Annotated in this window: 199 protein-coding genes, 3 pseudogenes and 2 riboswitches (2 of these 204 only partly in view); of the genes and pseudogenes, 78 read left to right on the top strand and 124 right to left on the bottom strand. The window is 72.5% G+C overall.

All coding sequences use genetic code 11. The features are described 5' to 3' along the window. The 4 genes from pyk to pepN all read right to left on the bottom strand — a co-directional run. Positions 1 to 782: the 5' portion of a pyruvate kinase gene (gene pyk, locus ITX44_RS13620; protein WP_205357419.1), read on the bottom strand. Its footprint begins 652 nt before the window's first position; the window shows 782 of its 1434 coding nt (coding positions 1-782); the start codon lies at positions 780 to 782; the stop codon falls past the left edge of the window. Between the two features lie 151 nt (positions 783 to 933). Next, on the bottom strand, positions 934 to 2349 hold the full coding sequence (locus ITX44_RS13615; RefSeq protein ID WP_205357588.1) for a lysine N(6)-hydroxylase/L-ornithine N(5)-oxygenase family protein: 1416 nt from the start codon (positions 2347 to 2349) through the stop codon (positions 934 to 936). A 131-nt stretch (positions 2350 to 2480) separates the two neighbouring features. Beyond that, complete coding sequence (locus ITX44_RS13610; protein WP_205357587.1) at positions 2481 to 3884, bottom strand: pyridoxal phosphate-dependent decarboxylase family protein; 1404 nt, start codon at positions 3882 to 3884, stop codon at positions 2481 to 2483. Positions 3885 to 4140: 256 nt separating this feature from the next. Then, positions 4141 to 6654, bottom strand: a complete 2514-nt coding sequence (gene pepN, locus ITX44_RS13605; RefSeq protein ID WP_205357418.1) for an aminopeptidase N — start codon at positions 6652 to 6654, stop codon at positions 4141 to 4143. Positions 6655 to 6791: 137 nt separating this feature from the next. Here pepN and ITX44_RS13600 point away from each other — a divergent pair, with 137 nt between their 5' ends. Then, positions 6792 to 7718, top strand: a complete 927-nt coding sequence (locus ITX44_RS13600; RefSeq protein WP_205357417.1) for a hypothetical protein — start codon at positions 6792 to 6794, stop codon at positions 7716 to 7718. A 341-nt stretch (positions 7719 to 8059) separates the two neighbouring features. Here ITX44_RS13600 and ITX44_RS13595 read toward each other — a convergent pair whose 3' ends face one another. The 12 genes from ITX44_RS13595 to ITX44_RS13545 form a co-directional block, all read right to left on the bottom strand. Further along, on the bottom strand, positions 8060 to 9523 hold the full coding sequence (locus tag ITX44_RS13595; protein WP_205357416.1) for a glutamate synthase subunit beta: 1464 nt from the start codon (positions 9521 to 9523) through the stop codon (positions 8060 to 8062). After that, on the bottom strand, positions 9516 to 14060 hold the full coding sequence (gene gltB / locus ITX44_RS13590) for a glutamate synthase large subunit (RefSeq protein WP_205357415.1): 4545 nt from the start codon (positions 14058 to 14060) through the stop codon (positions 9516 to 9518). The genes ITX44_RS13595 and gltB overlap by 8 nt, the downstream gene beginning before the upstream one ends. 341 nt (positions 14061 to 14401) lie before the next feature. Then, entirely contained in the window at positions 14402 to 15133 is a 732-nt protein-coding gene (locus ITX44_RS13585) for a VIT1/CCC1 transporter family protein (RefSeq protein WP_205357414.1), read from the bottom strand. A 242-nt stretch (positions 15134 to 15375) separates the two neighbouring features. After that, on the bottom strand, positions 15376 to 16404 hold the full coding sequence (lgt, locus tag ITX44_RS13580) for a prolipoprotein diacylglyceryl transferase (protein WP_205357413.1): 1029 nt from the start codon (positions 16402 to 16404) through the stop codon (positions 15376 to 15378). An 86-nt stretch (positions 16405 to 16490) separates the two neighbouring features. Beyond that, positions 16491 to 17321 (bottom strand): DsbA family protein, encoded by an 831-nt coding sequence (locus ITX44_RS13575; RefSeq protein ID WP_205357412.1) that lies wholly within the window; start codon positions 17319 to 17321, stop codon positions 16491 to 16493. A gap of 122 nt (positions 17322 to 17443) precedes the next feature. Further along, positions 17444 to 18262, bottom strand: a complete 819-nt coding sequence (gene trpA, locus ITX44_RS13570) for a tryptophan synthase subunit alpha (RefSeq protein WP_205357411.1) — start codon at positions 18260 to 18262, stop codon at positions 17444 to 17446. Continuing rightward, positions 18259 to 19545, bottom strand: coding sequence for a tryptophan synthase subunit beta (trpB, locus tag ITX44_RS13565; protein ID WP_205357410.1), 1287 nt, complete (start codon positions 19543 to 19545; stop codon positions 18259 to 18261). The genes trpA and trpB overlap by 4 nt, the downstream gene beginning before the upstream one ends. Positions 19546 to 19592: 47 nt before the next feature. Next, a complete protein-coding gene (trpM, locus tag ITX44_RS43010) occupies positions 19593 to 19736 on the bottom strand; it encodes a tryptophan biosynthesis modulator TrpM (RefSeq protein ID WP_372440905.1) in 144 nt (47 codons plus the stop codon). 81 nt (positions 19737 to 19817) lie between these two features. After that, entirely contained in the window at positions 19818 to 20624 is an 807-nt protein-coding gene (gene trpC, locus ITX44_RS13560; protein ID WP_205357409.1) for an indole-3-glycerol phosphate synthase TrpC, read from the bottom strand. A gap of 171 nt (positions 20625 to 20795) precedes the next feature. After that, positions 20796 to 21266, bottom strand: a complete 471-nt coding sequence (locus ITX44_RS13555; protein ID WP_372440904.1) for a DUF2752 domain-containing protein — start codon at positions 21264 to 21266, stop codon at positions 20796 to 20798. Positions 21267 to 21335: 69 nt separating this feature from the next. Beyond that, positions 21336 to 21599, bottom strand: coding sequence for an HGxxPAAW family protein (locus ITX44_RS13550; protein WP_236060500.1), 264 nt, complete (start codon positions 21597 to 21599; stop codon positions 21336 to 21338). A gap of 150 nt (positions 21600 to 21749) precedes the next feature. After that, positions 21750 to 22433, bottom strand: coding sequence for a TIGR02234 family membrane protein (locus ITX44_RS13545; RefSeq protein ID WP_372440903.1), 684 nt, complete (start codon positions 22431 to 22433; stop codon positions 21750 to 21752). 155 nt (positions 22434 to 22588) lie between these two features. On the opposite strand from ITX44_RS13545, the gene ITX44_RS13540 reads away from it, so the two are divergent. Beyond that, positions 22589 to 23860 carry a S53 family peptidase gene (locus ITX44_RS13540; protein ID WP_205357408.1) on the top strand — a complete coding sequence of 424 codons (1272 nt, stop codon included), beginning with the start codon at positions 22589 to 22591 and terminating at the stop codon, positions 23858 to 23860. 160 nt (positions 23861 to 24020) lie between these two features. On the opposite strand, the gene ITX44_RS13535 is transcribed toward ITX44_RS13540, so the two are convergent. Together ITX44_RS13535 and hisI are read right to left on the bottom strand one after the other, a co-directional pair. Further along, positions 24021 to 25553 (bottom strand): anthranilate synthase component I, encoded by a 1533-nt coding sequence (locus ITX44_RS13535; protein WP_205357584.1) that lies wholly within the window; start codon positions 25551 to 25553, stop codon positions 24021 to 24023. 89 nt (positions 25554 to 25642) lie between these two features. Beyond that, positions 25643 to 26008, bottom strand: coding sequence for a phosphoribosyl-AMP cyclohydrolase (gene hisI, locus ITX44_RS13530; protein WP_205357407.1), 366 nt, complete (start codon positions 26006 to 26008; stop codon positions 25643 to 25645). A gap of 395 nt (positions 26009 to 26403) precedes the next feature. On the opposite strand from hisI, the gene ITX44_RS13525 reads away from it, so the two are divergent. Both ITX44_RS13525 and ITX44_RS13520 read left to right on the top strand, forming a co-directional pair. Next, positions 26404 to 27132, top strand: a complete 729-nt coding sequence (locus ITX44_RS13525) for a hypothetical protein (protein ID WP_205357406.1) — start codon at positions 26404 to 26406, stop codon at positions 27130 to 27132. A gap of 88 nt (positions 27133 to 27220) precedes the next feature. Beyond that, on the top strand, positions 27221 to 27853 hold the full coding sequence (locus ITX44_RS13520) for a TIGR03085 family metal-binding protein (RefSeq protein ID WP_205357405.1): 633 nt from the start codon (positions 27221 to 27223) through the stop codon (positions 27851 to 27853). A 37-nt stretch (positions 27854 to 27890) separates the two neighbouring features. Here the strand turns inward: ITX44_RS13520 and hisF are convergent, their stop codons facing one another. The 8 genes from hisF to hisD form a co-directional block, all read right to left on the bottom strand. Further along, on the bottom strand, positions 27891 to 28646 hold the full coding sequence (gene hisF, locus ITX44_RS13515; protein ID WP_205357404.1) for an imidazole glycerol phosphate synthase subunit HisF: 756 nt from the start codon (positions 28644 to 28646) through the stop codon (positions 27891 to 27893). Next, positions 28643 to 29047 carry a Rid family hydrolase gene (locus ITX44_RS13510; RefSeq protein ID WP_205357403.1) on the bottom strand — a complete coding sequence of 135 codons (405 nt, stop codon included), beginning with the start codon at positions 29045 to 29047 and terminating at the stop codon, positions 28643 to 28645. The genes hisF and ITX44_RS13510 overlap by 4 nt, the downstream gene beginning before the upstream one ends. Then, complete coding sequence (priA, locus tag ITX44_RS13505; protein ID WP_205357402.1) at positions 29044 to 29769, bottom strand: bifunctional 1-(5-phosphoribosyl)-5-((5-phosphoribosylamino)methylideneamino)imidazole-4-carboxamide isomerase/phosphoribosylanthranilate isomerase PriA; 726 nt, start codon at positions 29767 to 29769, stop codon at positions 29044 to 29046. The genes ITX44_RS13510 and priA overlap by 4 nt, the downstream gene beginning before the upstream one ends. Positions 29770 to 29907: 138 nt before the next feature. Beyond that, entirely contained in the window at positions 29908 to 30549 is a 642-nt protein-coding gene (hisH, locus tag ITX44_RS13500) for an imidazole glycerol phosphate synthase subunit HisH (RefSeq protein ID WP_205357401.1), read from the bottom strand. 6 nt (positions 30550 to 30555) lie between these two features. Then, complete coding sequence (locus ITX44_RS13495; protein WP_205357400.1) at positions 30556 to 30708, bottom strand: CG2302 family histidine operon protein; 153 nt, start codon at positions 30706 to 30708, stop codon at positions 30556 to 30558. Positions 30709 to 30712: 4 nt separating this feature from the next. After that, positions 30713 to 31306: an imidazoleglycerol-phosphate dehydratase HisB gene (gene hisB / locus ITX44_RS13490; protein WP_205357399.1), complete on the bottom strand. Its 594-nt coding sequence runs from the start codon at positions 31304 to 31306 to the stop codon at positions 30713 to 30715. Further along, positions 31303 to 32427 carry a histidinol-phosphate transaminase gene (locus tag ITX44_RS13485; protein ID WP_205357398.1) on the bottom strand — a complete coding sequence of 375 codons (1125 nt, stop codon included), beginning with the start codon at positions 32425 to 32427 and terminating at the stop codon, positions 31303 to 31305. Before ITX44_RS13485 ends, hisB begins: the two co-directional genes overlap by 4 nt. Next, positions 32424 to 33758, bottom strand: a complete 1335-nt coding sequence (gene hisD, locus ITX44_RS13480; protein WP_205357397.1) for a histidinol dehydrogenase — start codon at positions 33756 to 33758, stop codon at positions 32424 to 32426. Before hisD ends, ITX44_RS13485 begins: the two co-directional genes overlap by 4 nt. 313 nt (positions 33759 to 34071) lie before the next feature. Here hisD and ITX44_RS13475 point away from each other — a divergent pair, with 313 nt between their 5' ends. From ITX44_RS13475 to ybaK, 3 genes are all read left to right on the top strand, one after another. Then, positions 34072 to 35601: an oxidoreductase gene (locus ITX44_RS13475; RefSeq protein ID WP_205357583.1), complete on the top strand. Its 1530-nt coding sequence runs from the start codon at positions 34072 to 34074 to the stop codon at positions 35599 to 35601. Between the two features lie 306 nt (positions 35602 to 35907). After that, complete coding sequence (locus tag ITX44_RS13470) at positions 35908 to 36624, top strand: LON peptidase substrate-binding domain-containing protein (RefSeq protein WP_307795253.1); 717 nt, start codon at positions 35908 to 35910, stop codon at positions 36622 to 36624. Continuing rightward, positions 36624 to 37121: a Cys-tRNA(Pro) deacylase gene (ybaK, locus tag ITX44_RS13465; protein WP_205357395.1), complete on the top strand. Its 498-nt coding sequence runs from the start codon at positions 36624 to 36626 to the stop codon at positions 37119 to 37121. The genes ITX44_RS13470 and ybaK overlap by 1 nt, the downstream gene beginning before the upstream one ends. A 52-nt stretch (positions 37122 to 37173) precedes the next feature. On the opposite strand, the gene ITX44_RS13460 is transcribed toward ybaK, so the two are convergent. The 4 genes from ITX44_RS13460 to ITX44_RS13445 form a co-directional block, all read right to left on the bottom strand. Continuing rightward, complete coding sequence (locus tag ITX44_RS13460; RefSeq protein ID WP_205357394.1) at positions 37174 to 37857, bottom strand: hypothetical protein; 684 nt, start codon at positions 37855 to 37857, stop codon at positions 37174 to 37176. Positions 37858 to 37891: 34 nt separating this feature from the next. Next, a complete protein-coding gene (locus tag ITX44_RS13455; protein WP_205357393.1) occupies positions 37892 to 38722 on the bottom strand; it encodes an ABC transporter permease in 831 nt (276 codons plus the stop codon). After that, a complete protein-coding gene (locus ITX44_RS13450; RefSeq protein ID WP_205357582.1) occupies positions 38719 to 39747 on the bottom strand; it encodes an ABC transporter ATP-binding protein in 1029 nt (342 codons plus the stop codon). Before ITX44_RS13450 ends, ITX44_RS13455 begins: the two co-directional genes overlap by 4 nt. An 82-nt stretch (positions 39748 to 39829) precedes the next feature. Next, entirely contained in the window at positions 39830 to 41041 is a 1212-nt protein-coding gene (locus tag ITX44_RS13445; protein WP_205357392.1) for an NYN domain-containing protein, read from the bottom strand. A gap of 225 nt (positions 41042 to 41266) precedes the next feature. Here ITX44_RS13445 and ITX44_RS13440 point away from each other — a divergent pair, with 225 nt between their 5' ends. Further along, positions 41267 to 41428, top strand: a complete 162-nt coding sequence (locus ITX44_RS13440; protein ID WP_205357391.1) for a hypothetical protein — start codon at positions 41267 to 41269, stop codon at positions 41426 to 41428. 109 nt (positions 41429 to 41537) lie between these two features. On the opposite strand, the gene dnaE is transcribed toward ITX44_RS13440, so the two are convergent. Next, on the bottom strand, positions 41538 to 45092 hold the full coding sequence (gene dnaE / locus ITX44_RS13435) for a DNA polymerase III subunit alpha (RefSeq protein WP_205357390.1): 3555 nt from the start codon (positions 45090 to 45092) through the stop codon (positions 41538 to 41540). Between the two features lie 124 nt (positions 45093 to 45216). Between dnaE and ITX44_RS13430 the strand changes: the two genes are divergently transcribed. The 3 genes from ITX44_RS13430 to ITX44_RS13420 all read left to right on the top strand — a co-directional run bounded on the left by ITX44_RS13430 (position 45217) and on the right by ITX44_RS13420 (position 48193). Then, entirely contained in the window at positions 45217 to 46554 is a 1338-nt protein-coding gene (locus ITX44_RS13430) for a DUF2252 domain-containing protein (protein ID WP_307795252.1), read from the top strand. Between the two features lie 70 nt (positions 46555 to 46624). Next, positions 46625 to 47296 (top strand): hypothetical protein, encoded by a 672-nt coding sequence (locus ITX44_RS13425; RefSeq protein WP_205357581.1) that lies wholly within the window; start codon positions 46625 to 46627, stop codon positions 47294 to 47296. 105 nt (positions 47297 to 47401) lie between these two features. After that, a complete protein-coding gene (locus tag ITX44_RS13420) occupies positions 47402 to 48193 on the top strand; it encodes a thioredoxin domain-containing protein (RefSeq protein ID WP_205357388.1) in 792 nt (263 codons plus the stop codon). Positions 48194 to 48288: 95 nt separating this feature from the next. Here the strand turns inward: ITX44_RS13420 and ITX44_RS13415 are convergent, their stop codons facing one another. After that, the gene (locus ITX44_RS13415; protein WP_205357387.1) at positions 48289 to 48864 is read right to left on the bottom strand and encodes a dienelactone hydrolase family protein; all 576 of its coding nucleotides are present in this window, start codon (positions 48862 to 48864) and stop codon (positions 48289 to 48291) included. Positions 48865 to 48935: 71 nt separating this feature from the next. Here ITX44_RS13415 and ITX44_RS13410 point away from each other — a divergent pair, with 71 nt between their 5' ends. After that, positions 48936 to 50045 (top strand): mechanosensitive ion channel family protein, encoded by a 1110-nt coding sequence (locus ITX44_RS13410; RefSeq protein WP_205357386.1) that lies wholly within the window; start codon positions 48936 to 48938, stop codon positions 50043 to 50045. A 46-nt stretch (positions 50046 to 50091) separates the two neighbouring features. On the opposite strand, the gene ITX44_RS13405 is transcribed toward ITX44_RS13410, so the two are convergent. From ITX44_RS13405 to ITX44_RS42605, 4 genes are all read right to left on the bottom strand, one after another. Next, positions 50092 to 51681: a Na+/H+ antiporter gene (locus ITX44_RS13405; protein WP_205357385.1), complete on the bottom strand. Its 1590-nt coding sequence runs from the start codon at positions 51679 to 51681 to the stop codon at positions 50092 to 50094. Between the two features lie 91 nt (positions 51682 to 51772). Then, positions 51773 to 52714 (bottom strand): RluA family pseudouridine synthase, encoded by a 942-nt coding sequence (locus tag ITX44_RS13400; RefSeq protein ID WP_205357384.1) that lies wholly within the window; start codon positions 52712 to 52714, stop codon positions 51773 to 51775. 24 nt (positions 52715 to 52738) lie between these two features. Beyond that, complete coding sequence (gene lspA / locus ITX44_RS13395) at positions 52739 to 53302, bottom strand: signal peptidase II (protein ID WP_205357383.1); 564 nt, start codon at positions 53300 to 53302, stop codon at positions 52739 to 52741. A 68-nt stretch (positions 53303 to 53370) separates the two neighbouring features. Further along, on the bottom strand, positions 53371 to 53817 hold the full coding sequence (locus ITX44_RS42605) for a TraR/DksA family transcriptional regulator (RefSeq protein ID WP_307795251.1): 447 nt from the start codon (positions 53815 to 53817) through the stop codon (positions 53371 to 53373). A gap of 82 nt (positions 53818 to 53899) precedes the next feature. Here ITX44_RS42605 and ITX44_RS40945 point away from each other — a divergent pair, with 82 nt between their 5' ends. The 3 genes and pseudogenes from ITX44_RS40945 to ITX44_RS43005 all read left to right on the top strand — a co-directional run bounded on the left by ITX44_RS40945 (position 53900) and on the right by ITX44_RS43005 (position 58090). Further along, positions 53900 to 54364, top strand: a complete 465-nt coding sequence (locus ITX44_RS40945; RefSeq protein WP_307795250.1) for a hypothetical protein — start codon at positions 53900 to 53902, stop codon at positions 54362 to 54364. Positions 54365 to 54952: 588 nt separating this feature from the next. Continuing rightward, positions 54953 to 57445: pseudogene (gene ileS, locus ITX44_RS13385) on the top strand (isoleucine--tRNA ligase); the annotation flags it as partial. Between the two features lie 177 nt (positions 57446 to 57622). Then, a complete protein-coding gene (locus ITX44_RS43005) occupies positions 57623 to 58090 on the top strand; it encodes a DUF5915 domain-containing protein (protein ID WP_504739963.1) in 468 nt (155 codons plus the stop codon). Positions 58091 to 58208: 118 nt separating this feature from the next. On the opposite strand, the gene ITX44_RS13380 is transcribed toward ITX44_RS43005, so the two are convergent. From ITX44_RS13380 to mraZ, 17 genes are all read right to left on the bottom strand, one after another. After that, positions 58209 to 59390 carry a DivIVA domain-containing protein gene (locus ITX44_RS13380; protein WP_205357380.1) on the bottom strand — a complete coding sequence of 394 codons (1182 nt, stop codon included), beginning with the start codon at positions 59388 to 59390 and terminating at the stop codon, positions 58209 to 58211. 46 nt (positions 59391 to 59436) lie between these two features. After that, positions 59437 to 59724: a YggT family protein gene (locus ITX44_RS13375; protein ID WP_205357379.1), complete on the bottom strand. Its 288-nt coding sequence runs from the start codon at positions 59722 to 59724 to the stop codon at positions 59437 to 59439. An 80-nt stretch (positions 59725 to 59804) separates the two neighbouring features. After that, positions 59805 to 60428, bottom strand: coding sequence for a cell division protein SepF (locus tag ITX44_RS13370; protein ID WP_205357378.1), 624 nt, complete (start codon positions 60426 to 60428; stop codon positions 59805 to 59807). A 91-nt stretch (positions 60429 to 60519) separates the two neighbouring features. Then, entirely contained in the window at positions 60520 to 61254 is a 735-nt protein-coding gene (locus ITX44_RS13365) for a YggS family pyridoxal phosphate-dependent enzyme (RefSeq protein ID WP_205357377.1), read from the bottom strand. Then, on the bottom strand, positions 61251 to 61988 hold the full coding sequence (pgeF, locus tag ITX44_RS13360; RefSeq protein WP_205357376.1) for a peptidoglycan editing factor PgeF: 738 nt from the start codon (positions 61986 to 61988) through the stop codon (positions 61251 to 61253). Before pgeF ends, ITX44_RS13365 begins: the two co-directional genes overlap by 4 nt. Positions 61989 to 61998: 10 nt before the next feature. Then, entirely contained in the window at positions 61999 to 63219 is a 1221-nt protein-coding gene (gene ftsZ / locus ITX44_RS13355) for a cell division protein FtsZ (protein ID WP_205357375.1), read from the bottom strand. Between the two features lie 263 nt (positions 63220 to 63482). Continuing rightward, positions 63483 to 64343: a cell division protein FtsQ/DivIB gene (locus tag ITX44_RS13350; RefSeq protein ID WP_205357374.1), complete on the bottom strand. Its 861-nt coding sequence runs from the start codon at positions 64341 to 64343 to the stop codon at positions 63483 to 63485. 50 nt (positions 64344 to 64393) lie between these two features. Next, the gene (gene murG, locus ITX44_RS13345; protein WP_205357373.1) at positions 64394 to 65488 is read right to left on the bottom strand and encodes an undecaprenyldiphospho-muramoylpentapeptide beta-N-acetylglucosaminyltransferase; all 1095 of its coding nucleotides are present in this window, start codon (positions 65486 to 65488) and stop codon (positions 64394 to 64396) included. 6 nt (positions 65489 to 65494) lie between these two features. After that, positions 65495 to 66994: a putative lipid II flippase FtsW gene (gene ftsW / locus ITX44_RS13340; protein WP_372440901.1), complete on the bottom strand. Its 1500-nt coding sequence runs from the start codon at positions 66992 to 66994 to the stop codon at positions 65495 to 65497. A gap of 48 nt (positions 66995 to 67042) precedes the next feature. Further along, the gene (gene murD, locus ITX44_RS13335) at positions 67043 to 68473 is read right to left on the bottom strand and encodes a UDP-N-acetylmuramoyl-L-alanine--D-glutamate ligase (RefSeq protein WP_307795249.1); all 1431 of its coding nucleotides are present in this window, start codon (positions 68471 to 68473) and stop codon (positions 67043 to 67045) included. Continuing rightward, positions 68470 to 69534 (bottom strand): phospho-N-acetylmuramoyl-pentapeptide-transferase, encoded by a 1065-nt coding sequence (mraY, locus tag ITX44_RS13330; protein ID WP_205357372.1) that lies wholly within the window; start codon positions 69532 to 69534, stop codon positions 68470 to 68472. The genes murD and mraY overlap by 4 nt, the downstream gene beginning before the upstream one ends. After that, entirely contained in the window at positions 69531 to 70985 is a 1455-nt protein-coding gene (locus ITX44_RS13325; RefSeq protein WP_205357371.1) for a UDP-N-acetylmuramoyl-tripeptide--D-alanyl-D-alanine ligase, read from the bottom strand. The genes mraY and ITX44_RS13325 overlap by 4 nt, the downstream gene beginning before the upstream one ends. Next, a complete protein-coding gene (locus ITX44_RS13320) occupies positions 70982 to 72670 on the bottom strand; it encodes a UDP-N-acetylmuramoyl-L-alanyl-D-glutamate--2,6-diaminopimelate ligase (RefSeq protein ID WP_372440900.1) in 1689 nt (562 codons plus the stop codon). The genes ITX44_RS13325 and ITX44_RS13320 overlap by 4 nt, the downstream gene beginning before the upstream one ends. Further along, positions 72667 to 74535: a peptidoglycan D,D-transpeptidase FtsI family protein gene (locus tag ITX44_RS13315; protein ID WP_372440899.1), complete on the bottom strand. Its 1869-nt coding sequence runs from the start codon at positions 74533 to 74535 to the stop codon at positions 72667 to 72669. The genes ITX44_RS13320 and ITX44_RS13315 overlap by 4 nt, the downstream gene beginning before the upstream one ends. A gap of 910 nt (positions 74536 to 75445) precedes the next feature. Further along, positions 75446 to 75949 (bottom strand): cell division protein FtsL, encoded by a 504-nt coding sequence (gene ftsL, locus ITX44_RS13310; RefSeq protein ID WP_205357370.1) that lies wholly within the window; start codon positions 75947 to 75949, stop codon positions 75446 to 75448. Next, positions 75946 to 76929, bottom strand: a complete 984-nt coding sequence (gene rsmH / locus ITX44_RS13305; RefSeq protein ID WP_205357369.1) for a 16S rRNA (cytosine(1402)-N(4))-methyltransferase RsmH — start codon at positions 76927 to 76929, stop codon at positions 75946 to 75948. Before rsmH ends, ftsL begins: the two co-directional genes overlap by 4 nt. A 370-nt stretch (positions 76930 to 77299) precedes the next feature. After that, positions 77300 to 77731, bottom strand: a complete 432-nt coding sequence (gene mraZ, locus ITX44_RS13300) for a division/cell wall cluster transcriptional repressor MraZ (protein WP_205357368.1) — start codon at positions 77729 to 77731, stop codon at positions 77300 to 77302. Positions 77732 to 77851: 120 nt separating this feature from the next. Between mraZ and ITX44_RS13295 the strand changes: the two genes are divergently transcribed. The 4 genes from ITX44_RS13295 to ITX44_RS13280 all read left to right on the top strand — a co-directional run bounded on the left by ITX44_RS13295 (position 77852) and on the right by ITX44_RS13280 (position 83742). Next, complete coding sequence (locus ITX44_RS13295; RefSeq protein ID WP_205357367.1) at positions 77852 to 78397, top strand: beta-class carbonic anhydrase; 546 nt, start codon at positions 77852 to 77854, stop codon at positions 78395 to 78397. Positions 78398 to 78545: 148 nt separating this feature from the next. After that, the gene (locus ITX44_RS13290) at positions 78546 to 79592 is read left to right on the top strand and encodes an AAA family ATPase (RefSeq protein ID WP_307795246.1); all 1047 of its coding nucleotides are present in this window, start codon (positions 78546 to 78548) and stop codon (positions 79590 to 79592) included. A gap of 131 nt (positions 79593 to 79723) precedes the next feature. Beyond that, positions 79724 to 81301 (top strand): DUF58 domain-containing protein, encoded by a 1578-nt coding sequence (locus ITX44_RS13285; protein ID WP_236060499.1) that lies wholly within the window; start codon positions 79724 to 79726, stop codon positions 81299 to 81301. Next, positions 81298 to 83742, top strand: coding sequence for a transglutaminase TgpA family protein (locus tag ITX44_RS13280; protein WP_205357365.1), 2445 nt, complete (start codon positions 81298 to 81300; stop codon positions 83740 to 83742). Before ITX44_RS13285 ends, ITX44_RS13280 begins: the two co-directional genes overlap by 4 nt. A gap of 112 nt (positions 83743 to 83854) precedes the next feature. Here ITX44_RS13280 and ITX44_RS13275 read toward each other — a convergent pair whose 3' ends face one another. The 3 genes from ITX44_RS13275 to ITX44_RS13265 form a co-directional block, all read right to left on the bottom strand. Next, positions 83855 to 84262: an SCO2097 family morphological protein gene (locus ITX44_RS13275; RefSeq protein ID WP_205357364.1), complete on the bottom strand. Its 408-nt coding sequence runs from the start codon at positions 84260 to 84262 to the stop codon at positions 83855 to 83857. Between the two features lie 416 nt (positions 84263 to 84678). Further along, a complete protein-coding gene (locus ITX44_RS13270; protein ID WP_205357363.1) occupies positions 84679 to 85449 on the bottom strand; it encodes a methyltransferase in 771 nt (256 codons plus the stop codon). A 27-nt stretch (positions 85450 to 85476) separates the two neighbouring features. After that, positions 85477 to 85950, bottom strand: a complete 474-nt coding sequence (locus ITX44_RS13265) for an SAV_6107 family HEPN domain-containing protein (protein WP_307795245.1) — start codon at positions 85948 to 85950, stop codon at positions 85477 to 85479. 402 nt (positions 85951 to 86352) lie between these two features. On the opposite strand from ITX44_RS13265, the gene ITX44_RS13260 reads away from it, so the two are divergent. The 4 genes from ITX44_RS13260 (at position 86353) to ITX44_RS13245 (ending at position 91917) form a co-directional block, all read left to right on the top strand. Beyond that, positions 86353 to 86967, top strand: a complete 615-nt coding sequence (locus ITX44_RS13260) for a TetR/AcrR family transcriptional regulator (protein ID WP_205357361.1) — start codon at positions 86353 to 86355, stop codon at positions 86965 to 86967. 298 nt (positions 86968 to 87265) lie between these two features. Continuing rightward, on the top strand, positions 87266 to 87883 hold the full coding sequence (locus ITX44_RS13255) for a DUF4126 domain-containing protein (protein WP_205357360.1): 618 nt from the start codon (positions 87266 to 87268) through the stop codon (positions 87881 to 87883). A gap of 28 nt (positions 87884 to 87911) precedes the next feature. After that, positions 87912 to 89429: a phytoene desaturase family protein gene (locus tag ITX44_RS13250; RefSeq protein WP_205357359.1), complete on the top strand. Its 1518-nt coding sequence runs from the start codon at positions 87912 to 87914 to the stop codon at positions 89427 to 89429. 208 nt (positions 89430 to 89637) lie between these two features. Then, entirely contained in the window at positions 89638 to 91917 is a 2280-nt protein-coding gene (locus tag ITX44_RS13245) for a terpene synthase family protein (RefSeq protein ID WP_205357358.1), read from the top strand. Positions 91918 to 91993: 76 nt separating this feature from the next. On the opposite strand, the gene ITX44_RS13240 is transcribed toward ITX44_RS13245, so the two are convergent. The 5 genes from ITX44_RS13240 to ITX44_RS13220 all read right to left on the bottom strand — a co-directional run bounded on the left by ITX44_RS13240 (position 91994) and on the right by ITX44_RS13220 (position 96491). Beyond that, positions 91994 to 92998 (bottom strand): SirB2 family protein, encoded by a 1005-nt coding sequence (locus ITX44_RS13240; RefSeq protein WP_205357357.1) that lies wholly within the window; start codon positions 92996 to 92998, stop codon positions 91994 to 91996. Positions 92999 to 93021: 23 nt separating this feature from the next. Next, the gene (metF, locus tag ITX44_RS13235) at positions 93022 to 93939 is read right to left on the bottom strand and encodes a methylenetetrahydrofolate reductase [NAD(P)H] (RefSeq protein WP_205357356.1); all 918 of its coding nucleotides are present in this window, start codon (positions 93937 to 93939) and stop codon (positions 93022 to 93024) included. 143 nt (positions 93940 to 94082) lie between these two features. Next, the gene (gene thiE / locus ITX44_RS13230) at positions 94083 to 94748 is read right to left on the bottom strand and encodes a thiamine phosphate synthase (RefSeq protein WP_205357355.1); all 666 of its coding nucleotides are present in this window, start codon (positions 94746 to 94748) and stop codon (positions 94083 to 94085) included. An 83-nt stretch (positions 94749 to 94831) separates the two neighbouring features. After that, positions 94832 to 95206, bottom strand: coding sequence for an Rv2175c family DNA-binding protein (locus tag ITX44_RS13225; RefSeq protein ID WP_205357354.1), 375 nt, complete (start codon positions 95204 to 95206; stop codon positions 94832 to 94834). A gap of 109 nt (positions 95207 to 95315) precedes the next feature. After that, entirely contained in the window at positions 95316 to 96491 is a 1176-nt protein-coding gene (locus ITX44_RS13220; protein WP_205357576.1) for an NAD(P)/FAD-dependent oxidoreductase, read from the bottom strand. Between the two features lie 325 nt (positions 96492 to 96816). Continuing rightward, positions 96817 to 96929, top strand: a riboswitch (TPP riboswitch). Here ITX44_RS13220 and thiO point away from each other — a divergent pair. The 4 genes from thiO to pknB all read left to right on the top strand — a co-directional run bounded on the left by thiO (position 96923) and on the right by pknB (position 101328). Next, entirely contained in the window at positions 96923 to 98113 is a 1191-nt protein-coding gene (gene thiO / locus ITX44_RS13215; RefSeq protein ID WP_205357353.1) for a glycine oxidase ThiO, read from the top strand. (Overlaps the previous riboswitch by 7 nt.) Positions 98114 to 98157: 44 nt before the next feature. Next, entirely contained in the window at positions 98158 to 98394 is a 237-nt protein-coding gene (thiS, locus tag ITX44_RS13210) for a sulfur carrier protein ThiS (protein ID WP_205357575.1), read from the top strand. 3 nt (positions 98395 to 98397) lie between these two features. Next, positions 98398 to 99210: a thiazole synthase gene (locus ITX44_RS13205; RefSeq protein WP_205357352.1), complete on the top strand. Its 813-nt coding sequence runs from the start codon at positions 98398 to 98400 to the stop codon at positions 99208 to 99210. A 132-nt stretch (positions 99211 to 99342) separates the two neighbouring features. Continuing rightward, on the top strand, positions 99343 to 101328 hold the full coding sequence (pknB, locus tag ITX44_RS13200; protein WP_205357351.1) for a Stk1 family PASTA domain-containing Ser/Thr kinase: 1986 nt from the start codon (positions 99343 to 99345) through the stop codon (positions 101326 to 101328). A 111-nt stretch (positions 101329 to 101439) separates the two neighbouring features. Here pknB and ITX44_RS13195 read toward each other — a convergent pair whose 3' ends face one another. Then, positions 101440 to 102054, bottom strand: a complete 615-nt coding sequence (locus tag ITX44_RS13195) for a sulfite oxidase-like oxidoreductase (protein ID WP_205357350.1) — start codon at positions 102052 to 102054, stop codon at positions 101440 to 101442. A 125-nt stretch (positions 102055 to 102179) separates the two neighbouring features. Between ITX44_RS13195 and bfr the strand changes: the two genes are divergently transcribed. Then, positions 102180 to 102686, top strand: a complete 507-nt coding sequence (gene bfr / locus ITX44_RS13190; protein ID WP_205357349.1) for a bacterioferritin — start codon at positions 102180 to 102182, stop codon at positions 102684 to 102686. Between the two features lie 23 nt (positions 102687 to 102709). Here the strand turns inward: bfr and ITX44_RS13185 are convergent, their stop codons facing one another. Together ITX44_RS13185 and ITX44_RS13180 are read right to left on the bottom strand one after the other, a co-directional pair. Beyond that, complete coding sequence (locus ITX44_RS13185) at positions 102710 to 102979, bottom strand: (2Fe-2S)-binding protein (RefSeq protein ID WP_205357348.1); 270 nt, start codon at positions 102977 to 102979, stop codon at positions 102710 to 102712. Positions 102980 to 103105: 126 nt separating this feature from the next. Continuing rightward, a complete protein-coding gene (locus ITX44_RS13180; protein WP_205357347.1) occupies positions 103106 to 104452 on the bottom strand; it encodes a class II 3-deoxy-7-phosphoheptulonate synthase in 1347 nt (448 codons plus the stop codon). Between the two features lie 288 nt (positions 104453 to 104740). On the opposite strand from ITX44_RS13180, the gene ITX44_RS13175 reads away from it, so the two are divergent. Together ITX44_RS13175 and ITX44_RS13170 are read left to right on the top strand one after the other, a co-directional pair. Further along, positions 104741 to 107368: an N-acetylmuramoyl-L-alanine amidase gene (locus ITX44_RS13175; RefSeq protein ID WP_307795244.1), complete on the top strand. Its 2628-nt coding sequence runs from the start codon at positions 104741 to 104743 to the stop codon at positions 107366 to 107368. Positions 107369 to 107717: 349 nt separating this feature from the next. Continuing rightward, the gene (locus ITX44_RS13170; protein WP_205357345.1) at positions 107718 to 109664 is read left to right on the top strand and encodes an anthranilate synthase family protein; all 1947 of its coding nucleotides are present in this window, start codon (positions 107718 to 107720) and stop codon (positions 109662 to 109664) included. A gap of 37 nt (positions 109665 to 109701) precedes the next feature. Here ITX44_RS13170 and ITX44_RS13165 read toward each other — a convergent pair whose 3' ends face one another. From ITX44_RS13165 to ITX44_RS13145, 5 genes are all read right to left on the bottom strand, one after another. After that, a complete protein-coding gene (locus ITX44_RS13165) occupies positions 109702 to 110391 on the bottom strand; it encodes a uridine kinase family protein (protein WP_205357344.1) in 690 nt (229 codons plus the stop codon). Positions 110392 to 110531: 140 nt separating this feature from the next. After that, positions 110532 to 111560, bottom strand: a complete 1029-nt coding sequence (locus ITX44_RS13160; protein WP_205357343.1) for a 6-phosphofructokinase — start codon at positions 111558 to 111560, stop codon at positions 110532 to 110534. Between the two features lie 242 nt (positions 111561 to 111802). After that, entirely contained in the window at positions 111803 to 112525 is a 723-nt protein-coding gene (locus ITX44_RS13155; protein ID WP_205357342.1) for a response regulator, read from the bottom strand. Further along, a complete protein-coding gene (gene macS, locus ITX44_RS13150) occupies positions 112522 to 113748 on the bottom strand; it encodes a MacS family sensor histidine kinase (protein WP_205357574.1) in 1227 nt (408 codons plus the stop codon). Before macS ends, ITX44_RS13155 begins: the two co-directional genes overlap by 4 nt. 65 nt (positions 113749 to 113813) lie before the next feature. Further along, the gene (locus ITX44_RS13145) at positions 113814 to 114698 is read right to left on the bottom strand and encodes a lysophospholipid acyltransferase family protein (protein ID WP_205357341.1); all 885 of its coding nucleotides are present in this window, start codon (positions 114696 to 114698) and stop codon (positions 113814 to 113816) included. A 245-nt stretch (positions 114699 to 114943) separates the two neighbouring features. Between ITX44_RS13145 and ITX44_RS13140 the strand changes: the two genes are divergently transcribed. Both ITX44_RS13140 and ITX44_RS13135 read left to right on the top strand, forming a co-directional pair. Continuing rightward, positions 114944 to 115741 carry an alpha/beta hydrolase gene (locus ITX44_RS13140; protein ID WP_205357340.1) on the top strand — a complete coding sequence of 266 codons (798 nt, stop codon included), beginning with the start codon at positions 114944 to 114946 and terminating at the stop codon, positions 115739 to 115741. Then, a complete protein-coding gene (locus ITX44_RS13135; RefSeq protein WP_205357339.1) occupies positions 115734 to 116252 on the top strand; it encodes a hypothetical protein in 519 nt (172 codons plus the stop codon). The genes ITX44_RS13140 and ITX44_RS13135 overlap by 8 nt, the downstream gene beginning before the upstream one ends. Before the next feature lie 16 nt (positions 116253 to 116268). On the opposite strand, the gene ITX44_RS13130 is transcribed toward ITX44_RS13135, so the two are convergent. From ITX44_RS13130 to ITX44_RS13105, 6 genes are all read right to left on the bottom strand, one after another. Continuing rightward, on the bottom strand, positions 116269 to 117012 hold the full coding sequence (locus tag ITX44_RS13130; protein WP_205357338.1) for an endonuclease/exonuclease/phosphatase family protein: 744 nt from the start codon (positions 117010 to 117012) through the stop codon (positions 116269 to 116271). Positions 117013 to 117149: 137 nt separating this feature from the next. Next, the gene (locus ITX44_RS13125) at positions 117150 to 118091 is read right to left on the bottom strand and encodes an ROK family glucokinase (RefSeq protein ID WP_205357337.1); all 942 of its coding nucleotides are present in this window, start codon (positions 118089 to 118091) and stop codon (positions 117150 to 117152) included. A 54-nt stretch (positions 118092 to 118145) separates the two neighbouring features. Continuing rightward, positions 118146 to 118541, bottom strand: a complete 396-nt coding sequence (locus ITX44_RS13120; protein WP_205357336.1) for a DUF5304 family protein — start codon at positions 118539 to 118541, stop codon at positions 118146 to 118148. A gap of 211 nt (positions 118542 to 118752) precedes the next feature. Next, positions 118753 to 120054: an ArsA family ATPase gene (locus tag ITX44_RS13115; protein WP_205357335.1), complete on the bottom strand. Its 1302-nt coding sequence runs from the start codon at positions 120052 to 120054 to the stop codon at positions 118753 to 118755. A gap of 3 nt (positions 120055 to 120057) precedes the next feature. Continuing rightward, complete coding sequence (locus tag ITX44_RS13110; RefSeq protein WP_205357334.1) at positions 120058 to 120597, bottom strand: SRPBCC family protein; 540 nt, start codon at positions 120595 to 120597, stop codon at positions 120058 to 120060. Between the two features lie 157 nt (positions 120598 to 120754). After that, positions 120755 to 121516: a metallophosphoesterase family protein gene (locus tag ITX44_RS13105; RefSeq protein ID WP_205357333.1), complete on the bottom strand. Its 762-nt coding sequence runs from the start codon at positions 121514 to 121516 to the stop codon at positions 120755 to 120757. Between the two features lie 278 nt (positions 121517 to 121794). On the opposite strand from ITX44_RS13105, the gene ITX44_RS13100 reads away from it, so the two are divergent. Further along, a complete protein-coding gene (locus ITX44_RS13100; protein WP_205357332.1) occupies positions 121795 to 123591 on the top strand; it encodes an AMP-dependent synthetase/ligase in 1797 nt (598 codons plus the stop codon). A 100-nt stretch (positions 123592 to 123691) separates the two neighbouring features. Here ITX44_RS13100 and ITX44_RS13095 read toward each other — a convergent pair whose 3' ends face one another. Continuing rightward, positions 123692 to 124822 (bottom strand): glycosyltransferase family 4 protein, encoded by a 1131-nt coding sequence (locus ITX44_RS13095; RefSeq protein WP_205357331.1) that lies wholly within the window; start codon positions 124820 to 124822, stop codon positions 123692 to 123694. Between the two features lie 23 nt (positions 124823 to 124845). Between ITX44_RS13095 and ITX44_RS13090 the strand changes: the two genes are divergently transcribed. Continuing rightward, positions 124846 to 126291 (top strand): recombinase family protein, encoded by a 1446-nt coding sequence (locus ITX44_RS13090; protein WP_205357330.1) that lies wholly within the window; start codon positions 124846 to 124848, stop codon positions 126289 to 126291. A 143-nt stretch (positions 126292 to 126434) separates the two neighbouring features. Here the strand turns inward: ITX44_RS13090 and ITX44_RS13085 are convergent, their stop codons facing one another. From ITX44_RS13085 to ITX44_RS13070, 4 genes are all read right to left on the bottom strand, one after another. Next, a complete protein-coding gene (locus tag ITX44_RS13085; protein ID WP_372440911.1) occupies positions 126435 to 127760 on the bottom strand; it encodes a replication initiator in 1326 nt (441 codons plus the stop codon). 375 nt (positions 127761 to 128135) lie between these two features. Beyond that, positions 128136 to 128330: a hypothetical protein gene (locus ITX44_RS13080; protein WP_205357329.1), complete on the bottom strand. Its 195-nt coding sequence runs from the start codon at positions 128328 to 128330 to the stop codon at positions 128136 to 128138. Next, entirely contained in the window at positions 128327 to 129628 is a 1302-nt protein-coding gene (locus ITX44_RS13075) for an FtsK/SpoIIIE domain-containing protein (protein WP_205357328.1), read from the bottom strand. The genes ITX44_RS13080 and ITX44_RS13075 overlap by 4 nt, the downstream gene beginning before the upstream one ends. Then, positions 129628 to 130008 (bottom strand): SCO3933 family regulatory protein, encoded by a 381-nt coding sequence (locus ITX44_RS13070; protein ID WP_205357327.1) that lies wholly within the window; start codon positions 130006 to 130008, stop codon positions 129628 to 129630. Before ITX44_RS13070 ends, ITX44_RS13075 begins: the two co-directional genes overlap by 1 nt. Positions 130009 to 130171: 163 nt before the next feature. Here ITX44_RS13070 and ITX44_RS13065 point away from each other — a divergent pair, with 163 nt between their 5' ends. Beyond that, positions 130172 to 130948, top strand: a complete 777-nt coding sequence (locus ITX44_RS13065; protein ID WP_205357572.1) for a GntR family transcriptional regulator — start codon at positions 130172 to 130174, stop codon at positions 130946 to 130948. Positions 130949 to 131561: 613 nt separating this feature from the next. On the opposite strand, the gene ITX44_RS13060 is transcribed toward ITX44_RS13065, so the two are convergent. The 5 genes from ITX44_RS13060 to ITX44_RS13040 form a co-directional block, all read right to left on the bottom strand. Next, complete coding sequence (locus ITX44_RS13060) at positions 131562 to 134396, bottom strand: class I SAM-dependent DNA methyltransferase (protein ID WP_205357326.1); 2835 nt, start codon at positions 134394 to 134396, stop codon at positions 131562 to 131564. Positions 134397 to 134591: 195 nt separating this feature from the next. Next, a complete protein-coding gene (locus ITX44_RS13055; protein ID WP_236060495.1) occupies positions 134592 to 135092 on the bottom strand; it encodes a DUF4357 domain-containing protein in 501 nt (166 codons plus the stop codon). Positions 135093 to 135405: 313 nt separating this feature from the next. Further along, positions 135406 to 135687 (bottom strand): hypothetical protein, encoded by a 282-nt coding sequence (locus ITX44_RS13050; RefSeq protein WP_205357325.1) that lies wholly within the window; start codon positions 135685 to 135687, stop codon positions 135406 to 135408. A 192-nt stretch (positions 135688 to 135879) separates the two neighbouring features. Then, on the bottom strand, positions 135880 to 136377 hold the full coding sequence (locus ITX44_RS13045) for a DUF6907 domain-containing protein (RefSeq protein ID WP_205357324.1): 498 nt from the start codon (positions 136375 to 136377) through the stop codon (positions 135880 to 135882). Between the two features lie 126 nt (positions 136378 to 136503). Then, positions 136504 to 136878: a hypothetical protein gene (locus ITX44_RS13040; RefSeq protein ID WP_205357323.1), complete on the bottom strand. Its 375-nt coding sequence runs from the start codon at positions 136876 to 136878 to the stop codon at positions 136504 to 136506. 269 nt (positions 136879 to 137147) lie between these two features. Here ITX44_RS13040 and ITX44_RS13035 point away from each other — a divergent pair, with 269 nt between their 5' ends. Beyond that, entirely contained in the window at positions 137148 to 138515 is a 1368-nt protein-coding gene (locus tag ITX44_RS13035; RefSeq protein WP_205357322.1) for an NsdA family TPR-like regulatory protein, read from the top strand. Between the two features lie 105 nt (positions 138516 to 138620). Next, positions 138621 to 138974 (top strand): hypothetical protein, encoded by a 354-nt coding sequence (locus ITX44_RS13030; protein ID WP_205357321.1) that lies wholly within the window; start codon positions 138621 to 138623, stop codon positions 138972 to 138974. Between the two features lie 11 nt (positions 138975 to 138985). Here the strand turns inward: ITX44_RS13030 and ITX44_RS13025 are convergent, their stop codons facing one another. Further along, positions 138986 to 139906, bottom strand: coding sequence for an aminoglycoside phosphotransferase family protein (locus ITX44_RS13025; protein ID WP_205357320.1), 921 nt, complete (start codon positions 139904 to 139906; stop codon positions 138986 to 138988). A 245-nt stretch (positions 139907 to 140151) separates the two neighbouring features. Between ITX44_RS13025 and ITX44_RS13020 the strand changes: the two genes are divergently transcribed. Then, positions 140152 to 141429: a glycosyltransferase 87 family protein gene (locus ITX44_RS13020; protein ID WP_205357570.1), complete on the top strand. Its 1278-nt coding sequence runs from the start codon at positions 140152 to 140154 to the stop codon at positions 141427 to 141429. Between the two features lie 52 nt (positions 141430 to 141481). Here the strand turns inward: ITX44_RS13020 and ITX44_RS13015 are convergent, their stop codons facing one another. Further along, entirely contained in the window at positions 141482 to 142024 is a 543-nt protein-coding gene (locus tag ITX44_RS13015; RefSeq protein ID WP_205357319.1) for a YbhB/YbcL family Raf kinase inhibitor-like protein, read from the bottom strand. 330 nt (positions 142025 to 142354) lie between these two features. Between ITX44_RS13015 and ITX44_RS13010 the strand changes: the two are divergent. Then, positions 142355 to 143026: pseudogene (locus ITX44_RS13010) on the top strand (GntR family transcriptional regulator); the annotation flags it as partial. Positions 143027 to 143270: 244 nt separating this feature from the next. Here the strand turns inward: ITX44_RS13010 and ITX44_RS13005 are convergent. The 5 genes from ITX44_RS13005 to ITX44_RS12985 all read right to left on the bottom strand — a co-directional run bounded on the left by ITX44_RS13005 (position 143271) and on the right by ITX44_RS12985 (position 150321). Then, positions 143271 to 144515, bottom strand: coding sequence for a M48 family metallopeptidase (locus ITX44_RS13005; RefSeq protein WP_307795242.1), 1245 nt, complete (start codon positions 144513 to 144515; stop codon positions 143271 to 143273). 298 nt (positions 144516 to 144813) lie between these two features. Next, positions 144814 to 146067, bottom strand: a complete 1254-nt coding sequence (locus ITX44_RS13000; RefSeq protein ID WP_205357318.1) for a hypothetical protein — start codon at positions 146065 to 146067, stop codon at positions 144814 to 144816. Positions 146068 to 146310: 243 nt separating this feature from the next. Beyond that, on the bottom strand, positions 146311 to 147390 hold the full coding sequence (locus ITX44_RS12995) for a C40 family peptidase (protein WP_205357317.1): 1080 nt from the start codon (positions 147388 to 147390) through the stop codon (positions 146311 to 146313). 204 nt (positions 147391 to 147594) lie between these two features. Beyond that, positions 147595 to 148623 (bottom strand): C40 family peptidase, encoded by a 1029-nt coding sequence (locus tag ITX44_RS12990; RefSeq protein WP_205357316.1) that lies wholly within the window; start codon positions 148621 to 148623, stop codon positions 147595 to 147597. A 351-nt stretch (positions 148624 to 148974) separates the two neighbouring features. Next, positions 148975 to 150321 carry an NYN domain-containing protein gene (locus tag ITX44_RS12985; RefSeq protein WP_205357567.1) on the bottom strand — a complete coding sequence of 449 codons (1347 nt, stop codon included), beginning with the start codon at positions 150319 to 150321 and terminating at the stop codon, positions 148975 to 148977. Between the two features lie 327 nt (positions 150322 to 150648). On the opposite strand from ITX44_RS12985, the gene ITX44_RS12980 reads away from it, so the two are divergent. Continuing rightward, positions 150649 to 151479: a rhomboid family intramembrane serine protease gene (locus ITX44_RS12980; RefSeq protein WP_205357315.1), complete on the top strand. Its 831-nt coding sequence runs from the start codon at positions 150649 to 150651 to the stop codon at positions 151477 to 151479. Further along, a complete protein-coding gene (locus tag ITX44_RS12975; protein ID WP_205357314.1) occupies positions 151476 to 151757 on the top strand; it encodes an Lrp/AsnC family transcriptional regulator in 282 nt (93 codons plus the stop codon). Before ITX44_RS12980 ends, ITX44_RS12975 begins: the two co-directional genes overlap by 4 nt. A gap of 33 nt (positions 151758 to 151790) precedes the next feature. Here the strand turns inward: ITX44_RS12975 and ITX44_RS12970 are convergent, their stop codons facing one another. The 6 genes from ITX44_RS12970 to ctaE form a co-directional block, all read right to left on the bottom strand. After that, a complete protein-coding gene (locus ITX44_RS12970) occupies positions 151791 to 153161 on the bottom strand; it encodes an aminotransferase class V-fold PLP-dependent enzyme (RefSeq protein WP_205357313.1) in 1371 nt (456 codons plus the stop codon). Positions 153162 to 153481: 320 nt separating this feature from the next. Beyond that, positions 153482 to 153598, bottom strand: a riboswitch (SAM riboswitch). A gap of 142 nt (positions 153599 to 153740) precedes the next feature. After that, entirely contained in the window at positions 153741 to 154805 is a 1065-nt protein-coding gene (gene trpD, locus ITX44_RS12965; protein WP_205357312.1) for an anthranilate phosphoribosyltransferase, read from the bottom strand. 181 nt (positions 154806 to 154986) lie between these two features. Then, positions 154987 to 156621, bottom strand: a complete 1635-nt coding sequence (gene qcrB, locus ITX44_RS12960; protein WP_205357311.1) for a cytochrome bc1 complex cytochrome b subunit — start codon at positions 156619 to 156621, stop codon at positions 154987 to 154989. Beyond that, on the bottom strand, positions 156618 to 157679 hold the full coding sequence (gene qcrA, locus ITX44_RS12955; protein WP_205357310.1) for a cytochrome bc1 complex Rieske iron-sulfur subunit: 1062 nt from the start codon (positions 157677 to 157679) through the stop codon (positions 156618 to 156620). Before qcrA ends, qcrB begins: the two co-directional genes overlap by 4 nt. Next, positions 157676 to 158485: a cytochrome bc1 complex diheme cytochrome c subunit gene (gene qcrC, locus ITX44_RS12950; protein ID WP_205357309.1), complete on the bottom strand. Its 810-nt coding sequence runs from the start codon at positions 158483 to 158485 to the stop codon at positions 157676 to 157678. The genes qcrA and qcrC overlap by 4 nt, the downstream gene beginning before the upstream one ends. A 92-nt stretch (positions 158486 to 158577) precedes the next feature. Further along, positions 158578 to 159198, bottom strand: coding sequence for an aa3-type cytochrome oxidase subunit III (ctaE, locus tag ITX44_RS12945; protein ID WP_205357308.1), 621 nt, complete (start codon positions 159196 to 159198; stop codon positions 158578 to 158580). Positions 159199 to 159353: 155 nt separating this feature from the next. On the opposite strand from ctaE, the gene ITX44_RS12940 reads away from it, so the two are divergent. Beyond that, positions 159354 to 159773, top strand: coding sequence for a response regulator transcription factor (locus tag ITX44_RS12940; protein WP_205357307.1), 420 nt, complete (start codon positions 159354 to 159356; stop codon positions 159771 to 159773). 57 nt (positions 159774 to 159830) lie between these two features. Here the strand turns inward: ITX44_RS12940 and ITX44_RS12935 are convergent, their stop codons facing one another. The 4 genes from ITX44_RS12935 to ctaC form a co-directional block, all read right to left on the bottom strand. Continuing rightward, positions 159831 to 161180, bottom strand: a complete 1350-nt coding sequence (locus ITX44_RS12935; protein ID WP_205357306.1) for a L,D-transpeptidase — start codon at positions 161178 to 161180, stop codon at positions 159831 to 159833. 125 nt (positions 161181 to 161305) lie between these two features. Beyond that, on the bottom strand, positions 161306 to 161704 hold the full coding sequence (locus tag ITX44_RS12930; RefSeq protein WP_205357305.1) for a cytochrome c oxidase subunit 4: 399 nt from the start codon (positions 161702 to 161704) through the stop codon (positions 161306 to 161308). Beyond that, a complete protein-coding gene (ctaD, locus tag ITX44_RS12925; protein WP_236060494.1) occupies positions 161701 to 163443 on the bottom strand; it encodes an aa3-type cytochrome oxidase subunit I in 1743 nt (580 codons plus the stop codon). The genes ITX44_RS12930 and ctaD overlap by 4 nt, the downstream gene beginning before the upstream one ends. Then, the gene (gene ctaC / locus ITX44_RS12920; protein WP_205357304.1) at positions 163440 to 164432 is read right to left on the bottom strand and encodes an aa3-type cytochrome oxidase subunit II; all 993 of its coding nucleotides are present in this window, start codon (positions 164430 to 164432) and stop codon (positions 163440 to 163442) included. Before ctaC ends, ctaD begins: the two co-directional genes overlap by 4 nt. A 236-nt stretch (positions 164433 to 164668) precedes the next feature. Between ctaC and ITX44_RS12915 the strand changes: the two genes are divergently transcribed. Beyond that, the gene (locus tag ITX44_RS12915) at positions 164669 to 166075 is read left to right on the top strand and encodes a cysteine desulfurase/sulfurtransferase TusA family protein (protein ID WP_205357303.1); all 1407 of its coding nucleotides are present in this window, start codon (positions 164669 to 164671) and stop codon (positions 166073 to 166075) included. A gap of 53 nt (positions 166076 to 166128) precedes the next feature. On the opposite strand, the gene ITX44_RS12910 is transcribed toward ITX44_RS12915, so the two are convergent. Then, the gene (locus tag ITX44_RS12910) at positions 166129 to 167112 is read right to left on the bottom strand and encodes a carbohydrate kinase family protein (protein WP_205357302.1); all 984 of its coding nucleotides are present in this window, start codon (positions 167110 to 167112) and stop codon (positions 166129 to 166131) included. Between the two features lie 200 nt (positions 167113 to 167312). Here ITX44_RS12910 and ITX44_RS12905 point away from each other — a divergent pair, with 200 nt between their 5' ends. Then, entirely contained in the window at positions 167313 to 167540 is a 228-nt protein-coding gene (locus ITX44_RS12905; protein WP_205357301.1) for a hypothetical protein, read from the top strand. Positions 167541 to 167769: 229 nt separating this feature from the next. Then, positions 167770 to 169563: a hypothetical protein gene (locus ITX44_RS12900; RefSeq protein WP_205357300.1), complete on the top strand. Its 1794-nt coding sequence runs from the start codon at positions 167770 to 167772 to the stop codon at positions 169561 to 169563. 87 nt (positions 169564 to 169650) lie between these two features. Here ITX44_RS12900 and ITX44_RS12895 read toward each other — a convergent pair whose 3' ends face one another. Then, positions 169651 to 170004 carry a HesB/IscA family protein gene (locus ITX44_RS12895; RefSeq protein WP_205357566.1) on the bottom strand — a complete coding sequence of 118 codons (354 nt, stop codon included), beginning with the start codon at positions 170002 to 170004 and terminating at the stop codon, positions 169651 to 169653. Between the two features lie 335 nt (positions 170005 to 170339). Here ITX44_RS12895 and nadA point away from each other — a divergent pair, with 335 nt between their 5' ends. Next, positions 170340 to 171512 carry a quinolinate synthase NadA gene (nadA, locus tag ITX44_RS12890; protein ID WP_205357299.1) on the top strand — a complete coding sequence of 391 codons (1173 nt, stop codon included), beginning with the start codon at positions 170340 to 170342 and terminating at the stop codon, positions 171510 to 171512. Between the two features lie 74 nt (positions 171513 to 171586). Continuing rightward, positions 171587 to 172510 carry a GNAT family N-acetyltransferase gene (locus ITX44_RS12885; protein WP_307795241.1) on the top strand — a complete coding sequence of 308 codons (924 nt, stop codon included), beginning with the start codon at positions 171587 to 171589 and terminating at the stop codon, positions 172508 to 172510. A 169-nt stretch (positions 172511 to 172679) separates the two neighbouring features. On the opposite strand, the pseudogene ITX44_RS12880 reads toward ITX44_RS12885, so the two are convergent. The 5 genes and pseudogenes from ITX44_RS12880 to ITX44_RS12860 all read right to left on the bottom strand — a co-directional run bounded on the left by ITX44_RS12880 (position 172680) and on the right by ITX44_RS12860 (position 176889). Further along, positions 172680 to 173949, bottom strand: a pseudogene (locus ITX44_RS12880) (MbnB/TglH/ChrH family RiPP precursor modification enzyme). Continuing rightward, on the bottom strand, positions 173946 to 174887 hold the full coding sequence (locus ITX44_RS12875; protein WP_205357297.1) for a TIGR04222 domain-containing membrane protein: 942 nt from the start codon (positions 174885 to 174887) through the stop codon (positions 173946 to 173948). The pseudogene ITX44_RS12880 and the gene ITX44_RS12875 overlap by 4 nt, the downstream one beginning before the upstream one ends. A gap of 103 nt (positions 174888 to 174990) precedes the next feature. After that, positions 174991 to 175662, bottom strand: a complete 672-nt coding sequence (locus tag ITX44_RS12870; protein ID WP_205357296.1) for a hypothetical protein — start codon at positions 175660 to 175662, stop codon at positions 174991 to 174993. Positions 175663 to 175777: 115 nt separating this feature from the next. Further along, positions 175778 to 176056 (bottom strand): PspA-associated protein PspAA, encoded by a 279-nt coding sequence (gene pspAA / locus ITX44_RS12865; protein ID WP_205357295.1) that lies wholly within the window; start codon positions 176054 to 176056, stop codon positions 175778 to 175780. A 41-nt stretch (positions 176057 to 176097) separates the two neighbouring features. Further along, the gene (locus tag ITX44_RS12860; protein WP_205357294.1) at positions 176098 to 176889 is read right to left on the bottom strand and encodes a PspA/IM30 family protein; all 792 of its coding nucleotides are present in this window, start codon (positions 176887 to 176889) and stop codon (positions 176098 to 176100) included. Between the two features lie 191 nt (positions 176890 to 177080). Here ITX44_RS12860 and ITX44_RS12855 point away from each other — a divergent pair, with 191 nt between their 5' ends. The 3 genes from ITX44_RS12855 (at position 177081) to ITX44_RS12845 (ending at position 179836) form a co-directional block, all read left to right on the top strand. After that, positions 177081 to 177668, top strand: coding sequence for a DUF3043 domain-containing protein (locus ITX44_RS12855; protein WP_205357293.1), 588 nt, complete (start codon positions 177081 to 177083; stop codon positions 177666 to 177668). A 158-nt stretch (positions 177669 to 177826) separates the two neighbouring features. Then, positions 177827 to 178600: a class I SAM-dependent methyltransferase gene (locus ITX44_RS12850; protein WP_236060531.1), complete on the top strand. Its 774-nt coding sequence runs from the start codon at positions 177827 to 177829 to the stop codon at positions 178598 to 178600. A gap of 138 nt (positions 178601 to 178738) precedes the next feature. Then, positions 178739 to 179836 (top strand): S1C family serine protease, encoded by a 1098-nt coding sequence (locus tag ITX44_RS12845; RefSeq protein WP_205357292.1) that lies wholly within the window; start codon positions 178739 to 178741, stop codon positions 179834 to 179836. A gap of 79 nt (positions 179837 to 179915) precedes the next feature. Here ITX44_RS12845 and ITX44_RS12840 read toward each other — a convergent pair whose 3' ends face one another. Then, the gene (locus ITX44_RS12840) at positions 179916 to 180131 is read right to left on the bottom strand and encodes a hypothetical protein (RefSeq protein ID WP_205357291.1); all 216 of its coding nucleotides are present in this window, start codon (positions 180129 to 180131) and stop codon (positions 179916 to 179918) included. Between the two features lie 226 nt (positions 180132 to 180357). On the opposite strand from ITX44_RS12840, the gene ITX44_RS12835 reads away from it, so the two are divergent. The 15 genes from ITX44_RS12835 to ITX44_RS12765 all read left to right on the top strand — a co-directional run bounded on the left by ITX44_RS12835 (position 180358) and on the right by ITX44_RS12765 (position 201735). Then, positions 180358 to 181566 carry a bifunctional adenosylcobinamide kinase/adenosylcobinamide-phosphate guanylyltransferase gene (locus ITX44_RS12835; RefSeq protein WP_205357290.1) on the top strand — a complete coding sequence of 403 codons (1209 nt, stop codon included), beginning with the start codon at positions 180358 to 180360 and terminating at the stop codon, positions 181564 to 181566. A 455-nt stretch (positions 181567 to 182021) separates the two neighbouring features. Then, complete coding sequence (gene cobT, locus ITX44_RS12830) at positions 182022 to 183122, top strand: nicotinate-nucleotide--dimethylbenzimidazole phosphoribosyltransferase (RefSeq protein ID WP_205357289.1); 1101 nt, start codon at positions 182022 to 182024, stop codon at positions 183120 to 183122. Positions 183123 to 183181: 59 nt separating this feature from the next. Next, the gene (locus tag ITX44_RS12825; protein WP_205357288.1) at positions 183182 to 184966 is read left to right on the top strand and encodes a phosphatidylglycerol lysyltransferase domain-containing protein; all 1785 of its coding nucleotides are present in this window, start codon (positions 183182 to 183184) and stop codon (positions 184964 to 184966) included. Between the two features lie 10 nt (positions 184967 to 184976). Further along, positions 184977 to 185600 carry a hypothetical protein gene (locus ITX44_RS12820; RefSeq protein ID WP_205357287.1) on the top strand — a complete coding sequence of 208 codons (624 nt, stop codon included), beginning with the start codon at positions 184977 to 184979 and terminating at the stop codon, positions 185598 to 185600. 68 nt (positions 185601 to 185668) lie between these two features. Further along, positions 185669 to 186451, top strand: coding sequence for an adenosylcobinamide-GDP ribazoletransferase (locus tag ITX44_RS12815; RefSeq protein WP_307795269.1), 783 nt, complete (start codon positions 185669 to 185671; stop codon positions 186449 to 186451). 285 nt (positions 186452 to 186736) lie between these two features. Next, positions 186737 to 188242 (top strand): leucyl aminopeptidase, encoded by a 1506-nt coding sequence (locus ITX44_RS12810; protein ID WP_205357286.1) that lies wholly within the window; start codon positions 186737 to 186739, stop codon positions 188240 to 188242. Positions 188243 to 188520: 278 nt separating this feature from the next. Beyond that, entirely contained in the window at positions 188521 to 189909 is a 1389-nt protein-coding gene (gene lpdA, locus ITX44_RS12805) for a dihydrolipoyl dehydrogenase (protein ID WP_205357285.1), read from the top strand. Positions 189910 to 189959: 50 nt separating this feature from the next. Continuing rightward, entirely contained in the window at positions 189960 to 191777 is a 1818-nt protein-coding gene (gene sucB, locus ITX44_RS12800; RefSeq protein WP_205357284.1) for a 2-oxoglutarate dehydrogenase, E2 component, dihydrolipoamide succinyltransferase, read from the top strand. 187 nt (positions 191778 to 191964) lie between these two features. Further along, entirely contained in the window at positions 191965 to 192603 is a 639-nt protein-coding gene (locus ITX44_RS12795; RefSeq protein ID WP_205357283.1) for a GntR family transcriptional regulator, read from the top strand. A 246-nt stretch (positions 192604 to 192849) separates the two neighbouring features. Further along, on the top strand, positions 192850 to 195492 hold the full coding sequence (gene aceE, locus ITX44_RS12790) for a pyruvate dehydrogenase (acetyl-transferring), homodimeric type (RefSeq protein ID WP_205357282.1): 2643 nt from the start codon (positions 192850 to 192852) through the stop codon (positions 195490 to 195492). Between the two features lie 182 nt (positions 195493 to 195674). Further along, positions 195675 to 196670 (top strand): GNAT family N-acetyltransferase, encoded by a 996-nt coding sequence (locus ITX44_RS12785; protein ID WP_205357281.1) that lies wholly within the window; start codon positions 195675 to 195677, stop codon positions 196668 to 196670. 180 nt (positions 196671 to 196850) lie between these two features. After that, a complete protein-coding gene (locus tag ITX44_RS12780; RefSeq protein WP_205357563.1) occupies positions 196851 to 197363 on the top strand; it encodes a DUF4240 domain-containing protein in 513 nt (170 codons plus the stop codon). 60 nt (positions 197364 to 197423) lie between these two features. Then, entirely contained in the window at positions 197424 to 198392 is a 969-nt protein-coding gene (locus tag ITX44_RS12775) for a TIGR01777 family oxidoreductase (protein WP_205357280.1), read from the top strand. A gap of 396 nt (positions 198393 to 198788) precedes the next feature. After that, positions 198789 to 200102, top strand: coding sequence for an NAD(P)/FAD-dependent oxidoreductase (locus ITX44_RS12770; RefSeq protein ID WP_307795240.1), 1314 nt, complete (start codon positions 198789 to 198791; stop codon positions 200100 to 200102). Positions 200103 to 200334: 232 nt separating this feature from the next. Continuing rightward, positions 200335 to 201735: a pyridoxal phosphate-dependent decarboxylase family protein gene (locus ITX44_RS12765; RefSeq protein ID WP_205357279.1), complete on the top strand. Its 1401-nt coding sequence runs from the start codon at positions 200335 to 200337 to the stop codon at positions 201733 to 201735. A gap of 15 nt (positions 201736 to 201750) precedes the next feature. Here ITX44_RS12765 and ITX44_RS12760 read toward each other — a convergent pair whose 3' ends face one another. Further along, positions 201751 to 203304 (bottom strand): NsdA family TPR-like regulatory protein, encoded by a 1554-nt coding sequence (locus ITX44_RS12760; protein WP_236060492.1) that lies wholly within the window; start codon positions 203302 to 203304, stop codon positions 201751 to 201753. 252 nt (positions 203305 to 203556) lie between these two features. Between ITX44_RS12760 and lipB the strand changes: the two genes are divergently transcribed. The 4 genes from lipB (at position 203557) to ITX44_RS12740 (ending at position 206779) form a co-directional block, all read left to right on the top strand. Then, positions 203557 to 204336, top strand: coding sequence for a lipoyl(octanoyl) transferase LipB (gene lipB, locus ITX44_RS12755; RefSeq protein ID WP_205357278.1), 780 nt, complete (start codon positions 203557 to 203559; stop codon positions 204334 to 204336). A gap of 179 nt (positions 204337 to 204515) precedes the next feature. Next, on the top strand, positions 204516 to 205475 hold the full coding sequence (gene lipA, locus ITX44_RS12750; RefSeq protein WP_205357277.1) for a lipoyl synthase: 960 nt from the start codon (positions 204516 to 204518) through the stop codon (positions 205473 to 205475). Positions 205476 to 205746: 271 nt separating this feature from the next. After that, positions 205747 to 206004: a hypothetical protein gene (locus tag ITX44_RS12745; protein WP_372440895.1), complete on the top strand. Its 258-nt coding sequence runs from the start codon at positions 205747 to 205749 to the stop codon at positions 206002 to 206004. A 94-nt stretch (positions 206005 to 206098) separates the two neighbouring features. Next, on the top strand, positions 206099 to 206779 hold the full coding sequence (locus ITX44_RS12740; RefSeq protein WP_205357276.1) for a DUF4191 domain-containing protein: 681 nt from the start codon (positions 206099 to 206101) through the stop codon (positions 206777 to 206779). A 179-nt stretch (positions 206780 to 206958) separates the two neighbouring features. Here ITX44_RS12740 and ITX44_RS12735 read toward each other — a convergent pair whose 3' ends face one another. Next, positions 206959 to 207426 carry an RDD family protein gene (locus ITX44_RS12735; RefSeq protein ID WP_205357275.1) on the bottom strand — a complete coding sequence of 156 codons (468 nt, stop codon included), beginning with the start codon at positions 207424 to 207426 and terminating at the stop codon, positions 206959 to 206961. A gap of 219 nt (positions 207427 to 207645) precedes the next feature. Here ITX44_RS12735 and glnA point away from each other — a divergent pair, with 219 nt between their 5' ends. Beyond that, entirely contained in the window at positions 207646 to 209055 is a 1410-nt protein-coding gene (glnA, locus tag ITX44_RS12730; RefSeq protein ID WP_205357274.1) for a type I glutamate--ammonia ligase, read from the top strand. A gap of 103 nt (positions 209056 to 209158) precedes the next feature. Here the strand turns inward: glnA and ITX44_RS12725 are convergent, their stop codons facing one another. The 4 genes from ITX44_RS12725 to ITX44_RS12715 form a co-directional block, all read right to left on the bottom strand. Further along, positions 209159 to 210337, bottom strand: coding sequence for a methyltransferase domain-containing protein (locus ITX44_RS12725; protein ID WP_205357273.1), 1179 nt, complete (start codon positions 210335 to 210337; stop codon positions 209159 to 209161). Further along, the gene (locus tag ITX44_RS42145) at positions 210334 to 210468 is read right to left on the bottom strand and encodes a hypothetical protein (protein ID WP_265934211.1); all 135 of its coding nucleotides are present in this window, start codon (positions 210466 to 210468) and stop codon (positions 210334 to 210336) included. Before ITX44_RS42145 ends, ITX44_RS12725 begins: the two co-directional genes overlap by 4 nt. 146 nt (positions 210469 to 210614) lie before the next feature. After that, complete coding sequence (locus ITX44_RS12720; protein WP_205357272.1) at positions 210615 to 211457, bottom strand: helix-turn-helix domain-containing protein; 843 nt, start codon at positions 211455 to 211457, stop codon at positions 210615 to 210617. Then, positions 211454 to 212200 carry a DUF6879 family protein gene (locus ITX44_RS12715; protein ID WP_205357271.1) on the bottom strand — a complete coding sequence of 249 codons (747 nt, stop codon included), beginning with the start codon at positions 212198 to 212200 and terminating at the stop codon, positions 211454 to 211456. Before ITX44_RS12715 ends, ITX44_RS12720 begins: the two co-directional genes overlap by 4 nt. 261 nt (positions 212201 to 212461) lie before the next feature. Between ITX44_RS12715 and ITX44_RS12710 the strand changes: the two genes are divergently transcribed. Together ITX44_RS12710 and ITX44_RS12705 are read left to right on the top strand one after the other, a co-directional pair. Further along, positions 212462 to 213058: a PASTA domain-containing protein gene (locus ITX44_RS12710; protein WP_205357270.1), complete on the top strand. Its 597-nt coding sequence runs from the start codon at positions 212462 to 212464 to the stop codon at positions 213056 to 213058. Between the two features lie 72 nt (positions 213059 to 213130). Then, complete coding sequence (locus ITX44_RS12705) at positions 213131 to 214006, top strand: Fpg/Nei family DNA glycosylase (protein WP_205357269.1); 876 nt, start codon at positions 213131 to 213133, stop codon at positions 214004 to 214006. 74 nt (positions 214007 to 214080) lie between these two features. Here the strand turns inward: ITX44_RS12705 and ITX44_RS12700 are convergent, their stop codons facing one another. From ITX44_RS12700 to ITX44_RS12685, 4 genes are all read right to left on the bottom strand, one after another. Further along, the gene (locus ITX44_RS12700) at positions 214081 to 214920 is read right to left on the bottom strand and encodes an alpha/beta fold hydrolase (protein WP_205357559.1); all 840 of its coding nucleotides are present in this window, start codon (positions 214918 to 214920) and stop codon (positions 214081 to 214083) included. 262 nt (positions 214921 to 215182) lie between these two features. Next, positions 215183 to 215473 (bottom strand): type B 50S ribosomal protein L31, encoded by a 291-nt coding sequence (locus ITX44_RS12695; protein ID WP_205357268.1) that lies wholly within the window; start codon positions 215471 to 215473, stop codon positions 215183 to 215185. Between the two features lie 5 nt (positions 215474 to 215478). After that, positions 215479 to 215646 carry a 50S ribosomal protein L33 gene (gene rpmG / locus ITX44_RS12690; RefSeq protein WP_205357267.1) on the bottom strand — a complete coding sequence of 56 codons (168 nt, stop codon included), beginning with the start codon at positions 215644 to 215646 and terminating at the stop codon, positions 215479 to 215481. 77 nt (positions 215647 to 215723) lie between these two features. Beyond that, positions 215724 to 217694, bottom strand: a complete 1971-nt coding sequence (locus ITX44_RS12685; protein WP_205357266.1) for a discoidin domain-containing protein — start codon at positions 217692 to 217694, stop codon at positions 215724 to 215726. Between the two features lie 245 nt (positions 217695 to 217939). On the opposite strand from ITX44_RS12685, the gene ITX44_RS12680 reads away from it, so the two are divergent. After that, positions 217940 to 219118, top strand: a complete 1179-nt coding sequence (locus ITX44_RS12680; RefSeq protein WP_236060491.1) for a serine hydrolase — start codon at positions 217940 to 217942, stop codon at positions 219116 to 219118. A gap of 112 nt (positions 219119 to 219230) precedes the next feature. Here the strand turns inward: ITX44_RS12680 and ITX44_RS12675 are convergent, their stop codons facing one another. The 4 genes from ITX44_RS12675 to ITX44_RS12660 form a co-directional block, all read right to left on the bottom strand. Further along, positions 219231 to 220244: an NADPH:quinone reductase gene (locus tag ITX44_RS12675; RefSeq protein ID WP_205357265.1), complete on the bottom strand. Its 1014-nt coding sequence runs from the start codon at positions 220242 to 220244 to the stop codon at positions 219231 to 219233. A gap of 305 nt (positions 220245 to 220549) precedes the next feature. After that, positions 220550 to 220915, bottom strand: coding sequence for a hypothetical protein (locus ITX44_RS12670; RefSeq protein WP_205357264.1), 366 nt, complete (start codon positions 220913 to 220915; stop codon positions 220550 to 220552). 105 nt (positions 220916 to 221020) lie between these two features. After that, positions 221021 to 221890, bottom strand: coding sequence for a Gfo/Idh/MocA family protein (locus ITX44_RS12665; protein ID WP_205357557.1), 870 nt, complete (start codon positions 221888 to 221890; stop codon positions 221021 to 221023). 2 nt (positions 221891 to 221892) lie between these two features. Next, positions 221893 to 222279 carry a 5-carboxymethyl-2-hydroxymuconate Delta-isomerase gene (locus ITX44_RS12660; RefSeq protein ID WP_205357263.1) on the bottom strand — a complete coding sequence of 129 codons (387 nt, stop codon included), beginning with the start codon at positions 222277 to 222279 and terminating at the stop codon, positions 221893 to 221895. A gap of 231 nt (positions 222280 to 222510) precedes the next feature. Between ITX44_RS12660 and glnII the strand changes: the two genes are divergently transcribed. From glnII to ITX44_RS12635, 5 genes are all read left to right on the top strand, one after another. Then, positions 222511 to 223530: a glutamine synthetase gene (gene glnII / locus ITX44_RS12655; protein WP_205357262.1), complete on the top strand. Its 1020-nt coding sequence runs from the start codon at positions 222511 to 222513 to the stop codon at positions 223528 to 223530. Positions 223531 to 224031: 501 nt separating this feature from the next. Further along, a complete protein-coding gene (locus ITX44_RS12650) occupies positions 224032 to 225333 on the top strand; it encodes an extracellular solute-binding protein (RefSeq protein ID WP_205357261.1) in 1302 nt (433 codons plus the stop codon). Positions 225334 to 225470: 137 nt separating this feature from the next. Beyond that, entirely contained in the window at positions 225471 to 226466 is a 996-nt protein-coding gene (locus ITX44_RS12645) for a carbohydrate ABC transporter permease (protein WP_205357260.1), read from the top strand. Positions 226467 to 226544: 78 nt separating this feature from the next. Further along, positions 226545 to 227453: a sugar ABC transporter permease gene (locus ITX44_RS12640; RefSeq protein ID WP_205357259.1), complete on the top strand. Its 909-nt coding sequence runs from the start codon at positions 226545 to 226547 to the stop codon at positions 227451 to 227453. Positions 227454 to 227553: 100 nt separating this feature from the next. After that, on the top strand, positions 227554 to 228151 hold the 5' end (the start) of the coding sequence (locus ITX44_RS12635; RefSeq protein WP_205357258.1) for a glycoside hydrolase family 13 protein. The gene runs 1232 nt beyond the window's last position; the window shows 598 of its 1830 coding nt (coding positions 1-598); it begins with the start codon at positions 227554 to 227556; the stop codon falls past the right edge of the window.

Below are 228151 nucleotides of genomic sequence, written 5' to 3'. Positions count from 1 at the left end.
ACGGCACGCTTCTGGACGATCGGCACCTGCTCCAGCGGCATCTCGACGCCCAGGTCGCCGCGGGCGACCATGATGCCGTCGAAGGCGTCCACGATCTCGGCGAGGTTGTCGACGGCCTGCGGCTTCTCGATCTTGGCGATGACCGGGACCCGGCGCTCCTCCTCCTCCATGATCCGCAGCACGTCCTCCATGTCCCGTCCGGAGCGGACGAAGGACAGGGCGATGACATCGGCCCCGATCCGCAGACCCCAGCGCAGGTCGCGGATGTCCTTCTCGGACAGGGCGGGCACGGAGACGGCGACACCGGGGAGGTTGAGGCCCTTGTGGTCGGAGACCATGCCGCCCTCGATGACCATGGTGTGCACGCGCGGTCCCTCGACGTCGGTGACCTCCAGGGTCACCCGGCCGTCGTCCACCAGGATCCGCTCGCCGCGGGCCACGTCGGCCGCCAGGCCCTTGTACGTGGTGCCGCAGATCTGCTGGTCACCCTCGATGTCGTCCACCGTGATGGTGAACTCGTCGCCGCGTTCAAGGAGTACGGGACCCTCGGCGAATCGGCCGAGCCTGATCTTCGGACCCTGAAGGTCGACCAGGATGCCCACACTGCGGCCGGTCTCGTCGGAGGCCTTGCGGACCCTTCGGTAGCGGTCCTCGTGCTCAGCGTACGTACCGTGGCTCAGGTTGAGGCGGGCCACGTCCATTCCGGCCTCGACCAGTGCCTTGATCTGGTCGTAGGACTCGGTGGCGGGTCCCAGGGTGCAGACGATTTTGGCTCGGCGCATGTATCGAGCGTATGACTTACTCGTTGGTAGAGAGCACGGTGACGTCAACAGTCCAACGACGTCTGCATTAACGCTTGTTGACAAGTATCGAATGATCGGTCTCCTGCTCGGATGAGCGATTGCGGTCATCCTCCGTGGTGGGGAGCGGTCCCTACCGGCGTGCCGTGCCCACCGGAACTCCGTTCGAACTGCGGTCCGCGCCGGGGTCCAGACCGAAGCTGGTGAAGGCGGTCCGGGCCGGCAGGGGGTAGTGCTCGGTCCCGGTCAGCAGGCCGGTCAGGTCGTTGAGCGCCGACGCCGACCGCCAGGCGGCCAGCCCGAGGTCGGGGGCGCCGACACCGTGGCTGTACCGGCTGGGGCTGAGCACGTAGATCCGCCCGGTCACGGACCGGTCCAGCTCCAGCCGGCCCCGGCCGTCAACCAGCGGCCGGCCCGCCGCGTCCCGCCGCAGATACGACCGGACCGGGGCGAGCAGCGGCTCCAGCGGACGCTCCCGGTATCCGGTGGCCAGCACCACCGCCCCGGTGACCAGCCGGGTACGGCCGCCCTGCTCGGTGTGTTCCAGGTGCAGTTCGACGCCGTGGCTGCCCAGCCGGCCGGCGGTGCGCACCGTCACCCCCGGGGTGAGCACCGCGTCGGGCCAGCCGCCGTCCAGGGTGCGGCGGTACAGCTCGTCGAAGATCGCGGTGATCGTCTCGGTGTCGATGCCCTTGTGGAGCTGCCACTGCGCGGGCACCAGGCGGTCCCGCACCGGGTCGGCCAGGCCCTGGAAATAGCGGGTGTAGTCCGGGGTGAAGTGCTCCAGGCCCAGCTTGCTGTACTCCATGGGCGCGAACGCGGGGCTGCGGGCCAGCCAGGTCAGCCGCTCGCGTCCGGCCGGGCGGGCCCGCAGCAGGTCCAGGAAGACCTCGGCGCCGGACTGCCCGGAGCCGATCACCGTGATGTGATCGGCGGCCAGCAGCCGCTCGCGGTGGTCGAGGTAGTGGGCGGAGTGCACCACCGGCGCCGCGGGGGTCTCGGCGAGCGGGCGCAGCGGTTCCGGGACGTACGGCGCGCTGCCGGTGCCGATCGCCAGGTGCCGGGCGCAGGTACGGCCCAGCGCCTCGGCCTCGCCGTGCGGGTCGAGCCGGGTGTGGTCCACCTCGAAGTGGCCGTGCGCCGGGTTCCACCGCACGCTGTCCACCTGGCGGCCGAAGTACGTGCTCGGCAGCGACCGCGCGACCCACCGGCAGTAGGCGTCGAACTCGGCGCGGTGCACGTGGAAGCGCTCGGCGAAGTAGAAGGGGAACAGCCGCTCGCGGGACTTGAGCCAGCTCAGGAACGACCAGCGGCTGCCCGGGTCGGCGAGGGTGACCAGGTCGGCGAGGAAGGGCACTTGGAGGGTGGCGCCGTCGATGAGCAGGCCGGGGTGCCAGTGGAAGTCCGGGCGCTGGTCGTAGAAGGCGGTGGTCAGGCCGGGGACCGCGTCGGCCAGGGCGGCGAGCGACAGGTTGAACGGGCCGAGGCCGATGCCGAGCAGGTCCAGCGCGCGGTCGGCGTCGGGCTCCACCGGCTCTATGGGCTCCATGGGCTCGGCCGGTTCCGTCGCCGGGGCGCCGGGGGTGGTGCCGGTCGTGCGGCCGCCGCTCGTGGCGGTGGCGTCGGCAGCGGCTGTTGCGTCGGCGGTGGAGTCGAGCGGCCCGGACGTCTCGGGGGCGGTCATGCGCGGGTGGTGCCTTCCGTGGTGAGCGTGAGCAGTGCGTCGAGGTGGTCGGCGCGGGTGTGCGGGTTGAGCAGGGTGGCCTTGAGCCAGAGCCGGCCGCCGGCCCGGGCCCGGCCGAGCACGGCCCGGCCCTCGACGAGCAGCCGGCGGCGCAGCGCGGCCACCTCCTCGTCGGTGGCGACGGCCGGGCGGAACAGGACCGTGCTGATCACCGGCGGCGCGTACAGAACCAGGTCCGGGTGGTCCTCGATCCGGTCGGCGAGCTGCCGGGCCAGCTCGCACACGGCGTCCACCAGGGCGGCCATGCCGTCGCGGCCGAGGGCGCGCAGGGTGACGGCGATCTTGAGGACGTCGGGGCGGCGGGTGGTGCGCAGCGACCGGCCGAGCAGATCGGGCAGCCCGGCCTCGGTGTCGTCGGCGGCGTTCAGATAGTCGGCCCGGTGGTCCAGCGGGCGCAGCGCGGCCCGGTCGGGTACGGCGAGCAGCCCGGCGGCGACCGGCTGCCAGCCGAGCTTGTGCAGGTCCACGGTGACGGAGACCGCCGACTGGAGCCCGTCGAGCGCAGGGGCGGCGCGGCGGCTGAACAGCAGCGGCCCGCCGTACGCGGCGTCCACGTGCAGCTCCGCGCCGTGACCCGCCGCGGCCCGGGCGATGTCCGGGAGCGGATCGACCTGCCCGGTGTCCGTGGTCCCCGCGGTCGCCACCACCAGGGCGCGCCCGGGCAGTCCGGACAGCGCCCGGTCCACCGCGGCCGGGTCCAGCACACCGGCGGGCGTGTCCAGCACCACCGGCTGGGGCAACCCGAGCAGCCACGCCGCGCGCAGCACACTGTGGTGGGCGTTCGCCCCGCACACCACCTGCACCCGCGGCCCGCCCGCCGCCCGCTCCCGGGCCAGCAGCAGCGCGAGCTGATTGGACTCGGTGCCTCCCGTGGTCACCAGCGCGTCCGGCATCGGCAGATCCGGGAACACCAGCCGGGCCAGCTCCGCGCCGACCCTCGCCTCCAGCTCGCTCGCCGCCGGCGCCTGGTCCCACGAGTCCAGCGACGGATTCAGCACCGACGCGGCCAGATCGGCCGCCGCCGCCACCGCCAGCGGCGGCCCGTGCAGGTGCGCCGCGCACGCCGGGTCCGCCGGGTCCGCCGCTCCCGCGGCCATCACGTGCACCAGCGTGTACAGCGCCTCCTGCCCGCCCGTTCCCCGGGCGGGCAGCACCTCCGGCGCAGCCGCTGCCACGGCTGCGGCGACCGCCTGCGGTCCCCCGGCCGGGACAGGGCCGTTGCGCTTCCGCGCCCCTTCCGCCAGGGCGGCCAGAACCGTTTCCACGAACGGGCGTACGTCCTCCGCCCCTTGCCGGCCCCCGGCCAACGCGCTCGCGCCGCCCCGTGCCTCCACCTCCACCTCGACCTCGTCCTCCCCGGGCGTACGAACGTTGCCCTTGTCCAACGAGGAGTGGCCCTTTTAGGTACGGATGAGGGTTCGCCGGGAGCGCCCCGCAGGGGCGCGGGGAACTGCGCGCTCAGCCGGCCACCGGCCGGTGGTCCGGAGACGACAGCAACTGCCCCTTTGGGGCGGTGACGACCCGCGCCACGGTAGTGGGTTGCTCGCGCAGTTCCCCGCGCCCCTGGCTACTCCGGGCGAACCCGGCGCGCAGCCGTCAAGCTCCCTGCGCAGCCCGAACACGCAGTGCGCGGGACAAATCGTCAAGGCGATCCGCAAACGCACGCTGCACCGCAGGAATGGGCGCGACCTCACCGTCGAGGGCCTCGCGCCCCAGAGTGAGCACGCGCTGATCGACGATCGAGGGAAACGCGTAGCGGCCGAGGGCGTCGGCGATGGCGGGGCCGCGGCGGGCGGCGAGGGCGATCGCGTCGGGGAAGAAGGGCTCGACGTAGGAGGAGACAAGATCTTCGTGCTCGGGCTGCCAGAAGCCCTGGGCGGTGGCGACGAAGAGGTAGTTGGAGAGCGAGTCGTCGTGGAGGAGTGCGTCGTAGGCGGCGCGCTTGGTGTCGGGGTGAGGCAGAGCCGCACGGCAGCGGGCGGCGCCCTCGCGCCCCTTGGCGCTGGGGTCGCGGGCGAGTTCCGCGTCGATGTCCTTGGCGTCGGCGTGCCCGAGGACGGTGAGCCGCAGCAGGAGCCGCCAGCGCAGTTCGCCGTCGACGGCGGGGCCGCCGGGGATGGCGCCGGTGTCGTACCAGGTACGCAGGTCCGCCACGTCCTGGTCACCGGCGGAGCCGACCGCGCTGTCGACGAGGACGCGGGTGGCGGCGAGGGCGGTGAGATCGCCGCCGGTGGCCAGCAGGGCGCGGGTGGCCCGGGAGAGCAGGGCGAGCGCGTCGGCGCGCGGGCCGGGGGCGAGGAACTGATCGGCGATCACGGTCCGGGCGAATTTGAGCACGCCCTCGACGATCGCGGGGTCGCTCTCGCCGGGCAGGTGCCGGTCGACCAGGCCGAGGTAGTCGCCGGGCGCGATGCGGGCGTCGCGCACCAGGTCACGGGCGGCGTTCCAGGCGACCGCGCGGTTCAGCGGGTCGGGCACGCCGCCGAGGGTGTCGGCCAGGGTCTCCCAGGAGCGCTCGTCGAAGCGGATCTTGGTGTACGACAGGTCGCCGTCGTTGAGCAGCACCACGTCCGGCCGGGGGCCGTCCAGTTCGCGCTTCTCGACCACCGCCGTGGCGGCTATGTCCATGGTGATCCGCTCGCGCAGCACCAGTGCGCCGGGGTCGGCGGCCGCCCTGTCGTACAGCCCGATGCCGATGCGGTGCGGCCGGCCGCCCTGGTGGCCGACCTCGAGCCGCCAGCCGGCGGGCGCGGGCGAGGCGGTCGCGGTGAGGGTGTCGGGGCCGCTGGTGCGCAGCCAGGCGTCGGCCCAGGCGTGCACGTCGCGTTCGGTGCCGGCGGCCACGGAGTCGATGAAGTCGGCGAGGGTGGCGTTGCCGAACCGGTGCCGGGCGAAGTGCTCGTTGATGCCGGCCAGGAACTCGTCGCGGCCGAGCCAGGCGACGAGCTGGCGCAGCGCGGAGGCGCCCTTGGCGTAGGAGATGCCGTCGAAGTTGTTGAGCGCGGACGCGGTGTCGGGCACCTGCTCGGGGTCGGGGGCGACCGGGTGGGTGGAGGGCCGCTGGTCCGCGTCGGTGCCCCACGCCTTGCGGACGACCGCGAAGTCGGTCCAGGTGCCGGTCATCTCGGTGACCTCGGTGAGCACCTGGTAGCCCATGTACTCGGCGAAGGACTCGTTCAGCCAGATGTCGTCCCACCAGCGCAGCGTCACCAGGTTGCCGAACCACATGTGGGCCATCTCGTGCGCGACGACGACGGCCCGGAAGAGCAGTTCGGTGGGGGTGGCTGCGGAGCGCGGGATGAAGTCGTCGCGCAGCGTGACCAGGCCCGGGTTCTCCATGGCGCCCACGTTGAACTCGGGCACGAACGCCTGGTCGTAGGAGTCGAAGGGGTACGGCTCGGCGAACAGCTCGTGGTAGCGGTCGAAGCAGCGCCGGGTGACGTCGAGCAGCTCGCCGGCGTCGCGGTCCAGGTGCTCCCCCAGCGAACGCCGTACGTGCAGGCCGAACGGCAGCCCGGCGTGCTCGGTGCGCACCGAGTGGAACGGTCCGGCCGCGACCGCCAGCAGGTACGTGGAGATCAGCGGGGTGGGCGCCATCCGCCAGCGGCCCGGGGCGGTGCGCTCGGCCACCGAGTTGCCCAGCACGGTCCACTCCTCGGGCGCGGTCACCGTGACCTCGAAGACCGCCTTGAGGTCGGGCTGGTCGAAGACAGCGGCGACGCGCTGCACGTCGTTCATGAAGAGCTGGGTGTAGAGATACGTTTCGCCGTCCGCGGGGTCGGTGAAGCGGTGCATGCCCTCGCCGGTGTGCGAGTACGCCATGTCCGCCTCGACCAGCAGCTCGTGCGGGCCCGCGGCGAGGCCGGTCAGCGGCAGCCGGCCGTCGTCGAGCAGGGCGGGGTCGAGCTCGCGGCCGTCCAGCACCGCCCGGTGCAGGGTCGCCGGGCGCACCTCGGAGAAGGTGTCGCAGTCGCGCAGCGCGGTGAACCGGATCACCGTGGTCGAGCCGAAGACCTCCTCGCCTCGGGTCAGGTCGAGGTCGAGCGAATAGGTCTGGACGGTCAGGTCGCGGGCGCGGGTCTCGGCCTCGGCGCGGTTCAGAGCAGGCATGACGTTCATGTTGCCCCACGTCACCGCGGCGGGGGAACGGATTCAGCGCCCGGCGATCACCGGGTGCCGCGAGCACGGAGCGCGCGCGGGCCGGGGCCGTTACGCTCGTAAGCCACGGGGAGCCTCGGGGAGGTGTCATGGCCGAGCCGGCCGAGCCCGGTGCACCGGCCGCGGGCGGCGGTCCGATCGTGCACGGGTTTCCGCACCTGGAGACCGTGCAGGCCGCGCTCACGGCGCTCTACCGGCGGCTGTCCGCCGACGGGGTGGCCCAGTACGTCACCAGTGTGCGGCCCGAGCTGGTGGACTTCCCCGACGACGAGGACGTGTATCTCGGCGCGCAGCGGGTGGCCCGGGCCATGGTGCAGCACTTCCGGCTGCCGGACGCCCGGATGGTGATCAGCTTCCGCGACATGGTGCACGCCGGCAACGTCGAACTGGCCGCCGGCCCGGAGTACTTCGTCGAGCTGCACGCCCGGTTCCGCACCGACCGGCGGGACGTGGGCGCGGCCCTCGCGCACGAGGTGATGCACGTCTGGCTGCACCGGCTCGGCCTGGAGTTCCGCGGCACCCGCGACAACGAGATCCTCACCGACACCGTGTCGGCGTACCTGGGCGCGGGCTGGCTGCTGCTCGACGCCTACCGCGAGGAGGCCGCGATCCGCGGCGACCGGCTGATGATGGCCGCCTACAAGCTCGGCTACCTCACCCCCGAGGAGTTCGGCTACGTGCTCGCCAAGCGGGCGTTCGCCTTCGGCGACGACGTCGAGCCGTGGTTCCGCAGCGCCCAGGCGCGCGATTCCTACCGGGCGGGCCTGGAACGGGCCCGCCTCGACCTCCGGCGTCCCCCTCTCGCCGCCGCGGGCTGGGGGGCGCGCCGCCGCTACCTCAAGGACCGGCGCGCACTCGCCGGCGGCCCTGATTACGAGTTCCACCGCGCCCCCGACGGTACGGTCCGCGTCTCCTTCCCCTGCCCGACCTGCCACCAGCGCCTGCGGCTGCCATGCCGGGGAAAGGTGCGGGCGAGGTGCACGCTCTGCTTCTCCACGCTGGAGTGCGATACGTAGGAGTGCCCCGAAGGGGCGCGGGGCTGCGTTGAATTTGCGGCTGACGCCGCGTGGGCGCGAGCTCCCCCAGAGCTTCGCCTGGGGGTACCCCCAGCCACCGGCCGGTGGCCCGGACACGACAGCAACTGCCCCTTCGGGCCAGTGACAACCCGCGCCACGGTGGTGGCTTGTCGCGCAGTTCCTCGCGCCCCTGAGTATTCCGGGCCTGCCGCCGCCCGCGGCGGTGCCCCCGTCCGGTGTGGAAAAAAGGTGCAGCGCTCGCCCCCTTGGTCGGGGATGGGCGAGCGCTGCGGTGTTACTGCGTTCCGCACACCGTTGTGCGGGACGTTGGGGGGTGACCGTCAGACGGTCAGGGGGCGGTCGGTCGGGCGGATGGGGGCGGGCAGGGCCGAGGGGATGCCCGTGAGGTACTGGTCGACGGCCTTGGCGGCGGAGCGGCCCTCGGCGATGGCCCAGACGATGAGGGACTGGCCGCGGCCGGCGTCACCGGCGACGAAGACGCCGGGGACGTTGGTGGCGAAGGATGCGTCGCGGGCGATGTTGCCGCGGGCGTCGAGCTCCAGGCCGAGCTGTTCGATCAGGCCGTTGGACCGGTCGGTGCCGGTGAAGCCCATGGCGAGGGTGACCAGGTCGGCGGGGATGACGCGTTCGGTGCCCTCCTGGGGGACGAACGTGCCGCCCTCGAAGACGACCTCGACCAGGTGCAGCTCGCGGACGTGGCCCTCGGCGTCACCGGTGAAGCGCAGGGTGTTGACCGAGTAGAGGCGTTCGCCGCCCTCCTCGTGGGCGGAGGTGACCTTGTAGACCTGGGGCATGGTGGGCCAGGGCTGGTGCGTGGGCCGGTCGTCGCCGGGCCGCGGCATGATCTCCAGCTGGGTGACCGACAGCGCGCCCTGGCGGTGGGCGGTGCCCACGCAGTCCGCGCCGGTGTCGCCGCCGCCGATGACCACCACGTGCTTGCCCTCCGCGGTGATCGGCGGGGCCACGTAGTCGCCCTCCTGCACCTTGTTGGACAGCGGCAGGTACTCCATGGCCTGGTAGATGCCCTTGAGGTCGCGGCCCTCGACCGGCAGGTCGCGCCACTGGGTGGCGCCGGCGGCGATCACCATCGCGTCGTAGCGCTGGGTGAGCTGCGCGGCGTCGAGGTCGGTGCCGATCTGCACGCCGGTGCGGAACTTGGTGCCCTCCGCGCGCATCTGCTCGATGCGCCGGTTGATGTGCCGCTTCTCCATCTTGAACTCGGGGATGCCGTAGCGCAGCAGCCCGCCGATGCGGTCGGCCCGCTCGTAGACCGCGACGGTGTGGCCGGCCCGGGTGAGCTGCTGGGCGACGGCGAGCCCGGCCGGGCCGGAGCCGATCACGGCGACCGTCTTGCCGGACAGCCGGTCCGGCGGCTGCGGGGTCACGTCGCCGCTGTCCCACGCCTTGTCGATGATGCTGACCTCGACGTTCTTGATGGTCACCGCGGGCTGGTTGATGCCGAGCACGCACGCCGACTCGCAGGGGGCCGGGCACAGCCGCCCGGTGAACTCCGGGAAGTTGTTGGTGGCGTGCAGCCGCTCGGCGGCGGCCCGCCAGTCCTCGCGGTAGGCGTAGTCGTTCCACTCGGGGATCAGGTTCCCCAGCGGGCAGCCGTTGTGGCAGAACGGGATGCCGCAGTCCATGCAGCGCCCGGCCTGCTTGCTGATCAGGGGCAGCAGACCACCGGGCACGTAGACCTCGCGCCAGTCCTGCTTGCGCTCCTCCACCGGGCGGGCCGGCGCCGCGACGCGGGGGGTGGTGAGGAAACCCTTGGGGTCAGCCATTTGCCGCCTCCATCATCTTCGCGGTGGTCTCGGACTCGGAGAGCCCGGCCTGCTCGGCGGCGTTCTTGGCGGCGAGCACTGCCTTGTAGTCCCTCGGCATGATCTTGCCGAAGCGGGTGAGGGCGGTCCCCCAGTCGGCGAGCAGCGCCTCGGCGACGGTGGAGCCGGTCTCCTCGAAGTGGCGGCGCACCACGTCGTGCAGCCACGTGATGTCGTCGGCGTCCAGCGCCTCGATGCCGACCATGCCGGGGTTGACCACGGCCGTGTCCAGGTCCAGCACGTAGGCGATGCCGCCGGACATGCCCGCCGCGAAGTTGCGGCCGGTCGCGCCCAGGACGACGGCGCGGCCGCCGGTCATGTACTCGCAGCCGTGGTCGCCGACGCCCTCGGAGACCACGGTGGCCCCGGAGTTGCGGACGCAGAACCGCTCGCCGGTGCGGCCGCGCAGGAACAGCTCGCCGGCGGTGGCGCCGTAGGCGATGGTGTTGCCCGCGATGGTGGACTGCTCGGGCAGGTGGGCGGCGGCCCGGTCGGGCCGGACCACGAGCCGGCCGCCGGACAGGCCCTTGCCGACGTAGTCGTTCGCGTCGCCCTCCAGCCGCAGGGTGATGCCACGGGGCAGGAAGGCGCCGAAGGACTGGCCCGCGGAACCGGTGAAGGTGATGTCGATCGTGTCCTCGGGCAGGCCCGCGCCGCCGTACTTCTTGGTCACCGCGTGGCCGAGCATGGTGCCGACCGTGCGGTTGACGTTGCGGATCGGGACCTGGGCGCGGACCGGGGCGCCGGACTCCAGCGCCTCGGCGGCGAGCCGGATCAGCTCGTTGTCCAGGGCCTTGTCCAGGCCGTGGTCCTGCGCGGTGATGCGGTGCCGCACGGCGCCCTCGGGCAGCTCGGGCACGTACAGCAGCGGGGCCAGGTCCAGGCCCTGCGCCTTCCAGTGGTCGATCGCCCGGCCGGCGTCGATCAGCTCGGCGTGGCCGACGGCCTCCTCCAGGGTGCGGAAGCCCAGCTCGGCGAGCAGTTCGCGGACCTCCTCGGCGATGAACTCGAAGAAGTTCACCACGAACTCGGGCTTGCCGTTGAAGCGGTCGCGCAGCACGGGGTTCTGGGTGGCCACGCCCACCGGACAGGTGTCCAGGTGACAGACCCGCATCATGACGCAGCCGGAGACCACCAGCGGGGCGGTGGCGAAGCCGAACTCCTCGGCGCCCAGCAGGGCGGCGATCACCACGTCGCGGCCGGTCTTGAGCTGGCCGTCGGTCTGGACGACGATCCGGTCGCGCAGCCCGTTGAGCAGCAGGGTCTGCTGGGTCTCGGCCAGGCCCAGCTCCCAGGGGCCGCCGGCGTGCTTGAGCGAGGTCAGCGGGGAGGCTCCGGTGCCGCCGTCGTGGCCGGAGATCAGCACCACGTCGGCGTGCGCCTTGGACACGCCGGCCGCGACCGTGCCGACGCCGACCTCGGAGACCAGCTTCACGTGGACGCGGGCCCGCGGGTTGGCGTTCTTCAGGTCGTGGATGAGCTGGGCGAGGTCCTCGATGGAGTAGATGTCGTGGTGCGGCGGCGGGGAGATCAGGCCGACGCCGGGCGTGGAGTGCCGGGTGCCGGCCACCCACGGGTAGACCTTGTGGCCGGGCAGCTGGCCGCCCTCGCCGGGCTTGGCGCCCTGGGCCATCTTGATCTGGATGTCGTCGGCGTTGACCAGGTACTCCGAGGTGACGCCGAACCGGCCGGAGGCGACCTGCTTGATCGCGCTGCGCCGGGCCGGGTCGTACAGCCGCTCCGGGTCCTCGCCGCCCTCGCCGGTGTTGGACTTGCCGCCGAGCTGGTTCATGGCGATGGCCAGCGTCTCGTGCGCCTCGCGGGAGATCGAGCCGTACGACATCGCGCCGGTGGAGAACCGCTTGACGATCTCACCGACCGGCTCGACCTCGTCGATCGGCACGGCCGGGCGGTCGCCGGCCAGCCGGAACAGGCCGCGCAGCGTCATCAGCCGCTCGGACTGCTCGTTCACCCGGTCGGTGTACTGCTTGAAGATGTCGTAGCGCCGGGTGCGGGTGGCGTGCTGGAGCCGGAAGACCGTCTCGGGGTCGAACAGGTGCGGCTCGCCCTCGCGGCGCCACTGGTACTCGCCGCCTATCTCCAGCCTGCGGTGCGCCGCGGCGATGCCGGAGGGCGGGTAGGCCTTGGCGTGCCGCTGGGCGACCTCGCGGGCGATCACGTCGATGCCGGCCCCGCCGATCTTGGTGTCGGTGAGGTGGAAGTACGTGTCGACGAAGTCGCTGTCCAGGCCGACGGCCTCGAAGACCTGGGCGCCGCGGTAGGAGGCGACGGTGGAGATGCCCATCTTGGACATGACCTTGAGCACGCCCTTGCCGAGCGCCTTGATCAGGTTCTTGATGGCCGCGTCGGCGTCGACGTCTGGCAGGAAGGTTCCTGCCCGGACCAGGTCCTCGACCGACTCCATCGCCAGGTAGGGGTTGACGGCCGCGGCGCCGTAGCCGATCAGCAGCGCAACGTGGTGCACCTCGCGCACGTCGCCGGCCTCGACCAGCACGCCGACCTGGGTGCGCTGCTTGGTACGGATCAGGTGGTGGTGGACCGCGGAGGTCAGCAGCAGCGAGGGGATCGGGGCGTGCTCGGCGTCGGAGTGCCGGTCGGACAGCACGATCAGCCGGGCGCCGTCCTCGATCGCCACGTCGGTCTCGGCGCAGATCTCGGCCAGCCGCGCGGCCAGCGCCGAGCCGCCGCCGGCGACCCGGTACAGGCCGGACAGGGTGGCGGCCTTCAGGCCGGGCAGGTCGCCGTCGGCGTTGACGTGGATGAGCTTGGCCAGCTCGTCGTTGTCGATCACCGGGAACGGCAGCACGATGTTGCGGCAGGATGCCGGACTCGGTTCCAGCAGGTTGCCGGACGGGCCGATGGTGGAGATCAGCGAGGTGACCAGTTCCTCGCGGATGGCGTCCAGCGGAGGGTTGGTGACCTGCGCGAACAGCTGGGCGAAGTAGTCGAACAGCAGCCGCGGCCGCTCGGACAGGGCGGCGATGGGTGAATCCGTACCCATGGAGCCGATCGGCTCGGCTCCGGTGCGGGCCATGGGCGCGAGGATGACCCGCAGCTCCTCCTCGGTGTAGCCGAAGGTCTGCTGACGGCGGGTGACCGAGGCGTGGGTGTGCACGATGTGCTCGCGCTCGGGCAGGTCGGCCAGGTGGATCAGGCCCGCGTCCAGCCAGTCCGCGTACGGGTGCTGGGCGGCCATCCCGGCCTTGATCTCGTCGTCCTCGACGATGCGGTGCGAGACGGTGTCGACCAGGAACATCCGGCCGGGCTGGAGCCGGCCCTTGCGGACGATCCGCTCGGGGGCGATGTCCAGGACGCCGGACTCGGAGGCGAGCACGACCAGGCCGTCGTCGGTGACCCAGTAGCGGCCCGGGCGCAGGCCGTTGCGGTCCAGGACGGCGCCGGCGACCGAGCCGTCGGTGAAGGTGACGCAGGCCGGGCCGTCCCAGGGCTCCATCAGGGTGGAGTGGTAGCGGTAGAAGGCGTGCCGGGCCGGGTCCATGGAGTCGTGGTTCTCCCACGCCTCGGGGATCATCATCAGCACGCTGTGCGGCAGCGACCGGCCGCCGAGGTGCAGCAGTTCCAGCACCTCGTCGAAGGAGGCCGTGTCGGAGGCGCCGGGGGTGCAGATCGGGAAGATCCGCTCCAGGTCGCCGCCGAACAGCTCGCTGGCCAGCTGCGACTCGCGGGCCCGCATCCAGTTGCGGTTGCCCTTGACGGTGTTGATCTCGCCGTTGTGCGCGACGAACCGGTACGGGTGGGCCAGCGGCCAGCTCGGGAAGGTGTTGGTGGAGAACCGCGAGTGGATCAGCGCGATGGCCGTGGCGAACCGCGGGTCGGACAGGTCCGGGAAGAACGGCTCGAGCTGCCCCGTGGTCAGCATGCCCTTGTAGACGATGGTCCGCGCGGACAGCGACGGGAAGTACACGTCGGCCTCGCGCTCGGCGCGCTTGCGCAGCACGAAGGCGGGCCGGTCCAGCGCGATGCCGGAAGCGCGGCCCTCACGGTCGGCCACGAAGAGCTGGGCGAAGTACGGCATGGTGGAGCGGGCGGTGGTGCCCAGCAGGTCGGGGCCGACCGGGACCTCGCGCCAGCCGAGGACGGTCAGGCCCTCCTCGGCGGCGATCCGCTCGATCGCGTCCACGGCCTTCCCGCGGTCCTCCTGCTCGACGGGCAGGAAGGCGAGACCGGCCGCGTAATGCCCGGCGGGGGGCAGCTCGAAGGCCACCGCCTCGCGCAGGAAGGCGTCCGGGATCTGGAGCAGGATGCCCGCGCCGTCACCGGAGTCCGGTTCGGCGCCGGTGGCTCCCCGGTGCTCCAGGTTGCGCAGCACGGTGAGCGCCTGCTCCACGAGCGTATGGCTTGCCTCGCCGGTGAGGGTGGCCACGAATCCGACGCCGCAGGCGTCGTGCTCGTTGCGGGGGTCGTACATCCCCTGCGGGGCGGGGTGCCCGTCCATGAACGCGGAACGCGAACGCATGGCTCTCCCGTCGTCGTCATTGGCTGATATGCATCGCCTGTCATAGGCATGCGCAACAGGGACGACGCTGGCCCTCTGCGATTTCGTGCAGGTTACATGATGGAGGAGTGTTCGAGAAGCGGATACTCGATTCCAGCATGTGGACTTACCGAGGTTCGGAGCGAACAGTTCAGGCCAGGGTCGGGCCCAGGGGGTATGCGGATGATTCCGGCGGTGTGTGTGCGCGGCACGGCTGCACTGCCGGCGCGCCGTGGAGTGATGCCCCGTGCGACGGGAGCTGAAACGAAAAGGAAATAAAGGCTTGTGGCCCGGGTTCGGGAGTCGCTCTCGGGCCGCCGTCGTCAGCCGACGGCGGTGCCGATGAGCGCACCCAGTACGAAGGTAACCCCGCCGGCCGCCGCGCCCAAGAGGAGCTGCCGCAGTCCGCTGAACCACCAGGATCGGGTGGTCACCCGGGCCACCGCCGCGCCGCAGCCGAACAGCCCGGCCAGCGCCAGCGCCACGGCCGGCCACAGCGCGTCCGCGCCCAGCAGGTAGGGCAGCACCGGCAGCAGCGCGCCCAGCGCGAAGCACACGAACGAGGAGGAGGCGGCCACCAGCGGCGAGGGCAGGTCGGCGGGGTCCACGCCGAGTTCCTCGCGGGCGTGGATCTCCAGCGCCTGCTCCGGGTCCGCGGACAGCTGCCGGGCCACCTCGTGCGCCAGCTCCGGCTGCACACCGCGGGATATGTACAGCTCGGCCAGCTCGCGCACCTCGGCCTCGGGGTTGCGGTGCAGCTCCAGCCGCTCGATGGCCAGCTCCGCCTCGACCAGCTCGCGCTGGGAGGCCACGGAGGTGTACTCGCCGGCGGCCATCGAGCAGGCCCCGGCCGCCAGGCCCGCCAGGCCCGTGATCACGATGGTGTGCGCGCCCACCGAACCGCCGGCCACCCCGGTCATCAGGGCGAAGTTCGAGACCAGGCCGTCCATGGCGCCGAACACCGCGGGGCGCAGCCAGCCGCCGGTGACGTCGCGGTGGGTGTGCTGGGGGTCGCTGTACGGCGACGGCGGCGCCTGCTCGACGGTCGTGGTCATACGGCTCACCCCTCTCCTGCGGAATCCTGCTCGAAGGTAGCCGGGATCGCGGGCCGCCGCCAGCAAGGAAAGGCTGCCCTGGCCTGCGAAAACGTACTTAGGACAGGCTTGCCTCCCGGCCCGTGCGACCGCCGTGAGGGGGCTCCTCACGGGGATGCGCGGGGACGCGCCCGGAAAGTGCGACGGCCCCGCGCACCTCGGTGCGCGGGGCCGTCCTGCGGTCTTTCGCCGGACCGTACGGTTCAGGAGCTGGGGTTCGCCGCCGTCGGGGACTGCTCCTGGGCGGCGGCCGCGTGCTCCTCCGCCCCGGCCCGCGCGGGCTCGCCCGCGCCCGTCTCCGCCTCGCTGCCGGCCTCGCCCGTCAGGTCGCCGTCCGCCGCCTCGCCCGGCGTGACGTCCTTCCCGGTGTCCTCGGCGTCCCCGGCAACCGCGGCCGGCGCGCCCGCGGCGACCGGCTCCACGGTCTCCTCGCGGCCGGGCCGCCGCCGGGCGGAGAGCACCATGTAGAGCACCGCGGCGGCGAAGACGATCATCGAGGTCCAGTCGTTGAGCCGCAGACCCGCGATGTGGTGGGCGTCGTCCACCCGCATGTACTCGATCCAGAACCGGCCGACGGTGTACGCGGCCACGTAGAGCGCGAACGCCCGCCCGTGCCCCAGCTTGAAGCGGCGGTCGGCCCAGATCACCAGCAGCGCCACCCCGATGCACCACAGCGACTCGTACAGGAACGTGGGGTGGTACGTCGCCACGTTCGGGGTCGCGTCCGGCCGGTGGGACGGGTCGATCTTCAGGCCCCAGGGCAGGGTGGTCGGCTTGCCGTACAGCTCCTGGTTGAACCAGTTGCCCCAGCGGCCGATGGCCTGGGCGAAGGCGATGCCGGGGGCGATCGCGTCCGCGTAGGCCGGCAGCGCGATCCCGCGGCGGCGGCAGCCGATCCAGGCGCCCAGCGCGCCGAGCGCGATGGCACCCCAGATACCCAGCCCGCCCTGCCAGATCTTGAACGCGCCGACCCAGTCCTTGCCGTTGGTGAAGTACAGCTCGTAATCGGTGATCACGTGGTAGAGCCGGCCACCGATCAGGCCGAACGGCACCGCCCACACCGCGATGTCGGCCACGGTGCCCGCTGTGCCGCCACGGGCGATCCAGCGCTTGTTGCCGTACCAGACGGCCACGAAGACGCCGATGATGATGCAGAAGGCGTAGCCGCGCAGCGGGATCGGTCCGAGGTGGACCACGCCGTGCGCCGGGCTGGGGATGTATGCGAGGTTCATGGCAATGACCGACGCTACCCTGCCGGACGGGTGATGGGGCAACCCGCCCGGCTACGTATGAATAACGCCGCACCCGCCGCGGGCGGTCACGGGGACGCCGTGGCGGACGGTGTGGGGGTCACCTTGCCGAGCGGCTTGCCCTTGTTCGCGGCGTCCACCATCGCGGTGAGCGAGGCGGGGGTGAGCGTGGCGCTGCCGGTGCCGAAGATGTTCTTGCCGTTGAGCAGGATGGTCGGCGTGGCGTTGAAGCCGGAGGAGTCGAAGGCGCTGTTGGACTTGCGCATCCAGTCGTTGAACGTGCCGTTGTTCACGCAGGTGGTGAAGGCTGTGTTACGCAGGCCCGGGACCTTGTCGGCCAGCGTCAGCAGGGTGTTCTTGTCGGCGAACTTGTCCTGCTGCTCCTCGGGCTGGTTGGCGTAGAGCACGTCGTGGTACGGGCGGAACCTGCCCTGGTCCTGGGCACAGGCCGCCGCGTTCCCGGCGTTCAGCGAGCCGGAGCCGCCGAGATTGCCGTCGATGAGGGTGACCAGGTGGTACTCGGTGCGGATCTTCCCGCCGTCCTCCAGGGTGTGGATGGTCGGGGTGAACTCCTTCTCGAAGGCGTCGCACGCCGGGCAGCGGAAGTCCTCGTAGATGGTCAGCACGCTCGGGGCGTCGGCGGCGCCGACCGGGATCACCAGGCTGTCCTTGCCGGTGGCGCCCTTGGGCGAGGGCACGGGGCCGGAGGCGGCGCTGGTGCTGCTGCTGTCATGGCTGGCCACGGCCACGCCGATGCCCGCCGCGATGGCCAGCACGGCCACCACGCCCGCGCCCACCGTCAGGGTCCGCTTGCGCTTCTGCCGCGCCTGCTCCTTCGCCCGCTGTTCCTGGATCGCCCGCCGGGCGCTGCGCCTGCCGTCACGCTTCTTCTCGCTCACATTCCGGACCAACGGTGCGGGGCGGCGACCGACGCCGCCCCGCACCGTTTTTCGCCCGGGCGAGTGATCCGATCCACTCGCCCCGGTGACCTTTCCGGCTGCCCGGGGTCACCCCCGGGCGGTCAGCCGCGCTTGCGGACGCCCTCGGCGAGCTCCCCGGCGAGCGCCCGGACCGCGGCCAGACCCCCGGCGAGGTCGTCGTCGTGGTCCAGCAGCCGCTTGACGAACGCCGAGCCGACGATCACACCGTCGGCGAAGGCGGCGACCTCGGCCGCCTGGGCGGCGTTGGAGACGCCCAGGCCCACGCAGACCGGCAGGGTGGTGGTCGCGCGGGTCCGGCGTACCAGGTCGGCGGCCTGCTCCCCCACGCTCTCGCGGGTGCCGGTGACCCCCATCAGGGAGGCCGCGTAGACGAAGCCGGAGCCGGCCGCGGTGATCTTCGCCAGCCGCTCGTCCCGACTGGAGGGGGCGACCACGAACACGGTGGCCAGGCCGTGTTCCAGCGCCGCCGCGCGCCAGCCCGCGGACTCCTCGACCGGCAGGTCGGGCAGGATGCAGCCGGCGCCGCCCGCCTCGGCCAGCTCCGCGGCGAACCGCTCGGCGCCGTACCGGTCGACCGGGTTCCAGTAGGTCATGACCAGCACGGGCTTGCCGGTGGCGGCGTGCGCCTCGCGGACCGTGCGCAGCACGTCGGCGATCCGTACCCCGCCGCGCAGGGCGATGTCGTCAGCGGTCTGGATGACCGGCCCGTCCAGCACCGGGTCACTGTGCGGCAGGCCGACCTCGACGATGTCGGCGCCGCCCTCGAAGGCCGCCTTGACCGCGGCGATGCCGCCGTCGACGGTCGGGAAGCCGGCCGGCAGGTACGCCACCAGCGCGGCCCGGTTCTCCGCCCTGGCGGCGGCGAGGGTCTGCTCCAGAAGGGTGATGGTGCCGCTCATTCCGCCGCTCCCGCTTCCGCCGCCGGCTCGTGGCCGGGGTCGACCCGGTCCGTGGGGTCGTACAGCCCGAACCAGCGGGCCGCGGTGTCCATGTCCTTGTCGCCGCGTCCGGACAGGTTGACCACGATCAGGCCGTCCGGGCCGAGTTCGCGGCCGATCTCCAGCGCGCCGGCCAGGGCGTGGGCGCTCTCGATGGCGGGGATGATGCCCTCGGTGCGGGACAGCAGGCGCAGCGCCTCCATGGCGTCGGCGTCGGTGACCGCGCGGTACTCGGCACGCCCGGAGTCCTTCAGCCAGGCGTGCTCCGGGCCGACGCCCGGGTAGTCCAGGCCGGCCGAGATCGAGTAGGGCTCGGTGATCTGGCCCTCGTCGTCCTGGAGCACGTAGGAGCGGGAGCCGTGCAGGATGCCGGGCTCGCCCGCGGTCAGGGTGGCCGCGTGCTCGCCGCTGTCCACCCCGCGGCCGGCCGGCTCGCAGCCGACCAGGCGTACCGCGGTGTCCGGCAGGAAGGCGTGGAACAGGCCCATGGCGTTGGAGCCACCGCCCACGCAGGCCACGGCGGCGTCGGGCAGCCGGCCGGCCCGCTCCAGGAGCTGGCGGCGGGCCTCGACGCCGATCACCCGGTGGAAGTCGCGCACCATCGCCGGGAAGGGGTGCGGACCGGCCACGGTGCCGAACAGGTAGTGAGTGCGGTCCACGTTGGCGACCCAGTCGCGGAACGCCTCGTTGATGGCGTCCTTCAGGGTGCGGCTGCCGGACTTCACGGCGACCACCTCGGCGCCGAGGATGCGCATCCGGGCGACGTTCAGGGCCTGCCGCTCGGTGTCGATCTCGCCCATGTAGATCACGCACTCCAGGCCGAAGAGCGCGCAGGCGGTGGCGGTGGCCACGCCGTGCTGGCCGGCGCCGGTCTCGGCGATGACCCGGGTCTTGCCCATCCGCTTGGTGAGCAGGGCCTGGCCCAGCACGTTGTTGATCTTGTGGGAGCCGGTGTGGTTCAGGTCCTCGCGCTTGAGGAAGACCCTCGCGCCGCCGGCCTGCCGGGCGAACCGCGGCACTTCGGTGAGCGCGCTCGGCCGGCCGGTGTAGTTGACCATCAGTTCGTCGAGCTCGGCGGCGAAGGCCGGATCGGCCTTGGCCTTCTCGTACTCGGCGGCGACCTCGTCCACGGCGGCGACCAGCGCCTCCGGGATGAACTTGCCGCCGAACGCCCCGAAGTACCCCTCGGGGCTCGGGACCAGTCCTTCCGGATCGGGAAGGAAGTATTCGGGTGTGGCTGACACAGGTGTCCTCACGCAGGTGTGTTGACGCGACGATCAGGGCTCGGCGTTCAGCCGCGCCGCCATCGCCGCCCGTTCACCTGCCCGGGCTCGCACCCGATCACGTAGCGCACCCGACGGCCGTGCACCCGGCGCGCGGGGGCACGGCACCCGCGGGGGCGGCACCCGGGACCCAGGCGCGAGGCGATCGGCATGGCGCGAAGTCTAGCCCGTCCCCGGCCCGGTCCAGCGGCCTCGGCCGTCCCGGTGACAGGAGCGTCCGGTGATCCGAGCGCCTAGTGACCCGAGCGCAGCGCCGGGTGGGCGCCGGCGGCCACCAGGTCGGCGACGGCGGCACGCGGGTCGCGGCCGGTGACCAGCGACTCGCCGACGAGCACGGCGTCGGCGCCGTCGTGGGCGTAGGCGATCAGGTCGTGCGGGCCGCGCACCCCGGACTCGGCGACCTTGACGACATGGGCGGGCAGCTCCGGGGCGACCCGGGCGAAGGTGCCGCGGTCCACCTCCAGGGTCTTCAGGTTGCGGGCGTTGACGCCGATCACCCGGGCCCCGGCGTCCAGCGCCCGCTCGGCCTCCTCCTCGTCGTGCACCTCGACCAGCGGGGTCAGCCCGATGGACTCGGCCCGCTCGATCAGCGACACCAGCGCGGGCTGCTCGAGCGCGGCGACGATGAGCAGCGCCAGGTCGGCGCCATAGGCGCGGGCCTCCCAGAGCTGGTAGGAGGTGACGATGAAGTCCTTGCGCAGCACCGGGACGTCGACCCGGGCGCGGACCGCCTCCAGGTCGGCCAGCGAACCGCCGAACCGGCGCTGCTCGGTGAGCACGCTGATGGCCGCGGCGCCGCCGGCCTCGTAGTCGGCGGCCAGGGCCGCGGGGTCGGCGATCGCGGCGAGCGCGCCCTTGGACGGGCTGGACCGCTTGACCTCGCAGATGACCTTCACGCCGTCGCCGCGCAGGGCCGCCACGCCGTCCTTGGCGTCGCGGGCCCGCGCCGCGCGCTCCTTCAGTTCCTCCAGCGGGACCCGGGCCTGACGCTCGGCGAGGTCGGCGCGGACTCCCTCGATGATCTCGTCGAGCACACTCACCCGAGCACTCCCCTTCCGGTCGGACCGAACGGCGGTGATGATCGAAACGATCAAGCCAGCGCAGCATGCCACCGGCTCTTCCGATGGTATCGGGCACCGGGCGGACGGCCCGCATCCGGTGACCGGGGGTCCCACCACCTGGACAAATACCCGGCCGGGGCGGCCCGCCGGTCAGGGCGCGAGCGCCGCGCCGAAGGGCAGGTTCCGGACAACCGTGAAGGCCGCCACCAGGGCCCACAGTGCCCGCGCCCATTGCGGCGGCAGAGCCGGGGCGAAGGGACGGCCGCGCAGCGACCGGGTGAACCACACCGCCCACAGCACGGCGAAGACGGCGTAACCGGCGACGGCCAGGGCGTTGCAGCCCAGCGCGGTGCCGAGGTGCCCGTGTGCCACGGCGTAGGCGCTGCGCAGCCCGCCGCAGCCGGGGCAGTACAGGCCGGTGACGTACCGCAGCGGGCAGGCCGGGTAGTGGCCCGGCCGGTTGGGGTCCACCACCGCCACCCAGGCGAAGGCACCGGCCGCGGCGCCGAGCACGGCCAGCGGTACGGCGCCGCGTCGCAAGGGTGCGGCTACACGGCGCGGCAAGGCGGCGGGAGCGGCGGCCCCGAGCACCTGGCGGCCGGAGGGACGGGGCGCGGTCACCCGTCGATTCTGGCCCGGACACGGCGAAGGCGCAGCCCGCCGCACATGCGGCCGCCGCGCCTCCGGAACTCACGCACCGACGTGGGCGCGGCTCTCCTCCTCGGCGGACCGCGTGGTCGCGGGGGTGCGCGCCAGCGGCTCGTTGTGGCTGCCGAGGCCCATGGTCCGCATCACGCCGCCGACGATCGGGCCGAGCAGGACCAGGGCCATCCCGGCCCAGAAACCGGCCGGCTTCGCGGCGATGACGAAGGCGCCCGCGACGGAGAACCCGAGGAAGGCGATGATGACGCCGGTCCAGGCGGCGGGGGTGTGTCCGTGGCTGTGCTCCGCCATGAAAGCTCCTTCAAAGGCTCGGTCGCGGACGTCCTTCGCCGTCCGCTTCATCACCCATTGTTGCGCGTGGGGACGGGGGCCCGGTGACGGGGGTGGGGGTGCGGGCCGGCCCGCCGGGACCGGGCTCCGCGGGGCCGCGGGCCCGCCGGGTCAGGAGCCGTCGCCGGTCGGGTCCTCGCCGCGGTCCAGCGCCTTCCACAGGTCCTCGGGCCGGTCGGGGTCGACGGGCGCCGGGACGGTACGGGGACGGGCCGCGGCGCGTCCGCCGGGCCGGTCGTAGCGGCCGGACATGGCGGGCCAGCGGTGGCCGAAACGCAGCGCCAGCACCCCGGCGAGCAGCAGGAGCAGGCCGCCGGCGAAGGCCACCCAGGGCCAGGCGGTGCCGCTCGCGTGGGTGGCGGCGGTACGGGTGAGCCCGGAGGCACTGGCGGCGGCGGAGTTCAGCGCGGCCCGGTCGCCCTGCCGGGTCACGGTCGCGACCACGACCCCCAGGCCGCTGAGCGCGAGCAGCGCGGCGACCGCGTACCGGCCGGCCCTGCGCACCGCGAAGACCGCGACGAGCGCGGCGAGGCCGACCAGGGCCAGCGCCCCGGGCAGCGCCGTGGTCTGACTGCCGGTGGCGTGCACCGGGGCGGCGCCGGACCCGAAGGGCGCGAGCCCGCGCGACCAGGTCTTGCCGGCGGCGACCAGCACCAGTGCGGCGCCGACCGCTCCGCAGGCCAGGGCCACGGCCAGAGCGCGGTGGGCCGTCCGGGTGGGCTTGGCGGGGGGCGCGGCCGGCGGCTCGGCGGCCACAGGGGCGGCCACCGGCGCCTGCGCCGGGTTCTCCTTCACCCCACCACTATCGCCTGTCCGGCGCAATGCCCGTTCCCCGGGGTCCCGGCAGGGGGCAAGTACACCGGGCGTGACCATGCGCACTTCCATGGTCACGCGCAGTGTTCACCGTCCGGCTGACCATCCGTTGATTCATCCCTTCGAGGAGGAGTTCGTTGCGCACCACCCTCGTCCCGGCGGCCCTGCGTACGGGGTTCGCCCTAGCCGCGGCCGCGGGCCTGACCCTGACCGGCCTCACACTCGCCCCCGCCGCCGGCGCCGCTCCGGCCGACGGCACCGCCCCGGCGCCCGGCCCCACCGCGGTCGCTCCCTCGTCCGCCGTCACCACCGCCCGCTCCTGCGCGGCGAGCCGCCGCCCGGCCACCATGTCCTGCTCGGCGCTGCGGGTCACCGCCGGCATGGACGGCCTCGCCCACTCCACGGGCTCGGTCGACCCGGCCGACACCCCGTCCGGCTACGGCCCGGCCGACCTGCGCGCCGCCTACGGCCTGCCCGCCACCGGCGCGGCCGGCACCACCATCGCCGTCGTGGACGCCTACGACGACCCGAACGCCGAATCGGACCTGGCCACGTACCGCTCCACCTTCGGCCTGCCCACGTGCGGCAGCGCGAGCGGCTGCTTCACCAAGGTCGGGCAGACCGGCACCGCGACCCTCCCCCGGGCCGACGCCGGCTGGGCCGAGGAGATCTCCCTGGACCTCGACATGGTCAGCGCGATCTGCCCGCAGTGCCGGGTCCTGCTGGTCGAGGCGCGCTCCTCGTCCATGGCCGACCTCGGCACGGCCGTCAACACCGCCGTCGCCATGGGCGCGAAGTACGTCTCCAACAGCTGGGGCGGCGGGGAGTCCTCCTCCGACGCCTCCTACGACAGCGCCTACTTCAACCACCCGGGCGTGGCCATCACCGTCTCCTCCGGCGACAGCGGCTACGGCGCCGAATACCCGGCCGCCTCCCGCTACGTGACCGCGGTCGGCGGCACCTCACTGCGCCAGGACTCCAGCGCACGCGGCTGGAGCGAGTCCGTCTGGAGCGGCACGGGGTCCGGCTGCTCGGCCTACGACACCAAGCCGACCTGGCAGACCGACACCGGCTGCACCCGCCGCTCCATCGCCGACGTCGCCGCGGTCGCCGACCCGGCCACCGGCGTCGCCGTCTACGACACCTACGGCGGCGACACCGGCTGGGAGGTCTTCGGCGGCACCAGCGCCTCCGCCCCCATCGTCGCCGCCGTCTACGCCCTCGCCGGCACCCCCTCCGCCGGCTCCTCCCCCGCCTCCTTCCCCTACGCCCACGCCGCCTCCCTCCACGACGTGACCACCGGCTCCAACGGCTCCTGCGCCGCCCGCTACCTCTGCAACGGCACCCTCGGCTACGACGGCCCGACCGGCCTGGGGACCCCGAACGGAACGAGCGCCTTCGCCGGGTGACCCGAAGGGGCGCGGGGCTGCACCGAAATTGCGGCTGGCGCCGCGTGGGCGCGAGAAACCACGACGCACCGGTACCCGGCAACGCGACAGAACCCCCCGAGCTGGCAGCCGCCAACGGCCACCGGCTCGGGGGCACCGTGAAACCCGACGCCAGCCCTCGCTACCCGCGCAACGAATTGGCCGTCGCGACAGCGCGAAGCACCGCTGCCGCCTTGTTGCGGCACTCCAAGTCCTCGGCGTCGGGGTCGGAATCGGCCACGATGCCCGCGCCGGCCTGGACGTAGGCGACGCCGTCCCGGAGGAGGGCCGTGCGGATGGCGATGGCGGTGTCGGAGTCGCCGGCGAAGTCGAGGTAGCCGACGCAGCCTCCGTAGAGGCCGCGTCGGGTCGGCTCGAGTTCCTCGATGATCTGCATGGCCCGCGGCTTGGGGGCGCCGGAGAGCGTGCCGGCCGGGAAGCAGGCGGTGAGCACGTCGAAGGCGGTCCGGCCGGGGGCGACCGTGCCGGTGACGGTGGAGACGATGTGCATCACATGCGAATAGCGCTCGACGGACATGAAGTCGACGACCTCCACGCTGCCCGGCTCGCACACCCGGCCCAGGTCGTTGCGGCCGAGGTCGACCAGCATCAGGTGCTCGGCGCGTTCCTTGGGGTCGGCGAGGAGTTCCTCGGCCAGGGCGGTGTCCTCCTGCGGGTTGGCACCGCGCGGCCGGGTGCCGGCGATGGGGTGCACCATGGCGCGGCCGTCCTTGACCTTGACCAGCGCCTCGGGGCTGGAGCCGACCACGTCGAAGCCGTCGCCGCCGTCCTCGCCGGGGAAGCGCAGCAGGTACATGTACGGGCTCGGGTTGGTGGCCCGCAGCACCCGGTAGACGTCGAGGGCGCTCGCCTCGCAGGGGGTCTCGAACCGCTGCGAGGGCACGACCTGGAACGCCTCGCCGGCCCTGATCCGCTCCTTGATGTCGCGTACGGCCGTCTTGAAGTCCTCGCCGCCCCAGCGGGCGGTGTACGGCGGCAGCTGGGAGGGCGGCAGCGCCACCGGGGCGGTGTGCGCGGGGGCGGCCAGATCCGCCTCCATTGCGTCGAGCCGGGCCACCGCGTCGGCGTACGCCTCGTCGACGCCGGTGTCCTCGTCGTTGTGGTTGATCGCGTTGGCGATCAGCAGCACGGTGCCGTCCCAGTGGTCCAGCACGGCGAGGTCGGAGGTGAGCATCATGGTGAGCTCGGGCAGCTTCAGGGCGTCCTCGCCGTGCTCGCCGATCCGCTCCAGGCGGCGCACGATGTCGTAGCCGAGGTAGCCGATCATGCCGCCGGTGAAGGGCGGCAGCCCGCCGGCCAGGTCGCGCGGGGTGTGCAGGGCGGTGAGGGTGGCGCGCAGCGCCTCCAGCGGGTCGCCGGTGACCGGGACGCCGACCGGCGGGGTGCCCAGCCAGTGGGCCTGCCCGTCGCGGGCGGTCAGGGTGGCGGCCGAGCGCACGCCGATGAAGGAGTACCGGGACCAGGACCCGCCGCCTCCGCCGCCGACGGTGTGGGAGGAGCCCCCGTCCGCCGATTCGAGCAGATACGTGCCCACCCGCTCGCCCGCGAGCTTGCGGTAGAGGCCGACGGGGGTGTCGCCGTCCGCCAGCAGGCGGCGGCTGACCGGGATGACCCGGCGGTCGGCCGCGAGTTTGCGGAAGGTTTCGAGGTCCATGGCGTCCATGGCCAGAGGGTATCCGGGCGGGTGGCGGGCCGGGCCCGGCGTCGCGGGATCCGGCCGGGGCCGGCCCGCGGCGGGCGGGATCAGCCCAGCGGCAGCGCGTGCGCGTCGAAGCAGGTGCGGTCGCCGGTGTGGCAGGCCGCGCCCACCTGGTCGACCTTGACCAGCACGGTGTCGCCGTCGCAGTCGAGCGCGACCGACTTGACGTGCTGGACGTGGCCGGAAGTGTCGCCCTTGACCCAGTACTCCTGCCGGCTGCGGCTGAAGTACGTGCAGCGGCCCGTGGTGAGGGTGCGGTGCAGTGCCTCGTCGTCCATCCAGCCGAGCATGAGCACCTCACCGGTGTCGTACTGCTGGGCGATGGCGGGGAACAGGCCGTCGGAGTTGCGCTTGAGGCGGGTGGCGACGGCGGGGTCGAGGGACGTGGCGGGCACGGTCGAATCCGGCATGGGTTCCATTGTGCCGTCCGGCGCCCGTTGCGGGAAAAGCCGCGGCGCGGGGCGAAAGCGTCGCAATGGTGGCGGATTCCGTGTCCGTCATCCGGTAGTCGCTCGCTGTTGTCACCCGTATGGGGCATCCTGCGTCCATGGGTTTTCCGCCACCGCCACCGAATGGTCCGCCGCCTCCTGAGCAGGGCGGCGGTTTTGGTCCGCCGGAGGGCTTCGGCCCCCCGCCTCCTCCCGCGTCGCCGGGCGACGGCGGTTACGGTTTTCCGCAACAAGGCGGCCAGGAGGGGTACGGCTACCCCACCCAGCCCGGTTACGGCCCGCCGCCCGGCGGCGGGTACGGTCCTCCGCCGCCTCCTGGCGGCGGTTACGGCCCGCCCGGACCGCCCGGACCGCCCGTGCCCCCCGGTGGCGGCTACGGCGGTTATCCGCCGCCGGGTTACCAGCCGCCTCCCCCGCCGCCCAACCACACCCGGCGCAATGTGCTGATCGCGGTGGGCGCGGTAGTGGTCATCGGCGCGGTGGTGGCCGGTGTGGTACTGGCGGGTGGCGGGAGCGACAAGAAGTCGAACGACGCCAAGACTGGCACGACCAGCTCCTCCGCGTCGCTGCCCTCGGGACTCCCCTCGGACGGACTGCCCTCCGACGGGCTCCCTTCGGACGGGCTCCCTTCCGGGCTGCCCTCGGACCTGACCAGTCCCCTGCCGATCCCGAGCTTCACGCTGCCCAGCGACCTGCAGCAGTTCACCGGCACCCCTACGCCGACGCAGAAGCTGGTGCCGTACGTGGTGCTCCACCCGGGCCAGTGCTTCGACGCGCCGACGCTGACGCCCAGCGTGGACAAGGTGACCACCCGCTCGTGCAGTTCCGCGCACGACGCCCAGGTGGTGGCCAACGAGACGCTGTCCGGCAGCTTCTCCTCCGACGAGGAGATCCAGTCCAAGGCGCTGGAACTGTGCACGGCCGACGCGCGCAAGCACCTGCCGGCCGACGGGCGGACGTACTACCCGTACGCGCTGTTCCCGAAGCTGATCACGTACCAGATCCAGGGGCGCGACACCGTCACCTGCTCGCTGACCCGCAACAACGGCAAGACCGGCACCAAGCTCTACGCCCCGCTGGGCTGAGCCGACGCTGAGCCGACCAGGTCCCCCGCGTCCTCGTACCGCGTGGCGAGGGGCGGACGTACACCCGCCGGATCATTACTCTGGCGTCATGTCCACACATGCCCAGCGTGAACGTCTGCTCCTCGCCGATCTGCTGGAAGGTGCCGGGCCCGACGCGCCGACCCTGTGCACGGGCTGGACCACCCGCGATCTGGCGGCGCACGTGGTGGTACGCGAGCGGCGCGGCGACGCGGCGGCGGGCCTGGTGGTGCCGCAGCTCGCCGACCGGCTGAACCGGATCCGCAAGGAGTACGCGGCCAAGCCCTACGACGAGCTGATCCAGCTCATCCGGACCGGGCCGCCGCGGCTGTCGCCGTTCAGCCTCAAGCAACTGGACGAGGCGGCCAACACCATCGAGTTCTACGTGCACGCCGAGGACGTCCGCCGGGCCGTCCCGGACTGGACGCCGCGCGCCATCGACCCGGTGTTCGCCGACGCGCTGTGGCAGCGCCTGGAGCGCGTCGCCCGCATGCTGGGCCGCCGCTCCCCGGTCGGCCTGGTGCTGCGCCGCCCGAACGGCCAGACCGTCGTCGCGCACAAGGGCTCGCCGGTGGTCACGGTCACCGGTGAGCCCTCGGAGCTCGCCGTCTTCGCCTTCGGCCGCCAGCAGGCCGCCAAGGTCGAGACCGAGGGCGACGAGGAAGCGGTCGCCAAGGCGTACGAGGCACGTCTCGGCGTCTGAACCCGGGATTCGACCCGAGGGGCCGGGCGCAGGGGTTCTAGCGGACCGGGTGGCCGGCGGCCCGCAGGGTGTCCTTGACCTCGCCGATGCGCAGGTCGCCGAAGTGGAAGACGGAGGCGGCCAGCACCGCGTCGGCGCCCGCGGCCACGGCGGGCGGGAAGTCGGCGAGCCGGCCGGCGCCGCCGGAGGCGATCACGGGCACCGTCACGTGGGCCCGGACGGCGGCGATCATCTCGGTGTCGTAGCCGTCCTTGGTGCCGTCGGCGTCCATGGAGTTGAGCAGGATCTCGCCGGCGCCGAGTTCGGCCGCCCGGTGCGCCCATTCCACCGCGTCGATGCCGGTGCCGCGGCGCCCGCCGTGCGTGGTGACCTCGAAGGAGCCGGTGGGGGTGCGCCGGGCGTCCACCGAGAGCACCAGCACCTGGCGGCCGAACCGCTCGGCGATCTCCCGGATCAGCTCGGGCCGGGCAATCGCCGCGGTGTTGACGCCCACCTTGTCGGCGCCGGCCCGCAGCAGCTTGTCCACGTCCTCGGCGGTGCGCACTCCGCCGCCCACGGTGAGCGGGATGAAGACCTGCTCCGCGGTGCGCCGCACCACGTCGTAGGTGGTCTCCCGGTCACCGGAGGAGGCGGTGATGTCCAGGAAGGTCAGCTCGTCGGCGCCCTGGGCGTCATAGAGCCGGGCCAGCTCGACCGGGTCACCGGCGTCCCGCAGGTTCTGGAAGTTGACGCCCTTGACCACCCGCCCGGCGTCGACGTCCAGGCAGGGGATGACGCGGACCGCGAGGCTCATGCGGTGTCTCCTCGGAATGCTTCGAGTTCCACTTCGACCAGCACCAGCGGCTCGGCGAAACCGCCCACCACCACCATGGTGGCGGCCGGCCGCACCTTGCCGAACAGCTCCAGGTGGGCCCGGCCGACCTCGTCCGCGTCCCGGTTGTGGCTGAGGTACATCCGCGTGCGCACCACGTGCTTCACGTCCAGTCCGAACGGCTCCAGCGCGGCCAGCGCGTTGCGGAAGGCGAGCAGCGCCTGTTCGTACGGGCTGCCCTCACCGCGGACCACGCCACCGGCCAGCGGCAGCGTACCGGAGACGAGGACGAAGTCCCCCGCCTCGACGGCGCGGGCGGAACCGATGGTCTCCTCCAGGGCACTTTCGGTCTGCGTACGCCGCACAGCAGGGGTTCCGGTCATCCTGACACCGCCTCCAGGGCTTCTTCGAGGGTGAACGCCTTCGCATAGAGCGCCTTGCCGACAATGGCGCCTTCCACGCCATCCGGCACCAGGGCGGCGATCGCCCGCAGGTCGTCGAGGCTGGAGACGCCGCCGGAAGCCACCACCGGCCGGCCGGTGGCGGCGCACACATTGCGCAGCAGGTCCAGGTTGGGGCCCTGGAGGGTGCCGTCCTTGGCGATGTCGGTGACGACGTACCGGGCGCAGCCCTCGGAGTCCAGCCGGGCCAGCGTCTCGTACAGGTCGCCGCCATCCCGGGTCCAGCCGCGGCCGCGCAGGGTGGTGCCGCGCACGTCCAGGCCGACCGCGATCCGGTCGCCGTGCTCGGCGATGACCTTGGCCACCCACTGCGGCGCCTCCAGGGCGGCGGTGCCCAGGTTCACCCGGGTGCAGCCGGTGGCCAGGGCCGCGGCCAGGGTGTCGTCGTCGCGGATGCCGCCGGACAGCTCGACCTTGATGTCCATGCTCCGGGCCACCTCGGCGATCAGCGCCCGGTTGTCGCCGGTGCCGAAGGCCGCGTCGAGGTCGACCAGGTGCAGCCACTCGGCGCCGGCCTGCTGCCAGGCGAGCGCGGCGGACAGCGGGTCGCCGTACGAGGTCTCGGAGCCGGACTCGCCGTGCACCAGGCGGACGGCCTGGCCGTCGCGGACGTCGACGGCGGGGAGGAGTTCGAGCGTGGTCATCGGGAGCGGGATCCTCTGCGAGCGGCGGGTGCTGATCGGGGCGACGGAGGAGGAGCGGGCCGGCCGTACGTCCGGGAGGGACGCCGCGGCCGGGGCGGGTCGGGAACGGATCGGAAGCGGATCAGGATCGGAAGCGGATCAGAAGGAGCCGAGCCAGTTGGCCAGCAGCCGGGCGCCTGCGTCGCCGGACTTCTCCGGGTGGAACTGGGTGGCCCACAGCGGGCCGTTCTCCACGGCGGCGACGAACGGCTCGCCGTGCGTGGACCAGGCGACCTTCGGGGGCTGGATGGCGGGGTTGTGCGCGGGCAGGTCCCAGGCGCGCACCGCGTAGGAGTGCACGAAGTAGAACCGGGCGTCCTCCTCGACCCCCGCGAACAGTTCGGAGCCTTCGGGGGCCTTGACGGTGTTCCAGCCCATGTGCGGCACCACGGGCGCGTGCAGCGGCTCGACCGCGCCGGGCCACTCGTCCAGGCCCTCGGTCTCCACGCCGTGCTCGATGCCGCGGGCGAACAGGATCTGCATGCCGACGCAGATGCCGAGCACCGGGCGGCCGCCGGACAGCCGGCGGCCGATGATCCAGTCGCCGCGCGCGGCCTTGAGGCCGGCCATGCAGGCGGCGAAGGCGCCGACGCCGGGCACCAGCAGCCCGTCGGCGTTCATCGCCTTGTCGTAGTCAGCGGTGATCTCCACCTCGGCGCCGGCCCGGGCCAGCGCCCGCTCCGCGGAGCGGACGTTGCCGAACCCGTAGTCGAGGACCACCACGCGCTTGGTCACGGTCATGCCTCCCTACATCCGCAGCAGGCCGGCGGCCAGCGCGAACACCGAGCCGATGGCGACGATCGCGATCAGGCTGCGGGACTGCTTCTGCTTCCAGAAGGAGTAGACGCCCCCGGCGAGGAACAGGCCGAGCAGGATGAAGAGGGACGATCCTTTGTTCATGGTGTTACAGCGCGCCCTTCGTCGACGGCAGGATGCCCGCGGCGCGCGGGTCGCGCTCGCTGGCGTAGCGCAGCGCCCGGGCCAGCGCCTTGAACTGGCACTCCACGATGTGGTGCGCGTTGCGCCCGTAGGGCACATGGACGTGCAGCGCGATCTGCGCCTGCGCGACGAAGGACTCCAGGATGTGGCGGGTCATCGTCGTGTCGTACGTGCCGATCATCGGCGCCATGTGCTCCGGCTCGGTGTGCACCAGATACGGCCGCCCGGACAGGTCGACGGTCACCTCGGCCAGGGCCTCGTCCAGCGGCACCGTGCAGTTGCCGAACCGGTAGATGCCCACCTTGTCGCCGAGCGCCTGCCGGAAGGCGGCGCCCAGGGCGAGGGCGGTGTCCTCGATCGTGTGGTGGGTGTCGATGTGCAGGTCGCCCTCGGTCTTGACGCTGAGGTCGAACAGGCCGTGCCGGCCGAGCTGGTCGAGCATGTGGTCGTAGAAGCCCACGCCGGTGGACACCGAGACCTGGCCGGTGCCGTCCAGGTCGATCTCCACGACGGTGGACGTCTCCTTGGTGGTGCGTTCCACCCGGCCCACGCGGGTCATGCGGATCCCTCCGAAGCGGTGCTGTACTCCTTGAACACGGTGCGGGCCGCCGCCAGGAAGGCGTCGTTCTCCGCCGGGGTGCCGGCCGAGACCCGCAGCCGGCCGGGCACGCCGTTGTCCCGGACCAGGACGCCCTGGTCGAGGATCGCCTGCCACGCCGCGTGGGCGTCGGTGAACCGGCCGAACTGCACGAAGTTCGCGTCGGACTCCGTCACCTCGTAGCCGATCCCGCACAACCCGTCGACCAGCCGGTCGCGTTCCTTCTTGAGCTGCTCGACGTAGCCGAGCAGGGCGTCGGTGTGCTCCAGGGCGGCCAGCGCGGTGGCCTGGGTCACCGACGACAGGTGGTACGGCAGCCGGACCAGCTGCACGGCGTCCACCACCGCGGGGTCCGCCGCCAGGTAGCCCAGCCGCAGCCCGGCCGCGCCGAACGCCTTGGACATGGTACGGGTGACCACCAGCGTGGGGCGGCCATCGATCAACGGCAGCAGCGACGGGCGGTGCGAGAACTCGCCGTACGCCTCGTCCACGATCACCATCGACGGGCCGGCCGCGAGCGACGCCTCGTACAGCGCGAGTACGGTCTCGGCGGCCACCGCGGTGCCGGTCGGGTTGTTGGGCGAGCAGATGAACACCACGTCCGGCCGCAGCTCGCGGATCTGGGCGGTGGCGTTCGCCACGTCGATGGTGAAGTCGTCGTTGCGGGCCCCGGAGATCCAGCCGGTGCCGGTGCCGCGGGAGATCAGCGCGTGCATCGAGTACGACGGCTCGAAGCCGATCGCGGTGCGGCCGGGGCCGCCGAAGGTCTGCAGCAGCTGCTGGATGATCTCGTTGGAGCCGTTGGCGGCCCACACCTGCGGCAGGCCCACGGTGTGCCCGGCGGTCCGGGACAGGTAGGCGGCCAGTCGCGTGCGCAGCTCGACCGCGTCCCGGTCCGGGTAGCGGTTCAGGTGGCGGGCGGCCTCGGCGACGCGCTCGGCGATCCGCTCGACCAGCGGCTCGGGCAGCGGATACGGGTTCTCGTTGGTGTTGAGCAGCACCGGCACGTCGAGCTGCGGGGCGCCGTACGGCGACTGGCCGCGCAGTTCGTCGCGGATGGGCAGGTCGTCGATCCGGGTCACCGGGCCACCTCGCCGCCGGGCGGGACCTCGCCGGAGAAGCGGGCGGTCACCGCGGCGCCGTGGGCCGGCAGGTCCTCGGCGCCGGCCAGGGTGACCACGTGGTGGGCGACCTCGGCCAGGGCGTCGCGGGAGTAGTCCACGACGTGGATGCCGCGCAGGAAGGACTGCACGGACAGGCCCGAGGAGTGGCAGGCGCATCCGCCGGTGGGCAGCACGTGGTTGGACCCGGCGCAGTAGTCGCCGAGCGAGACCGGCGCCCAGGGGCCGACAAAGACCGCGCCGGCGTTGCGCACCCTGGCGGCGACCTCGGCGGCGTCCGCGGTCTGGATCTCCAGGTGCTCGGCGGCATAGGCGTCGACCACCTCCAGCGCCCGGTCGAGGGTGTCGACCAGGACGGTGGCCGACTGGCGGCCGGACAGGGCGGTGGCGACGCGCTCCTTGTGCCGGGTGGCGGCGACCTGGACGTCGAGCTCCTTGTCGACGGCGTCGGCGAGCTCGGCGGAGGTGGTGACCAGGACGGCCGCGGCAAGGGTGTCGTGCTCGGCCTGGCTGATCAGGTCGGCGGCCACGTGCGCGGGGTCGGCAGTGCCGTCGGCCAGCACCGCGATCTCGGTGGGCCCGGCCTCGGCGTCGATCCCGATCCGGCCCTTGAGCAGGCGCTTGGCGGCGGCCACGTAGATGTTGCCGGGGCCGGTGACCAGGTTCACCGGGCGGCACTCGTCGGTGCCGTAGGCGAACATGGCGATGGCCTGGGCGCCGCCGGCCGCGTACACCTCGGTCACGCCGAGCAGCGCGCAGGCGGCGAGGATGGTGGGGTGCGGCAGTCCGCCCCACTGGGCCTGCGGCGGCGAGGCGACGGCGACCGCGTCCACCCCGGCCTCCTGGGCGGGCACCACGTTCATGACCACCGACGACGGGTAGACCGCCAGCCCGCCCGGCACGTACAGCCCCACGCGCTGCACCGGCACCCACCGCTCGGTGACGGTGCCGCCGGGTACGACCTGGGTGGTGACGTCGGTGCGCCGCTGGTCGTGGTGGACCAGCCGGGCCCGCCGGATCGACTCCTCGAGGGCGGCGCGGACCTGCGGGTCCAGACCCTCCAGCGCCTGCGTCAGCTCCCGCTCGGGCACCCGCAGCCGCTCCGGGCGCACCCCGTCGAACCGCTCCCCGTAGTCCAGCACGGCCGCCGTGCCGCGATGGCGCACGTCCTCGCAGATCGGCCGCACCGCCTCCAGGGCGGCCTCCACGTCGAACTCGGCACGGGGCAGCAGGTCACGGTCGATGCCGCCCTCGGGGAAGGCGGCGCCGCGCAGGTCGATTCGGGAGATCACGCTGCCAAGTGTAGAGACCCGGACCCGGCGGGCCGCTCGCGGTCCGCTCCGTGATACGCGCGGGTGGCACGCATGGCGGACGCGGGAGCGGGGGCTTCGAGGGCGTACGGAGCCCGGTGGCGGGAACGTACGGGGGACGTACTGGGTCCTGGCGGTGGGCCTGTGGACACAGCGGCCCCGGGTGTCGGGAGGGTTCGCTAGCGTGTGGCGCGGTGGGCACGACGGGACCACGGGAGGGACGGGGGAGGTCCGGGTGGCGGACGAGACGGTGGTGCGGGCGGCGCCGGAGAGCTGGAGCACGACCGAGCAGCGCATGTGGCGGTCGTTCGTGGCCGGGCGCACGCTGGACCTGCGCACCGGCCGGGCGGAGGAGGACGACCCGCTGGCGGGCCCGGAGTGGCCCGAGGAGCGCACGGTACGGGCCAGGGCCGTCGCCGAACTGCTGCTGAACCCACCGGCGCCCGCGCCCGGCCGGGTGGGCGCGCTCAAGCTCGCGGGGGTACGGATCAGCGGCCGGCTGATGCTGTCGGGCGGCACCATCGCGCCCTACTTCCAGCTCGACGACTGCCGGTTCGACGAGCCGGTGATGCTCCAGGAGGTCCGGGCCGGCAGCATGCGGCTGGTGCGCTGCCTGATCCCGCGGCTGGACGCGGCGCGGCTCCAGGTCACCGGCGACCTGCACCTGCCGCAGTGCCTGGTGCCCGGCGGGATCCGGATGTCCGACGCGCAGATCGGCACCGACCTGCTGCTCAACCAGCTCGTGGTGCGGCGGGACCGGGCCAGCCGGGCGATCGGCGCCGACGGCCTGGTGGTCGGGCAGGACGTGGACGCCGAACTCATGGACGTCACCGGGGAGTTCAGCCTGCGCAGCGCCCGGATAGGCGGCCGGCTGAGCCTGCGGGGCAGCAGCGTACGCAACCCCACCGGCCGGTACGCGCTCAACGCCGCCCGGGTCACGGTCGAGCACACCCTCTACCTCAGCGCGGGCTGGGACGCCTTCGGCGGTTCGACGCCGGGCGACACCTCGCCGCCGCCCGGCGTCGAAACCAAGGACTTCGTCTGCGAGGGCGGACTGCGGCTGGACGACGGCCGGTTCGGCAACGCGGTGGTGGTCACCCGGGCCCGATTCCGGCTCGGCGAGGAGCAGCAGGTGTCACTGCGCCGCATCCAGACGCCCGAGCTGCGCTGGACGCCCGGCCGTGCGCCGACCGGCCTGGTGTCGCTGTCCGGCGCGCGGGTGGGCAAGCTGGTGGACGCCCCCGCGAGCTGGCCCACCGCCCCCGGCCGGCTGTCGCTGCGCGGCTTCGTCTACGACGGGTTGGCCCCGGCGGTGGACTTCCCGCTCCGCACCCGCATCGCCTGGCTGCGCTCGGCCACCCCGGAGTACACCTCCGAGCCGTACGAGCGGCTGGCCGCGGCCCTGCGCGCGAGCGGGGACGACACCGAGGCGCGCGAGGTGCTGCTGGCCAAGCAGCGGCGGCGGCGCGAGACGCTGTCCGGGGCCGGCCGGGTGTGGGGCTGGATCCAGGACGTCACGGTCGGGTACGGGTACCGGCCCGGGCGGGCCGCGGTCTGGATGGGGGTGCTCTGGGCCATCGGCGCCGTGTATTTCGCGCTGCACCGCACTCCGCCTCCGGCCGACTCGAACGGCTACCAGCCCCACTGGAGTCCTGCTCTTTACGCGCTCGACCTGCTGCTTCCGGTCATCGACCTCGGGCAGGACAACGCCTGGCGTGAGACGGGCGTGGCGCAGTGGGTCGCTTCCGCCTTGACGTTGCTCGGCTGGATGCTCGCGACGACCGCTGCCGCGGGGGCCACCCGACTTCTGCGGCGCGGAACGTGAGGGACGGTTCGCCCCGGCTTGGGGTCGCACATGGCCGGGCCGCGCCCAGCGGCCGGCGGTTCCCCGGGGCGCGGGGAACTGCGCGACCAGCCCAATTCCGGGCCGCGGGTCGTCACCGGCCCGAAGGGGCAGTTGCTGCCGTCTCCGGACCACCGGTGGGTGGGTGGTTGCTCGCGCCCGCGCGGCGCCGGCCGCATATCAGCTACAGCCCCGAGCCCCTGGGCTTTCCCGGCGAACCGGCCCGCCGCTGTGCGGGCCCGGGGTACCCCCGGCGAACCGTGCGGTCGAACGCTTACCCTGCTCACTGTGACGGAACGCATCGCGCTCTTCCCGCTCGGCTCGCCGCTGTTTCCGGGGCTGGCGCTGCCGCTGAACGTGTTCGAGGAGAGATACCGCGCCCTCGTCAAGGACTTGATGAAGCTGCCGCGGAACACGCCCCGCAGGTTCGGGGTGATCGCCATCAAGAATGGCCAGGAAGTCGCGCCCACCGGGCAGGACGGGCGGACCAGGGGGGCGGCCGCGGGGCTGGTGGACGACCCGCTGGACGCCCTGTACGGCTACGGCTGCGTCGCGGAGGCGGCGGGTATCGCCGAGCGCGACAGCGGCCGCTTCGACCTGGTCGCCACGGGGGTGGCCAGGTTCCGGCTGCGGTCGGTGGACGCGAGCGGCGCGTATCTGACCGGTGAGGTGGAGATCGTTCCGGAGCGGACCGGGACCGGGGCGCGCGCGCTGGCGCCCGAGGTGGCCCGCGCGTTCGCGACGTATCAGCAGCGGCTGGCCGGCTCGCGGGGCCGCGGCCAGCCGGCACAGGGGCTGCCGGACGACCCGGGCGAGCTGTCCTATCTGGTGGCGGCCGCGGTGGTGGCCGAGACCCCGGTCAAGCAGCGGCTGCTGGAGGCGGAGGACACCGCGTCCCGGCTCAAGGGGGCGCTGCGGCTGCTGCGCCGGGAGTCCGCGATCGTGGAGAAGCTGCCCTCGCTGCCCGCGGTCGAGCTGACCCGGCAGGCGGTGAGCGCGAACTGATGGCCAAGAAGTCCCGCGCGGGCGGCGGCACCCCGGCCACGGTCGCCCTGGAGAAGGCCGGCGTGCCGTTCACCGTGCACGCCTACAGCCACGACCCGTCGTCCGGCCTCGGGTACGGCGAGGAGGCCGCGGCCGCGCTCGGCGTGTCCCAGGACCGGGTCTTCAAGACGCTGGTGGCCGATGTCGACGGCGCGCTGACGGTGGCGGTGGTCCCGGTGTCGGCCAGCCTGGACCTGAAGGCGCTGGCCGCGGCGGCCGGCGGCAAGCGCGCCGCCATGGCCGATCCGGCGGCGGCCGAGCGGACCACCGGGTATGTGCTGGGCGGCATCTCTCCGCTCGGGCAGCGCAAGTCGCTGCCCACGGTCGTCGACGACTCGGCGCTGGCCCACCCCACGGTGTTCGTCTCGGCCGGCAAGCGCGGCCTGGAGGTGGAGCTGGCGCCCGCCGACCTCACCGCGCTGACCGCGGCCAGGACGGGCGGCATCGCCCGCGGCTGAGCCCCGGGCGCGGGGCCGGCCGGGGACCGTCAGCCCGTCGTGCGCGCGGCCGTCACTCGTCGGTGTCGTGGCCCTTGCCGGAGCCACTGTCCGGGCCCTCGCCCGGGTGCTCGGCGGGCCGGACGGGCGGCGCCCACTTCGGGGTTTCGGGCTCGGGGTCGCGCGGGCCGAAGGCGGAGGTCAGGCACAGGTGGGTGAGCATGGCGGCCGCGGACCAGGCGACCAGGGCGCTCTTGGCGCGCAGTTCGAGGGGGCCGTCGAAGACCACCTTGGGGCCGACCGCCTTGGCGTGGGCGACGATGTCGGTGGTGGGCCCGAGGGCGACACCGAGCCGCCAGCCGACGAGCGATGCGAGCACCCCGCCGACGGCGAGGCCGAGGACGACCCCGATGCCGCCGGTGCGCCGGCGCAGGAAGACAGCCGCCGCGGTCAGCACGCCCAGCACGACCGCGATCAGCACGAAGGTGCCGTCGCCGCCGATGGCCTCCTCGCCCTCGGTGTCCTTGAGGTAGACCGCCTGGCCGTCGGAGACCATCGGGATCCGCGGCGACAGCCACAGCCAGAACAGTCCGAGGATCAGTCCGCAGATGGCGACGAGCAGGGCGACCAGCACCCCCCTGAGCAGTTCGCCGCGGACCGGGGAGCCGTTGTCCGCGGGTGTGCCGGAAACATCTCCCCCGCCCGGGTAGGGCGGGAAGTGCGGCGGCTGTTCATGCGGAGTCAGGGGTGCGGTCACCAGCCCATCGTGCCAGGTGTGCGCGGCCGGCGCGTCATCGGCTGGCGGCCCTGCGGTAGGCGCGGGTCGCCACGGCGAGGGAGACCACGCCGACCGCGGCGCAGACCGCCAGGTCGGCGCCGACCGCCGCCCAGTGCGTACCGGACCCGGCGAAAGTGCGGGCCAGCGCCTCGACACCGTAGGTGGAGGGCAGCGCGTCGCGGGCCCAGGAGACGGGCGCGGGCATGTGGGAGGGCGGCAGCACGCCGAGCAGCAGGGCCGCGGACATGCCGAGCTGGCCGAAGAGCGTGGCCAGTTCCTGGCGGGACGCGAGCAGCCCGAGGGCGGCGCCGAGGCCGGACAGGGCGGCGCCGGCCAGCGGGATCACGGCGGCCAGCACCCACAGGTTCACCACGGTGAGGTGAAACAGGACACAGCCGACCACCGCGGTGAACAGGGTGCCGGGCACGGTGAAGGAGGCGTACGCGGCGGCGGCGCCGAGCACCACGGACGCGGGCGGCACCGGCAGGGTGGCGTAGTGGTCGAGGCCGCCGGAGGCGCGGAGCTGGCCGAAGTACTGGGCGAGCAGGTTGAGCGCGACGAAGGCCACGACCAGCACGCTGGAGCCGGCCACCACCGAGCGGGCGGCCTCGCCGTCCCCGGCGTGCACCACGCCGCGCATCATGATCATGATGCCGACGGACTGGAAGGTGGCGACGAACAGCAGCGGGATCCGGGCCACCCGGGCCCGGGAGAGCTGTGCGCGGTAGACGGCCGCGAAGGAGGGCCACAGCCGGGCCCGCGGCGCCAGCGGGGCCGGGGCGGCGGGGTGCGGCGCGGCCGCGGTCCGGCCCCCGGCCTCGGCTCTGTGTACGGCAACGGTCACGACTTCACCAGACCCTTCCCCCGTCCCCCGAGTGCCAGATACACATCTTCCAGGCTCGGCGTGGCGATCGTGAAGTCGTCCAGGGCGGCGAAGGCGGGTCCGCCGGTGACCTCGGCCACAACGGCCCGGGCCCGGTCCTGCGGCAGCCGCAGTGTCCAGCGGCGGCCGGCGACCTCGGCGAGCGGGCGCAGCGCGGCCACCGCGGGCTGGCCGGTCGGGGCCTCCGCGCGCCACACCAGTTCCAGGCGCACCTCGTCGGCGACGAGCGCGCGCAGCGCGACGGGGGTGTCGCAGGCGATGACGCGGCCGCGGTCGAGGACGGCGACCCGGTCCAGGACGGTCTCGGCCTCGATGACGTTGTGGGTGACCAGCAGCACGGTGGTGCCCTGCTCGGCGCGGCGCCGGTCGACCGCGGCCCACACCGCGCGGCGGGCGACCGGGTCCATGCCGGTGGTGGGCTCGTCCAGCACCAGGACGGGCCGCTCGCCGACCAGGGCGGCGGCGAAGCAGGCGAGCCGCCGCTGGCCGCCGGACAGCTTCTTGAGCGGGCGGCCGGCGATCGGGCCGAGGTCGAGCTCGTCCAGGACGGCGTCGCGGGCGGCCCGGGCGGCGGCCGCGTCCAGGCCGCGCAGCCGCCCGGTGGTCTCGGCGGCGAGCGCCACGGTCAGCTCGTCGAGCGCGGTGGACTCCTGGCCGAGGTAGCCGATCAGGCGGGCCGCCCGGTCCGGGTGGCGGACCAGGTCGTGGCCGAGCAGGTCGATGGTGCCGGCGTCGGGGCGGAGCAGGCCGGTGAGCTGGCGGACCAGGGTGGTCTTGCCGGCGCCGTTCGGGCCGAGGATGCCGAACAGCTCACCGCGGGGCACATCGAGGTCGATGCCGTCGTTGGCACGCACCTCGGGCTGGGACCGACCCCGCCGCCCGCGTCCGGCCGGATACGTACGGAACAGGCCGCGTACGGTACAGGCCGCGTCGTCGGCTCTCCCCGCCGTCGCAGGAGCCTGGCCCTGCGTGCCCGTGCCCGTCATCACGGAACGAGGGTACGCGCAGCGGCGGGTGCGGTGCCTTTCGGGTCACCCCGGCGGAGCCGTCTCCCGCAGGCGGCGCCGGTCAGGTCGCGGAGTCGGCGTGGGTATGGGCGTCCACTTCGCGCCAGAAGCCGGCGCGGATGGCGTAACGGTCCTGCTCGTCGATCTGGTCGTCCTTGTGGGCGAGCAGGCCGAAGCGGGCGGCGTAGCGCAGCAGCTCGCCGTCGATGCGGTGCGGGACGCGGGGGTAGTGCGAGGAGAGCTGCTGGAGCAGGAGGCCGTCGGCGACGCGGGCGATCCAGCGGCGGGCGAAGACCTGGCCGACCTCGAACGGGTCGCCGCTGACCGTGGTGATGTCGGCCTCGCGGTCGGCCCAGCGCTGCTCGGCGGTGGTGAGCTGGGCCAGGGTGGGCAGGCCGCTGGTGTCGGCGGTGTCGCCGCGGTCGGACCAGCCCTTCTCGGAGGACCAGCGCAGGGTGGCGTTGGGCGCGGGCTGCGGCTGCTGCGCGGCGTGCGAGCGGCCGAGGTCGGCGACGTCCTTGGGGGTGGGCACCGCCGGTTTGCCGGGCGGCGCCGGCGGGGCCGGCGGTTCGGGCGCGGCGCCGTTCTTCGCCGGCCGTGGCGGGGCGGCCGGAGGCGGGGGCGGCGCGGCGGAGGCGGACTCCGGCAGCGGCGCGGACAGGATCGCGGCGATCTCGGGGCGCAGCTCCGGCTGCGGCCCGGGCGGCGCGCACACCCCGCCGAGGTCCCGGGCCCGGATGGCGGCGGTGATCCACTCCCGGTCGAGCACCCGCCGCTCATCGGCCTCGGCCACCAGGTCCTCGGACTGGTTGTAGTCGCCGTCGGCGGCCTGGACCGCCCACAGGTGCACGGCCACTCCGTGTTCCTTGGCGGACATCATGCCGGGCAGCAGGTCGCCGTCGCCGGTGACCAGGACCACGTCGGAGCAGGCGCGGTTGCGGGCGAGCTCGGACAGCTCGGCGTGCATGGCCGCGTCCACGCCCTTCTGCGCCCACCTGCCGTCCGTCCGGGTGAGCGCGCCCAGGCGTACGGTCACCCGGGGCATCACCCGCAGCCGGCGGTGCTCGGGTTGCGGAACGCGGTCGGGCGCTCCGTCGAACCAGTAGATCCGCAGCAGCGGCCGGCCCGTCTCGTCCTCCGCGCGTCGGCGCAGGCCAGCGACCACGGCCGCATGATCGACGGTGATCCGGGACCGGGACGGTTCACCGGCGAGCAGGCTCGCCGCGGCCCCCAGCAGGTATCCGGCGTCCACCAGGACGACGCAGCGGTCCATTCCCGCACCTCCTCCGGTCGTCCGCCGCCACCGGCCGGTCGCGGGTTCCCCCGAGTCTGCCCGAATGCACGGGGGTTAGCGCCAGGAACGCGATCATCGGCGTGGCGTGGCTCACTCGTTGTCCGGCCCTCACCCCACCAACTGCCCGAAATGCGTGCTTCGTACTCGCATGCAAGTCTGAATGCGGCCCATCGGCCACTATCCCCTCACTAGGAAGGCACGATCGTGGCTAAGAACAGGAACCAGAACCGACAGCGTGATCAGCGCGGTGAACGGCAGCGCCCCGAGGCCCCGGAGCCCGCGACCGGCCCGGCGGCCGAGGACCACATGATGCCCACCGCCACACAGGCACCGCGCCGACAGCAGAAGCGGTTCGGCCACAACTGATCGCAGCCATCAATCGCAGCCGTCGATCACAGCGGCAACTGATCGCGCCGCACACGCGATTGAGCGTGCGGGGGTGCCCCCTCCCCGGGGGCACCCCCGCACCGCGTTCTCAGCCGGCCTGCTGGCCCGCGCCCAGGCACGCCGGGCCGAGCAGCGCCTTGAGGTCGCCGAAGAGCGAGGGGTCGGCGGTCACCCGGTGCCGGTCCAGCCGCAGCACCGTGGTGGTGCGCGCGCCCTGCAACCGCACCCGTACCTCGGTGTTGCCCCGGTGGCTGTCCAGCACCTCGCCGAGCCGGGCCACCAGCGGCGGGGTGACCTTGACGGTCGGGATGGAGATCATCACGGGCGCGTTGGCGCCGACGTCGGTCAGATCGGGGACGGTGAGCTCCATCGCCACCAGGCGGGGCACGTCCTCGCGCTTGTCCAGCCGGCCCTTGACGAACACCACCGCGTCCTCCACCAGTTGGGTGGACACGAGCTGGTAGGTGGCGGGGAAGAACATGCAGTCCACCGAACCGGCCAGGTCCTCCACGGTGGCGATGGCCCAGGCGTTGCCCTGCTTGGTCATCTTGCGCTGCAGGCCGGAGATGATGCCGCCGATGGTGACGATCGCGCCGTCGGCGTAGTCGCCGGCCAGTGCGGCGATGGAGGCGTCCGTCTTGTCGTTGAGGACGTGCTCGATGCCGAACAGCGGGTGGTCCGAAACGTACAGGCCGAGCATCTCGCGCTCCTGCGCGAGCAGATAGGTCTTGTCCCACTCCACGTCGGAGAAGACCACGTCCATGCCGAAGGCGGGGGTGTCCGCCTCCGATTCCTCGCCGAATCCGCCGAACAGGTCGAACTGGCCCTCGGCCTCCTTGCGCTTGACCTGCACCACGTTGTCGATCATGGTCTCGAAGTGCTCGGTCAGGCCGCGCCGGGTGTGCTTGAGCTCGTCGAAGGCGCCGGCCTTGATCAGCGACTCGACGGTGCGCTTGTTGCAGACCACCAGCTCGACCTTGTCCAGGAAGTCGGGGAAGGAGCCGTACTTCCCCTTGGACCGGCGAGTGACCACCACGGAGTCCACCACGTTCTGCCCCACGTTGCGCACCGCGGTGAGGCCGAAGACGATCGTGTCGTCTCCGCGCGGGGTGAAGTTGGCGTTGGACTCGTTGACGTCCGGCGGCAGCACCTTGATGCCCATCCGGCGGCACTCGTTGAGGTAGAGCGCCATCTTGTCCTTGTCGTCCTTGACCGAGGTGAGCAGGCCGGCCATGTACTCGGCCGGGTAGTTCGCCTTCAGGTACGCGGTCCAGTACGACACCAGGCCGTAGGCGGCGGAGTGCGCCTTGTTGAAGGCGTAGCCGGCGAAGGGGACCAGCACGTCCCACACCGACTGGATGGCCTCGTCGGAGTAGCCGCGCTCGCGCATGCCCGCCTGGAAGGGGACGAACTCCTTGTCCAGGACCTCTTTCTTCTTCTTGCCCATCGCGCGACGCAGCAGGTCGGCCTGGCCCAGGCTGTAGCCGGCCAGCACCTGGGCGGCCTTCTGCACCTGCTCCTGGTACACGATGAGGCCGTAGGTGATGTCCAGGACCTCCTTGAGCGGCGCCTCCAGCTCCGGGTGGATCGGGGTGATCTCCTGCTGCTTGTTCTTGCGCAGCGCGTAGTTGATGTGCGAGTTCATGCCCATCGGGCCCGGCCGGTACAGGGCCGAGACGGCGGAGATGTCCTCGAAGTTGTCGGGCTTCATCATGCGCAGCAGGGAGCGCATGGGGCCGCCGTCGAACTGGAAGACGCCCAGGGTGTCGCCCCGGCTGAGCAGCGCGTAGGTGTTGGGGTCGTCCAGCGGCAGGGCCAGCAGGTCGATGTCGATGCCCTTGTTGGCCTTGATCGACTTGACCGCGTCGTCCATGATCGTGAGGTTGCGCAGGCCCAGGAAGTCCATCTTCAGCAGGCCGAGCGACTCGCAGCTCGGGTAGTCCCACTGGGTGACGACCGCGCCGTCGTTCTTGGGCGAGAAGATCGGCACGTGGTCGATCAGCGGCTCGGCGGACATGATCACACCGGCCGCGTGCACGCCCATCTGCCGGACCAGGCCCTCGATGCCGCGGGCGGAGTCGATCACCTTGGTGACGTCCGGCTCGTTCTCGTACATCGCGCGGACCTCGGCGGCCTCGCTCCAGCGCGGGTGGTCCTTGTCGGTGATCCCGGACAGCGGGATGCCCTTGCCGAGCACGTCGGCGGGCATGGCCTTGGTGATCCGGTCGCCCATGGAGAACGGGTAACCGAGCACCCGGGCCGAGTCCTTGATCGCGGCCTTGGCCTTGATGGTGCCGTAGGTGGCGATCTGCGCGACCTTGTCGGAGCCGTATTTCTCCGTCACGTACCGGATGACCTCACCGCGCCTGCGCTCGTCGAAGTCGATGTCGACGTCGGGCATCGAGATGCGCTCGGGGTTGAGGAACCGCTCGAAGATCAGTCCGTGCGGCACCGGGTCGAGGTCGGTGATGCCCATCGCGTAGGCGACGATCGAGCCGGCCGCCGAGCCACGGCCGGGGCCGACCGCGATGCCGTTGTTCTTGGCCCACATGATGAAGTCGGCGACGACGAGGAAGTACCCGGGGAACCCCATCTGGATGATGGTGTCCATCTCGTACTCGGCGAGCTTCTGCCGGTCCTCCGGGATGCCGCCCGGGAAGCGCCGGGCCATGCCGCGGGCGACCTCCTCGCGGAACCAGGACACCTCGTCGTACCCCTCGGGCACGTCGAAGCGCGGCATCAGGTTCTTGTAGCTGAACATGCCGTCGATGTCGACGCGGTCGGCGATCAGCAGCTGGGTGTTGCGGCAGCCCTCCTGCCAGGCGTCGGAGGAGTCGATCGCGTACATCTCGGCGGCCGATTTCAGGTAGTAGCCGGAGCCGTCGAACTTGAACCGGTCGGGGTCGGAGAGGTTCGAGCCGGTCTGGATGCACAGCAGGGTGTCGTGCGCCGACGCCTCCTGGGCGTACGTGTAGTGCGAGTCGTTCGTGACGACGAAGGGCGCGCCGAGCTTGCGGGAGATCTCCATCAGTCCGTCGCGGGCCCGGCGGTCGATGTCGATGCCGTGGTCCATGATCTCGACGAAGAAGTTCTCCTTGCCGAAGATGTCCTGGTACTCGGAGGCCGCCTTGAGCGCCTCGTCCATCTGCCCGAGCCGGATCCGGGTGGAGACCTCGCCGGAGGGGCAGCCGGTGGTGCCCATCAGGCCTTCCGCGTACTCGCTGAGCAGTTCGCGGTCCATCCGGGGCTTGCGGAAGTAGCCCTCGAAGGAGGCCCGGGACTGGGCCCGGAACAGGTTGTGCAGGCCGGTGCTGTTGCGCGCCCAGATGGTCATGTGGGTGTACGCGCCGGCGCCGGAGACGTCGTCGCCCTTCTGGTGCGGGGCGCCCCAGCGCACCGGCTTGGTGTAGCGGCGCGACTCCGGCGCCAGATACGCCTCGATGCCCATCACCGGGGTGACGCCGGCCGCCTTGGCCTGGTGGAAGAAGTCGTACGAGCCGTGCAGGTTCCCGTGGTCGGTGATGGCGACATGGGACATCCCCATCTCGTTGCACGCCTTGAACATGTCCTTCAATCTCGCCGCTCCGTCCAGCAGCGAGTACTGGGTGTGGACGTGGAGGTGAGTGAAGGGCTGGTCGGTCACGGGCGGCGACTCCTCCGGCGGGCACGGTATTCGGCTGGGTGCCGCGGGCGCTTCCCCGGCGGCGCTGGTGAGTCTACGACTCCGGTCTGACAGCCGGGCCCGACCGGCCGTAGGCTCCCCTGCCGTGGCCGATCAGACCTCCGGCGCCGCGGCCGACTCGCCGCGCGCCCACACGATCCTGTCCGTTTTCGACACCGCCTTCGGCGAGCTGCTGGCCGCCGACCCCGCGGCGTTCCGGGTGAAGTTCCGGAAGATGGCGGCGTCCGCGTTCGCCTTCTACCGGGGCACGGCGTCACTGTTCTACGCCGACCTGGACGCGGGGGCCGAGGGGGACCGCGACCCCGGGCCCTTCCTGACCGAGCAGACCTCGAGGGTGTGGATCCACGGCGACCTGCACGCCGAGAACTTCGGTACCTACCTCGACGCCAATGGGCGGCTGATCTTCAACGTCAACGACTTCGACGAGGCCTACGTCGGCCCGTTCACCTGGGACCTGAAGCGCTTCGCCGCCTCGGTGGCGCTGATCGGCTACACCAAGGCGCTGGCCGACGAGGTGATCTCGCACCTGGTGACGGTGTACGCGGCGGCCTACCGGGAACGGATCGGGCTGCTGGCCAAGGGCGAGCAGGTGGAACCGCTGACCCTGGACACCGCGCGCGGCCCGCTGCTGGACGCGCTGCGCAGCGCCCGGCTGCGCACCCGGGTGGAGCTGCTGGACTCGATGACCGAGGTGGCCGGCTTCGACCGCCGGTTCAGCCCCGGCGGCGGCGCCATCGCGCTGGACGAGGCGACCCGGGAGAAGGTGCTGGCGGCCTTCGGCGCGTACCTGGAGACGCTGCCGCAGTCCTACCGGGTGCGGCCGGACAGCCTGCGGGTCAAGGACGTGGTGGGCCGGCGCGGGATCGGCATCGGCAGCGCGGGCCTGCCCTCGTACAACCTGCTGCTTGAGGGGCACACCGACGCCCTGGAGAACGACGTCGTGATCTACATGAAGCAGGGGCAGACCCCGGCCGTCTCGCGGCACGTCACGGATCCTGCGGTGCGCGGCTACTTCCGGCACGAGGGGCACCGCACGGTGATCTCGCAGCGCGCGCTCCAGGCGCACGCCGACCCGTGGCTGGGCTGGACCGAGCTGGACGGCACCGGGCAGCTCGTCGCGGAGGTCTCGCCGTACGCGGTTGACCTGGACTGGTCGGATCTGGACGACCCGGCGCAGATCGAGGCCGTGGTCGCGGACCTCGGCCGGGCGACCGCCACCATGCACGCGGCCGCGGACGACGAGAGCGGCCACTCCCTGGTGCCGTTCTCCACCGAGGCCGCGATCGACGAGGCCATCGGGGACGACACGGACGGCTTCACGAAGCTGCTGGTGGACTTCGCGCACGGCTACGGCCGCCGGGCCCGCGCGGACCACCAGCTCTTCGTGGACCTGTTCCGCAATGGCCGGATCCCGGGCCTGTGACCGCACCTGTCCCTTCCGTTCCCGGCTCTTTAGGTCACATATACAGGTCCGCGTGGCACACTCTGTGGCCATGGAGGCGATGCGACCGCGGCTGAGGGCACTGCGTGCCGCTCTGTTCGCCGCGCTGTGCGTGACCCTGTCCTCCACTTCGCACGTGCTGCTGGCGCGCGTCCCGCTGCCGCTGACCGCGGTCGGCGGGGCGTTCGCCGGCGTTTTCGCGCTCGCCTATGTGCTCGGCGGCCGCCAGGAGCGCGGCTTCTGGGCGATCGCCGGGCTCATGGTGCCGCTGGAACTCGCGGTCGACACCCTGTTCACCACCGGGCAGCAGCAGTGCTACGGCCCGTCGGGCGGCCCGGTGACCGGCTCGTGGCGGTCCTTCCACGAGGCCGTGATGTGTCACGGCAGCCCGGCCCAGGTCCGGCTGGCCGCGCTCCAGGGCGCGGCGCCGCAGATGCCGTCCAATGTGCTGCCCTGGCTGCTGCTGGCGCTGCACGTGTCGGTCGGGCTGCTGGCCTCCTGGTGGCTGCGCCGGGGCGAGGCCGCGCTGCAGCGGGTGCTGCGGGCCGTGGTCGCCACCGCTTTCCGGCCGCTGCTGTTCGCGGTGGCCGCGGTACGTGCCGCCGCCGCGCCGCGGCTGCCGCGTCCGCGCCCGGCCGCACGCGATACCTTCCGGGCGCTTCCCGCCCGGCCACTGCTCCACTCCGTCGTACGCCGGGGTCCCCCGGTGCCGTTCGCGTTCTGAGCGATCCGCACCTCCCCCGTTCCGGGGGTTCCCCTTCCGCGTGACCCGGGCGCGTCGTGCCCGCGCGCGGACACCGCGACGTACCTGCGTATCACGGAGTATTCGATGAGCCAGAGGAACAGCCTCGCCAACAAGGCCGCCGCCCGCGAAAAGCTGCGGGAGCAGCGTGAGAAGGACGCCAAGCGCTCCAAGGTCCGCCGCCAGGTGGTGGTCGGCGTCGGCGTGGTGGCGCTGCTGGCGGTGGCCGGCGGGGTCGCCGTCGCCGTCAACCAGATGAACAAGCCCGGCTACTGGTCGGACGCGGCGAAGAAGCCGCTGGTGCAGCCGGCCAACACCTCGGGCACCAACGGCAGCACCATTGTGGTGGGCGACAAGAACAACAAGAACAACCTGGACCTGTACGAGGACCTGCGCTGCCCCGCGTGCGCGCAGTTGGAGCAGACCCAGGGCGCCGCGATCCTCCAGGGCGAGCAGGCCGGGAAGTACAAGATCACGTACCACTTCGGCGACTTCCTGGACGACCGCCTCAAGGGCACCGGCTCGAAGAACGCGCTGAGCGCGGTGGGCGCGGCGGTCAACGTGAGCACCGACGCCTTCGTGCAGTTCCACACCCTGCTCTACTCCACCGCGCACCACCCGGACGAGTCCGGCCCGGACCTGTTCGCCAGCGACTCCCATGTGCTGTCGATCGCCGACCTGGTGCCGGCCCTGAAGTCGAACACCGCCTTCCAGACCGCGGTGAAGAACGGCACCTACGACAAGTGGGCGCTGGACAGCGCCGACGCCTTCAACAAGGCCGGCATCCAGGCGACGCCCACGATCGTGTTCAACGGCAAGCAGTTGACGGCCGACAACGTGACGAGCGAGATCGACCAGGCGCTCGGCGCCAAGAAGTAGCCGGTGCGGGCGGGGCCGGCCGGACCTCCCCCCGGCCGGCCCCGGCCCGTACCTCTCTCTCCGCCCGCTGCTCTTTCCGCCCGCTCCGTGGCGACTCAGTCCCCCGAGACCTCGGCCAGGAAGTCCAGGGCGACGGCCCAGGCGCGTTCGGCCGCCTCGGCGTCGTAGTCGGGCAGGTCCGGGTCGGTGAACATATGGCCGGCGCCGCGGTAGCGGTGGATCTCGACGTCCGCGCCGGCCTTGCGCATCCGCAGATACCAGGCGTTCAGCCAGTCGTCGGTCTCGAAGGGGTCGGGGTCGGCGACATGGAGCTGGACCGGGATGTCGGTGGCGGCGTCCTCGGCGATGTCCGAGGTGCCGTGCAGCAGGAGCAGGCCGCGGGCGCGCTCGTCGCCGAGGGCCAGGTTCTGCGCCACCGAGCCGCCGAGCGAGAAGCCGGCGTAGACCAGGCCCTGCGCGGACAGCGGCGCTGCGGCGGCGACCGCCCGGCGCAGCAGTTCCTCTCGCCCGATCTCGTCCTTGATCCGGGTGCCCTCCTCGGCGTCGTCGGTGGTGCGGCCGTCGAAGAGGTCGGGCACGTGCACGGTGTGACCTGCCGCACGCAGCCGGTCCGCGGCGGCCAGAACCGCCGGTCGCAAGCCGTACATCGAATGGAACAGGACGATTGTCACAGGGCTGTCCTCGCCTGGGATCGGGTACGCGGAGCACCATGGTGCCAGCCCCCAGCAGAGCGAGGTGACCCATGGAAAGCGCGTTGCGGCCGGTCGTAGTGGTAGGAGGGGCGGTCCTGGTGACCCTGGTCGTCGGCTGGGCCGTCGACCGCTTCCTGCGCGCTGTCGACTCCCGGCACCCGGAGACCCCGTTGTGGGGCCTCCTGCGACGCTGTCGGCTGCCGTTGCAGGTGGTGCTGTGTTCCGGCCTGCTGCGCGGCGCCTACCGGGCGACCCGGCTGGCCCACACCCACGACGCCGCGGTCGGCCAGGCACTGACCCTGGTGCTGATCGCCGCGACCGCCTGGCTGGTGGTACGGATGGCCGCCGCGGTCATCGACTCCGGCTACGCGCGGTACGCGTCGACCTCCCGCGACATCCCGAAGATACGCCGGCTGCGCACCCAGTCCACGCTGATCCAGCGGGTGTTCACCGCGATCGTGGGCGTGATCGCGGCGGCCTCGATGCTGTTCACCTTCCCGGAGATGCGCACCGTCGGCGCCTCGATGCTGGCGTCGGCGGGCATCATCGGCGTGGTCGCCGGTGTCGCCGCACAGGCGACGCTGAGCAACCTCTTCGCCGGGCTGCAGATCGCCTTCGGCGACGTGGTGCGGATCGGCGACACCGTGGTGGTGGACGGCGAGTGGGGGACGGTCGAGGAGATCACCCTGACCTACCTGATCGTGCGCACCTGGGACGAGCGGCGGATCACCATGCCGGTGTCGTACTTCACCAGCAGGCCGTTCGAGAACTGGTCCCGCGGCGACCCGCGGATGACCGGCACGGTGTTCTTCCACCTGGACCACGCGACCCCGGTGGACCTGATGCGCAAGCGGCTGCTGGAGATCCTGGAGCAGACCGGCGAGTGGGACCGCCGGGCCTGGGGCCTGGTGGTGATCGACACCACACCGACCACCATCCAGGTACGGGCCCTGGTGACCGCCAAGGACTCGGACGACATCTTCAACCTGCGCTGCATCGTGCGCGAGCAGCTCATCGACTGGCTGCGCGCCGAACACCCCTACGCGCTGCCCCGGGTGGCCACCGCGCCGGCGCCCGGCCGCTGGCACGAGAACCTGGAGCGCGAGCCGGCGCCCATGCCGGACGCCAAGGACCTGGGACCGGGCCCGGGCGCGCGTTGAGCCGGCCGCGCCGGCCGTACGGCGCAGCGCAAGGTCAGCCCCCGGCTCAGCCCCGCAACGAGCGCAGGTCGAGGTGCCGCAGCACCCTGTCGACCACCTCCGGGTCGTGACCGGGTTCGCTGCGGGCCTCCAGTACCGCGGCCCGGGCCGCGGAGAGCATGTCCTCCTGGATCCGGCGCAGTGCCCGGATCCGGCGCAGCCGCCGGGCATGGCTCTCCCGGCGCTCGTCCTCGACGACGTCCGGCGAGATCCGGACGCCGAGGTCGAACGCCCGCCGGTAGAGCATTTCGGTCAGTTCCTCGTCCAGCGGCTCGTTGCGCTCGATCTCCTTCAGCCGCGTCCTGGCCGCGGTCATGGCGCGCAGCGCCAGGTCGCGTTCCAGGTCGTGCTCGGCCTCGATGTCGCCGCCCACCTCCAGTCGCCGCACCATCCAGGGCAGGGTCAGGCCCTGGACGACGAGGGTGGCCAGCACCACCGCGAAGGCGATGAACAGCAGCTCCGCGCGGGCCGGGAAGGGCCCGCCGGCATGGGTGCGGAGCGGAATGGCCAGCGCGAGCGCCACCGAGGCCACCCCGCGCATCCCCGCCCACCACATGATGACCGTCTCCTGCCAGGTCATCGGGATGTCCTCGTCCATGTCGCGCAGCCTGTGCAGCTTCCTGGCGATCCAGGCGGCGGGCAGCAGGTACAGCAGGCGTACGACGGCCACCACCGCGACCACCAGGGCCGCGTGGCGCAGCATCGGCCCCCAGTTGCCGGCGCCGACCCGGAAGACGTTGTGCAGTTCGAGGCCGATCAGCCCGAAGGCGATCCCGATGACCAGGGTGTCGACGATGTCCCAGAAGGTGGTGCCGGCCAGCCGGGCCGTCACGTCGTCGGCGCCGAGCGCGTGCTCGGCCAGGAACAGCGCGGTGGTGAGCACCGCGAGTACCCCGGAGCCGTGGAGTTCCTCGGCGATCGCGTAGGAGGCGTACGGCACCAGCAGGGACAGCCCGACCTGCGAGGTCGCGTCGCCCACCACGCTCATCAGCTTGTTGGCGCCCCAGCCCAGCGCCAGCCCGACCGCGACGGCGACCACCGCGGACAGCACCAGTTGCAGGATCGCGTGCGGCACCGAGAAGTGACCGGAGACGGCCGCGGCGACCGCCACGTGGTAGAGCACGATCGCGGTGACGTCGTTGAACAGCCCCTCGCCCTCCAGGATGGAGGTCATGCGGCGGGGCAGCCCGAGCCGGCCGGCGACCGCGGTGGCCGCCACCGGGTCGGGCGGCGCCACCAGGGAGCCCAGGGTGAAGGCCGACGCCACGGTGATGCCCGGCACCACCGCGTCGGCCACCGCCGCCACGGCCGCGGTGGTGACGAAGACCAGGGCCACGGCCAGCAGGAAGATCGCCCGCCGGTTGGCCGCGAACTGCGCCCAGGAGGTGCGCTGCACCGAGGCGTACAGCAGGGGCGGCAGCAGCAGCGGCAGGATCAGCGCCGGGTTGATCCGTACGTTCGGCACCTGCGGGATCAGCGCCAGCACCCCGCCGAACAGCGTCATCAGCACCGGCGAGGGCAGCCCGGTCCGCTCCCCCACCGGCACCATCACGATGGCGGCGAGCATCAGTCCGAAGAAGAGGGCGAGCTGATCCACTGCGTCAGCGTGCCACGCCGCCTCTGCCCGGCCCGTCGTCAATCGCCGGGCGGCCGCCGGATTTCGCGCCCGCAGCCGCGCCGCCGCGGCTTTACTGGCTGTCGGCCCGCACCGTGTCCAGGGCGTGCTGGAGGTCGGCCGGGTAGGCGCTGGTGAACTCGGCCCAGTCGCCGTCGCCGGGGTGCTCGAAGCCGAGCCGGACCGCGTGCAGCCACTGCCGGGTCAGGCCGAGCCGCCGGGCCAGGGTCGGGTCGGCGCCGTAGGTGAGGTCGCCGGCGCAGGGGTGGCGGTGGGCCGCCATGTGCACCCGGATCTGGTGGGTACGGCCGGTCTCCAGCTTGATGTCGAGCAGGCTCGCGGCGCGGAACGCCTCGATCAGGTCGTAGTGCGTCACGGACGGCTTGCCGTCGGCGGTGACCGCCCACTTGTAGTCGTGGGTGGGGTGGCGGCCGATGGGCGCGTCGATGGTGCCGCTGAGCGGGTCCGGGTGGCCCTGTACCAGGGCGTGGTAGCGCTTGTCCACCGTGCGGTCCCGGAACTGCTGCTTGAGCAGGGAATACGCCCGCTCGGACTTGGCGACCACCATCAGCCCGGAGGTGCCGACGTCCAGCCGGTGCACGATGCCCTGGCGTTCGGCCGCGCCCGAGGTGGAGATCCGGTAGCCGGCCGCGGCCAGCCCGCCGATCACCGTGGGGCCGGTCCAGCCCGGGCTGGGGTGGGCGGCCACCCCGACCGGCTTGTCGACGACCACCACGTCCTCGTCGTCGTGCACGATCCGCAGACCCGGGGCGGGCTCGGCGACCACCCGCACCGGCGCGGGCGGCGCGGGCATCTCGACCTCCAGCCACGCCCCGCCGCGCACCCGCTCGGACTTGCCCGCGGCGGCGCCGTCGATGGACACCTTGCCGGCGGCGGCCAGCTCGGCCGCCTTGGTGCGCGAGAAACCGAACATACGGGCAATGGCGGCGTCGACGCGCTCGCCTTCGAGCCCTTCGGGAACGGGCAGGGAACGGACCTCGGGAAGCGTACTCACCCGATCGAGTATGCCCGAGGACACTCAGTCGCGGTGCCGGGTGCCGTCCGGGTCCACGCCGCGGAAGGACAGCAGCACGATCAGCGCGCCGCCGCAGCAGATGGCCGAGTCGGCGAGGTTGAAGACGGCGAAGTGCACCGGGGCGATGAAGTCCACCACCCGGCCCTGGAAGCCGCCCGGGGCGCGGAAGACCCGGTCGGTGAGGTTGCCGAAGGCGCCGCCGAGCAGCAGGCCGAGGGCGATCGCCCACGGGACGCTGTACAGCTTGCGGGCCAGCCGGGCGATCACCACGACCACGCCGACCGCGATCACGGTGAACACGATCGTCATGCCCTGGCCGAGGCCGAAGGCGGCGCCCGCGTTGCGGATCGCGTCCAGCCGCAGGTAGTGGCCGAACACATTGATCGGGTCGTGCCGCTCCAGGCTGTGGACCACCCAGATCTTGCTGAGCAGGTCCAGCAGATACGCCAGGGCCGCGACGCCTATCAGGACCGGGACCCGCCGCCGGCGGGCAGCCTCCGGACCGGCCGCGCCGGTCGCCTCCTGCGGCGAGTCCGGTGTGGTGATGGTGTGCTCCGCTTCCGTCACGTGCAGTCCCTCAGCCCTGGTGCTCGATGTGACAACGAGGGTACGGCACACCCGTACGAGGGATCAGGTCAGCGGCGTTCCTGCTTCTGCTTGTCGTCCAGGCACAGGGTGGCCCGGGGGAAGGCCTGCATCCTGGCCTTGCCGATGGGCTTGCCGCACACCTCGCACAGGCCGTAGGTGCCCTGGTCCAGCCGCTGCAGGGCGTGCTGGGCCTGGGTGAGGGTGTCCCGGGTGTTGGCCGCGAGCGCGAGTTCGTACTCGCGGGTGATGTTCTTGGTGCCGGTGTCCGCCTCGTCGCCCGCGCCGTCCGCGGAGTCCCGCATCAGGCCGGCGACCGCCGCCTCGGAGGACGTGATCTCGGCCTCGAGCCGCTCCACCTCGGACAGCAGTTCCGCCCGGGCCTCCGCGACCTCCTCGTCGGTCCACGGGTCCTCCCCGGGCAGCACAGCGAGCTCGCCCGGTGCCGCGGCGTGTGCCGGGGCCACCTCTGTCTTGTCCGCCTCCACCTTGCCCACTGCCGTCTCCTTCGCCTCGCTGCCCCCGGCGGCCGCCTGTCGTGCCGCCCTGGTCGTCCCCCCGGCCGTTCCGGGAGCCGTCGTGCCCTTCGACGGAGCCTTCGCCGACGTCCCGCCGGCTCGCGTCTCCGCCTTCTTCGTCGTTTCCGGCGTCCTTGCCGCGGCGCTCTTCTTGGCAGCGCTCCGGGCCGCGGCCGTCTTCCCGGCCGCCGTCTTCTTGGTTGCGCTTTTCCCGGCCGCCGCCTTGGCCGCGGATTTCGCGGTGGCGGCCTTTTTCGCCGCCGCCTTCTTCACCGGGGCCTTCCTGACGGTCGCCTCCTTGACGGCCGTCTTCTTCGCCGGGGCCTTTGCCGGGCCCTTCGCCGCCTTCTTGGCCGCGGTCTCCTCGGCCGCCGCCTTCTTCGCCGTCGTCGCCTTCTTCTTCGCCGCCTTCTTGGCGGCGGTTTTCCCGGTCGCCGTCTCGTCGGCGGGCGCCCGTTTCCGGGACCCGCCCGCCGCAGGTGCCCGCTTCTTCCCGACCATGGCAGCGACCCCTTCACATCTGTGACCCAGTGCGCCATTCGTGCCGGAAACGGTAAATCGACTCCCGACCCGCGGCAATGGGACGCGCTGCCCGGCCGACCCGGCCGCCCGGGGGCAGACAGGTCCAGTTCCGTTGTGCCCAGCTCTTCGCGAGGTATTCCTGCAGGTGACCGCGACCATGCCGGAAGGCGGCCATTAGGGTCAGCGGCCGCCCGGAGCGCCCGGTCGCGGCCCGGAGGTGGCCGGGTGGCGCCCGGTGGCGCCCGCCCCCGTATTACGTTGGGGAGCGCGCGGCCGGGCCCGTACACTGGGCGCAGCGAAAGGCGTGGATGGGACGAGTAGCGCCGCACGCAGCCATGAGCGACCCGGGGACGGTGGAAGCCCGGGGGTGTGCGCGACGTGAAGATCACCCCGGAGCCGCCGGAAGAAAACCACGGGCGGGGCGACAGCCGTGCCCGTGGCCGTAGAACCGGCTTCGCGCCACCAATGAGAGGGCGGAGCACCCGTACGGGAGCCGCCGCCAAGGAGGGTGGTACCGCGGGAGCGCGCGCGTTCTCGTCCCTCCGACGGAAGTCCGCGATGAGCGACACCCATCCGCCGGAGGAAAGGGCCGATGAGCCAGCCGTTGTACCGCCAGGTGCCCGCCCAGGTCGACCTGCCCGCTCTCGAACACGAGGTGCTGGCGCTGTGGAGCGAGCGCAAGACCTTCGCCCGTTCCGTTGAGCAGACCCAGGGCCGCCCCGAGTGGGTCTTCTACGAGGGCCCGCCGACCGCCAACGGCATGCCGGGCGCCCACCACATCGAGGCCCGCGTCTTCAAGGACGTCTTCCCCCGGTTCAAGACCATGCAGGGCCACCACGTCACCCGCCGGGCCGGCTGGGACTGTCACGGCCTGCCGGTGGAGCTGGCCGTGGAGAAGGAGCTGGGCTTCACCGGCAAGCAGGACATCGAGGCGTACGGCATCGCCGCCTTCAACGCCAAGTGCCGCGAGTCGGTGACCCGGCACACCGACGCCTTCGCCGAGCTGACCACCCGCATGGGGTACTGGGTGGACCTCGACGACGCCTACCGCACCATGGACCCGGAGTACGTGGAGTCCGTGTGGTGGTCGCTCAAGCAGATCTTCGACAAGGGCCTGCTGGTCCAGGACTACCGGGTGGCGCCCTGGTGCCCGCGCGACCAGACCGGGCTGTCCGACCACGAGCTCGCGCAGGGCTACGAGACGGTCGTCGACCCGTCGGTCTACGTCCGGTTCCCGCTGACCTCCGGCCCGCTGGCCGGCCGCGCGTCGCTGCTGATCTGGACCACCACCCCCTGGACCCTGGTGTCCAACACCGCGGTGGCCGCGCACCCGGACGTCACGTACGTGGTCGCCACCGACGGCACCGAGGAGCTGGTGGTCGCCGAACCGCTGCTCGGCAAGGCGCTCGGTGAAGGATGGACCACCACCGGCGAGCGCTTCACCGGCGCCGAGATGGAGCGCTGGACCTACCAGCGGCCGTTCTCGTACGTGGACATCCCGGACGCGCACTACGTGCTCACCGCCGACTACGTGACCACCGAGGACGGCACCGGCCTGGTCCACCAGTCCCCCGCCTTCGGCGAGGACGACCTCAGGACCTGCCGCCGGTACGGGCTGCCGGTGGTCAACCCGGTGCGCCCGGACGGCACCTTCGAGCCGCAGGTCCCGCTGGTCGGCGGGGTCTTCTTCAAGAAGGCCGACGAGGCACTGGTGGCCGAACTCCAGGCGTCCGGGCGGCTGTTCAAGCACGTGCCGTACGAGCACAGCTACCCGCACTGCTGGCGCTGCCACACCGCGCTGCTGTACTACGCGCAGCCGTCCTGGTACATCCGCACCACCGCCGTCAAGGACGCGCTGCTGCGGGAGAACGAGCGGACCAACTGGTACCCGGAGTCGGTCAAGCACGGCCGCTACGGGGACTGGCTGAACAACAACGTGGACTGGGCGCTGTCCCGCAACCGCTACTGGGGCACCCCGCTGCCGATCTGGCGCTGCGCCGACGACCACCTGACCTGCGTGGGCTCGCTCGCCGAACTGACCGAGCTGACCGGCACCGACCAGTCCGGCCTGGACCCGCACCGCCCCTACATCGACGAGGTCACCTTCGCCTGCCCCACCTGCGGCGAGACGGCCACCCGCGTGCCGGAGGTGATCGACGCCTGGTACGACTCGGGGTCGATGCCGTTCGCGCAGTGGGGCTACCCGTACCGCAACCGCGAGGTCTTCGAGCGGACCTACCCGGCGCAGTTCATCTCCGAGGCGATCGACCAGACCCGCGGCTGGTTCTACACGCTGATGGCGATCGGCACCCTGGTCTTCGACAAGTCCTCGTACGAGAACGTGGTGTGCCTCGGCCACATCCTCGCCGAGGACGGCCGCAAGATGTCCAAGCACCTGGGCAACATCCTGCAGCCGATCCCGCTCATGGACCAGCACGGCGCCGACGCGGTGCGCTGGTTCATGGCGGCCGGCGGTTCCCCGTGGGCGGCCCGCCGGGTCGGCCACGGCACCATCCAGGAAGTCGTCCGCAAGACGCTGCTCACCTACTGGAACACCGTCGCCTTCCAGGCGCTGTACGCGCGCACGTCCGGCTGGGCGCCCTCCGCGGCCGACCCGGCGCTCGCCGACCGGCCGCTGCTGGACCGCTGGCTGGCCGGTGAGCTCAACGCGCTGGTACGGGACATGACCGACGCGCTGGAGTCCTTCGACACCCAGCGCGCGGGCAAGCTGCTGTCGGCCTTCGTGGACGACCTGTCCAACTGGTACGTGCGCCGGTCCCGGCGGCGGTTCTGGCAGGGCGACCCGGCGGCGCTGCGCACCCTGCACGACGTGGTCGAGACGGTGACCCGGCTGATGGCGCCGCTCGTGCCGTTCATCACCGAGCGGGTGTGGCAGGACCTGGTGGTGCCGGTGGTGCCGGACGCCCCGGACTCGGTGCACCTGGCCGGCTGGCCGGTCGCGGATGCCGCCCTGATCGACCCCGAACTGTCCGAGCGGATGCGGCTGGTGCGCCGGCTGGTCGAGCTCGGCCGGGCCACCCGCGCCGAATCGGGCGTCAAGACGCGCCAGCCGCTGTCCCGTGCGCTGGTCGCCGCGGCCGGCTTCGCCGACCTGTCCGACGAGTTGCGCGCCCAGATCGCCGAGGAGTTGAACGTCTCCGCGCTCGCCTCCCTCTCCGAGGTGGGCGGCTCCCTGGTGGACACCACGGCCAAGGCGAACTTCCGCGCCCTCGGCAAGCGGTTCGGCAAGGGCGTCCAGGCCGTGGCGAAGGCCGTCGCCGCCGCGGACGCCGCCGCCCTGTCCGCCGCGCTGCGCACCGACGGCACGGCTGTCGTCGAGGTCGACGGCGAGAAGGTCACTCTTTCCCGGGACGAGGTGATCGTCACGGAGACCCCGCGCGAAGGGTGGTCGGTCGCCTCCGACGCCGGAGCCACCGTGGCCCTCGACCTCGAGATCACCCCCGAGCTCCGCCTTGCCGGGCTCGCCCGGGATGTCATCCGGCTCATCCAGGACGCGCGCAAGAATTCTGGTTTTGACGTGGCTGACCGGATTCATGTCCGGTACCGCTCGTCCGACCCGGACCTCAGCGCTGCGCTCGACTCGCACGCTGCGCTCATCTCCGAGGAAGTCCTTGCGGTTGGCTTCGCCGAGGGTGAGGCCGAGGACGGGTTCGGCTCCGCCTTTGCCGACGATGCGCTGGGGTTGACCTTCGTCTTGCGTAAGGCCTAGCGCCCCTAGGTTTTCCGGGCGAGCCCGGCGTCAGAAGTGTCACCGCACAAAAGGGCCGGGCCCCTACGGGGGAAAGTACTTCCCCCGGGGGCCCGGTCCTTACAAGCAAGCGCAGCGCTTAGTTGTCGTCCTCGTCGATCAGAAAGCCGCGCATCGGCGTGGGGGCACCCTGCAAGGGGGAGGGGCCCTGGGGCCGAACGGGAGCCATGGGCTGGGTCATCGCGGGCGACATCTGCTGCTGGCCGCCGTAGGAGGGGGCGGGGGCGTGGCCGCCCATGCCTTGGCCGCCGCCGTAGGAGGGGGCGGAGCCGTTGTGGCCCATGGCACCGGCGCCGGCGGGGGTCATGCCGCCCATGCCCGCGCCCATGGAGCTGCCGCTCATGGAGGAAGCGGAGGGCAGGGACGGCGCCGCCGGGGTGGTGCGCGGCGGGGCGAGCGAGTCGTCCGCCTGGTTCTCGAGCTGACGCAGCTGCGACTCCAGGTAGGACTTCAGCCGGGTGCGGTACTCCCGCTCGAAGCCGCGCAGGTCCTCGACCTTGCGCTCCAGGGTGGCCCGGGCGGACTCCAGGGAGCCCATGGCCACGCGGTGCTTCTCCTGGGCGTCCCGCTCCAGCGCGTCGGCCTTGGCGCGGGCGTCCCGCTCCAGACCCTCCGCGCGGCTGCGCGCCTCACCGACGATCTTGTTGGCTTCGGACCGCGCCTCGGCGATGGCCTGGTCGGCGGTCTGCTGGGCCAGCGACAGGACACGGGCGGCGCTGTCGCCACCGGGGCCCTGCTGCTGCATGGGGTGCCCACCCATGGGGCCGGGACCCTGCTGCATCGGGTTCTGCTGCATGGGGTTCTGCTGCATCGGGTGCTGGCCCATGGGACCGGGGCCCTGCTGCATCGGGTGCTGGCCCATCGGGCCGGGGCCCTGCTGCATCGGGTGCTGACCCATCGGGCCGGGACCGTGCTGCTGGGCACTCGGACCAGCCGGAAGCTGCGGCGCGCCGCCGGGCAGTTGGGGCGGACCCATCTGCTGCTGGGGCATCTGCTGCGGCACCGGCTGCGGTCCGGATATGGCGGCGGGCACAGGACGATCCTGGGGCTCCGGCTTGCGCATGCCCTGCTGCTGGTTCTGCGCGGCAGCACGGGTGGCAGCGGCAAGTTTGGCCCGCAGGTCCTCGTTCTCGCGGAGCAAGCGGGTCAGTTCCGCCTCCACCTCGTCGAGGAAGGCGTCCACCTCGTCCTCGTCATAGCCCTCGCGCAGGCGGACGGTCGTGAACTGCTTGTTCCGCACGTCCTCGGGAGTCAGCGGCATCTCTTCACCTCAACGTGATCGTCGACATATCGGGAGCCCGCACCGTTCACATCAGTCTCCCGACGACGGAGATCAGGATGTACACGATGATCATCAATACGAAGAAGGACAGGTCGAGCGCCACGCCCCCGAGACGTAGCGGCGGAATGAACCGCCGCAGAAGCTTGAGTGGCGGATCGGTGACAGTGTAGGCGCCCTCCAGGACCACCACCATCGCCCTCCCAGGGTGCCATGAACGGGCGAACTGGAAGACGTAGTCCATCACCAATCGGAAAATCAGCACAAACAGGAAGCAGTACAACGCGATGTACAGCACCTGGAGTGCGACACTCATCGCGCTTCCCTCTCCCCTGCTCGTCCGGCCCACGGCCGGAGCTCGTCGGCCTGTGGCCGGGCCCTACGGTTGCTTCTCGCTCAGCTCTGGTTGAAGAACCCGCCCTCTGCGATCCGGGCTTTGTCCTCCGCCGTGACATCGACGTTAGCAGGCGAGAGCAGAAACACCTTCTGCGTCACCCGCTCGATGCTGCCGTGAAGACCGAAGACCAACCCGGCAGCGAAGTCGACCAGACGCTTGGCGTCCGTGTCGTCCATCTCCGTCAAGTTCATGATCACCGGCGTCCCCTCACGGAAGTGTTCCCCGATCGTACGGGCTTCGTTGTACGTCCGGGGGTGAAGTGTCGTGATCCGGTACGGCTCGCGCTCTGACACGACCTTGGGCATGATCACCGGTGCGTTCTTCTCCAGGCTGTGGCGTTCGGGATGACGTTCGGGTGTGATGGATGCCACGGGCGCGATCCGCGGTTCGCGGGGTGCCGGGGCGGGGACCAGGCGCGGCGGCTCGTCCTGCGGCAGGTGCGGGACCGGCGGCGGGACGGGCTGACGCCGCGGGGCGCGCTCCGGCTCCGGGGCGGCCCGGCCGCTGGGTGGCGTGGCCACCTCGGGCTCGAACTCGTCGTCGGGGTCGAAGCCCGGCCCGTCGTATCCGTCGTCCTCCACGAGGCCGAGGTAGACCGCCATCTTGCGCATAGCGCCGGCCATTCTCTGCGTCCTCTCAGCGGGTTGCCGTCCTCGGCCGCCCGGGAGACGGCCGCCGCACCATATTTATGCTGTGGTCCGATTGTTGGTGACGTTACCGGAGCCCGGGACGGACTCCGAGTACCGCCGTTCCGACGCGTACATGTGTCGCCCCGGCGGCCACCGCTTCCTCCAGATCCTGGCTCATCCCTGCGGAGACCATGGTTGCAGCAGGATGCGATTCGCGCAGGCTGGACGCGATTTCCAGCAACCGGTCGAAGGCGGCCCTGGGTTGGCCGGCATAGGCACCGGTCAGCGGCGCGACGGTCATCACTCCTTCGAGTCGCAGCCCCGGCGCGGCGGCCACCGCGTCGGCGAGCGCGGGCACCACGTCGGGCGCCACCCCGCCGCGGTCGCCCTGCGTTCCGGACTCGGCGTCCAGCGCGACCTGCACCAGGCAACCGACCTCCCGGCCGCGGGCGGTCGCCGCCGCGGACAGGGCCGAGACCAACCGGAGCCGGTCCACCGAGTGCACGTGATCAGCGTAACGGACCACGGAGCGCGCCTTGTTGGTCTGCAACTGGCCGACGAAGTGCCAGGTGAGCGGAAGGTCGGCGGTCTGCTCGGCCTTGGCGGCGGCGTCCTGGTCGCGGTTCTCGGCCACCTGCCGCACGCCGAGCGCGGCCAGTCGCCGTACGTCGTCAACCGGATGCGTCTTGGTGACCACGATCAGGGTGACTTCGGCGCGGTCCCGGCCGGCGGCGGCGCACGCGCCGGCGATCCGCTCCTCCACTCGCGCCAGGTTCGCGGCCAGTCGGGCCGATCTGCCGTTGTCGTCGGGGTCGTTCACGCGGTGCCGTCCAGCCAGATGTAGCCCGCGAGCCGGCCGGTGCGGCCTTCGCGGCGGTACGAGTAGTGATCGGGGGATTCCAGGGTGCACACGGCGGGAGTCTCGTGCATCCGTACGCCCCGGCGCGCGAGTTGGGCACGCACGCCGGCGCTCACGTCGACCGCCGGTGTGCCCCAGCTGGTCTCGGCGTACGCCTCCGGGACCACGGCGGCCACGTCGTCGCGCATCGCGGCGGGCACTTCGTAGCACTTACCGCACACCGACGGGCCGAGCACCGCGATCATCCGGTCGGGGTCGGCGCCGAGTGTGAGCATCGTCTCAATCGCGGCGGGGACCACGCCGGCCACCATGCCCGGGCGTCCGGCGTGCGCCGCGGCGACCACTCCGGCCACCGGGTCGGCGAGCAGCACCGGTACGCAGTCCGCAGTGAGCACCGCGAGGGTGATGTCGTGTCGCGTGGTGACCAAGGCGTCAACCTCGGGCACCGGAGCTTCACCCCAAGGAGAGTCGACGACGGCGACGTCGCGACCGTGCACCTGGTTCATCCAGACCACCCGGGCCGGGTCGCGGTCCAGTGCCGCGGCCGCCCGTTCCCGGTTGGCGCGGACCGCGGCGGGGTCGTCGCCGACCGCGCCGCCGAGGTTGAGGCCGTCATAGGGAACGGCGCTCACTCCGCCCCACCTGTCGGTGAAGGCGAAGTGCGCGCCGTCCACTGCCGTGCGATGTCCTATCACTGCCGCGCGGTCACTTCAGGAAGTCCGGGACGTCGAGCTCCTCGGCCGCGGAGTCCTGGTACGGCCGGGCCGGCGGCACGACCGGCGGGATCACCGGCGGCACCGAGGTCTCGGCGGGCGGCTCGTCGGCGCTGTCCCGCTCGATCGGGGAGGACGGCAGCGGGAGGCTGCCGGGGCCGCTGCTGAACGACGGGGACGGGCGGGAGTCGCCGCGTGCCGGGGTCTCCTCGCGGGCGGCGTAGGAGGAGCCGCGTCCGGAGTCCCGGCTGCCCTTGGCCGGCGGCTGGCCGCCGTCGAAGCCGGCCGCGATCACGGTGACCCGCACCTCGTCGCCGAGGGCGTCGTCGATGACCGCGCCGAAGATGATGTTGGCCTCGGGGTGGGCGGCCTCGCTGACCAGCTGGGCGGCCTCGTTGATCTCGAACAGGCCGAGGTCGGAGCCGCCGGAGATGGACAGCAGCACGCCACGGGCGCCGTCGATGGACGCCTCGAGCAGCGGGGAGGAGATGGCCATCTCCGCCGCGGCCACCGCCCGGTCGTCGCCGCGGGCCGAGCCGATGCCCATCAGCGCCGAGCCGGCCTCCGACATCACCGACTTCACGTCGGCGAAGTCCAGGTTGATCAGGCCGGGGGTGGTGATCAGGTCGGTGATGCCCTGCACACCGGAGAGCAGCACCTGGTCCGCGGAGCGGAAGGCGTCCAGCACGCTCACCTGGCGGTCGGAGATGGACAGCAGCCGGTCGTTGGGGATCACGATCAGCGTGTCGACGTTCTCGCGCAGCCCGGCGATGCCGTCCTCGGCCTGGTTGGCGCGGCGGCGGCCCTCGAAGGTGAACGGGCGGGTGACCACGCCGATGGTGAGCGCGCCCAGCGAGCGGGCGATGTTGGCGACGACGGGCGCGCCGCCGGTGCCGGTGCCGCCGCCCTCGCCCGCGGTCACGAAGACCATGTCGGCGCCCTTGAGGACCTCCTCGATCTCCTCGCGGTGGTCCTCGGCGGCCTTGCGGCCGACCTCCGGGTTGGCGCCGGCTCCCAGACCCCGGGTCAGTTCCCGGCCGACGTCGAGCTTGACGTCGGCGTCGCTCATCAGCAGGGCCTGCGCATCGGTGTTGATCGCGATGAACTCGACGCCCTTGAGACCGACCTCGATCATCCGGTTGATGGCGTTGACGCCACCGCCGCCGATGCCGACGACCTTGATGACTGCGAGGTAGTTCTGCGGTGCTGCCACGTCGAAGGCCTCTCGCCTCGAGTTACGAATCGTGTGGGACGGTCGGTACTGTCCGCCGGTGCCGTTCCGAACCCTGACCCTCAGGTTTAGGGTTACCGGTGTGCCGGTCCTGCGTTCCCTTTGGGACGAGACACTAAGTCGACAAGGCGTAGCGGTTCAACGAACACGCCGAACCTCCCGTTTTTCTTTTCACCCTATGTGATCACGCCGACAGTCGTGGTACCAGGGGTACGCCCGGCCCGACGATGCCGCCCACCTGCCCGTCAACTTCCGGCCGCGGCAGGAGCCGTGGGGGCGCTGACGTCGTACCGGACCGCGCCCGGCTGGGCCTTGAGGAGCGCGGCGAGCACCGCGGCCTTGGCGGGTCCCTGCTCCGGGCTGCCCCACATCACCCGGCGGCCGCCGGAGAGTTCGACGGTGATGCCGTCGTAGGAGCCCACCTGGATTCCGGTGGCCCGGGCACGCACCGATTCCGGCAGGGCGGCGGCGACCTCAATGGCCGCGTGCAGCAGTCCGGTTGTGCCGAACTGACGCAGGCTCGCCGCCGTGGGGGTCAGCCGCAGCAGCGGTACGCCGGCCGGCACCCGGGGGACGGTGGCGAACCGGACACCATTGCGGTCGACTTCGGTCCAGCCGCCGGAGGTGCGGATGGCGGCGGCCGCCACCCGTTCGGTGACCGTCACGTCGACGGTGTGCGGCCAGGAGCGGCGCACCGACACGTGGTCGATCCGGGGCAGCGCGGCCAGCAGCCGCCGGCGCACCGCCCCGGTGTCCACCGAGACCAGCGCGCCGCCCAGCGGCACCCGCGCCGCCCGCACGACCTGATCGGCCGTCAGGTCCCGGGTGCCGTGCACGGTCACCCGGTTCGCCCGCAGCAACGGCGAGCCGTAGACGACCCAGGTGCCGCCGCCGAGCAGCACGGTGGCCAGGACGAGCGCGATCAGCACAGTGCGGCGGCCCGGCGGAGCGAACCGGAACCGGCCGCCCTCGCGGCCGCCCGCAGCCGAGCCCGCGCCCGAGCCGCGGACCGTGCCCGGCGGCGCGGGCCGCGATCCGGCGCCGGGCGCCCCGCCGGGCACCCGCGCCGGACCGGCCGCCTGCGGCTTGACTCTCGGTCCGGTCACCTCGGGCCTCCTGTGTACATCGGCGCCTGTCCTGGACGGGCGTGCCGCGGCTATCGTCCCCGGCCCGCGCCCACGGCGTCGTACACCATGCCGACCAGCAGGTCGTCGGCGTCGCGGCGGCCGAACTCGGCGGCGGAGCGCGACATGGCGTACAGGCGGTGCGGGTCGGTGAGCACCGGCAGCACGTTGGACAGCACCCAGTCCGTGCTGAGGTCGGCGTCGTCGACCAGCAGGCCGCCGCCGGCCTTGACCACCGGCTGGGCGTTCAGCCGCTGCTCGCCGTTGCCGATCGGCAGCGGTACGTAGGCGGCGGGCAGGCCGACCGCGGACAGTTCGGCGACGGTCATCGCGCCGGCCCGGCACAGCATCATGTCGGCGGCGGCGTAGGCGAGGTCCATGCGGTCGATGTACGGCACCGGGCGGTACGGCGGCATGCCGGGCATGTTGTCCGACCGGGGCAGTTCGTTCTTCGGGCCGACCGCGTGCAGGATCTGGATGCCGGACTGCTGAAGGCGCGGGGCGACGGTCGCGATGACCTCGTTGAGCCGGCGCGCGCCCTGCGAGCCGCCGGAGACCAGCAGCGTGGGCAGGTTCTGGTCCAGGCCGAAGGCGTGCCGGGCCTCGGGGCGGGCCGCGCCCCGGTCCAGGGTGGCGATGGTGCGGCGCAGCGGGATGCCGATGTAGCGGGCGTCGCGCAGCTTGCTGTCGGGGGTGGCGACGGCGACGCCGTGGGCGTACCGGGAGCCGATCTTGTTGGCCAGGCCGGGGCGGGCGTTGGCCTCGTGCACCACGATCGGCACGCCGAGCCGCTTGGCGGCCAGGTAGCCGGGCAGCGCCACGTAGCCGCCGAAGCCGACCACGCAGTCGGCCTTGGTGCGCTCCAGCACCTGCTCGGCCGCCTTGATGGTGCCGCGCAGCCGGCCGGGCACGGTGATGAGTTCCGCGGTGGGCCTGCGGGGCAGCGGCACGGCCGGGATGAGCGCCAGCTCGTAGCCCCGCTCGGGCACGAGCCTGGTCTCCAGTCCCCTCTCGGTGCCCAGCGCGGTGACGCCCACGGTGGGGTCGTGCCTGCGCAGGGCATCGGCGAGCGCGAGCGCGGGCTCGATGTGGCCGGCGGTCCCCCCACCGGCGAGTACGACATGCACCGAAATTCACCGCTCTCCGGACGGCCGCCGTCTGGCCCGCCGTCGCATCGTCCGTGTCATCGCCCGTCTGATGGGCGCGATCCTCGACTGCCGCCCCCGCGCGGCCAGGGCCGCTCGCGCGGCCGGCTCGTCCCTGGCGAAGCAGATGAGCAGCCCGACGGCGAACATGGTCGGCAGGAGGGCCGAGCCTCCGTAGGAGAACAGCGGGAGCGGGACACCGGCGATCGGCAGCAGGCCGAGCACCGCACCGATGTTGATCACGGCCTGGGCCATGATCCAGGTGGTCACGCCACCCGCTGCGAACCTGACGAAGGGGTCCTCCGTACGACCGGCCACGCGGATACCCGCGTAGCCTAGTGCCGCGAACAGTGCCAGCACCGACAGTGTCCCCGCCAGGCCCAGTTCCTCGCCGGTCACGGCGAAGATGAAGTCCGTGTGCGGCTCGGGGAGTTCACCCCATTTCTCCACGCTCGCCCCGAGTCCGGAACCGAACCAGCCGCCGGAGGCGAGGGCGTAGATCCCGTGCACGGCCTGCCAGCACTGGTCGCCGGTGCCCGGGTCGCTGGCGCCGATGCAGTGCAGCCGGCCCATCCGGTTGGGGTTGGTGGCCACCGCCAGGGCGGCCAGCGCGCCGGCGCCGGCCAGCACTCCGGCGAACAGCCGGGTGGGCGCGCCGGCCAGCCACAGCATGCCGAACAGGATCGCGGTGAGGATCATGGTGGTGCCCATGTCGCCGCCGAGCATGATCAGGCCGAGCAGCAGCACCGCGACCGGCACCAGCGGGACCAGCAGGTGCTTCCATTGCACCAGCATGTTCTTGTCGCTCTTGCGGGCCAGCAGGTCGGCGCCCCACAGCACCAGGGCGAGCTTGCCGAACTCGCTGGGCTGGAGCTGGAAGGGCCCGCCGATCGAGATCCAGTTGGTGTTGCCGTTGACGGTCTGACCTATCCCGGGCACCTGGACCAGCATCATCAGGAAGACCGCGCCGAGCAGCAGCGGGTAGGCCAGCGCGCGGTGGGTGCGCACCGGCAGCCGCACCGCGGCCCACATCAGCACCGCGCCGATGGCGACGGCCAGCAGTTGCTTGCGGAAGTAGAAGGTGGACGGCAGGCCCAGCCGCAGTGCCTGGATCATCGAGGCGCTGTACACCATCACCAGGCCGAGCACGGTGATCAGCGCCCCGGCGCCCAGGATGACGTAGTACGCGGTCAGCGGCCGGTCCCAGGCGACCCGCAGCCGCCCGGGCAGCCGAGCCAGGCCACGCAGGGCGCTGCCGCGCGGCTGCGCGGGCGGGCGGGGACGCAGTCCGGCGGGCAGCCGGGCGCCGGGGCGTCCGGCCATCACCCGCTGCGCGCCCTCCCGCCCGCGCGGCACCCGTGGGTACGCGGCGGCGCGGCGGGCGGCGCCCGGCGGCGGCAGCGCCCGCCCGGCGGAGCCGCCGCCGGGGCGGCCCCGGCCGGGGACCGTGGGGCCACCGCCGTGGGCGGTCGAGCGATCTGCCGTCATGCGTCCCCTCCGTCGGTGCGTCGCGGTCGCCGGCGCCCAGGCGTGCGGTTACGCCGGCCGGTCGCCGGTCGCGGGCAGGGCGCGTACGGCGTCCGCGAACATGTCGCCGCGCACGTTGTAGTTGGTGAACATGTCCATCGACGCGCAGGCCGGCGCCAGCAGAACCGTGTCACCCGGGCAGGCGAGTCCGCGGGCCGCGGCGACGGCCGCGGCCATCGCCCCAGTGTCGGTCCGTTCCAGGTCCACCACCGGGACCTGCGGGGCGTGTCGCGCCAGCGCGTCGCGGACCAGGGCCCGGTCGGCGCCGAACAGCACGGCTCCACGCAGCCGGTCCGCGGCGCCGCGTACCAGGTCGTCGAAGGTGGCGCCCTTGGCGAGGCCGCCGGCCAGCCACACCACCGACGGGTAGGCGGCCAGCGACGCCTCGGCGGCGTGGGTGTTGGTGGCCTTGGAGTCGTCCACGTAGGTCACCCCGTCCACCACGGCGACCTCGGCGATGCGGTGGGCGTCGGGCCGGAAGGCGCGCAGGCCGTCGCGGACCGCCTCCGGCGGCACCCCGTAGGCGCGGGCGAGGGCGGCGGCGGCCAGCGCGTTGGCGATGTTGTGCGGCGCGGGCGGGTTGACGTCCCCGGTCTCGGCGAGCTCCTGCGCGTTGCGCTGCCGGTCGGCGACGAACGCGCGGTCGACCAGGATGCCGTCCACGACCCCGAACTGGGAGGGACGCGGGGCACCGAGGGTGAAGCCGATGGCCCGGCAGCCCTCCTCCACGTCGGCCGCGCGGACCAGGTCCTCGGTGGCCGGGTCGGCGACGTTGTAGACGCAGGCGACCTTGTTGCCGTGGTAGACGCGGCCCTTGTCGGCCGCGTACGCCGCCATGGAGCCGTGCCAGTCGAGGTGGTCGGGGGCCAGGTTGAGCACGGCCGCGGAGTGCGGGCGGATGCTCGGCGCCCAGTGCAGCTGGTAGCTGGACAGTTCCACGGCGAGCACGTCGTACTCCCGCTCGCCCAGGACGGCGTCCAGCACGGAGACGCCGATGTTGCCGACGGCCGCGGTGCGCAGGCCCGCGGCCTCGAGGATCGCGGCGAGCATCCGGGTGGTGGTGGTCTTGCCGTTGGTGCCGGTGACCGCGAGCCAGGGCGCCGCGTTCGGTCCGCGCAGCCGCCAGGCCAGCTCCACGTCGCCCCAGATCTCCAGGCCGGCCTCTTCGGCGGCCCGGAACAGCGGGCTGGTGGGCTTCCAGCCGGGGCTGGTGACCACCAGCTCGGTCCCGGCCGGCAGGGTGTCGCCGTCGCCGAGGCGGACCGGGATGCCCAGCGCCTCCAGTTCGGCCGCCTCGGCCTGCTGCCGCTCCCCCGCGGTGCCGTTGACCACCGTGACCCGGGCGCCCAGGCCGTGCAGCACCTTGGCGGCGGGCACGCCGGAGACGCCGAGCCCGGCCACGGTGACGGCGGTGTCCTTCAGCTCCGCGGCGGCGGTCACGACGCCGCCACCCAGGCCGCGTAGAACACGCCCAGCCCGACGGCCATGCACATGCCCTGGATGATCCAGAACCGGACCACGACCAGGACCTCGCTCCAGCCCTTGAGCTCGAAGTGGTGCTGAAGTGGCGCCATCCGGAAGACCCGCTTGCCGGTCAGGCGGAAGGAGCCGACCTGGATGATCACGGACATGGTGATCAGCACGAACAGGCCGCCGAGGATGGCGAGCAGCATCTCGGTGCGGGAGCAGATCGCCAGGCCGGCCAGCGCGCCGCCCAGGGCGAGCGAGCCGGTGTCGCCCATGAAGATCTTGGCGGGCGAGGTGTTCCACCACAGGAAGCCGAAGCAGGCGCCCATCAGGGCGGCGGCGACCACCGCGAGGTCGAGTGGGTCGCGCACCTCGTAACAGGCGCCATTGGCGCTGACCGGGGCGCCGCACCACTGCCCGTACTGCCACACCCCGATGACGGTGTAGGCGGCGAAAACCATCACCGAGGCGCCGGTGGCCAGGCCGTCCAGGCCGTCGGTGAGGTTCACGCCGTTGGACATGGCCAGGATCATGAACAGCGCCCAGATGACGAAGATCACCGGGCCGACCGACCAGCCGAAGTCGCTGGTGAAGGAGAGCTTGGTGGACGCCGGGGTCTGCCCGCGTGAGTCGTGGAAGTTCAGCGCCAGCACCGCGAAGGCGATGCCGACGATGAGCTGGCCGGCCATCTTGGCCTTGGCCCGCAGGCCCAGGCTGCGCTGCTTGACGATCTTGATGTAGTCGTCCAGGAAGCCCACCAGGCCGAGGCCGGCGGTCAGGAAGAGCACCAGCACGCCGGACATGGTCGGCTTGTCACCGGTGATCACCTTGGTCGCGGCATAGGCGACCAGGGTGGCCAGGATGAACGCGATGCCGCCCATGGTGGGCGTGCCGCGCTTGCTGTGGTGGGCCTTCGGGCCGTCGTCCCGGATCATCTGCCCGTAGCCGCGGGAGGCCAGCAGGCGGATCAGCAGCGGAGTGCCGATCAGTGACAGGAACAGTCCCAGGACGCCGGAGACGAGGATCTGCTTCATCGCGCGGCACCCTCGCGGGCCGCGGCGTCCGTCCCGGAGCCGCCGGGCGCCTGCCCGGTCAGCGCCAGGGCGACCGTCTCCAGTCCGATCGACCGCGACGCCTTCACCAATACGACGTCCCCTGGTCGCACCTGCGTGCGCAACAGGCCGATCGCCGCCTCAGCGTCGGACACGTGCACCGACTCCTCACCCCACGAACCCTCGTTGTAAGCGCCCATTTGCAGCCAGGCGGCTTCGATACCGCCCACGGCCACGAGCTTGCTGACGTTGAGCCGGACGGCCAGCCGCCCCACCGCGTCGTGCTCGGCGAACGACTGCTCGCCGAGTTCGGCCATCGCACCCAGTACCGCCCACGTCCGGCCCCCCCGGGCCTCAGCGGACCGGCCCATCGCGGCCAGTGCGCGCAGGGCAGCCCTCATGGAGTCGGGGTTCGCGTTGTAGGCGTCGTTGACGACCGTCACGCCGTCGGGCCGCTCGGTGACCTCCATCCGCCACTGCGACAGGGGGCCGGCCGCGGAGAGCCCGGAGGCGATCTCCCCGGCAGGCATGCCGAGTTCACTGGCGACGGCGGCTGCGGCGAGCGCGTTCGACACGTGGTGCTCACCGTACAGGCGCAAGGTCACATCGGCGCACCCGGTCGGTGTTCGCAAGCTGAAGACGGCCTGTCCGCGCTCATTGAGCCGGACATTCTCGGCGCGCACCTGCGCCTGCTCGCTCTCGCCGAAGAACACCACGCGGGCCTTGGTGCGGCTGCTCATGGCGCGTACCAGCGGGTCGTCGGCGTTCAGCACGGCGACGCCGCCCTGCTCGGCGGCGGGCAGCGCCTCGACCAGTTCGCCCTTGGCCTGCGCGATCTGCTCCTTGCCGCCGAATTCGCCGATGTGAGCGGTGCCCACATTGAGGACGACGCCGATCCGGGGCGGGGTGAGCCCGGTCAGGTAGCGGATGTGGCCGATGCCACGTGCGCCCATCTCCAGCACGAGATGACGGGTGGCCGCGTCGGCACGCAGCGCGGTCAGCGGCAGCCCGATCTCGTTGTTGAGCGAGCCCTCCGGCCAGACCGTGGGGGCGATCCGGTCCAGGAGCTGCGCGATCAGGTCCTTGGTGCTGGTCTTGCCCGCCGAGCCGGTGAGCGCCACCACAGTGGCGCCCAGGTGCTCGATGACATGCCGGGCGAGCCGGCCGAGGGCGGCCTGGACGTCGTCCACCACGATCGCGGGCACGCCCAGCGGGCGGGCGGCGAGCACCACGACCGCGCCCTCGGCGACGGCCGCCGCGGCGAAGTCGTGCCCGTCCACGCGCTCCCCGGCGAAGGCGACGAAGAGCGCGCCCTTCGCCACCTCCCTGGAGTCCCTGACCACGGGCCCGGTGACCCGTACGGCACTGTCCGGTATGTCGTGCATGCTCCCGCCGACCGCCTGGGCGATCTCGGCGAGGGTGAGGGGGATCACAGCTCTTGTCGGTCCTTCTCGATCGCGGCGCGCAGCACCTCGCGGTCGTCGAAGGGGCGTACCACTCCGGCGATGTCCTGGCCCTGCTCATGGCCCTTTCCGGCCACCAGTACGACGTCCCCGGGTCGCGCACGGGCGACGGCGGCGGCGACGGCGGCGGCCCGGTCGGGCTCGACGATGACGTGTCCGCGCTGGTCGGCCGGCACCGTGACGGCGCCCTCCAGCATCGCGGCGAGGATCGCCAGCGGGTCCTCCGAGCGCGGATTGTCCGAAGTGAGGACCGCGGTGTCGGCGAGCCTGGCGACGGCCGCTCCCATCGGTCCCCGTTTGCTGCGGTCCCGGTCGCCGCCGCAGCCGAGCACGGCGTGGATCCGGCCGCCGGTGGTGGAGCGCAGCGCGCGCAGCACCGACTCGACCGCGTCGGTCTTGTGCGCGTAGTCCACCACCGCCAGATACCGCTGGCCGGCGTCCACCCGCTCCAGCCGGCCCGGGACGCCCGGGACGGCGGCGACGCCGTCCGCGGCGGTCTGCGGGTCCAGCCCGGCGGCGGCCAGCGCGGCGATCGCGGCCAGCGTGTTGGCGATGTTGAACGGCCCGGGCAGCGGCGCGGTGGCCCGCACCCGCTCGCCCTTGGGGCCGACCGCGGTGAAGCGGCTGTCCATCAGGCCGGCCTCGACGTCCTCCGCGCGCCAGTCGGCGTCCAGATTGCCCTCCGCGGAGAAGGTGACCACCGGCACCGATGCCTCGGCGACCAGCCGCCGCCCATAGGCGTCGTCCAGGTTCACCACGCCGAGCCGGCTGCGGCGCGGGGTGAACAACTGCGCCTTGGCCTGGAAGTAGTCCTCCATGCCGGAGTGGAACTCCATGTGCTCCGGGCTGAGGTTCGTGAAGACCGCCACGTCGAAGACGGCCCCGTCCACCCGGCCCAGCACCAGGGCGTGGCTGGAGACCTCCATCACGACCGACTCCACGCCGCGCTCGCGCATCACCGCGAACAGCGCCTGCAGGTCGGTGGCCTCCGGGGTGGTGCGCTCGCTCTTGATGCGCTCCTGGCCGATCCGGGTCTCCACGGTGCCGATCAGCCCGGTGGCCCCGGCCGTCGCCGCCCGCAGGCCGCCCTCGACCAGGTAGGAGGTGGTGGTCTTGCCGGAGGTGCCGGTGATGCCGATGCGCAGCATCCCCTCGCCGGGCGAGCCGTACACCGCGGCGGCCAGCTCCCCCATCTCGGCCCGGGGGTCGGGCACGGTCAGCACCGGCAGCCCGGTGGCGGCGGCGCGCTCGGCGCCGGCCGGGTCGGTCAGTACGGCCACCGCGCCGGCCGCGGCGGCCTGGCCGGCGAAGTCGGCGCCGTGCACCCGGGCGCCGGGCAGCGCGGCGTACAGGTCGCCGGGGCGTACCGCCCGCGAGTCATGGGTGATGCCGGTCACGGGGACCAGTTCGGCCGCCCCCGCGGGCGGCTCGGTCCCCAGCCGGGCGGCCAGGACGTCCAGCGGGGTCGGGCGGGGGTGCGCCGGCCGGGGCGGCCCCGGCCGGATGAGGGTCGGCTGATCAGCGTTGGGCACGGCGGTGAGGTTACCCGGCCGCCCGGGGTCCGGGCCAAAAGGCCCCGAGGGCCGGGGGCGCGGGTCGCGCTCCGCGACCGCACCGCCCCCGACCTGGACCGGGTCCGGTTTCTTCATGATCATCCCGCCTTCCGCGGAGTGGCGGCGGTGCCGCCGGCCGGGGCGGCTGCGGCCTGATTGGGGTCGAACGTGACCGGCAGGTCCGGGGCCTTGCTGCCGGACGGCGGCACCCGCAGGGTCTTCAGGGCGAACTCCATGACCTGCTTGAACACCGGCCCGCAGATCGAGCCGCCGAAGTAGCTGCCGCGGGTCGGATTCTGGATCACGCAGGAGACGGTCACCCGCGGGTCGTCGGCGGGCGCGAAACCCAGGAACGAGGAGGTGTAGCCCTTGTACCTGCCGGTCAGCGGATCCACCCGGTTGGCCGTACCGGTCTTGCCGGCCACCCGGTAGCCGTCGATCCGGGCCTGGATGCCGGTGCCCTGCTCGTTGCCGACCACGGACTCCAGCATCTGCGAGAGGGTCCGCGCGGTCTGCGGGCTGACCACCCGGGTCCGCTGCGGCGCGGGCGACGGCACGAAGCGGCCGTCCGGCCCGGTGATGCCGCGGATCAGGGTGGGCTGCACCCGGACCCCGCCGTTGGCGATGGTCGAGTACACCGAGGTGGCCTGGAGGGCGTTGACGGACAGGCCCTGGCCGAACGGGATGGTGAACTGCTGTGACGCGTTCCACTTGTCCGGCGGGGCCAGGATGCCCGGGGTCTCACCGGGCAGGCCGATGCCGCTGGGCCGGCCGATGCCGAACTTGCGCAGGTAGGAGTAGAGCACCTGGTTGGCCTGCGGCTGGGTGGGGCCGAGCTGCTGGGTGGCCAGGATGGTGCCGATGTTGCTGGACTTGGCCAGCACCCCGTTGAGGGTCAGGGACCAGGTGCCGTGGTCCACGTCGTCGTGGAAGAGCCGGTCGGCCCGCGGCAGGGTGCCGGGGACGGTGACGTGCGTGGTGGGCGTCGCGGTGCCGGTGTCGATGACGGCGGCCATCGACATCAGCTTGCTGACGCTGCCGGGCTCGTACGCGTCCTGCACCGCCGGGTTGCCGAGCGCCTTGGGGTCGGCGTGCGCCAGGTCGTTCGGGTCGTAGCCGGGGGCGTCGGCCATGGCGAGGACCTGGCCGGTACGGGAGTCCTGGACGATGACGTAGCCGCGGTCGGCCGCGGACTGCTTGACCTGGGCGCTGATCGCGCTCTGCGCGGCCCACTGGATGTCCCGGTCTATGGTCAGCTCGATGTCGTCGCCGGGGACCGCCGGGCGCTCCTGGGCGCCCGCGGTGGGGATCTGGCGGCCGTTGGACTGCTCGTACCGGACCTTGCCGTTGGTGCCGGCCAGTTGCTTGTCGAACATCGACTCCAGGCCGCCGGCGCCCTGGCCCTGGCTGTTGACGAAGCCGATCACGCCGGCCGCGAGGTCGCCGTTGGGGTACACCCGCTTGGTGTGCGGCTCGCTGGAGATCCCGGCCAGCACGTCGGCGCCCTCGCCGCGGGCGGCCTTGTCGGCGAAGGAGTTCTGCAGGTCCTTGATCTGGTTCCACACCTGCGGGGACTGCTGGCGGGCGATGATCTGGTAGCGCGAGCCGGGGGTGGACAGCTGCCGGGCGATCGCGGTGGCGTCGCCGCCGACGATCGGCGCGAGCAGTTCGGCGGCCTGCTGGGGGGCGTCGTCGACCTTGGACTGGGCCGGGGTCAGCAGGTACGGGTCGGCGATGATGTCGAACGCGTCCACGGTGGTGGCCAGCGCCACACCCGAGCGGTCGGTGATCGTGCCGCGGTCGGCGGTGACCTCGTGGGTGACCCAGCGGTTGACGGCGGCCTTGGCGGCGTACGCGGGGGCGTCGACCACCTGCACCTGGAGCAGCCGCACCACGAAGACGGCCATCACCAGGGTGATCCCGACGCCCACCAGGCGCAGCCGCGGCCGGGGCCTGCCGAGCCGCACCGACCGCGCTGCGCCGCTCCCTGCCGGTGCCGGGCGGGGGCGGCCCGGTCCCGACGCGCCGGGCCGGCGGTACGGCCTGGGCCGGCCGGCGCCGCGGGTGCCTCCGGCGGCGCCCTGCCCGGCGGTACGGGTGCCTCCGGCGGCGCCCTGTCCGGCGGTACGGCTCACGCGTCCGGCGCCCTGGGCGCTCCGGCTCGCGCTCGGCGAAGGCCGGCCCGAGCTCTGGGTGGTGCCGCCGACTCCCTGACCTGCTCGGCCCGAGCTCTGGGCACTTCCCCCGGCTCCAAGACCGCCTCGGCCTGCGCCTTGCGCACTCCCGCCAGCCCCGAGACCGCCTCGACCCGCGCCCTGCCCGGACCGACCCACTCCTCCGCCGCTCCGGCCCGAGCCCTGGGCACTTCCCCCGGCTCCAAGACCGCCTCGGCCTGCGCCTTGCGCACTCCCGCCGGCCCCGAGACCGCCTCGACCCGCGCCCTGCCCGGACCGACCCACTCCTCCGCCGCTCCGGCCCGAGCCCTGGGCGCTCCCGCCGACTCCCTGACCTGCTCGGCCCGGGCCCTGAGCACTTCCCCTGGCTCCAAAACCGCCTCGGCCTGCGCCTTGCGCACTCCCGCCGGCCCCGAGACCGCCTCGACCCGCGCCCTGGGCGCTCCCGCCGGCTCCCTGACCGCCTCGGCCTGTCCCCTGGGCGCTCCCGCCCTGCCCGGATCGGCCCCCGTCCTCACCGCCTCGGCCCGTGCTCCGGCCTGCCCGGCCCGGCTGGCCGGCTCGGCCCGGCTGGGCGCCGCGGGCCGCTCCCCGGGCGTTTGCGTTCGGCCCCTGGCCGTGGCCGCCGGCGGCGCCACGGCCGGAGCGGCTGTCCGGACCGTCGGGGCCGTCCTGGCCGCCACGTGCTCCTTGGCTCACGTCGTCACCTGCCGGTGGTCGGGGTCGGTACGGCGGGCGGTGCGCCGGCCGGGGGCTGGGCGGCCGGCGACGGGCTCCGGCCCAGGGTCTGCGGCTGGGTCCGGCCCTGCGGCAGACCCTGCGCCGAGGGCGTCGTGGTCGATGTCGTGGGCGGCGGCGCGGGCGGGGCGGTCGCCGCCTGCGGCGAGCCGTGGACCGTGCCGTCGGGGTTCAGGAAGGCGGGGTTCGCGCCGGGCACCATGCCCAGTTCACGGGCCCGCTCGGCGAGCGGGCCGGGCGCGCCGTAGCCGTCCACCTCCTGCTGGAGCTGCTGCTGCTCGTCGGTGTACTGGGTGGTCTCCTTCTCCAGCTTGTTCAGCTTGAAGGAGTCCTGGTTGACCGCGGAGTTCAGCAGCAGCAACGCGATGAGGCCGCCGGCCAGGAGCGTCACGACCAGTACGACGAACGGAGTGCGGGCGGCGGTTGCGGCGGCGCTGCCACCGGGCCGGCCGCGCGGCGGCGTACTCACAGCGCGTCCTCCCGGATGCGTTCGGCGCCGCGCAGCCGGGCCGGCGCCGCCCTGCGGTTCTCGGCGATCTCGTCCTCCGTGGGCAGCTCGGCCCCTCTGGTGAGCAGCTTCAGCCGCGGCTGGTAGCGCTCGGGCACCACCGGCAGGCCGGGCGGGGCGGTGTTCGCGGCGCCGGCCCCGAGGACCTGCTTGACCAGCCGGTCCTCCAGCGAGTGGTACGACAGCACGGCGATCCGGCCGCCGACCGCGAGGGCCGCGACCGCGGCCGGGACCGCCCGCTCCAGCACGGTCAGCTCACCGTTGACCTCGATGCGCAGCGCCTGGAAGGTGCGCTTGGCCGGGTTGCCGCCGGTGCGCATGGCCGCCTGCGGCAGCGCCTTGCGGATCAGCTCCACCAGGCGCGCGCTGGTGGTGAACGGATCGCGCTCCCGCTCCCGTACCACCGCGTCCACGATCCGGCGGGCGAACTTCTCCTCGCCGTAGGTGCGCAGGATCCGCACCAGCTCGCCCGGCGGGTAGGTGTTGAGGACCTCGGCCGCGCTGATCCCGGTGGTCTGGTCCATCCGCATGTCCAGCGGGGCGTCCTGGGCGTAGGCGAAGCCGCGTTCGGCCTCGTCGAGCTGCATGGAGGACACGCCCAGGTCGAACAGCACGCCCTGGACCCGCGGCACCTCCAGCCGGGCCAGGACCTCGGGCAGTTCGTCGTACACCGCGTGGACCAGGGTGGCGCGGTCCCCGAAGGGTGCCAGCCGCTCGGCGGACAGCTTCAGGGCGACCGGGTCGCGGTCCAGGGCGATCAGCCGGGCGGCCGGGAAGGTGGTCAGCAGCGCCTCGCTGTGGCCGCCGAGGCCCAGGGTCGCGTCGACCACGACGGCCCCGGGCGCGGCAAGCGCGGGGGCCAGCAGGTCCAGGCAGCGGCGCAGCATCACCGGGACGTGGCGCGACTCGTCGGGGCGCCGGTCCGCTGGCGTGTCGTTCATCGGGCTCGTTTTCCGGTCGGGTCGGGGTCGGGTGCCGTCGGGTGTCTCGGGTGCCGTGGGGATTCGTCGGGATTCGCGGGGATTCGCGGTGAGGGGTCGTCGGGAGTCGTCCCCCGCAGTCTGCCGCAGAGCCGGGCCGCCGGTGGCCGGCGGGTGGCCCGCCGGTCGGGTGGCGGGAGGTCGGGGCGCTCCGGTACGGGCGGGGTGGACGTAGGGCCGGGTCCCCGCCCGCTCGGCAGAAACGTTCCCCTGGCACCGGGGAAGTGGCGCCAGCGAAACCGGGAGCGGGAGGAGGCCGAGCCGTACGTCCGCGCGCGGGGCGTCGGCACGAGGGGGACGCGGTGGAGCGCGCGGATCCTGGGGGCCGCGCTCACAGTAATCCGGGCGGAACCTCCTGGGACAGGTCCGAAAAGGTGTCTTCCTGGGCCGCCAGATAGCTCTCCCATGCCTCGGCCGACCAGATCTCCACCCTGCTGTTGGCGCCGATCACCGCGCAGTCGCGGACCAGCCCGGCGTAGTCCCGCAGCGGCTGCGGCACGGTGACCCGGCCCTGCTTGTCGGGCACCTCGTCGTGGGCGCCGGCGAACAGCACCCGCAGGTAGTCCCGGGCGGGCTTGGACGTGAGCGGCGCGGCGGAGAGCTGCTGGGTGGCCGCCTTGAAGCCCTCCAGCGGCCACACGCACAGGCAGCGCTCCTGCCCGCGGGTGATCACCAGGCCGTCGGCGAGCTGCTCACGGAACCGGGCCGGGAGCACCAATCGGTTCTTGTCGTCCAGCCGCGGGGTGTACGTCCCGAGGAACATGCACACCTCCCGCAGACGGCACCACTTCGCGCCACTTTACTCCACCATCACCCACCGTCAACGAAACGCCCGCCTGGCGTGCCCTGCTGTTGAGGGGTCGCGCACGCTACCGTCAGAGACATGTCGATATCTGCCAGCGGTTCGCCCGAGGCCCCCGCGCCCACCGCCACCGCTTCCGTTACCGATCGGCTCGTCGCGGCCAACCAGCAGTACGCCTCCGAGTTCCACGACCCGGGGATGGACGCCCGTCCGGTACAGCAGGTGGCGGTCGTCGCCTGCATGGACGCCCGCATCGACCTGCACAAGGCGCTCGGTCTGGAACTGGGCGACTGCCACACCATCCGCAACGCCGGGGGCGTGGTCACGGACGACACGATCCGTTCCCTGACCATCAGCCAGCGCGCCCTGGGCACCCGTTCGGTGGTGCTGATCCACCACACCGGGTGCGGCCTGCAGTCGATCACGGAGAGCTTCCGTACCGACCTGGAGGCCGAGGTGGGGCAGCGGCCGACCTGGGCGGTGGAGGCGTTCACCGACGTGGACCAGGACGTGCGCCAGTCCATGGCCCGGGTGCGGACCTCGCCGTTCCTGGCCCACACCGACGACGTGCGCGGCTTCGTCTTCGACGTGCACACCGGCCTGCTGCGGGAAATCACGAACGAGTAACGGCAGCGGAGTGACGTGGGCCGCCGTTCAAGGGAAGAATGCATCGTGCGGCACCACTCGCCCGTAGCGAGCGTTGCGCACTTCGGGGAGGGCCGGTCCGGGATGGCCGCGACCCTGCGGTCCCCAGGAACAGGCCGAGGAGTACCGGGTGACGACCTTTGACGCTCGAGCGAACCTGAGCGATCTGACCACGACCGCAGAGCGGGTTCGCCGTAGCGTGGAAAACGTGATCGAGGGCAAGCCCGAGGTGGTGCGGATCGCGGTCACCGTCCTGCTGGCCGAGGGCCATCTGTTGATCGAGGACGTGCCAGGGGTGGGCAAGACCATGCTGTCCAAGGCCCTGGCACGGTCCATCGACTGCTCGGTCCGGCGGATCCAGTTCACGCCGGACCTGCTGCCCTCGGACATCACCGGGGTGAGCGTGTTCGACCAGCAGCAGCGGGACTTCGAGTTCAAGCCGGGCGCGATCTTCGCGCAGATCGTGGTCGGTGACGAGATCAACCGGGCCTCGCCGAAGACCCAGTCGGCGCTGCTGGAGTCGATGGAGGAGCGCCAGGTCACCATCGACGGCACCACCTACGAACTGCCCAGTCCTTTCATGGTGATCGCCACTCAGAACCCGGTGGAGATGGAGGGCACCTACCCGCTGCCGGAGGCGCAGCGGGACCGGTTCACCGCGCGGGTGTCCATCGGTTACCCCACGCCGGACGCCGAGTTGAAGATGCTGGACGTGCACGGCGGCGTCTCCCCGCTGGACGACATGGAGCCGGTGGCGCACGCCCACGAGATCGTCAAGCTGATCGAGGCCGTGCGCCAGGTGCACGTCTCCGAAGCCGTACGGCGGTACGCGGTGGCGCTGGTCGGCGCCACCCGCAACCACCCCGACCTGCGGCTGGGCGCCTCACCCCGGGCGACGTTGCACCTGGTGCGGACGGCCAGGGCGTCGGCCGCCCTCGACGGACGGGACTACGTGCTGCCCGACGACGTGCAGTCACTGGCCTCCGCGGTGCTGGCGCACCGTCTGCTCCCCACCGCGCAGGCCCAGCTCAACCGGCGTACCCCCGAGCAGGTGGTGGCCGAGATCGTGCACCGGGTGCCGGTGCCCGATCCCTCGGCCGGCGGCGGCCCGGGGGCGGGCTGGCCGCAGCCACCGGCCGGCCGGCCGCAGGCCACGCCGGACGCCCGGGGCCTGTGATGGCCGGGTCCGTCCCTCCCCCTGGGCCTGGCGGCCCGGGAGGTACCCCCACCCCCGGGCCCGGCGGCCCCGGGGGTGGCGCCGTACCGAGCACCGGGCCGGGCGGCCAGGGCGGCGGCTTCCGTTCGGCGATGGGCGGCCTGACCACCCGCGGCCGGTCCTTCGTGGCCGCCGGAGTGGCCGCGGCCGTCTGCGCGTACGTGCTCGGGCAGGCCGACCTGCTACGGGTCGGCCTGCTGCTGGCGGTGCTGCCGCTGGTGTGCGTGGCGGTCCTCTACCGCACCCGCTACCGGGTGGCAGGCAGCCGCCGGCTGTCCCCCTCCCGGGTGCCGGCCATGTCCGAGGCCCGGGTGCACCTGCGGGTGGACAACATCTCGCGGCTGCCCACCGGGCTGCTGATGCTCCAGGACCGGGTGCCGTACGTGCTCGGTCCCCGGCCCCGCTTCGTACTGGACCGGGTGGAGCCGGGCGGCCACCGGGAGGTGTCCTACCGGGTCCGCTCCGACCTGCGCGGCCGCTACCCGCTGGGCCCGCTCCAACTGCGGCTGTCCGACCCGTTCGGGATGTGCGAGCTGACCCGTTCCTTCAGCGCCTTCGACACGCTGACCGTGGTGCCCCGGGTGGAGCCGCTGCCGCCGGTGCGGCTGGCCGGGGAGGCGTCCGGGTACGGCGAGAGCCGCACCCGCGCGCTCGCGCTGGCCGGGGACGACGACGTGATCCCGCGCGGCTACCGGCACGGCGACGACCTGCGCCGGGTGCACTGGCGGTCCACCGCCAAGTACGGCGAGCTGATGGTGCGCCGCGAGGAGCAGCCGCACCGGGCGCGCTGCACCGTCCTGCTGGACACCCGGCGGGACGCCTACTTCGGCGCCGGGCCCGACTCGGCCTTCGAGTGGGCGGTCTCGGGCACGGCCTCGGTGACCACCCACATGCTGGAGCGCGGCTTCGCGGTGCGGCTGCTGACCGACACCGGCACCAGCGTCCCGGGCCCGGAGGGCATCGGGGGCTTCGCCGGGGACAACTCGGACATGGCCGGCGTGCTGCTGGACACCCTGGCGGTGGTGGACCACTCCGACGGCGAGAACCTGGCGGCCGCGTACGAGGTGCTGCGCGCGGGCAGCGAGGGGCTGCTGGTGGCGTTCCTCGGCGACCTGTTCGACGAGGAGGAGGCCGCGGGCGTGGCCCGGATGCGGCAGCGGGCCGGCGCGGCCATCGCCTTCGTGCTGAACAGCGACGACTGGACGGCCCGCGAGCCGGCCGGCCGGTTCGACGCGGTCGCCGAGCGCACCGCGCCCGAATCCGGCGCCGGCGACTTCCAGGGCACCCGGCAGGGCGTGCGGATGCTGCGCGAGGCCGGCTGGACGGTCGTGGAGGTACGCGCCGGGGAGTCGCTGCCGGAACTGTGGCAGCAGGCGGATCGTTACCGCACGCGGGAAGAAAGCGGCCGCTCGGCCGCGCCCGGCCGGGGGCCGGGATCAGGGGCGGGCGACGCCCCGGGGACGGGCGGACCAGGGACGGGCGGACCGGGGGCGAGCGGGCCCAGCACGGGCGGGCCTGGCACAGGCGGGCCTGGCACAGGCGGACCGGGGACGGGCCGCGGGCCCGGTTCCGGTGGCGGCCCGGCGGGTCCCGGTGCCGCTTCCGGGCCCGCGCAGTACGGAGCGGGGCAGTACGGAGCGGGGCAGTACGGAGCGGGGGCGACGGCATGAGCGGACGGGCGCGGCTGACGGTGAGCGCGACGGCGGCGTCGATGATGGCGGCGTGCGCGCTGCTGCCCCTGGCCAGTCCGAAGGGCTGGTTCATCCAGGCGCTGCTGATCGTGTGCCTGCAGGCCACCGTGGGCGCCCTCACCCGGCGGGTGCCGCTGGCCCGGCCGCTGACCGTGCTGGCACAGGCGCTGGTGTCGCTGGTCTCGCTCACCGTGGTGTTCGCCCCGCACCAGGCGCTGGGCGGCATCATCCCCGGCCCGAGCGCGTTCACCCAGCTCGGTCAGCTGGTGCAGGACGGATTGACCGACGTCGGCAACTTCGCCATCCCGGCGCCGGTCACCCCCGGCATCCGGATGCTGCTGGTCGGCGGCGTGGTGGTGATCGCCCTCGCGGTGGACACCATCGCGGTCACGTACTCCAGGGCGGCGCCGGCCGGGCTGCCGCTGCTCGCGCTGTACTCGGTGGCGGCGGGCCTGCGCAGCGGCGGCATCCAGTGGCTGTTCTTCGTGCTGGCCGCCTCCGGCTACCTGCTGCTCCTGCTGGCCGAGGGCCGGGACCGGCTCTCCCGCTGGGGCCGGGTGTTCGCCGCCGCCCCGGCGCCGGGGACCTGGGCCGGCCCGGGCGCCTCGGGCGGCCCGACCGCGCCGGTGCGCACCGGCCGCCGGATCGGGGCCATGGCCCTGGGCATCGCGCTGGTGGTGCCGGCCGCGGCGCAGTCGGTGATGCCGTCGCTGGGCGAGGGCCTGCTGAAGAACGCCGGCCACGGCTCGGGCAGCGGCATCGGCGGGGGCGGCGGGGGCTCGGTCAACCTGCTGGCCGCGCTCCAGGACAACCTCAACCAGCCCGACAACCGCGAGGTGCTGACGTACCGGACGACCACCAAGGACATCCCCGGGATGTACCTGCGGATCGCCGCGCTGGACAAGTTCGACGGCACCCAGTGGTCCCCGTCCAACCGCCCGACCGAGGACGTCCCGGCACAATTGCCGCGCCCGCTGGGCATGGCGACGGACGTGCCGTACACCACGGTGCGCACCGAGGTGTCGGTGGACGACTCCTATGTGCAGGGGCTGCTGCCGCTGCCCTTCCCGGCCACTTCGGTGCGTACCAGCGGCACCTGGAAGTACCAGCCCGAGGGCGGGATGCTGATCGGGACGCACGGCCAGAACGCCTCCGGTGTGCGCTACACCGTGGACAGCATGCAGGTGGCGCCCACCGCGACCCAGCTGGCCCAGGCCCCGCCGGCCACCGGCCGCATCGCCGACGAGTACGAGAAGGTGCCGGGCGATCTGCCGCCGGTGGTCGCCGCGACCGCCCAGGAGGTGACCAAGGGCGCCACCAACGACTACGAGCGGGCGCTGGACCTCCAGCGCTACTTCACCTCCGGGCAGTTCGTCTACAACACCCAGGCCAAGGCCGGCACCGGGGTGGACGCGATAGCGCGGTTCCTGCAGACGAAGGAGGGCTTCTGCGTCCACTTCGCCTTCACCATGGCCACCATGGCCCGCACGCTGCACATCCCGGCGCGGGTCGCCATCGGCTTCACGCCCGGCACGCAGAACCCGGACGGCTGGATGTCGGTGGGGCTCAAGGACGCGCACGCCTGGCCCGAGCTGTACTTCCAGGGAATCGGCTGGACCCGGTTCGAGCCGACGCCCTACCGCGGCACGGCCCCCGCGTACACCCAGCAGCAGGCCACCGGGGGCACCAGCGAGCCGCGCGACACGGCGCCGCACGGCTCCACGAACACCCCGGCCCCGGCGCCGTCGGCCTCGCCGAGCTGCGCCCCGGACAACCGGCAGCCCGGTGACTGCGGCCAGGCCGCGGCGACGGGCGGCACCGGGTCGGGCGGCAGCACCACGACCGGCGACGTCGTCACCGGCCTTCTGGTCGCCTGGGTCGCGCTGGGCGTGCTGCTGCTCCTGGCCGCGCCGCTGCTGTGGCGGGCCCGGCAGCGGATGAACCGGCTCGGCCGTAACCGCCCGGGCCGGCTGGGCGGCCGGCGGACCGGGACCGCACCACCGCAGGCGCTGTCCGCCTGGCGCGAGGTGATCGACACCGGCTGGGACTACGGGGTGCTGCCCGAGGACTCCGAGACGCCGCGCCGCGCGATGGCCCGGCTGGTCACCGAGGGGCAGCTCTCCGGCGAGGCGGCCGCCTCCGCCACGGCGCTGGCCACGGCGGTGGAGCAGACGCTGTACGCGCGCGAGCCACGGCCGGTGCCGGGCCTGGCGGACCAGGTGGACCGGGTACGGGCCGGGCTGCACACCTCGGCCTCCCGCGGCACCCGGCTGCGGGCGCTGCTGCTGCCCCGCTCCTCGGCGCGGCTGGTCTGGTCCTTCTCGGCCCGCTGGGCCGCGCTGACCGGACGCGTCTCCCAGGCCGGGCGCCGGGTCACGGAGCCGCTGTACCGCCGGCGGGCGGCGAAGCAGGAGCAATGACGCCGGGCAGCCCCGGCCGGGCACAACGGCGAAGGGCGCGGATCCCGTGACGGGTTCCGCGCCCTTCGGCGATGTCGGGGGGTTCGGCGTTTCGGGAGGTCCGGGCCGGCGGTCACTGACCCTGTTCGTCGCGGCGGCGCTGCCAGCGCTCCTCGATGCGGTCGATGACCTTGCCGCGGCGGGGCTGGTGGTGGCGGCGCCCGCCGAAGCGGCGGTTGTGCGGGAGGGCCTGCGGCTGCTCCACGGGCCGGGTGGCCCGGCGCCAGCCGGTGACCGCGAGAACCGCGCAGGACAGCATGACCAGGAAGCCCACGACGCTGATCCACGGCTGCTGTGCGATCATCCCGCCCATGAGCAGCCCGACGCCGGCCAGGAAGCCCGCCGCGCCGAGGTAGATGCGCCGGCGGGTGTACGTGCGCAGCCCGCTTCCCTCGAGCGCCGACGCGAACTTCGGATCTTCGGCGTACAGCGCTCGCTCCATTTGCTCAAGCATGCGCTGCTCGTGCTCCGAGAGCGGCACGGAGACCTCCTACTCGTCGGCCGCGAGGGCGACCGGTCCGACCTATCCAGGATAGGCAGGGATTCGCCCCCGTGAAACCCGCCCCACTACGCCAATCCGACGGGGCTCTCATTCCCCGTCCGCCCTTACGTCATGCCAGCATACGGTCAGGAAGCGCGCTGTGGGCGGGGTGTGACGGACTCCCTTTTCCCGCTCTCCCGCGGGCCCCGTTCCGGGCCCCTTCCGGCGCTTTCCGCAAGCCCTTCCGCTGCCCTGTCGGCGCCCTGTCCGACCGTGTACGGAAGTGTCCGGCGGTGCCCCCGCAGGAGCGGTCGCGAACGGTGGGCGGACGGTGAACGGGCGGCGGCGCCCGGTGACCGCGGTGGCCCGTGTACGGGCGGGGGCGCACCGGGCGGAGGCGCGCGACGGGCGTACGGTCAGCCGCGCTCGCCCAGGACGTGCAACTGGGTGGCCACGGAATGGAACCCGGGCTCCTCGGCGGCCGCGAGTTCCAGCCGCAGCAGGGCGTCGAGGGCGCCCGGCTGGGTGTCGACCAGCACGCCGGGGACCAGATCGGCGAAGACCCGGACGCCGTGCACGGATGCGGCGCGCAGGCCGGCCTCGGTGACCAGCCGGGTCAGCTCGTCGGCGGTGAAGCGGCGTGGAAGCGAATCGGCGGCGCCCCACCGCCCGTCGGGGTCGGTGAGCGCGTGCCGGGCCTCGGCGAAGTGCCCGGCGAGGGCGCGGGCGAGCACCGCGCCCCCGCGCCCGGCCGCGAGCAGGCTGAGCGAGCCGACCGGCCGCAGCGCGCCGACCGCGTTGCGCACGCCCTCGGCGGGGTCGTCGGTGTACTCCAGCACGCCGTGGCAGAGCACCATGTCGTACCCGCCGGGGGCGATCACGTCGAGCAGGCCGTGGGTGTCGCCCTGGACCCCCGTCACCCGGTCGGTGACACCGGCCTCGGCGGCGCGCCGCTCCAGCGCGAACAGCGCGTCGGGGCTGGGGTCGACGACGGTGACCCGGTGGCCGAGCCGGGCCACGGGCACGGCGAAGTTCCCGGTGCCGCCGCCGGTGTCCAGCACGTCCAGGACCGGGCGGTCGGCCGCCTTCGCCCGCCGTTCCAGGGCGTCCCGGAGCACCTCCCACACCACGGCGGTACGGAGGCTGGCGCGGGGGCGGATCGGCTCCGCCCCTCCTTGGGGGGACATGGCGGGCGGCTCTCCTCGCGGGCGGTGTCAGCTACGGGCGGCTCCCACTCTAGAGGCTGCCGGCCCCGGGACCTGCGGAGCGCCGCTCTCCAGCGCGGGCTGGACCAGCAGCATCCGCTCCACCAGCCGCAGGAACATCCCCGTGGCCCGGATCAGGTCGTCCGCGTCGCGAGGGCCGGCCGCGCCGGCTATGCCCGCCTCGGCCCGGGCCCGGCGGGCGGCGCCGGCGGCGAACAGCGCGCTCCACTCGGCCAGTTCGGGCGCGACCTCGGGCAGCACCTCCCAGGCGGTGCGGATCCGGCGGCGCTGCCGGGCGGTGGCCTCCGGGCGGCCCCGCACAGCGAGCACGGCCGCGGCGGTGCGCAGGGCCGCCAGGTGCGCGGTGGCGTAGCGCTCGTTGGGGGTCTGGAGGGTGGCGGCCTCCGCCAGACCGGCGTGGGCCTGGGTGAGCAGGTCGAGGGCGGCGGGCGCGGCGGCGGCCCGGCGCAGCACCGGGTGCACGTCGCCACCGTCACCGCGGTCGCCGCCGGGAGCACCGGCAGCGCGGGTGACGCCAGGGAAATCGGGAACGCCGGGGACACCGGTAATTCCGTGAACGCCGGGAACACCGGGAGCGGTGGGAACTCGGGGAGTACTGGGAACACGGGGAACCGCCATGGCACGGCCTCCTTTCTCCGTACGCTTCTCCGTACGTTTCTCCTTGGCTGTTCTTCGCGCCGTTCTTCGGGTCCGTCCACGGAACCTGTTTCCGTACGACCCATGGTGAGGCCACCCACTGACAATTGCCCTGACCTGCGGGAACACCGGTTCGCGCGAAACTGCCGGGTCCGGCCGCGGTCAGCGCGCTGAATCCTTGATCGGTACCGTGAACGCGTCCGGCCCGGGACGGGCAGAATCGGGGCCATGAGTACCGCACGACGCCAGGCCACCCGGCAGAAGCTCTACGAGGCCGCCGTCACCCTCATCGCCGAGCAGGGCTTCTCCGCCACCACCGTCGACGAGATCGCCGAGCGGGCCGGAGTTGCCAAAGGGACCGTCTACTACAACTTCGCCAGCAAGAACGACCTGTTCGAGGAGCTGCTACGGCACGGCGTCGGGCTGCTCACCCATTCCCTGCGGATGGCGGCCGACCGTACCGAGGCGCGCGGCGGCACCCGGGTGGACGCGCTGGACGAGATGATCCGCGCCGGACTGGCCTTCATCCTGCGCTATCCGTCCTTCACCCAGCTCTACGTGGCCGAGCTGTGGCGCACCAACCGCACCTGGCAGGAGACCTTGATGATGGTCCGTCAGGAAGCGGTGGCGGTGGTGGAGCGGGTGCTCGGCGAGGCGGTCGCGGCCGGCGAGCTCAGCGACGAGATCGACGTACCGCTGACCGCGTCCGCGCTGTTCGGCATGGTGCTGGTGGCCGCCCTCGACTGGCAGGCGTTCCAGCCCGAGCGGAGCCTGGACGAGGTGCACGCCGCGCTGTCCCGGCTGCTGCACGGCCGGGTCGGCGGCGTGGCCGCCCGCAGGTGACGAGCGGTCTCCCGCGGGCGGCCGGGCGCACGCCGGCGGTCAACCCCCGTTGACGAACCGGCCGGAGGTCCCGCCGCCCCGTGTCGGCGGACCGACCGGCCCGGTCTGCGTCCTCCACTCTTCCGGGGCCCGGCGGCCCCGCCCATCCGTACTCGTACTCAATATTCGTACTCAGGGTCCGGGCCCGCGGTACGGGAGTTGCGGCCCGGAACGGCAGGGGCGGGAGTTCGCCGGAGTTGTCCACAGGCCGTGGTGCGAGCGGCGCGGCGGGCTGGGGCGGTTCGCTACAGTCACGGGCATGTCCGCACTTCCACTCGTGTTCACCAGCGGCTGGGCCAGCGGGATCAACGCGTACGCCGTGGTCCTGCTGCTCGGCGTCATGGGCACCACCGGGGCGAGCGACCAGGTACCCGCGTCGCTCCAGCGCACCGACGTGCTCGTGGTGGCCGGGGTGCTGTTCCTGTGCGAGGCGGTGGCGGACAAGATCCCGTACGTGGACACGCTGTGGGACGTGGTGCACACCTTCATCCGGCCGGTGGCCGGCGGGGTGGTTGCCGCGCTGCTGGCCGGGCACCACGGCTCGCTGCCGCAGCTCGCCGCGGGCGCGATCGGCGGGCTCACCGCGCTGGCCAGCCATCTGGTCAAGGCCGGGACACGGATGGCGGTGAACACCTCACCCGAGCCGGCCAGCAACATCGTGCTCAGCCTCGCCGAGGACGTGGTGGTGGCCGCGCTGGTGGTCTTCGCCCTCTTCCACCCGCTGGCCGCCGCGCTGATCGCGGGCACCCTGCTCGCGCTGGGCGTGGCCACGGTGGCCTTCCTCTTCTCCCGAATACGGCGATTCCTGCGCCAGCGCCGCGAGCGCCGGGCCAAGGGGCGGGTGCCGGTGCAGGGCGGTACCCCGGCGGCGGGCTGAGGCCCGCGGCGCCGCTACAGTCCTGCGCATGGCACGGATTGCGGTGATCGGCGCGGGTATGGGCGCGCTGGCGGCGGCGGCACGGCTGGCGACCGGTGGGCAGCGGGTGACGGTCTTCGAGCGGGCGGACACCTACGGCGGGAGCGTCGGCCGGTTCGAGAGGGACGGGTTCGGCTTCGACACCGGCCCCGGGCTGCTGCTGCTCCCGGCGGTCTACCGCGACCTGTTCGTGAAGACCGGCCGGGAGTCGCTGGAGCAGAGCGTCGAGCTGGTCCAGGCCGATCCGGCGAGCCGGCACGTCTTCGCCGACGGCACCGCGGTGTCGCTGCCCAACACGTCCCGGTCCGGGGTGATCGAGGCGCTGGACGCGGCGTTCGGGCCGGGCAGCGGGGAGCGGTGGAGCGAGGTGATGCTCCGGGGCCGCCAGGTCTGGGAGGTCACCCGGCGCCCGCTGCTGGAGGACACCTTCGGCCGCGGGGCCCGGGCACTGGGCCGGGACCCGTATCCGGCGGTGGTGCGGCGCGGGCTGTTCCGGCGCGGCGCCCCGACGCTGGCCGAGGTCGGGGCGCGCGAGCTGGGCGACCCGCGGGCGGCGGCGCTGCTCGGCAGCCACGCGCTGGCGTACGGCTTCGACCCGCGGACGGCGCCGGCCGCCGCGACCGTCCTGCCGTACGTGGAGCAGAGCTTCGGGGTCTGGTACGTGCGTGGCGGCGGGCTGCGGGCGCTGGCCGAGGCGGTGTACGAGCGGTGCCTGGCCCGGAAGGTGGAGTTCCGGTTCGGTGCGGCGGTGACGGAGGTGCTGGAGAAGGACGGCCGGGCGAGCGGGGTGGAACTGGCCGACGGGACACGGTTCGAGGCCGATGCGGTGGTCGCGGCGGCGCCGCTGCGGGCGCTGTACGACGAGGAGGTCGTGCCCTGGACGTACCAGGACGAGTGGCCGGAGCCGGGACCGGTGGACGAGCCGGGCCGGTTCACCGTGCATCTGGCGCTGCGCGGCGGCCGCCCGGAGGGCACCGCGCACCGCACCGTGGTGCACGCGGCGCGCCCGGAACCCGGCCTGGACTGGACGTTCGGGCCGCACCGCGGCGACCTGCCCGGCGCCGACGCGCTGACCGTCACCGTGTTGCGCCCGGACGATCCGGCGCTGCGGCCGGACGGCGCCCATGAGCCGGTCACCGTGACGGCGACCGTTCCCCCGCAGGGCGTGGTCGACTGGACCGCTCCCGGGGTGGCGGACGACTTCGCCGGGCGGCTGGTGGCCGCGGCGGAGGCGGCCGTTCCGGGGCTGAGGGATCGGGAGGTGTGGCGGGTGGCGCGGACGCCGGCCGACACCGAACGGGAGACGGGCGCGCCCGGCGGGTCCGTGCCCCGGCCCGTGCTGGCCGGCGCCGACGGCGCCCTCCTGCGTGCCCCCAACAAGGGCCCGGTGAAGGGCCTGTGGTTCGCCGGCGGCTGGGCCCACCCCGGCGGCGGACTGCCCCACGCCGGTATGTCGGGCGCGATCGTCGCCGACCTGATCGCCGGCGGCCCGGGCGGCAGCCGCTGAGCGTCCGGGCCCCCGCGCCCGGACGCGGGGGCCAGACGGCGGGGCCCGGGCGGCCGTCCCCCGAAACCGTCTCCAAGATCCTTAAGCCGGACTCCGGGCGAATTCAACTGATCGGGGGGAAAAGGGCGTTGGGGGCGCAGGGGGCCGGGGTCGGGACCTAGCGTGTGGCGGTCGGGTGAGACGCCGAGCGGAAGGCCGTGACGACGACATGCCGCAGCCATTCGAACTGCCGGAGTTCTACGTGCCGTACCCGGCACGCCTGAACCCCCATCTGGAAGGGGCCCGGGAGCACTCCAAGAGCTGGGCCCGGGAGTTCGGGATGATCGAGGGCTCGGGGATCTGGGACGAGCACGACTTCGACTCGCACGACTACGCGCTGCTGTGCGCGTACACCCACCCCGACGCGACCGGGCCGGAACTGGACCTGGTGACCGACTGGTACGTGTGGGTGTTCTTCTTCGACGACCACTTCCTGGAGCTGTTCAAGCGCAGCCAGGACATGCCGGGCGCGAAGGCGTACCTGGACCGGCTGCCGGACTTCATGCCGGTGGACTCGGACCGCCCGGTCCCGGAGCCGACCAACCAGGTGGAGGCGGGCCTGGCCGACCTGTGGGCGCGCACCGTGCCCACGATGTCCCGGGACTGGCGGACCCGCTTCCACGTCAGCACCAAGCACCTGCTCGAGGAGTCGCTCTGGGAGCTGTCCAACATCAGCGCGGGCCGGGTGTCCAACCCGATCGAGTACATCGAGATGCGCCGCAAGGTCGGCGGCGCGCCCTGGTCGGCGAACCTGGTCGAGCACGCGGCGAACGCCGAGGTGCCGGAGGCGATCGCGGCCAGCCGCCCGCTGCGGGTGCTGCGCGACTGCTTCGCCGACGGCGTGCACCTGCGCAACGACCTGTTCTCGTACCAGCGAGAGACCGAGGAGGAGGGCGAACTCGCCAATGCCGTCCTGGTGCTGGAACGCTTCCTCGGGCTCGCCCCGCAGCAGGCCGCCGACAAGGTCAATGAGCTGCTGACGTCCCGGTTGCAGCAGTTCGAGCACACCGCGCTCACCGAGGTGGAGCCGCTGTTCCCGCAGTACGGCCTCGGCCCGCAGGAGCGGCTGGCGGTGTTCGCCTACGTCAAGGGCCTGCAGGACTGGCAGTCCGGCGGCCACGAATGGCACATGCGCTCCAGCCGGTACATGAACGGCGCCCGGGACCGCGGCGGCGACCGCGCCGCGGAACTGCTCACCGGGCCGACGGGCCTGGGCACCTCGGCCGCGCAGATCCTCCCCTCGCTGGCCGCGACCATGCCGCAGCGGCTGCGCGCGTACGCCCACCGGCCGTTCCAGGACGTGAGCGACGTGGAGCGGGCCGCGCTGTCCGTGCCCTTCCCGCTCACCCTCAGCCCGCACCTGGACCGGGCGCGGGCGAACGGCCTGGAATGGGCCTGCCGGATGAGCATCCTGGACACCGACCCCGGCTACCCGGTGCCCGGCGGACTGTGGAACGAGGAGAAGTACGACGCCTACGACCTCGCGCTGTGCTCGGCCGGCATCCACCCGGACGCCGACCCGGAGGGCCTGGACCTCACCACCGGCTGGCTGATCTGGGGCACCTACGGCGACGACTTCTACCCGGCGGTCTTCGGCCGCAGCGGCGACCTGGCCGCGGCCCGCGCGGCCACCGACCGCTACCCGCTGTTCATGCCGCTGGACCTCGGGCCCGTGCCGGAACCGGTCACCGCGCTGGAACGGGGCCTGGCCGATCTGTGGCGGCGCAGTGCGGGCCCGATGCCGCCGGCCGCGCGGCGCCGGCTGCGTACCGCCGTCGAGGAGATGTGCGAGAGCTGGCTGTGGGAGCTGGCCAACGGCCGGCAGAACCGGATCCCGGATCCGGTGGACTACGTGGAGATGCGCCGGCTGACCTTCGGCTCCGACCTGACGATGAGCCTGTCCCGGCTGGCGCACGCCGGCGCGCTGCCCGACGACATCCTGCGCTCCCGCCCGGTGCGCGCCATGGAGGCCGCCGCCTCGGACGCGGCCTGCCTGATCAACGACGTGTTCTCGTACCAGAAGGAGATCCGGTTCGAGGGCGAGATCCACAACGCGGTGCTGGTGGTGGGCACCTTCCTGGACTGCGCGCCGCAGCAGGCGATGGCGGTGGTCGGTGACCTGTTCGCCGCCCGGCTGGCCGAGTTCCAGCACATCACCGACACCCAATTGCCCGCGCTCTTCGACGAGTTCGACCTCGACGACATCGCCCGGGGCATCCTGCTGAACCACGCCCGGGAGCTGCGGAACTGGCTGTCCGGCATCCTCAACTGGCACCAGCAGGTGGGCCGTTACCGGGAGGAGGTGCTGCGCCGGCTGTACCCGGAGGTCGCGGCGATCCCCTCCGCCCCCGCCGTCGCGGCCGGGCCGGTGTGGGCCGTGCCGTCCGGGCTCGGGACGGCGGCCGCGCGCCTGTCCGGTCTGCTGGCCCGGGCGGTCACGGCGTCCTGATCACCCGCACGGACCCACGGCGTACGGCCGGGCCGATGTCGTCACCGGCCCGCCCGTACGCCGTGGTCCGGCGGCTTCAGGAGCGGTACGGATCGTAGGGGTCGTACTCCCCGTACTGCTGCTGCGCCTGCTGGTGGGGCTGCTCGTACGGCGACTGGTGCTGCTGCTGCGGGATGTACGGCTGCGCCTGCGGGTCGTAGCCGTACCCCTGCTCCGCCCCGCCGCCGTAGGACTCGGAGGAGTGCCCCTGGTCCTGCCCCTGTCCGTGATTCTCCTGCGGGACCTGACCGCCCTGCTGCTGCGCGGCCCAGTCGCCGTACCCGCCGTAGTCGTACGTGCCGCCCTCGTAGCCGCCGGTGCCGTAACCGCCGCCGTAGGCGTTGCCGCCGTAGCCGTCGGCGGCAGCGGGCTGCTGGTAGCCGCCCTGGTCGTAGCCGTATCCCTGGCCGCCCCAGCCGGACTGGTCCCAGTTCTCGTACGCCGCCGCGGCCGGCTGCTGGGCCTGCTGCTGGTCGCCGCCCCAGCCCTCGTACCCCTGCGTCCCGTATCCCTCGTAGCCGCCGCTGGTGTACGGGTCGGCGGTGTACGAGGACCGGCCGTCGTAGAGCGGGTACTCGCCGCTGTCGTCCAGCGGGACCGGCTGGTAGACCTGCCCCGGCTGCCCCGGCCCGTTCGGGTCGCCGTCGTCCCCGCCGGCCGCCACGTCCTGGCCCGGACCGGCCGCGGCGAAGCCCCCGGAGTCCTCCTCCTCGACCGGGGTGACGGCCAGCGTGGGCCCCCCGGTCCCCACCGCGTTCCGGTCGCGGTCGGCGGCGCCCTTGCCGGGCAGGCCGCGCAGCGCCCAGCCGGTGGAGAAGCCACGCTTGTAGGACAGGGTGACGAAGGTCTGCCCGGCGCCGAAGGCGAGGGCGCCCAGCAGGATCAGCGGCACCTGGCGCACCGCGACCCCGCCGACCACCGCGATGAACCCGGCGAACGCCAGCAGTCGCCACCGCAGCCGGGCCTTGTACTGCAGCAGCACTTCACCCAGCAGCCACAGCGCGACGATGCCGAACGCGATGTAGAGCACCGAGTAGCCCATGTGCCCACTTCCTCACCCAGGGGTCACGCCCGCTGGTGCAGTCCGAGGTTCTCGTAGATCTCCAGCGACGCGGTGGAGTGATTAAGCGTAATGAAGTGCAGCCCGGGGATGTCCTCGGCCATCAGCCGCCGGCACATCTCGGTGGTGAACTCGATGCCGATCGCGCGGACCGCCGCCGGGTCGTCCTGCACGGCAAGGATGCGGTCGGCCAGGGCCGGGGGGAAGGGGGCGTTGCCGAGCTGGGCGAACCGTTCGATCTGCCGGACGTTGGTGACCGGCATGACCTCGGGGATGATCGGCACGGTGCAGCCGGCCCGGTCCACCCGGTCGCGCAGCCGCAGGTACGCGTCCGGGTCGAAGAACATCTGGGTGATCGCGAAGTCCGCGCCGGCCCGGCACTTGTCCAGGAAGTAGCGGGTGTCCTCGGCCGGGTCGGTCGAGCGCGGGTGCATCTCGGTGAACGCCGCCACGCCCACGCAGAAGTCGCCCGAGTCCTTGATCAGGCGGACCAGGTCGGCTGCGTAGGTCAGGCCCTGCGGGTGCGGGATCCACTCCCCCAGCGGGTCGCCGGGCGGGTCGCCGCGGATGGCGAGCATGTTGCGGATCCCCGCGTCCGCGTACTGCCCGATGATGTTGCGCAGCTCGGCCACCGAGTGGTTGACCGCGGTCAGGTGCGCGCACGGGGTCAGCGTCGTGTCCGACACGATGCGGTCGGTGGCCCGTACGGTGCCCTCGCGGGAGGAGCCGCCGGCGCCGTAGGTCACGGACACGAACGTGGGCCGGACCGCTTCGATCCGCCGGATCGCGTTCCACAGCGTCCGCTCGCCCTTCTCGGTCTTGGGCGCGGCGAACTCGAAGGAGTACGACCTGCGGCCGCTCGCCAGCAGCTCACGAATCGTGACCGCGCGGTCGGTGCGGGTGGAGGCGGTTCCGAGGGCCATGAGTGCAGGTTAACCGGCTCCGGCGACCGAGCGTCACCGAGCTTTGTCATTTGGCGGATTACGTCCGCTTTCCGGCCACGTGCGGGACATCCGGGGTTGGCCTGGCCGGCCCGCACGCTCCTCCCCCGTAAGGCGGCCCGGGCTCAACCGGCGTCCGCGGCCCGGAGCGCGGCGGCCAGCGCGGCCGTGGCGGCGGCCGGGTCGGGGGCCTCGGTGACGGCGCGGACGACCACGATCCGGCGGGCGCCGGCCGCCAGCACCTGCGGCAGGGTGTCCTGGTCGATGCCGCCGATGGCGAACCAGGGGCGGCCCGCGGAGACCGCGGCGGGCATTGCGGCGGCGTACCGGACCAGGGGCAGGCCCGGCGCGGGGCGGCCGGGCTTGGTGGGGGTGGGCCAGACCGGGCCGGTGCAGAAGTAGTCGGCGCCGGGCTCGTCGGCCGCGGCGGCGACCTGGTCCTCGGAGTGGCAGGACCGTCCGATCAGCATCCGGTTGCCGACGATCGCGCGTGCGGCCGGCACGGGCAGGTCGTCCTGTCCCAGGTGCAGGACGTCCGCACCGGCCGCGTGGGCGAGGTCGGCCCGGTCGTTGACGGCGAGCAGCCTGCCGTGCCGGCGGCAGGCCGCCGCGAGGACCGCGAGCGCGGCCAGCTCCGCGCGGGCCTCCATTCCCTTCTGGCGGAGCTGGATCACGTCCACCCCGGCCCCCAGCACGGCGTCCGCGAACTCGGCGAGGTCGCCGCGGTCCGCGCGGGCGTCGGTGCACAGATACAGCCGGGCGTCGGCGAGCTGGTCGTGGGCGCTGGTCATCCGGGCTCCCCAGGGTCGGCGCGCGGACGGCGGCCGACGGCGGCGGACTCGCGGCCGCCGCGGGGACCGGATCGGGCGCGGGACTACACGGCGAGCGCCTGCGCGCGGCGCTTCACCTCGGTCCCGCGATTCTCGCGCAGCGCCGCGGCGGGGGTGCCGGGCAGGGTGGGGTCGGGCGTGAAGAGCCACTCCAGGGCCTCTTCGTCGGTGAATCCGTCGTCCTTGAGGAGCGTCAGCGTGCCGGGCAGACCCTTGACGATCTTGCCGTCACCGATGAAGTCGCCCGGGACCATCAGCACCTTGTTCTCGCCGCGCCGGACCGCGATGAGCTGCCCCTCCTTGATGAGCGGGCGGATCCGGGTCACGTCGAGACCAAGACGCTCGGCCACCTCGGGCAGGGTCAGCCAGGAGGGGACCAGGGCGTCGATGTGTGCGTCAACAGACGAGAAATCAGTCACGGCACAAGCGTGCCACCACCCGCCGACAACCGCTGCGGCCGCGACACGCAGCCCCGCTGCCTTCCGTCCGGTGCGAACGGGGTACGGGCCGGGCCGCGCGGGCTCCGGCTCAGCGCACCGCGTCCTTGAGCGGCACCGCCGGATCGGCGGCCACCGCCGGGTCGAGGACGGCCGACCGGGTGATCAGCTTGCGGGCCTGGGCGAGGTCGCGCGGCCGGTCGACGGCCAGCAGCGCCACCAGTGTGCTGTCCCGCAGCCACAGCACCGTCCAGGAGGCCGCCTCCGGGTCGCCGCGCAGCACCATGGTGTCCTCGTCGCCGTGGTGGCCGGCGTACTGCACGAACCGCCCGAACTGCTCGGACCAGAAGTACGGCACCGGGTCGTACGGTTCGTCCCCGCCCAGCAGGTTGGCGGCGGCGGTGCGCGGGCCCTGGACGGCGTTGTCCCAGTGGTGGATCAGCAGCCGGCGGCCGTAGCGGGCGGAGGGGAAGGAGGCGCAGTCGCCGACCGCGTAGACGTCCGGCGCGGTGGTACGCAGCCGGTCGTCGGCACGTACCGCGCCGATCTCGTCCAGGGCGACGGCGGAGCCGCCGAGCCAGCCGGTCTCCGGTCGGGCCCCGATGCCCACCACGACCGCCTCGGCGGGCAGCCGGCTGCTGTCGGCGAGGACCACCTCGCCGGGATCCACCGCGGCCACCGGGGTGCTGGTGCGCAGGTCCACGCCGGACTCCCCGTACCAGGCCCGCATCGGCTCGGTCACTGCCGCGGGCAGCGCACCGGCCAGCGGGCGGTCTGCCGCCTCCACCACGGTCACCGGGCAGCCGGCCTGCCGCGCGGCGGTGGCGAACTCCGCGCCGATCCAGCCCGCGCCCACCACGACGACCTGCCGCTGCCGGGCCAGCACGGGGCGCAGCGCCGACGCGTCGTCCAGGGTGCGCAGCGGATAGACGTTTTCCAGGCCGGCCGTCCCGGGCAGCGTCACCGCGTAGGCGCCGGTCGCCAGGACCAGCTTGTCGTACGGTACGACGCCGGTGTCCGTGACGATCTCGTGCTTGTCGGCGCGCAGCGCTTCTGCCCGCACCCCCAGTCTGAGGTCCACGTCGAGCGCGGCGAAGTCCACGTCGAACCGTACGTCCACGTCCTCGCCGCCCTCGGCCGCGCCGAGCAGCACCGCTTTCGACAGCGGCGGGCGGTCGTACGGCGGGTGGGGTTCGTCGCCGAGTACGGTGATGTGGCCGCGCCAGCCTTGTTGGCGCAGCTCGACTGCTGTCTGCACGCCTGCCATGCCGGCGCCGACGATCAGTGCGTCTTCGCTCACGCGATCACCGTAGCTGGCGCGGGCGGGAAGTGGTGGACGTATTCCGTTGAGGCGGTTCTTCGTCGTTGCCCTCTGGGTTCGCCGGGGAAGGCTGCGCGTACTCCTTGGGCGGCCACCCCCCGTTGCACCTTGCGGTGCGTTGCCGGGTGCCGGTGCGATGTGGCTGGTCGCGCCCACGCGGCGCCAGCCGCATATCAGACACAGCCCCGCGCCCCTAAAAAGCTGCACGTACTCCCGTGCCAGGCGCCGCGCCTACTCCGTGGGCAGGGGCGAGGGATAGGGTGGCCGTTGCCAGAAGAGACGCGGGAGCCCGGACGACCGGGCTGAGAGGGTGGCTGGGCGGCTGCCGACCGTATGAACCTGATCCGGGTCATGCCGGCGAAGGGAGGGCGCGGCGGATGGTGCGTGCCGATGACGGGGTGGGGCTCGAGAACAAGGGTGTCGCCGACGTGGTGGTGGTCGGGGGCGGGCTGATCGGGCTGGTGACGGCTTGGCGGGCGGCGCAGCGGGGGCTGCGGGTGGTGGTCGCCGACCCGGCGCCGGGAGGCGGGGCGGCGCAAGTGGCGGCGGGGATGCTGGCCGCGGTCACCGAGCTGCAGTACGGCGAGCAGGCTCTGCTGAAGCTGGGCATCGAGTCGGCGGCGCGATATCGGGAGTTCGCGGCCGAGTTGGAGGAGGCGACCGGGCTCGGGACCGGCTACCGGGAGTGCGGCACGCTGGCCGTGGCGCTGGACGCCGACGACCGCGCGCACCTGCGGGAACTGCACGCCTTTCAGACGTCGCTGGGGCTCGCGGCGCAATGGCTGAGCGGCCGGGAGTGCCGGCGGCTGGAGCCGATGCTGGCGCCGGGGGTGCGCGGCGGGCTGCGGGTGGACGGTGACCACCAGGTGGACCCGCGGCGGCTGACCGCGGCGCTGCTGGTGGCGGCCGAGGCGGCGGGGGTGCGGTTCCTGCGGACGAAGGTGGCCCGGATCGAGGTGGCGGGCGACCGGGTGACCGGGGTGCTGCTCGCGGACGGCACCGCGGTCGCGGCCGGCGCCACCGTGCTGGCCGCCGGAAGCGAGAGCGGCCGGGTGGCGGGGCTGCCGGCGCGGGTGCTGCCCCCGGTGCGGCCGGTCAAGGGCCAGATCCTGCGGCTGCGCATGCCGGAAGGGCCGGCGTCCTTCCTGTCCCGTACGGTCCGGGCGGTGGTCCGCGGCAGCGACGTCTACCTGGTGCCGCGGGAGAACGGCGAGCTGGTGCTCGGCGCGACCAGCGAGGAGCGCGGCTGGGACACCACGGTCACCGCGGGCGGGGTGTACGAACTGCTGCGGGACGCGCACGACCTGGTCCCCGGGATCACCGAACTGCCGCTCACCCAGACGCAGGCCGGCCTGCGGCCCGGCTCCCCCGACAACGCCCCGCTGCTCGGCCCGGCGGCGCTGGACGGGCTGCTGCTGGCCACCGGCCACCACCGCAACGGCGTGCTGCTGGCCCCGGTCACCGGCGACGCCCTGGCCGAGGCCCTGACCACCGGCGAACTGCCGCCCTACGCACGGCCCTTCGCCGCCCACCGGTTCGCCCCCGTACGGCAGGAGCAGACGGCATGACGCACGCCGACGACCCTACGAAGACGACGGAGCCGACCGGCGCCATGGGCGCGACGCGTACGGACACCGCGCCCGCCACGATCACCGTGACCGTCAACGGCGAACCCCGCACCCTTCCCGCACCCGTGGCCCTCGCCGAGGTCGTGGCGGCCATGACCGTCGCGCCCTCGGGCGTGGCCGCCGCGCTCAACGAGACGGTGGTGCCGCGCGGCCGGTGGGAGGCGACCGCGCTGGCGGACGGCGACCGGGTGGAGATCCTGACCGCGGTGCAGGGAGGCTGAGCGATGACGACGGTGACCACGCGGACCGAGGACCCGCTGCGGATCGCGGATGCCGAGTTCGGCTCCCGGCTGATCATGGGGACCGGCGGCGCGCCCAGCCTGGAGGTGATGGAGCAGGCGCTGCTGGCCTCCGGCACCGAGCTGACCACGGTGGCGATGCGGCGGCTGGACCCGGCGACCAAGGGCTCGGTGCTGTCGGTGCTGGCCCGGCTCGGGATCCGGGTGCTGCCGAACACCGCGGGCTGCTTCACCGCGGGCGAGGCGGTGCTCACCGCCCGGCTGGCCCGGGAGGCGCTGGGCACGCACTGGGTGAAGCTCGAAGTGATCGCCGACGAGCGCACCCTGCTGCCCGACCCGGTGGAACTCCTGGACGCCGCCGAGACCTTGGTGGACGACGGCTTCGTAGTGCTGCCGTACACCAACGACGACCCGGTGCTGGCCCGCAAGCTGGAGGACGTGGGCTGCGCGGCGATCATGCCGCTGGGTTCGCCGATCGGTTCCGGCCTCGGCATCCGCAACCCGCACAATTTCCAGCTGATCACCGAGCGGGCGGGGGTGCCGGTGATCCTGGACGCGGGGGCCGGCACTGCGTCCGACGTGGCGCTGGCGATGGAACTGGGCTGCGCGGCGGTCATGCTGGCCTCCGCGGTCACCCGGGCCCGCGAGCCCGCGGTGATGGCCACCGCGATGCGGCACGCCGTGCTGGCCGGCCGGCTCGCCGCCCGGGCCGGCCGTATCCCGCGCCGCCACCACGCCCTCGCGTCCAGCCCGGTCGACGGCACGGCCGACCTCGACCCGGAACGTCCCGCGTTCTGAGACCCGTTACGGACAGTGCGCGGCGAACACGCGTACGCCGGCATCACATTTGTGTCGCGGATCGGCACGACTGGGGCACAGGACGTCTGCGGACGGCCGCCCTGTCGGGAGGCACTCGTAGAATCGGGCGTCGTGGACATCACCGTGCAGGATCCGCTTGTCGGGCAGGTGCTCGACGGGCGTTACCGGGTCGAGGAGCGCATCGCGGTCGGCGGGATGGCGACGGTCTACCGGGCCGTCGACCTGCGGCTGGACCGTACCCTCGCGCTGAAGGTGATGCACCCGGGCCTGGCCGCCGACGAGGGCTTCGTGGAGCGCTTCATCCGCGAGGCCAAGGCGGTCGCGCGCCTCGCCCACCCGAACGTGGTCAACGTCTACGACCAGGGCACCGACGGCACCTACGTCTACCTGGCCATGGAGTACGTGGCCGGGCGCACCCTGCGCGGCCTGCTGCGCGAGCGCGGCGCGCTGTCGCCGCGGGCCGCCCTGGACGTGCTGGAGCCGGTGCTCGCCGCGCTCGGCGCCGCCCACCGCGCCGGCCTGATCCACCGGGACATGAAGCCGGAGAACGTCCTCCTCGGCGACGGCGACCCGGACGCCACCGGGCGGTCCGCCGCGAAGGACGGGCCCTCCCCGGTCAAGGTCGCCGACTTCGGCCTGGTCCGCGCGGTGGACACGCAGACCGGCGCGACCACGGGCGCGGTGCTCGGCACCGTCTCCTACCTCGCCCCGGAGCAGATCGAGCACGGCATCGCGGACCAGCGCAGCGACGTGTACGCCTGCGGTGTGGTGCTCTACGAGATGCTCACCGGCCGCAAGCCGCACCCCGGGAACACCCCGATGCAGGTGATCATGCGGCACCTCAACGAGGACGTGCCCGCGCCCTCGGCCGCCGTGCCCACGATCGTCCCCGCGCTGGACGCCCTGGTGGCCCTGGCCACCGCCCGTGACCCCGAGCACCGCCCGGCCGACGCCGACGCCCTGCTCGCGCAGGTACGAGCGGCCCGGGCCGCGCTGACCGACGCGGACCTGGACCGTACGCCCCCGGTCACCGTGCCGTCGGCGGACCCGGACGACCCCACCCGCGTGGTGCGCGCGGAGTCCGGCCCGGAGGACCCGACCAGCGTCGTCCCGCTGCCGCTGACCGGCGACAGCGCGCTGAACCGTACGAGCCGACTCCCCTTGCCGCCCACCGGGACCGACGGCCCGGACGGCCCGGGGGCCGACAGCGGCGGCGGCCGGTTGCGCGGCCGGCGCGGCCCGCTGGCGGTGATCGCGGTCCTGCTCGTGCTGCTCGGCGTGGGCGCCGGGGTCTGGTACGTGGCCGACGGCCGGTTCACCACGGTGCCCGGGGTGCTGTCGCTCACCGAGGCCCAGGCCCGGCACAGGCTCTCCCAGGCCGGGCTCGGCAGCAAGGTCGAGCAGGACTTCTCGCTGACCGTGCCGCGCGGCAACGTCATCGCCACCCGCCCGGGCCCGGGCAAGCGGATCGGCGACAACGGCACGGTCACCCTCACCGTCTCCAAGGGCCCGCAGGTGGTCCGGGTGCCCGACGTGACGGGCCGGCCGCTGGCCACCGCCCAGCAGGAGATCAAGGCCGCCGGCCTGGTCCCCGGCCAGGTCACCCGCACCTTCAGCGACACCGTGCCCGCCGGGAAGGTCATCTCGACCAGCCCGGCCGGCGCCACCGATCGCGCCCCGGGCACCCCCGTCACCCTCACCGTCTCCCGCGGTGCCGCGGTCGAAGTGCCCGACGTCATCGACGAAAGCCCCGACCAGGCGCAGCAGGATCTCACCGACGCCGGGCTCAAGGTCGTCATCGCCCCCGACACGGTCTATTCCGACCAGGCCGACAGCGGCAACGTCGCCCGTGAATCGCCCGGCGGCGGTGCCCAGGCCGCTGCCGGGGACACCGTCACCATCACCCTCTCCAAGGGCCGGCAGATGTTCGACGTCCCCGATGTCGGCGGTAAGCACACGGGCGAAGCCAAGCAAATCCTCGAGGACGCCGGCTTCAAAGTGCGGGTCATCACCCTTTTCTTCGGCGACACCGTTTTCAGTCAATCCCCGACCGGCCAGGCACCCCAGGGAGCGACGGTCACCCTCTGGGTGAGATAACGGGCGCCGGGTTCGCCCGGAGTGCCCAAGGGGCGCTCCCGGCGAAACGCCCGCCGCCGGGCGCAGCCCGACCATGTGCGAGCCCAAGCCGGGGCGAACCCGGGGGAATTTCTAGAGCTCCGGCCCGTCCCCGGGCTCCTCCTGGTAGGAGAAGCGCTGCTCTTTCCAGGGGTCACCCAAATTGTGGTAGCCCCGCTCCTCCCAGAAGCCGCGGCGGTCAGCCGTCATGTATTCGACGCCGCGGACCCATTTGGGCCCTTTCCAGGCGTAGAGGTGGGGAACGACGAGGCGGACGGGAAAGCCGTGCTCGGCGGTGAGGGGCTCGCCCCCTTTATGCGTGGCGAAAATCGTGGAGTCGTCGAGGAAATCCTCGACGCGCAGGTTGGCGGAGAAGCCGTACTCCGCCCAGACCATGACGTGGGTGACGTCGGCGGCGGGAGGAGCCAGCTTCGCGAGGGTGGCGGCGCCGACGCCACCCCATTCGACGCCGAGCATGGAGAACTTGGTGACGCAGTGGAAATCGGCGACCACGGTACGGTAGGGCAGCGCGGAGAACTCGTCGTGGTTCCAGCGGGTGGTCCCGCCGTCGGCGGTGGCGCCGAAGACCTGGAACTCCCAACGGTCGGCGCGGAACCGCGGGACGGGACCGTAGTGGGTGACCGGCCAGCCCCGCTGGATCCGCTGCCCCGGAGGGAGCTCTCCCCCTCGGTGCTCGGACTGACCCATGTCTCCATGGTGACAGACCGGACGTAATGCTTCTGACCGGCCCCGGAGCGTGCGAGGATGCGCCCCTGGAAGCGGTGCGGGGGGCCGACGCGGGCCAAGGGGGGCCGACACGGAAGGACGGCGCCATGCAGGGCGACCCCGAGGTGATCGAATTCCTCAACGAACAGCTCACCGGTGAGCTGACCGCGATCAACCAGTACTTCCTGCACGCGAAAATGCAGGAGCACGCCGGCTGGCTGAAGCTCGCCGAGCACACCCGGGCGGAGTCGTTCGACGAGATGCGGCACGCCGAAATGCTCACCGACCGGATCCTGCTGCTGGACGGGCTGCCCAACTATCAGCGGCTGTTCCATGTCCGGGTGGGCCAGACGGTCACCGAGATGTTCGAGGCCGACAAGCAGGTCGAGGTCGAGGCGATCGACCGGTTGCGCCGGGGCGTGGAGCTGATGCGGGCCAAGAGCGACATCACCTCGGCCGACATCTTCGAGGCGATCCTGGCCGACGAGGAGGAGCACATCGACTACCTGGAAACCCAGCTCGCCCTGGTGGAGAAGCTCGGCGAACCGCTCTACCTGGCCGAACAGATCCGCCAGCCGGACGTGAACGGCAGCTCGACCGACTCCACGGACTAGGCGGGCCGGGCCGGCTCCACGGCTCAGGCGGCGGGCGGGAGCACCGCGGGCGGAAGGACGACCGGCGGCACCGTACCAACCGGCTCCTGCGCCTCCTCCTCCACCGGCACCAGCTTGTCCCGGGTGACGCAGCCCGCGCCCCGGCCCAGTAGGGACTGGATGCGCCGGACGCAGGAGCCGCAGTCGGTGCCGGCCTTGCAGGCGGAGGCGACCTGGCGGGGAGTGCAGCGGCCGTCGGCGTAATGCTGCCTGACCTGCTCTTCGGTGATGCCGAAGCAGGAGCAGACGTACACGCGTTCACCGCCGTTCCGGGGCCGGGAGGACTGAGGCAACCCTTACCTTACCTGCCGCCCATTGCGGAGAAAAGCCACGAGGGGCGCGGACCGGTGTGATCCGCGCCCCTCGGGCAGAAGTCGGAACTAGCCCCGGTACATCTCCGCCACCAGGAACGCCAGGTCCAGCGATTGGCTGCGGTTGAGCCGCGGGTCGCACGCGGTTTCGTACCGCTGGTGCAGGTCGTCGACGAAGATCTCGTCGCCGCCGCCGACGCACTCGGTGACGTCCTCGCCGGTCAGCTCGACGTGGATGCCGCCGGGGTGGGTGCCCAGGCCGTGGTGGACCTCGAAGAAGCCCTTGACCTCGTCGAGCACGTCGTCGAAGCGGCGGGTCTTGTGACCCGACGCGGCCTCGAAGGTGTTGCCGTGCATCGGGTCGCACACCCACGCCACCTGGGCGCCGGAGGCGGTGACCTTCTCCACCAGGGTGGGCAGCTTGTCGCGGACCTTGTCGGCGCCCATCCGCACGACGAAGGTGAGCCGGCCCGGCTCGCGGTCCGGGTCGAGGCGGTCGATGTACGCGAGCGCCTCCTCCGGGGTGGTGTTCGGGCCGAGCTTGACGCCGAGCGGGTTGCGGATCTTCGAGGCGAACTCGATGTGCGCCCCGTCCATCTGCCGGGTGCGCTCGCCGATCCACACCATGTGGCCGGAGACGTCGTAGAGCTGCCCGGTCCGGGAGTCGACGCGGGTGAGGGCCGACTCGTAGTCCAGCAGCAGCGCCTCGTGGGAGGCGTAGAACTCCACGGTGCGGAATTCCGCCGGGTCGGCGCCGCAGGCCGCCATGAAGGCGAGCGCGCGGTCGATCTCGCGGGCCAGCGCCTCATAACGCTGCCCGGAGGGCGAGGACTTCACGAAGTCCTGGTTCCAGGCGTGCACCTGCCGCAGGTCCGCGTAGCCGCCGGTGGTGAAGGCACGCACCAGGTTCAGGGTGGACGCCGAGGACTGGTACATCCGCTTGAGCCGCTGCGGGTCGGGCACCCGGGCCTCGGCGGTGAACTCGAAGCCGTTGACCGAGTCGCCGCGGTAGGTGGGCAGCGTCACCCCGTCCCGGGTCTCGGTCGGCTTGGAGCGCGGCTTGCTGTACTGCCCGGCGATCCGGCCGACCTTGACCACCGGCACCTGGGCGGCGTAGGTGAGCACCGCTCCCATCTGGAGCAGGGTCTTGAGCTTGTTGCGGATCTGGTCGGCGCCGACGGCGTCGAAGGCCTCCGCGCAGTCGCCGCCCTGGAGCAGGAACGCCTCACCCTTGGCCACGGCGCCCAGGCGGGCGCGCAGCACGTCGCATTCCCCGGCGAAGACGAGCGGCGGATACGAGGCGAGGTCGGCGACCACATCGCGCAGAGCCTCGGGGTCGGGCCACTCGGGCTGCTGCGCCGCGGGAAGGGAGCGCCAGGTGTCGCCACCGGCGTCGATGGAAGCGTTCACAGTCACGCACCCACACTACGGGGTCGTGTCCGCGCCGTTTCGCTCCGCTCACTGGGTGAGACATCGGCGTCCGCGGCCCGGCGGTCCCGGGAACCACAGGAGCCGCTGATAGCGTCCCCACGATTCGGGGGCCGCCCGGACCGGGCGGTGGCCAGGGAGGGGCGCGCCCAGCGTGCCGGAGAACCGGAGAAGCCGAAGGAACGAGAAACGTTGACAACGTCGACAAATGAAAAAAGATCCAGGGGCCAGCACCGCCGCAGGAGATCGGCGATCGCATACGGCGCGGCCGGACTGGTGCTCGCCACCGCGGCGACCTACGGGACGATCGCCATCGCCTCGCCGTCGTCGTCCGCCGCCGACCCCAACGGGATGAACCCGCACGCGCTGCAGGACGACTTCACGTCCGCCGCCAAGGAGTTCAAGGTCCCGCAGAGCGTCCTGATGGCGGTGTCGTACCAGATGACACTGTGGGAGGCGCACAACGGCGAGCCCAGCACCACCGGGAACTACAACGTCATGGGGCTGACCCGGGTCGACCCCGCCGACGTGGCCGCCCGCGGTGCCGACCAGGCCACCAATGAGCTGGACCAGAGCGGTGACCCGGTCAAGCAGAAGCATTTCCACCCCGACGCCAAGGTGCTGCGGACCACCGGAGCGGTGGACACCACCGACCCGCGGCTGCACACCCTGGACGCGGCGGCCAAGCTGATCGGCGGGTCCGCGGGCGCGCTGAAGACCGACACCCGGCAGAACGTGCGGGGCGCGGCGGCGCTGCTGGCGCAGTACGAGAAGACCGCGAACGGCTCGCTGCCCACCGACCCGGGCCGCTGGTACCCGGCGATCGCGCGCTACAGCCAGTCTCCCGACGTGCAGGGCGCGCAGCTCTTCGCGGACCGGGTCTTCGGCTCGATCCGGTCCGGCGTCGCCCGGACCACAGCCGACGGCCAGCAGGTCACCCTGACGGCGTCGCCGGACGTCACGCCGGTGCAGACCGCCCGCACCCCGCTGGCGGCCGCGATCACCCCGTCCGCGACGACCACGACCACGGCGACGCCGACCCCGGAGTGCCCCACGTCGCTGAAGTGCAACTTCGTGCCGGCCGCGTTCAAGCAGAACAGCTCGGACAAGGCCGACTACGGCAACTACGACGTGACCAACCGGCCGGCCGACGGCGTGAAGATCACCTCGATCGTCATCCACGACACGGAGAGCTCGTACAGCAGCGCGCTGACCAGCTTCCAGGACCCGACCGCCTACGCCAGCGCGAACTACCTGATCCGCGCCTCGGACGGCCTGGTCACCCAGCTCGTCCAGGACAAGAACACCGCCTGGCACGCCGGCAACAAGTCGGTCAACATGCACTCGATCGGCATCGAGCACGAGGGCTACGCGATCAAGGCCGGCTCCTGGTACTCCGAGCCGGAGTACTCGTCCTCGGCGCAGCTGGTGCGCTATCTGACCGCGCTGTACGGCATCCCGCGGGACCGCGAGCACATCTTCGGCCACGACGAGGTGCCCGGTCCGCTGGACTCGTACGTCGCCGGCATGCACTGGGACCCGGGCCCGTACTGGGACTGGAACCACTACATGCAGCTGGTGACGGCGCCGACCGGCGCCGGGGGCGCGGGCGCGCCGCTGCGCACCGGCCAGGTGGTCCGGGTGGTGCCGCCGTACACCACGGCGAACCAGCCGACGATCACCTACGGCGGCACGACCCAGGCGGCGCACCCGGCCAACTTCGGTTACCTGTACACCTCGGCGTCCACCGGTTCGGCCAAGCTGAGCGACCCCTACCTGCACGGCGGCACCGCGGGCACGACGGACGGCCCGGACTGGAGCGACAAGGTCGTCGCGGGCGGCCGGTACGTGGTCGCCGGTGTGTCGGGGGACTGGACGGCGATCTGGTACGGCGGCAAGAAGGGCTGGTTCTACAACCCGGGCGGCCAGTACACCTCGACCGTCGGCGACGGCAGCGCCACGGTGCTGACCCCCGCGGCCGGCAAGACCTCGATCCCGGTGTACGGCAGGGCCTACCCCGAGTCGGCGGCGTACACGGGCACCCAGGTGCCGGTGCAGACCGACAACGACAAGGCGCTGACGAAGTACTCGATCCCGGCCGGCCAGAAGTACGTGCCCGCGGGTCCGGCGGTCAACGGCGACTACTTCTACGCCGAGAACATCGACAACAGCGCGCCCGGCGACCACACCCTGGTCACCGGCACCCAGCAGTTCTTCCCGATCCGCTTCGACCACCGCATGGCGTGGGTGCGCACCACCGACGTCCAGCAGGTGCAGTCGACGGCGACGCTGCCGGGCAGCACCCGGGCCGACCTGATGGGCCGGGACTCCTCCGGCGTCCTGTGGCAGTACCAGGGCACCAGCAACGGCTCCACGCCGTTCCTGAGCCGGTACAAAATAGGTTCCGGCTGGCAGGTCTACAACGCGATCACCCGGCTGACCCCGCTGCACGCGGACGGCACCGGTGACGCCGTGGCACGCGACACCTCCGGCGTGCTCTGGTACTACCAGGGCAGCGGCAACATCAACCAGCCGTTCAAGGCACGCACCAAGGTGGGCGCCGGCTGGAACATGTACACGCTGCTCGCCGGGGTGGGCGACATGACCGGCGACGGCAAGGCCGACCTGGTGGCCCGGGACAGCAAGGGCGTGCTCTGGCTGTACCAGGGCACCGGCAGCACCACCGCGCCGTTCGCCACCCGGGTGCAGATCGGCGCCGGCTGGAACACGTTCAACGCCCTCGTCGGCACCGGGGACATCACCGGCGACGGCAAGCCGGACCTGGTCGCCCGCTCCACCGGCGGCTACCTGTACCTGTACAAGGGCACCGGCAGCGCCACCGCGCCGTTCGCCGCCCGGGTCCAGGTCGGCAGCGGCTGGAACATCTACGGGCTGGTGTTCTGACCTGTTCCGACCGGCGCGTCACGCGCCGGCCGCCGGAACGCACGGCGGGAAACGGGCAGCGGGAACGGACGGCCGCGACCGGCCCGTTCCCGCCGGCCGACCGGCCCGTTCCCGCCGGCCGGCCGGTCCGGGCACTCCGGACCGGCCGGACCGGCCCCGCGCCCCTCCGATTGCGGTAGGGTCGCAGCCATGCGCGCGACGCTCTCGATGACTCAGTGGTGGTGGACCGCTCCCACGGCGGCCCGCTGACGATCGCGCGTACGAACTTCGCGAAGGCCGCCCCCAGGGGCGGCCTTCGGCGTTTCCCGGCCCGGCCGCCCCTTCCCCGCAACCGGAAGGAAGCCCTGCCGTGCACCTGACTCCCGAGCAGCTCGTGGACCGTCTGCTCGCCCCCGGCTGCCCGCCGTTCGCCCTGCTGCGCCGCGCCGCCCCCGGCCGCCCCGAGGACCTGGTGGAGGTGCTGGTCGGCCCGGTCACCGAGGCGGACGAACTCGCCGGGATCCCGCTGCCGTCCGGCGCCCCCGGCACGCCGGTCACCGACGCGCTGGTCCTGGTCCCGTTCCGGCAGATCCGCGAGCGGGGCTTCGACGTGCGCGACGACGGCACCCCGCTGGCGGTGCTGACCCCGGCGCAGGCGTACGAACTCCCGCTCGCCGCCCTGCTGCCCGCGCTCCCGGCCGGCCCGGTGCGGGTCGAGGACGGCGCCTTCGACCTGACCGACGACGACTACGCGGACGTGGTGGCGCGGGTGGTGGCCGAGGAGATCGGCACCGGCGAGGGCGCCAACTTCGTGATCCGCCGCACCTTCCGCGGCCGGGTGCCGGACTTCGGCCCGGCCGCCGCGCTGGCGCTGTTCGCCCGGCTGCTGCGCGGCGAGCGCGGCGCGTACTGGACGTACGTGGTGCACACGCCGGAACGCACGCTGGTAGGCGCCAGCCCGGAGGTGCACGTGCGGATGTCCGGCGGCACCGTGGTGATGAACCCGATCAGCGGCACCTACCGCTACCCGGAACAGGGCCCCTCGGCGGACGGGCTGCTGGAGTTCCTGCACGACCCGAAGGAGGTCGAGGAGCTGACGATGGTCGTGGACGAGGAGCTGAAGATGATGTCCGCGATCTGCGGCCACGACGTCCCGGCACACCACGAGGGCGGCGGCGTGGTGGTGGGCCCGCGGCTGAAGGAGATGGCGCACCTGGCGCACACCGAGTACGAGCTGCGCGGCCGCTCGGCGATGGACGTACGGGACGTGCTGCGCGAGACGATGTTCGCCGCCACCGTGACCGGATCGCCGCTGCAGAACGCCTGCCGGGTCATCGAGCGCCACGAGTCCGGCGGCCGCGGCTACTACGGCGGCGCGCTCGCGCTGATCGGCCGCGACGCGGGCGGCGCGCAGACCCTCGACTCCCCCATCCTGATCCGCACCGCCGACATCTCCCCCGCCGGCGAGCTGGCGGTGGCGGTCGGCGCCACGCTGGTACGTCACTCCCGGCCACGGGCGGAGGTCGCCGAGACGCACGCCAAGGCGGCCGGGGTGCTGGCGGCGCTCGGAGTACGGCCCGGATCGCAACGGCCGGCACCGGAGCCCCGGGCGCGGCTCGCCGACGACTTCCGGGTGCGGGCCGCGCTGGACGCCCGCCGCGCCAAGCTGGCCCCCTTCTGGCTGCGGATGCAGACCGGTGCCACGCCGGGACCGCTGTCCGGGCACGCCCTGGTGGTGGACGGCGAGGACTCGTTCACCGCGATGCTCGCGCATGTGCTGCGCTCCTGCGGGCTCACGGTGACGGTCCGCCGCTACGACGAGCCGGGCCTGCGGGAGGCCGCGCTGTCCCACGCAGGACCGGTGGTGCTGGGCCCCGGACCGGGCGACCCGAGGGACACCGCCGACCCGAAGATGCGGTTCCTGCGCGCCCTGGCCGCCGATCTGGTCCGCGACCACCGGCACGGGCTGCTCGGGGTGTGCCTGGGCAACGAACTGCTCGCCGCCGAACTCGGCCTGGACCTGGTCCGCAAGGACGAGCCGTTCCAGGGCGCGCAGCAGACCGTCGACTTCTTCGGCCGGCCGGAGACCGTCGGCTTCTACAACTCCTTCACCGCGCGCTGCGATACGGCGACGGTGGAGGAGCTGGCGATGCACGGCATCACGCTGAGCCGGGACGCGGTCAGCGGTGACGTGCACGCGCTGCGCGGCCCGGGCTTCTGCGGGGTGCAGTTCCACCCGGAGTCGGTGCTCACCATGAACGGGCCGGCGCTGCTGGCCGGCCTGCTCGCGGCGGTGGACCCGGCCGCGCGGGCCTGATCGTCCCGGTCGCCCGGGGCCGCCGGGGGGACCGTCGTCAGGCGGTCTCCCCGAAGCGGTCGGCGGCCGGCAGCGGTTCGGCCCCGACGGGCCGGACGGGCTCGGCGAGCACCGGGCCGATCAGCATGGCGACCGCGGCGATCATGGCGTACTCGTCGTCGGTGCCGTCCAGGACCAGATCGGCGCGGTCCCGGGCGGGGGCGACGTACTCCGCGTGCCGGGACCGGCCGGTGCGCAGGTAGTTCTGCAGGGACAGCCGCGGGTCCTGCCGCTGGATCTCGATCTTGCGCAGGATCTTGCGGGCGAGCCGGATGTCGTCGGGGGTGTCCACGTACACCCGCCAGGTGGCGCGGGCGGCCACCGAGGGCAGGGTGAGGGCGAACAGGCCCTCGACGACGACCAGCCGGTACCCGCCGGAGCGGGTCATGGTGTCCAGGGCCCGGGCGACGGCGTCCTCGTCGATCGAGCCGGGATGGTTCCAGTCCAGCGTCTCCGCGCCGGAGGCGCTGCGGGTGCGGACCCCGCGCAGGTCGTCGTAGAAGTCGTCGAGGTGGATCAGGCCCACGGCCCCGGGGTGGTGCCGGGCCAGTGCCACGGCGAGGGTGGACTTGCCGGAGGCGGTGCCGCCGGCCACCGCCAGTACGGGTGCGGTGATGTCGGCCTGCCGCCGCCCGCCGCCGCCCTGGTACGGGTGCGCCACGCGCACCCCTGCCTCTTCACCCGTCATGCCGGGCGCTCCTCATGTGCTCAAAAGGGACCGGTCAGGCCGGGTGGAGGGAGGATAGGGCGGCAGGATCACCCACGGCAAGCGCGCTGGGTCAAGGCGCGGGCACGAACAAGCAAGGGAATTCGCGGTGACCCGCGGGGCTACCCGAAGAAGACACCCGCTTCCTGGTAGAGGGCCGGATCCACGGTCTTCACGGCGGCCGTCGCCTCCCCGATCGGCACCCGCACGATGTCGGTGCCGCGCAGGGCGACCATGGCCCCGAAGTCGCCGTCGTGCACGGCGTCGATGGCGTGCAGCCCGAACCGGGTGGCCAGCCACCGGTCGAAGGCGCTGGGCGTGCCGCCGCGCTGCACATGGCCGAGGACGGTGGTGCGGGCCTCCTTCCCGGTGCGCTTCTCGATCTGGTCGGCCAGCCACTCGCCGATCCCGGACAGCCGCACATGGCCGAAGGAGTCCAGGGTCCCGTCCTTGAGCACCAGGTCGCCGTCGCGGGGCATCGCGCCCTCGGCGACCACGACGATCGGCGCGTAGCGGATCCTGAACCGGTTCTCCACCCAGGCGCAGACCTGGTCGAGGTCGAAGCGCTGCTCGGGGATGAGGATCACGTTGGCGCCGCCGGCCAGCCCCGAGTGCAGCGCGATCCAGCCGGCGTGCCGGCCCATCACCTCCACCACCAGGACCCGCATGTGGGACTCGGCGGTGGTGTGCAGGCGGTCGATGGCCTCGGTGGCGATGTTGACGGCCGTGTCGAAGCCGAAGGTCCAGTCGGTGCCGGACAGGTCGTTGTCGATGGTCTTGGGGACGCCGACGCAAGGCACGCCGTACTCCGCCCAGAGCGTGGCGGCCACGCCCAGCGTGTCCTCGCCGCCGATCACGACGAGGGCGTCGACGTCGAGTTCGGACAGGGTGCGGCGGACCCGTGCCGGGCCGTCGGCCGTCTTGAGGGGGTTGGTGCGCGAGGAGCCGAGGATGGTGCCGCCGCGCGGCAGGATGCCGCGCACGGCCGGGATGTCGAGGCGCATGGTGTCCCCCTCGAGGGGACCGCGCCAGCCGTCGCGGAAGCCGGTGAAGTCGTAGCCGTACTCCTGGACGCCTTTGCGGACGATGCCGCGGATGACCGCGTTGAGGCCGGGGCAGTCGCCGCCGCCGGTCAGAACTCCGACCCGCATGGACGTTTCCCTTCGTCGGGGGCCTGCGAGGACGAAACGTTCCGGATGTGCAACTACCGCCAAGCTAGCGTGACTTGGGTCACATGTCGCCGCCCTTGCCGGGCGCCTTCGCGCCGGAGTGCGCGGGGTGCCCCGCGGGGGTCCGTGGGCGGTTCGTGGGCGGTTCGTTCGCGGGCCGTACGGGGTCCCCGCGCGGGCCGTACGGGGGTCGGTTCGCGGCCCGTACGCGGTCCGCGGAGGTCTCAGCCGCGCTCGCCCGCGCCCGCGTCCGCGTCGCCGTCGAGGCCGCGCTCGATGGCGTACCGGACCAGCTCCACCCGGTTGTGCAACTGGAGCTTGCCCAGGGTGTTCTGGACGTGGTTCTGCACCGTGCGGTGCGAGAGCACCAGGCGCTGGGCGATCTGCTTGTAGCTCAGGCCCTTGGCGACCAGCCGCAGCACCTCGGTCTCGCGGGCGGTGAGCCGGGGCGCGGCGGGCTCGTCGGGCGCGGCCGGGGCGGGCGCGGCGGCCAGCCGCCGGTACTCGCCGAGCACCAGCCCGGCCAGCCCCGGGGTGAACACCGGGTCGCCGACCGCGGTCCGGCCCACCGCGTCCACCAGTTCCTCCCGGCCGGCCGACTTGAGCAGGTAGCCGGTGGCACCGGACTTGACCGCCTCCAGCACGTCCTGCTGCTCGCCGCTGGCGGACAGCACCAGCACCCGCACCGCCGGGTCGTCGGCCACCACCTGCTTGCACACCTGCACCCCGGAGGCGCCCGGCAGGTTGAGGTCCAGCACCAGTACCTGGGGGCGGGCGGCGCGGGCCCGGCGTACCGCCTCCGGCCCGTCGCCGGCGGTCGCCACCACCTGGAACCCGGCCTCGCTCAGATCGCGCGCCACCGCGTCCCGCCACATCGGGTGGTCGTCCACCACCATCACCGTCACCGGCGATTCGGCCCGGGTGTCGCCCGCGGTGCCGACCGTCATGCCGTACTCCCCTGGTTCGCTTCCGTCAGTTCTCCCGTTCCCCCGATACGGGGCGCATCACCGGCGGCTGCGGCGGTACGGGCGGGCGGCGCGTCCGGGTCCGGCGGTGGCGGGTGGCGCGGGAGCCGCAGTTCGACCTCCGTGCCCTCGCCGGGGACGGAGATCAGGGTCGCGGTGCCGCCCAGGTCGCGCAGGCGGCCGCGGATGGACTGGGCGACGCCGAGCCGGCCCTCGCGCTCGGCGGCGGCCAGGCGGCCGTCCGGGATGCCCGGGCCGTCGTCCCGGACGGTGACCAGGACGGTGCCGTCCTCGTCCTCGACCAGGATCCAGGCGTGCGCCCGGGGTCCCGCGTGCCGGCGGACGTTGTCCAGCGCGGCGCCGACCGCGGCGGCCACCTCGGCCGCGGCCACCGGGTCCAGCGGCACCGGCGTCGCGGGCGCGGAGACGGTCACGGTGGTGGACGCCAGCGGCGCGAGCAGGCCGCGCAGGTCGCGCGGGCCCGCCGGGGCGTCCTCGGCCGCGGCCCGCTCGCCGCTGATCAGGGCGCGCAGCGCGGCCTCCTGCTGCCCGGCCAGCCGGCCCAGCTCCGCGGCCTCCCCGCCGGCCCGGTCGCCGCGCCGCTTGACCATGGCCAGCACCTGGAGCACGCCGTCGTGGATGTCCCGGGCGAGCCGTTCCCGCTCCCGGGTGGCGGCCTCGATCCGCAGCGCGCGGGCCAGGGTGCGCTCACTGGCCCGGGCGACCTCCACCACGTAGCCGATGGCGACCCCGGAAACCCAGACCAGGATCACGTTGTGCACGGTGTCGCGGGTGAAGGCCCGGCGCTCGGCCAGGTCCGCGGCGGCGACCAGGCTCGCGGCCAGCGCCGCCCAGCGCCAGCCGCCCTTGATCGCGAAAGCCAGCACGGAGCCCGCGGTCCATATCGACGGCAGCGTGAACGCCCCCGCCTGGATCCGGGCCGGGGTGTCCACCACCGCGGTGAGCAATACCCCGGTCAGGGCCACGGTCAGATCGGCCGCGAGGAAGCCCTTGGTGCAGCGCTCGGCGCCGCGCAGCCGGCCCACGGTGCCCACCGTCCACACGGTGAGCACCGCCATGTACGCGCCCGCGCCCAGCGGATGCCGCAGCCGGCCGTACGCGTGGGCGTACAGCGCGAGCACGTAGCACAGGGTCAGCAGGCGGTACGCGATCAGCGCGCGCCACAGCGGCTGCTCGACCGACATGCGCGGTGCCGGCACGGTCCCCTCCCCCTCGCCGCCCGGCCGGTCCCCCGGCCGCCGCGGCCCGGTCAGCCGGACGACTGCTCCCGGCCCGCGGCCCCCGAGGTGTCCCGGGCGGCCTGCCTGATCCGCGAGGGCCGCCTGACCGCCGCGCCCCGGCCCGCGCCGGTCTCGCCGGCCGCTGAGTGCTCCTCGGGCTTCCCGGGGCCCCCGGTCTCCTGGGCCTCCAGGTCTTCCCGGGTTTCCTTGGCCTCCTTCGCCTCCTCCGCGGCGCGCTTGGCCTCCTCGGCGATCTGCCGCTTGCGGGTGGTGGCGTAGATGTCCACGTACTCCTGGCCGGACAGCTTCATGAGCTCGTACATCACCTCGTCGGTGATCGAGCGGAGGATGAAGCGGTCGCCCTCCATGCCGCGGTAGCGGCTGAAGTCCAGCGGCTTGCCGATGCGGATGCCGGGCCGGACGGTGAACTTGGGGATGACTTTGCCGACCGGCTGGACCTTCTCGGTGTCGATCATGGCCACCGGGATCACCGGGGCGCCGCTGGCCAGCGCCACCCGGGCCAGGCCGCCGGGCTTGCCCCGGTAGAGCCGGCCGTCGGGCGACCGGGTGCCCTCCGGATAGATGCCGAACAGCTCGCCGCGCTCCAGCACGGCCAGCCCGCTGCGGATCGCCGCCTCGCCGGCCCCGCGCACTCCGGAACGGTCCACCGGCAATTGCCCGACGCCCTTGAAGAAGGCGGCCGTCAGCTTGCCCTTGACCCCCGGGGAGGTGAAGTACTCCGCCTTGGCGATGAACGTGACTTTCCGGTCGAGTACGGCCGGCAGGAAGAAGGAGTCGGAGAAGGACAGGTGGTTGCTGGCCAGGATCGCCGGACCCTCGGCCGGGATGTTGTCCAGCCCCTCGACCCACGGGCGGAACGCCGCCCTGAGCGGTGAACCGATAACGATCTTCATCGCGCCGTAGAACAACGTTGCGAACCCTCCTGGGGTGATGACCGGTCCTCCTGCGAGCCGATGCAACGACCTTAACGCCCCTGCCCGGCAGCGGTGCCACGCGGCGGGACCGGCAGGGCTTCCCGTCGGCGGGGACCGGCAGGGCTTACCGCTCGGGATCCGCTCCGCGTACGCTGAATCTCTCACTACCGTGTACCCGCGACTACCGTGTACCCGCGTACGAGCATCCGAACAGGAGACCAACGGTGCCGCTCATGCCCGGAGCCGAGCCGTACCGCCATGACGGCGGCGACACCGGCGTCCTGCTCTGTCACGGTTTCACCGGCTCTCCGCAGTCCATGCGGCCCTGGGCGGAGTATCTCGCGGCCCGCGGCCTCACCGTTTCCGTACCGCTGTTGCCCGGCCACGGCACCCGCTGGCAGGACATGCAGGTGACCGGCTGGCAGGACTGGTACGCCGAGGTGGACCGGGGGCTGCGCGAGCTGGCCGGCCGGTGTGCCCGGGTGTTCGTGTGCGGGCTGTCGATGGGCGGCGCCCTGGCGCTGCGGCTGGCCCAGAAGCACGGCACCGAGGTGGCCGGCCTGGTGCTGGTCAACCCGTCGGTGAAGGCGGACAGCCCGCAACTGAAGGCGGTTCCCGTGCTGCGGCACCTGGTGCCTTCGGTGCCGGGTATCGCCAGCGACATCGCGCTGGACGGCGGCGCGGAGATCGGTTACGACCGGACCCCGCTGCACGCCGTGCACTCGCTCAGCAGATTCTGGAAGATCGTCAGCGCCGGGCTGCCCCAGGTGACCCAGCCGCTGCTGCTCCTGCACAGCCGGGTGGACCACGTGGTGCACCCGTCGAACTCCGCGGTGGTCCTGGCCCGGGTGTCGTCCACGGACGTCACCGAACGGGTGCTGGAACGCAGCTATCACGTGGCCACGCTCGACCACGACGCCGAGCAGATCTTCGCGGAGTCCCACGACTTCATCCAGCGGCTGAGCGCCCCCGCCACGGGCGGGCCCGGCGCGGCGGTCAAGGAGGGTACCGCAGGTGGCTGACCGCGAGGACGAGGGCACCGCCCCGCAGGAGGAGCCGTCCCGTCCACCGCTGGACGAGGACGCCGCGTGGGCCGCGCTGGTCGCGGGCTACGACAACGAACCCGATCCGGGGGCGGCCGCGAGCTGGCCCGAGGCCGAGAACGTGCCGGCCGACCCGGAGCCCAAGCGGCCGGTGGCACCGCCGCCGCCCCCGACCCGCAGCATCGTCGTGCACCCGGTGATCTCCGGGCCGCGCGATTTCGAGCTGGTGGAGGACGACGAGGACGCGCATTTCGTGCCGCCCGAGCCGCCCCCGCTGCCCGACGCCGACCTCACCACCAAGTTCGCCTGGATCGCCGTCCTCGGCGGCCCCCTGCTGCTGCTCGGCTTCGTCCTCTTCCAGCTCGACCTGACCTGGTGGGCGGCCACCTTGGGGGTCGGCGGATTCCTGGGCGGATTCGGCACGCTGGTGGCACGCATGCGCACCGGCGAGGACGACGACGACCTGCCGGGGGGCGGGGCGGTGGTCTAGCCCGGCTCGGTCCGGGTCAGCTCGCCGGAATCCGCAGCGCCGCCAGGACGGGCATGTGGTCGGTGGCGGCGTGGAGGTCGGTGCGGGTGATGTCCGGGAGCGGGGTGGGGACGCCGCAGCCGAGGATGTCGATGCCGGGGGTGCAGAAGACGGCGTCGATGCGCTGCAAGGGGGGCCGCTGGTTGGTGACGGCGGCGCCCCAGGGGCGGACCGCGTAGCCGTCCTGGAGTTCGGCGGCGATGCGGGAGAAGCCGGGGCGGTCCGGGGGCTCGTTGAAGTCCCCGCCGAGGACGACGTGGGGTTCACCCATGGCGGCGACCCGGTCGAGGACCAGGCCGGCCTGGGTGAGACGTTCGGCGGGGCTCAGGCTGAGGTGCGTGGAGACGGCCGCCAGCCGGGCGCGGCCGAAGCGGAGCACGGCGGTGGCGAATCCGCGCTGGTGCAGCCCGGGAGTACGGGGCATGAGCAGGTCCTCCGCGCGCTCGACGTGCGCGCGCAGCGAGGTGAGGATCATCGGCCCGGTGGCCGGGGCGCCACCGGTGACGTACACCAGGTCGGTGGCTTTGGCGAGACGCTCCGCGGCCTTGCGCCATCGGAAGAACCGCGGGGCCTCCTGGACCAGCACGATGTCGGGGGCGCAGGCGCGGATCACCCGGGCCAGCGCCGCCTCGTCGTCCCGCATGGAGCGGATGTTGTACGTGAGCACGCGGACGATCGCCGAGCCGTCGGGCTCGCTCCCCGAGCCCGGCAGATCCTCCATGGTCGCGCCTTTCCGTCGTCTGCCCCGCGTTGTCCCGCGCATTTCCCGCGTCGTCCTGCCCGGTCACCGGTCACCCGGTCGCCCGGTCATCCAGTGTGCGTCCCCGGCCGCGGCTCCATCGCCCGGCCGGGGCCGTCTCAGCCCTGGCGGGCCAGGTCCGCCGCGCCCACCAGCCCTGCCTTGCCGCCGAGCTGCGCGGCCAGCACCTGGGCGTGGGGACGCCACTCGCCGCCGATCAGCCAGCGCCGGAAGGACTTGCGGATCGGGTCGAGGACCAGCTCGCCCTCGTCGGAGACACCGCCACCGACGATGAACGCGGACGGGTCGAACAGCGAGGCCAGGTCGGCCAGCCCCGCGCCGGCCCAGCGGGCCAGCTCGCGGAAGGAGTCCACGGCCACCGGGTCGCCCTGCCGGGCCGCGGCGCTGATGTGCTTGCCCTCGATCCCGTCGACCGTGCCGTCGCCCAGGGCGAGCAGGGTCCGGGCGTTCTCCGGGGTGGCGTTGGCCCGCTGCCGGGCGTAGCGGACCAGGGCGCGCCCGGAGGCGTACTGCTCCCAGCAGCCCTGGCTGCCGCAGCCGCACAGCAGACCGTCCGGCACCACCCGGATGTGACCGAACTCGGCGGCGACGCCGAACCGGCCGCGACGCAGCTTGTTGCCGATGATGATGCCGCCGCCGAGGCCGGTTCCGAGCGTGATGCAGATCACATCGGAGTGGCCCTGGCCGGCGCCGAACCGGTACTCGCCCCAGGCCGCCGCGTTGGCGTCGTTCTCCACCACGACGGGCAGGCCGACCCGCTGTTCGACCTTGTCCTTGAGCGCCTCGTGCCGCCAGTTGATGTTGGGAGCGAAGAGCACCGTGGCGCGTTTGTCATCCACGTAGCCGGCGGCGCCGATGCCGACGGCCTCGACCTGGTGACCGGTGCCGACCTGGCGCACCGCGGCCACGATCGCGTCCACCACGCCTTCGGGAGTCGACGGCGTCGGCACCACGACCGTGTCGAGAATCGAGCCTTCCTCGTCGACCACTCCGGCCGCGATCTTGGTGCCGCCGATGTCGACGCCGATGGTGAGTCCCATGTGTCCCTCAGTTTTCGGTCGATCCCCGCTAAGAGAACCGTACCGGAGGAGGGGTCAGTCGAGGTCGATGTGTTCAGCCGGTGAACGCGGGGACCGGCTCTCGGCGCTCCAGCGGGCCTCCGCTCCGGCCACCGCGGAGCGGTATGCCGCCAGAAGTTCGGCCCCGGCGGACGCGAGGTGGTCGAAGACGTCCGGATTGCGGTCGACGATGGGTTCGACCACGGAACGCACTTGGGAGAAGACCCCCTGGGCGGCGATCTGCACCGCGGGGGTGCGCAGCCGGTCCGAGACGGCCTCGGTGACCGCCTCGGCGAACCGGCGCAGTTCGTCCACGGCGGCCCCCGGTCCCTGGCCGGCCTCGGCACGCCTGCGGGCGTGCTCGGCGGCGATGTCCTCCGCGCTGGCCTTCGCCCACGCGTCGTCGTCGGGACGGTCCGTGGCTTCGCTCATGTTGGGCTCCAAACGGCACGGCGGAATCTGCCTCGGTTCCCCTTCGACGTTACCCGACCGGTCGCCCGAACCACGGGTGCCCGCACGGGCGGTCGCGCCGGGGGCCGGGCCCGCGCCGCCGTACGGGATCCGGTACGTGATCGCGGATCCGGTGCGTGATCGCGTACGTGATCCCTTGGGCGGTTCGTGATCCCGTACCGCCTGGGGGCCCTCAGCGCGGCCAGAGGTCCGGATCGGGGGTGAACCGCACCCGCAGTTCCCCGTCGCGCAGGGCCGCCCCGGAGACGGTGCAGCGGCGCAGCGCGGAGGGCAGCGGCAGGATGCGGCGGAAACCGCCCGCGTCCACCACGAGTTCGTCGCCGCGCCGGACCAGGTCCAGGCCCCGCCGGGTCGCCCCGGGCAGCGGCAGGGTCCACACGAAGTGGCCCTCGTCGGCCAGCAGGTCGGTGACCGTCCAGGGGTCGCCGGCCGCCCGCCGGGCCGCGACGGGGGCCGCGGGCAGGGCCAGTTGGCCGTCGGCGGCCGCGTCGGGGCCCAGGTGCGGCAGCTCGTGCAGGGGTACGCCGTCGGCCGCGCACTGGGCGGCGAGTTCGTCCAGGTGCGTGCGCTGGCGCCCGGCCAGGGCGGCCAGGAACGGATCGGCCGAGCCCTCCGGCAGCAGCCGGTTGGCGGCCACCGCGGTCGGCCGCAGCCCGTACAGGGCGAGCCCGGTGCGCGCGGTGCGCAGCCGGTCGGCGGCGCCCGGCCCGGGCTCCAGGACCACGGCCACGCTCGTGCCGGCGTCCTCGATCACCGCCTGCACCGCGGCCAGTTCCTGGTCGGCCCGGGCGGCGGCGTCGTAGGCCCACTCGGCCGGCATAGGCACCCCGGCGAGCTGGGCCAGGACCGGGCGCAGGGCGCGCGCGGCCTGGCGGTCCTCGGGCAGCAGCCGCCACAGGTAGCGGCGCAGCTGCCCGGGCAGCGCCAAGGTGCGGATCGCGTCGGGCACCGGCGGCAGGTCGGCCACCACCAGGTCCCAGGTGGTGGAGCCGCCTGCGCCGGGCGGCGGGGGCGCCGCTGCGTGCTCGGGGTGCGTCTCGCGCAGCGCCCGCAGCAGGGCCAGGGCCTCGCTGCCGGGCAGTTCGGTGAGTTCCTCGGGGTCCAGCGGCGCCGCGCCGAGAAGCCCGAGCAGGGCGCCGATCCGGCCCTGGAGGTTCAGCGCCTCGGCCCGGAAGGAGGCGGCGGGGTCGATGACGGCGACGTAGAGGCCGTCCACGCCGTCGGCCGGGTACGGCAGCGGCAGTCCGGTCACCGGGGAGGTGCCGGGTGTCCGGGTGTCGTCGGCCGGTGCGGAGCCGTCGCCGTCCTCGGAGCCGGGGGCCGCGGGCAGCAGACGGGCGGCCGCGTCGGCGTCGGCGGTCAGCAGCAGGACGGCGGCGCCGGCCCGGGCCGCCGCAGCGGCGGTGGCCGCGGCGACCGTGCTGCGGCCCGCTCCGGCCGCGCCGGTGACGAGCAGAGTGCGGGGCGAGGCCACGGATCAGGCGCCGTCGTGCGGTCCGGCGGCGTCCTTCGCCGGGCCGCCCGCGTCGCCCCCGGTGCCGTCACCCGTGTCGCCGAGGGTGCCGTCCGCGGGCTCCGGCGGCGTCTCCACCCGCTTCTTCAGCCCGGCCAGCGCCCGGTCGATGATGACCTTCTCGGCCTTGCGCTTGATCATCCCCAGCATCGGGATCTTGACGTCCACGGTGAGCTGGTAGGTGACCTCGGTGCGGACCCCGCCGTCCAGCGGCGCCAGGGCGTAGGAGCCGTCCAGCACGCGCAGCATCTGGGACTTCACCAGCGACCAGTGCACCTCGTTGTCGCCGACCCAGCGGTAGGCCAGGGTGTGGTCGTCCTTGATGGCGCCGGCGTCCAGCAGCAGCCGCACCTGCTCGGCGCGGCCGGCCGGGTCGGTGGCCAGCACCTCGGCCTCCTTGACCTCGCCGGTCCACTCCGGATAGCGGTCGAAGTCGGCGATGACGCCCATGACGACGGCCGGCGCCGCCTCGATCGTGATGCTCGACCGCGTGTGTTCCGCCATCGCCGTGGCCCTCCGGACTACTGCTGGATGTGCTGCTCGGACTGCTGCTGTGACTGCTGCCGGACCGGTCGCCCGCCGTGCCGGTGACGGTTGCGCCGGGCCGTCCGCCGGCTGCGCTGAAGGCTACCGCGCCCGGGCCCCGCCGTGATCACCCCGCTCACCACTGGAGCGCCCATGGCGTACGGGTGTGGTTGAAGTGGCCGACGTTGACGCACTCGGTGCGGCCGATCCTGGTCCGGGGGATCAGCGGGTTGTGCACGTGCCCGAAGAGCGCGTACTTCGGCTGGGTGAGCCGGATCGCCTCCAGGATGGCCTCGCTGCCCCGCTCGAACCGGCGGGCGACGGTGTCGTAGCACAACTCGGGTATCGCGGGCGGGATGTGCGAGCAGAGCACGTCGACCTCGCCGACGGCGGCGACCTTGGCCGCGAACTCCTCCTCGCCGATCTCGTACGGGGTCCGCATCGGGGTGGGCAGCCCGCCGCCGACGAAGCCGAAGCGGCGGCCGCCGATCTCCGCGGTCGCGCCGTCCAGGACGGTGGTGCCGGGCAGGGCGTACTCCGGCCACAGGGCGGGCACGTCGACATTGCCGTAGGTGGCGTACGTAGGGGTGGGGAAGGCGGCGAAGAGTTCCGCGTACTGCTTGCGCACGCCCGCCTCGATGGTGGCCCGCTGGTCCAGGCCCGCCCACAGCTCCTGGCTGAGCGCGCGGGCCTCCTCGAAGCGGCGGGCGGTGCGCAGTTCCACCAGGCGGTCGGCGTTCTCGGCGCCGAACAGGTCGGGGAATATACCGCGGGAGTGATCGGCGTAATCGAGGAAGAGCACCAGGTCGCCGAGGCAGATCAGGGCGTCGGCACCGTCACCGGCGCGGGCGAGTGCCTCGGCCGCACCATGCACGTCACTCACCACATGCACCCTCATGACGTCACCATATAGGGGCCTGCCGCGGTCCGAGCCGGATCGCGGCGGTCCGCCAGCGGGTCACCTGCGGGAGGGCGGGCGGCTGGTCTAGTGTGCTGGTCTACCGCCGCGCGGGCCCGTCCCGGCGGGCTCGGTAGTGTGATGCCGAAAACAGTGTGATGCTCAGAACATCTGTGACTGCGCCTCTATCGCCGGAGCTTTACCCATGGGTAACGTCCGTGCCGTCCATCTCCGTCCCCCCTCCGGGTGCACCGTGGCACCGTTGAGGAGCAGCAGCCTTGCGTGAGTTCAGCCTTCCGGCCCTGTACGAGGTCCCCGCGGACGGCAACCTGACGGACCTGATCCGCCGCAACGCCGCACAGCATCCGGACACCCCCGTCATCGGCCGCAAGGACGCCGCCGGCCGCTGGACCGACGTCACCGCCGCCGACTTCCTCGCCGAAGTGCGGTCGGTGGCCCGCGGGCTGATCGCCTCCGGGGTGCAGCCCGGCGACCGGGTCGCCCTGATGTCCCGCACCCGGTACGAGTGGACGCTGCTGGACTTCGCGATCTGGAGCGCCGGCGGGGTCACCGTACCCGTCTACGAGACGTCCTCCCCCTCGCAGGTGGAGTGGATCCTCGGCGACTCCGGCGCGGTGGCGGTCGTGGTGGAGTCCGCCGAGCACGACCGGTCGGTGGAGTCGGTACGGGACCGGCTGCCGCAGCTCAAGCACGTCTGGCGGCTCGACAACGGCGCGGTGGAGGCGCTGCGGACCGCGGGCACCGACATCTCCGAAGCGGTGGTGGACGAGCGGTCGGGCACGGCGAACGCCGACTCCCCCGCCACCATCGTCTACACCTCGGGCACCACCGGCCGCCCCAAGGGCTGCATGCTCACCCACCGCAGCTTCTTCGCCGAGTGCGGCAACGTGGTGGAGCGGCTGGGCCCGCTGTTCAGCACCGGCGAGAACTCGGTGCTGCTCTTCCTGCCGCTGGCACACGTATTCGGCCGGCTGGTGGAGGTGGCCGCCGTCATGGCGCCGATCCGGCTCGGCCACGTGCCGGACATCAAGCACCTCACCGACGACCTGCAGGGCTTCCGCCCGACGCTGATCCTGGGCGTACCGCGGGTGTTCGAGAAGGTCTACAACTCGGCGCGGGCCACCGCGCAGGCCGGCGGCAAGGGCAAGGTCTTCGACAAGGCCGCGGCGACCGCCATCGAGTACAGCAAGGCGCTGGACACCGCGGCCGGCCCCTCGCTCAAACTGCGCCTGGCCCACCGGGTGTTCGACCGCCTGGTGTACAGCAAGCTCCGCGCGGTCCTCGGCGGCCGGGCCACCCACGCGATCTCCGGCGGCGCCCCGCTGGGCGAGCGGCTCGGCCACTTCTACCGCGGCATAGGGTTCACGGTGCTGGAGGGCTACGGCCTGACCGAGTCCTGCGCGGCCACCGCCTTCAACCCGGCCGACCGGCCGCGGATCGGCACGGTGGGCCAGCCGCTGCCCGGCTCCACGATCAGGATCGCCGACGACGGCGAGGTGCTGCTCTACGGCGAGCACCTGTTCACCGGCTACTGGAACAACGAGCAGGCCACCGCCGAGGCGATGGCCGACGGCTGGTTCCACACCGGTGACGTGGGCACGCTGGACGAGGAGGGCTACCTCACCATCACCGGCCGCAAGAAGGAGATCATCGTCACCGCCGCCGGGAAGAACGTCGCGCCCGCGGTGATAGAGGACCGGATCCGGGCCGACGCGCTGATCGCCGAGTGCATGGTGGTCGGCGACGGCCGGCCGTTCGTGGCCGCGCTGATCACGCTGGACGAGGAGTTCCTGCCGCGCTGGGCGGAGCAGCACGGCAAGACCGGCCGCAGCGCGGCGGACCTGGCCGCCGACCCCGACCTGCTGGCCGCCGTCCAGCACGCGGTGGACGAGGGCAACGCGGCGGTCTCCCGCGCCGAGTCGGTGCGCAAGTTCCGCATTCTCACCGGGCAGTTCACCGAGGAGTCCGGCCATGTCACGCCGTCGATGAAGCTGCGGCGGAATGTGGTCGCCAAGGACTTCGCGGCCGAGATCGAGGCGCTGTACACGTCCTGAGGGGCGGTACGTGTCGGTCCGCGGGGCCGTGCTTCCGTGGCGCCGGGCCCGGCCACGTGCGTTCCGTGGGTGCTGCCGGGCCCTTGTGCGTTCGCGGGCGCTAGAGCAGTGACATCAGCCGGTCGGCCAGCAGGTCCCAGCGCCAGGCCTCCTCGACCCACTGGCGGCCGCGTTCGCCGAGCCGGCTGCGCAGTTCGGGGTCGCGCAGCAGGGTGAGGACGCGGTCGGCGGTCTGGTGCGGGGAGCCGCCGCGCACGACGTAGCCGGTCTCGCCCTCCAGGACCGCGTCGGGGGCGCCGCCGGAGTCGCCGGCCACGACGGGCAGGCCGGTCGCGGAGGCTTCCAGGTAGACGATGCCGAGCCCTTCGACGTCCAGGCCGCCGAGCCGGGTGCGGCAGGGCATGGCGAACACGTCGCCGGCGCCGTAGTGCACGGGCAGTTCCTCCCAGGGCACCGCGCCGGTGAAGCGGACGGCCGCGGTCACGCCGGTACGTGCCGCGAGCCGTTCCAGGTCGCGGCGGTACGGCCCGTCGCCCACGATCAGCAGCACCGCGTCGGGGAACTCGCGCAGGATCCGCGGCAGGGCGAGGATCAGGGTGTCCTGGCCCTTGCGGGCCACCAGGCGGGACACGCAGACCACCACCGGCCGGTCGGCGAGCCCGAGCCGGGCCCGTACCACCGCGCCGCCGGATCCGGGATAAAAGGTCTTCTCGTCGACGCCGGGCGGCAGTTGGACCATCCTGGCGGCGGCGCGGGGGGTCACCGCGGTGGCGATCCGGGAGCGGGTGTACTCGCCGAGATAGGTGAGCGTGTCGGTGCGCTCGCCGATACGGCGCAGCAACTGCCGGCTGGCGGGCAGTTGCGCCCAGCCGGCCTCGTGCCCGTGTGTGGTGCCGACCAGCCGCCGCGCCCCGGCCGCCCGCAGCGTCGGCCCCATGAGCCCCAGCGGCGCGGCGGCCCCGAACCACACGGACGAGCAGCCGTGCTCCCGCAGCAGCTCCGCCGCCCGCGCGTTCACCCGCGGACTCGGCAGCAGCACCTTCGCCTTGTCCCGCACCACCGGAAACGGCTGCTCGGCGTCGAACCGCGCCACCTCGGAGCCGTCCCGCCAGGTGGAGGCGTAGACCACCACCTTCCCGGGGTCCATCCGCAGCGCCATGTTGTGCACGAAGGACTGAATCCCCCCGGGCCGGGGCGGAAAGTCATTGGTGACGATCAGGGTCTTGTCCACGCCAGGGTGTACCTATGTGACCTATGAGGAGGCGAGCAGCGATCTACTGCCGGATCAGTCAGGATCGGGGCGGCGCCGGGTTGGGCGTGGCCCGCCAGGAGGAGGACTGCCGGACGTTATGTGCCCGCAAGGACTGGGACGTCGTAGGAGTCTATCCGGACAACGACGTGAGCGCGTATTCGGGTGCGCCCCGGCCCCAGTGGCAGGAACTCCTGGCAGCCGTGCGCGCCGGGCGTGTCGATGCCATCGTGTGCTGGCACGTGGACCGTCTCACCCGCTCCCCGCGTGAGCTGGAGGACGTGATCGACCTTGCCGACCGCCACGGCCTCGATCTGGCCACGGTGAGCGGCGAGATCGATCTTGCGACGCCGACCGGCCGCATGGTCGCGCGCATGCTGGGCGCCGCCGCCCGGCACGAGGCGGAGCACAAGGCCGAGCGCCAGATGCGGCAGCGCCGCCAGGCCGCCGAGGCCGGGAAGGTCTCGGGAGGCGGCAACCGTCCCTTCGGGTACGAGGACGACCGGATCACGGTCCGGGAGAGCGAAGCCGCTCTCATACGGGAGGGCGCGCGCCGCGTCCTGGCCAGCGAGAGCCTGTCGAGCATCTGCCGGGACTGGCAGGCCCGGGGCGTCGTCAGCCCGGCGGGCAAGCCGTGGAAGCCGAAGGGGCTCCGGGCTCTCCTTGCCTCCGCCCGCATCAGCGGACGCCGGGAGCACACGCCGGGCGACTCCTGGCAGGGCACGCGCCCTCTTCTCGGCCAGATCGTCGCCGACGCCGTGTGGCCGGGGATCATCAGCCACGAGGACTCCGACCGAATACGCGCCGCCTTCACCGACCCGAACCGGCGGACCAGCGTCGAGGGCACGCAGCGGCGCAGCTACCTCCTGTCGGGCGTCCTGCGGTGCGGAAAGCCCAGGCCCGACGGCACCGTGTGCGGGCATGGCATGGTCGGCCGACCGCGGTCCGGCGTTCCGCGCTACGTCTGCCCGAACGTCCCCGGCACGGATGCGTGCGGCGGCACGGGAACCGTGGCGGAACGGACCGACGACCACGTACGGGACATGGTCCTGGCAGCACTGGAGTCCCCGGCGTTCGTGGACCGGTTACGAGGGTCGGACGGCGCCGGAACCGAGCTCTACGAGGAGATCCGCGCCGACGAGGAGGAGCTGGAGGAGCTGGCCCGGGACATGGGCGAACGCAGAATCACCCGCAAGGAATGGATGGTGGCCCGGCAGCCGATCGAGGACCGGTTGCAGCGCAACCGCGCCAAGCTGTCCAAGGTCTCACGCTCCGCTGTCCTGCTGGACTTCGTCGGCTCCTTCGAGGACATGCGGGACCGGTGGGAGAAGCTGAACACCTCCCAGCGCCGGGCGATCATCACGGCGTGCGTACGGTCGATCAGCGTCGTTCCGGCGAATCCCCGCAAGCGGTGGAATCCGGAGCGGTTCGTCTTCGACTGGATCGCGTAGCGGGAGGGCGCCGCACGGCGGGAGAGCCGGTCTGGGGCTCTACGAGCGCGAAGACGAGCGCCACCCGCTCTATGACGGCCAGGTCCTCGATGACCGGGGGGAGTCCCTGCCGCGCTCGGGAGGCGGTCACCATCCGCCGCAGCTCATCCGGTACCAACGGCGCCCCCGGTGGCCGTGTTGGACGCGTCCCGCGCCACTTCCCGGTTGCGTGCCAGGTCGTCGGCGATGCCGGCGGCGATGAGTGCGGCGCCGGGGGTGTGGCCGGAGCCGGCGTAACGCCACTGGGATTCGGTTACGGTGCCGGGGTCGTCGGCGATGGTGCTGTGTGCGCCGCGGTGTTGTGCGCGCTCCTCGCGTAGGGCGGTGTACGTGGTGGAGTACACGCGGGATTTGGTGAGGATGTGGCCGCGGTAGCCGAGGGTGTGGGCCCAGGCACGCAGGTGGAGGGGTTCGAGTTCGGGCAGGCTGCTCAGGTGCCAGCAGGTGGCCATGAGGGTGCGGACGTGCGGGGTGACCGGGGCCGTGGTGATGTGTGCGGGGTTGTCGATGCGGTGGTCGAGTCCGGCGCCGGTGTCGGTGGCGCCTTTGGTGACGTACTTGGCCACGTATGCGGCTACGGCGTCGTCGGTCAAGGTTTCGGGGCCGCCATCGGCGCGTAGGGGCCGGGCGTCGAGTCGGACACCCCAGCGCAGTTCGTGCTCGCCGAGGGCCGGGTGGTACGGGAGGGTCAGGTGGACGGCTGCGGCGGCACTGCGTACGGAGTCGGCCAGCGCGGAGGCGTCCGCCGAGGGCGGGGGTGGTTCGTCGGGGCCGCTTGCTCCGTCGAGGCGCATGACGGCGTGGACGTGGACGGCGGCGCGCCGCTGGTATTCGGCGACCTTGGCGTAGGAGATGCGGAGGGTGCGGCGGAGGGCGGTTCTGGTCTGGCCGGTACGGGTGGCGAGGTGGTGGTGGAGGTTGTCGGTGAACGCTTTCCAGAGGCGTCCGGCGTGTGCGTGCCACAGGACGTGTCCGGCGTAGTCGTAGCAGTCGGGGCAGAGGGGCTGTCCGACGAGCGGGTCAGCGTCGCCGTGTTCCAGGCCGCAGCCGAGTGCCCGCCCGTGCTCGCACTGGCCGCTGCCGCGCCGGGGGTTGCACCGCTTGCCGTTGTTCGCGCGGTGGACGGGGCCGAAGCCGGGTGCGGTGAGGGTGGCGAAGATGCGGGGGTGGTGTCGTACGTCTTCGGGCACGGTTTTGCCGCCGGTGAGTCCGGCGCGTACCAGGTGGTAGGTGTCGCCGGCGTGGAGGCGGGAGCAGGGTTCGCAGACTGTGGAGCGGCGGTTGCGGCAGCGGACGGGGAGCCGTTCGAAGGGCTCGCTGGTGGTGTCGTAGTGGTGGAGGACTTCTCCGGTGCGGGTGTCGCGGGTGGTGGTGTGGCCGGAGAGGTGGACGGGGTGGGCGCAGCCGCCGGTGGCGGTGATCTGGTCCAGCCAGCGGGCGTACTGGGGGTGGTTGGCGAGGCGGATGACGTCGCGGTCGGTGTCGGACAGGTGTGCCAGGCGCGCCGCATGGTCGAGGGTGGCGCGCCTGGCAGCCGGTGTGTTCTGCGGGGTGATGGCGGGGCTCTTCCGGGGTGGGCCGCCGATGCGGCGGCACGGGTGGTCGAGGGGAAGGGGAGGTGCATGGTGATCACTCCTCGCGTGTGGGTTCGGTGGTGGTCGGGTGGTTAGCGGATGGTGCCGTTGCCGCGGCAGATGCGGCAGCGGTGGCGACGTCCGGTCCAGGTGGTGCGTGCTCCCTCGCCTTTGCAGGCCGGGCAGCGGACGCGGCTCATGGGCATGCCGGTCAGGGCCCCTTTCTGATCTTCAGGTGTGGAGGAAGCCGCTCAGTGCCCACTGCACGGTGGAGGCGACCGAGCCGCTGACGGGTGACTGGGCGAGGTAGTAGCCGAACAGCGCGAGTACCGCCGCTTCCCACACCCGTACGTCCCGTCCCCGCACCAGCAGCACGGAGACCAGGCCGAAGACGGCGACCAGGGGGATCTGCCAAGTTATGGTCACTGCCCGGCCTCCTCGCCTGTGGCGGTGAGGTAGGGCAGGTGGGGTGTGCGGTCGGCGTACTGTCCGACCAGCCGTGCCGCGTCCTGGGGCGTGGTCAGGTGGGAGCGGGCCCGGACCCAGCCGACCGCATCCGCGGTGGTGACCGCCACGCCTTGTTCGCCGGCCTGGATGGTCTGGGCGACCGCAACGGCGTCTTTGTGGAGGTCGCCGAGGGTCATCTCGGCGGTGCCGGGGTCGTTGACGCGGTGGCAGATCCGGCCGCCGAGCTGGGCGCGCAGGGCGGTGACCCCGGGGCCGAGGTCGGATCCGACACGCTGACCGGCGATGACCAGGTGCACCCCCAGCGCGGCGCCGAGTTGGGCCAGGCGCAGAAGGTAGGTGGAGCACTGCTCGGCCTCGGCCCGGTCCTCTTTCGAGCCGTTGGTCAGGTACAGCTCCGCCATCTCGTCCACCAGGACGACCACCGGCACCGGCCGCTCGCTCTCGGGGAGTTCCCAGATGGAGCGTGCGCCGGCCGCCCGGCACACCTGCATACGGTGCTGAATCTCCACCACCAGGCCGCCGAACAAGGTCACGGCTTCCTTGCGGAAGGTGGCCAGCGCCGAGAGCCGCTTACGGAACAGGCCGAGTTCCATGCCGCCCTTGCAGTCCACCCCGACCAGGGCCACCGGCTGCGGAGCCAACTGCGTCACAAGCCGGGCGAGCAGCGTGGATTTCCCCGAGCGGGTGGCGCCCACCACGAGCCAGTGGGGTTCGCGCCGGAAGTCCACCACCCACGCCCCGCCGGTCTCCAAGGCCCCGACGACCGCCGACAGCAACGGCACCGCCGCGCCGTCCCGGGGGAGCGCGGGTTCGGCCAGCGGATCACCGGCGGTGGCGGTGATGAGGACGATGCCCCGGCGGGGTGAGGTGACGCGCACCGCGAACATGCGCCAGGCGTGCGCCATCGCCTCGCCCGCCTCGATGAACGGCACCGGCGTCTGCCCCGGCAGCAGCCGCACCCGCACGGCCAGCCCGTTCGGCAGCGGCCGGACCCCCTTCAGGCGGGGGACCTTCAGCCGCAGAGGCGTTCCCTTGACCGCGAGGCCGCCGAGCGCGCGGCGGTTGGAGCCGTAGGAGACAGCGAGGTCGTTGAGCCGGGCCACCTTCCGCCACGTGAGCACAACTCGCAGGGCGGCCGGCCCGTAACCGGTCAGGTACCAGAACCAGTCCGGCCGCCGCTCCCGCAGCTCCCGGGAGACCACCAGGCCCCAGGCCAGCACTGCCAGGGCGAACGCTAAGAGGATCGGGTGCCCCATCAGGCACCACCACCCGACTTGCCCGACCCGGACGCGGCCCCGGGAGCGGAGGCGCGGGCGGGTGTGGTGGGTGCGGGGGTGATGGCTGAGGCGCGGAAGCTGACGCCGTGCCGGTCCCCCATCGACCAGGAGAACGCCTCCAGGCCCGTGATCCGCACCTCGCTGCCCTCGACCACGCCCACCGGTTCGCCGGTCACGGCGACCTCGATCACCGAGACCCGCCGCCCTTCCTGGCGGACCATCACGCCGACGGTGTAGATCGTGTTGCCGTCCCTGTCCTTCTTGACCTCCTGTGTCTCGAAGTTGCTGATCTTCGCCTCGGGCGCCACGGCGCACCGCAGCACGCCCAGGCGAGAGGTGTCCACCGGTATGGACTGCATGAGTGGTTCGGCCTCCTCGGCCATCCGGACGCCAAGCACTCACCTGACGTCACTCGTACTGACGAGTGATGAGTGTGCAACTCTTGACGCCGGAACGCAACCACTTATGCTGACGAGTGACGTGAGCGAGACGACGGGTCACCGCGCCAGCGAGGGGAACGGCATGTCACAGATCCAGCGCCCGGGAGCGCTCTACCGCCAGGTCGCCGCAGCCATCCGCGACGCCATCGCCACGGGCGAATATCCGCCCGGCACGCTGCTCCCCTCCGAGACCCAGCTCATCGAGCGCTACGGCGTCTCCCGCCCCACCGTCCGCAACGCCGTCGCCGCCCTGCGCACCGAAGGACTCATCGACGTCGTCCACGGCAAAGGCAGCTACGTCCGCGGAGCACCCACCCCCGCCTTGACGATCGAGCGCACCGTCAGCCACGACAACGGCGGCACCTTCACCCTCGACGGTGGGGCCGGCTGGCAACAGCCCGAAAAGCCGCACGCCTACCGCACGACAACCACCATGGCCACGGGCCCTCTGCTCGGCCTCGAAGAAGGCGAAGCGCTCTTCGGCGTCGACCGCCTACTGATCGACCCCACAACCGGCACCCGCGCCCTCCACCAGACGCTGATCCCCTTCGCCACCGCCGAAGGCACCGAACTGGCCGACCACCCCGACACCGAACCTGCCGCCATCTACGCCCTGTTCACCGAAGCCGGCCACACCCTGCACTGGACCGAAACCGTCCGCGCCCGCATGCCCCTCCCTGACGAACGCACCACCCTCCACCTCCACGACGCCACACCGCTCCTGGAAACGACCCGCGTCACGCACGGCAGCGGCGACCAGCCCTTGATCCTCGAAACCCTCCGCACCAGCGCCGACCGCACCCAACTCACCTACCGCATCGCCCCCGAACAGCCCCGCAACCTCAGCGCCATCCGCTGAAGCCGGGACTGTCGAAACCTGTCTCCACTTACTCAAGGCACCCGGCGTCGCTGCCGCTCCGCCGGGCGCGCGTCCGGCGCCCGGCCGCGCCGTCGCTCATGTCTCCGCCCCGCTCGGCCCGGCCGGCACCGCGCGCGCCCATGATGGGGAAGCCGATGTCATGAGCCGAGACCACACAGCCCAGGTCAGAGCGATGCCTCCGGCAGGGGCGCTCAGGCTCCGAGATGGACCAGGCCCGGCCGGCGCCCGCACGTTCGTCGTGGGCGGTGCGGGAACTCCCATCCCGCCTGCCATCGACCCGGGACAAGCCGAGCAGACGCGGCCCAGGCCGTCAAGGTCGCTCATACAGTGGCGCGCTCCACCTTGACGCCCTGAACCACGCCCGCTCCACAAGAGTGCGGGCCGATGGCAGACGGGATGAGAGCCACCGGGCTGGGGATTGAGCCTGTAATGGAGAACCCGGTCTGGCCGCTGCGCTGCGGGCATGAGAGTTGTGGAATCTTTCGAACCGAGAATCGTACAGTACTTCCTAAACCCGGGGTCTGGTTTTCCGAGCACCGGAACGTGCGGAAAGAAGAAAGACTCCGTCCGCTCTTATCGCTGCCAGGAGCCGTCACCCGACCGGAGGAAGAATTCTGTAGTCCGTCGAACGAGCCCCGTCAAACCCCCTTGCCCCAGGGCCCCAGACTCCATCAGCAGTTTCGGCAAGGTTCTTGTTTAGTGCGAAGAGCTGATCAAGATAGTCATCCGACTTTGTGAAACCGTAGGCCTTCCTAACGGCCTCAGTCAATTGGTCATGCAGTTTCTTCAGCTCGTTCTGGCCGGGCCGCAGCAAGGAAGCATACTGCCGCTCCAGGGGGATGCCCCGATCCAGATACTTCTGCCGCAACCGCAAAAGCTCGGCGGCTGCATTCGCCACGCCTCTGACCTTCGCCGGAGTTGGCGACTGAGGCCAAGGGAAGCTCTCCCAGACGGTCGTAGAGGTGTAGCGGGGATCGCCCTTCAAATATGAACAACGAGCCCTGACCCAAGCGCTGTGAAATTCACTACTCAGCACACCGAACGAGTAATCATCATCTAGCGCAAAGACTGTCATGGAATCACTTGGGTGAATCCTTGAGTCGACGAACGTGAAAACCGTCGGTCGATTCACACTCGCCACTCGCGATGTAGCGAGGTACCTATCTAGAGGCAAGACCGCTTCGAGCATGTCGTTGCGCCTATACGACAGGTTCCACCACTTAGCAAGAAAGTTCGCGTGGTGCTTGTTCACCTTAGCCTTGGGGTTGACATTGATGGCCTTCCCATTTCTCTCCTTTTCCTTAGCTGCGGCCTTTTCGCGCTCCTGTAGAACTGAACTTGCCAAGTGTTGCATGAGGCCCGGATAGCGAGATTCAGCGCTCAGTAGATCCGCATCCTGGATATCAATAATCCATCGCTCGATGGACGTGTCACGCAGCATCTCTCGACCACCCAAGAATGGGTGGATCACATCGCGAGCTTTCTCGTCACGTGTAAGAACATGCCTAGTGGCGCGGTCAATAACAAATCCCTTTGTGACACCAGGTGTTTGGCCTTGGAAGCAAACTTGCGGTTTCGCGTTAGCTTCCAAGTCGCAAGCCTTGCGAACGTCAAATCCTGGCCGAAGGGTCGGCGAGATTTCCTCTACCTCAAGGCGCAGTTGCCCATCGTTCAGCCAAAGAACTTTGGGGCTCACGTCGATCCCTTTGGCCCAGTTAACCAATGAAACGTGCACAACCGCATCCCCTGACCACGGCTGACTAGAAACGGCCTCAAAGATTGTTCCGTTGTTATCTGAGATGTAATCCAAGCTGGACTTCCTGGAGTCATTTTCCCGGATTGTCTTGGTCGCGACCATGCCAGCACGCCCCCCCTGGGGCAAATGATCATGGGCCAACGGAAACCAGTAAGTCACGAAGTCGGACACGCCAGCCACGTTTGGGTACTCTCTCAGCAATCGCTGGCAGTACTCGGCGCCTAGCTCGGCGACCATCTTTCGGCGACCGAGATACGGAGGGTTCCCAATGATTGCGTCAGCTTGAGGCCACTCGCAGAAGAGCGCGTCGGCCGCAATGATCACATTGTCAAGGTTGTCAAGCGGCAGCACTTCTTGGTGATCATCCAGCTCAACGGTCGAAAGTTTTTTAGCCAGCATCATGGTGACTTTGGCTACCTCAACTGCGAACGGGTTGACATCTATGCCAAAAAAATGATCTGTCGGTACATACGAGATAGTCTGCTGACCAGCATGCCGCCCGCGCCGTCTCTCGGTAACCAAAGTCGCGATTTCGTGTTCAATGCGGCGCAGTTCACGGTAGGCGACGTACAGAAAATTGCCTGAACCACATGCTGGATCCAGAACTCTATAGTGGCTCAGCTCAATAAGTAGATTTTCGAGTTCGGAAATAGTACTGGCGGCGCCGATCTTCTCTCGCCAGGGATTCACTATGGTCGGGCCTACAATTTTAGCAATGTCCGCCTGACTGGTAAAATGTGCACCCTGGGCGTGCCGCTCTCCTTCGTCCATGGATCCCTCGAAGAGGGTGCCGAAGATTTCTGGGCGTACCTCCGACCAATCCGTCTCGCAGGCATGGCGCAAGTCGTTTAGCTCATCATTTGTTAGTTCAACGGGATAAACTTCGGCGAACAAGCCGCCATTAAAATAAGGTGTCCCCTTGTAGCGTCCCGCAGGAGTAGTGCCGGGCGTATTCATCTCACGGAAGAGACCGAAAAGAAGGTCATAGGCATCACTGCCCGTCGTTGAGTCATCCAGCGCTCGCGAAAAGGAATGACTGGGCAGCATCCCTATATCTTCGGCGAACATGGCCATTACGGACTGCAATGTGAACAGCTGGGCCTTAATGCGCGGAATGCCGCGAGCGTGAATCTGCTTGAACACTCGCGCAACATCAGTGGCCGCTTCCCGGGTTACCGCTACGAGATCGTTACGGAAGATCGGTCTTTCTTCGTATGGAAGGAGAAAGGCGAATGCATCGGAACGTTGGGGAAGGTCCTCTAGTGCAACGCGGTCAACTGGTTCATCGAGTTGCTGATCGAAGTCATAAATCCAGAACTCATCAAAATTGCTGAGCATCACGTATCGGGGTCGATCCGGAACGGCCTGCACCCAATAATCGAAAGCCTGCCGATAATGTCTCTTGAGATTCGTCCCTACTTTTTTCATCTCGATCAGGCATCGAGGCTTCCACATCAAGTCAGCAAAAGCGGTTCCCCTTTGGTTCCTCTTCTTTATCCGCATCTCCAAGGTGGCTCCCGCTTCCCTAACACCATCGTGCCCGAAGGCTCGAAAGAGGCGGTCTAGGAAGACCTGAGCTTCACCCTTCTCGTCACCAGTCAAATGTTCCTTGCGATACCTGACGAAAGCGTCGAGTTGCGCGCGCAGGGTCTCAGATCCACGGGTCACCATGGGAGCAGGTTAAGGGATGAAGTGGGCATCTGACACCGCAGCGCGTCAAGTAGTCCCAGAGAGGGCGGACCGAACTGGAGTTGCCCGCCTGGTAGCCGTCTTGATCACGAACTACCAGGCGGGACACGAGTCACTAGGGCGCTAGATGTCGGTCTCCTACTGATTAATGATGGTGTGTCAGGTTAGACGCCAAGGTCACCTGTGGATCTTGCGCTTGAGGGCCTTTCGCAGGTCGTCCAACGTCTGGCCATCCTCAAGGTGCCAAAGTGTCCACCCGTTGATCGGGTTACCGGTCACCGCAGCAGCCGCATTGGACGGAGAGGGGAAGGGTGCAGGATGGCCATCGACGATCAACTCCCCGTCCCCAGTGACGACCGCTCGCCCCCGACGGTCCACGCGAGGTTGGTGAAAGGTGAGCACGGCGCCGGCCTTCAGCAAGCCAGCCTTCATAAGCTCGGCCAGAGGACCGCGAGGGACGACAGGGGTGGGTGCTACCGGTTCGTCACCTTCGCCCAGGGATAGGCTCAGGTGAATCGTGTCGTTGGCGGACGCCTTCGCCAGGTGAGCGATGATCTCGGGCTCGAAGTGGATGCTGAGTGTGGGCATAGGTCCCCCTCTCAATCGGATTCCGCTTTTTGGAACCCGCTTCTTGAATCTGAGCTTGCCAGCATTCAAGGAGAACAGCAAGTGGCGCATCTTTAAATCGGTAGAAATCGATCGCACTCTGTCGGTATTCGATCGAATGTGATCAATCCTGGTCTTTCGCCGACGCGTGAGTATGACCCACTGCGTATATGGAGAGGTCAGGGTGCTATGACTCCGTCGGATGTGTTCGGCGGCGTCTGGGCAAAGTTCCTCACAGTCGCTCCTTGTTGCCGTCGCTGCAGCGGGCGACTGGGACACACGGGTGCGGGTGCGACCATGCCAACGGAGAGCGCAGCGACCCATTCCGGCTAGAGCTACGGATCACAAGGTCGGCAGGCGAACGCTCAGGCAAGCCCTGCAGAGGTCACGATGCCGAGCGCTGCCCGCCGCGACCAGCCGCCGAACCGCGGACCAGTGCGGCCAGGGCCCGCGCGGTGGATGGAGGGATGTGGAGCTGGACGAGGCCGGAGCCGTCCGCAGCCGACTGGGCGACCGCTGTCACGTCTTCCGCGTCGGGCCAGGCCGTTAACAGGGCTGTGGCCAGGGCTTCGGCTGCGTTCTTGGCTTCGCGCCAGCCGGCGACGTAGTCGATCCCAGGGGCCCAGAGGATGTCGTCCGGGTTGAGTTCCGCGCCGTCGCTGCCCATCGTGTGTGGCCTCCCCGATCCTGGTGTTCAACTCCGTTGGCTGTGGCGCCAGTTGGATCAGGGCATGGCGAGCACCCCGGTACCATCGGCACCGGGGTTCCCGCGTGGATTCCCCGCCGGACCACCCCCTCCGCTGTCCAGGCACAGGGGTGGTCCGGTTTCGTTTTCGGTTGTCGTCGGGCGTCGGACGTGTCAGCCGCTGTGGGTCGACCAGTCCGCGCGGTAGGCGATGAGGCGGGGTCGTACGTCGTTGTCCAGACGGTCGGCCTGCGTACGGAGTTGACCGGCGAGTGCCGCGAGGTCGGCGGGGCCGAGGCCGGTGAGCCAGAAGTCCTCGATGATGTGGACGTTGGCGACCGGGATCGGCGGGGTGCCGTCGTCGGTGTCGGGGATGCACTCGATGGTGCCGTTCAGGGCCCAGGTGTCCTCTCCCGGGCCGTAGCCGCCGCGGGCCGGGCGTAGGAGCTGGCCGTCGAAGTGGGCGCGGTGGATGACGTCGTGGACCGCGTTGCGGAATGCGGCCGGAGGGACGCTGGTCCTGCTCGGGTCTTCTTCGGCCCAGCCGGGCAGGTAGCCGCTGGCGGTGGTGTCGTCCGTGGCGGTGATCGTCCAGGTGCGACGGGGCAGCACGGGTACGACACCCTGTGCCGGTGGCCCGGCGACGGTTGCGGACGTTGCGGTAGAGGTCATGATCAGGCTTCTTCTGTCAGTGGCGGCGCCCGGTCCGGTGCCGCCTGCGGTGTGGTGAAGGACCCGCCCCCGGCCGGTCCCGGCGTGACCGGCGCCGGAAGGGAAGTGTCCGGCCGGGGCGGGAGATCAGGTGAGGTCGCGGGCGGTAGCCGTACGGGCACCGGCCTTGAGGAACGACCGGTCGATGACGGCGCGCGCTGCACGGGCCGCCTCGGTGTCGGATTCACCGGCAGGGCCGAGGCGTTCGCCGCGGCTTTCGGCGACGCGGATCACCTCCTGCAAGGCCCTGCACAGGGCGGTGACCACGTAGCGCCATTCGCTCTCGGCGTGCTCGCCGGCCGCCAGCATCCCCTGGACGTAGTCGATGAGTTCGCCGCCCATTCCGAGCTGTACGGACTCGATTCCGTCAGCGAGGTTCGACAGGAACGACGAGCTGCTGTCGCCGGAGTTCAGGTAGCACGGCGTGCCGTTCTCCGTGGTCCACGGGAGCCGCCGCATCATGAGGTGGCCCCCGGGGCCGATGAGGGGGCGCGGGGGCTCCGGCCCGGGGAAAGACAATCGGATTTCGTCATCAGCGCATCCTTTGGAGGTTCGGCAACGGAGCGATGACCGATGACGACAGTCAATTCCTGCGCCGGCCCGACCGGGAGTGTTCACCAGGGGGTTCACGCGAACACCTGGCACGTCAAGGGGGGTCCAGAAATGAACCCCCCGGAGATCAGCGTCCTGTGACACCATGGGCACCGGCTGTCAGCAAGGGGTGGCGGAGGATGAGCCGGAATCCCAACGAACACCTGATCGCGCTCATGGCGGAAGCCGGAGTGTCCAACAAGGGGCTGGCCAAGCGCATGCGGGACATCGCGGCGCTACGGGGCACCGACCTGGGCACCACGCATGTGTCCGTTCAGCGCTGGCGCGACGGCACGGGCATCCAGTCCAAGGCCGCAGCGATCATGGCCGACGCCCTCAGCGCCAAGCTCAACCGGCGTGTCAGCCCCGCCGACCTGGGATTCTTCGGCGACACCGCACGGTCGGAGCAGCCGAGCGTGAGCTACCCCGCGTCACTGGCCGACGCCTTGGCGACCCTGGACGGCCTGACACAGCAGGCGCCGGACTCCGCGCCCTCCGCCGTCGTGCCCGCCGCGGACAGCGATATCAGCTCCGCCGTGTTCTCCTGGATGATCTCCCGCCCGGACGGACTGACCACCGACGCACCGGCGAGCCGCCGGGTCGGCATGCGCGACGTCATGGCCATCCGCACCGCCGCCGAGATGTTCGCCCGGCTGGACTTCCTGTACGGCGGAGGGCACGGCCACACCACACTGCGGCACTACTTCCGGCACGAAGTCCTGCCCCTGCTCAGCGCAAGCTACAGCCAGAAGGTGGGCACCGCCCTGTTCGCGGCAGCCGCCGAGATCGCCGAAGTCCTCGGCTGGACCGCGTACGACATCGGCAACCACGCCTTGGCCCACCGGTACTTCCTGTCCGGCTTACGCCTCACCCAGGTCATCGACGACCGGCTCATGGGCGCGACCATCCTGGCCAACATGAGCCACCAGGCGAACTACCTCGGCCAGACCGTGCGCGCCGCGCAACTCGCCCGCGCCGCCCTCGAAGGCGGCCGGGGCCAAGCCACCCCGCGCGCCCAAGCGATCTTCGCCGCCCACGAAGCCCGGGCCCTGTCCAGCGCGGGAGACCTCACCGGCGCCTCCCGCGCCATGAACGAAGCCGAGACGTTCTTCGAGAAGGCCGGCACCGCCCAGGACCCCGAATACCTGGCCTACGTGGACGAGGCCGAGATAATCGGCGAGTTCAGCCACTGCTTCCGCGACCTCAAACGCCCCGCCGAATCCCTGCGATTCGCCGAACAAGCCGTCGCCCGCACCGACCCCCAGTACGCCCGCACCCTCGGCTTCTGCCGCATGGTCCTCGCGCAAAGCCGACTCCTGAACGGCGACCTCGAAGGTGCCGTGAGCACGGCCGGCCTCGCGGTGGACGAAGGCGAGTCCTTGCAGTCCGCGCGGTTCGTCCGCTACGTCGAGGACTTCCAGCAGGAGATCAGCCCCTACGCCGCCGCACCGGTGGTGGCCGCGTTCAACGAGAAGGTCGCCACGGCCCGCGCCGAACTGGAGGAGTAGCGCGCCACTTCAGCCGGGCGCGCGGTTCTGCTGGCGGGAGGCCGCGCGGGGGTTCCTCGCTCTGTTGACGCTGCTCGTACGTGATCCTCGGGCTAACCTTCCGGCATGGAGCAGGACGATGCCCTCGTACGGGACGTTTTCCCCGACCTCATCGACGAGCTGGTCTCTCTCTTGGAGGTCGAAGGCGAGAACGAGCTGGCCATCTGCGTGCGGGATGTTCGTCTCGTTGCCATGTGCGACTGCGGCGACGATTTCTGTCAGAGCATCCATACGGCGGTCCATCCGGAAGGACAGCCGTACGGCGAGGGCCATCGGTGCGTGCCGCTCCTGCCCTCAAAAGGCATGCTGGTCCTGGACGTCGTGTACGGACGGATCATGTACATCGAGGTACTGCATCGCCCACCCATGCACGACCATCGCAGCCTTCTCCCCTCAGCCCCAACGCAGCCAGAAGCCTGACGCTCAACCCGTCAGTACGGCTGCCAGTTCCGCGGCGCGTCGTCGTCCCGCAGCGAGGCCAGCCGCACCTTCACTTCGTCCGCCACGTGCTGCCCCTCCGCGACGTTCTGCATCAGCCACGTGGTCATCTTGAACTCCTGGATCGCGGCCAGCACCCCGAACCCGGGCCACTCCCGCAGATCCCGCCCGTACCCCCCGACGAACGCCGCGTACTGCTCACCGCTCACCCACCCCAACCGGTCGTACTCATGCGCAGCCACCACAAGATCCCACTCCGGGCGGTCCACGCAGAAGTTCTCCAGGTCGATCAGATGCAGCCGCCCGCGCCGGTCCACCATCAGATTGTCGGTGTGCGCATCCCCGTGCACCGGCCCCCGCCCCGAGTCGAAGGCCAGCCCCGCCAAGCGGTCCGCAAGCTCCCGCCGCCGCTTGCGCAGGAACACCCGATCGTCCTCCGATATCCCCTCGGCCAACTCGATACGACGATCGGCCCGTCCAAAGGCATCGAACCCCGGCAGCTCCAAGCCGTCCGGCGGCACCAGACCGTGCAGCTCCCGCAGCACCGCTCCCAGTTCCCCGTACGACGCCGACCGCCCCGCATCCTCGATCAGATGCCAGAACGTCACCGGATGCCCCTCCACCACCACCGGCTGCTCCACGTCCTCCACCACCCGCACGGCCGCGAACCCCTCACCCGCCAGCCAGCGCGACACCGCGACCTCACGCCGTACCGACGCCAAGTACGCCGGCCCCCGCGCCACCCGCACCACCACCGGAGCAGCGGCCAGCCGGTACAGCGCGTTCTCCCCGAATCGGATCAGCTCCGCGCCCTTACCGTCCAGCCCCGCCGCGCGGCAGGCCGACGCCATCACCCGGGCGGCAGAAGCCGACGTGAATCCCGCACCTGAGCCGAGGTCAGATCCAGATGCCATGACGGCCGCGTTCCCCCATCGTGCGCCCTCTACCGTCGCGCGAACACCGGCAACGCGTGACGTGCCACCGGCGACGACGATAGCCCGTGAAGATCCGGGCCGACCAAGGGAAGCGGAAAGGTCACATGGCTTGACCCCGGTCCATCCCCGCCGACAGTACTCGGTCGGCGCACGGGGGTGTCCGTTCACCCGGGTGGGTGCCGCGGTCGCGTCCGTGCGGCGGTGGGGTCGGCGGGGGACGCATGATGCGTATTGTGAGAAATACCCATATCGGGGCACGGCTTCGCGGGCCGGCCGGGGTGGTGCTGGCCTGGGCCGTCACCCGGGCCGTGCTGATGCTGTTCGTCTTCCGGGCCGTGCCGTTTCCCGGGCAGTTCGTGCTGAACGACGTGCACGACGTCTATCAGCAGTGGTATCCGGTGCTGCGCTCGGGCTCGTTCCCGTCGGAGGACGTGACGTGGCAGTACCCGCCGGGCGCGGCGGCGGTGCTAATGGCCCCGGTGGTGCTGCCCTTCCTGAGCTACGTGAACGCGTTCTTCGTGTTGGCGCTGCTCACCGACGCGGCCGTGACGGTGATGCTGCTGGTGTACGGGCGGGGCCGGGCGCGGCCGGCGGCCGGGGCGTGGGTGTGGGTGGTCGGGGTGACGGTCGCCGGTCCGGTGGTCTTCGCGAGGTACGACGTGATGGTGACCGCCGTGGGCATGCTGGCGCTGCTGGAGCTGCGCCGACGGCCGCGGGTGGCCGGGCTGCTGGCCGGGGTGGGCACGATGCTCAAGGTGTGGCCGCTGCTGGTGCTCACCGGCACGCCGCGCGGCAGGCCCACCCGGCGGGCCTGGTCCTGGGGGGTGGGGACGGCGGCGGTGGTCGGCGTCGCGTTCGCCGTCGCGATGCCGGGGGCGTTCTCCTTCCTGACCTTCCAGCGCGACCGCGGCACCGAGGTGGAGTCGCTGGGCGCGATGGTCTTCCACGTGGCCCGGCACCTGGGCTGGCACGGCCAGCCGGCCATGCACTACGGCTCGGTGGAGTTCCTGGGCCGGCACGTGCACATGGTGAGCTGGGCGGCCCTCGCGCTCAGCGTGCTGGCGCTGTGCTGGCTGGTGGTGTGGCGGCTGCGGGCCCGCACGTTCAGCGACGCGACGCCGTACGATGCCGCCTTCACCGCGCTGCTGGTGTTCACCACGACCAGCCGGGTGATCAGCCCGCAGTACATGGTGTGGCTGATCGGGATCGGCGCGGTGTGCCGGATGATGCCCGGCTCGGTGCTGCGGCTGCCGGTGCGACTGACCCTGGTGGCGACCTTCTTCACCACCCTGGAGTTCCCGGTTTTCTTCTCGCACGTGGCGGCCAGCGACAAGTGGGGCGTGCTGCTGCTGACGATTCGCAACGGTCTGCTGGTCGCGGCCTCGGTCATCGCCTGCCGCCGGCTGTGGGCGTCCACGGTGCACAGCCCGGTCCTGCAGCCGTTGCAGCGCCGGGCCCGCGGCGCCGGCGAGACGCCGCCGTCGCTGATCACGACGCGGTGACCAGCGACGGCTGACGGTCGGGCCCGAGGCGGGCGTCGGCCCAGGCTCAGGCTCAGGCGGCGGGGATCTCCGCGGTGGCCATGAGGGACGCGCGGCCGAGCACGTGGCTCGTGATGTTGAAGCCGAGGAAGGCGGAAGTGGCCTCGGCCGGGACGCCGATGGTCTCGACGTCGAGGGCGTGGACCACGACGAAGTACCGGTGCGTGCCGTGGCCGGCCGGCGGGGCGGCACCGATGAAGCGGGCGAGGCGGGCGTCGTTGGGGATCTGGTAGGCACCCGCGGGCAGGCCGGCACCGGCCTCGTCGCCCGCGCCCTCGGGCAGTTCGGTGACGGTCGCCGGGATGTCGGCCACCGCCCAGTGCCAGAAGCCGGAGCCGGTCGGGGCGTCCGGGTCGTACACGGTCACGGCGTAGCTCTTGGTGCCCTCGGGGGCGCCGCTCCAGGTGAGCTGGGGCGAGACGTCCTTGCCGCCGGGCACGCCGAAGATGCCGGACATCTGCTCGGCGGCCCAGGCGTCGCCGTCGGCCACCGTGGTGCTGGTGACGGTGAAGGCGGGTACCTCGGGAAGACGGGCGAAGGGATCGTTGGCGCTCATCGCGTCCTTCCTTGCGGGAGGTCTGCTCGGATCTGTGTGCTGGGGTCTGTGTGCTGCGGGCTTGCCGGAGGTGCGGGGACTGCTCGGGTCGGATCTGCCGGTGCCGCCGGTCCGCCGGGGCCGGTCGGTCCGCTGCCGGCCTGCCGGGGAATCGTGCCGGGGTCTGCCGCGGGGCCGACGGGTCCGGCGGGCCCGGTGGAGGCCCGCGTCCCGGGTACGCGTACGGCGCGGGAGCCGGGCGGAGCTGCTGCCGTGCCGACGGCGGCGCCACCGATGATCGACCTTAGCACCAATAATCGATTATCGGGGACCTTCGTCTATCCTGGCGGCATGAACGGGACCGCGGACACCTCGGACGGCCTCCCGGCGAAGCGGATGCTCTCCGACCGGGTGTACGCCCGCCTGCGCCGGGCCATCATGCGGGGCGAGTTCACGCCCGGCCAGGCCCTCAAGCCGCAGGAGCTGGCGACCGCGCTCGGCGTCAGCCTGGCGGTGGTGCGCGAGGCGCTGCTACGGGCGGTGGGCGACGGCATCGCCGACCGGCTGCCCAACCGCGGCTTCGCCGTCCCGGCCTTCTCCGACCGCCGCTGGCAGGAGACAGCCGAGGCCCGGCGGGCGGTCGAGCCGGCCGCCCTGCGGATGGCGATCGCCCGCGGCGACCTGGACTGGGAGGCGCGGGTGCGCGCGGCCCACCACCGCCTGGCCGGCACGCCACCGTACGTGGCCGGGGAGGGCGGGTACCCCAGCGAGGCCTGGTCGCGGGCGCACCACGCCTTCCACCGGACCCTGCTGGAGGGGTGCGGCAACAGCGTCCTGCTGGACACCTTCGAGCGGATGTGGACCGCGAGTGAGCTGGCCCGGCGCTGGTCGGTGCTCCGCACCCCGGACCGGGACCACGCCACCGAGCACCGGCAACTCGAGGAGGCGGCGCTGGCCCGGGACGCCGACAGGGCCGCGGAACTGCTGGCCCGGCACCTGACGCTGACCGCCGAGGGCCTGACTGGCCCGAGCCCGGACAGCTGGGAGCCGGCCGCCGCGGGTCAGCCCCTCGGGCGGCCCGCGGCTGTCCACCCGGCGGCCGGGACGTCGGCCACCGGACGCCGGGCCGCCGTCGACGCCGACGGGGAGCCGGAAGCGCCCTGAGCCGGGAGTTCCGCCGCCAGGACGTCGACCGTCCGAACCAGGCCGCCGCAAACCCGGCCGCCGCGGACGCCGACCGGGACCCGGAAGGGCCCTGACCCCGGGGTCAGCCGCCGGCCCCGCCCGCCGCCGCGCCGCCCTCCGGCCAGGAACGGGCCAGGGCAATCCGGGCGGAGGGCGTCGGGTGGGTGCCCAGGAGCAGGTGGAGCAGGCGCGGCGGGTCGGGCTCGCCCACATTGGTACGGGTCAGGCGGCGCTGCATCGCGATGAACGGGGCCGGGGCGTCGGTGAGGGCCAGGGCGTGCCGGTCCGCGCGGGTCTCGACGCGGCGGCTGAGCGCGGCGCCGAGCGGGCCGGCCACGGTACCGCCGACCGAGGCGAGCGCGGCGAGCAGCCAGGCCGAACGCGGGTCCGCGAACCGTCCGACGCCCGCCGCGGACAGCAGCGGGTGCCAGGTGACCAGCGCGGCCAGCAGGCACACCCCCGCCGCCGAGGCGAGCGCGCCCGCGACCGTGCCGCGCAGCACGTCGCGGTGCACCACATGGCCGAGCTCGTGGGCGACCACCAGCTCGACCTCGCGCGGCTCGGCGGTGGTCAGCAGGGTGTCGTAGACGACGATCCGGCGGGTGCCGCCGAAGCCGGAGACGTACGCGTTCAGGGCGGTGGTACGGCGGGAGGCGTCGGCCACCAGCACGTCGCGTACGGCCACGCCGTCCTTCCGGGCCAGGGCGAGCAGCGCGTCCCGCAGCGGTCCGGGTTCCATCGGGGTGAAGCGGTTGAAGAGGGGCTCGAAGAGGAGGGGGGCCAGGAAGGAGAGCACGACGGTCACCACGGCGGCCCCGAGCGCGGCCCAGATCCACCACCAGCGGGTGACGCCGGCCAGCCCGTACAGCGCGAAGAGCATGCCGAAGCCGAGCGGCAGCGAGATCAGCAGGCCGCGAGCCTGGTCCACCGCCCAGCCGCGCCAGCCCTGCGTGACCAGCCCGAACCGGGTCCGCACCACCCGCACCCGGGCGCCGAACGGCAGCCCCAGCAGCAGCGGCAGCACCACGAGCGTGACCGCGCCGCCCGTCACCCGCTCCGCCCAATCGCCGCCGAACGCCCCCACCAGATGCGCGCCGCCCGCCGTCAGCCCGAGCACCAGCATCAGCGCGAGCGACACCGCCCGCCCGCACAACGCGACCGGCGCCACCCCCCGCCGCAACTCCCGCGCCCGCGCGATCTCCTGCGCGGTGAAGTCCGCGCCCTCGTCGTCCGCGCCGCAGATGCCCTCGCCGGAGACGCCCTCGCCGGAACGCGATGTGGCGGCACGGGGCTGCCGGGCCCCATCGGACTGCCCCGGCTCCGGCACGCCCGCCGCCCAGCTACCCGCTCCGGGCGCCCCCCGGTGATCACCCGCAGAACCGCCCGCGTCCGCCGCGGCGGCACGCAGTCGCCGAACCCCACCGGGCTGTCCCGGCGCAGAGCCGCTCGACCGGGCCCCGCCCGGTGATCACCCGCAGAACCGCCCGCGTCCGCCGCGGCAGCGGGCCGCGCGGCCTCGCCGCCAGCGTCGCCACCGGCGTCGGCGGCAGCCGGAGGGCGCGCAGACCGCTCCGGCCCGCCGGCCCCCGCAGGGTCGGGGTGTCCGGTCGAGGGACCTTCGTGCGTCATGCCAGCTCCCCACGTATCTCGTCGCGCCAGCGCGCGGTGAAGTCGGCCAGTCCGAGGCCCAGGGAGTTCCGCATCACGGAGTCGAGGGAACCACCTTTGGCCACTGCCCGGTAGAAGGCGGTGAGGGTGTCCGGTGACCATTGGTCGGCGATCAGGCGGCAGGCGAGCCAGCCGCCCTCGTACGCCTGGGCGATGTTCTTGGCGGTCGGCCGGAAGTCGGCGGCGGTGGGGAGGGCGGTGGGGACGCGGCCGGCCGCCACGTCCGCCGCCAGTTCGGGGGCGATCTGCCGGGCGGTGCGCCCGGAGTCGCGGTAGGCCACCCAGTCGGCCAGGCCCTCGGACAGCCACAGCGGGGTGCGGCCGTTGGTGGCCAGCCGGCTGGCGACGTGGGTGGTCTCGTGGGTGAGCACGACCTGCCGGCCGAAGTCGGAGAGCTCGCCGAAGGCGGCCGGGTTGACGATGACCCGGTCGGCGGGGGCCTGGGCGTTGCGGCCCAGTTCGCCCGTGGTGACCGCGGCGATGCCCTGGTAGGCGTTCGGCGCGGCGTCGAGCAGGGCGGCCATCTGGTCGAGGGAGGCGGGCGCCTCGATCACGACCTTGCCGGGCCAGCCGCTCCCCCACGCGTGGCTGACCTCGGGGACGGCCCGGTCCGCGTCGGCGGCGTAGCCGCGCAGCACCGCGTCCGGGGCGAGCCCGAGCACGATGCTGTGCGCCCCGCGCACCACCCGTACCGGGCCCTGGTCCCAGAGCTGGACGGCGGTGTGCCGGCCGCTCGGGGCGCCCTCGTCGTCCGCGGCCAGGTACCACGTACCGCCGTGCCGGGCGAAGGTGAGGTAGGCGGTGGAGACCACCGGCTGGGTGTCGTACCCGGCCAGCCGGTAGCGCAGTTGGACCTCGGCGGCGGTGTGCGGGGTGCCGTCGGCGGCCGGCGGCAGCGGGAAGGCGCCGGTGCGGACCAGGGTGTACGACCAGGCCGCGAGCGGGACGTCCGCCAGGTCGGCGAAGACCCGCTGCTGCGCGGCCAGGAAGGTCCGTGCCTGCGGGTCCACCCCGGCCAGGAAGGCGGCCCGGTCGTGGTGCAGGACGGCCGCCGCGTGCCGGTCGAGCACCTGCCGGACGGCGGTGCCGGCGCTGGGCGCGGCCGGTGCGGCGGCGGAGGTGCACCCGCCGGCCAGGGCGGCGAGCACGGCGAGACCGGCCGCCCACATCCCCGCGGCGGCCCTGAAGCGTCGTACGAGCACCGCGGCCATGCGCCTGATCGTACGGGGGACGCGGCCGCCCCGGTCGGCGGCCTGTGGACAACCACCCCCGCCGGCCCCCGCGCCGCCTTGACGGTGTCGGGGCCGGGCCCGATCCCCGAGAGCCCCCGGAGGCGTCGACCGAGCCGTCGATGCCGTCGGTGAGCGCGGCGGGCGCGGCGGGCTCGGCGGGCGACCGGCCGGCGGTGGTCGCGTGGTGTCCGGCGCGGTGACCGGTCTGCGCGGCCCGCCCCGTTACGGCCGGGTGACGGCCGTCACCGGCATCATGTCCACCGGGTCGTACCGCACCCGTGCGCCGGGATAGGGCGCGTGGACCACCCGGCCGCCCCCGACGTACATCGCGATGTGGCTGGCGTCGCTGCGGTAGACGACGAGGTCGCCGGGGCGGGCCTCGGACAGCGGGACGCGGGTGCCGGCGTTCATCTGCTCCTGGGAGGTGCGCGGCAGCCGGACACCGGCCTGCGCGTACGCCCACTGCATCAGGCCGGAGCAGTCGAAGGCGTTGGGGCCGGAGGCGCCCCAGACGTACGGGGAGCCGAGGGCCTGGCGGACGGCGGCGACCGCCAGGGCGGCCCGGCCGGAGGGGGCGGGCAGCACCGGCAGCACAGGCGGGACGATGCCGGCGGGGCGCGTGTCGCGGGAGGCGCGGCCGGTCCCGGCGAGCGGGCTGTACGCCGCGCGCTGCACCGGGGGCAGTGCGCTCAGCAGCCGCCGGGCCGCCGCCAGGGCCCGCTGGACGGCGTTCTTGCGGTCCTGGAGCACGGCGGTGCTGCGCCGCACTTCGGCGAGTTCGGCGGCGGCCTGGGCGCGCTGGCGCTCCAGGGCGCGCTCGGCGGTCCGCAGTTCGCGCAACTGCCCGGTCTGCTGGGCGCTGACCCGGTCCAGGGCGGCGGCGCGGTCGAGGTAGCTCTCGGGGTCGCCGGACATCAGCAGCACCACGGCCGGGTCGATGCCGCCGTCCCGGTACTGCCCGGCGGCGACCTCCCCGAGGGCGTCGAGCAGTTCGTTGACGCGCTGCCGGCTGCGGGCGACGCGGTCCTGGAGGCCGCTCAGCTCCTGGCGCTGCCGCTGCACCTGCTCCTGCGCGGCGTCGTACGTCTCGGTCGCCCGCTCGGCCTGCCGGTAGAGCCGGTCCAGCCGGTCCACCTGCACCGCGCGGTCCCGTCCCGGGCCGGGCCCGGGGTCGGCCGCGGCGAGCTGGGCGGTGGTGCCGGACAGCGCCGCGGTGGCCGCCGCGGCGGCCGCGGACAGCGCGGTGGCCCGGACGGCACGGGCGGCCGGGCCGGGCGAGTTGAGACGCTTATGGGATGCCACGGCAGCGAACAGTAACCACGCGGTGGCGCTCAGTTCAATGAACGGCCAAGGGCCCGCCTCGGCACCCCGCGACGAACCCGCAGGTCAAGCGGCTGCCCGTGCTACGGGAGTTGACGACCCGTCACCCGATCGCCGTACCCCGGAAACGCGGCGGCCGGGGCCCGTCAGGACCCCGGCGGCACACAGCGTGAGCGTCGGACGGCGTCAGATGCGGACGCCGAACTCGAACGTCATGTCGCCGATCGCCTCGTAGCGCACGGACGCACCCGGCTTGGGGGCGTGCAGCACCATGCCATTGCCGGCGTAGAGACCCACGTGGTGGTAGTCGCCGTAGAAGATCACCAGGTCGCCGACGGCCAGCTGGGACTCGGAGTAGATCCGGGTGCCGGCGTTGGCCTGTTCCTGGGAGGTACGGGGTATGGAGACCCCGGCCTGGGCGTAGGCCCACGAGGTCAGACCCGAGCAGTCGAAGGTGGAGGGACCCGTGGCGCCGTAGACGTACGGCATGCCGACCCGGGTCTGCGCGGCGGCGAAGGCGGCGGCGGCGCGGCCGCTGGCGGCCTTGGCGTTGCCGAGGTCGACGCGGGCGCTGGCGCGGCTGGCGGAGATGGCGTCCTGCTGCGCGATCGCGGCACGCTGGGCGGCGGTGAGCGAGTTGAGGACCTGCTGCGCCTGGGCGAGCTTGTCCTTGGTCTCGTTCTTGCGGGTGGCCAGATCGGTGCGGGTGGCCTGGAGTTCGGCCAGCTTCGCGGTGGCCTGCGCGCGCTCCTGGTCCAGGGTGCGCTTGGCGTCCTCGAGCTGGTGGAGCTGGCCGACCTGGAGCGAACCGAGCTGGTCCATCGTCGTGGCCTGCTCCAGGTAGCTGTCCGGGTTCGAGGACAGGAAGAGCTGGAGCGACGGGTCGATGCCGCCGCTGCGGTACTGGGAGGCGGCGATCGCGCCGAGGCCGTCCCGCAGTTGGTTCAGGTGCTGCTGCTGCCGCGCCACCTGGTCCTGGAGGCTTGACGCCTCCTTCTCCAGGGTATGCAGCTTCTCGTTGGCAGCGTCGTACTTCTCGGTGGCCTGCTCCGCCTGCGTGTAGAGCGCGTCCACCTTGGCCTTGGCGTCCTTGACGGACTGCTGGGGAGCGGCGTGCGCGGCCTGGGCGGAAAGGGCGACCGCTGCCGCTGCTGTCGCGGTCAGTACGGACACGCGCGTGCGGTTCGCCGGCTTGGGACGACGGTGGGACGCCACGAAGGCGAGCTCCTTCTTCCTTCAGCCGCCTACCGGTTGAAGCTGGCGGGCGGCCTCCGAGCGCCATCCGGGTTGGATGATCACTGCGCGGAGGTTCGAGGCCTGACCATAGTGACCTTCCTGTGATCGGTTCAAATCCTTGTAGGAAAAAACTCGACCGGTTCGCACATTCTTTACGCTCGGCATACCCGCGGTGAGGGCCGCACAACGCTGAGTCGACGCTTGTTCGTTCGTGACCGCCTCGGTCAAAGTGCCGGGCAACTGCGGGCGTTCGCCCCTTGAACACGTCCGGCGGCGCCCCGCTTGCCCGGTTTCACACCTTGACGGGCTGTTCGGGCGCGCTCACCCCGCTCACACCCGGGCGAGGCGTTTGAGCAGCAGCGCCGAGGCGACCGGGCGGGCGCCGGCCTTGGCCACCCCGTCGGCGACCTCGCGGTCGGCGGAGACCACCACGATCTGACGGCCCGGCGGTTCGGCCCGCACCAGGCGGCGGATCAGCTCGTCCGCGGTCTGGCCGGACTTGCTGAACAGCACCCGCACCCCGCGCGGCGGGGCGAGCAGCACCGGCATGTCCAGGTCCGCGCCGTCGAAGACACAGGTGACCTCGGCGCCGCTCTGCGCGGCCAGGGCGGCCAGGCCGCCCAGCAGCCGCAGCCGCTGCTTCTCCAGCGGCAGCGAGGGATAACCGGTCTTGGTGACGTTGTAGCCGTCCACCACCAGATGCGCCTGGGGCAGTGCCAGCAACTGGTCCAGCAGCGCCGGGTCGGTCTCGGACAGCGCCCGGGTGGCGATGTCGCGGGCGCTGAAGGAGCCGGGCGCCACGGCGTCCACGGTGTCGGCCGGCCGTACGCCGATGGTGTCACGCGGCGGCAGGGCGAGTTCCCGGCGCAGGCCGGACGCGGCGTCCAGCACGGTGTCCAGCAGCAGCCGCAGCCGTACGTCCTCCACGCTGCGGCCCTCCCGGGCCGCGCGGCGGCCGGCCTCGACCGCGGACTCGGCCTCGGCCAGCCGGGCGCGCAGCCGGCGGGCCTCGATGTCGGCGGCGGCCCGTTCTGCGGCGGCCCCGGCGCGGGTGTCGTCGAGTTCGCCCTGGAGCTTGCGCTGCGCGGCCTCGGCGCGCTTGACGTCGCTGAGCGCGGCGCGCAGCTTGCGGTGCAGGGCGTCGCTCTCCTTGCGGACCCCCTCCAGCTCCGCCCGGGCCCGGCCGGCCTCGGCCCGCGCCTGGTCGTGCAGCGTCTCGACCTCGGCGCGCAGCCGGGCCACCTCGCGCAGCGTCTCCTCGTCGGCGCGTTCGGCGTCCGCCCGCTCGGCCTCCTCGCCGGCGGTGGTGACGAGCTTCGCCCAGCCGGCCGGGCGCAGCAGATAGGCGGCGGCGGCCACGTCCAGCGGGTCGGCGGCCGGCGGCGGGGTGCCCGCGTCCAGGGCGGCGGTCAGTTCCGGCTGGGTCTCGCGCAGCTTGGCGCCGACTTTCTGCCGGAAGGCCGCGTCCGACTCCAGCGCGGCGGCCAGCGCGTTGGCGGCGTACTTCACGCGCCGGGTCGGCGTGAACCGGGCGTACGGCCGCAGGGAGACGGGGAGTTCCGGAAAGGTGAAGCCCCCGAAGGCGTCGGCGGCGACGGTGACGACCCGGTGCCGTACCCCCTCGGGCAGCGGCCGGTCCAGCGCGGGCTCGGCGGCGCCAGGAGCGGGCGCGGCCATGCTGTCCTCGGGACGCGGATCGCCGCCGATACCGTCCACCAGTCACTCCCGTCCGGTTCCTCGGCGCCCTCCCGGCCCCCTTCGATCCCTCCGGCCGCCGCCTGCTGCTTCCATTGTCCCCGCAAGCGGCCCCGGCTCTTGAGGAGCGCACTGAAGTTCTCCGATCCGGCCCGGATCGTCAGCGCCCTTCTCGCGGTCGGTGCGGCTTTGTGGGCTGCCCGGCCGCCCGCGCGGGAGATGTTCTGGGTCACCCTACGGCCTGGACGGCGCGGCGCGCTGCGGCGAGGCGGCCTTTGCCGGTTACGCCCGTTCCGCCATGATCGGTCCATGGTCCTCCCGGTGCGCGACAAGTATCCGGACGACGGTCCGGGCGACAGTCCGGACGACACGGACGGGCATCCGGCCCGGCGCCGGCCGGTCGTCACCTACACGCTGATCGCGGCGTGCACCGTGGTGTTCCTGCTCGGCCCGCTGTCCGGATTCAATCCGTCCTACGGCACCGGGCACCGGCTCCAGTGCGCGCAGGCGGTGTATTTCGCCAGGTGGGGGGTGGTGCCGAGCGAGCTGTTCCACGGCGCCCTGCCGGCCTGGCGGCTGCCGCTGCCGGCCGGCTGCCCGAGCCCGGCCCCCTTCACCAAGGTGCCGGCCCTGTCGGTGCTCACCGCGATGTTCCTGCACGGAAGCTGGCTGCATCTGACCGGCAACATGCTGTTCCTGTACGTCTTCGGCGACAACGTGGAGCACCGCATGGGCCGGCTGCGCTTCACCGTCTTCTACCTGGCGGCCGGGTGCCTGGCCACGTACGGCTTCGCGCTCACCCGCACCGGCGACCCGCAGAGCCTGGTGGGCGCCTCGGGGGCCATTTCCGGGGCGCTGGGCGCATACCTCTACCTCTTTCCGCGGGCCCGGGTCACCAGTGTCTTCCCGTTCCTGTTCTTCGTGCCGCTGCGCTTCCCGGCCTGGCTGGTGCTCGGCTTCTGGTTCGCGCTCCAGTGGCTGGCCGCGCGAGCCCCCTCCGGCGGCGGGCCCGCGGTGGCCTACCTGGCCCACGTGGTCGGTTTCGCCTTCGGCTTCCTGTGTGCGTGGGTGTGCTACCGGCCACGGCGTAAGGTGAGCGTCGTCATCAGCCCGGCACCCCAGGGAGACGTTCCGCCGTGATCACCGCGATCGTGCTCATCAAGACCTCCGTCGACCGGATCCCGGAGATCGCGGAGGCGATCGCGGCGCTGCCGAACGTGTCCGAGGTCTACTCGGTGACCGGGGCGTACGACCTGATCGCGCTGGTACGTGTCGGCCGCCACGACGACCTCGCCGACATCATCCCGGGCCGGATCAGCAAGATCCCCGGGGTGACGGCGACCGACACGCACGTGGCGTTCCGCACCTACTCCCAGCACGACCTGGAGGCGGCCTTCTCCATCGGCCTGGACGCCTGACCGGCTCCCTGGCCGGCTCGCCGGCCGGTTCGCTCACTGGGGAGCCGGCACGCACCGGCCGTTCTCCGCGCGGTAGCTCCAGGCGGCGCCGTCGCGGATCAGGGTGCGCACCGCGGACAGGAAGCGGTCGATGTGCTCCTCCGGGGTACCGGCGCCGAAGCTGACCCGGATCGCGTTGAGGGACGCCTCACCGGGAGCCGCGTCGGGGGCGCCGCACTCGCCCGGGTCGTCCTGGGCGGCGCCGGCCAGCACGCGCAGCAGCGGGTGGGCGCAGAACAGGCCGTCGCGCACGCCGATGCCGTACTCGGCGGACAGTGCGGCGGCGAAGTGGGAGCTGTTCCAGCCGGCCACCGTGAAGGACAGCACACCGACCCGGGCCGAGTCCTCGCCGAACAGGGACAGCACCCGCACCTGCGGAATCGCGGCCAGCCCGGCACGCAGCGCGGACAGCAGGGCCTGCTCCCGGGCCACCAGCCCGTCGAAGCCGGCCTCGCGCAGCGCCTTGCACGCCGAGGCGACGGCATAGGCGCCGATGACATTGGGCGAGCCGGCCTCGTGCCGGGCGACGGTGGTGTGCCACTGCACGTCGATTCCCCCGGCCGCCGTACGGGCCACGGTACGGGTCGCGCCGCCGCCGGCCAGATAGGGTTCGGCCTCCCGAAGCCAGTCGGCGCGGCCGGCCAGCACCCCGGTGCCGAAGGGCGCGTACAGCTTGTGCCCGGAGAAGGCCACCCAGTCCACGTCCAGGGCGGCGATGTCCACCGGGCGGTGCGGGGCGAGCTGCGCCGCGTCCAGCACGATCCGGGCGCCGTGCCGGTGCGCGGCGGCGGCCAGTTCCCGTACCGGCCACAGCTCGCCGGTCACGTTGGAGGCGCCGGTGACGCACACCAGCTTGGGGCCCTTGGGGGCGCCGTGCAGTGCCACGTCGAGCGAGGCGACGGCCTGCTCGGGGGTGCGCGGCGCGCTCAGGTAGGTCACGCTCGCGTCGCCGGCCCGCTCCCAGGGCAGCAGGGCGGCGTGGTGCTCGGTCTCGAAGACGAAGACCTGGGTGCCGGCCGGCAGCACGGCGGCCAGCAGGTTGAGCGAGTCGGTGGTGGACCGGGTGAAGACCACCTCGTCGTCGGCGCGGCAGCCGAGGAAGTCGGCGACCACCGCGCGGCTCTGCTCGAACAGGTCGGTGGACAGCTGCGAGAGGTACCCGGCGCCGCGGTGCACGCTGCCGTAGTACGGCACGTACGCGGCCACGTCGTCCCACACCCGCTGGAGCGCGGGCGCGCTGGCCGCGTAGTCCAGCGCCGCGTAGGTCACCTCTCCCCCGGTCACCAGCGGCACCCTTACGTCGCTGCCCAGGACGGGCAGCGGGGCACAGAGGTCGGCGTCGGCGGCGGTACTGATCACGGTCATGGCGAAAACTCCCCGGAAAAAGGCAGGCGAACTCCGCGGCCGGCCCGCGCCCGGGACGTGGCACCGCACGGCACCACAGCGCACGGCCCTGCGGATCGGTGCAGGTCGGCGCGTGTCGGTACCGGTCAGGGCCGGTCGGGGCGGGTCGGCGCGGAAAAGACTCTCGGCGTCGTGCGGTCGCGGCGGAAAACGCCGCGGTGGTACGGCGGAACAGGTGCCGGTACGGCACCGGTGCATCGCGGAATCTGGGGCCCGACGGCCCAGGGCCTGTCCTGCGGGACAGGCCCTAACGCATTCGCTTGCGCACGGAAGAACTCCCCACGTCCGGCTTGCCGTGGGCCTCGCTGCTCACGGCCTGGTCATCACCCGGGGCACCCCGCCTCGGACGGAGGGTTGCCGGACAGCGAGCCGGGGCCTTTGCGCTGTCACTCGTGACCTGCGAGGAATTCTGCCATATGGGGGCCCGGGCGCAAGCAGTTGTCTTGTCTGGTGGACCACATCCACCTGCCGGGCCGGCCGTTCATGCCGCAACCGGGCCCCGGCGGCGGGGAGTTGCCGCCGGGACCGGGATGAGCGGGGTCAGGCGTGGGTGGCGGCGGCCCAGCGCTCCAGGACGCGGGCGGCCGCACCGGAGTCGATCGACTCGGCGGCCCGTACCAGGCCGGCCGTGATCTGCTCCTCCAGGGGCGCGTCGGTGGGCGTCAGCGCCACCAGCGCGGCCGCGGAGTTGAGCAGCACCGCGTCCCGTACCGGACCGGTCTCGCCGGCCAGCACCCGCCGGGCGACATCGGCGTTGTGGCCCGGGTCGCCGCCGCGCAGCGCCTCCACGCTCACCAGGGGCAGCCCCACGTCCCGCGGGTCGAAGGTCACCTGATCGACCTTGCCGTCGCGCACCACCCACACCTGGGAGGTCGCGGTGGTGGTGAGCTCGTCCAGGCCGTCGTCGCCGCGGAAGACCAGGGCGCAGGAGCCGCGTTCGGCCAGCACCCCGGCCAGGATCGGCGCCATCCGCAGGTCGGCGACGCCGGTGGCCTGGGCCATCACCCGGGCCGGATTGGTCAGCGGGCCGAGGAAGTTGAAGGTGGTGGCCACGCCCAGTTCGCTGCGGGCGGCGCCGACGTGCCGCAGCGCGGGGTGGAACTTCACCGCGAAGCAGAAGGTGATGCCGGCCTCGACGGCCACCTCGGCGACCCGCTGCGGCGGCAGTTCCAGGTTGACGCCGAGCCGGCCGAGGACGTCGGAGGCGCCGCTGGCCGATGAGGCGGCCCGGTTGCCGTGCTTGACCACCCGGGCGCCGGTGCCGGCCACCACGATCGCCGACATGGTGGAGATGTTGACGGTCTTCGCCCGGTCACCGCCGGTGCCGACGATGTCCACGGTGGGGCCGGGCACCTCGATGGTGGTGGCGTGCCCGTACATCGCCCGGACCAGGCCGGTCACCTCGTCGACGGTCTCGCCCTTGGCCCGCAGCGCGATCGCGAACCCGGCGATCTGGACGTCCGTGGCCTCGCCGAGCATGATCCGGTCCATCGCCCAGGCGGTGTCGTCGGCGCTCAGGTCCTGCCTCGCCAGCAGCGCGGTCAGCACGTCGGGCCACGACCGGGAGGCCGTGGGATCGCCTCCGGCGGGGGGCACAACGCTCATGGCTCACGCTCCTGGGACGGGCTCTGCGGCCCGGCTCTGCGGCTTCGGTGCCGGATCCCGGGCGGGACCGGCTCTGCGGTCAGCCTATCGGGGCGCAGGCGTGCGGGAGGGCCCCGTCCACGCGCTGGACGGGGCCCTCCCGGTGGCGACTACGTACGTCGGATGAGCTCAGAGACGTACCTCAGTGGTGACCGTGGCCGCTGGTGATCTCCTCGTACTCCTCGGCGGTGGGCTTGGGGATGTTCGAACCCTCGCCGTAGAAGCCCTCGGACATCTTGGCCTGGATCTTGGCCACCGGGCTCGACCTGCGGGCCACGCCGTTCTCGTCGACCGCGGGGCCGAGCTCGATCGGGCGGGGCTGGGCGTGCGCGGTGAGCACGTGCAGCTGCTGCTGCGACAGCGGCTCGTGCACCTCGATGAACTCACCGTGCGGCAGCCGCTTGATGATGCCGGTCTCGCGGCCGTGCAGCACCTTGTCGCGGTCGCGGCGCTGGAGGCCGAGGCAGATCCGCTTGGTGGCGTAGTACGCGGCCACCGGCAGCACGAAGAAGCCGACCCGGACGAACCAGGTGATCGCGTTGATCGACAGATGGAAGTGGGTGGCGATGATGTCGTTGCCGCCGCCGATGAGCAGCGTGAAGTACACCGTCAGCCAGGCCACGCCGAAGCCGGTGCGCACCGGGCGGTTGCGCGGCCGGTCCAGGATGTGGTGCTCCCGCTTGTCGTGGGTGAGCCAGGACTCGATGAACGGGTAGGCCGCGATGGCCGCCATCACCAGCGGGAAGATCATCAGGGGCACGAACACGCCGAGGACCAGTGTGTGGCCCCACGCTCTGATCTCCCAGCCGGGCATCACACGGATCAGACCCTCGGAGAAGCCCATGTACCAGTCGGGCTGGGCGCCGGTGGACACCTGGTCCGGCCGGTAGGGGCCCATCGTCCAGATCGGGTTGATGGTGGCCACCGCGGCGATCGCGGAGATCACGCCGAAGACGATGAAGAAGAAGCCGCCCGCCTTGGCCATGTAGACCGGCAGCAGCGGGGTGCCGACCACGTTCTTCTCGCTCTTGCCCGCACCCGGGAACTGGGTGTGCTTGTGGTAGAAGATCAGGATCAGGTGGGCCGCCACCAGGCCGGCCATGATGCCCGGCAGCAGCAGGATGTGCACCGAGTAGAACCGCGGCACGAAGTCGTGGCCCGGGAACTGCCCGCCGAACAGGAAGAACGACAGGTACGTTCCGACGATCGGCGTGGAGAGGATCGCGCCTTCCATGAACCGGATACCGGTGCCCGAGAGCAGGTCGTCCGGCAGCGAGTAGCCGGTGAAGCCCTCGAACATGCCGATGAACAGCAGCGACCAGCCGAACAGCCAGTTGAGCTCGCGCGGCTTGCGGAATCCGCCGGTGAAGAACACCCGCATCATGTGGACGATCATGCCCGCGATGAAGATCAGCGCGGACCAGTGGTGGATCTGCCTTATCAGCAGGCCACCGCGCACCTCGAAGCTGATGTGCAGGGTCGAGGCGTACGCGTCCGACATCCGCACGCCCTGCAGCGGCACGTACGGGCCGTGGTAGACGACCTCGTTCATGCTCGGGTGGAAGAACAGCGTCAGGTACACACCCGTGAGGATGAGGATCGTGAAGCTGTAGAGGCAGACCTCGCCGAGCATGAAGGACCAGTGGTCCGGGAAGATCTTCCGCATGTTCGACTTGGCCAGCTTGTACAGGCCGAGCCGACCGTCGGTCCACTCCGCGATCCGCTCACCCGGGTGGGTGGCCGGCCTGCGGGTGGGGGATTCGGTGGTGGTACTCATGGACGCTCCCAGTAGGCCGGGCCGACGGGGGACGAGAAGTCGCCGAGCGCGACCAGGTTGCCGTCCGCGTTGACGCCGATGCGCAGTTGCGGCAGCGGGTGGCCCGCGGGGCCGAAGATGACGCGCGCTCCGTCGGACAGGTCGAACGTCGACTGGTGGCAGGGGCACAGCACATGGTGCGTCTGCTGCTCGTACAGGCTGATCGGGCAGCCGACATGGGTGCAGATCTTCGAGAACACCACGATACCTTCGTGGCCCCAGTCCGCTTCCCGCTTGTCCTGGATGTCTTCCGGCTTGAGCCGGACGATCATCACGGCGGACTTGGCGATCTGGTCCTGGAAGTCCTCGTCGGCCTCGCTCAGACCCTGCGGCTGACCGAAGGTCAGCGAACCGACCGCCACGTCCTCGGGTCGCAGCGGCATGTTGGTGTTGCTGTTGATCAGCACCTTGCCCTTGGACCACAGCGTGTGCGCCAGCGAGTTCCTGGGCAGCGGGCCCAGGTCGCGCAGGATCACGATGCTGGACAGCGGCACCAGGGCGAGCGCGCCGTAGAGCGTGCTGCGGATCAGGCGGCGCCGACCGAAGCCGCTCTCCTTGGCACCGGTGATCCACTGCTGCCTGATGTTCTCGCGCAGTTCGTCGTCGGCGTCGGCGCGGTGCCGCTCGTCGACGATCTCCTCGTCCGACATCAGCGTGCGGGCCCAGTGGACCGACCCCACGCCGATGCCCAGCAACGCCACCGAAAGCGTCAGGCCCAGCGAGAAGTTCAGCGCGCTGACGTGGCCGAACGGGAAGATGTAGACGTACTTGTCGATGTCGAAGATGACAAAGCACGCGATGAACGCGATGGTGCCGAGCATCGACAGGGTGTACAACCCCGCCACGATTCGCTCGGAGTGCTTCGCGGACCGCTCGTCGATGTCCTGACGGCGGTACTCGTGGGGCGGCAGGCCGGGGTTGGCGAACGGGTCGGACTTGACCGCCGGCTCGCTGCCCCGGGCCCCGTGCTCACCCGGCAGATTCTCTGACACGTCGTTGTGGGATCCAGACTCGCTCATGACTTCTTGGCCTTGGTCGTCCGTGCGGCCATCCAGACGGCGATGCCGAGCAGCGTGCCCAGGCCGAACACCCAGGCGAACAGGCCCTCGGGCACCGGGCCGAGGGTGCCGAGCGTGAAGCCGCCGGGGTTCTTACTGCTGCTGCTGTCGACCTCGCGCAGGTAGGCGATGATGTCCGCCTTGGTGTCCTGCGGCATGGTGGTGTCCGGGAAGGACGGCATGTTCTGCGGCCCGGTCTGCATCGCCTCGTAGATGTGCTTCGGGTCGACGCCCTTCAGGGACGGCGCGAACTTGCCGTCGGTGAGGGCGCCGCCCTTGCCGACGAAGTTGTGGCACTGCGAGCAGTTGGTACGGAACAGTTCGCCGCCCTTGGCGATGTCCGCGCCGGCCGGGCTGTACTCCTCCTTGGTGGGGATGGACGGCCCGGGGCCCAGCGAGGCGATGTACGCGGCGATCTGGTCGATCTCGCCCTGGCTGTAGATGTTCTTCTTCTTCGGGATCTGCGCGCCCGGCTGCTGGGCCGGCATGCGGCCGGTGCCGACCTGGAAGTCGACGGCGGCGGACCCGACGCCGACCAGGCTGGGCCCGTCGGAACTGCCCTGCCCGTTCATGCCGTGGCACGTGGCGCAGCCGACCGAGTACAGCCGCTTGCCCTCGTCGATGGCGAGGGACTGGGCCGAGTCGTCGGCCTGGGCCTTCGGCGCCGGCGCGAGCGCGGCGTACAGCCCCCCGGTGGCCGCCAGCGCGAAGAGTAGGACGACGAGCGCCGCCAGTGGGTGGCGCCGTCGTGCGGAGAGCTTTTTCACGGATTACCCCGGTGTCAGGTATCTCTGTCGTCGGTGCTTCTGGTGGGTTGAACCCGCGGACCGGGAAAACGTGACCGGCGCGCGGTGGCCTGCTACTTGATCAGGTAGATCGTGGCGAACAGGCCGATCCAGACCACGTCGACGAAGTGCCAGTAGTAGGACACGACGATGGCGGCGGTGGCCTGCTGGTGCGTGAACCGCTTGGCCGCGTACGTCCGGCCCAGTACCAGCAGGAACGCGATCAGGCCGCCCGTCACGTGCAACCCGTGGAAGCCGGTGGTCAGGTAGAACACCGAGCCGTACGGGTCGGAACTGAGCGAGATCCCGTCCTTCTTGACCAGGTTCGTGTACTCGAAGATCTGGCCGCCGATGAAGATCGCGCCCATCACGAAGGTCACGATGAACCAGGAGCGCAGCTTCTTCACGTCCCCGCGCTCGGCGGCGAACACGCCCATCTGGCAGGTGAAGGAGGAGAGCACCAGGATCGTCGTGTTCGTCGCCGAGAACGGGACGTTCAGGGAGTGCGCGTGGGCCTTCCAGAACGCCTCACCCGTCACCGACCGCAGGGTGAAGTACATCGCGAAGAGGGCCGCGAAGAACATCAGCTCGGAACTCAGCCAGATGATGGTTCCGACGCTGGTGAGGTTCGGCCGGTTGACCGACGGGTGCGCGTGCCCGGTTTCTACTGCTGTTGCTGTCGCCACGTCCGTCATTATGTCGGGCGCTTATCTCGCGCTCACTCCGGGGGTCCCCTTCACCGCCCGCTTCCCCCGAAGGAAGGAACCCTTCTGGGAAACGGGCTGGCGGGAGTAGCATCCGGAGCAGCTTGAGAAACCGTTCACGAGGGCGTGTTCGAGGAGGAGCCAGGATGCAGGCGACCGCCACGGTGCTGGTCTACAGCGACGACGCGAACATCCGGGAACAGGTCCGGCTCGCCGCCGGCCGCCGGCCCGCCGCCGACCTGCCGCCGGTGGAGTACGTGGAGTGCGCGACGCTCCCCGCCGTCCTCACCGAGCTGGAGCGGGGCGGGATCGACGCCATGGTGCTGGACGGCGAGGCCGCCCCGGCCGGCGGCATGGGCGTGTGCCGCCAGGTGAAGGACGAGATCTTCCACTGCCCGCCCGTGCTGGTGCTGATCGGCCGCCCGCAGGACGCGTGGCTGGCCACCTGGAGCCGGGCGGACGCCGCGGTCTCCCACCCGATCGACCCGGTCGCCCTCAGCGACACGCTGGCGGTCCTGCTGCGCCGCCGCATCGGCAACAACGGCAAGGAGCTGGCCACCACGTGACCGGCGCGCGCCCGTAGGGCGAACGTCGCGTCGTGGGAACGGCCGGGCCGGGACGGGTCAGGCGGCCTCGGGGCGCAGCCGGGCCGGGTCGGAGGGCAGATGGGGCTCCTGCTCCTGGTCCCCGATGCTGGTCTGGCCGCCGCCGGAGTCGGAGCCGCTGCCGGGAGCGGGGAGCTTGGGCGTGACGCCGCCCCCGCCGCCCGCAAGGGCGCTGCCCTGCTTCCACTGGGACCAGGTGAGGTTCCAGTCGCCGAAGCCGTTGTCGAAGGGCGTCATGGTGGGGCCGTCGCTGTTCACGACCTTGACGATGTCGCCGGGCTGGACGTGCTCGAAGAGCCATTCGGCGTTGGCGGTGCTCATGCCGGTGCAGCCGTGACTGACGTTGGCATACCCCTGGGATCCCTGGGACCAGGGCGCCGCGTGCACGTACTCGCCGCTCCATGTCACCCGGACGGCCCAGTAGACGGGCAGGTCGTACGAGTCGGAGCTGCCGGCGGCTATGCCCACCGTCGCGCTGCGCATCTGCACGAACTGCTCCTTCTCCAGCACGACCTTGGTGCCGTTGCGGGTGTCGAAGCCGGGCTTGCCGGTGGTGACGGGCATGGTCCGGACTACCTTGCCGTCGTCCTTGAACGTCATCTCGTGGCTGCCGGCGTCGGTGATCGCCTCGATACGGTCCCCGGTGTGCACGGTCAGCGGCTTGTCGGCGCTCCCGTACAGCCCGTTCTTGACCAGGACGCCGCTGAGGGTCGAGCTGGCCGTGATCGTGGCGTGCGCGGGCCAGTACTGGCTGGGCCGATAGTGCAGGGTCTTGTCGTCCACCCAGTACCAGGAGCCCTGGGCCGCCTGCGGCGCCGAGGTGACGTGCAGGTTGGACTCCACGGCGGCGCGGGCGGCCGGGTCCTTGACCGGGGCGCTGAGGGTGGCGGTGACCGGCTGGCCCACTCCGTAGGTGCCGCCCTTCGGGCCGAAGGTGACGTGCAGCCCGGCGCCGCGGACCGATGTGGTGTCGAAGCCGCTGACCTTGCGCCCGGGGTGGCCGTCCGAGTCCTCGGTGCTCACCCGGACGGTGTAGTGGACGCCGGCGGCGAGCGGGGCGGTGGAGTGCCAGCGGCGTCCGTCGGCACTGAGTTCGCCGCGCACCCAGCGGCCGCTCGCGTCGGTGGCGGTGACGTCGGTGATCTTGGCACCATCGTCCTTCAGGGTGATTTCCAGCGGCTTGTTCGGGTCCGCCTTCCCGCCGGACGAGGTTCCGTAGGCGATGGTGGCCTGGGCGTCGTAAGGAGACGCCGCGAGCGGGTTCCCGTCGTTGCACGCGCTGAGCGCCGCCGCGAGCGGCGCCAGCATCAGTGCGCAGCGCAGCACGGTCATCCGGCGGCGCCGGTTGGCTATGGATGAGTGGCTCATGCGCTCACGCTAGGAACGGCGGGCCGGTTCCGCGCGGCGAGCGCGTACGAACGAGCGAGGGGCGGGCCGGGACATAGCCGGAGTCCCCGCCCCCCCCTCGGCGGTACCGCGTGGTGCCTATCGGATCACTGGGTGCGGTTCTCGCCGTGGTAGTACTCGAAGACCCAGCCCCACACGCCCATCAGTATCACCGGCAGGCCGAAGAACAGCAGCCACCAGCCGAAGATGATGCCGAGGAAGGCGAGCGAGCCGCCGGCCGCCAGCATCAGCGGCTGCCAGCTGTGCGGGCTGAAGAAACCGACCTCACCGGCGTCGTCGGCGATGTCCGCGTTCTCCCGGTCCTGCGGCCCGTTGTCGGCCCGCCGGGCGGTGAACGCCAGGTAGAAGCCGATCATGGTGCACATGCAGAAGGCCAGGATCAGCGCGGTGGTGCCCACCGCCTCCTTGGACCAGAAGCCGTAGACGACGGCGGCGGCCAGGATGAAGACGGCGAGGCCGCCGAACATCTTGCCTTGGAGCTTCACGCCCGGCCCTCCTTGTCGTCCGCGCCGGTCAGCGAGGCGGTGCTCGCACCGCTGGCGACCAGGGCGTCAGCCGCGGCGATCTCCGGGTGGTGCAGGTCGAACGCCGGGGATTCGGAGCGGATACGGGGCAGCGTGAGGAAGTTGTGCCGCGGCGGCGGGCAGGAGGTCGCCCACTCCAGCGAGCGGCCGTAGCCCCACGGGTCGTCCACCTCGACCTTCTTGCCGTACTTGGCGGTCTTCCAGACGTTGTAGAGGAACGGCAGGATCGACAGGCCCAGCAGGAAGGAGCTGATGGTGGAGACGGTGTTCAGGGTGGTGAAGCCGTCGGCCGCCAGGTAGTCGGCGTACCGGCGCGGCATGCCCTCGGCGCCCAGCCAGTGCTGCACCAGGAAGGTGCCGTGGAAGCCGAAGAACAGCGTCCAGAAGGTGATCTTGCCGAGCCGCTCGTCCAGCATCTTGCCGGTCATCTTCGGCCACCAGAAGTGGAAGCCGGCGAACATCGCGAACACCACGGTGCCGAACACCACGTAGTGGAAGTGCGCCACCACGAAGTAGGAGTCGGAGACGTGGAAGTCCAGCGGCGGCGCGGCCAGGATCACACCGGTCAGACCACCGAAGGTGAAGGTGATCAGGAAGCCGATGGCCCACAGCATCGGTGTCTCGAAGCTCAGTGAGCCCTTCCACATGGTGCCGATCCAGTTGAAGAACTTCACACCGGTCGGGACCGCGATCAGGAAGGTCATGAAGGAGAAGAACGGCAGCAGTACACCACCGGTGACGTACATGTGGTGCGCCCACACCGTCACGGACAGGCCGGCGATGGAGATGGTCGCCGCGACCAGGCCGATGTAGCCGAACATCGGCTTGCGGGCGAAGACCGGGATGACCTCGGAAATGATGCCGAAGAATGGTAGGGCGATGATGTACACCTCTGGATGGCCGAAGAACCAGAAGAGGTGTTGCCACAGCAATGCTCCGCCGTTTGCCGCGTCGAAGACATGTGCCCCGAATTTTCGGTCTGCCTCCAGGCAGAGCAGCGCGGCGGCCAGCACGGGGAAGGCGAGCAGCACCAGCACCGCGGTCAGCAGCACGTTCCAGCAGAAGATCGGCATGCGGAACATGGTCATGCCGGGAGCGCGCATGCAGATGATCGTGGTGATGAAGTTGACCGCGCCGAGGATGGTGCCGAAGCCGGACAGCGCCAGACCCATGATCCACATGTCGGCGCCGACGCCCGGCGAGCGGACCGCGTCCGACAGCGGCGAGTAGGCGAACCAGCCGAAGTCCGCGGCGCCCTGCGGAGTGAGGAAGCCGCCGACCGCGATCAGCGAGCCGAACAGGTACAGCCAGTAGGCGAACATGTTCAGCCGCGGGAACGCCACATCGGGCGCGCCGATCTGCAGCGGCATGATCCAGTTGGTGAAGCCGGCGAACAGCGGGGTCGCGAACATCAGCAGCATCACGGTGCCGTGCATCGTGAACGCCTGGTTGAACTGCTCGTTCGACAGGAACTGGTTGCCCGGGCGGGCGAGTTCGGCGCGCATCATCAGCGCCATCACGCCGCCGATGAGGAAGAAGCCGAACGAGGTGACCAGGTACAGGGTGCCGATGGTCTTGTGGTCGGTGGTGCTCAGCCACGACACGACCAAGGAGCCGGGCTTCTTGCGCTGGGCCGGGATTTCGTCCTCGTAGGAGTCGTCGGCCGGAGCCGCGCCCTGAGGTTCGTTGAGAATACTCATGTGGTCTTGGGCTCCGAGTTCTTCGCGTTGCCCGTGGTGGCAATGCCGGCCGGGATGTAACCCGTCTGACCCTTCGCCGCCAGGTCCTTGAGGTGCTGCTCGTACTGCTGCGGCGTCACGACCTTGACGTTGAACAGCATGCGGGAGTGGTCCTGACCGCACAGCTCGGCGCACTTGCCCTTGAAGTCACCGATCTTGTTCGGCGTCACCTGGAAGACGTTGGTGTGGCCGGGGATGACGTCCATCTTCATCAGGAACGGAATGACCCAGAAGGAGTGGATGACATCGCGCGAAGTGAGGACGAACCGAACGGACTGGCCCTCGGGCAGCCACAGCACCGGGCCGGGAAGGCCGGTGTCCGGGTCCTTGCTGGCGGGGGTGCCGACGTCGTAGACGCCCTCGTCGCCGGGGGTGAAGTCCAGCTTGTTCGACGGGATCGAGGACAGGTTCGGCGGCACCGTGGCTCCGGTCGCCGGGTTGCCGTCCACGTTCTCGACGTAGTTGAAGCCCCAGCTCCACTGGAAGCCGACCACGTTGACCACGTGCTGCGGCTTCTTGGAGGTGTCCAGCAGCTTGGACTCGTCCCGGGCGGTGAAGTAGAAGAGCACCGCGATCACGAGGATCGGAACGATCGTGTACAGGGCCTCAAGAGGCATGTTGTAGCGGGTCTGCGGCGGGACCTCGATCTTGGTCCGGCTGCGCCGGTGGAAGATCACGCTCCACAGAATCAGGCCCCAGACGAGCACGCCGGTGGCCAGTGCCGCGGCCCAGGACCCCTGCCACAGGGCAAGGATGCGCGGTGCCTCTTGCGTGGCCGGACTGGGCATGCCCAGCCGGGGATAGTCCTTGTACGAGCAGCCAGTGGCGGTCGCCAGGACCAGGCCCGCGGCCAGCGCCCGCGGCAGCCATCGCCGTGCCGGGCGCCGCGACGTGGGGTTACCCCCCACGCCCTTGTGGCGGCGGGGGAGGTCGGAGCCGTTGGGACTCACGTAGCGCCTTCCCGAGAGTCTCGCCCGCGCGTTACGAGTGTTCCGGCCGTCTGCTGGTCGGTCGGCCCGCGCGCGGACAACAGGTGTGGATGTTTATGCGGACCAAACCCTACTGGACGCTTTTTGGGGTCGTGCGGCCAGGGGGGCCAACGCGCCGGGCCCCACCCCGAAGGGATGGAATGCGGCGTTCCGGCTGCCGTCCGACGCCGTGAACGGGCAGGTTGTAGCGTGCAGACGTGTCCTATTTCGACATGGCTTCGGCCGCTCCGCTGCACCCCGTCGCCCGTCAGGCACTGGCCGCGGCGCTGGACGAGGGATGGGCCGACCCGGCCCGTCTCTACCGCGAGGGCCGCCGCGCGCGGCTGCTGCTGGACGCCTCCCGCGAGGCCGCCGCGGAGTTGGCCGGCTGCCGTCCCGACGAACTCGTCTTCACTCCTTCGGGGACCCGGGCGCTGCACTCCGCGGTGGCCGGGGCGATGACCGGGCGCCGCCGGACCGGACGGCACTTGGCGCTGTCCGCGGTGGAGCACTCGGCGGTGCTGCACGCGGCGGAGCCGTACGACGTCACGTCCGTGGGCGTGGACCGTACCGGGCGGGTGGCCGCCGCGGACTTCGCGGCCGCACTGCGCCCGGACACCGCGCTGGCCTGCCTCCAGTCGGCCAACCACGAGGTGGGTACGGTGCAGCCGGTGGCCGAAGTGGCCGACGTCTGCCGGGCGTCGGGGGTGCCGCTGCTGGTGGACGCGGCGCAGTCACTGGCCTGGGGCCCGGTGGACGGGCCGTGGTCATTGCTGGCCGCAAGTGCCCACAAATGGGGCGGACCGTCCGGGGTCGGACTGCTCGCGGTGCGCAAGGGAGTGCGGTACGCGCCCCAGGAGCCCGCCGACGAACGGGAGTCGGGCCGCTCGCCCGGCTTCGAGAACCTGCCGGCGATCGTGGCGGCGGCCGCGTCGCTGCGCGCGGTGCGGGCCGAGGCCGACGCCGAGGCCGCGCGGCTGTCCGAACTCGTGGCCCTGATCCGGTCCCGGGTGCCGCACCTGGTCCCGGACACCGAAGTGGTGGGCCACGACCGGCTGCGGCTGCCGCACCTGGTGACATTCTCCTGCCTGTACGTGGACGGCGAGGCGCTGCTGACCGCCCTGGACCGGGCCGGCTTCTCGGTCTCCTCCGGGTCATCGTGCACGTCCAGCACCCTGACGCCGAGCCATGTGCTCAAGGCCATGGGCGTGCTGTCCGAGGGCAATGTGCGGGTGTCGCTGCCGCCGGGCACCGCCCGGGAGGAGGTGGAGCGCTTCCTCGACGTGCTGCCGGGGGTGGTCGCGCAGGTACGGGAGCACGTGACGGTGTCGACAGGCGCGCCGGCCGGTGCGCCGCAGACGGCTGCCGGGCCGGGAACGGGCGGCGAGGCCGAGGAGTTGGCGGAGCTGGTGGTCGACTCGCTCGGCAAGCGCTGCCCGATCCCGGTCATCGACCTGGCCCGGGAGATCGGCCGGGTGCCGGTCGGCGGGCTGGTGACCGTCCTGTCCGACGACGAGGCGGCCCGGCTGGACATCCCGGTGTGGTGCGAGATGCGCGCGCAGGAGTACGTGGGGGAGCGCCCGGCGCCACGCGGCACCGCGTATGTGGTGCGGCGCCGCGTGTGAGGGACCCGGGCGGTACGGAACGGGCCGTACGGGGTGCGGCCGGTGGGGCCCGGTCAGTCGGAGGCGCCGAGGTGCAGCTTGACCTCCTGCGCGGCGGTGTCGCCGTACGCCTTGGTGAAGCGCTCCAGGAAGTGGGCGCGGCGCAGCTCGTACTCCTGGGTGCCCAGGGTCTCGATGACCAGGGTGGCCAGCATGCAGCCGGTCTGGGCGGCGCGTTCCAGGGAGACGCCCCAGGCCAGGCCGGACAGGAAGCCGGCCCGGAAGGCGTCGCCGACCCCGGTCGGGTCGACCTTGGCGTCCTCCTCGGGGCAGCCGACCTCGATGGCCGGCTCGCCCTTGCGCTCGACCCGCACGCCCTGGGCGCCCAGGGTGGTGACCCGGGTGCCGACCCGGTCCAGGATCTCCGCCGCGGTCCAGCCGGTCTTGGTCTCGATCAGACCCTTCTCGTACTCGTTGCTGAACAGGTAGGCGGCGCCGTCCAGCAGTATCCGGATGTCCTCGCCGTCCATGCGGGCGATCTGCTGGGAGAAGTCGGCGGCGAACGGGATGCCGCGGGTGCGGCACTCCTCGGTGTGCCGCAGCATCGCCTCGGGGTCGTCGGCGCCGATGGAGACCAGGTCCAGGCCGCCGATCCGCTCGGCCACGTGCTGGAGCTCGATCAGCCGCGCCTCGCTCATGGCGCCGGTGTAGAAGGAGCCGATCTGGTTGTGGTCGGCGTCGGTGGTGCAGATGAAGCGGGCGGTGTGCAGCACCTCGGAGATCCGTACGGACGCGGTGTCCACGCCGTGCCGCTCCAGCCAGGCCCGGTACTCGCCGAAGTCGTTGCCGGCGGCGCCGACCAGGACCGGGCGGACGCCGAGCTGGCCCATGCCGAAGGCGATGTTCGCCCCGACCCCGCCGCGGCGCACGTCGAGGGAGTCGACCAGGAAGGACAGCGAGACGTTGTGCAGTTGATCGGCCACGAACTGGTCGGCGAACCGGCCGGGGAAGTTCATCAGGTGGTCGGTGGCGATGGATCCGGTGACGGCGATACGCACGGTGGCTGGCTCCTGGGACCGGGGGTCGGTGGGGGCGGGCGGCGGGGACGGGCCGGCCGAACGGCAGGGCAGGACGGCACGGCGGGGACAGCGGGACGGCACGGACCGCCCACGCTACCCGGTGGGTGATACGGGGGCACGGCGAAACTACCCGATAGTAGGCCTTACCCCCTCCGCATCGGCTGCCTAGGGTCGGAAGCATGAGTGCTGTACGTCCCCTTGGTGTCCTCTCCTCTGTCCCCTCCTCCGCACCGGGCGAACCGGAGTCGCTGGAGCAGTTGATCGGCGACTGCCGGCGGATGGCAGCGCGCTGGCGCACGCCCGCGCGCCGGGAGCCGACCCCGGTCACGCCGGCGGGCCTGCACGGCGTCACCGTGCCGGCGGCCTCCGCCCATGTGGTGGACGAGATGGCCGAGTACGGGGAGTGAGCCCGGTCCGCGCTGCCCGACACGCCCCGAAATTCACCTGGGCGAGGTAATCCGAGCGGGCGAACGCTGACGCCGTCCCGCCGCGGCCTCCCGGTACGGCATCCCGCTCCGGTCCGGCTTCGGTCCGGCTCCAGTCCCTTGCCGGCCCGGGTGGAACCGGTTCGGGGCCCGCCGCGTCTCATCGGCACCGAGCGACACCGAGCGGTGAGCAAGCCGAAGGAGCACGACGGTGAGCAGCGAGCACGACGAAGGCCGCGCCGGCGAGCGGACCGGCGGAGCAGCGGGCACCGACGGCCCGGTGGTGGCGGAGTCCGGCGCGGATACGGCGGCGGAGCAGGGTGAACGGCAGGGGCGCCGCCGCGGGCCCCGGCTGACGATCGCCGCGGTGGCCGCGGCCGTGCTGCTGGCCGGAGGCGGCGGCGCCTGGTGGGCGGCCGCGGACGGCGGCTCCGGCAGCGGCGGGCCCGCCCCGCTGCGCATCGCCGGCCCGGACGTACCGGCGCCGGGCGGCGGCTCCACGGATTCCGCCCCCGCCGGCGGCGCCGCGTACCGGCTGACCGGCACCCTCCCGCAGGGCCCGAAGCACGCCCCGGTCTACCGGCCGGACGCTGTGAGCCAGGACGCGGTGCGCAAGCTCGCCGACGCGCTGGGCATGACCGGCGCCATCACCTCCTCGGCCGGCTCCTGGCAGGTCGCGCCGCCGAAGCAGGGACCCGCGCTGCTGGTCGACAAGGGCGCGGCCGGCACCTGGTCGTACACCCGCGCCGGGTCGCCCGTCATCGGCGCGCGCCCGGACAGCGGCCCGGCGGGCAACGCGTCGGGCAGCACGTCGAGCACGAGTTCCACCGGGACGGGTACGACGGCCACGACCGCCGTCACCGGTCACCCCGGCGCCACGCCCTCGTTGCCGGGCACGGTCTCCGTGCCGGTGATGCCGGTCGCGCCCTCGCCGGGTCCGGGCGGCTCCGCCCCGGTGGACGAGCAGCATGCGCGGCAGGCGGCGGCGCCGGTGCTGGCCGCACTTGGGTTGTCCGGGGCGCGGGTGGACGCCGCGCAGACCGTGGGGTCGATGCGGCTGGTGACCGCCGATCCGGTGGTGGGCGGCCTGCCCACGCATGGCTGGACCACCCAGCTGGAGATCGGCCCGGACGGCACGATCGCCCTGGGGTACGGGCGCCTGGCGCCGCTGGCCAAGGGCGACGACTACCCGGTGATCAGCGCCGCCGGCGCGTATCTGCAGCTCAGCGCCCGGCTTCCGGGGCCGGTCCCGGACCACGGCCTCGCGAACTGCGTGGTGCCGATGCACGGCGGGCAGGGCCTCGCACAGCCGCAGGCGACGCCGACCGTGCCCGGGCAGGACCGGACGCTGCCGCGGACCCTGCCGTGCGTTCCCGGCAACGGCCACCCGGTGCAGGTGCGCGGGGCGTCGTTCGGGCTGGCGGCGGAGTTCGTCTCGGGCACGCAGGCGCTGGTGCCGGCCTGGCTGTTCGACACCGCTCCGGCCGGAGTGGCCCGTACCTCGGTGGTGGCGCAGACCGCGGTGGACCCGTCGTACATCGCCACCGGTAGCCCCTCGACCGGCGGCCCGGGCATGGGCGGCCCCGGGCAGAGCAGCCCTGGTCAGAGCGCGCCGGGTCAGAGCGCCCCCTCCGCCCCCGCGTCGCCGGGCGCACCCGTGAACCCCGGTGCTCCCGTGAACCCGGGCGGCCCGCGGCTGCCCGACCCCGGGATGCCGGCCGACCCGAAGGCGCCGCAGCACATCCCGGTGACCGGCTACCGGGCCGCGGGCACCACTCTCACCCTCACCTTCTGGGGCGGGGAGTGCGACACCTACAAGGCGACGGCGGCCGAGTCGGCCGACTCCGTACGGGTGACGGTGACGGCCACGCCCAAGAACACGGGCACACAGCAGATGTGCCCCATGATCGCCCGCCAGTTCACCGCGTCGGTGCACCTCGCCCAGCCGCTGGGCGACCGCACGGTGGTGAACGCCACGGACGGGCAGCCGGTCAGGGGACAGTGACCGGTTGCCGGCACAAAAAGCGGCGGCACCTGGTGGGGGTGCCGCCGCTTCCGGTTGTTCGGGGCCGTTCGCCTGCCCCGGCGGGCCTCAGTGGAAAGAGTCGCCGCAGGCGCAGGAGCCCGTGGCGTTCGGGTTGTCGATCGTGAAGCCCTGCTTCTCGATGGTGTCCACGAAGTCGATGGAGGCACCCGTCAGGTAGGGGGCGCTCATCCGGTCGGTGACGACCTTGACACCGCCGAAGTCCCTGACGACATCCCCGTCGAGCGAACGCTCGTCGAAGAAGAGCTGGTACCGCAGGCCCGAGCAGCCGCCGGGCTGGACGGCGACCCGCAGCGAGAGGTCGTCACGGCCCTCCTGCTCCAGCAAGTTCTTCACCTTGGACGCGGCGGCGTCGGACAGGAGGATGCCCTCGCTCGTGGTGGTCTCGTCCTGAACCGTCATCTGCTTCACTCCCGGGTTGTACGGACTTCTGGGCAACGATGGTCAACCGTCGCCTTCGCGGATTCATTCCGCCCTGCGGACGTCTTCCCCTGTCCGTTCGGGCCAATTCCGTTCGGGTTCCGCTCGGGGTCCCCTCCGCGTGTCCTCTCCATGCTTGCACACCCCCGCCCGTCCCGGCCCGGGCACGGCTGCCGCGACCAGCGCGCGAGGGCCGTTCCGGGGAATGCGTCACAGTGACGAGACCGGTGTCGTCAATCTGACACGAAGCGACTATGATAGATAGCGTCAAGTAGACGAAAAGGTCTGCTCTGCCGGAAAGAAAGGGCTACGGGCCCGTGACCACCACAGAAACGCTGGACGTACAGCCCACGCCGCTCGCCCTGCTCCTGCTCGGCCGGGAGTCCGACCCGCGCAGCGAGCGCGGGGTGGACTGTCCCGGCGACCTCCCCGCCCCGTCCGACCCCGGACTGGTGGAACGCGCCCGCGCCGCGAAAGCGAAGCTGGGCGAGCGTGTGTTCGTCCTCGGTCACCACTACCAGCGCGACGAGGTCATCGAATTCGCCGACGTCACCGGCGACTCCTTCAAACTGGCCCGGGACGCGGCGGCCCGCCCCGAGGCGGAGTACATCGTCTTCTGCGGAGTCCATTTCATGGCCGAGTCCGCGGACATCCTCACCTCCGAGCGGCAGCAGGTGATCCTGCCGGACCTGGCGGCCGGCTGCTCGATGGCCGACATGGCCACCGCCGAGCAGGTCGCCGAGTGCTGGGACGTGCTCGCCGAGGCCGGCGTGGCCGACATCACGGTCCCCGTGTCGTACATGAACTCCTCGGCGGACATCAAGGCCTTCACCGGGCGGCACGGCGGCACGATCTGCACCTCCTCCAACGCCCGGCGGGCCCTGGAGTGGGCGTTCGAGCAGGGCCAGAAGGTGCTGTTCCTGCCCGACCAGCACCTCGGCCGCAACACCGCGGTGCGCGAGATGGGCTTCTCGCTGGACGACTGCGTGGTCTACAACCCGCACAAGCCCGGCGGCGGCGTGACCGCCGAGGAGCTGCGCGCGGCGAAGATGATCCTGTGGCGCGGCCACTGCTCGGTGCACGGCCGCTTCAGCCTGGACTCGGTGGAGGAGGTGCGGGCCCGCATACCCGGGGTCAACGTGCTGGTCCACCCCGAGTGCAAGCACGAGGTCGTCGGCGCGGCCGATTACGTGGGCTCGACCGAGTACATCATCAAGGCCCTGGACGCCGCTCCGGCCGGCTCGGCCTGGGCGCTGGGCACCGAGCTCAACCTGGTGCGGCGGCTGGCCAAGGCCCACCCGGACAAGCAGGTCGTCTTCCTGGACCGCACCGTCTGCTTCTGCTCCACCATGAACCGCATCGACCTGCCGCACCTGGTGTGGGCGCTGGAGTCGCTGGCCGACGGCAAGGTCGTCAACCGGATCCAGGTGGACGCCGAGACCGAGCACTTCGCCAAGCTCGCCCTGGAGCGGATGCTCGCGCTGCCGTAACGGTCTCCCGCCCGGCCGGCGACATGTCCGGCCGGGCTCCTCCGATCGGGGCCCGTGCGGCGGATGATGGAGCGGTGACTCCGCTCATACTGCGACCGGTACGGGACGACGAGGCGGACGCCGAACTGGTACGGGAGGTGGCCGCGGCCGCGTCGGGAACGTACCGGGCACTGCCCGGCCCGGACGACGGTCACGGCCACCGGGCGGGCGGGCACCGATGGCCCGGCGACGGCTGGACCGAGGAGCGCAGCGCCCGGCACCGCGGCCGTACCCGGCACCTGGCCCGTACCGATCCGGGCGGGTGCTGGGTGGTGGAGGACCGGGCCGCCGGCCCCATCGCGGTGGCGCTGTCCGCGCGGCGCGAGGGCACCTGGTCGCTGTCGCTGCTCGCGGTCGTACCGCAGGCGCGCGGCAAGGGGGTGGGCGCCGCCCTGCTGAACCGCACGATGGAGCACGGCCGGGCCTGCCTGCGCGCACTGGCCTGCGCCCCGGCCGATCCGGTGGCGGTACGCACCCTGCGCCGCGCGGGCTTCGACGTGCACCCGGCGATGCGGCTGACCGGTCTCGCCGACCCGGCCCGGCTCGATCCGCCGGACGGCGCCGTGCACGAGGGCACCGCCCGGCACCGCGACCTGATGGACTCCGTGGACCGCCGCACCCGGGGCGGCGCCCACGGCCCGGACCACGAGGAACTGCTCCGGCACCACCGGCTGTTCGTCGTGGACGACCTGGCCGGCAGCGGCTACTGCTACGCCGGCGGCGGCCGGGTGGAGGCCCTTGCCGCCACCTCCCGCCGCCTCGCCACCCGCCTCCTGACCGCCGCCCTCCTCGCCACTCCCCCGGGCGATCCCGTGGACGTACCCCACGTGCTCGCCGAGGGCCAGTGGGCCCTCGACGTGGCCGTCGCCGCCGGGCTGCACATCGTCAACGACGGCTTCGTGTGCCTGCGCGGCATGCGACCGCCCGAACTGGCGCTCACGTCCACGCTGTTCCCGTGAGCGGGCCGCAGGTGTCTGCGGAGCCCGGGAGCTGGCGGTCCTTCAGCGCCATGGCAACAGCCGCTCGGCATGTCGGCGATGACCCGGGTATACGAAGTCGCCCTCAGGCCCTTGCTGTCCCCCTGAGCGGGCCGCGGGTTCCGCGGCACCCCCAGGAGCTGCCGATCCGTCAGCGCCGCCGGAACAGCCGGCGGGGCCGCTTCGGCATCGCACCGGTGTCGCGCAGATACGCCTCGAAGGACTCGGCGTCGGCGTGACCGGACCGGCCGGCGGTGAGCGGGTGCGCGTGGGCGTATCGGGCGAAGAGCACGGCGTGGTCCGGGCCCAAGGCCTCGGCCAGCCAGGGGTGATGAGCGGCGGCCACCCGGGTCCGCTTCAGCGTCAGGGACCTCGCCTGCACCCGCAGCCGTTCCGGGTCGAAGCCGTCCGGTGCCGTTGCGCCGGCCACGAGTGCGGCCAGCAGGGCCCGTTGCCCGGCGGCGAGGCGGTCCCGCGCGCCGGCGAGCGACCGCTCCGGATCGGGACGGTCGGCCGCGGACGGTTCCGGGTCAGCGGCCACGCCCGCCCCCGCTCGCGTTCCTGCCCCGGTCGACCGCGGTACGGATCGCCGCGAGTTCGGCGGCGAGGTCGGCGTCCGGCGGGTAGTCGCCGTCGCGTTCCAGGAGGACGCCGGGCAGCGGGGCGCGCCGGGCGAGGTCGGTGAGCAGGTCGAGGACCGGGGCGGGCACCGGGTGGGTGTGGGTGTCGTGCCAGACGCCGTCGCGCTCGATTCCGCCGGCCACGTGCACGTAGGCGAGCCGTTCCAGGGGCAGCCGGTCCAGCGTGGCGTACGGGTCGGCGCCGGTGTTGACGCGGGCGGTGTGCAGGTTGGCGACGTCCAGCAGGAGCGATACCCCGGTGCGGTCGGCGAGTTCGTGCAGGAACTCGCCCTCGGTCAGTTCGTCGTCCGGCCAGGCGAAGAGCGGGGCGACGTTCTCCAGGGCCAGCGGGACGGGCAGGTGGTCGCGGGCGATCCGGATGTTCTCGGCGACCACGGCCAGCGCGTCCTTCGTACGGGGCACCGGCAGAAGGTGCCCGGCGTCCAGGTCGCCGGCCCGGGTGAACGCGATGTGCTCGCTGACCAGCGGTGCGTCCAGCGCCTCCGCGCAGGCGGCGAGCCGGGCCAGCCGGGCCGGGTCCGGCCGACCCGCGCCGCCCAGCGACAGCGAGACGCCGTGCGGCACCACCGGCACGCCCCGGCCGCGCAGCACCCGCAGCGACTCGGGCAGCCGACCGGGGTCGATCCCCTCGGCGACGACCTCCACGAAGTCCACTCCGGGCAGCCGCTCCACGGTCAGGTCGATGGCCGGCCGCCAGCCGATCCCGTGACCGAGCGCCGGAAGCGCGGGAGACTCCGGGCTCACCGGGCCGTGCGGGTCGGAGTTCGGTGCGCCGCTCATCCGCCGCACCCGCCACCGCAACCACCGCCGCAGCCCCCTCCCCCGCCGCAACCGCCGCCGGAAGAGCCGCCGTCGGAGGAGGACGAGCCGGTCATGCCGCCGTAGAGGGCCTGACGCAGTTCGCTGTCGTCCACTCCGGCCGCCCCGAGGTGCGCGACCCCGAGCACGGCGGCCGGGACGAGCAGCGCACCCGCCGCGGCGACCGCACCGAACGCGGCCGGCCGGCCCTGATCGGCGTAGGAGTCGGCGTACGAGTCGGCGTAGGCGTCCGCGTAGGCGGGAAGGACCTCCGTCGCGCGGCCCCCGTGGCGTCCGGCCCGGGCCGACAGCTCCTTCCCGGCCATGGTGACCCGGGGCGGCCCGACGGTCGCGACGATCGCCGTCACCACCGCGCTGACCAGGAGCTCGAACACCAGCAGGCTCACGGGACGGCCGAGCCGGATGCCGTTGACGAGCCGGGCCACGCCGACCCCGAACACCGCGAGCGGCAGCAGGGCCGCGAGCCGCGCGGTCCGGCGGCGGCTTGCGCCGAGCAGCAGGCCCCTGGCCGCCGCGGCGCGCTCGACGCCGCGGACCGGCTCGGTGGCGCCGCCCAGCCGCCGCGCCCCGCGCAAGTTGGTGGTCCCGACCCGTTCCAGCTCGGCGAGCACCGCCCGCTGCACCGGCTCGCCGGGCGCGGCCGCGCCGCACACGGTGAGCGTGTGGTCGCGGCTCGCCCGCACCTGGCCGCCCGCGACCAGGGCCTGCACGGCCGTGTCCACCACCCGGTCGCGCCCGCCCTTCACGACGGCGAGCGTGTAGACGTCCACCGGCGTCGTCGCGGTGCGGACCCGTCGTACGGCGGCGTACCAGGCGGCCGTCGCGATCAGCGAGACGGCGAACGCTCCGGCGTACACGCCGAGGAATTGCGGACCGCTCAGTCCCCAGGGCTGACTCATCCCGGCCTCCTGGCTCCCCCGTGGGGCGGCCCCCACCGCCCTCTTCGTCAACGGGCACGCCTGTGCCGCCCGGACGGTTCCGCGGGATTCGGGTGAGTTCCCGTCAGTTCAGGCCGATCCACTGGCTGTTGAACGGGAGCGGGGTGACCTGGCGGCGCAGGTCCAGCCGGGCGGGCAGTTCGGCGGCGCCGGCCCTGATCATGGAGTAGCGCATCAGGCCGGGCGGGGCGCCGGCGTTCGCGGTGGGCCCGGCGCCGGATGCCTTGAAGTTCAGGCCGGAGGTGACGCCGTTGTAGAGGAAGACCACGTAGTAGCGGCCGGCGGCGGCGTGACGGGGTGTGGTCCAGGGCACCTCGTTCACCTTCTGCCGGGCCGGGTCGGACCAGATCGGGGTCTGGTCGGCGGTCTGTGCGAGCAGGGTGCCCGTGGCGCTGTAGAGGCCGATACGGTTCCGGCCCGGGGTCAGGCCCGAGGGCTGCGCGCCGGACAGGCCGTAGAGGACGTGGGTGAGGGTGGCCGGGGAGCGCAGCAGCACCGCGGTGAGGAACAGGCAGCCGTTGGTGCGGGCGGTGGGGTTCCAGGTGGTGCCGGCGTTCGACGGGTCGTAGTTCCAGGTGATCAGGCCCTGGTCGGCGGGCTGCCAGACCGGCGGCGGGCCGGCCTGCGCCACCTTGCCGCCGGTGGCCGAGCAGCCGGTCGAGCCGGCGCAGAGCAGCGCGACGGCCCCCAGCGCGACGGCGGTCCGGCGGACGCGCGCGATGGCTCGGACCCGCATGGGCTCCCCCCTGGGCGTGTACGGAACTCCGCCCGGGTAGAGGCCGTCCGGCCCGCTCCGGTTCCGGCGCGGGCGAGCCGTTCCGGCCGTCCGGACGGCCGCGCCCGGCGGGAGGTCAGCCCGGGATCAGCCCGTCGTCGCTCAGCATCTGCTTGACCTCGTCCAGGGTGGCGTCGGACGCGGGCAGGATGAGTTCGGACGGCTCCAGGGTGTCGTCGGGCAGCGGGGTGCCCATCCGGCGCACCCCGTCGAGCAGGGCGCCCAGCGTGCGGCGGAAGCCCTCCTCGTCGTCCGCCTGGATCGTGGCGAGCAGTTCGTCGTCCAGTGTGTTGAGCTCGATGACGCTGGTGTCGTCCAGCGTCACCTGGCCCTCCCCCATGATCCGCACGATCATGACGGCCTCCTCGTCGAGTCCGCGGCCGGGGCCTGCGTCGGTCAGCTCTTGTCGAACTTGGGGGTGTCCTGCGGCTGGTTCTGCGCGGACTGCCCGTTCTGGCCGCCCTCGATGGCCTGCCGGTCGCTGCCGCCGGCCAGCTCGGCCTTCATGCGCTGGAGCTCCAGCTCCACGTCGCTGCCGCCGGAGAGCCGGTCCAGCTCGGCCTGGATGTCGTCCTTGGCCAGACCGCTCGGGTCGTCCAGGGCGCCGGAGGCGATCAGCTCGTCCAGGGCGCCGGCCCGGGCCCGCAGCTGCTCGGTCTTGTCCTCGGCCCGCTGGATGGCCATGCCGACGTCGCCCATCTCCTCGGAGATGCCGGAGAAGGCCTCGCCGATCTGGGTCTGCGCCTGGGCCGCGGTGTAGGTGGCCTTGATGGTCTCCTTCTTGGTGCGGAAGGCGTCGACCTTGGCCTGCAGCCGCTGGGAGGCCAGGGTGAGCTTCTCCTCCTCGCCCTGGAGCTGGGTGTGCTGCGCCTCGAGGTCGGTGACCTGCTGCTGAAGCGCGGCCCGGCGGGACAGCGCCTCACGGGCCAGGTCCTCGCGGCCCAGCGCCAGCGCCTTGCGGCCCTGGTCCTCGTAGGTGGTCGATTTCTTCTGCAGCTCGGTGAGCTGGAGCTCCAGGCGCTTGCGCGAGGTGGCGACGTCCGCCACGCCCCGGCGCACCTTCTGGAGCAGCTCGAGCTGCTTCTGGTACGAATAGTCGAGCGTTTCGCGCGGGTCCTCAGCCCTGTCCAGGGCCTTGTTGGCCTTCGCGCGGAAGATCATTCCCATCCGCTTCATGACACCGCTCATGGGCCTCGCGCGCCCCCTTCTCGGCAACAGCTCCAGCTCTACAGACCCCAGCGTACGGGCCCTGGTTCCATTACCGCACTGTTCGGACGCGGATGCGCTCATCCGCAAGGACGATCACGGTTCGGTGACCTCCGGCCCAGGGAGTAGGCGGGGGGCTGGGGTCGTGCGCCGTGAGTACGTAAGCTGGAGGTGTGTTCCGACGTCGTTCCCAGGATGAGCAGGCCGCCAGCACCACGGTGCTGGAGGACCAGCCGCGCAACCCGCAGGCCCCCAAGGGGCGCCCCACTCCCAAGCGCAGCGAGGCACAGACCGCGCGGCGCAAGGCGGCGACCGCGCCCACCGACCGCAAGGCGGCGGCCCGCGCGGCCCGTGAGGCGCGCCGCATCGACCTCGCCAAGCAGCGCGAGGCGCTGGCCGGCGGTGACGAGCGGTATCTGCCGAACCGCGACCGCGGCCCCATTCGCAAGTACGTCCGCGACTACGTGGACGCCCGCTTCCGGGTGGCCGAGTTCTTCCTGCCCATCGCCGTGGTCATCCTGGTCATGAGCATCGTCCAGGTCAGCTCGCTGCGTGACCTGTCGCTGCTGCTGTGGCTGGTGGTCATCGTGATGATCGTGGGCGACTCCATCGTCACGGGTCTGCGGCTGCGCATGCTGCTGCGCAAGGAGTTCGCGGGCCAGAACACCAAGGGCGCGGTGGCGTACGGCCTGATGCGCACCCTCCAGATGCGGCGGCTGCGGATGCCGAAACCCCAGGTCGGCCGCGGCTCCAAGCGTTGAGCACCCCGGCCGGCGGCCGCGGCCCCGCCACGGGTTACGGCGGGTTTCCCGAGGTCCCCGGCGTTTCCGGCCTGCCCGGCTTTTCCGGCACTCCCGGTCCGCCCGCCGCGAGCGTGCCCGCGGGCGCCTCGGGCTTCACCGGCGGCGCCGAGGGCTGGTTGTCCGGGCTCGGCGGCCTGCGCAACGTGGTGCGCCAGGAGCTGGTGACCCGGCAGCTCGACGAACAGATCGCCGCGTGTTTCCCGCTGCCGACCGGCTCGCACGCGCTGCGCCGGCTGCGGGTGCTGGACGTGGGCCCCGGCCAGGGCACCCAGGCGCTGCGGCTGGCCCGGGCCGGCCACCTGGTGACCGGCCTGGAGGCCGACCCCACGATGCTGGCCACCCTGCGGGCCGCGGTGGCGGCCGAGCCCGAGGACGTACGCAACCGCTTCGTGGTCCTGCCCGGCGACGGCCGGCACGCCGGCCGGCTGTTCGCACCGGCCTGCTTCGACGTGGTGCTGTGCCACGGCGTGCTGATGTACCTGCCCGATCCGGAACCGATGCTGGCGGCGCTGGCCCGGGTCCTGGCGCCCGGCGGCCTGCTGTCGCTGGTGGTGCGCAACGGGGACGCGCTGGCCATGCGGCCCGGGCTGCTCGGCGACTGGCGGACGGCGCTCGCCTCCTTCGGGTCCGCCGTCTACACCAACCGGCTGGGCCTGGCCACCAGGGCGGACCGCCTGGCCGACCTGAGCGAGACCCTCGCGGACATCGGGGTGCCGCTGCGGGTCTGGTACGGGGTGCGGGTCTTCACCGACACCGCCGCCGACCGGGCCGCGGCCCCGCCCGACCCGGCGGAATTCGCCCAGCTGCTGGACGCCGAGGACCGCGCCGGACGCGAGGACCCTTATCGCTCGGTGGCCGCACTGCTTCACCTGTGCGGGGTCCGCGGCTGACGCCCGGCCGTCCGCGCCCGGGCGCCGGATCCGTACCCGATCGCCGCCCGCGCCGTAACGCCACGCCCTGAGCCGCCCGGGACCCGTTTGGCGGCCCGGGCCGGGCCGCGACGCCCGCGACGGCGCGACAATTCGGATATGAGTGGATCACGCCTGTTGCGGGTCCGGCCGGGCCCGCATCCCAAGCTGTGGCTGCCGGCCGGGCTCGCGGCGGCCGCCCTGCTCGTGACGGGGTGCACCTCGTCCGGCGCCTCGTCCTCGTCCCCCGGCGCCGCGACGCGGAGCCCGCGGACCGCCGGGGTGGCCCTGGCGGCGAGCAACGACCTGCAGAACGCGTACGAGAACGCCGTGAGGACCGTGCTGCCGTCGGTCGTGCAGATCACCACCAGCCAGGACCTGGGCTCCGGGGTGGTCTACGACACCAAGGGCGACATCGTGACCAACGCCCATGTGCTGGGCAACGCCAAGTCCTTCGACGTGCAGCTCGCCACCGGCGGCAAGCCGCTGGCCGCGCGCCTGGTGTCGTCCTTCGCCGCCAGCGACCTGGCGGTGATCCGGCTGACTTCGCCGCCCAGCGGCCTCAAACCCGCGACCTTCGCCGACTCCTCCACGGTGGCGGTCGGCGAGATCGTGCTGGCGATGGGCAACCCGCTGGGGCTGTCCGGCAGCGTCACCCAGGGCATCGTCTCGGCCACCGGCCGCACCGTGAGCGAGGCCGGGAGCAGCGGCGGCACCGGCGCGACCATCCCCGACATGGTGCAGACCTCGGCCGCGATCAACCCGGGCAACAGCGGGGGCGCGCTGGTGAACCTGGACAACCAGGTGATCGGCATCCCCACCCTGGCGGCCACCGACCCGCAGTTCGGCAGCGGCGCCGCGCCCGGCATCGGCTTCGCGCTCCCGTCCTCGACGGTCAAGCGGATCGCCGACCAGATCATCGCCAACGGCAAGGTGACCAACTCCGGCCGCGCCGCGCTCGGCGTCACCGTGCGCGGAGTGGTCTCGGGCACCCAGCCGGCCGGCGCCGCGATCGTCCGGGTCGGTCAGGGCGGGGCGGCGCAGAAGGCCGGGCTGCGCGTCGGCGACGTGATCACCAAGGTCGACAACACCGCCATCACCACCGTGCAGACGCTCACCGACACCCTGGCCGGCCTCAAACCGGGCCAGCAGGTGCCGGTGACCTACCAGCGCGACGGCGTGAGCCACACGGTGCAGGTGACGCTGGGGTCGCTGTGACGGCCGGCCGGGGCGCCGGAATCCCGGCCGGCGCCCGCGTCGCCGTCGTGGTGCGGTCGGTACGGTCCCGGGCCCGCTTTCACGCCTCCGGCGCGTCCGCGTGCAGGCTCATCGGGCCGTAGATCTTCAGGTCGTCCTCGAAGAGCACGACCTGGTCGGCGCCGCCCTCCAGCAGGTCCTTCCACACCTCGCCGATCCACGACTCGGCGTCCCCCTGCGTGGTGAACTCCTCCGGCTGCACAGCGGGCGGCACCTCGGTGCCGTCGTCCTTCTCGAACCGCCACGTCCACGTCATGCGTCTCTCCTCGGTTCCTCGACCCTCGGTCCTGGGGCTCGACGAGCCGGTACGGCCGCCTGGGGAAGCGTATCGGCCCGAGATCCACTCGCGGGAGCGGTCGGCGCGGCGCCGTCGGCCGTGCCGGGGCCCGAAAACGTACGGGAACGGCCGTACCGTGCGTCCCGGCCGTCACAGCAGGGGGCTCCCGCGCGACCCGGGGAGCCGGACGCGAGACGATCGTGGCGTGGAACTGACGTTGCTCGGCACCGGGGGGCCGCTGGGGCTGCCGGTGCCCGACTGCCCGTGCGCGGTGTGCGCGGCCTCGATCGGAGCGGGGGCGCGCGGCGCGACCGCCGTGCTGGTGGACGGGGTGGTGCTGCTCGACCTGACCCCCGGGGTCGCGCTGGCCGCGGCCCGGGCCGGGCAGAGCCTGGGCGGACTGCGACTGGTGCTGCTGTCGCACCCGCACGACGGCCCGCCGGTGGAGATCCCCCCCGGCCTGCCCACGCCCGCCCGGGTGCCGGAGGGCCGGCGGCTGCCGCTGATCACCGGCCACCGGGTGACGGCGATCGCCACCGACGCGCCCGGAACCGGCTACGCGATCGAGTCGCCCGACGGCCTGCGGGCGCTGTACCTGCCGCCGGGCTGCGCGCCCGCGGGCAACGCCGAGGCGGACGGGGCCCCGTACGACCTGGTGCTGCTGGACGTGGCGGGCCGGCCGGACGCGCTGGCCCGGCTGCGGGCATCCGGCGCGGTGGCCGGCACCACCGACGTGGTGGCCGTGCACCTCGGCCACGACGCGCCCACGGCGGGCCCGGAACTCGACCGGCGGCTGGCGGCGCTCGGCGCACGTGCGGTGCCCGACGGCACCACCCTGGTGGCGGGCGACTACCAGGAGGTGCCGGACGTGCCGCGCCGCACCCTGGTGCTGGGCGGAGCCCGATCGGGCAAGTCCGCCGAGGCCGAGCGGCGGCTGGCCGGCTTCCCCGGGGTCGTGTACGTGGCCACCGGCGGCACCCGCGCGGACGACGCGGACTGGGCGGACCGGGTGGCCCTGCACCGCGAACGGCGCCCCGCCTCCTGGCGTACCGAGGAGACCTGCGACCTCGTCCCGTTGCTGGCGGACCCGCAGGGACCGCCGCTGCTGATCGACTGCCTGTCCCTGTGGCTGACCGACGTGATGGACAAGGCCGGTGCCTGGGACGACACCGCCTGGCACCACGGCGCCGCCCGCGAAGTGGCCGCCCGCACCGCGGAACTCGCCGCCGCCTGGCGCACCACTCGCCGTACGGTCGTCGCCGTCTCCAACGAGGTCGGCTCCGGCGTCGTCCCGGCCACCGCCTCCGGCCGCCGCTTCCGCGACGAACTCGGCCGGCTGAACACCGCGATCGCCGCCCAGTCCGAACACGTCCTCCTGGTGGTGGCCGGCCAAGCCCTCCCGCTGCGCGGCTGAGCCGCGTTCGGCCTGACGGCCGGGGATCGACGGGGGTTGCCGTCGCCCATTTCCTTGCCGGCCACGGCTCGGGGCCGATCGTCGTCGGGTTGCGGCCCTTTCGGCACCGCCGGTCCTCGCTGTCGTGGTTCCGCGCCGTCGCGGCGGAATGGGGGCGTTCGCCTCCTCCGCTCCGGAAGGTGCGCGCGGGAGCGCCGCCTCCTTGGTCCGCCGCCGCGGCGGAACGCGGGACGGCACAGACCCGCGGCGCCGAACCACCACCACCCCAACGGCCACCGCCGACCCGGGCAGGGCGAAGGAGCGCCGCTTCATCATTCCGCCGCCGCGGCGGAACGCGCGGGACGACGGAGCCCGGCCGTGCCGAACCGCCGCCACCCCCCAACGACCCCCGCCCGCGCCGCAGGGCGAGGCACCGCGCTCCGGGGTCGGCGCCCCAGCGGGGTAATCTTCGGCGGGTGAGCGGCATCGACGTGGACGAATTCGGTTCCCTGGTGGAGCGGCCCGAGGCGGGCGTGCGGCGGGACTCGCAGGAGCGGTGGGCACGGCTGGTGGCGCCGGCCGGGGCGCTGGGCAGGCCCGCGGAGCTGGCGGACTGGCTGGCGGCGGTGCAGGGCGTGGTCCCGGTGCGGCCGATCACCCGGCCGCGGGTGCTGGTGTTCGCCGGCGACCACGGGGTGGCCGCGCTCGACGTGTCGGTGCGGCCGGCGGGCTCGGCGGTGGAGCTGGCCCGCGCGGTGCTGGACGGGACCGCGCCGGTCGCGGTGCTCGCCCGCCAGTACGGCGCCACCGTGCGGCTGGTCGACCTGGCGCTGGACTGCGACGAGGCCGAACTGCCGGCCGACGTGACGGCGCACCGGGTGCGGCGTGGTTCCGGCCGGCTGGACATCGAGGACGCGCTGAGCGCCGAGGAGGCCGAGCAGGCGTTCCGTACCGGCATGGCGCTGGCCGACGAGGAGGCCGACTCCGGCACCGACCTGGTGCTGCTGGGCGACCTGAGCGTGGGCGGCACCACGGTGGCGGGCGTGCTGATCGCCGCGCTGTGCGGCACCGACGCCTCGGTGGTCACCGGCCGCGGCTCGGGCATCGACGACCTGACCTGGATGCGCAAGTGCGCGGCGATCCGCGACGGACTGCGACGGGCCCGGCCGGTGCTGGGCGACCAGCTCGCGCTGCTGGCCGCGGTGGGCGGCGCGGACTTCGCGGCGATCACCGGCTTCCTGCTCCAGGCCGCCGTGCGCAAGCTCCCGGTGGTGCTGGACGGAGTGGTCAGCGCGGCCTGCGGCCTGGTGGCGCAGCGGATCGCGTTCCGGGCGCCGGACTGGTGGCTGGCCGGGCACGTCAGTGGTGAGCCGGGCCAGGCCAAGGCGCTGGACCGGATCTCACTGGAACCGCTGCTGGACTTCTCGCTGCACACCGGCTCCGCAGTGGGCGCCCTGATGGCCCTGCCGCTGCTCCAGGCCGCGGCGGCGCTGTCCGCCGAGCTCCCGGACCCGAAGGCCGCCGCCGAAGCGGACGCCGGGCCGGGATCGGAGCCGGACCCCGCGCCCGCGGTATGAGCACATTGCAGGCCCGGCCAACCACATAATCAGGACATCTGCGCATAACATCACCCAATATGGGAACGGTCAGCGCGGGCACCGTACGGGGCGCCCGTACCGCGCGTCCGTGGCCGGGCCGGGCGGCCGGATTCACCGTCTGGTACCTGCGGGTGATCGCCCTGCTCAACCTGCTGGGCGCGGTCTGGGTGTCCTTCGGCAGCGACATCAGGCGGCACAACGCCCAGGACTACTTCACCCCCTACCTGCTGACCGCCGGCTTCACCTCGGGCCTGGTCACCCTCTTCCTGGCCGTCACCATGCGCCGCCGCAAGCGCGCCGCCTGGATCCTCAACTTCGTGCTGTGCGGGCTGTTCTTCGCCGCCTTGGCGCTCAGCATGGTGTGGCCGCAGATCCACAAGCACCCGCAGAACTGGGTCTCCCTGGTGGTGACCACCGTTTTCCTGCTGGCGCTGCTGGCCGGGCGGCGGGAGTTCCGGGCCAAGGGCGACCCGGCCAACCCCTGGCACGCGGGCCTGACCGCGGCGGTGGGCCTGGTGGTGGCCGCGCTGCTGGGCACCGCCCTGGTGGCCGGCACCAACTCCGCGCACGGCGCCACCTTCGGCGACATCTTCGGCTACGCCGTGGTGCGGCTGATCAGCCTGGTGCCGGGCGACACCGAGTTCGCGGCCATCGAGACCCCCGGTTGGGTGGACGTGGCGATCAACGCGATGAGCGCCGTGCTGTTCCTGCTGGTGCTGTTCGTCGCCTTCCGCTCGCCCCGGGGCCGGGAACTGGTGTGCGGCGAGGACGAGGACCGGCTGCGCGCACTGCTGGACAAGTACGGCGAGCGGGACTCGCTCGGCTACTTCGCGCTGCGCCGCGACAAGAGCGTGATCTGGTCGCCGACCGGCAAGTCCGCCATCACCTACCGGGTGCTGGGCGGGGTCACCCTCGCCTCGGGCGACCCGATCGGGGACCCGGAGGCGTGGCCGGGCGCGATCGACGCCTGGCTCGCGGAGGCCAAGCTGCACGCCTGGGTGCCCGCCGTCATGGGCGCGAGCGAGGAGGCGGGCACGGTCTACGCCCGGCACGGCCTGGACGCGCTGGAACTGGGCGACGAGGCGATCGTGGAGACCGCGGACTTCACCCTGGACGGCCGGGCGATGCGCACGGTCCGGCAGGCGTACAACCGGGTGGGCCGCTCCGGCTGCCAGGTCCGTATCCGGCGGCACTCCGCCATCCCCGCCGACGAGATGGACGCCCTGGTGGAGCGGGCCGACCACTGGCGCGACGGCGGCACCGAGCGCGGCTTCTCCATGGCGCTGGGCCGGCTCGGCGACCCGGCGGACGGCGACTGCGTGATGGTGGAGTGCCAGGACGGCGAGGGCCGGCCCAAGGCGCTGCTGAGCTTCGTGCCGTGGGGGCCGCACGGCCTGTCGCTGGACCTGATGCGGCGCGACCGCAGCGCGGACAACGGCCTGATCGAGTACATGGTGATCGAGCTCATCCAGCGCGCCGAGGAGGTCGGGGTCGCGCAGATCTCGCTGAACTTCGCCATGTTCCGCTCGGTCTTCGAGCGCGGCTCGCGGCTGGGCGCCGGCCCGGTGCTGCGGCTGTGGCACTCGCTGCTGACGTTCTTCTCGCGGTGGTGGCAGATCGAGTCGCTGTACCGCGCCAACGCCAAGTTCCGGCCGATCTGGGAGCCGCGGTATGTGCTGTTCGGCAAGTCCAGCGAACTGCCCCGGATCGGCCTCGCCGGCGCCCGCGCGGAAGGCTTCCTGGGGGTTCCGCGGCTGCCGGCCCCGCTGCGCCGCGGGAACGGGCGGGCCCGGGCAGCGCGTACGGCGCTTCGCCGCGCGTGAATGGGGCGCGGTGCTGCCGCGGGTACTGCGGCGGCTGCGGGCCCGCGGGCCGCGCGCGGTGCCGCTGACCCTCGTCTCGTGCCTGGGCATCCTGCTGCTCCAGGTGCTCCAGCACACCGGCGGCGCCGGGCGGTGGGTGGACCGGCTCGGCGGCGTCTACGCGGCGCTGCCGTGGTGGCAGGCGCTGCTGCGCACACCGCTGTCGTTGTTCGTCCCGGACCCGTCGCTGCCTGTGTGGGGACTGATCGTGCAGGTCGTGGTGGTCTTCGGGATCGCGGAGACCACGCTGGGCGCCCGCCGCACGCTGGTCCTCGCGCTGCTGGCCACCCTGGCCGGCACCTGCTTCGCCCGCTACTGCCTGTGGGCGGGCCCGCACGGCTTCCCCGGCCTGCCCGCCCAGGACCTGGCGGTCCGAGACACCGGCCCCTCGGCCGCGGTGGTCGCCCTCGGCCTTTACGTCGCCTGCCGCTTCGGCGCCCGCTTCACCGCTCCCCTGATCGTCCTGGCGATGGTGGCCGAGGCGGTCTGGGTCACCAACCTGGCCGGCTGCGAGCACCTGGCCGGCGCCCTGACCGTACTGGCGCTCGCGGGAGCGGAGGCATGGCGGACCCGCCGCGATAGCCTCGCGCGGTGACCGACGTACCCGAGCCCCTGCCGCGCACCGCGCCCGTACCGCCGCCGGCCCGGCCGCCCGGCCCGCCGGTGCCGCCCGCGTCGGTCGGGGACGGGCTGCGGTTCGCGTTCGGGACGCTGAGCGTGCTGCCGGTGCGGGTCAGCCGCTGGGACCGGGCGGCGGCCGGGCGCGGGATGGCCGCGGCTCCCCTGGTGGGGCTGGCCGTGGGCCTGGGGGCCGCGACGGCGGGCGGGGCGCTGCACGCGCTGGGCGCGGCGCCGCTGCTCTCGGCGGTGGGGGCCGTCGCGGTCCCGGCCGCGGCGACCCGGGGGCTGCACCTGGACGGGCTCGCCGACACCGCCGACGGGCTGGGCAGCGGCAAGCCGGCCGAGGAGGCGCTGCGGATCATGAAGCGCTCCGACATCGGGCCCTTCGGCGTGGTCGTCCTCGTGCTGGTGCTGCTCGCCCAGACCGCAGCGCTGGCCGCCGCCTACGGGCACGGCTGGGTGTACGGCGGGACCGCCGCGGCACTGGCCGCGGTCACCGGACGCACCGCGATGACGCTGGCCTGCCGTCCCCGGGTGGCGGCCGCCCGGCCCGAGGGGCTGGGCGCCGCGGTGGCCGGGGCGGTCCCGGCGGGCACGGCGTTCGGCGCTGCCGCGCTGGTCGTGGTACTGGCAGCCGCGGCCGGACAGCCCTTCGGCGGCCTGACCGCCCTGCGCGCCGCAATGGCGGCGGTTTTCGGCCTGGCCTGCGCGGAGGCGCTGCTGCGGCACTGCGGTCGGCGCTTCGGCGGCGTCACCGGCGACGTGTTCGGGGCGCTGTGCGAGACCGCGGTCACCGCCGCCGCCCTGGTGCTCGCCCTGCGCTGAGCGCCACCGCGTACGACCGACGCGCATGCCGCCCGTACGGCGAACCGCCCGCCGCGCGCCCCCTGCCGCCGGGTACGTACCCGCCCCCGGCACATGCCTCCCCGCTACGGGTGAGCGGCAACGAGACGCGACGGACAGTCGGGGCCTGCGGCGGGGCGTAATCTCGTCGGAACGGCCACTGCCCGGGCGCCGCCGCGCTGATCTGGCGCGATTACCATGCGGAGGCCGGGCCGGGCCACCCACCGGCCGCCGACAGGACCTCGACCGAATAGGACCTCATCCACCGTGACTTCTCTGACTCTCAGTACCTCCTCCGCGGCCTCGTTGCGCGCGGACGCCGTCGTCGTGGGCGTGTTCAAGGGTCCCAAGGGCCCGAAGCCCGCGCCGGGGGCGGATGCGGTGGATTCCGCGTTCGACGGCCGGCTCGCGGCGACCCTGGAGATCCTGGGCGCCTCGGGCGGTGAGGGCGAGGTCACCAAACTCCCCTCCCCCGCAGGGGTGAAGTCCCCGGTCGTGGTCGTGGTGGGACTCGGCGAGGCGCCCGCCGACGGCGCACCGGTCGACGCCGAGGCGCTGCGCAAGGCCGCGGGCTGCGCCGCGCGTGCGCTGGCCGGCGCGCGCAAGGCCGCGTTCGCCCTGCCCGCCGCCGAGGCCGCCGAGGTGGAGGCGGTCGCCACCGGCGCGCTGCTGGGCGCGTACGCCTTCACCGCCTACCAGGCGGAAGGCGGCAAGACGCCGCTGGGCGAGGTCGCGGTGGTCGGCGCCAAGCCGCGCGACAAGGCGCACAAGGCCGCGGCCGAGCGGGCCGAAGCGGTGGCCGCGGAGGTCAACCGGGCCCGGGACCTGATCAACACCCCGCCCAACGACCTGACCCCGACCGCCTTCGCCGACGCCGCGAAGGCGGCCGCGAAGGAATTCGGCCTCGCCGTCGAGGTGCTGGACGAGAAGGCCCTCGCCAAGGGCGGCTACGGCGGCATCCTCGGCGTCGGCCGCGGCTCGGCCACCCCGCCGCGGCTGGTCCGGATCGGGTACACCCACGCCAACGCCACCCGCACCCTCGCCTTCGTCGGCAAGGGCATCACCTACGACTCCGGCGGCATCTCCCTGAAGCCCCCGGGGCACAACGAGACGATGAAGTGCGACATGAGCGGCGCCGCCGCCGTGTTCGCCGCCGTCGTGGCCTCGGCCAGGCTCGGCCTGGAGGTCAACGTCACCGGCTGGCTGGCGCTGGCCGAGAACATGCCCGGCGGCAACGCCACCCGCCCCGGCGACGTACTGCGCATGTACAGCGGCAAGACCGTCGAGGTGCTCAACACCGACGCCGAGGGCCGCCTGGTGCTGGCCGACGCGCTGGCCCGGGCCTCGGAGGAGGCGCCGGACGCGATCGTGGACGTGGCCACCCTGACCGGCGCCATGGTGCTGGCGCTGGGCGACGGCCGGTTCGGGATCATGTCCAACGACGACGACTTCCGTACCCGGGTGCACGCCGCCGCGCTCGCCGAGGGTGAGGACTCCTGGCCGATGCCGCTGCCCAAGCAGCTGCGCAAGACCTTCGACTCCCCCACCGCGGACATCGCCAACATGGGCGTGCGGCAGGGCGGCGGCCTGGTGGCCGGCCTGTTCCTGAAGGAGTTCGTGGGCGACGGCATCACCTGGGCGCACCTGGACATCGCCGGTCCCGCCTTCCACGAGGGCGCCCCGTTCGGCTACACCCCCAAGGGCGGCACCGGCACCGCGGTGCGCACCCTGGTCTCGCTGGCCCGGCAGACCGCGGACGGCGAGTTGCTGTGATCGGGTGAGGACCGGGTGACAGCCGGGTGAGATACGTCACTCAGGGGCTCCGGGCGCCGTGCCCGGAGCCCCTGACCACGCCCGATGGCTTTCCGGCCACTTCGGCCGAGCGGTCGGGAACGGCCGGGAATGGGCAAGGCCCGATGCTTCGCGGGCCCGGAACAAGTGCGAAGATGTTGTCTCGGCGACAGGGCCCCCTTTGAGACAAAGCGGCCGAACAGATGCCGCCGCCGATCACCGAGGACCGGCGGGGGCGCACCATGCATGGAGGACGTGACGTGGCGAACGACGCCAGCACTGTTTTCGACCTAGTGATTCTCGGCGGCGGCAGTGGCGGCTACGCGGCCGCGCTGCGCGCCGCGCAGCTCGGGCTCGACGTCGCCCTGATCGAGAAGAACAAGCTGGGGGGCACCTGTCTGCACAACGGCTGCATTCCCACCAAGGCGCTGCTGCACGCCGGTGAGATCGCCGACCAGGCACGGGAGAGCGAGCAGTTCGGTGTCAAGACCTCGTTCGAGGGCATCGACATCGCCGCCGTCCACAAATACAAGGACGACGTGATCTCCGGCCTGTACAAGGGCCTGCAGGGACTGGTCGCCTCCCGCAAGGTGACCTACATCGAGGGCGAGGGCCGGCTGTCCTCCCCCACTTCCGTCGACGTGAACGGCCAGCGGATCGAGGGCCGGCACGTGCTGCTGGCCACCGGCTCGGTGCCGCGCTCGCTGCCCGGCCTGGTCATCGACGGCAACCGGATCATCTCCTCCGACCACGCGCTGGTCCTGGACCGCGTGCCGCAGTCGGCGATCATCCTGGGCGGCGGCGTGATCGGCGTGGAGTTCGCCTCCGCGTGGAAGTCCTTCGGCACCGACGTGACGATCGTCGAGGGCCTGCCCCACCTGGTGCCGGTCGAGGACGAGAACAGCTCCAAGCTGCTGGAGCGGGCCTTCCGCAAGCGCGGCATCAAGTTCAACCTGGGCACCTTCTTCCAGAGCGCCGAGTACACCGAGACCGGCGTCAAGGTCACCCTCGCCGACGGCAAGACCTTCGAGGCGGAGGTCCTGCTGGTCGCCATCGGCCGCGGCCCGGTCTCGCAGGGCCTGGGCTACGAGGAGCAGGGCGTGGCCATGGACCGCGGCTACGTGCTGGTGGACGAGTTCATGCGCACCAACGTGCCGACCATCTCCGCGGTCGGCGACCTGGTGCCGACCCTCCAGCTCGCGCACGTCGGCTTCGCCGAGGGCATCCTGGTGGCGGAGCGCCTGGCCGGCCTGAAGGCCGTGCCGATCGACTACGACGGCGTGCCCCGGGTGACCTACTGCCAGCCCGAGGTCGCCTCGGTCGGCATCAGCGAGGCGAAGGCCAAGGAGCTCTACGGTGCCGACAAGGTCGTCACCCTGAAGTACAACCTGGCCGGAAACGGCCGCAGCAAGATCCTCAAGACCTCGGGCGAGATCAAGCTCGTCCAGGTACGCGACGGAGCCGTCGTGGGCGTCCACATGGTCGGTGACCGGATGGGCGAGCAGGTCGGCGAGGCGCAGCTGATCTACAACTGGGAGGCGCTGCCCGCCGAGGTCGCCCAGCTCATCCACGCGCACCCCACCCAGAACGAGGCGCTCGGCGAGGCCCACCTGGCCCTCGCGGGCAAGCCGCTGCACTCGCACGACTGACCCTCATCACGCCACCCCATCCGCACAGATCGTTAGGAGCAACCGCAACCATGGCGGTTTCCGTAACCCTGCCGGCGCTCGGCGAGAGCGTGACCGAGGGCACCGTCACCCGCTGGCTCAAGGCCGAAGGCGAACACGTCGAGGCCGACGAGCCGCTGCTGGAGGTCTCCACCGACAAGGTGGACACCGAGATCCCGTCCCCCGCCTCCGGCGTGCTCTCCTCGATCAAGGTCGCCGAGGACGAGACGGTCGAGGTCGGCGCCGAGCTCGCCGTCATCGACGACGGCCACGGCGCCCCCGCCGCGGCCCCCGCGCCCGCGGCCCAGGCCGCTCCGGCGCCGGCTCCGGCCCCCGCGCCGGTCCAGCCCGCGCCCACCCCCGCACCCGCCCCGGTCGCCGAGGCCCCGGCCCCGGCGCAGCCCGCCCCCGCGCAGGCGGCGGCTCCGGCCGCCCCGGCCGGCGGTGCCACCGGCACGGACGTCGTCCTGCCGGCCCTCGGCGAGAGCGTCACCGAGGGCACCGTCACCCGCTGGCTGAAGTCGGTCGGCGAGAGCGTCGAGGCCGACGAGCCGCTGCTCGAGGTCTCCACCGACAAGGTGGACACCGAGATTCCCTCGCCGGTGTCCGGCACCCTGCTGGAGATCCTGGTCCAGGAGGACGAGACGGCCGAGGTCGGCGCCCGCCTGGCGATCGTCGGCGCTGCCGGTGCCGCTCCGGCGGCGGCTCCCGCGCCCGCGGCTCCCGCCCCGGCTCCCGCGGCTCCGGCACCTGCTCCGGCCCCCGCGCCCGCCCCGGCGCAGGCCGCTCCGGCTCCGGCGGCTCCGCCCGCCCCGCCGGCGCCCGCTCCGGCCGCGCCCGCCCCGGCCCCGGCTCCCGCGGCCCCGGCCCCGGTCACCCCGGCCGCCGCCCCCGCGCCGGCCGCCGCCCAGGCCACCGAGGAAGGCGCGTACGTCACGCCGCTGGTCCGCAAGCTCGCCGCCGAGAACGGCGTCGACCTGGCGTCGGTGCGCGGCACCGGCGTCGGCGGCCGGGTCCGCAAGCAGGACGTGCTCGCCGCCGCGGAGGCCGCCAAGGCCGCCGCTGCCGCCGCGGCGCAGGCCGCTCCGGCCGCCGCTCCCCCGGCCAAGGCCGCCCCGGCGGTGTCCCCGCTGCGCGGCCAGACCGTCAAGATGACCCGGATCCGCAAGCTCATCGGCGACAACATGATGCTGGCCCTGCACTCGCAGGCCCAGCTCACCACCGTCGTCGAGGTGGACGTCACCCGCATCATGCGGCTGCGGGCCCGGGCCAAGGAGTCCTTCCTGGCCCGCGAGGGCGTCAAGCTCTCCCCGATGCCGTTCTTCGTCAAGGCCGCCGCCCAGGCGCTCAAGGCCCACCCGGTGATCAACGCCCGCCTGAACGAGCAGGAGGGCACGGTCACCTACTTCGACACCGAGAACATCGGTATCGCGGTGGACTCCGAGAAGGGCCTGATGACCCCGGTCATCAAGGGCGCCGGCGACCTGAACCTCGGCGGCATCGCCAAGAAGACCGCGGAGCTGGCCGGCAACGTCCGGTCCAACAAGATCACCCCGGACGACCTGGCCGGCGCGACCTTCACCATCAGCAACACCGGCTCGCGCGGCGCGCTGTTCGACACGGTCATCGTGCCGCCGACCCAGGCCGCCATCCTGGGCATCGGCGCCACCGTCAAGCGCCCGGTGGTCGTGGAGACCGACGAGGGCACGGTCATCGGCATCCGCGACACGACCTACCTGGCGCTGTCCTACGACCACCGCCTGGTGGACGGCGCCGACGCCGCCCGCTACCTGGGCGCGGTCAAGGAGATCCTGGAGGCCGGCGAGTTCGAGGTGGACCTCGGCCTGTAATTCCCGCCACACCGCTCGGGTACCACGTGCCCGTCGCCGAAGGCGTCGACGGCGCCCCCTGCTCCGGCCCGGTCCGGATCAGGGGGCGCCGTCGTGTCGAAACGGCCCCGAGGGCGTGTCCGGGGTGAGGCCCTGTTGCGGCGCCGTCGTATCGTCTATGTCACGCAGACCGTGAAGGAGTGCGCCCATGACGCAGCCAGTCGCTTCGCACGTGGTGGTGCACAGCCTGCGCGAGCAGATCCGCGAGCACATCCTCGAGGGGATCGTCAGCGGGCGGTGGCAGCCGGGCGAGCGCATCGTGGAGCGCAGGATCGCCGTGGAGCTGCAGGTCAGCCAGACGCCGGTACGCGAGGCGCTGCGGGAGCTGGAGACGCTGCGGCTGATCGAGTCGGCGCCCAACAAGGGCGTGCGGGTGCGCAGCCTGACGGCGGCAGACCTCAAGGAGAGCTATCCGGTGCGGGCCGGCCTGGAGGGCGTGGCGGCCGAGCTGGCCGCGCCCCGGCTGGCCGCCGACCCCTCGGCGCTGGAGCGCGAGGTGGCGGCCCTGCGGACGGCCGACCTGGTCCTGGACGGCGAGGCCCAGGTGCGGCACACGGTCGCCTTCCACCACGAGCTGGTGCGGGCCGCGGACAACGCGGTGCTGCTGCACGCCTGGGAGTCGTTGGGCATCGAGGTGTGGACCACGCTGTCGATCCGCTGGCTGAGCCCGGCACCGCGTGCCTATGCCGCCGAGCACCAGGACATCGTGGACGCTTTTTTGCGCCGCGATCCGCGGATCTGCCTGCTGCTCAAGGAGCACGTGCTGAGCTGCGCCCCCCAGGTGTGAGGATCAAGCCACCTCCGCGCCTTCCGAGTCGGTGACCGTGCGGGCCGCGCGCTCGCACTTTCCAAGGTCCAACGCGACTGACACTCCGTGCCCTTAAGGCTGACACCCCGTGCCGCCTGCGAATTTCGTCGCTTCCGCCCATTGATCGATCATCGATCGCGGCGTACCGTCAATTCCGGGGTGCCCTGTCTGCCGACGTACGAACCACCGCACTCCCCTCACCCCTCCTTCGGAAGGCGGCGACCCATGCCCAGTCAGCTCGACCAGATCCCCGACCGGGACCCGGAAGAGACCGCGGAATGGCGCGAATCGCTCGAGGCGGTCACGAAGGCCGCCGGGCCACACCGCGCGGCCTACCTGATGCAGCGCACTCTGGAGAGCGCCGCCGACCGCTCCGGTATGCCCGTACTGCTCGAAACCCCGTACATCAACACCATCCCGACCTCCGCCGAGCCGGCATATCCCGGTGACGAGGCGCTGGAGGCGCGGATCACCGCATGGAACCGGTGGAACGCCGCCGCCATGGTGACCCGCGGCAGCAAGCTCGGGCTCGGCGGCCACATCGCGACCTTCGCGTCGGCGGCCTGGCTGTACGAGACCGGCTTCGAGCACTTCTTCCACGGCAAGGACGGGGGCTCCGGCGACCAGCTCTACATCCAGGGCCACGCCTCGCCGGGCATCTACGCCCGCGCGTTCCTGGACGGCCGGCTCACCGAGGCCCACCTGGACCACTTCCGCCGCGAGGCGGGCGGCGACGGCCTGCCGTCGTACCCGCACCCGCGCCGGCTGCCCTGGCTGTGGGAGTTCCCCACCGTCTCCATGGGCCTGGGCCCGCTGTCCGCGATCTACCAGGCGCGCTTCAACCGCTACCTGGAGCACCGCGGCATCAAGGACACCTCCGGGTCGCACGTGTGGGCGTTCCTCGGCGACGGCGAGATGGACGAGCCCGAGTCGACCGCCTCCCTGGCGCTCGCCTCCCGGGAAGGCCTGGACAACCTGACCTTCGTCATCAACTGCAACCTCCAGCGCCTCGACGGCCCGGTCCGCCCCAACTTCAAGATCGTGCAGGAGCTGGAGGCGCAGTTCCGCGCCGCCGGCTGGAACGTGATCAAGTCGCTGTGGGGCGCCGCCTGGGACGAGGTGCTGGCCCAGGACACCGAGGGGGCGCTGCTGCGCCGGCTGCGGGAGACCCCGGACGCACAGTTCCAGACGTACGCCACCAAGGACGCGGCCTACGTCCGCGACCACTTCTTCGGCGCCGACCCCGCCCTGCGCGGTATCGGCACCCGGCTGGACGACGCCAAGGTGCTGGAGCTGTTCCGCGCCTCCCGGGCCGGCCACGAGCCGCGCAAGGTGTACGCGGCCTACCGCGCCGCCATGGAGCACAAGGGCGCTCCGACCGTGATCCTCGCGCAGACCGTCAAGGGCTGGACGCTGGGCGAGGGCTTCGAGTCGCGCAACGCCAACCACCAGATGAAGAAGCTCAACGGCGCGCAGTTCCGCACGATGCGTGACCTGCTGGAGCTTCCCATCCCGGACAGCGCGCTGGACGCGGACGTGGTCCCGTACTGGCACCCGGGCGAGAACTCGCCGGAGGTGCAGTACCTGCAGGAGCGCCGCGCGGCCCTCGGCGGCCTGGTGCCGGCCCGCAAGGTGGTCGCCAAACCGCTGCCGATGCCGGCCGACAAGGCGTTCAAGGCGCTGGAAAAGGGCTCGGGCGGCCAGGAGATCGCCACCACCATGGCGTTCGTCCGCCTGGTGAAGGACCTGATGCGGGAGAAGGAGACCGGCCGCCGCTGGGTGCCGGTCGTACCCGACGAGGCCCGCACCTTCGGCATGGAGTCGCTGTTCCCGTCGGCCGGCCTGTACTCGCCCAAGGGGCAGACGTACGACCCGGTGGACCGCGACCAGCTCCTGTACTACAAGGAGGCGAAGGACGGCCAGATCCTCAACGAGGGGATCACCGAGGCCGGTTCGCTCGCCGACTTCACCGCGGCGGCCACGGCGTACGCCACGCACGGCGAGCCCATGATCCCCTTCTACATCTTCTACTCGATGTTCGGCTTCCAGCGCACCGCCGACCAGTTCTGGGCGCTGGCCGACCAGCTCGGCCGCGGCTTCGTGATCGGCGCCACCGCCGGCCGCACCACCATGACCGGCGAGGGCCTGCAGCACGCCGACGGCCACTCGCACCTGCTGGCCTCCACCAACCCGGCGGCGGTCTCCTACGACCCGGCGTTCGCGTACGAGGTCGCGGTCATCGTCCGCGAGGGCCTGCGCCGGATGTACGGGCCCCAGGCCGAGGACGTCTTCTACTACCTGACGGTCTACAACGAGCCCAAGGTCCAGCCGGCGATGCCCGAGGGCGTCGAGGAGGGCATCCTCAAGGGCCTCTACCGCTACCAGCAGGCCCCGGCGATGCCGCAGGACACGCCCAGGGTGCAGCTGCTCGCCTCGGGCACGGCGATCCACTGGGTGCTGGAGGCGCAGCGGCTGCTGGCCGAGGAGTGGGGCGTGGCCGCCGACGTGTGGTCCGCGCCGTCCTGGACCGAGCTGCGGCGCGAGGCCATGGAGTGCGACGCGGCCCGGCTGCACGGCGAGGAGCGGGTGCCGTACGTGACCCGCGCGCTGGCCGGCGCGCCCGGCCCGGTGGTCGCGGTCAGCGACTGGATGCGGGCGGTGCCGGACCAGATCGCGCCGTGGGTCGACCACGACTGGACCTCGATCGGCACCGACGGCTTCGGCCTGTCCGACACCCGCGACGCGGCCCGCCGCCACTTCGGGGTGGACCCGCAGTCCGTCGCCGTCCAGGCCCTGGCGGCCCTGGCCCGGCGCGGCGAGGTCAAGCCGGAGACGGTCAAGGAAGCCGCCGAGCGGTACGGCCTGTAAAGCACCTGCACGACCAGCACGGCGAGGAAGCACCACCCGCGATCGCCGTACGGACTCGGCACGGGAGCCCGTACGGTCGCGGTACACGCTTGCCGTACCGGGTCCGGCGCGGCCGGAACCGGCACACCGGCGGCCGGGAAAGGGATTGCAGGCATCCTGGGCGAGGGGCTACCTTCCCCCGGATGCCTGCCAACCCGACCCCGCTGAACGCGCCCACGGCCGAGGACTTCCGCGCCTGGCACCGGGTGCAGTGCGCCGCGCTGGCCCACGACCGGCCGGGCGAGCCGGTCCCGTCGCAGGCCGCACTGACCGCCCGGCTGACCACCGCCGGCGCGGGCAGCCGCATGGTGCTGTGGCTGGTGCGCGGGCCGGGCGAGGAGGCGGTGGCCACCGCCACGCTGCGGCTGTTCGAGGACCCGGGACGCAGCCACCTGGCCGAGGTGGACGTCACGGTCCACCCCGCCCACCGGCGGCTCGGCACCGGCTCCCGGCTGCTGTCCACGCTCACCGAGGCCGCGGCCGGCGCGGGCTGCCGCAGCATGGTCGCCGAGGTGATGGCCGGTACCCCGGGCGAGGGATTCCTCGCCACCCGTGAGTTCGTGCCGGTGCTGCGGCTGACCTGGCAGCTCCTGACCCTGGAAGAGGTCCCCGACCGGATCAGGAAACTGCCCGACGTCGCCCACCACGGTTACCGGCTGGCCTTCTGGGAGGGCGAGGTCCCCGGTCACCTCGCCGACTCCTTCGCCCGCGCCCACGCGAGCATGGCCGACATGCCCACCGGCGACATGGACACCGGCGAGCTGGACTGGGACCCGGAGCGGGTACGGCAGGCCGCGCGCGTGGTCGCCGCCCGCGGCGAACGGCTGCTGACCGTGGCCGCGCTCAGCGAGGCCGACCACTCGGTGGCCGGCTTCACCGAACTCGTCCTGCCCGCCGACCGCTCGCCGCGCGCCCAGCAGTACGGCACCGCGGTGCTGCCCGTCCACCGCGGCCACGGCCTCGGCCTGTGGGTGAAGTCGGAGATGCTGCGCCGGGTTCGCGACCACTTCCCGTCCATCACCCACATCCAGACCGACAACGCCGACGACAACCGGCACATGCTGGCCGTCAACACCGCGCTGGGCTTCCGGCCGCTGCGGCGCACCGTGGAGTACCAGCTCAGGCTGGCCGAGGGCTGAGCCGCCGGTCGCGTTCCAGGAGCGTCCGGGGGCGCGAGCCCGCGGGACGGCGTGCGGTTGCGCGGGGTTGCGCGATCTCACGGGATGTCACCGTGCGTACGGGCGCGCGGTAACGACACGGCCGCATCCGGGGCGCCGCGCGTGCACGAGGCGGGTGGCACACGGGAAGCTGTACGCGTGATGGACGAGACGGAGTTCTGGGAGATCGTCGACAGTACGCGCGAGGCCGCGGACGGCGATCCGGAGGACCATGCCGACCTGATGATCGAGCGGCTGGCCCAGCTCGACCCGGATGCCGTGACGGACTTCGCGCGGCACTTCGAGACCCGCTTCGTCCGCGCCTACCGGTGGGACCTGTGGGGCGCGGCCGACATCATGCTGGGCGACGCGGACGACGAGTCCTTCGACTACTTCCGCTGCTGGCTGATCGGCCAGGGCCGGCCGGTCTTCGAGGGCGCCCTGCACTCCCCGGACGACCTGGCGGACCTGGTGCCGGACTTCGACCCGGAGACCGACGGCGACGCGGAGGACCTCGGGTACGCGGCCGACGAGGCGTACGAACAGCTCACCGGCGTCCGGCTGCCGGACCTGGAGATCCCGCAGCCGGCCGGGCCCGAGGGCGCCTCGCTGGACTTCGACGACGAGGCGGCGATGGCCGCGCGTTTCCCGAAGCTGTGGGGGCGCTTCGGCTGACGCCCCTTGCCCGGCCGCGGGCCGTTCCCCCGGGTCGCCCGGTGATCGGCGGCGGGCACAATGGTGACCATGCGCATCGCAGTCTCCGGCGCCTCCGGGCTGATCGGCTCCGCCCTGACCGCCTCGCTGGCGGCCGACGGCCACGAGGTCGTCCACCTGGTCCGGCGCGAGCCCCGCACGCCCGCCGAGGTCCGCTGGGACCCCATGGCGGGCACCGTGGACACCACCGGCCTGGCCGGGTGCGAGGCGGTGGTCCACCTCGCCGGCGCGGGCGTCGGGCAGCGGCGCTGGACCGAGGCGCGCAAGAAGGTGCTCCGGGACAGCCGCGTACTCGGCACGGCCGCGATCGCCCGCGCGGCGGCCGCCCTGGACCCGCGGCCCCGCGTGCTGGTGTGCGGCAGCGCCATCGGCTACTACGGCGACACCGGCGACGCCTGGGTGGACGAGGACAGCCCCAAGGGGACGGGTTTCCTGGCCGATCTCGTACGGGACTGGGAGGCCGCGGCCGATCCGGCCCGGGCGGCCGGCATCCGTACCGTGCACACCCGTACCGGCCTGGTGGTCGCCCGCAGCGGGGGCGCCTGGGCCCCCCTCTTCCCGATCTTCCGGGCCGGCCTCGGCGGCCGCCTGGGGAGCGGCCGCCAGTTCTGGAGCTTCATCGCGCTGCGGGACGAGATCGCCGCCATCCGCCACGCGATCACCACCGAGTCCCTGTCCGGCCCGGTCAACCTCACCGCGCCCGAGCCCCTCACCAACCGCGAGATCACCGCCGCCATGGGCAGGGCCCTGCATCGCCCCACCCTCGCCGCCGTCCCCGCCCCCGTCCTCCGCCTCGCCCTCGGCGAATTCGCCGGCGACGTCCTCTCCAGCCAGCGGGTTCGCCCCCGGCGGCTCCTCGACTCCGGCTTCGCCTTTTCCTTCCCGCACATCGACGAGGCCATCTCCGCCGCCCTCGACCCCGCCCTGCCCGGGCCGGGCGGCAAGGGCTGGCCCCCTTCGGAGGCCGGGCCGGAAGAGGACGAGCACTGAGGCGGGCGGTTCGCCGGGAGTAGTCAGGGGCGCGGGGAACTGCGCGCTCGGCCAGTGACGGCCGGTGGTCCGGAGACGGCAGCAACAGCCCCTTCGGGCCGGTGACGACCCGCGGCCCGGTGGGGGTACCCCCAGGCCGAAGGCTCTGGGGGAGGGCTGGTCGCGCCCACGCGGCGCCAGCCGCATATCAACCACAGCCCCGCGCCCCGGCGGGGGGCTCCCGGCGAACCGCCCGCCGCCAAGCGGGCCCAGGGGTACCCCCGGCGAACCGCGTGGCGCCAGGCGGCCCCGTGTGCAAGCCCAAGCCGGGGCGAACCCGGGTGATCCGGCGGGCGTGACGTACCCCTGACAAGGGCATGCCCATACCGCGGGGAACGGACCCGAGGGAGGGGCATCGTGCTCTCACCTGCTCGCCGGCGCTCTGGGCCGGCAGCCGCGGACGTGGTCGTGATCGGCGCGGGACTCGCCGGTCTGTCCGCGGCTCACCATCTGATCGCCGCGGGCCTCACCGTCACCGTCCTGGAGGCCGCCGACCGCGTCGGCGGCCGGATGACCACGGACACGGTGGACGGTTTCCGGCTCGACCGCGGCTCGCACCTGATCAACTCCGCCTACCCCGAGCTGGCCCGCACGCCTGGGCTGCACGGGCTGCGGCTGGCCCCGCTGGCACCCGGCGCGCTGGTACGGGCCGCCGGGCGCAGTCACCGGGTCGGCCGGCCGCTCGCCCTGCGCCCGGGCTTCGGCCCGCTCGGCTCCACTCTCGACAAGGCCCGGCTCGCGTCGGCCCTGGGCCGGCTGGCGGCAACCCCGCCGGCCCGGCTCGCCGCCCGCGCCGAGACCACCGCGGCGCACGCGCTGGCCGCGCGCGGCCTCGCCCCCCGGACCGCCGACGCCTACCTGCGGCCGTTGCTGGCCGCGCTGCTGTGCGACCCGGATCTGAACACGTCCAGCAGGGTCGCCGACCTGGTGCTGCACGGCTGGGCCCGGGGCCGGGTGTGCCTGCCGGTCTCGGGCGCCGCGCTGCTGCCCGAACGGCTGGCGGCCGCGCTGCCGCCGGGCACCGTACGGCTCGGCGTGCGGGCCACGCACGTCGAGGTCAGCGCGGTCCGTACCGAGGACGGCGACGAACTGGCCTGCCGCGGTGTGGTGGTGGCCACCGACGCGCGCTCGGCCGGCGCGCTGCTGCCGGGTCTGCGGGTGCCCGCCTTCCACCAGGTGACGGTGGTCCACCACGCGGCCCCGGAACCACCGCTGCGCGAACCCGTGCTCGTACTCGACGCCGACCGCGGCGGGCCGGTCTCCCACACCTTCCCGGCCAGCGCGATCGACCCGACCCGCGCCCCGGCCGGACGGGCCCTGGTCACCTCCGTCCTGCTCGGGCCGCCCCCGGAGGGCGACGCCGACAAGGCGGTCCGCGACCACCTGGCCGAGTTGTACGGGACCTCCACCGGTTCCTGGGAACTGCTCGCCGTGCGCACCGACCCCGACGCCGTCCCGGCCATGCCGGTCCCCCACGACCTGCGCCGGCCGGTCCGCCTCCTCACCGGCCTCTACGTCTGCGGCGACCACCGCACCACCAGCACCGTCCAGGGCGCCCTCCTCTCCGGCCGCCGCGCCGCCCGGGCCGCCGCCCACGACCTCGCCCTCCGTCGTCCCCCGACCCGCCCGGCCCCCGACCCCGCTCCGACCCCGGCCGAAGCCGCCGTCTGATCGCACGAGGGCACCCCGATCTGTTTCGAGGGGCACCCCGGCCCGACCCCGGAGCCTGGGTGCCCCTCGACGCGGCCCGCACCGCGATCGCGCGGCTTCCGGGCGCCCCAGGAGAACGCCACCGCGCGAGGGGAGCGAGCCACACCTCCGAAAACCGGGCCCGAGCCCGGAAAAGGCCACGCCGAACAAAGTGGCCCGAGACATTCCGGCACCCCCGTGATGGGCTGCGCACATGCACGAGCTGCTGGCCCGCGACCTCGAACACCTTCCCGACCTGCTCGGCCTGACGACGGATCAGGCCGTACGCTTCCTGGCCGACTTGGCCGAGCGCCCGGTCGCCCACCGGACCGCCCCGCCCGGAGAGGGCCAGGGACTGCCGCAGGCGGGGCTGGGCCTGGAGAAGGCACTGGCCGAGCTCGCCCGCCGCTGGGAGCCGGGCCTCTCCGCGAGCGCGGGCCCCCGCTACCTGGGGTTCGTGACCGGCGGCGCCACCCCCGCGGGGATCGCGGGCGACTGGCTGACGGCGGCGTACGACCAGAACGTCTCGTCCGCCGGCGACTCGTCGGCCTCCGATCTGGAGAAGGAAACGGTCCGCTACCTGCGCGAGCTGGTGGGCCTGAGCGAGGACCACGGCGGGGCGTTCGTCAGCGGCGCCACCATGTCGAACACGGTGGGCCTGGCGATCGCCCGGGAATGGGTGGGCGAACAACGCGGAGTACAGGTGTCGGCCGCGGGTCTGGCCGCCCTGGGCCGGGTGACCGTGCTGTCCGGCACCCCGCACTCCAGTGTCGGGAAGGCGCTGTCGGTGCTGGGCCTGGGCCGTACGGCGCTGCGTACGGTGGCGACACTGCCGGGCCGGGAGGCGGTCGACGTCGAGGCGCTGGCCGCCGCCCTGGCGGAGCTGGACGGCGCGCCGGCCATCGTGGTGGCGAACGCGGGCACGGTGAACACCGTCGACTTCGACGACCTGCGGGCGGTGGCGGCACTGCGCGACCGGTTCCCGTTCTGGCTGCACGTGGACGCCGCGTTCGGCGCATTCGCCGCGCTCTCCCCGGCGCACGCGCACCTGACGGACGGGCTGGACCTGGCCGACTCCGTCTGCGTGGACCTGCACAAGTGGCTGAACGTGCCCTATGACGCGGCCGTGCAGTTCACCCGCCGCCGCGATCTGCAGACGGCGGTGTTCCACAACGAGTCGCCGTACCTGGGCGCCCCCTCCCCCGCCGATCCGGATTTCCTGCACCTGACGCCGGAGAACTCCCGCCGGCTGCGCGCCCTGCCGGCCTGGCTGACGCTGGCCGCGTACGGCGCCGCGGGCCACGGAGAGATCGTCGTCCGCAACGCCGAGTGCGCCGCCGCCCTGGCCGACACCATTGCCGCGGGTTCCGCCTTCCGTCTGCTGGCCCCGGCCCGCCTCAATGTCGTCTGCTTCACCCTTGCCGACGACCCGACGCCGGAGCGGCTGGCCGCCCTGCGCGCGGCGGTCACCGATTCGGGCGAGGCGTTCCTGACCCCCACGGTGTACGCGGGGGTGCCCGCGCTGCGGGCCGCCTTCTCCAACTGGCGCACGACGCGCGCGGACGTCACGCGGGTGGCCATGGCGCTGGCCACCGCCGCGGCCGGGCTGGACTGATCCCTCCGATCCTCCTCAGCGGGGCAGGGCGGCGCAGCGTTCCTGGAAGACGCGGGCCGCTGCGGCGTCGCGGAAGGGTTCCAGCCGCCGCCCGAAGTCGCGTACGTACTCCGCGGCGCGCACCGACCGCATCTCGGCGGCCTGCTGGGCGACGTCGATGCCGTGCGCGCAGGCGGCGTCGAGTTCGCCGAGGCCGAGCCGGGCGGTGGCCAGGACCGTACGGCAGAACAGGCGGCTGCGGACGTACGCGGCGGGGCGTAATTGCAGGCAGCGCTCGGCGTGCTGGGCGGCGGCCCGGTACTGCTGGAGGTCGCGGTGGCAGTGCGCGAACTCGTCGGCGAGTTGGGCCTCGTCGAAGAAGCGGGCCCAGGTGGGCACCTCGTCGCCGGGGCGGGCGGCGGACAGGGCGCGTTCGGAGCGGGCCAGGGCGGTGGCGCAGGCGCGGGATTCGCCGATCAGTCCGTGGCCGCGCGCCTCCGCGGCGTGCAGCAGCGCCTGGACCACGGCGGGGGCGGCGCTGCCGACGCCCTGCTGGGCGACCCGGGCGAGCTGGACCGCCTCGCGGCCGTGCCCGAGGTAGACGGCCTGGCGGCTCATGGTGACCAGCACATAGCTGCCGTGGACCCGGTCCCCGGCGGCCTGGGCGAGCCGCAGTGCCTGGACGTAATAGCGCTGGGCGAGCCCGTGCGCCCCGATGTCGTACGAGGTCCAGCCGGCGAGCCGGGTGAGTTCGGCGACGGCCGCGAACAGGCGGCGGCCGACCGCCTCGCCGTAGTCGCCGCGCAGCATGGGCTCCGCCTCGTACTCCAGGTAGCGGACCAGGGCCTGGCGGGCGTGGCCGCCGCCGAAGGCGTGGTCCAGGCTGCGGAAGAGGTCGCCGACGGCGCGGACGGCGGCCACGTCCCCGGCGCCGACCCGCAGCCGCGATCCGGTGGCCCGGCCGGGCGGGGAGACGGGCACGGTCTCGGCGTCGGCCGCCATGGCGCCGCGGCTCTGGGCGGGCACCCTGGGCGCGGTGTCGGCCGGCGTACGGGCCACGGTGTCGTCGGCGCGCCCGATCAGCCAGTCGCGGCTGGGCACGACCAGCCCGGCGGGGGTGAACGCGATCTTCCGCAGCTCCGCCTGGTGGCCGGTGTCCTTGCGCCACAGTCCGCTGACGATGTCCACGGCCTCTTCGGGGGAGGCCGCGTATTCCAGGCCGGCGTAGACCGGGGCGCAGTCGTCCAGGCCCAGGTCGCGGGCGGAAAGGCGGCGGCCGAGCCGCTGGGTGAACACCTCGGCGATCAGCGCGGGGGTGGTGCCGCGCGGCTGCTGCCCGCGCAGCCAGCGGGTCACCGACGTCTTGTCGTACCGCAGGTCCAAGCCGTGTTCCATGCCGAGCTGGTCGACGCGGCGGGCGAGCCCGGCGTTGGAGAAGCCGGCCTCGGCGATCAGCGAGGCGAGCCGGCTGTTGGGCCGGGTGGCGGTGCGGGAGGCGCGGTCCGGGTCTGCGGGGCGCCCGCGCGGCAGTTCGGCGCCCGGCGGCAGGTCGGTGCGGTCCGGGGTGTGCGGCATGGAACGGTCCGTCATCGGCGGTACGGCCACTTCCTCGTGGGGGTGTGATGGCCGTGAATGTAACTTTCCGTGCCGAGAAGCTCACCGTAAGAGCCGTATATTCGCCTGAATGGGCTACAACCGACTCAGGTCGGGGCAGGTGGTCGACCGTCCGCGCCGGCAGCCCGGATCAGGTTGTCCACAGCCCCCGGTGGGCGCGCGCGTGTGCCGCCGTACAGTGATTGAGGCGCACATTCATCGGGCGCGCGGGACTGCGGAGGAGTCGTCGTGAGTGATCTGCACTTCGTGCACCTGGGGTTCGGGGCCGATGCCGTCGAATACCAGGAGGCCTGGCAGGAGCAGCGCAGGGTGCATGCGGCGCGGTTCACCGACGAGGTGCCCGACACCTGTCTGCTGCTGGAGCACCCGCCGGTGTACACCGCGGGGCGCCGGACGGTGGACAGCGAGCGGCCGCTGGACGGCACTCCGGTGATCGACGTGGACCGGGGCGGCAAGATCACCTGGCACGGCCCGGGGCAGCTGGTGGGCTACCCGATCCTGAAGCTGCCGCGGCCGGTGGACGTGGTGGCGCACGTACGGCGGCTGGAGGACGCGCTGATCCGGGTGTGCGCGGACTTCGGCCTGGAGACCACCCGGGTCGAGGGCCGGTCCGGCGTGTGGGTGCTGGGCGACCCGGTGGAGCGGCGGGGCGGCTCCGGGCTGACCCTGGACTTCGACCCGCGGCTGGCCGACGAGGAGTTCGACCCGCGGCTGAGCGGCCCGGAGTACGCGCCGTCCAACGCCGGCCAGCGGGGCGAGGACCGCAAGCTCGCCGCGATCGGCATCCGGGTCGCCAAGGGCGTCACCATGCACGGCTTCTCGCTCAACTGCAACCCGGACAACACCTGGTTCGACCGGATCGTGCCGTGCGGGATCCGGGACGCGGGTGTCACGTCGCTCTCGGCGGAGCTGGGCCGCGAGGTCACCGTCGCCGAGGTGCTGCCGGTGGTGGAGAAGCACCTGACCGCGGTGCTGACCACCGCCGTGCCGCTGCCCCGCGCGGTCTGAGCCGGCCGCAGGGCCGCCACGGCCCCCGGGCCCGGTCCGCGCCCCGGCCGGAGCGCGGACGGGAATGCCCCACGGGGGCCGCCGGTTGAAACGGTCACGGTGAAAACCGGTGCTGGGCCATATGAATCACGGGCGTACCCTGGGGTTCGCCGAAGAATCGAAGTCGTAGGGAGCCGGTCGTGTCCGCAGTAGCGCCAGACGGACGCAAGATGCTGCGCCTGGAGGTCCGTAACAGCCAGACCCCCATCGAGCGCAAGCCCGAGTGGATCAAGACCCGGGCGAAGATGGGCCCCGAGTACACGCAGATGCTGGGGCTGGTCAAGAGCGAGGGGCTGCACACCGTCTGTCAGGAAGCCGGCTGCCCCAACATCTTCGAGTGCTGGGAGGATCGCGAGGCGACCTTCCTGATCGGCGGCGACCAGTGCACCCGCCGCTGCGACTTCTGCCAGATCGACACCGGCAAGCCGCAGGCGCTCGACCGCGACGAGCCGCGCCGGGTCGGCGAGTCCGTGGTCACCATGGACCTGAACTACGCCACGATCACCGGTGTCGCCCGCGACGACCTGCCCGACGGCGGTTCCTGGCTGTACGCGGAAACGGTCCGGCAGATCCACGCGATGACCGCCGACCGGGCCGACGGGCGTACCAAGGTCGAGCTGCTCATCCCCGACTTCAACGCCGAGCCCGCCCAGCTCGCCGAGGTCTTCGGCGCCCGCCCCGAGGTGCTGGCGCACAACGTGGAGACGGTGCCGCGCATCTTCAAGCGGATCCGCCCGGCGTTCCGCTACGAGCGGTCGCTCGAGGTCATCACCCGGGCCCGCGAGGCCGGGCTGGTCACCAAGTCCAACCTGATCCTGGGCATGGGCGAGGAGCGGGCCGAGATCAGCCAGGCGCTGCGGGACCTGCACGAGGCCGGCTGCGAGCTGATCACCATCACCCAGTACCTGCGGCCGAGCGTGCGGCACCACCCGGTGGAGCGGTGGGTGAAGCCCGCGGAGTTCGTGGAGCTGCGCGAGGAGGCCGAGCAGATCGGCTTCGCCGGTGTGATGTCCGGGCCGCTGGTCCGCTCCTCCTACCGGGCCGGCCGGCTGTTCCAGCAGGCCATGGAGCGCCGCGCGCAGCAGGTCACGGCGGGCTGAGACAGCCGTTGGGCCGGCTGCCGAAGCCGGCCACGACGGCCGGGTGACCGCTGCGTGCGACGGTCCCTTGCGACGGTTACGGGTGCGGCCGGCCGGGCGATTTCGTCCGGCCGGCCGTGTCCTGCGCGGCGCCGCCGCTTCTGCGGGGTGGCGCTTTCATGTGAGATTGACCGACTGGTCACCGACTGGTAACACCGTGTGTCAAGACTGCTTTCGGCACACAGCCATTTCCGCTGCCTTTTGAGCATTCGCTGAACATCAAGGGGGCGCCATGTCACCCGAGCCCGCCCGCACCGCCCGTCCGCTCCGCGCGGCCCACCCGTACCCGCACATGCCGGTCACCGGGGCGCTTCGCGCGGTCGAATCCTTTCTGCTGCGCGCCGGCCAGCAGACCGCCCGCCGCAACGCCTGGGCCGCCGTGGTCGCCGACCGGCAGCGCGCCCGGGACCGCCGCGAGGCGGAGCACGAGATGGCCGCGCTGGTCCGGGCCGGCCACGGGCCCGAGCTGACCCCGGGCGCGGGGTCGTAACCGCGCCTTCCCGGTTGCCGTAACGTTCCGCCTCCGGCCCGCCGCGCACCCGGTCACCGTGACGGTGGACCGCCAGGCCACGTATCCTGTGCGCATGGCGAGGAAGGAACCATCCGAGAACCCTGGGCGGCTGTCGCAGATCGTTCAGACCTACAAGATGACCCGACAGGCCGATCCGCGGATCGGGCTTGTCATCGCGGGGGTGGGAGTCGTCACCTTCGGTGTCATCCTCGCCCTCGGCTTCGTGATCGGGCACCCGATCTACGCCGGCATCCTGGGCATCCTGCTGGCCGCGCTGGCGATGGCGGTCGTCTTCGGGCGCCGCGCCGAGCGGGCCGCGTTCGGCCAGCTCGAGGGGAAGCCGGGTGCCGCGGCGGCGGTCCTGCAGAACGTGGGCCGCGGCTGGACCGTCACTCCCGCGGTGGCGATGAACAAGAGCCAGGACGTGGTGCACCGCGCGGTCGGCAAGGCCGGCGTCGTCCTGATCGGTGAGGGGAATCCCAACCGGGTCAAGGGGCTGCTGGCCGCCGAGAAGCGGAAGGTCGCACGCGTCGTGTTCGACGTGCCGGTGCACGATTACATCGTGGGTGACGGGGAGGGCGAGCTCTCCCTGAAGAAGGTCCGCAGCACGCTGCTGCGGCTGCCGCGGACGCTGAGCGGGCCGAAGACGACGGAAGTGAACGACCGGCTCAAGGCGCTGGGCGATCTTATGAGCAATATGCCGATTCCGAAGGGGCCCATGCCGCGAGGGATGCGGATGCCCAAGGGGCGCTGAGCTCGACCTGTGCGACGTTTGCGAGGGGCACCCTGGATCCGTCCGGGGTGCCCCTCGCTGTCGTTGCCGGATCGTCCGCGGCCCGTTGTTTCTCGCGCCCACGCGGCGCCGGCCGCATATCGAAGGCAGCCCCGCGCCCCTGAATAGTGCGGGCACCCGCGCCCCTGGCGGGGCGCTTCTCAGATGCGGATCTCCACCGACCGGGCTGCCTTGTCGTGGAGGCCGCGGGAGTCGCGGTCCCAGATGACGGCGGGGACGAAGAGGGCCAGGAGGAGCGTTCGCAGAAGGATTGCGCCGAGGCCGAGGCGGTTGCCGTCGAGGCGGACGACGCGCAGGCCGAGGAGGCGCTTGCCCGGGGTGCTGCCCAAGAGGAGGAGGGAGATCACGGACAGGACGGCGAAGACGAGGAGGGCCCAGGAGTTGGCGGCGCGGGCGTCACGGTGCGCGATCAAGCCGTATGCGATCAGCACGCTCAGCAGCCAGTCGATGAGCACGGCCGCCAGGCGGCGGCCGACGGGGGCGATGGACCCCGGCCCGTCCTTGGGCAGCCCCAGGCGTTCGCCGCGGTACCCGAACTCCACACCCATCCGCTCGGCCGCCGCGCGCGGCCCGGACAGCCATGATCCGATTGCATCCCTGTTGTCCACGCGTCAACGGTAACCCGCGGCGGGTCGGGGGTTACCGTACGGGTGGCCGCCGGGCCCTGGACCGCGCCGGGCCGCTGGCGCCGCGGTTAACACCCACGAAACAAATGGGTCATGCTGGAGAAATCCCCGGTCCCTATGGTCGGGCCCAGTGTGGCCCACCGCACTGGCCGCACAACAAGACACATCCCGACCCCCTGGGCCGGGCCTAGGAGGAGTTGGATGTTCCAGAACGCCGACGACGTCAACAAGTTCATCGCGGACGAGGACGTCAAGTTCATCGACGTGCGGTTCTGTGACCTGCCCGGCATCATGCAGCACTTCACGGTGCCGGTCTCGTCGTTCGACCCGACCGAGCAGCTTGCCTTCGACGGCTCGTCCATCCGCGGCTTCCAGGCCATCCACGAGTCGGACATGGCGCTGCGCGCCGACCTCTCCACGGCCCGCGTCGACCCGTTCCGCAAGGACAAGACGCTCAACATCAACTTCTTCATCCACGACCCGATCACCGGCGAGGAGTACAGCCGGGACCCGCGCAACGTGGCGAAGAAGGCCGAGGCGTACCTCGCGTCCACCGGGATCGCGGACACCGCGTACTTCGGCCCCGAGGCGGAGTTCTACGTCTTCGACAGCGTCCGCTTCCAGACCTCGCAGAACGAGTCGTTCTACCACATCGACTCCGAGGCCGGCGCCTGGAACACCGGCGCCCTGGAGGACAACCGCGGCTACAAGGTCCGCTACAAGGGCGGCTACTTCCCGGCCCCGCCGGTGGACCACTTCGCCGACCTGCGCGCCGAGATCACCCTGGAGCTGGAGGCGGCGGGCCTGCAGGTCGAGCGCCAGCACCACGAGGTGGGCACCGCGGGCCAGGCGGAGATCAACTACAAGTTCAACACGCTGCTGGCCGCGGCCGACGACCTGATGCTGTTCAAGTACATCGTCAAGAACGTCGCGTGGCGCAACAACAAGACCGCGACCTTCATGCCCAAGCCGATCTTCGGTGACAACGGCTCCGGCATGCACGTCCACCAGTCGCTGTGGCAGTCGGGCTCCCCGCTGTTCTACGACGAGGCGGGTTACGCGGGCCTGTCGGACACCGCCCGCTACTACATCGGCGGCATCCTCAAGCACGCCCCGTCTCTGCTGGCCTTCACCAACCCGACGGTGAACTCGTACCACCGCCTGGTGCCGGGCTTCGAGGCCCCGGTGAACCTGGTGTACTCGCAGCGCAACCGCTCCGCGGCGATGCGCATCCCGATCACCGGGTCGAACCCGAAGGCCAAGCGCGTGGAGTTCCGCGCCCCGGACTCCTCCGGCAACCCGTACCTGGCCTTCTCGGCGCTGCTGCTGGCCGGTCTGGACGGCATCAAGAACAAGATCGAGCCGGCCGAGCCGATCGACAAGGACCTCTACGAGCTGGCCCCCGAGGAGCACGCGAACGTTCCCCAGGTGCCGACCTCCCTCCCGGGGGTCCTCGACTCCCTCGAGGCGGACCACGAGTTCCTGCTCCAGGGCAATGTCTTCACGGCGGACCTGATCGAGACCTGGATCGACTTCAAGCGCACCAACGAGATCGCTCCCCTCCAGCTCCGCCCGCACCCGCACGAGTTCGAGCTCTACTTCGACGTGTGATCCAGCCGCAGGTCAGAGTGGGTTTCCACTCTCCTGGGCCGACCGTGGGCCGTGGGCCGCAGCCTCCCATCGTGGAAGCTGCGGCCCGCGGCCGTTTGCGGGGTCAGCCGAAGGGCAGGGGGTGGTCCGGGTGGTCGAGCCAGGGGTGGGGGGTGCCGTCGGGGGCGACGGTGAGGCCGAAGCGGGTGAGAGCGGGGCTGCCCTGGGAGGACCACCAGGTCAGGGCTTGCTCGACCTCGTCCCACAGGCGGCGGGGGCCGGACTGGTGGACCGTGGACCAGGGCCGGCCGGTGCGGAAGTCGACGGCGGCCCAGGAGCGGGTGCGCAGGTCGAAGAACCAGGCCCGGGACGCGTTCGGGCCGGTCGGGTTGACGACGTGGGCGCAGTCGGGCACGCACAGGCCGGTCACGAACCGCGCGGGCTCGTAGCGGTCGCCCAGGTCCGCCCGGGTGAGCTTGGTCCGGGACACGTCGGCGTCGCCGGGGAAGGCGGGGACGTGCTCGTGGAAGCGGTCCCAGTCCAGGCGCTGGGCCCGCAGCTTCATGAACTCGACCATGGACCGGAAGGTGCCCGAGGCGCTGCCGTCCTCGGCGACGGTCAGCCGGACCAGGGCGTCCTGGTCGCTGTAGTGGGTGCCCCACGGCGCCAGGATCACCCCGCCGGGCCTGGTCTGCGCGAGCCAGCTCGGCGGCAGGGCCCGTACGCCCGCCGTGGCGATCACCCGGTCGTACGGTGCTCCCTCCGGCCAGCCCGCCGCGCCGTCGCCGAGGACCACCTCCGGGCTGAGCCCCGCGCGCTTCAGGGCCGCGCGGGCCCGCTCGGCCACCGCCGGGTCGATCTCGACGCTGACCACATTGGCGTCGCCCAGCCGGTGGGCCAGCAGCGCGGCGTTCCACCCGGTACCGGTGCCGATTTCCAGCACCCGCATGCCGGCCCCGGCCGCCAGGTCGCGGAGCATGACGGCCACCACGTAGGGCATGCTCGCCGAGCTGGTCGCCACCGTGCCCGGCTCGGTGCCCTCGTGCTCCCCGTCGTCCCACTGGGTGACCACCGGCACGTCCGCGTACGCCGTGCGCTCCCACGTTTCGGGGTCCTCGCCCCGCGAGACCGGCACGCTCCGGCCGGTCGTCATGTCGTACGGCCAGATCAGGTCCGGCAGGAACAGCGCCCGCGGAACCGCCCCGAACGCCCCGGCCCACTCGGGTGTCAGGGCGCCGGCCTCGAGGAGCAGCCGCGCCAGCTCGTCACCGGCGCGGCCCTCCTCCTCGTGCGTGAGCGTCACTTGCGGTGCTTCCCGTCGCCCTCGGGGCTGCCCCCGTCCGGCGACGGCGGGGCGGGCGGCGTCCACGGCTGCCCCGGCAGCCCGTCCCCGCCGTCCTCGTCGCCTCCGCGCCCCACAACCGGTGCTGTCATTCCCGGGCCTCCCTCGACTCGTCCGGAACCCGTCGGGCGGTGCCGCCGGACGGGGCTGTCACCAGGACGCTACGGTGCGGTGTTTCTCTTTCCGGGCCGTGTTTCTCCTTGTTTCCGATTCAGCCCGCACTGATTCCCGAGGTTCCTCACGGCACGTCAAGTTGGGCCCGGGCGCGGGTGATCAGGCGGTGGGCCTGGGCGCCGTAGACGGCGGATTCGTTGAGGGTGTCCCACACCCGCAGGTACAGGGCCACGTCGTCGGCGGAGTCCAGCCACAGTTCGGCGTGCCAGTCCTCCACGATGACCAGGCGTTCGTCGTACACCCAGAACCCGTTGGCCGGCGGGATACGCATGCGGGCGGCGAGCGGCACGATGCCCAGCTCGACCGTGTCGAGGCCGATCACGCCGCTGAGCCGGTCGAGTTGGGCGGCGAGGACCGAGGGTGGGCACACGCGGGCGAGCAGGGCGCTTTCGCCCATGACGATCCGGTAGCGCCGGCCCGGCCGGTACAGCGTCTCCTGGCGCCGGAGTCGGGCGCGCACGGCATCCTCGACGTCCCGCACGGACTGCTGCAGGTCGGCGTACGCGCTGAACACCGCCCGCGCGTAGTCCGCGGTCTGCAGGACCCCGACGACCATCGCGTCTTCCCAGGCCCGCAGCACCATGGACCGCTCGTACTCCGCATTCAGCGCGTCCTGTACGGGGCGGTGGCCCGCGGCGAGCTGTCGGCGCCAGGACCGGTACGCCGACTCCAGGCCGCGCAGCCGGCCTTTGAGCTCCTCGGCCGTCTCGGGCCGGCGGACTCCTGCCGCCCACAGTTCCAGGTCGGCAGGGGTCGCGGTCTGCTTCGCGTTCTCCAGCTTCGACACCTTCGACGGCGCCCAGCCGCACGCCTGCGCGAGCTGCCGTACGGTGAGCCCGGCGTCACGGCGCAGTTCGCGCAAGCGCTGGCCGAGGGCGATGCGGCCCTGCTGGAAATCGGTGGTCACTCAGCGGACGGTACCGGCTCGTACTGGTCGAACGGGGCGGCCCGGTGCCAGGCGGCGTCCCGGACCTGGCAGTAGGCGACGACCTCGGTCGGGTTGGTGATCAGGTCGATGCCGGTCAGGTTGTCGTCCTGGTCGAAGGCGAGCAGGGCGACCACCCGGGAATCGAAGATCCAGAAGTCCTCGGCGGGCAGCCGCAGTCCCTCGGCGTCGGCCCGGCGCAGGACGCGGATGGTCTCGCCTACCGCGGTGTTGCGGCGGGCGTTGTCGAGCAGGTAGAGCTGCCCGGGCGTGGCCGGTTCGTCGACGATCCGGACGCGTTCGACGCGCTTGCCCAGCGCGGTCTGCTCACGCCGCTCGACGCACCACGGATCGTCGAGGTCCCAGGTGACGGTCTCGCCACGCGCGAACTGGGCGTAGGTGTCGGTGATCTCGTCGGAGGCGTATCGGCGGCGGGTCTCCAGACGCCACGCGGTGTGCCGGAACGCGGTGAACATGGCGTCGAAGTCGGCGAACGTGACGGGCTCGCGCGTGGGGATCGCCTCCTTGGGGCCGAAGTTGGCGAGCAGAGCCCGGGGCACGACGACCGCCGTCTCGTCGTCGGCCAGGTGCCGGAGCTGGGCGAGGTCGTCCCGGTCGACGTGCAGGCCCTGTACGACGTAGTCACCGGTGGCGGTGTCCTCGTACAGGGTGGGACAGCCGTTGTTGCCGGAGTTGGTACCCACCATCCTGAGCTTGCGGGGCATCGTCCTCTCCTCCCACCGGCGCCGCGCCGGTCCGTCTCCGCACGGTAGCCCGGTGATCAAGAAACACGGCAGAAGGTCCGGTCGCGCCCCCGGCCCGCGCCCCGCCCGGCCCCGCACCTCACATCCCCGGCTCGTCCCCCGTACAGCCCGGCACGAAGGCGTCACAACGCCCACATGCTCACGGATCAGGAGGGAACACTCCCCGTCACCACGCATCACACACGTGAAGCACGCATCGCACACGTCAAGGGGGACCCGGACATGCACACCCGCACCAGTTTGGCCGCCGTCGGGCTGATCGCCGCCGGCGCGTTGCTCACCGCCTGCAACCCGAACAGCACCACCGGCGCGAAGGACACCCCTGCCTCCGCCACTGCGGCGAGCAAGGCCGTGCCGAAGCTGACCGGCATGGGGCTGCAGACCGCGCAGGACGCCGCGCAGGCGGCCGGCTTCCGTGATCTCACGTCGCACGACTCCTCGGGGCGGGGCCGGCACCAGATCCTGGACCGGGACTGGAAGGTGTGCTCGCAGACTCCGGCCGCGGGGAAGGCGGCGCCGGCGGACAGCCGGATCGACCTCGGGGCCGTCAAGGTGTCCGAGACGTGCCCCGCTCATGATGTGCGGCCGCCGGCCAGTGCCGGGGCGGCCATGCCGAACCTGGTCGGGCAGTCCCTGAACGCGGCGCGGCGGGCGCTGGGGCCCGATGCCTCGATCACCGAGAAGGACGCCACCGGTAGCCGGACGATCCTGCTGGACACGAACTGGCGGATCTGTACCCAGTCCCCGGCGGCCGGCGCGGCGCTGCACGGGCAGCCGGTGACGTTCAGCGCCGTGAAGTACGGCGAGGCGTGCCCGTAAGGGAGCCCAAGCGGGAGTGAGCTCGCTCACCGGGCGGCACGACGGGCGAGGGTTCCGGGGCAGACTGGGGGCATGCCTGAGTTGCCGGAAGTGGAAGCACTCGCCCGTTTTCTGGACGAGCGGGTGACGGGGCAGATCGTGGGGCGGGTGTACCCGGTGGCGGTGCACGCGCTGAAGACGTACGACCCGCCGGTGACCGCGCTGGAGGGGCAGGCCGTGGCGGGGGTGGGCCGGCACGGGAAGTTCCTGGACCTCACCGTCGGTGACGCGCACCTGGTGCTGCACCTGGCCCGGGCGGGCTGGGTGCGCTGGAGCGAGAAGCTGCCCGCGCTGCCGCCCAAGCCCGGCAAGGGGCCGCTCGCGCTGCGGTTGCTGCTGGCCGAGCCGGCCGGCACCGGGCTCGACGTCACCGAGGCCGGCACGCAGAAGCACCTGGCGGTGTACGTGGTGCGCGACCCGCTCGACGTACCGGGCGTGGCGCGGGTGGGGCCCGACCCGTTCGACCCGGCGTTCACCCTGGACGCGTTCTCGGCCCTGCTGAAGGGCGCCGGGCAGCAGCGGCGGCAGATCAAGGGCGTGCTGCGCGACCAGAGCGTGATCGCCGGTATCGGCAACGCGTACTCCGACGAGATCCTGCACGCGGCCCGCATGTCGCCGTTCAAGCCGGCCGGCAACCTCACCCCGGACGAGGTGACCGGGCTTTACGCGGCGATCGGCGACACCCTGGCCGAGGCGGTCGAGCGCTCCCGCGGGCTGCCGCTGAAGGACCTGAAGGCCGAGAAGAAGAGCGGGCTGCGCGTGCACGGCCGCAAGGGCGAGCCCTGCCCGGTGTGCGGCGACACCATCCGCGAGGTGTCCTTCAGCGACTCCTCGCTCCAGTACTGCCCCACCTGCCAGACCGGCGGCCGGCCGCTCGCCGACCGCCGGCTCTCCCGCCTGCTGAAGTAGCGGCTGAGCCGAGACAGCGACTCAGCCGGAGGAGGGGCTCAGCCGGAGCAGGGGCTCAGCTGAAGCAGGGGGGCTCAGTGCCCCAGGAAGTCCATCAGCGCCGGCGTGACGATCTCCGGATGGGTCCAGGCCACGTTGTGCGGCCCGCCCTCGACCGTGACGAACTCCAGGTCCTTGATCAGGCCGGGCAGCCGCTTGGCCGTGGCGTCGTACGGCAGGATCCGGTCGGCGTCGCCGTGGATCAGCAGCGTCGGCACGTCGATCCTCGGCAGGTCCTCGCGGAAGTCGGTGAGCCAGGCGTCGACGCACGCGTACGCGGCGTGGGCGCCCGCGGCCACCGCCACGTTGAAGCTGTTGTTCCACGCCTCGGTGCTGATCCGGGTGCCCGCGTACATGTCGACGTTGTAGAAGTTGTCCAGGAACGTCTTGAAATACGCGGGGCGGTCGGCGACGATCGCGGACTTGATGTCCTCGAAGACGGACCGGTCGACGCCCTCGGGGTTGTTGTCGGTCTTGAGCAGGAACGGCGGGATCGCGCCCATCAGCACGGCCTTGCCGACCCGGCCGGAACCGTACGCGCCCAGGTACCGGGTGACCTCGCCGGTGCCCATGGAGAAGCCGACCAGGGCCACGTCGCGCAGGTCGAGGTGGTCCAGCAGCGCCTTGAGGTCGTGGGCGAGGGTGTCGTAGTTGAAGCCGACCGTGGGCTGGCTGGATTTGCCGAAGCCGCGGCGGTCGTAGGTGATCACGCGGTAGCCCGCCTCCAGCAGCGCCCGCTCCTGCTTCTCCCACGAGTGCCCGTTGAGCGGATAGCCGTGGATCAGCACGGCGACTTGGCCGCCGCCCCTGCCGTGGTCCTCGTAGTAGATGTTGACCGGGTTGGAGTTCTCCTGGCCGACGGTGATGTACGACATGATGCGTACCGCCTCGTCATGGAAGACACGGACTTTTCCCATTGTGTGGTGGTACGACCGTCCGCACGACTCGGGCGGCCGCCGGCCTCCGGGCGTACCGGTCGGGGCCGTCGGGACCGCGAGTCCGGCGGGGCGCGGACGCCCTGGGCTGTGAACGTGCCCTGGGACATCAGTACGGCGCCGTCCGCCGGGCCTCGGGGGCTCGGTGGACGGCGCCGTGTGCTGTGGCGTCCTCCGCGTTACGCTGCGGCGCCGTTACGGTTCAGCGCCGGCGGCCGGAGTTCGCGCCGCGGGTGCCGGACTCGCGGTTGCCGCCGCCGTACCGCCGCTGGAACCGCTCGACGCGGCCGGCGGTGTCCAGCACGCGCTGGGTGCCGGTGTAGAAGGGGTGGCTGGCGGAGGAGATCTCCACGTCGATGACGGGGTAGGTGTTGCCGTCCTCCCACTCCATCGTCCGCTCGCTGGTGGCCGTGGACCGGGTGAGGAAGGCGAACTCTCCCGCCCGGTCACGGAAGACGACCGTGTGGTAATCGGGGTGAATGCCAGGCTTCATGACGCTCAGCGCTCCTCTCGGAACTCTACGTGCCGCCGGACCTGCGGGTCGTACTTACGCAGGGTAAGACGATCCGGGTCGTTCCGGCGGCTCTTCCGGGTCACATAGGTGAAGCCGGTGCCCGCGGTGGACCGGAGCTTGATGACGGGACGGAGGTCGGTGCGTGCTGCCATGTCCGTCTCAGCAATGTGGAAGCGGTTTTCATTTCCGCAATCACTGTGACGCCGGTCACACGAGGAGCGCGCCCGGATCAGGCGCCGAAGACCTGGAACTCCGAGCACTGGCCGGCCGGCCACCCGGTGTTCGCGGTGAAATTCAGCCGGACGTAGCGGGTGGTCGCCGTCGCGGGCAGCGTGAGGGTGGCGGTGTTGCCGCTGCCCGGGTCGAAGGTGTAGTTCGCTGCCGCCAGCAGGGTGGTGAAGGTGCTTCCGTCGGTGCTGCCCTGCACCGAGATCGTCTGAGTGCGGGCGCCCCAGGCGGTGGACGGCGGCAGGTTCAGCACCAGCCGCTTGACGCCGGTGGCGGCCCCGAGGTCGACCTGGAGCCACTGGGGGAAGGCGTTGTTGGCGCTCTCCCAGTACGTGTTCGGGTCGCCGTCGGTGGCGTTGGCAGAGCCGTACACCTGGGTGTGGCTGCTCTCCGCGGTGGGTTTGTGCAGCGCCAGGTTGGTGGTGCCGGAGGGGGCGTCGGTGGTGACGCTCACCTGGTTGGAGGGCTGGGAGAGGTTGCCGGCCGCGTCGGCGGCGACCACGTCGAAGGTGTACGCGGTGGACGCGGTCAGCCCGGTGACCGTGAACGAGGTGCCGGTGGCCGTGCCGACCTGGGTGCTGGTGGACCCGCTGACCCGCAGCACGCGATAACCGGTGACCCCGGTGTTGTCCGTCGAGGCCGTCCAGGCCAGCGCCACCGTGGTGTCCGTGTGCCCGGTGACCTGGAGCGAGCCGGGGGCGGAGGGCGGGGTGGTGTCGCCGCCGCTGACCACCGGCTGGGTGGGCCGTGTGGCGGTCAGCGCGATCTGGCCCTTGAGCATCCGCCCGCCGTCACCGGTCAGCCGCAGGTAGTAGTCCGAGGAACACGCCGTACCGTCCTCGTCCAGCGCCAGGAAACCGGAATTCGTCGGCACCCACGCCTGCGACTCCGCGGTCTTCGCGATCTGGTTGCCCTCGTTGAACTCGTCGAACATCGAGATGTAGATACCCTGCACCCCGGCCCGGCACATGTTGTAGAACTGCCGCCACATGAAGTCGCCGTGCGCCCGCTGCCGCGCCGACACATCACCCGGCAGCACACATGGCTGGTAGTCGATCCCGTGCGCGGTGCAGTCCGCCTGGTCCCCCACGGTGTACGTGTTGTACGCGTTGTCGGAGTCGCCCGCGTTCCCGATGGCGCCGACCATCCACGGCGAGAGCATGTTGAACGCGTGATAGACGTCCGTGTACCCGGTCCGCGTCCCCGCGCCGCCGGTACGCCACTCCCGCGGCACCCCGCCGATCACGTAACAGCCCTGGCTCTTGAACCAGTTGATGACATCCAGGCACGCGTCCGGCGTGAACGGGTGGTTGTTGTCGTTGAAGCCGAAGCCCCAGATGCACACCACCGGCTTGCCGTTCTGCCGCGCGTACGCGGGCGACGCGGTGTGCGCCGACATCTTGTTGGTCCAGTCCGCCTTGATGTCGGACTGCATCGACGTCCAGCCCGTCACATCATACATGATGTAGAACTTGACGCCCTGCTTCTCCGCCGAACTGCGCACCTTGCCCGCCATCGCGTCACGCGTCGGGCCCTCGCCGCCGGTCGGGTTGAACCGCTGAAGCGCCGCCGTGTCGATGGCGTTCTGCTTCATCCACAGGAAGTGCGTGTCCACCGTCTGCTGGTCGTAGGACGAGAAGAGCGTGGCCGGCTGGCCGTTGCCGAGGTTGGCGTAGGCGGTCTGATAGCCCTTGGTGTACTCGCGCATGTCGGGCCAGCACTTGATGCCCGTGTTGGACGGGGACGGCGGCTGGCCCCAGTTCTGCGTCCAGTGCCACCAGCCGTTGATCGGCGCCCCGTCCCCGATGCAGGCGAACCAACCCTGGTACCCGACGGTGACCTTGCCCACCACGTCCCCCGGCGCGCTGGCCGCCGCGGCGGGCCGGGCGGTGGCGGTCTCGGCGACCCCCAGCGCGCCGGCCGCGGTGACCGCGGCCGCGGCCTGCAGGAACGTCCTGCGTGTGACACCCATCTGGACTCCTCCGATCGGCTGTCAACTCCCGCCGCGGCCGGGATGGTTGGGCGCACGGCAGCGGGCAGGAAGCCTGGTGCCGGGGATCGTAACCACGCGGTTACCGGGTCGCAATACTTCGCGCGTAAGGCGAAATAATTGACAGGACTTGCGCAAGAAGTGGATCTGATGGTCGGCGGCACGTTTAACGGGATTGGAACCGTGATCTCAGCGGAAGCAAAGAAACCGCTCCTAACGTCCCGGCCATGGATGAGGAGCACGAACCGGAGGACGTGATCGACTCCGGGACGGCGCCGGTCACGGGCACCGGCGGGAAGGGCGACGGGGGCGGCTGGTGGCGCCGGGCCCGGGCGGCGTCCGGGTCGGGAGCAAGGGCAGGTACGGGTACGGACGCGGGGCCGGCGGCCGGGACAGGCACGGGGACGAGCCGCTGGCCGCAGCCGCTGATCGTCTCGGTGACGGCGATGGCCGCGATAGGCATGCTGACGCTCGCCGTGATCGTGCACTCGTCGCCGGCCCGGGCGGGTGCCGGGGCCTCCGCGCCGTCCTCGGCACCGCCCACCACCCGCGGGCCGTCCCCCTCGGTGAGCACGCCGCCTACCACTCCACCGACCACCTCACCCCCGGCTGCCGCGCCCGTCCCCACGATCACCGTCACCGCCGCGTCCGCGGCCCCCTCCCCCAGCGCCGGGCGCACCGTGGCCGACGCGGTCACCGCGCTGCCCGGCAGCGACACCGGGGACGTGGCGGTGGCGGTCACCGACCTGGACGGCGACGAGGTGGCCGGGTACGACAGCGCCGAGGACAGCGACGACGACACGTACGACACCGCGAGCATCGTCAAGGTGGACATCCTGGCCGCGCTGCTGCTGCGCAAGCAGTCGGCCGGCACCCGGATGACCGAGCGGGAACGGGATCTGGCCACCGCGATGATCGAGGCGTCGGACAACGACGCCGCCACCGCGCTGTGGGACACCATCGGCGGCTCGGCGGGCCTGGACGCGGCCAACGACACACTCGGCCTCGCGCACACCTCCGGCGGTTCGGGCGAGCTGTGGGGGCTCACCCAGACCACCGCGAAGGACCAGGTCACCCTGCTGCGGGCGGTGTTCGGCAGCCACTCCCCGCTGTCCGCGGCCTCCCGCACGTACATCGCGGGCCTGATGCGGTCGGTGGAGACCGGCCAGCGCTGGGGCGTGTCGGCCGCGGACTCCGACGACTCCGGCTACGCCCTGAAGAACGGCTGGCTCCAGCGCAGCGCCACCGGCCTGTGGGACATCAACAGCATCGGCCTGGTCACCTACCAGGGGCACGAGTTGCTGATCTGCGTCCTGTCCGCCGGCCAGCACTCGGAGGCGGGCGGGATCGACCTGGTGGAGGACGTGGCGACCGCGGCGGCACAGGCGTTCACGGCCGCCGCCTGACCGGCTCCCGGGCGGGTACGGCCGCGCGCCCGGGAGCCGTTACGGCGTCAGGTCCGCGGTCCGGTACGGTGGCGCGCCCGCCGCACCGTACGCGACAGCGAACACGTCCCCGTCACCATTGCGGCGCGACCTCGACCAGCACCTTGCCGACCGCCCCGCCCTCGACCGCGGCGTGGGCGTCGCCGGTGGCCTCCAGCGGGAAGAGGTGCAGCGGCAGGCCGGCCGGCTCGCCGGCCCGGATCGCACCGGCGGCCAGCGCCTCGGTGAGGGCCGCGACCGCGTCGTCCTTGGCGGCGTCCGGCATCGTGTAGACGAGGATCGGCAGCCAGCGCAGGTTGGCGACCATCGAGGGCCAGGCCGGGATCGTCACCGCCTCCACGTCCCGGGCGTAGATGACGACGGTGGCACCGTGCGCCACCACGTCCACGTCGAGCTGCGTGTTGTGGCCGGGCGCGACCTCCACCACCAGCTCGACCCCGTCCGGGGCGACGCGGCGGATCTCCGCGGCGGCGTCCTGGCTCTTGTAGTTGACGATGTGCTGGGCGCCGGCCGCGCGGGCCAGCGCCTCCTTCTCCGCGGAGCTGACCGTGGTGATCACGGTCGCCCCGGCCCAGCGGGCGAGCTGGATCGCCGCGTTGCCGACCGCGCCCGCGCCGCCCGCCACCAGCACCGTCCGCCCGGCCAGCGCCCCCGGGCCGAGCCGCCGCGGGCCGCCCTCGCCGAGGGTGAGGGCACGGTGGGCGGTGAGGAACGGGATGCCCAGGCACGCGCCGAGTTCGAGCGAGGCGCTGTCCGGCAGCGGTACGGCCTGGCGGGCAGGGAGGGTCAAGTACTCCTGCGCGGTGCCGTCCGGACGTTGCCAGGCCGCTTCCCACATCCACACGCGCTCGCCCACGCGCTCGGCCGGGACTCCGTCGCCGACCGCGTCGACGATGCCGGAGCCGTCCTGATTCGGCACCTGGTCGCCTTCCGGCGTGGTGCGGGCACGTGTCTTGACGTCGGTGGGGTTGATGCCCGAGAAGCGTGTCCTCACCCGGACTTCGCCCGGGCCCGGCTTCGGCAGGGGGCGCTCGGTGAGGGTCAGGACTTCGGGGCCGCCGTGGGTGCTGTACGTGATCGCTTTCACGAGTCCCCAACGGTACGCCGCCAAGCCCGCCCGACGTCCGACGGCTCGCCCGGGAGCGCCCCTTGGCCCGCCTGGCGGCGGAACGGTTCGCCGGGAGTACCGCGCGGGGGCGTGGGGCCCTTTGCGCGCTGCGGTGCCACCGGAGTACCCAGGGGCGCGGGGAACTGCGCGCTCAGCCGGCCACCGGCCGGTGGTCCGGAGACGGCAGCAACTGCCCCTTCGGGTCGGTGACGACCCGCGGCCCGGTAGTGGGCTTGTCGCGCAGTTCCCCGCGCCCCTGACTACTCCCGGCGAACCGCCCTCCGTCAGACGGGCTCGGGCAGCGCCGCCCGGTCGGCCGCGGGCGGAACAGTGGGCACCCTGGGCACGAACGTGCCGGAAGCCCCTCCGTGACCTCGATGAACAAGGAGGCCCCGCACGGGGTCGGGCACGGCGTCAAGTGCGGCTTGGGTGCCGGGGAGGGTTCGCCACGCGTACCACGCGCTTTCCTCGGTGAAAGAAACCTCGAGCACGACACCCCAGGTGTGCTCGAACCATTTCCAGGACGCCGCGCCGTTGGTGACCAGCGACTCGACGAGCGCCTGAGCGTGGGCGTCCCGCCATGCCGTGGCCGAGGTGCGCGTGTGCTCGGCGTCCATGACCTCGATCGACCACCAGTCCGCAGCCCTCATACCTTGACGATAGACACCGCGCAAGACAGCGGGAAGAGGTCGGAGCCGGGGACGGAATGATCCTTTTCCCCGGCCTTTGCCCGGATCCCGTTGCCCCGCAAGGGCCTACCCCGCGAGTGCCGCCTCCGCTTCGGCCAGGATCTCGGTGACCCGCAGCCCGAAGCGCGCGTCGCAGGCGTGCGGGGCGCCGGCCAGCAGTGCGTCGATCGCCCGGCCCAGGGCGTCGGTGACGTCGCCGGTGATCCGGTCGGGCAGCGTGGCCACTCCGGCGGTGCCGCGGAATTCCACGGCGACGCCGGCGGCGGGCGGAGGCGCGGTGAGGGTGAGCACGGCCGTGCTGGAGGCGCCGGTGTCGTGGCGCAGTGTCAGGTGGACGGTGTCGGCCGGGCCGTGGGCGGCCCGTACCTCGGTGGCGTCGCCGAGCACGGGCAGGAGTACGGACAGGGCGTGCGGGCCCACGTCCCACAGGCCGCCCTTCTCCCGGCGCCAGGGCGAGTCGGCGTACGGGCTGGCGTCGGCGCCGAAGACCGCGCCGTACCAGTCCGCGCGGCCGGTGAACCAGCCGCCCGCCGCGGCCTGTTCGCCGATCCAGGCGGCGGCCGCGGCGTCGAACCGCAGGGTGAAGAAGACCACGCTCGACACGCCGGCCGCGGCGACCGCGTCGGCCACCGCGCGGGCGTCGGCGACCGTGGCGGCCAGCGGCTTGTCCAGCAGCAGGTGCCGGCCCTCCTCGGCCGCGCGTATCGCGAAGCGGGCCTGGAGGTGCGGCGGCAGGGCGATCGCGACCGCGTCCACGTCAGCGATCAGCGCGTCGGGGTCGGTGTACGGGCGGGTGCCCAGGTGCTCGGCGAGCTGTCCGGCGGCCTCAGGGCGGCGGCCCCACACGCCCGCGAGTTCCACCCCGGGGTGGGCGGCGAGCGCCGGGCCGTGCGCCTTCCACGCCCACGGCCCGGTGCCGAGCAGGCCGACGCGCATGGTCACGCGTCCTGCCGGGGCTCGACGTGGCTGACGTACCCGACCGGGTCGATGTCCCGCACCTCGACCGACAGGTAAACCTCGAACTCCGGTGTCCGCTTCAGGTTCTTGCGGATCAGGCCGAGCACCGCCCTGCTCAGCTCGCTCCTGACCTCGTCGGTGCGGCCGGCCTTGATCGCCACCTCGACGTGGACGGCCTGGAAGTCCTCCTCGTCGCCGTCCGCGATGAACCAACTGTCCTCGGTGCCGGTGAAGCGGGTACGGCAGGCCTCTGCCTTGGCGCCCGCGATGGTGACCAGCGCGGAGTGCAGGTCGTCGGCGAAGTTCTCGAAGTCGAAGGCCTCGGACTCGGCCAGTTCCTCGGTGTACGTCACGGTGGTGTGCGGCATGCCCGCAGCCTACCGGCCGGCCCGTGTCCGATTCCGTGCTCCCCCGGCCCCCGCACGGGCCCTGGTGCGGGCGGGGCTCATGGGGCGTACCCGCTGGTCACGAGGGTTATTTCACGCTGGGTTAACAGATGGGCAACAGTCGGGAAAAGCGTTCTTGCGACCCTGCGATCGGCCCGACCAGCGCTGTTCGGCCAGCACCCGCGATCATGTTCCGTGAAGGATGGCGTCACCGTGACCTACAAGGCCGAGTACATCTGGATAGACGGCACCATGCCGACGGCGAAGCTGCGTTCCAAGACGAAGATCCTCCCCGACGGGGCGGAGCTTCCGATCTGGGGCTTCGACGGTTCCAGCACCAACCAGGCCGAGGGCCACGCGTCCGACCGGGTGCTCAAGCCGGTCGCCTCCTACCCGGACCCGATCCGCGGCGGGGACGACGTGCTGGTGATGTGCGAGGTGCTGAACATCGACGGCACCCCGCACGAGTCCAACACCCGGGCCGCGCTGCGCGAGGTGGCCGAGAAGTTCGCCGCGCAGGAGTCGCTGTTCGGCATCGAGCAGGAGTACACGTTCTTCCAGGGCTCGCGCCCGCTGGGCTTCCCCGAGGGCGGCTTCCCGGCCCCGCAGGGCGGTTACTACTGCGGTGTCGGCGCGGACGAGATCTTCGGCCGCGAGGTCGTCGAGAAGCACCTGGACAACTGCCTGGCCGCGGGCATCGGCATCTCCGGCATCAACGCCGAGGTCATGCCCGGCCAGTGGGAGTTCCAGGTCGGCCCGCTGTCCCCGCTGGAGGTCTCCGACCAGCTCTGGGTGGCCCGCTGGCTGCTGTACCGCACCGCCGAGGATTTCGGTGTGTCGGCCACCCTGGACCCGAAGCCGGCCAAGGGCGACTGGAACGGCGCGGGTTCGCACACCAACTTCTCCACCAAGAAGATGCGCGAGAGCTACGACGCGATCATCGAGGCCGCCGAGGCGCTGGGCCGCGACGACAAGCCGCTGGAGCACATCAAGAACTACGGCGCCGGCGTCGAGTCCCGGCTGACCGGCGCGCACGAGACCGCGCCCTGGAACGAGTACAGCTACGGCGTGTCCAACCGCGGCGCCTCGGTGCGTATCCCGTGGCAGGTCGAGGTGGAGCAGAAGGGCTACATCGAGGACCGCCGCCCGAACGCGAACGCCGACCCGTACGTGGTGACCCGGCTGATCGTGGACACCTGCGCCGGCGCCCTGGAGAAGGCCGGCCTGGTCTGACCACCCCGAACTCCGGCCCGGAGTTCGACCTGAACAGCGTGCACGAAGGGGCGCCCGGCCCATGGCCGGGCGCCTTTTGGTGTGCCGGCGTGCCCCCCGCGCCGTTGACCGGCGCGCCTGCCGCCGTCACACCCGGCCCCGCGTTCCCCCGCGCCGCGGGGCTGTCCGGACCGTATCGGACCGGACAGGCTTGCTGCAAGGCGCTGCAATGCGTTCCAGGTGCAACCATCCGCACATTTCAAGGGAGTTGAGCCGACCGGCCCGCAACGGCCGGGGTCGGCCGCGGTGGTTGAGCATCCTTCGAGCGGCGCCCGAGCGAGCCGGAGTACGCCCCCCGCGGCGCCGGACACCGCCGGGGGAAAAGTTCTTGCAGAGTCTTTCGCAAGGCATTGCAGCGCTGTTACGGTCCTGCCCAGCCCGAGCCGAGCGGGGCCGGCCGACACCGGCCCCGCCGGACCGATCCGGGCGTACCGGGCACTTCCCTCATCAAGGAGTACAGGTATGCGACGTGGCATATCGGCCGTGGCACTGGCCGCGGCGATCGTTCTCGGGGTGACCGCCTGCGGCAGCGGCAGTGGCGGTGCGGGTGACAGCGCAAAGGCCGCGGCGGCCGACCCGGCCTCGGTGTCCGGCACCATCACGTACTGGGACACCTCCGACGCGAAGAACGAGGCCCCGGCGTATCAGGCGCTCGTCAAGGATTTCGAGGCGAAGTACCCGAAGATCAAGGTCACGTACCAGAACGTGGACTTCACCACGGTGGAGCAGAAGTTCAAGGCGGCGGCGCAGAGCGGCAAGGGCGCCCCGGACGTGATCCGCACCGACGTGGGGCTGATCCCGGAGTACGCCTCGCTGCACTACATCGCGCCGCTGGACGGCACCGCGGCCCTCGGCAGCACCCAGGACTTCCTGCCCGGCCCGCTCAACACCACGAAGTACGACGGGAAGACGTACGGCGTGCCGTCGGTCACCGACACCCTGGGCCTGCTGTGGAACAAGCGGATCTTCGCCCGGGCGGGCATCGCCAAACCCCCCGCCACCTGGGACGAGTTGATCGCCGACTCGGCCACGATCAAGGCCAAGGTGCCCGGGGTCACCGGCACGTACGTCAACCCCGACTCGTACTTCCTGTTCCCGCTGCTGTTCGGCGAGGGCGCGGACCTCGCCGACCCGGCCGCGAAGAAGGTGACGATCAACTCGCCGCAGGCGGTCGCCGCCGTCACCGAGGCGAAGAAGATCTACGACACCTCCTCCATGAAGGTGGACTTCGCCAACGCCTACGACAACATGCAGACCTCGTTCCGGACCGGCAAGGTCGCCATGATCGTGCAGGGCCCGTGGTCGGTGAGCGACGACCTGACCGGCTCGGCGTTCCAGGGCAAGGAGTCCGACCTGGGGTACGCGCCGGTGCCGGCCGGCTCCGGCGGCAAGGCGCTCGCCCCGACCGGCGGCCACGACCTGGCGGTCTACCAGGGCTCGCGCAACCTCGCCGCGGCCTACCTGTTCACCGAGTTCATGACCTCCTCGGCGAGCCAGCAGCAGATCGCGCTGAAGAACGGCACGCTGCCCACCCGTACCTCCGCGTACACCGCGCAGGTGCTCAAGAACCCGGTCATCGCCGGCTTCCGGCCGATCATGGCGACCGCCCGGCCGCGGGTCGCGCTGCCGCAGGTGGGCAGCCTGTTCACCCCGCTCCAGCAGGAGTACATCAAGATCCTCCAGGGCCAGAGCTCGGTGCGTGACGGACTGAACGCCGCTGCCAAGCAGTTCGGGACGCTGCTGCCCGGCTACAGCGTGCAGTAGCCGGCCGCCCGCAGGCCCCGGGCCGGCCGGCCGGAGTCCCGCCCCGCGGTCGGGGCGCGACCCACGCGCCCGGCCGGCCGGTCCGGCCCCGACCCGTACCGAGCGAGACCCAGCCAGACCGACGAAGGCGAGGAGTCATGACCACCGCCACCGTGGACCCCGGCGTCAGGCATCCGGCCGGCCCGCGACGGGCCCGCCTGCGGGCCCTGCTGCCGTCGCTGCGCCGGTCCTGGGACCGGTACTGGTACGCCTGGGCGATGGTCGCCCCGGTCGTCCTCGTGATCGGCGTCCTGGTGCTGTACCCGCTGGGGTACGGGGCCTACCTGTCGTTCACGAACGCCAACGAGCGCAATGTCGCGCAGAACATCGGGCCGGTCCACATCCCGGCCTCGTACAAGCTCGTCGGCCTGCACAACTACTGGCAGGTCCTGTCCGGCCGGGACGGCGTCTTCTACCCGCGGCTGGAGTGGACGGTGGTGTGGACGGTCGCCTGCGTCACCGTCACCTACGCCATCGGGCTGGCCATGGCGATGCTGCTCAACCGGCCGATGCGGTTCCGGCTGTTCTACCGCCTGGCGCTGATTCTGCCGTGGGCAGTTCCGGCGTTCGTCGGTGTGTTCGCCTGGCGGCTCATGTTCAACTCGCAGTACGGCGTCTTCAACGACCTCGTCACCGCGGTCGGGCTGCCCGCGCAGGACTGGCTCGGCACACCGCTGGCGCAGAAGACCGCCGTGATCATCGTCAACGTCTGGTGCGGAGTGCCGTTCATGATGGTCGCCATGCTGGGCGGGCTGCAGGCCATCCCGGGCGAGTTGTACGAGGCCGCCGAGATGGACGGCGCCTCGCCCGGGCAGCGCTTCCGGCACGTCACGCTGCCGGGCCTGCGGCCGGTGTCCGGCACGGTGATCCTGCTGTCCACCGTGTGGACGTTCAACATGTTCCCGATCATCTACCTGCTGCTGGGCAACAACACCACCGGCGACACGGACATCCTGGTCACCCACGCCTACCAACTGGCCTTCGGCGGAGGCGCGTCCGACTACGCGGGCGCGGCCACGTACGGCATCGTCATCCTGCTCGTCCTCGTGGCGTTCTCCACCTTCTACCGCCGCCGCCTGCGGACCCAGGACTAGGCCGTGGCCGAGACCTCGCCGACCTCGCGCGCCCCCCGCACTTCACGTCACGAACCGAGCGACGATTCAGGAGCCGCCGTGAGCACCACCGTCCAGGGCGGCCCGGCCGCCGCCCGCCCGCAGGTCACCGCGACCACGGTCCCCGGCCGCCGCCCGCGCGGACGCGGCGAGCGCGGCCCGCTCGCCTCGATCGCGCTGCACACCGCGCTGCTGGCGGCCGCGGCCGTCTCGGTCTTCCCGGTGCTGTGGATCGTGTTCATCTCCTTCGGCCCGTCCAGCGCCTGGCAGCAGCCCTCCCAGGTGGCCCGCCACCTGGGGCTGGGCAACTACCGGTTCGTGCTGCTGCACACCGGCTTCCCGCGGTGGCTGCTGAACTCCGTGATCGTCGCCGCGGCCACCACCGTGCTCGGCGTGCTGGTCGCGGCCAGCGCCGGCTACGCCGTCTCCCGGATGCGCTTCCCCGGGCACCGCCCGCTGATGTGGACCTTCCTGGTCACCCAGATGTTCCCGGTCGCCGTGCTGATCGTGCCGCTGTACAACCTGATGGTCGACCTGCGGCTGCTGGACACCTACCTCGGGCTGGTGCTGGTCTACTGCACGGTCGCGGTGCCCTTCTGCGCCTGGATGCTCAAGGGCTACTTCGACACCATCCCGAAGGAGATCGACGAGGCGGGCCGGGTGGACGGCCTGACCCCGTTCGGCACCTTCTGGCGGCTGGTGCTGCCGCTGGCCCGGCCGGGCCTGGCGGTCACCGCCTTCTACAGTTTCCTCACCGCCTGGGGCGAGTTCGCGTACTCCAACCAGTTCATGCGCGGGCCGCACACCACCCTCGCGGTCGGCATCCGCACCTTCGCCTCCGACCAGCGGGCGGACTGGGGCAGCACGACCGCCTCATCGGTGCTGATCGCCGTACCCGCCGCGATCGTCTTCCTGCTCGTCCAGAAACACCTGGTCACCGGCCTGACCGCCGGCGGGACCAAGGGCTGAACCCATCAGGGAATCAGGAAATCCCGTCAGGGGGTCCCGGCAGGGGATGCTGTCCGGGAATCCCGTCAGGGAATCGAAGAACCAGGGGATCAAGGGAACCATGAGCCAGCACCTCACCGACGCACCTGGCGCCGCCGCCGACGCAACCGCCGCGACCCCGGTCACGGGCCCGGCCGCCGTCCCGGCCCCGGCCGCCGACGGCGGGCCCGAGCGCGGGGACTGGTGGCGCGACGCGGTCATCTACCAGGTCTATCCGCGCAGCTTCGCCGACGGGAACGGCGACGGCATGGGCGACCTGCCGGGCATCACCGCCCGGCTGCCGTACCTGCGCGACCTGGGCGTGGACGCGGTGTGGCTGTCACCCTTCTACGCCTCGCCGCAGGCCGACGCGGGCTACGACGTGGCCGACTACCGCGCGGTCGACCCGATGTTCGGCACCCTGACCGACGCCGACGAGCTGGTCCGGGCCGCACACGCCCTGGGCCTGCGGGTGATCGTGGACGTGGTGCCCAACCACTGCTCCGACCAGCACGAATGGTTCCTGCGGGCGCTGCGCGAGGGGCCCGGCTCACCCTTCCGGGACCGGTTCCACTTCCGGCCGGGCAAGGGCGCGGACGGCGAGCTGCCGCCCAACGACTGGGAGTCCATCTTCGGCGGCCCGGCCTGGACCCGGACCACCGACCCGGACGGCACCCCGG

Source organism: Actinacidiphila acididurans, from assembly GCF_016918855.1.
In the GTDB taxonomy this organism is placed as follows: Bacteria; Actinomycetota; Actinomycetes; order Streptomycetales; family Streptomycetaceae; genus Actinacidiphila; species Actinacidiphila acididurans.
The sequence above is the reverse complement of the archived record's forward strand: the minus strand, read 5'-3'. Positions and strand labels throughout refer to the sequence as shown.

What these genes read in the sequence shown, in the direction of transcription:
- ITX44_RS13155 (WP_205357342.1), bottom strand. Translation starts at nt 112,525, where the DNA reads ATGACGGTCGGCACCGCGGGCGACACCCGGGCCGAATCGCCGGTGACG.
- metF (WP_205357356.1), bottom strand. Translation starts at nt 93,939, where the DNA reads ATGGCCCTCGGAACCGCCTCCACCCGCACCGACCGCGCGGTCACGATT.
- ITX44_RS12825 (WP_205357288.1), top strand. Translation starts at nt 183,182, where the DNA reads ATGGGAACGGTCAGCGCGGGCACCGTACGGGGCGCCCGTACCGCGCGT.
- ITX44_RS13600 (WP_205357417.1), top strand. Translation starts at nt 6,792, where the DNA reads ATGGCCGAGCCGGCCGAGCCCGGTGCACCGGCCGCGGGCGGCGGTCCG.
- qcrB (WP_205357311.1), bottom strand. Translation starts at nt 156,621, where the DNA reads ATGAGTACCACCACCGAATCCCCCACCCGCAGGCCGGCCACCCACCCG.
- hisF (WP_205357404.1), bottom strand. Translation starts at nt 28,646, where the DNA reads ATGAGCCTCGCGGTCCGCGTCATCCCCTGCCTGGACGTCGACGCCGGG.
- ITX44_RS12765 (WP_205357279.1), top strand. Translation starts at nt 200,335, where the DNA reads ATGCACGAGCTGCTGGCCCGCGACCTCGAACACCTTCCCGACCTGCTC.
- rsmH (WP_205357369.1), bottom strand. Translation starts at nt 76,929, where the DNA reads ATGAACGACACGCCAGCGGACCGGCGCCCCGACGAGTCGCGCCACGTC.
- ITX44_RS13055 (WP_236060495.1), bottom strand. Translation starts at nt 135,092, where the DNA reads ATGCGCCACTTGCTGTTCTCCTTGAATGCTGGCAAGCTCAGATTCAAG.
- ITX44_RS13060 (WP_205357326.1), bottom strand. Translation starts at nt 134,396, where the DNA reads ATGGTGACCCGTGGATCTGAGACCCTGCGCGCGCAACTCGACGCTTTC.
- bfr (WP_205357349.1), top strand. Translation starts at nt 102,180, where the DNA reads ATGCAGGGCGACCCCGAGGTGATCGAATTCCTCAACGAACAGCTCACC.
- glnA (WP_205357274.1), top strand. Translation starts at nt 207,646, where the DNA reads ATGTTCCAGAACGCCGACGACGTCAACAAGTTCATCGCGGACGAGGAC.
- ITX44_RS13125 (WP_205357337.1), bottom strand. Translation starts at nt 118,091, where the DNA reads ATGGGACTCACCATCGGCGTCGACATCGGCGGCACCAAGATCGCGGCC.
- ITX44_RS13050 (WP_205357325.1), bottom strand. Translation starts at nt 135,687, where the DNA reads ATGGGCAGCGACGGCGCGGAACTCAACCCGGACGACATCCTCTGGGCC.
- ITX44_RS12760 (WP_236060492.1), bottom strand. Translation starts at nt 203,304, where the DNA reads ATGACGGACCGTTCCATGCCGCACACCCCGGACCGCACCGACCTGCCG.
- ITX44_RS13380 (WP_205357380.1), bottom strand. Translation starts at nt 59,390, where the DNA reads ATGCCGCTGACTCCCGAGGACGTGCGGAACAAGCAGTTCACGACCGTC.
- ITX44_RS13145 (WP_205357341.1), bottom strand. Translation starts at nt 114,698, where the DNA reads ATGAAGATCGTTATCGGTTCACCGCTCAGGGCGGCGTTCCGCCCGTGG.
- ITX44_RS12695 (WP_205357268.1), bottom strand. Translation starts at nt 215,473, where the DNA reads ATGAAGCCTGGCATTCACCCCGATTACCACACGGTCGTCTTCCGTGAC.
- ITX44_RS13450 (WP_205357582.1), bottom strand. Translation starts at nt 39,747, where the DNA reads ATGACGGGCACGGGCACGCAGGGCCAGGCTCCTGCGACGGCGGGGAGA.
- ITX44_RS12840 (WP_205357291.1), bottom strand. Translation starts at nt 180,131, where the DNA reads ATGACGTGGACGTGGCGGTTCGAGAAGGACGACGGCACCGAGGTGCCG.
- priA (WP_205357402.1), bottom strand. Translation starts at nt 29,769, where the DNA reads ATGACCACGCTCGAACTCCTCCCCGCCGTCGACGTCCGCGACGGCCAG.
- sucB (WP_205357284.1), top strand. Translation starts at nt 189,960, where the DNA reads ATGGCGGTTTCCGTAACCCTGCCGGCGCTCGGCGAGAGCGTGACCGAG.
- ITX44_RS12775 (WP_205357280.1), top strand. Translation starts at nt 197,424, where the DNA reads ATGGTGACCATGCGCATCGCAGTCTCCGGCGCCTCCGGGCTGATCGGC.
- ITX44_RS13195 (WP_205357350.1), bottom strand. Translation starts at nt 102,054, where the DNA reads ATGGGTCAGTCCGAGCACCGAGGGGGAGAGCTCCCTCCGGGGCAGCGG.
- ITX44_RS12905 (WP_205357301.1), top strand. Translation starts at nt 167,313, where the DNA reads ATGAGTGCTGTACGTCCCCTTGGTGTCCTCTCCTCTGTCCCCTCCTCC.
- ITX44_RS13025 (WP_205357320.1), bottom strand. Translation starts at nt 139,906, where the DNA reads ATGGCATCTGGATCTGACCTCGGCTCAGGTGCGGGATTCACGTCGGCT.
- ITX44_RS12710 (WP_205357270.1), top strand. Translation starts at nt 212,462, where the DNA reads ATGCACACCCGCACCAGTTTGGCCGCCGTCGGGCTGATCGCCGCCGGC.
- ITX44_RS13090 (WP_205357330.1), top strand. Translation starts at nt 124,846, where the DNA reads ATGAGGAGGCGAGCAGCGATCTACTGCCGGATCAGTCAGGATCGGGGC.
- ITX44_RS13320 (WP_372440900.1), bottom strand. Translation starts at nt 72,670, where the DNA reads ATGATCATGAAGAAACCGGACCCGGTCCAGGTCGGGGGCGGTGCGGTC.
- ITX44_RS12705 (WP_205357269.1), top strand. Translation starts at nt 213,131, where the DNA reads ATGCCTGAGTTGCCGGAAGTGGAAGCACTCGCCCGTTTTCTGGACGAG.
- gltB (WP_205357415.1), bottom strand. Translation starts at nt 14,060, where the DNA reads ATGCGTTCGCGTTCCGCGTTCATGGACGGGCACCCCGCCCCGCAGGGG.
- ITX44_RS13550 (WP_236060500.1), bottom strand. Translation starts at nt 21,599, where the DNA reads ATGGCGGAGCACAGCCACGGACACACCCCCGCCGCCTGGACCGGCGTC.
- ITX44_RS12860 (WP_205357294.1), bottom strand. Translation starts at nt 176,889, where the DNA reads ATGAGCGGTGTCATGAAGCGGATGGGAATGATCTTCCGCGCGAAGGCC.
- ITX44_RS13240 (WP_205357357.1), bottom strand. Translation starts at nt 92,998, where the DNA reads ATGGGCTACTCGGTGCTCTACATCGCGTTCGGCATCGTCGCGCTGTGG.
- pepN (WP_205357418.1), bottom strand. Translation starts at nt 6,654, where the DNA reads ATGCCTGCTCTGAACCGCGCCGAGGCCGAGACCCGCGCCCGCGACCTG.
- ITX44_RS13495 (WP_205357400.1), bottom strand. Translation starts at nt 30,708, where the DNA reads ATGAACAAAGGATCGTCCCTCTTCATCCTGCTCGGCCTGTTCCTCGCC.
- ITX44_RS13595 (WP_205357416.1), bottom strand. Translation starts at nt 9,523, where the DNA reads ATGGCTGACCCCAAGGGTTTCCTCACCACCCCCCGCGTCGCGGCGCCG.
- ITX44_RS13285 (WP_236060499.1), top strand. Translation starts at nt 79,724, where the DNA reads ATGGGCGGCCTGACCACCCGCGGCCGGTCCTTCGTGGCCGCCGGAGTG.
- trpA (WP_205357411.1), bottom strand. Translation starts at nt 18,262, where the DNA reads ATGAGCGGCACCATCACCCTTCTGGAGCAGACCCTCGCCGCCGCCAGG.
- ITX44_RS13270 (WP_205357363.1), bottom strand. Translation starts at nt 85,449, where the DNA reads ATGTCCCCCCAAGGAGGGGCGGAGCCGATCCGCCCCCGCGCCAGCCTC.
- ITX44_RS13425 (WP_205357581.1), top strand. Translation starts at nt 46,625, where the DNA reads ATGGAGGCGATGCGACCGCGGCTGAGGGCACTGCGTGCCGCTCTGTTC.
- ITX44_RS13245 (WP_205357358.1), top strand. Translation starts at nt 89,638, where the DNA reads ATGCCGCAGCCATTCGAACTGCCGGAGTTCTACGTGCCGTACCCGGCA.
- ITX44_RS12740 (WP_205357276.1), top strand. Translation starts at nt 206,099, where the DNA reads ATGGCGAGGAAGGAACCATCCGAGAACCCTGGGCGGCTGTCGCAGATC.
- ITX44_RS13520 (WP_205357405.1), top strand. Translation starts at nt 27,221, where the DNA reads ATGTCCACACATGCCCAGCGTGAACGTCTGCTCCTCGCCGATCTGCTG.
- ITX44_RS12895 (WP_205357566.1), bottom strand. Translation starts at nt 170,004, where the DNA reads ATGACGGTTCAGGACGAGACCACCACGAGCGAGGGCATCCTCCTGTCC.
- ITX44_RS13375 (WP_205357379.1), bottom strand. Translation starts at nt 59,724, where the DNA reads ATGAGTGTCGCACTCCAGGTGCTGTACATCGCGTTGTACTGCTTCCTG.
- ITX44_RS13475 (WP_205357583.1), top strand. Translation starts at nt 34,072, where the DNA reads ATGTGGCGGTCGTTCGTGGCCGGGCGCACGCTGGACCTGCGCACCGGC.
- ITX44_RS13075 (WP_205357328.1), bottom strand. Translation starts at nt 129,628, where the DNA reads ATGGGGCACCCGATCCTCTTAGCGTTCGCCCTGGCAGTGCTGGCCTGG.
- lgt (WP_205357413.1), bottom strand. Translation starts at nt 16,404, where the DNA reads ATGAACCTCGCATACATCCCCAGCCCGGCGCACGGCGTGGTCCACCTC.
- trpD (WP_205357312.1), bottom strand. Translation starts at nt 154,805, where the DNA reads ATGAGCGTTGTGCCCCCCGCCGGAGGCGATCCCACGGCCTCCCGGTCG.
- ITX44_RS12780 (WP_205357563.1), top strand. Translation starts at nt 196,851, where the DNA reads ATGGACGAGACGGAGTTCTGGGAGATCGTCGACAGTACGCGCGAGGCC.
- ctaE (WP_205357308.1), bottom strand. Translation starts at nt 159,198, where the DNA reads ATGACGGACGTGGCGACAGCAACAGCAGTAGAAACCGGGCACGCGCAC.
- ITX44_RS12665 (WP_205357557.1), bottom strand. Translation starts at nt 221,890, where the DNA reads ATGCGCGTCGGCCTGCTCGGCACCGGGCCGTGGGCGTGGAAGGCGCAC.
- ybaK (WP_205357395.1), top strand. Translation starts at nt 36,624, where the DNA reads ATGGCCAAGAAGTCCCGCGCGGGCGGCGGCACCCCGGCCACGGTCGCC.
- ITX44_RS13255 (WP_205357360.1), top strand. Translation starts at nt 87,266, where the DNA reads ATGTCCGCACTTCCACTCGTGTTCACCAGCGGCTGGGCCAGCGGGATC.
- ITX44_RS13070 (WP_205357327.1), bottom strand. Translation starts at nt 130,008, where the DNA reads ATGCAGTCCATACCGGTGGACACCTCTCGCCTGGGCGTGCTGCGGTGC.
- mraY (WP_205357372.1), bottom strand. Translation starts at nt 69,534, where the DNA reads ATGAAGCAGATCCTCGTCTCCGGCGTCCTGGGACTGTTCCTGTCACTG.
- ITX44_RS12745 (WP_372440895.1), top strand. Translation starts at nt 205,747, where the DNA reads ATGTCACCCGAGCCCGCCCGCACCGCCCGTCCGCTCCGCGCGGCCCAC.
- macS (WP_205357574.1), bottom strand. Translation starts at nt 113,748, where the DNA reads ATGTCGGTCGAGCAGCCGCTGTGGCGCGCGCTGATCGCGTACCGCCTG.
- ITX44_RS12660 (WP_205357263.1), bottom strand. Translation starts at nt 222,279, where the DNA reads ATGCCGCACACCACCGTGACGTACACCGAGGAACTGGCCGAGTCCGAG.
- ITX44_RS13280 (WP_205357365.1), top strand. Translation starts at nt 81,298, where the DNA reads ATGAGCGGACGGGCGCGGCTGACGGTGAGCGCGACGGCGGCGTCGATG.
- ITX44_RS13020 (WP_205357570.1), top strand. Translation starts at nt 140,152, where the DNA reads ATGCGTATTGTGAGAAATACCCATATCGGGGCACGGCTTCGCGGGCCG.
- ITX44_RS13205 (WP_205357352.1), top strand. Translation starts at nt 98,398, where the DNA reads ATGACGACGGTGACCACGCGGACCGAGGACCCGCTGCGGATCGCGGAT.
- ITX44_RS13165 (WP_205357344.1), bottom strand. Translation starts at nt 110,391, where the DNA reads ATGACGGGTGAAGAGGCAGGGGTGCGCGTGGCGCACCCGTACCAGGGC.
- ITX44_RS13445 (WP_205357392.1), bottom strand. Translation starts at nt 41,041, where the DNA reads ATGGACCGCTGCGTCGTCCTGGTGGACGCCGGATACCTGCTGGGGGCC.
- ITX44_RS13420 (WP_205357388.1), top strand. Translation starts at nt 47,402, where the DNA reads ATGAGCCAGAGGAACAGCCTCGCCAACAAGGCCGCCGCCCGCGAAAAG.
- ITX44_RS13000 (WP_205357318.1), bottom strand. Translation starts at nt 146,067, where the DNA reads ATGGCCGCGGTGCTCGTACGACGCTTCAGGGCCGCCGCGGGGATGTGG.
- thiS (WP_205357575.1), top strand. Translation starts at nt 98,158, where the DNA reads ATGGGCGCGACGCGTACGGACACCGCGCCCGCCACGATCACCGTGACC.
- ITX44_RS13250 (WP_205357359.1), top strand. Translation starts at nt 87,912, where the DNA reads ATGGCACGGATTGCGGTGATCGGCGCGGGTATGGGCGCGCTGGCGGCG.
- ITX44_RS13130 (WP_205357338.1), bottom strand. Translation starts at nt 117,012, where the DNA reads ATGGAGGATCTGCCGGGCTCGGGGAGCGAGCCCGACGGCTCGGCGATC.
- ITX44_RS12670 (WP_205357264.1), bottom strand. Translation starts at nt 220,915, where the DNA reads ATGAGGGCTGCGGACTGGTGGTCGATCGAGGTCATGGACGCCGAGCAC.
- mraZ (WP_205357368.1), bottom strand. Translation starts at nt 77,731, where the DNA reads ATGTTCCTCGGGACGTACACCCCGCGGCTGGACGACAAGAACCGATTG.
- ITX44_RS12680 (WP_236060491.1), top strand. Translation starts at nt 217,940, where the DNA reads ATGGATGAGGAGCACGAACCGGAGGACGTGATCGACTCCGGGACGGCG.
- ITX44_RS13295 (WP_205357367.1), top strand. Translation starts at nt 77,852, where the DNA reads ATGTCGATATCTGCCAGCGGTTCGCCCGAGGCCCCCGCGCCCACCGCC.
- hisI (WP_205357407.1), bottom strand. Translation starts at nt 26,008, where the DNA reads ATGCCGGATTCGACCGTGCCCGCCACGTCCCTCGACCCCGCCGTCGCC.
- thiO (WP_205357353.1), top strand. Translation starts at nt 96,923, where the DNA reads ATGGTGCGTGCCGATGACGGGGTGGGGCTCGAGAACAAGGGTGTCGCC.
- ITX44_RS13120 (WP_205357336.1), bottom strand. Translation starts at nt 118,541, where the DNA reads ATGAGCGAAGCCACGGACCGTCCCGACGACGACGCGTGGGCGAAGGCC.
- ITX44_RS12980 (WP_205357315.1), top strand. Translation starts at nt 150,649, where the DNA reads ATGGTCCTCCCGGTGCGCGACAAGTATCCGGACGACGGTCCGGGCGAC.
- ITX44_RS42145 (WP_265934211.1), bottom strand. Translation starts at nt 210,468, where the DNA reads ATGACAGCACCGGTTGTGGGGCGCGGAGGCGACGAGGACGGCGGGGAC.
- ITX44_RS12845 (WP_205357292.1), top strand. Translation starts at nt 178,739, where the DNA reads ATGAGTGGATCACGCCTGTTGCGGGTCCGGCCGGGCCCGCATCCCAAG.
- ITX44_RS13040 (WP_205357323.1), bottom strand. Translation starts at nt 136,878, where the DNA reads ATGATGCGGCGGCTCCCGTGGACCACGGAGAACGGCACGCCGTGCTAC.
- ITX44_RS12645 (WP_205357260.1), top strand. Translation starts at nt 225,471, where the DNA reads ATGACCACCGCCACCGTGGACCCCGGCGTCAGGCATCCGGCCGGCCCG.
- ITX44_RS12875 (WP_205357297.1), bottom strand. Translation starts at nt 174,887, where the DNA reads ATGAGTCAGCCCTGGGGACTGAGCGGTCCGCAATTCCTCGGCGTGTAC.
- ITX44_RS13110 (WP_205357334.1), bottom strand. Translation starts at nt 120,597, where the DNA reads ATGGCGGAACACACGCGGTCGAGCATCACGATCGAGGCGGCGCCGGCC.
- ftsW (WP_372440901.1), bottom strand. Translation starts at nt 66,994, where the DNA reads ATGACGGCAGATCGCTCGACCGCCCACGGCGGTGGCCCCACGGTCCCC.
- ITX44_RS13105 (WP_205357333.1), bottom strand. Translation starts at nt 121,516, where the DNA reads ATGAGGGTGCATGTGGTGAGTGACGTGCATGGTGCGGCCGAGGCACTC.
- hisH (WP_205357401.1), bottom strand. Translation starts at nt 30,549, where the DNA reads ATGACCGTGACCAAGCGCGTGGTGGTCCTCGACTACGGGTTCGGCAAC.
- ITX44_RS12870 (WP_205357296.1), bottom strand. Translation starts at nt 175,662, where the DNA reads ATGCGGGTCCGAGCCATCGCGCGCGTCCGCCGGACCGCCGTCGCGCTG.
- ITX44_RS13260 (WP_205357361.1), top strand. Translation starts at nt 86,353, where the DNA reads ATGAGTACCGCACGACGCCAGGCCACCCGGCAGAAGCTCTACGAGGCC.
- ITX44_RS13220 (WP_205357576.1), bottom strand. Translation starts at nt 96,491, where the DNA reads ATGGCAGGCGTGCAGACAGCAGTCGAGCTGCGCCAACAAGGCTGGCGC.
- pspAA (WP_205357295.1), bottom strand. Translation starts at nt 176,056, where the DNA reads ATGATCGTGCGGATCATGGGGGAGGGCCAGGTGACGCTGGACGACACC.
- ITX44_RS12970 (WP_205357313.1), bottom strand. Translation starts at nt 153,161, where the DNA reads ATGACCGTGATCAGTACCGCCGCCGACGCCGACCTCTGTGCCCCGCTG.
- ITX44_RS13065 (WP_205357572.1), top strand. Translation starts at nt 130,172, where the DNA reads ATGTCACAGATCCAGCGCCCGGGAGCGCTCTACCGCCAGGTCGCCGCA.
- ITX44_RS12935 (WP_205357306.1), bottom strand. Translation starts at nt 161,180, where the DNA reads ATGAGCCACTCATCCATAGCCAACCGGCGCCGCCGGATGACCGTGCTG.
- ITX44_RS12650 (WP_205357261.1), top strand. Translation starts at nt 224,032, where the DNA reads ATGCGACGTGGCATATCGGCCGTGGCACTGGCCGCGGCGATCGTTCTC.
- ITX44_RS13535 (WP_205357584.1), bottom strand. Translation starts at nt 25,553, where the DNA reads ATGGACCTCGAAACCTTCCGCAAACTCGCGGCCGACCGCCGGGTCATC.
- thiE (WP_205357355.1), bottom strand. Translation starts at nt 94,748, where the DNA reads ATGACCAGCGCCCACGACCAGCTCGCCGACGCCCGGCTGTATCTGTGC.
- ITX44_RS12795 (WP_205357283.1), top strand. Translation starts at nt 191,965, where the DNA reads ATGACGCAGCCAGTCGCTTCGCACGTGGTGGTGCACAGCCTGCGCGAG.
- ITX44_RS13370 (WP_205357378.1), bottom strand. Translation starts at nt 60,428, where the DNA reads ATGGCCGGCGCTATGCGCAAGATGGCGGTCTACCTCGGCCTCGTGGAG.
- aceE (WP_205357282.1), top strand. Translation starts at nt 192,850, where the DNA reads ATGCCCAGTCAGCTCGACCAGATCCCCGACCGGGACCCGGAAGAGACC.
- ITX44_RS12940 (WP_205357307.1), top strand. Translation starts at nt 159,354, where the DNA reads ATGCAGGCGACCGCCACGGTGCTGGTCTACAGCGACGACGCGAACATC.
- rpmG (WP_205357267.1), bottom strand. Translation starts at nt 215,646, where the DNA reads ATGGCAGCACGCACCGACCTCCGTCCCGTCATCAAGCTCCGGTCCACC.
- ITX44_RS12985 (WP_205357567.1), bottom strand. Translation starts at nt 150,321, where the DNA reads ATGGCCGCGCCCGCTCCTGGCGCCGCCGAGCCCGCGCTGGACCGGCCG.
- ITX44_RS12785 (WP_205357281.1), top strand. Translation starts at nt 195,675, where the DNA reads ATGCCTGCCAACCCGACCCCGCTGAACGCGCCCACGGCCGAGGACTTC.
- ITX44_RS13030 (WP_205357321.1), top strand. Translation starts at nt 138,621, where the DNA reads ATGGAGCAGGACGATGCCCTCGTACGGGACGTTTTCCCCGACCTCATC.
- ITX44_RS13585 (WP_205357414.1), bottom strand. Translation starts at nt 15,133, where the DNA reads ATGACCACGACCGTCGAGCAGGCGCCGCCGTCGCCGTACAGCGACCCC.
- trpM (WP_372440905.1), bottom strand. Translation starts at nt 19,736, where the DNA reads ATGCCGATCGCCTCGCGCCTGGGTCCCGGGTGCCGCCCCCGCGGGTGC.
- hisB (WP_205357399.1), bottom strand. Translation starts at nt 31,306, where the DNA reads ATGACCCGCGTGGGCCGGGTGGAACGCACCACCAAGGAGACGTCCACC.
- ITX44_RS13035 (WP_205357322.1), top strand. Translation starts at nt 137,148, where the DNA reads ATGAGCCGGAATCCCAACGAACACCTGATCGCGCTCATGGCGGAAGCC.
- ITX44_RS13160 (WP_205357343.1), bottom strand. Translation starts at nt 111,560, where the DNA reads ATGCGGGTCGGAGTTCTGACCGGCGGCGGCGACTGCCCCGGCCTCAAC.
- ITX44_RS12715 (WP_205357271.1), bottom strand. Translation starts at nt 212,200, where the DNA reads ATGCCCCGCAAGCTCAGGATGGTGGGTACCAACTCCGGCAACAACGGC.
- ITX44_RS13410 (WP_205357386.1), top strand. Translation starts at nt 48,936, where the DNA reads ATGGAAAGCGCGTTGCGGCCGGTCGTAGTGGTAGGAGGGGCGGTCCTG.
- qcrA (WP_205357310.1), bottom strand. Translation starts at nt 157,679, where the DNA reads ATGAGCGAGTCTGGATCCCACAACGACGTGTCAGAGAATCTGCCGGGT.
- ITX44_RS12700 (WP_205357559.1), bottom strand. Translation starts at nt 214,920, where the DNA reads ATGTCGTACATCACCGTCGGCCAGGAGAACTCCAACCCGGTCAACATC.
- ITX44_RS13045 (WP_205357324.1), bottom strand. Translation starts at nt 136,377, where the DNA reads ATGACCTCTACCGCAACGTCCGCAACCGTCGCCGGGCCACCGGCACAG.
- ctaD (WP_236060494.1), bottom strand. Translation starts at nt 163,443, where the DNA reads ATGAGTATTCTCAACGAACCTCAGGGCGCGGCTCCGGCCGACGACTCC.
- ITX44_RS13510 (WP_205357403.1), bottom strand. Translation starts at nt 29,047, where the DNA reads ATGACCGGAACCCCTGCTGTGCGGCGTACGCAGACCGAAAGTGCCCTG.
- ITX44_RS12685 (WP_205357266.1), bottom strand. Translation starts at nt 217,694, where the DNA reads ATGGGTGTCACACGCAGGACGTTCCTGCAGGCCGCGGCCGCGGTCACC.
- ITX44_RS13015 (WP_205357319.1), bottom strand. Translation starts at nt 142,024, where the DNA reads ATGAGCGCCAACGATCCCTTCGCCCGTCTTCCCGAGGTACCCGCCTTC.
- ITX44_RS13615 (WP_205357588.1), bottom strand. Translation starts at nt 2,349, where the DNA reads ATGGAGCCCATAGAGCCGGTGGAGCCCGACGCCGACCGCGCGCTGGAC.